We start from the raw sequence: 230686 nt of genomic DNA, 5'->3' as shown, positions 1-230686 counted from the left end.
TCACCGCCCGGCAGGCGATCCGGCACCGCATCGTCGCGATGGAGATCGAGCTCGAGGCCGCACGCGTGATGACCTACAAGGCCGCCGACCGTCTCGATCGCGGCCACCCCGAGGCCGGCCGGTCCGTCGCGGCGGCGAAGTACTTCGCGGCGAAGGCGGCCGCGTGGATCGTCGACGAGGCGGTGCAGCTCTACGGCGGCGCCGGCTACCTCGAGGAGACGCCGATCGCCCGCCACCACCGCGACGTGCGCATCCTGCGCATCGGCGGCGGCACCGACGAGATCCAGCTCGAGATCCTGGCGAAGCGGCTGGTGCCGTGACCGGGACGGCAGCTCACGGCGCGGGTCCCGCGTGGGAGGTGTCGGCGCCTCATCCCCCCGGGGCGCCGGCACCTCCCTCGGGGGATGACGTGCTCGCGGCCGCCGACCGGGCGCGCCTGGGCGGGGACGCCGGGCGCTGGCCCGAGAAGCTTCCCGTGCGCCAGCGCCTGGACGTGTTGCTCGACCCGGGCAGCTTCGTCGAGGACGGGCTCCTGGCCGCGGCGACCCAGCCCGGGATGCCGGGCGACGGCGTCGTCACCGGCGTCGGGACGGTCGAGGGCCGGCCCGTGGCGGTGATCGCGCACGACTTCGGCGTCAAGGCCGGGTCGTGGGGCGAGCGGACCTGCGAGAAGCAGATCCGCATCCTCGAGCGGGCCGACCGGGACCTGCTCCCGGTGTTCTACCTCGTCGACTCGGCGGGCGGCCGGCTCACCGAGCAGATGGGCTTCTTCCCCGGGCGCCGAGGCGCCTCGCGGATCTTCCACCTGCAGGTCCGGCTGTCCGGGCGGGTCCCGCAGATCTGCTGCCTGCACGGCCCGTCGGCCGCGGGCGGGGCCTACATGCCGGCGTTCACCGACTGGGTCGGGATGGTCGAGGGCCGCGGGTCGATGTATCTCGCGTCGCCGCGGGTCGCCGAGAAGGTCACCGGCGAGCACACCACCGCCGAGGAGATGGGCGGCGCGCGGATGCACGCCGAGGTCTCGGGCTGCGGCGACTCCGTGTTCGAGGAGGACTGGGAGGCGCTCGCCGCCGCCCGGCTGCTCCTGACCTACCTGCCCGACGACTTCACCGGGACGCCGCCCGAGGTCGAGCCCGCCCCGCCCGAGGCCACCGGCTGGGACGGGCTGGTCCCCGAGGACCCGAACATCGGCTACGACGTCATCACGGTGATCGACCGGCTCGTCGACGGCGGCACGTTCTTCGAGATCAAGCCCGACTGGGCGCAGGAGCTCGTGGTCGGGTTCGCGCGGCTGGAGGGGCGCGTCGTCGGCCTCGTCGCCAACCAGCCGCAGGTGCGCAGCGGCGCCATCCACGTCGACTCCGCCGACAAGGCCGCCCGCTTCATCGCCCTGTGCGACGCCTTCAACGTCCCGCTGCTCTTCCTGCAGGACGTGCCCGGCTTCATGGTCGGCGTCGCCGTCGAGCGCCAGGGGATCATCCGCCACGGCGCCAAGATGATCCTCGCGATGTCGTCGGCCGAGGTCCCGAAGTTCACGATCGTCCTGCGCAAGGCCTACGCCGCCGGCTACTACGCGATGTGCGCGCCGGGCTTCGAGCCGCGGGCGACCCTCGCGCTGCCCAGCGCGTTCATCGGCGCCATGGGCCCCGAGGCGTCGGTCAACGCCGTCTACGCCGGCAAGATCGCCGCGATCGAGGACGCGGGAGAGCGCGACGCGTTCCTCGCCGCCCGCGTCGAGGAGCACCGGGCCGAGGTCAACCTGCTGCGCATGGGCGACGAGCTCGTCGTCGACGCCGTCGTCCCCGGCGAGGGCCTGCGCGACGAGCTGATCACCCGTCTGCGCCACGCCGACGGCTGGACCCGCACCAGCGGGCGCCGTCACCACCCCGTCAGCCCTGTGTGATCCCCACGGAGGAGACCCGATCATGGACGATCGCGACACCCTCGCCACCCTGATCTCCGCGCCGCTGCAGCCGCTGGACGAGCGATGGCGCTCGGCCGACCGGGTCGACGAGCTCGCGACGGCCCGTGCGCGCCACGACACCGATCCCGACGACTACTGGGTCTGGGTGGCCGAGAAGCACCGCTGGCTCGAGCCCTGGCACACCGTCCGCTCGGGCGAGCTGGGCGACTTCCGCTACTTCGAGGGCGGGCGGATCAACGTCGCCGACAACTGCGTCGACCGCTGGGCCGAGGACCCGGCGACGGCCGACCGCGCCGCGATCGTATGGGAGGGCGAGCCCGGCGACACCCGCACGGTGACCTACGCCGAGCTCGCCGACGAGGTGAACCGGCTGGCCGGCGGCCTGGTCGCCCTGGGCATCGGGCGCGGCGACGTCGTCGCGGTCTACATGCCGAACCTCGTCGAGGCGTTCACCGCGATCCACGCCTGCAACCGGATCGGCGCGATCTACACGGTGCTCTTCTCCGGCTTCGGTCGCGACGCCGTCGCCTCGCGGCTGGCGGCCGCCCGGGCGAAGGCCGTCGTCGTCGCCGACGCGATCTACCGGCGCGGCAAGCCCGTCGAGCTGCTCGAGACCCTGCGGGCGGCGCGGTCGGACGCCCCGACGGTGGAGCACGTCGTCGTGGTCGACCGCACCGGCCGCTCCGTCCCCCTGGAGGGTGACGAGGTCTCCTACGCCGCCCTGCTCGCCGAGCACCCCGAGGGTGCCCCGATGGCGTCGCTCGACCCCAACGAGGCGGCGTTCCTGATCTTCACCAGCGGCACGGAGTCGAAGCCGAAGGGCGTCGTGCACTCCGTCGGCGGATTCCTGCTCGGGACCTGGGCGAACGTGCACTGGCAGGCCGGGCCCGTCGAGGGCGACGTCTACTGGGTGGCCGCCGACGTCGGCTGGCTGACCTTCCCGATCCAGGCCGTGATCGGCGGGCTGGCGCACGGCTCGACGATCGCCTGCTACGAGGGCGCGCTGGACACCCCGTCGCCCTCGCGGTTCTACGACGTCTGCGAGCGCCACGGCGTCACCCAGGTGCTGTGCGCACCGACGGTGCTGCGGATGCTGCGCAAGTTCGGTGACGACCTCGCCGCGTCCCACCCGCTCCCCCGCCTCGCGCTGATCACCGTGCAGGGCGAGCCGCTCGACGGGGAGACGTTCACGTGGGCGACCGAGACGTTCGGCGTCCCGATCGTCAACGCCTACGGGCAGACCGAGACCGGCTCGACGTGGACCTATCCCGTCACCGGCGTCGACGACCTCAAGGCGGGCTCGGCGGGCACCCCCGTGCCGGGCCACGCCTTCGACGTCGTCGACGACGACGGCGCGCCGGTGGTGCCGGGGGTGAAGGGCAACCTCGTGATGACCCGGCCGTTCCCCACCCTCGCCCGCACCGTGTGGGACGACCACGACCGCTACCTCTCGACCTACTTCGGGCGCTTCCCGGGGCGCTACGCCACCAACGACGAGGCCGTCGTGGACACCGACGGGCACCTCTGGGTGCTCGGGCGCGCCGACGACGTCATCAACGTCGCCGCGCACCGCCTCTCGACGATGGAGATCGAGGCCGTCGTCGGCACCCACCCGCGCGTCGTCGAGGCCGCCGTCGTCGGGGTGCCCGACGCGACCAAGGGCACGGTGCCGGTGGCGTTCGTGACCGTGTCCGGCGAGACCGAGGGCGTGCCCGACGAGGTGCGGGACCTGGTCGGGGAGACCATCGGCGGGCTGGCGCGGCCCGACCGCGTCATCGTCACCTCGGCGATGCCCAAGACCCGCACCGGCAAGATCATGCGTCGGCTGATGCGCGAGGTCCTGCTGCACGGCGAGGCCCGCAGCGACACCAGCGCGCTCGAGGACCCGGGCAGCCTGGACACCCTCGCCGCGGCGGTACGGGCATGAGCGGCCTCTGGTTCGAGGACCTCACCGAGGGGCTCGTCGTCGAGCACGCCGTCCGGCGCACGGTCACCGAGACCGACAACGTGCTGTTCACGACCATGACGATGAACCCCGCGCCGCTGCACCTGGACCACCAGTACGCCGAGAGCACCGAGTTCGGGCGCCCGCTGGTGAACAGCATGTTCACCCTCGCACTGGTGGTCGGGCTGTCGGTGCCGGAGCTGACGCTCGGGACGATCGTCGCCCAGCTGGGGCTCGACGACGTGACGTTCCCCGCGCCGGTGTTCCAGGGCGACACCGTGCGGGTGACCACCGAGGTCGTGTCGGCGCGCTCGTCGAGGTCACGCCCGGACGCCGGCCTGGTCGTCTTCGAGCATCGGGCGCAGAACCAGCGCAACGAGCTGGTGTGCTCCTGCAAGCGCACGGGGCTCATGCATCGGCGGCCGGCATGAGGGTCCCCCGGAGCCTGCTGTTCGTGCCCGGCGCGCGGCCCGACATGGTGGCCAAGGTGCCGCGGTGGTCGCCCGACGCCGTGGCCGTCGACCTCGAGGACGCCGTGGCCGCGGGCGACAAGGAGTCCGCGCGCGACGCCGCGGTCCGCGCCGTCGCCGAGCTGCCCCGCGACGGCAGGACGCTCGTGCTGATCCGCGTCAACGGCCCGACGACGCCCTGGTACGCCGACGACGTCGCCGCGGTCGCGGAGTCGGCCGCCGACGGCGTCGTGCTGCCCAAGCTGGAGTCCCCGGAGCAGCTCGAGGACCTGCGCTCCCGTCTCGGTGACCACCCGGTGATCGGGGGCCTGGAGTCGGCGCGGGGGGTGGCGCAGTGCCGGGAGCTGATGAACGGCCTGCTCGCCGCCTACTTCGGCGCCGAGGACTACATCGCCTCGGTCGGCGGCCGGCGCACGGCGGGCGGGCAGGAGGTGCTGTTCGCCCGCAGCGAGGTGGTGCTCGCGGCCGCGGTCGCCGGCGTCGGGCTGCTGGACCAGGCCGTCGTCGCCGCCCACGACGCCGAGGCGTTCCGCGTCGACGCCGCCGTCGGCCGTGACCTCGGGTACGACGGCAAGATCTGCATCCACCCCTCGCAGGTCGCGCTCGCGCACGAGACCTTCACCCCGACCGACGAGGAGATCGCCCACGCCCGCCTCGTCATCGAGGCCGGCTCGTCGGGGGTGGGGGTCGTCGACGGCGAGATGGTCGACGCGGTGCACCTGACGATGGCTCGTGCCGTGCTGTCCCGGGCGGGCGTGGAGGCGTGAGGGTTGGCTTGGTCCTGCCGCCCGCCGGCGACCCCGCCGACGTCCCGGACACCGCCCGGCGTGCCGAGGAGCGGGGCTTCGACCTCGTCGCGAGCGGCGAGCACGTGCTGTTCGGGAGCCCGACGCCCAACGCGTTCGTCGCCCTCGCCGCCGCCGCGAGCGTCACCACTCGCGTGCGCCTGCTCAGCGCCGTCACGCTGCTTCCGCTGTATCCCGCGCCGCTCGCGGCGAAGATGGCCGCGACGCTCGACCGGATCTCCGGCGGCCGCTTCGAGCTCGGCGTCGGGGTCGGCGGCGAGAACCCCGTGGAGTTCGCGGCGTGCGGGGTGCCGGTGAAGGAACGGGGCCGGCGCACCGACGACGCGCTCGACGTCCTCGTCACGCTCTTCGCGGGCGAGCCGATCGACGTCGACGGCACGCCCGCCACGCTCGACCCGCTGCCGATCCAGCGTCCGCGACCCCCGATGTGGGTCGGCGGGCGCTCCGAGGCCTCCATGCGCCGCGCCGGGCGCGCCGGGGACGTGTGGATGCCGTACCTGGGCAGCCCGGACCGCGTCGCCCGGGGCCTCGCCACCGCCCGCGAGGAGGCCGAGCGTCACGGCCGGGACCCCGCCGAGGTCTCCGGGGCCTACTTCGCGTGGACGGCCGTCGACGCCGACCCCGCCGTCGCCCGTCGCCGCGCGCGGGAGTCGCTCCTGGCGACCTACGGGCAGGACATGGACCGCATCCTCGACGCGGTCGTCCCCCACGGCGCCCCCGAGCAGGTCGCCGCCCGCCTCGCCGAGTACGCCGACGCCGGCGCCGACTCGGTGGTCCTCGCGCCGGCGGTCGAGGACGCGGACCGCGAGCGGATGCTGGATCTCGTGGCCGGCGAGGTCCTCCCCCGCCTGCCCGGCGCGTAGGCCGTGCCGGTGGGCGGAAGCCACCGTGACGGCGGGTCCCGCGAGGCGCAGAGTGCCGAGCTCTTCCCCCTGCCTACCGCAATGAGTTCCACCACGATGTCCGCCTCCTCGACTGAGCCCCCGAGCGAGCCCCCGAGCGAGCCCCCGAGCGAGCCGCCGAACCTGCCCCCGCCCGTCCGCGCCGACGGCGTCACGACCTGGCGCGCGGTGGAGTACGCGGCCGTCCCCGGGTACCGGCCGCTGCTGCTCGACCTGCACCGACCCGACGGACCGCTGCCGGCACTGATCGTCTTCCTGCACGGCGGCGGCTGGCGCGGCGGCAGCCGTGCGGGCTTCGGACCGGCCTACGCCGGGTGGTCGCCGTCGCCGTTCCTGCAGCTCGCGTCGCACGGGTTCGCGGTGGCGTCGCTGGACTACCGGCTCAGCGGCGAGGCCCGCTTCCCGGCGCCGCTGGAGGACGCCGCCGCGGGGCTGGGCTGGTTGCGCACCCACGCCGAGCACCTCGGGATCGACCCCACCCGCATCGCGCTGTGGGGCGAGTCCGCGGGCGGGCACCTCGCCGCCCTGCTCGGCCTCACCGATCCCGGCGTCCGCGCGGTCGTCGACTGGTACGGCCCGGCCGACCTGACGACGGTCGCCGCCGACGCCGCCGCCGGGGGCATCAGCGCCGTCGACCCGGGCGCTCCGGACTCCCGCGAGGCGCTGCTGCTGGGTGTCGCGCCGTCGTCGGACCCCGAACGGGCCCGGGCGGCGAGCCCGGTGACGCACGTCCGCGCCGGCGCGCCGCCGTTCCTGCTGCTGCACGGCACGGCCGACCGCCTGGTCCCGACCCGGCAGTCGGAGCGCCTCGGCGCGGCCCTGCACGCCGTCGGCGCTGCGATGACGCTCGAGCTCCTCGACGGCGCCGACCACCTGTGGCTCGGCCGGCCCGACGTCGCCCGGGCCGCCTTCGACCGATCCGTCGACTTCGTGCTGGAGCACCTCACGAGCTGATCGCGCTGCTTCCGGTGCGTGCTGATGTGGTGACGAGCCGTGTCCGGGGCGTTAACATGTGGCGCTCAGGCGGCCGCACTCGGCCGTACCGCGCCCCGGACCCCTGGCGCTGAGTCATCGCTGCGTCGCGTCCAGGGGGGCCGCCGAGATGAGCCGGATCACCGTCAGCCGCACGAGCTCCTCGCGCTGGGTGGGCGAGCACCACCGCAAGACGATCTTCGTCCTCGGCGGTGCCGTCGACGGCGCCGCCATCCCGGCGCTGCGCGCCAGGGCGGAGTCCGAGGCCCGCGAGGGGTCGACGCGTGTGGTCCTGGACATTCGCGCGATCGTGTCCTGCGACCGCGCGGGTCTCCTGGGTCTCGTCCGGCTCCGCGGCCGGCTCGAGGCCCATCCCGACTGTGTGGTGGACGTGGTCGGTGCGCGCTTGCCGCAGTTCGCCGACATCCTGGCCCGCGAGGCCGCCGAGGGTGCCGACATGCTCCGGGGGACGGTCCGGGAGCTCCGCCGACCACTCATGATCGACCCGCACCGCGTCCCGGTCGTCGCACCCCCCGTCCCGGCGCCCCGGACGTCGACCCCGACCGCGACGCGCCCGGCCGACAGCTGATGATCACCAACCGCGATCTCGAGTGCATGGGGCTGGCCACGGGATGCGTGTGCCCGGCCGGTACGGACACCGCCGGGGTCCGCGGGGCCTGGCTGTGGGAGCGGCGTCCGGCGCGACCGGAGACGGTCGTCGCCCTCCGCCGTCTCGTCCGGCGGTGGACGGTGACGACCGTGGTGGACGAGGAGATCGGCGAGTCGATCGTCCTGGTGGTCGACGAGGCGGTGAGCAACGTCGTCGAGCACGCCTACCGGGGTCCCGTCGGGGACGTCTCGGTGTTCGCTGCGCCCCGCCCGTGCGGGAACGGCGTGGTCGTGGTCGTCGAGGACCAGGGGGTGTGGTCGCCGCCGGGCGCGGACCCGGGCTTCCGCGGCCGCGGGCTCGACCTCGTGCGCGAGCTCTCGGACCACCACGCCGTGCTGGGGTCGGATCTCGGCACCACGGTCCGGATGTGCTGGCGGGCCCTCGTCACGAGCTGAGCTCAGCGCAGGAGCGGGGTGGTGTCGAGGGACCCGTCGGTCACGGCGCGGGCCAGGTCGGAGAGACGCTGCTGGGTCGAGCGGGCGTGTGACCGCAGGCGCGTGAACGCCTCGTCGAGGGGGATCTGACCTCGCTCGGCGAGGACGCCCTTGGCCTGCTCGATGATCACACGGCTGGTCAGCGCGGCCTGGAGCTGCTCGGTGAGCCGTTCGCGCTCGCGGGTGTTGCGGTCCGAGAGGATGGCGATGGTGGCGACGTCGGCCAGGGCCTGACCGATGGCGAGCTCGTCGACGCTCATGTCCGTGCGGTTGCGGTGGAACAGGTTGAGCGCGCCGATGGTCTCCCCCCGCAGCCGCATCGGCAGCGCGTGCACCGCGGTGAAACCGTTGTCGTCGGCGAGCGCGGCGAACCGCGGCCAGCGGGTGTCGGTCGCGAGGTCGCCGGCGTGGACCTGCGCCGACGTGCGGAAGCAGTCCAGGCACGGGCCCTCCTCGGCCTGGAGCTGGAACAGCTCGACCAGGTTGGCGGCCTCGGTGGACGCGGAGACGACCTGCAGGGCGCCGCGCTGGTCGGTCAGCAGCAGGCCGGCGGCGTCCGCACCGAGGAGCGCGACGCAGTCCCCGCACAGCGCGTGGAACAGCTCGATCACGTCGTAGTCGGCCACCAGGGTGTCGGCGAGGCGGACGAAGGCCGTCACCAGTGCCTGTTCACGGACGGCTGAGGGTGTACTCATGACTTCTCCTCGTCGTCCCGGCTGCGAGGGTCAACCGGGTCGTCACTCGGGGTCGCGCGGTCTGTGGGGTTGCCGCCACCTGTGGTGCTCCACACTCCGTCGGGGCTCAGCCGGAGGCGGCGGGCGACGACGTCGTCCGCCACCTCGGTGATCGTGCGTCCGACGCGGAAGGAGTGCGCGCGCAGCCGGGCCAGCGCGTCCGGCGCGCCGAGTCGGGCCTGCGCCATGATCATCCCCGTCGCCTGGTGCACCTCGGCGCGCGTCAGTGCGGAGCCGTCCACCGCTCCGGCCGGCTCGGGCTCGCCGTCGCTCCCGGTGCGGCCGTGGTCGAGCAGGGACCACACCGCGGCGTCGGCCGTGCGCAGGGCCCCGGTGACGTCCTCGTCGGTCAGCGGGCCGGGGACGTCCCGGTAGCAGTCGAGCACCCCGATGCGCGCACCACCGACCTGGAGGGGGAACACGAACATGCCGCGGGCGCCCGTCGCGGCCGCGGCGGACGCGAACACCGGCCACCGGGTCTCGGCCGGATCGGCGATATCGGGCACGAGCACGGCGCGACCGGTGCGGAAGGACTCGACGCACGGGCCGTCGCCCAGCCCGAACTGCAGCTCGTCGATGCGGGCGGAGACCGCGTCGGTGGCACAGACCGGCTCCTGCACCTCGGCCACGGTCATCATCGTGATCGACGCCCCGGTCATCGGCAGCCATTCCACGCAGGCCCGGCACACGGCCAGTGCGGACTCGGCGCCACCCGCCGCGACCGCGTCGGCGAGGGCCTGGCTCAGCCGGGCCTGATCCACCTCGCACCCGCCGCCCATGGTCGCCGTGTGGGCGGGCTCTCCCGCTCACGCCCCGACGAGGTCCAGGCCGGGCCCGCCCCCACCGAGAGCTCTCGGGGGAACGGGTCCGGCGAACCCTACACCTGGGTACGGGCCCCGCCCCGGGCCGTGCTCACCGCAACGCCACGACTCGCGGCGAGGTCCGGGGCTCCTCGGCGTCAGGATGGTCGCGACGGAGGCCCTCGCCTCCGGGTGGGCCGGGTTCCATCCCAGGACGTCGATCCCGTGGACGGACAGGACGCGGACGGCCACCGCCGGGCCATGGCTCTCCCGGTGCGTCGACGGGCCCCCGATCTCGGCGGGGCGGGTCGGCGACGGGGTCCTGGTCGACCGCCTCCACGATCGCGCAGGACCGCGACGACGTCCAGCCGATACGGATCGCGATGCTAGGAAGGGCGGCATGGCCCCGCCCTCCACGCTCGTCCTCGGGCTCGACCCCGTCACCATCGCGGGCTACGACCCGGCGCCGGTGCTCGAGGCGCTCGAGCGCGGACGTCGGCGCTTCGACGAGCTCGGGATCTCCCACACGATGTGCCTGGTACCGCTCGACGGCAGCGCCGAGGGGACGATCGTCGAGCACCTGCGGCGCGAGCCGTGGGAGTGCGTGGTCGTGGGCGGCGGCCTGCGGAAGGACGAGGAGCTGCTGGGGTTCTTCGAGGTCGTCGTCAACCTCGTCCGGCGTCACGCCCCGCAGGCCGCCATCGCGTTCAACTCCACGCCCGTCGACTGCGCCGACGCCGCGGCGCGGTGGCTGACCCCGCGCTGACCCTTCCCCACTGTTCAGTCATCGCTGTACGGTTCAGCGCATGCTGACCGGCGAGACCCGTGACGCCGCCCTCGCCCGGGTCGGGCGCGCGCTGGCCGACCCCACCCGGTGCCGGCTGCTGGTCGCGTTGCTCGACGGTCCGGGCTATCCGGCACAGCTCGCCGGGGCACTGGGGCTGTCGCGGTCCAACGTCTCCAACCACCTGGCGTGCCTCCGGGGCTGCGGCCTCGTGGTCGCATCGCTCGAGGGCCGCCAGACCCGCTACGAGATCGCCGACCCCCACCTCGCGACGGCCCTGCGGGAGATGGCGCGCGTCGTCCTCGCGGTGTCGACGTCCGAGGAGTGCCTGGACGAGGCGGTCCGGTCGTGAGCGCCGGGCACCAGCCACGGCACTCACTGCCCCTGGCCTCGGGGGCGGAGTGCGACAAGGAGTGCTGCGCCGGCCCCGTCGCGCAGCGCGCCGGTGGCGACGCCGAGCGCCGCGCCGTCCTCACCCGACGGGTCCGCCTGCTGGTGGCCGCGACGATCACCTACAACGTCGTCGAGGCCATCGTCGCGATCGGTGCCGGCGCGGTGGCGTCGTCGTCCGCCCTCATCGGCTTCGGCCTCGACTCCATCATCGAGGTCGCCTCGGCCGCCGCCGTGGCCTGGCAGTTCTCCGGCCGTGACCCCGAGGCCCGCGAGCGTGCGGCGTTGCGGGTCATCGCGGTCTCGTTCTTCGCCCTCGCCGCCTACGTGGGCGTCGAGGCGGTGCGGACCCTGCTCGGCGCGGCCGACCCCCGGCCCTCGACCGTCGGCATCGTCCTGGCCGCGGTGAGCCTGGTGGTCATGCCGTTCCTCTCCTTCGCGCAGCGACGGGCCGGCCGGGAGCTGGGCTCGAACTCCGCGGTGGCCGACTCGAAGCAGACGCTGCTGTGCACCTACCTGTCGGGCGTGCTGCTCCTGGGCCTCGTCCTCAACGCCACCCTCGGGTGGAGCTGGGCGGACCCCGTCGTCGCCCTCGTCATCGCCGCCGTGGCCGTGCGGGAGGGGATCACCTCCTGGCGTGGGGAGCACTGCTGCTGATCTCCCGCCCGGGATCGCGATCCACCGCCGTCAGGCCCTGATCAGCGGCCGGTAGCCGAGGACGGACGCGGCGCCGTCGAGGTAGGTCCGGCGGTGGGCCCGCGGGACCCACTCCTCGACGGGGTGGACGGTGAGCATGCCCCCGCCGGCGATGCGCCGGTGATCCTCCTCGGCCAGCGCGATCGCGGCGTCCTGCTCGCCCTGGGCCTGGGCCTGCTCCCGCTCGGTCATGTCCGGCACGGTGCCCGAGCTCGCCGACGGCGTCCAGCGCGGCCGACCTCTCAGCCGCGGTCGGCGCGCGGAGGGAGGCCGTCGAGGTCGGTGGCGAACGACCCGATGCCGAAGGCGAGGGCGTTGAGCATGCGTCCGTACGCGACGCGGTCGATGTTGCTCGTGGTGTCGCACGCCCGGTGGTAGCAGACGTCGAAGGGGACGCCGGCCCGGCCGCCCCAGAGCGCGGCCTGCTCCGGCGTCTTGCTCGGGGCGTCGCCGGTGAAGATCCCACCGGACGGGATCGCGGCCTCGACGAACGGGCCGTAGTCGGAGTCGCCGTTGAAGGGGGTCCCCTGCGCCGGGACGCCCAGCGAGGCGAGGCGGTCGACGAGCAGGCGTTCGATCGTCGCCGATCCCGCCGCTGCGTCCTCGGTGCTGCCCGGGTCCGACCCGTCGCCGTCGTAGACGAAGTAGCCGGCGTTTGGGGACGCGATCATGTCGGAGTTCAGCATCAGGGCGACGTCCCGGCGCTGGTCGGCCGACAGCCCCTGGACGTACTGCTGCGAGCCGACGAGGCCTTCTTCCTCGGCCCCGAACCAGACGAAGCGCACCGCGTTCGTCACCGGCGCGGCGGCACCCAGCCGCAGTGCGATCTCGAGGTTCGCGGCGACCCCACTGCCGTCGTCGTTGATGCCCGGCCCCTCGGGGACGCTGTCGAGATGGGCTCCGCTCAGGACGACCTCGTCGGTCCGGCCCGTGGTGGTCTGGGCGATCACGGTGCGGGTGGTCCGGGCGCCGACGGCGCCCTCGGTGCCCTCGCCCTCGTCGTCCTCGCTGGTCACGACGATGGTGGGGGTCTCCACCCGGAAGCCGGCACGGCTCAGCGTGGACGCCACGTACTCCACGCTCTGGTCGTAGCCAGGGGTGCCCACGGCGCGGTTCCCGCCGTTGCGGTCGGCGATGGCCTGCAGCGCCTGGAGGTGGCCGACGGCTCCGTCGACGGTCGCCTCCGCAGCGAGGCGTTCCGCGAGCGGGCCGCCGCCGACCGGACCTCCCGGGGCCGGCGCCGATCCTGTTCCGCTCGCGCAGCCCGTCAGGACGAGAGACGCCATCACCGCGGCGACCAGGGCGCGAGCACGTCCCGCCCGGCCCGGACCGCCCATGACGGGGTTCCCTCGTCGCCGGTCAGGCTGTCGTACGCCGCTCGACACCCGTGCTCCCGCTCTCGGATCTCCGCTCCTGACGTCGCAGGCGCCCGCCGACGACGCCGACGCAGACCAGCGCGGCCACGGCGAGAGCGACATCGACCCACACCCGAGGACTCGCCGGGGTATCGGTGGCTTCGGCCCAGCTGGAGCCGATCAACCCGGCGGTCAGCACCGTCGCGGCGAGGAGCCACCGACGCAGAGATCGGATGGTGGCGAGGTCCATGCCTCCAGCGTGGCCGCCGCCTCCGGCGTTGACCAGGTGGCAGGCGTCGATGACCACCGTCGAGGGATTCGGCCGAGGGCGGCCTCGATCGTGCGCCGACCCGGCGTCTCGGTGGGGCAGGTCGGGCTCGAACCGACGACCTGACGGGTTCTGGTTGACCCGTTCTGGCCGGCTGCGGGCAGTGGCAAACCCGGCCTCTGAGCTGGTCGGACGCCGGTGGCGCCATTCCGAGCGTGACGGGCTCGGGCACCCTCTCCCCCATCATTCCGTGGGGGAAAAGTGTGGGAACGATCTTGCCCCGTCAGGCCATGATCAGCGGGCGGTATCCGAGAACGGAGGCGGCGCCGGCGAGGTAGGCGCGTCGGTGCGCTCGCGGGACCCATTCCCCGAATGGGTGCACGGTGAGCATGCCGCCGCCGACGATCTGCCAGTGGTCCTCCTCGGCGAGCGCCATCGCGGCGTCCTGCTCGCCCTGGGCCTGAGCCAGTTCTTCCTCGGGCATGTCCGGCACGGTGCCCGAGCTGCTCGAGGTCGTCCAGACGTGACGGCTGGCGCGCGGTCGACCCGTCGGCCAGGTCCTACCGATAGGTCCACTTTCAACGGCTCAGTGGAGCACCGACGCACTGAACAACCCGCCCATTGGCGGGCGCTGGGCCCTCCGGGTGGCCGGCAACAAGAGCTCTTCCCTGCCCCGGCCCGCGCCCGAAGGTGACGTTCGCATTTGCTCTCCGGCAAACCTCGATCCTTGACAACTCCATCAGCGACCTGGGTGTCCGACGTCGGTCCGTGGCGAGAAGGGAGCAGCAACCCTCTTGATGCTGCCACGGTAATCTCATCCCGTGGCACTCCAGGACATCACCGCCGCCTCCGTCAACGCTGCCATCGCCGAGTACGACGCCGTTCGGCGTCGAACTTGCCGTCGATGGTGCTCAACCGCTCCTAAGTAGCAGCGCGAAGACCTGGCGCGCCGGGATAGACGGGCTCTCAGCCCAACTTTGACCCAGGACGGCGGGGGCGAGGAGCGGCACGTCAGCCCATCTTCATTTGCCCGACGCGGCCGTGCCCGAGGTGCGGGCACGCGGGCAAAGTGAGCGGCCCGCGGTCCTCAGATGGTCCCCAGAGCAGTCCTTGATCTTTGACAAGTACATGCTTACTGTGGGCCGGCTAGGGCCAAGGAGTTGAGCGCTTCGGTGTGACGGTCCTCCAGCTTGCTGCCGCCGATCACATCAGGGGCACAGCGCTCGCCGGGCAGAGGTCCAGCTCGTCTTTCGCTTCGGGTGCTCGCTTAGGTTCCTGCCTTGCCGCGCCTTGGAAGACCTGACGGGCGGGGAGACCTGGCTGCCTAGGTCCACCGCGGCGCATCACGCCGGACAACGGGGTGCCGGACGGGGACCGGTGATCGCTCATCTCGGTCGGCACGAGGCCATACTTCCAACGCCGCAAGTCCAAGTGCTTTCTACGGTCAACTCGAGTAGACTCGGCCCCCGGCAACCCACTCAATCGACCTCCGCAAAGATTCGCCAGGCAAGTAGGATCAAAGGATTTTAGCATTGGACCCAGGGTCTCTCGCCACCGCAGCCGCAACCGCAGCAGCGAAGGCCCTCGGCGCGGGGCTTTTCAAGTCGGCAATCCCATCATGGCGGTGGATCTACGAAACAATAGTTCGCGATCCGAAAGCGATCCGGAAGTTCGAGACGTGGAGCGAGACGAAAGCGGCGAGGCACCATCAAGACAAGATTGCTTCCTACCTAAGAAGCCGAAAATGCGCAAGCCTGTTGCAGATGATGGCCTACCTCGAAGTCGCAGATCACGCGCAGTACCAGGAGGTCGAGCTGCGGAAAGACGGCGAAGAGAAAAGAATCAGGCGACAGGCAGAGCGAGATCAACTCGAATTCGCGTTTATTACGGAGCTCGCGCGCAAGTTACGCATGACGATCAAGGAAGTCGACCCCATCGCCGCGCCTCTTTGGCAGACACTCTGCGGGGACATAGCTGCCCGCACAAAGGCAGGACTGGCGAAAGGTGAAGGCACGAATCAGCGCGCTATGCATATGGTCCGTGTCATGCGTCCTGTAGGGGCTCCCGGGAGCACGACGAAGACATCGGCCGCCACACTGCGAGCCGAAATTCCGCTCAGCGAGTTGATGGCTGATCGAGTTGATGTTTTGCATTCAAGGATTCGCGAGCAGACTCGCCGGCAATACAAGATTGTCGAGATGCCTCACTCTACCACAGAGCACTTCAGCTCGGTCGATTCAGTATATGTCCGGCGAACTCTAACCATGCTACCTGAATCCGCGAGCGCCGTCAGAGCTGGAGGGGGAGTATCGGGCCTAAGAAACATCACTGAACCCGATATCGCCGATACATCTTGTGTGGTCGTTGGAAATCCAGGAGCAGGTAAGAGCACATTCGTCCGAAAGAGTCTCTACGACTCATCTGTCGCGTCGGCATGGGATGATGAAGGGCCCTGCTCGATCATGATCGAGCTCAAGAACTACCAAGACAACTCAGAGACGATTACAGGTGCTCTAGCAAGAGAAATAGCAAGGCTTCTACAAGAGGACGTTACCAAGGATGAAGTAGTCAGCCTGTTAAGAAGCGGGCTAATGAACGTCGTATTCGATGCCCTCGATGAAGTGGCAAACCTAGAAGGTCGACGTCGCACAGCAAAGGCAATTCAAGCCTTTGCGTTCAACTACCCATTGGCCAATATACTAGTTACCTGTCGCATCGAAACGTACTCCAGCGCTCCGCTCGAGAGGAAAGAGTTTCCCGTCTATGAGCTGAATGAATTTGATCGAGCCCAGGTGGCCGAATACTCGCGGCGCTGGTTCACAATCGTTGAGGGCTCAGGTAATCGCGGATACGCAGTCTCGACGCGATTCTTAAATCAGACAGATCACCTTAGGGATATCAGAAGCAACCCGCTGTTGCTTTCACTCTTGTGTTTGCTGCAACGTTACGACGGGGCAATACCAGACTCTCCTTCGGCTGCTTATGCTGCGTGCGCTGAACTGCTTCTTATTCGATGGGACCGACTCCGCGGTGTGCAACTCACCGTCCCCGCTGAGAACAGACTCCGACGCTTGGTGGAAGAGCTAGCCAGCTTCTTCTTCCTGAGTGAACATCCCCGTGATCGCGCGAGCGAGCGCCTACTACGAAGAGTAGTTCAAGCTGCGATATCACGTATCGTGGTCGCAGACGAGGAGTCGAACCATGAACTAGAGGAACGATTCTTCGAGCATTGCTCGGGCCGCGGCTGGGTTTTGACTCAGTTTGATCGGGATGAGAGAGGTGACCGGGTATACGGTTTCGCGCATCGCACGTTGATGGAGTACTATGCAGGACGCTACTTAGCACGCAATGCGAGATCGACGAAGGACCTTGCCGATGATTTGCGAGAGATGATTGTATCGGGAAGGAGCCTAGTCGCGCCCGACGTCGCATTGCGGGCGTACGATGCGACCGGAGATCTTGAAAGATGCGTGAGGCTGGTAGCAAACTCAACAACGGAAGTCGCCGCTAGTACGTCCCTTGCCCTCTTTCTTCTTCGATTTGTCGCTCGCGAAGACTTGGCGTGGGACGTCGTAAAGCTGGTTTTCTTAGGCTCTTTGGCTGTTGTTGCATCTTCACCGGACTACACTTTGCGGCAAGAGGTCCTCGCGTACAGCAGGCAGTTCTCGAATCGAACCCGCGGAGAAGCAGAAAGGGTACTTGCGGAGTTCGACGCGGATGGCCATCACTACTCAGCAATGCGATACGGTGCGGCTTACGTACTCCGAATTCACGAGACTCACCCAGAATTTGTACTGCACAATCTAAGATTAGGTCTGACAACGATATCGTCCGTCATCTCGGATCACGGGCCCGGTGTCTTCGTTGCCGTGCCAGTCTACCGGCCTAGCTCCAAGCAGGAGAGGTCTCCTACCTACACGGTTGGAGCTTTGGTCGACTCGCTCGATGAGTTATCCACGACTGGGCTGTTCCCAGCGAGCTTCAGTGAATTCGCGGGCACTGTTGGTTCGGACATGTGGCGCATCAGGATTCCTAATAAGGTGGTAGCTCAGCGCCTGAAGGATGGGTTAGAGAAAGCCCTGAGCAGCGAGAAGTCCGCCTGGAGATTGAGGCTCCATCATTGGGAGCTGCAATACGAGGTCTCTGCGTTCTACTCGCTGGGTTGTATCGCTGCTGCCGCCCTTTGGGAGCTCGGCTCGTCCTTCGAGGCCGAAAGACTTGTCCGCGAGATGTGGCAAGTCGCAGGCCTCCCGCGCACATGCGATCTAAGCTCTATCGGGGGCCTAGGGGAATGCCTCTCCGAACTGTGCGCACGGAGTGGAGCGTCTCGGAGAGGTGAAGATATGTTCGACATGTGGTCGGATAGCACCATCTCCGTCTTGGGTGTGACGACCACTACCTCGCGGAAAATATGAACCACCCGGCAGATCGACGTCTCGTCTACCGTAGCATCGCAGATATGTGGATTCGGCATAACGCTCCGTCTAGGACGCACCCCTGACGGGCAGGTTGTGCTCGCAACCTAGTGCTCCTCCGCTGGAGAAGCGGGGTCCAAATACCTCGTTGACGAGGGGCGAACAGCGGGCCGATAGCCCCGGCTAGCAGCCTTTAAGCCGGAGCGTTTTCACGAGTCAGGGCGACCAGGACCACCGCCGGCTATACCAGCCCTGACCTGGCTGTTGACCTTCTGGTGGTTCCGGTCGTCTCCGGGCTCGTCGAGGGCTCCCGTGCCCCAAGCGTGACCCGACAGTCGATCTCAGGACCAACCGCGAGCAACCGCCCAGAGGCTGAGTCGGCGACCGTCGCGACGGAGGGCAAGCGACGTCCGGAGAAGCTTCACAGCGATAGAGGCTTGAGCACCGAGGGCACCGCCCTTGATCTTGGTCCCGTTGCCCCAACGCTGGGTCCCTGCTCTCCCCGTCGGCCAGGTCCTCCCGAAGCGCGCCAGGGGCAGGGGGCCAGGTGGAGCACCCGGCGGCTGAACGACCTGGCCCCCTGCCCCTGGGGTGCTACGCCTCCGGTGGCCGACGGGGAGACTTGCCCCCTCCCCGGAGGTCGCCTGGGGTGCGGGGGCGGCGAGCGCCCCGCCGGGATATCAGACACGGTCCGACCGGGCCCTCAGATGCGAAGACGACTTCAGCCGGACAGCAATGACGCTACGGCGCCTGCGGCCGCACCAAGAAGCGTTGAGAGTGAGACAACAGCCACCTCGAACTCCTTCTTACGCACCTCATCTAGTGCCACGACCGTCTCGCGAGCTGACTTCAGATCATCGAGCTGCGAAAATTCTGCAGCCTCCTTCATCTCGCCTAGAATTGCCACCTCCTCCCCCTGGCTCTCGAACTCACGCAACCCGTTTTCGTACTGCCGCTTATGACGCGACTCGGTATTCTCAAGTTCGATTACCAAGATTAGAGTATTGCGAGCCGCCCTCCCGGAGCGAAAGAGTCGGTATAAGAGGGCCCCAAGACCGTGCGCTCGATACCGTTTGACGAGTTCCTCTCGCGCTCTCTCGGCAACGTCAGCGTTCTTGATTCTGATGGCCCGCGCGACACTTAGAGAGTAGAAGAAGGCCAACTGGCGAGCCAAAATCGGCGGTACACTTCTTGCAAATTCTGCCACAGATTCAGCACTGCGCTCCTTATGGAAGAGGTACTCGGCGTACCCAAGCTGCCCGCGGCGCTCGAATAGCATGTTGCCGAGAGGAGACGCCTTGCCTTCGTTGAGGTCTGCGGCATCATCAACAACAGAGAAGTTCGCGTGAAAGGGACTGGGGCCGACAGTGACCAGTTTTAGACGCGACTCGCGACGGGTCCGCAGCTCGTTCTCCAGGAACTCACGAACCAGAAAGACGGCGTCGCTAGGATCGTTCTCGGCCAAGTCACCCTCTAAACAACGAACAATGGTGGCCGGCCCTTCAAACTCGTAGTAGGTGATCAGCCTGAATTGGGTGCAGTCGAGAATGGGAGCGACCGCGCCGAACAGGCCCTCCTGAACCCGCAAAGGAATCGTTACCTCGAAGGTGAGCGTTCCACCTCCAGGCTGAATCACTTGAAGATCGTCAGGTAAATCGCCCTCAAGTACCTTAACTTCATCAGCGCCGACCCAGCCACCGTCTAGGGCGAACTCGATCTCTGAAACGGAGGGAATCTTCTCCAATTCTGCCTTTACGAACCTCTCCCACGACTGAGCGTCGCGCGCAATCCCCAGCGGCACGAAGTAGAAGCACCCCGCCCCAAACCGTGCGACTACTGTCATAGGTAGGTTCTCCCCCCATCCGGCGCACACAGACCATGCCATCCTGTTAATCTCAACTGTAGATGCGTCCTTATCGTGTCAGCTGCTCGCCCCGTTACAGTTGGACCACGCCCCCACGTGCCACTGGGAACTTCAGGCGCGTCCCAACCATTTGTGTGTGCGGCGTCTAGTGGCCTGTGCCGACCTGCGGTTGGCCGGGCGTGCCCGCGCCAGCCGCCGGGCCGAAGGCAGGAGGCGGGCTGGCAGCGGAGCCGCCCGGTCCGGCCCGTGAGGGCCGGCTTGAAGACGTAAAGAAAGTTCTCACCGCTTAGCTGGGCGGCGAGTCCGGCAAGATCGCCGAACTTAGTCATCGTGGAGGGAACAGGTCGAAGGGGGCGAGGGCGCCAGTTGGGCCTCTTCTGCGCTGCCCTATACTCACGTGGAGGCATTGCAAGCTAGGAGACGGTTGCGCGACGAGGTCGCCAGACAGATGGAGGCTTTGATTGAGCGATCCTATCCGTCGGACTCGCAAGCAGCTCACAGAAATGTTGTTCGAGAGCCTTGAATTCCTTCGAGTGTCCGCGGACGCCTACGACGAGGGCCACGAGGCAGAAGCCAAGCGTCTCGCAGTCACGTTGCGCGTACTGTTCTTCGATAAGGGAACTTCTCACTCTCTATTAAGACAGCTAGGCCTCAAAGAGCGGTTGGCATATTTCGATACGGCCCCGGACATCAACCCCCAGAACATACTTGCGACGCTCGGGCTCGCCCAGACGTACAGGACGCTCCCCAAGTCTCCAGGTCCCTACTTCGCCGGACTCGACGAATTGCCACCGCCCTTCCTGAGCAGGCGAAGCAATTTCGACCACTGGTGGACGCGTTCGGTCGCGAAAGAGCAGGATGGCACGGAGTGGAGCCGCGAAAACTTCGTGCTTACCCTCGCAAACAAGGAAGGTGGTGCCCACGTTCACCGGAACGTCTACGCCCCCTACCACAAACTTGCAGAGGAGAATGGCCTTGGCATGGCCTTCTTTGACGAGCACGGACGCGAGCTGGAGCTGAAGAACAACTTCGCTTTGGCCTCTGTAAGGCAGATAGCTCACGAGTTCATGAAGACGGCGAAATCCCCTGCATACATTCGCAATAGCTAGGAAGACCGCGAAATCGCATTTGTCACGACTGACAGGGCCTACAATGCTGGCTACTATATCGGCGACGGCACTCGTGGTCGCTCTCGCCTCCCTTCTCGTTGCGTTCAGAACTTACGTGCGCGCTGGACCGTCGCTGCACGTTCTCGTATGGAAGCGGGCTGGCGTTGGCCGTGGAGGGCGCACCTTTGTAGTCTTAGTTGCCAATGCAGGTCATCAAGCGACGACTGTTGCAGACATTGGCCTAGAGTCGCACGCAGACGGCAGACGACTATCAGCTAAGAACCTTCGGGAGAATCAAAAGGATGTGGCCGGACCCTCGTTCGGACATCGAATTGAGGGCATGGACTACGCGGAATGGGAGATCGAAGGAATCCATCCAGCGCAGGCCTTCGGTGCCGAAACCCCGGTTCGCGGTGTTGTACAGTACATCGAACCAAAGCAAGGTTTGGTGTTTACGTACGGCGAGTCGAAGAACGCCGAATTTAATGCGAGCCCAGGCCCGGACGCCGTGGAAGCAGTGCTCGCCCGCCCACAGTCCCTCCTAGTACGGGTTGTGAAGTACGCCGGGAGAAATAGATGAGCCGTCTGCACGCCGCACGTCGGGAGTGTATAGAGTGGCACCGTGCCGACCTTCGCCGATGCTCGAGCTCTCGCGGAGCTGGCGCTTGCAGAGCATCTGCCGAATCGGTGGCGTCATGTGCAGTCAGTCGCTAGAGAAGCGAGGCGCATTGTCGATATTGACGGGGTAGATCGCGATTCGCTGATCCAGTCGGCCGTCCTCCACGACATCGGATACTCACCTGTTGTCGCGCGGGTGGGATTCCATCCGCTCGACGGAGCACGATTTCTCGGCGCACGTGGATACGGCAGCGAGGTCGTCGGTCTGGTCGCGCACCATTCAGCAGCGACGATCGAGGCGGAACTCCGAGCGGTTGACGGACTGGCCGCCTTCGAGGACGAGCAGAGCCCGACGCGCGATGCGCTTTGGTACTGCGATGCGGTGACTGGCCCGACCGGTGAGCGGTTGAGCCCAGACGAGCGATGGGCAGAGATCAGGCGGCGTTACGGACCGGATCACGTCGTGACTCGGTTTCTCGATCTGGCGGAGCCGTCACTGCGGGCGGCGGTCGATCGGACCGTTTCTCGGATGCGGGCTGCTGGAATCGCTCAGTCGATGTGAGGAGCCCCGGCGTTGAGGCCGTGCTCGACGCGCAGACGCATGGTCGGGTGCATCTCGAGTTGGTCGAGCTGGCTCGGATCGACCCACCGTACGACGCGGCTCTCAGTGCTGGTCGCCAGGTCACCCGCTAAGGGTCGGGCGCGGAGGCAGACCGAGAACTCCTGGCGCACCTCGCCGTCGTCGTAGCTGATGACGTGGCGCGGGTCCGAGTAGACCCCGACGATGCCGGTCACCTCGACCTTGAGGCCGGTCTCCTCTCGGGTCTCGCGCACCGCGGCCTGGCTCACCGACTCGCCGAGGTCCTGTGCACCGCCTGGGAGTGCCCACAGACCGTTGTCGGTGCGCTGGATGAGCAGGACCCGCCCATGGTCGTCGAGGACCACCGCGGCCACGGCCACGACGAGGCTGTTGGCAGCGGGAGCCGCAGGATCGTCGTAGTAGTCGGTCTTGCCCACGCCACCAGACCTACCACTTCGGAGGCTTGGCGGCCTCCCACACGGTGTCGAAGCTCTGCGCGTAGGTCTCGAACATCAGGCCCGCCGAGAGCCGGCGCAGGTGCATCGCGGGTGCATGCGGTGCGGGGGCGCCGTAGACGTGTGGGTTGACGATCATCTCGTCGTCATAACGGTAGATGGAGTTGTAGAGCGTTGTGCTGTGGCAGCGAATCTCGATGCCGGGAGCGTCGGCGATCCGGCCGAAGAACGCGAGCGCGTTGCGAATCTTCGCAGAGATGGCGTTGCGTCCGATCCCTTCGTCGGTGCTGCGGCGCATCACTTCGCGGCTGTTCGGGTCCCCGAACAGCAGCCTTATGCGCCCGCCGGCTGAGCCCTTCTCACGGAGCGCGGGAAGCAGCGCGGGGTTCTCCGTTAGGAACATCCCGACGTAGACGAGGATGTCGACTCGCGAGCCAGCTTCGCTGAGCAGGCGATCCCACAGCTCGCGAGGGACGGCGTTGCGACTCGGGTAGACCTTGACGACTTCGGAGTTCGACGCCTCTTCGATCTTCTGGTCAGAGTTCGCCGAAGGCCAGAGGTAGGACTCGGCTTCGGCCAGCACGGTCGCGACAGTCCGACGGTGCCGCGGGTAAGGCACGCGGTCCTGAGTGATCCAGCGCTCGACGGTCTTTGGGTCAACGCCGGTGCGCTGGGCGATGTCCTCCAGGGTGGTCCCGCCTCGATGTAGCGCGTCGCGTAGCCGCTCGTTCGCCATGACCAGGACCCTCCAGGGGACGTCTTGGACGTCTGAGACTCTCAAGGACGTCCGGAGATGTCCAGCCATGTGGTGTGGTCGTCCTTCTGATTCCCGGAGTCTTCGAGGTGCCCCGATGCCGGGGCCATCACCTCGAAGTCCCTGGGAGGACGACATGGCAACGATCAAGGTGGACATCTCGGAGGATCGCTACAGCGTCGGTGCGGCGCCCAAGCCAAAGACTGATATGCAGGGCCGCCAGCGCACCGACCGCCTCAGCGGTATCGGACTGTCGGTCACACAGCTGGTCAAGATCGGCCCCGAGGGTGCCGAGGTTCTCAATTGCACCACCGCCGGCGTGCCCGACGTAGCTGTTGGCGACGAGGTCCGGCCGCGCAACCTGATTGCGATTCCCTGGCAGCAGGACGGCCGCTCGGGGGTGTCGTTCAAGGCCGACGCGATCGAGACCATCCCGGCCGGCCAGACCCCGAGCGCGAAGGGCGCCGGCTCGTGACTGCCGCCGATACAACCCGGTCCGAGGCGCTGTGGCAGGGCCTCAACCCGAACCAGGCCGGCGGCAGCGAGTGCGTCATGTGCGAGCGGTCCTTCACCTGGCCCGCGCTGCCCGACCCGTACCGGCCCGAGCCGATCCCCGGCACCCGCACTGGCCCAGCAGGCATCCCCGCCGTCCCAGTCGGTTGCTCCGAGACCGGATCGCAGGTCTTCGCCTGCGCGGGCATCTGCGCCGCTCTCGCCTGGCCCGACTGACCGCTCACTCGTCCGCTCCCGGGGGTCGGGGCTGGCTTCCCCACAGCCCCGACCCCTCCTCTCGTCTCGCCCACGGTCGGCGATGCCCGGCCTGTCTGCTCCGGAGTGATCTGTCATGGCTCGCAACACCGCCGGCCGTCCCGCCACCCGCCCGATCGTGCGCCGTGCCCGCACCGACTCGTTCGAGGTCATAAGCAACCCCGTCACCCACCCCTCCGCCAGGCTCGCCGGCCTCACCATCCGGCTTCGCGCCGAGCTGACCGCCCTGGCGCTGGTGTTCGCGTTTCTCGCCGTCGCCTACTCCTGGCTCCCGCCCGCCGCCGCGTCAGCGGTCATCGCCATCACGGTGGCCGCTGTTCTCGCGGTGCCAGCGTTCCGGCGCTTCGTCTCGCGCCGGGCTTCTGCGGTGATGACCCGCCACCGGCTCCGCCAGGTCCTCGTCGAGCGCCGCTGCCTGAACTTCTCCCGCCACGCCCCGCTCTTCCTCTGGTCCCGTCCGAACAAGGTCGGCGACACCGTGTGGCTGCTGCTCCGGGCCGGGATTAGCCCCTCCGACGTCGAGGACGAGGTCGAGTGGATCGCCTCGGGCTGCTTCGCCCGCGACGCCCGCGTCACGCCGACGAGGCGCATGACCGCCCTGGTGAAGGTCGAGGTCATCCGCCGCGACCCGCTCGCCAAGGAGCTGATCGCCTCCGAGCTGGACGACTGGACCGCCGCCACCGGCCAGGCGCCCCCGCGCGGGGCCATGATCGTCCCGCCGACGCCGGCCAATCAGCACCACTCCGGTACCGCTCGGGCGGCTGCCACGAACGGCGTGCCGGTCCCGCGGCCCACGCTCGACGAGCGCGACGACGTCCCGGTTGTCATCGACCAGGCCGAGAACGCCGAGCCGGAGCGCTCGAAGGAAGACCGGGCGGTCGTGCACGACCGTGGCGGGGACTGGTCGGACTATGTCTGAGCCGACCCGCTTGCGCGCCCTGCTGCGCGACTGGCGCACCGCCGTCACCACCACCGCCAGCCTGTGTGACGAGGCCCCGGAGCCCTCGGCGCTCTCGATCTGGGAGCCAATCCACCTCGGGGTCGACGAGTACGGACAGCCGGTCCGCGTCATCTTGACCTACCGCAACATGCTCCTGGCCGGGGAGCCCGGCGCGGGCAAGTCGGTCGGGCTGAACCTCCCGGTCGGCCACGCCGCCCTGTCCACCGACTGCGACCTGTGGCTCTTCGACGGCAAGCTCGTCGAACTCGGCCTCTGGCGCTCGTGCGCGCGGCGGTTCGTCGGCCCCAACCTCGACGACGCCCTGAGCGCCCTGGGCGACCTCCAGGCCGAGATGGATCGTCGCTACGACCTGCTCGACGCCCAGCGTCGTCGCAAGATCACCCCCGACGACGCCAGCACGCACGGCATCTCACCGGTGGTGGCCGTGTTCGACGAGGTCGCCTACTACTCGGCGACCGTGGGCGCCAAGGCGCAGCGGGAAGCCTTCTCCGTGGCCGTGCGCGACCTGGTAGCCCGGGGCCGTGCCGCCGGGATCATCGTCGTGGCCGCCACTCAACGACCGTCGTCGGACATCATCCCGACCAGCCTGCGGGACCTGTTCGGCTACCGGTGGGCGTTCCGCTGCACCACCGACAGCAGCTCGGACATCGTCCTCGGGGCCGGCTGGGCCACCCGAGGCCACACCGCCGTCGCCATCGCCCCGGAGGACAAGGGCGTCGGCCTGCTGCTCGCTGAGGGCGGCGAACCGCGCCGCATCAAGTCCGCCTACCTGTCCGACGAGCAGGTCTATGCCCTGGCCGAGCGCGCCGCGTCCCTGCGGCACGGCCACGGGAGCGCGGCGTGAACGCCCCGGCACGCCGTGAGGTCGGGGTCGGCGATATCCCGGTGGACCGGGTCACTCGGCTGTGCGCGGCGAACATCGCGCCGGTGATGGACGCCGCCGCGGTCGTGCTTGTCGTGCGCCTGACGATCGGGCCGAACCGCACCATCGAGGTCCTGCTCTCGCCCGACGAGGCCGACCTGCTCGGGCGCGACCTGCGGGCCAACGCCCGCTATCTCGCCAGCTGCGACCCCAGCATCGACACCCGCATCTCGGACCGGCGATGACGACCACCAGGGCGCGCGTGGCGCGGTCGGAGACGGTCGAGGAGCTGGGTGCTCGTCGACGAGCTCGCGACGCCGTCACTGCCTCCCTCGCCGAGGTCGCAGCTGCGGTCCGCGACGACCACGACCGGTGGATGAGCCACATCGCCGGCGCCGCCGGCTGCTCGCACCCCATCCGGCTGGTCGGAAACGTGACTCACGTCGAGGCCTCCACCTGGCGCATCACCCGCGACGTCCACACCACCGAGATGCCCGACGGGGTGCTCTACACCCCGTGCGGCAACCGCCGAGCCTCGGTGTGCGCCGGCTGCGCAGAGACCTACCGCGCCGACACCTACCAGCTCGTCGCGGCCGGACTCGTCGGCGGCAAGGGCGTCCCCGCCTCAGTGTCGGAGCACCCGTGTGTGTTCCTCACCGTCACCGCCCCCTCCTTCGGCCCGGTGCACGCGCACCGCACCGACCGCGCCGGGCGCACCATCGCCTGCCGCCCGCGACGCCACCTCGAGCACTGCCCGCACGGCGCCCCGCTGGCCTGCTTCGACCGCCACGACGACGACGCCCCGGAGCTGGGTCGCCCGCTGTGCCTGGACTGCTACGACCACCCCACCCAGGCGGTGTGGAACCTGCATGCCGGAGAGCTGTGGCGCCGCACGATGATCGCCGCCCGACGCGGGATCACAGCGCTGGAGAAGCGCCACCACATCAAGCTGCGACTGAGCTACACCAAGGTCGCCGAGTTCCAGGCGCGCGGCGCGGTGCACCTGCACGCCCTGGTCCGCCTCGACGGCCGCGACCCCACCGACCCCGACGCCGTCCTGGTCCCGGACGCCCGCGTCGGCGCCCACCACCTCGCCACCGTCCTCCGCCGCGCCGTGGAAGAGACTCGGTTCGTCACCGCTCCGCATCCGGCCCGCGAGCTGGGCTGGCCTATCGTGTGGGGCGAACAGGTCGACCCCCGCCCCGTCCGGCTCTCCCGGCTCGACCTCGACGACTCCGGCGAAATCACCACCGGCGCCGTCGCCGGCTACCTCGCGAAGTACGCCACCAAGGCGACCGAGCTGGCCGGCCACGCCTCGACGCGCCTGCGTCCCGACACCGTGCGGGACTACGCGCGCCTCGACACCCACCCCGGCCGCCAGATCGACGCCTGCTGGCACCTCGGCACCCGTCCCGAGACCGTCGACGCCGAGGAGTGGGCCGCCGGCTGGGGCCGGCTCCGGCGCTGGGCGCACATGCTCGGGTTTGGCGGCCACTTCTCCACCCGGTCCCGCCGCTACTCCACCACCCTCGCTGCCTTGCGCCAGGCCCGCCGCGACTGGCGCCGTGAGCACGCCCCACATCCCGACGAGGACGACGAACTGGCCGACGAGGACACCACCGAGGTCATCGTCAACTCCCTGGCCTTCGCCGGCATCGGCTGGCACACCAGCGCCGACGCGCTGCTGGCGAACACGTCGGCGGCCAACGCGCGGGCAAGGCGGCGTGCGGCGAAGGAGGAGACCACGACGCCTGCATGATCGAGGAGGAGTGATGGCAACAGGAGTGATGAACCCGCGGCTCGCGAAGCTGTGGACGGTGCAGGACGTGGCGACGTTCCTGGGCGTCCCGGTGAAGACGATCTACTCGTGGCGTTCGACGGGCTACGGCCCTCGTGCGCGCAAGGTCGGCCGCTTCCTGCGGTACGACCCGGAGGAGGTGCGCCGCTGGTTCGACGCCCTTACCGACGAGGTGGCCTGACCCGTGGGCCGCCCACCGCTGCCGGTCGGAGCCCACGGCAAGATCAGGTTCTACGAGCTGGCCTCCGGTGGTGTCCGAGCCATGACGAAGGTCCGGGATGCGGATGGCGTCACCCGTCCCGTCGAGCGCTCGGGCAAGTCCCGTGCGGCGGCGGAGCGGGCGTTGAAGTCCCACCTGCGGACTCGGCAGGCGCCGACCGGCGGGGAGATCACCGCGGACACCCGAGTCGAGAAGCTGGTCGAACGGTTCCTGGCCGAGACGAAGCGCCGCCGCAAGGGCACGACGTACGACACCTACGAGATGCACGCTCGGAACCACGTCGTGCCGGCGCTGGGCCAGCTCCGGGTTCGTGAGGTGACGGTGGCTCGAGTCGACGTGTTCCTGCGCTCGTGCGAGGCGCGGCTGTCGGCGAACACCACCCGCAGCGTCCGGACGGTCATCTCCGGGGCGATGGCGCTGGCGGCACGGTTCGGCGCGATCTCGACGAACCCGGTCCGGGACGCCGGCCACATCGAGGGCTCGCCGAAGGATGTGCGGGCGCTGACCCGGTCGGAGCGGGTGGAGCTGCTGGGCAAGCTCGACGCCGACGAGGATGCGTTCCGCTTCGACCTGCCCGACCTCGTGCGGTTCATGCTCGCGACGGGTTGCCGCATCGGTGAGGTTCTGGCCGTGCAGGACCACGCGATCGACTGGCAGGCCGAGACGGTGGCGATCGTGGCGAACATCGTGCGGGTCAAGCGCGTCGGCCTGGTCCGCCACGAGGGGAAGACGTTCGCCTCGCAACGGGTCCTGCCGCTCCCGGCGTTCGCGATGGCGATGCTGACCGAGCGGCGGCCGGCTGACGTGCTGCCGGACTCGATGGTCTTCCCGAACTCCCGCGGTCACGGTCTGGGGCGGGACTCGTGGCGCGATCCGCACAACACCGGCGCCCGGTTGCGGACCACGCTCGACCTGGCCGGCTTCGAGTGGGTCACAAGCCACGTCTTCCGCAAGACCGCGGCCACGGTGCTCGATCAGCACGGCCTCTCGGCGCGGGCCATCGCCGGCCACATCGGGCACGCCCGGCCCTCGATCACGCAGGACGTCTACATGGACAAGCGAGCCGCCGGCCGCGAGGCCGCCGACGCCCTCGACAGCGCCTGGGGATCAGCGGAAGCCGACGAAAAGTGAGGGAAAAGAGTGGTTCGATCTTGAGCGTCGGTCGCGGATCGCGCGCTGACCTGCGGAGATGGTGGGGCAGGTCGGGCTCGAACCGACGACCTGACGGATTATGAGTCCGCTGCTCTGACCAGCTGAGCTACTGCCCCCCGGGCCGCGGACCTCCGGAGACCCGCCCCGGGCGTCGCGGCGGGGCGAGCGTACGACACCGCCGGGTGAGGCAGGCGCGACCACCGCGCTCGGCCGTTCATCCCGCGCGGGGGGCACCTTGCGCATGATCGACGAGCCGGAGCGCCTGCCGGAACGTGCCCCTCGCGGGGCGAGGCACCGCCACCATGTCGATCACGTGACCCCCCGTTACCGAGAAGTGACATCTCGGAGATCCGCGAGTACGCGACCGGACACCGCCTCGACATGCGACATCGACGACGAGGCGCGACGAACGGTCGTCACGGCTCGTGATGATCTCGTTACCGAGCGACCGAAGGAGCCGTTCTGGCTTGAATCGGGCGTCTGACGGCGGTCATGGTTCGGCCGTTCGGTCCACTGCTGGTCCGAACGTGTTCACCGTCCTGATCGGGAAGGACCCCTCATGAAGAAGAGCACGATGCGTCTCGCGTTCGCCGCTGTCGCCGTCCCGGCGGCCGTCACCGGCTTCACCGCCCCGGCGGCCAACGCGGTCGAGCTGGCCCCCTACGCCCACCAGCTCGACAAGGACGTCGCGGCCACCGAGGCCGAGGTCGGCGCGGTCGTCGACGACCTGGGCTTCGCGGCCGAGTAGGACCGAGCAGGAACCGGCCGGCACCCGCCGGAGCACGACCAGCACGACGAGCCGCTCCCCACAACAGCTTCCGCGAGGGCCCGGGCCGGGCCAGTTCCCCACGGGAGCCCGACCCGGGCCCTTTGCGCTGCGCGCTCGTGAGCGCCTCTCGGTGTCCTGGCACGGACACGCACTCACGAGCGCGCAGCGCAAAGGCTGGACACGGTCGCGATCGCCGACGAGTCTGGGTGGGAACGTCACCCCGAACGCTCGGAGGCCGCCATGCGCCTGGGACGTCGACTCTCCGCCGGCATCGCCGAAGACCCGCCGGACACCCCGGAGGTCCCCGTGGACGAGGTCGCCCCGATCAGGGCCGACCAGGTGAGAGCGGACCAGGTGAGGGCGGAGCCGCGTGAGCCGGCCGAGCAGCTGGTCGATCGCTAGGCACCGCGGGCCGGAGGGTCCGCTGACCGGGTACAAGATCGCCTACCCGATGATCTCGGCGGACTCACGGCGCGTCGGCTTCAACGGCGTCGCCCTGGGGCGCACCCAGGTCTACGGCCAGGTGGCCGACGCCGTCTGCATCCAGAGCCCCCGCCACCACCCGCCGTCGTCCTGGTGCGACTGCGGGTTCTACTGCTTCCACACCCTCGAGGACGCGCGCGACCTCGCCTGCGACCCGCAGTACCAGCACTGCGTGCTGCTCGAGATCGCCGCGTCCGGCCGCTTCGTCCGGTACGAGCTGGGGCTGCGCTACGCGCGCCAGACGGTCCGCACCGTGCGCCTCGGCCGGTGCGGCTGCGGTCGGATGTCGACGGCCCTGGCCGACGGCGGGCCGGGCGTCGTGGGCTGGCGGCGGCTGCACCCGGTGTGCGGTCTGTGCGCCGGACCGCGGCCCGTCCTCACCCTCGCGGCCTTCGCGACGCTGAGCGGTGGCGTCACGGTCTGCAGCGACCAGGCCGGCGACGATCCGGACGCCGTGTTCGCTCCGCTCGCCGGCGTGGCCGACGACGTCGACGAGGCCTCGCTGGTCCCGCTGCTCTCCGCCGAGGTCGCGCTCCTGCAGGCCCGCCTCGACCAGGTGCAGAGCCGCCTGGAGCAGCTGACCCACCGCTCGGAGTGACCGCGCCACGCCCGGCCCCCGGACGACGTGCTGCGATCCCCCGGCTGGGGTAGGCAGGACCCGTGAGCACCCTGGAGCTGGGCCCCCTCCTGCGCCACGTCGGCACCACCACCGCCACGATCTGGGTGGAGACGAGCGAGGCGTGCACCGTCGAGGTGCTGGGCGCGTCGGCGCCCACCTTCCAGGTGTGCGGGCAGCACTACGCGCTCGTCGTCGTCGACGGGCTCGAGCCCGGTACCTGCCGTCCCTACGAGGTCCGCCTCGACGGCGAGCTCGTGTGGCCCCTCGAGGGCACCGGGACCCCGCCGAGCTACCTGCGCACGCGCACGGAGGTCGAGGACACCGGTCGTCTGCGGTTCGTGTTCGGCTCCTGCCGCTACCCCCCGACCGACGACGCCGAGCTCGAGGCGTCGCTGGGGATCGACGCGCTCGACGCCTTCTCCGTGCGCCTGATGGAGGAGGTCGAGGCGACCGACGACCCGTCGACGGTGCTGCCCGACGCGCTCTGCCTGCTCGGCGACCAGGTCTATGCGGACGAGATCACCCCGCGCACCGAGCAGTGGATCCGCTCCCACCGCGACCCCGACGACGAGTCCGGTCCGGGCATGGAGATCGCGGACTTCGGCGAGTACGCGCACCTCTACAGCGAGTCCTGGACCGACCGCGAGATGCGGTGGCTGCTCTCGACGGTGCCCACCGCGATGATCTTCGACGACCACGACGTCCGCGACGACTGGAACACCTCGCAGGCCTGGCGCGACGAGATGGCGAGCAAGCCGTGGTGGCCGCAGCGCATCCGCGCGGGGCTGTCGTCGTACTGGGTCTACCAGCACCTGGGCAACCTCGACCCGGCGACGCGGGACGCCGATCCGCTCTACCGCAAGGTGCTCGAGGCCGACGGCGACGTCTACGACCTGCTCGCGGACTTCGCCGGCCGCGCCGACGCCGAGGTCGGCGAGCCCACCGGCGTGCGCTGGAGCTACCGCTGGGACCTCGGCAGGACCCGGCTGCTCATGGTCGACTCGCGCTGCGCCCGGGTGCTCAACGAGAACGACCGCCTGATGATCAACGACCACTCGTTCGCCTGGATCGAGGAGAACGCGACCCCCGACGCGGGAGAAGAGGTCGACCACCTCCTGCTCGGCTCGTCGATCCCGTGGCTGATGCCTCCCGCGGTCAGCCACGTCCAGTCGCTCGACGAGTGGGCGGCCGCGCGGGGCAGCAAGCTCGCCGAGACCGTCCGCCAGGCCGTCGACCTCGAGCACTGGCCGGCGTTCCGCGCGTCGTTCGACCGGCTCGCGGACCTGGTGCGCGGCGTCGCGTCCGGCCCGGACGCGCCCGCGACGGTCTGCGTGCTCTCCGGCGACGTCCACCACAGCTACGCCGCGGAGGTGCGCTACCCCTCCCCGACCCGCTCGCGGGTCTACCAGCTGACCTGCTCGCCGGTGCGCAACGGCGTCCCCTGGTTCATGGAGTACGTGTTCGCCCTCGGCTGGTGGCAGGGCCTCACCTCGGCGCTGGCCCGCGTCGCCAAGGCGGCCGGGATCGGTGACCTGCCGATGAGCTGGTCGCCGATCGGCGGGCCGTGGTTCGGCAACGCCGTCTCCACGCTCGAGGTGAACGGCCGCGCGGCGCGGATCCGGGTGGAGCGCTCGGGCACCCGCGGCGGCCTCGAGGCGGTCGCGGAACTCCCTCTGACCTGAGTTTCGGGGGGTATCAGCCTGGGGGCCATGGCGACGTTCATCGTCAGAAAGCCCCCAGCTCGAACGAGTCGACGAGCACCGGGAACCGTCGGCGCCGTCGCTGCGTCGAAACCCATGTGCCGGATCGGGTGCGATCCGGCGCATGTCGCTACCTGCCCGGGTCGCGGCGTCGTTCTACGGTCGAAGGTCGAGCAGTGGAGGGAGGCGAGCGTGCGGTTCGTGCACACCGCCGACTGGCAGCTCGGCATGACGCGCCGGATCCTGGGCGCACGCCCGCCCAAGGAGGCCGGCGGGCTCACGGGTGAGGCGCAGGCGCGCTTCGCGGAGGCCCGGCTCGACGCGGTCCGGGCGCTGGGACGCCTCGCCGACGCGCAGGACGCGGCGTTCGTGCTGGTCTGCGGCGACGTGTTCGAGTCCAACCTCGTCGGCCCGGACGTCGTCGCCCGCGCCTGCGAGGCGCTCGGGTCGTTCCGCACGCCGGTGCTGCTCCTGCCCGGCAACCACGACCCCGCCGACGCCGCCTGCGTGCTCCGCAGGCCGGACTTCGTGCGGCGACGCCCCGCCCACGTCCGGGTGCTCGACACCCCCGGGGTGCACGAGATCGTGCCCGGCGTCGAGGTCGTCGCCGCGCCGTGGCGCTCCAAGTACCCGCTCACGGACCTCGTGGGCGAGCAGCTGGCCGTGCTCGAGCCGGCGCCCGCGGGCACGCTGCGGGTCCTCGCCGGGCACGGCGAGCTCGACGTGCTCGACCCCGACGACGACGAGCCGGCCCGCATCCGCCGCGACGGCGTGCTCGCGGCGCTGGCCGACGGCCGCGTGCACTACGCCGCGCTCGGCGACCGGCACTCCGCCTGGACCGACGCCGTCGACGACCGCATCCGTCACGCGGGCACGCCGGAGGTCACCGACTTCGACGAGATCGACCCGGGCCACGTCCTGGTGGTCGACCTCGACGAGCGCGCCGCGCGGGTGACCACGGAGACCGTGGGGCGCTGGCGGTTCGTGCGCCACGACGCCGCGCTCGACACCGACGCCGACCTCGACGCGCTCGACGCCCGGCTCGCCGCGCTGCCCGACAAGGAGCGCACCGCGGTGCGGCTCGCCCTGGTGGGCACGCTCTCGCTGCGCCAGCGCTCCCGCCTCGACGACCTGCTCGCCGGGCATGGGCTCGCCTTCGCGGCGGTGGAGGTGGTCGAGCAGCACTCCGACCTCGCGACCGTGCCCGACGACGCCGACCTCCACGAGCTCGACCTGCACGGGTTCGCCGCCGACGCCGCCACCGAGCTCTTCGCCGCGGCCGCGCCCGCCGAGGGCACGGGGGACGCCGAGTCCCGGGACGCGCTGCGGCTGCTGCACCGCCTGGTCGGGAGCCCCCGATGAGGCTGCACCGGGTCCGGCTGCGCGACTTCCGCGGCGTGCACGACCGCGAGGTGTCGCTCGCCGAGCACGGGGTCACGGTGCTGCAGGGCGACAACGAGGTGGGCAAGACCTCCACGCTCGTGGCGCTCGACCTGCTCTTCGACGCAGCCGACTCGTCGCGCCGCGCGGAGATCCGCGCCGCCCAGCCGGCGGGGGTCGACGCCGGGCCCGAGGTCGAGGCGGAGGTCTCCACCGGCCCGTACCGCTTCGTCTATCGCAAGCGCTGGCTGCGCCGGCCGCGCACCGAGCTGCACGTCACGGCGCCCGCCCCCGAGCAGCTCACCGGTGCCGACGCCCACGCCCGCGTCACCGCGATCCTCGACGAGACGATGGACCGGGCCCTGTGGCGGGGCCTGCGCGTCGAGCAGAACAGCGTCGTCGGGCAGGCCGACCTCGGCGGGCAGGACGCGCTGACGCGCGCACTGGACCGCGCCGCCTCGGGGCCGGGCGTCGCCCGCGCCGACCCGAGCGTTGACGACGGGCTGATCGAGCGCGCCGCCGAGGAGCTGCGCCGCTACCGCACCCCGAGCGGCCGGGCCACTGGCGAGCTGCGGGCCGCCGAGGTGCGCCTCGCCGACGCCGAGGCCGAGGAGGCACGCTGTCGCGCCGCGCTCGATGCGGTGGAGCGCGATGTCGCCGCCCGCGACCGCCTCGACGCGGACGCCGCGGCCCTCAGGGCCCGCAAGCACGCGCACACCGCCGAGGTCACCGGCCTCGAGGACACCTGGGCCGCCCTGCAGTCGCGGCTGCGCGAGGTCGACGCCGCCCGTCAGCACGCGGTGCTCGCGCGGGAACGTGCCGACGCGGCCCGCGAGCGCCGGGAGACCCGCGACGCCCTGATCGCCGCCGCCGAGGACGAGGCCGCCACTGCGGCCCGCGCGGCCGAGGCGGTCGCCGCCCACGAGGCAGAGCACGCCGCGGCCCGCGACGAGCGCGACGCCCGCCGCGCCGCCGACACCACGGCCCGCGCGCGGGCGGGCGAGGCGCGCAGGGCCGCCGACGCGGCCGAGCGCGCGGTGTCCGCCGCCCGCGACCGTGCCGAGCTCGCCGACCTCGCCGAGCGGCTGCGGCGCGTCGACGAGGCCGCCGCCGGCCTGGCCGTCGCCGAGCGGGCGCTCGCCGCGAGCACCGTGAACGCCGACGCCCTCGACGAGCTCGAGGACCTCGCGCGCGACGTGGTGCGCGCCGAGGCCGCGCGCGACGCCGCCGCCGCGCGGGTCGAGCTGGCGGTGCCCGAGGACGCCGGCGAGCTGACCGTCGTGGTCGACGGGGAGACCGTCGTGCTCGCGCCCGGCGGGTCGCGCACGCTGCCCGTCGCCGGGTCGCGGGCGCTGTCGCTGCCCGGGGTGCTCGACGTGCGGGTCACCCCGGGTCTCGACGACGCCGGCCGCGACGACGCGGTGCGGGAGCGCTCCCGCGCCCTCGCCGAGGCGTGCGAGGAGCTCGGGGTCGCCGATCTGGACGCCGCCCGGGCCGCCCGCCGGGACGCCGAGGACGCGGCCCGCCGGGCCGACGAGCACCGCGCCGCCCTCGCCCGCGAGCTCGCCGGGCACGGCGACGCCCCCGCGCTGCGCGCCGCCCACGACGCGGTGCGGAGCCGATTGCCGGACGACGGGACGCCCACGACCCCGGCGGACGTGACGGAGCTGCGCGCCGCCGCCGACACCGCGCGCGCCGACGCCGAGGACGCCGCCCACCGGGCCGACGAGGCCGACGCCGCCTGCCGCAGCGCCGAGGACACCGTGCGCGAGGCCGACACCCGCGCCGCCGTGCTCGCCGAGCGCGCCGCCGAGGCCCGCCACGCGCACACCCGCCGGCTCGAGGAGCTCGACGCCGCCCGCGTCGCCGAGCCCGACGCGACGCTGGCCGAGGCCGAGACCACGCGGCTCGCACGCGCCCGCGTCGCCGAGCGCGAGCACGAGGCGATGGCCGCCGCGCTCGCGGACGACGACCCCGACACCGTCGAGGCCCGCGTCCTGAACGCCCGCGCCGTCGCGGAGCGCCTCTCGGGCGAGGGCGCGCGCCTGGAGCGCGAGCACGCCGAGACCACCGGCCGCCTGCAGGCCGCGGGGCTCGCGGGCTGGCACGACCAGCTGGCCGCCGCTGAACTCGAGCTCGACGCGGCGGTGCGCGAGCACACCGCCGTCGCCCGACGCGCCGCCGCGGCGCGACGGCTGCACGAGACGCTGACCCGGCACCGCGAGCGTGTCCGCCGCTCCTACGTTGCGCCGTTCCGCGCGCAGGTCGAGCGTCTGGCGCGCATCGTGTTCGGGCCCTCGCTGGCGCTCGAGATCGACGAGGACCTACGGATCACGCACCGCACCCTTCACGGCACCACCGTGCCCTTCGGGGCGCTCTCCAGCGGCGCCCAGGAGCAGCTCGGGCTGTGTGCGCGGCTGGCCTGCGCGGCGCTCGTCGACCCGTCCGAAGGCGTCCCGGTGGTCATCGACGACGCGCTCGGCCACTCCGACCCCGAGCGGCTCGCCCGGCTCGGTGCCGTGTTCACCGCGGCCACCTCGGCGCACGGCGCGGCCCAGGTCGTGGTGCTCACCTGCACGCCCGAGCGCTACCACGGCATCGGCGCGGCGACGGTCGTGCCGCTCGCGCCGTCCCGCCGGCCCGGCGAGCGCGCCGCGTCGGAGCGCTCCGGCCCCGAGGTCATCCGCGGCGCCGAGGACACGCCGGCCGCGACACCGGGCACGGTCCTCGACCTCCCCCGCACCCACCGCGCGGGCTGAGCCCGGCGCTTCCCCGCGACGCCATCGGCGCGCGCCCGGAAGGAGCGAAGGACGCCCTCGCTGCATCGTGCGCACTCGAGGTGACCCTCGCTCCTCCACTCGGAACGCCCGCTCAGCGCCCCCGACGCAGAGCCCGCCGCAGGCGCGCCCACCCCGATGGTGCTGGGACGTCCGCCGGCGGCTCCGGCACCGGCGCGGGCAACGTCCGCGCCGCGCGCCCGGCCCGCCAGGCTTCGACGACGTCGTCGGCACGGGGCATGCGGACGCTGATCCGGGGACCGTCGGGGAAGCGCAGCCACTCCGCGACCCGGCGGGCGAGGGCGGCGACGGTGTCGCGGACCTCGCGCTCGGTGTCCATGTCCCGCACGGTCTCGGGGAGGCGGTCGATCTCGCGGCGCAGGCGCAGCGGCGTCGGCAGCAGGACGTCGTTGGGCAGGCCCTCGCGCTCGAGGTAGGAGCGCAGCCACCAGTTCTCGTCGTGCGGGCCGTTCAGGCCGCGCAGGGGACGCCCGGCGCCGCGCAGGTTCTCGAACGCACCCTCATCCTGTGCGTCGCGGATCCGCTGCTCCACGACCGATTCGTAGCGTTCCCAGTAGGCTTCGTCCGCCATCGGAGACCACGTTACGACGAGCCGGCTCCCACGGCGATGGCCGTGACCACCAGGCCCTCGCGCACCACCCAGCGCCCGGTGAACGCGGTGATCTCGGCGTCGTCGACCACCGGCCCGGGCACGCGCAGCGACGCCCGGAAGGTGCCGTCCGGGGCGGGCGCGAGGTCGGCGTCCTCGAAGCCCAGCCACCGCCCGGTCAGCGGGAACCAGGCCTTGTAGACGCTCTCCTTGGCACTGAAGAGGATCTTGTCCCACCGCACCTCGGGCCGCTCGCGGGCGAGGCGCTCGAGCAGCGCGCGCTCCCCGGCGTCCGACACCGCCTCGAGCACGCCGTCGGGCAGGGCGGTGTGCGGCTCGGCGTCGAGCCCGACCGTGCGCACCTGCGCGCGCCACGCCACCGCCGCGGCGCGGAACCCGGCGCAGTGGGTGATCGCGCCGACCACGCCGTCCGGCCAGACCGGCGCGCGCTTCTCCCCCACCGGCACGGCGGGGGCGGCCAGGCCGAGCCGGGTGAGGGCGTCGCGAGCGCACGCCCGCGCGGTGGTGAACTCGGCGCGACGGGTCGCGACGGCGTTCGCGACCGCCGGCTCCTCCTCGGGGGCGAGCACGGCGTCCGGGTCGTCGTCGGTGCGCGCGGCGACCACCACGGCCGAGGGCAGGACATCGGCGAGGGAGCCGAGGACGTCGGTCACGACCGTGCCCATCGGGCATACCGCTCGGCCGCCCAGGCGGTGAAGGGGTCGGGGCCCTCGTCGACCGGGCCGGGCAGGATCTCGCGCAGCGCGCCGCGCACGAGCCCGTGGCGCTGCCACTCGCGCGGATAGCCGACCGACACCTCCTCGAAGCGCACGCCGTCCTCCTCGGTCGTGCGCGGGATGTGCAGGTGGCCGTAGACCACGGCGACGGCGTCGTGGCGGACGTGCCAGTCGGCGCTCGCGGTCGTCCCGCACCACAGCGAGAACTCGGGATACCGCAGGATGCGCGTCGGCTCCGGGGTCAGCGGCCAGTGGTTCACCAGCACCGTCGGCATCCCCGGTGGACGCTCGGCGAGGCGCGCCTCGGTGATCGCGATCCGGTCGGCGCACCACGCGGCGGCGTCGGGGAACGGGTCGCTGGACATCAGGATCTCGTCGGTGGCCACGACGCCCGCCTCGCGGGCGACCTCCAGCGCCGCCTCGTTCGACCATTTCGCGGGGATCGACGACGGGCGCACCGAGTAGTCGTAGAGCAGGAACATCGGGCAGACGAGCACCGGCCCGCCCGCCCCGTCCCACACCGGCCACGGGTCCTCCGGCGTGAGCACCCCGAGGTCGCGGGCGGCCTTGACGAGGTGGTCGTAGCGGGCGGGACCCACGAGGTCGACCTCGTCGCCGGGCGGGGTCCACAGCTCGTGGTTGCCCGGCACCCAGATCACCTGCGCGAAGCGCTCGGCCAGGATCTCCAGGGCCCAGGTGGTGGTCGCCACGCGGTCGCCGACATCCCCGGCCACGATCAGCCAGTCCCGGGGGTGGGTGGGGTGGAGGTCCTGGACCAGGCTCTCGTTCTCCGAGCGGTTCACGTGCAGGTCGCTCGTGGCCAGCAGGCGCGGGCCGCTGCTCATGGGGTCCTCCCTGTCTCCGACCCGCACGCTACGTGCCTGCTCTTCCGGGACATCCCCCTCGTGAGCGGACTCCCACACCCTGACCCCACCTCGCATGTTTGGCACCATGAGCCGGTGCCGCCCCGCCACCGCACATCGCTGCCGATCCCGGCGCGGATCCGGGCCGTGATGGCCGAGGGCGACTACGAGCGGGCCGGTCTCCTGGACGGCCTCACGGGCGAGGACCGGCGCACGCGGGTGTCGGTGCTCGAGTCGCTGGCCGCCGACGGCGTCGCCATCGACGCGATGCGCGACGCCATCGACGGCGACCGTCTCGGCCTGCTGCTGCTCGAGCGGACCCTGCGGCCCGAGGACGGGCACTCGTTCACCGACGTCTGCACGCTGACCGGGATCGAGCCCGACGTCGTCCGGCTCTGGTTCCAGGCCCTCGGACGACCGCTCGCCCCGAGCCCCGACGATCCGATCTACACCGACGAGGACGTCGAGATCGCCCAGCGGATCCACCGCTACCGCAGCCTCGGCTTCAGCGACCAGGAGATGATGCCGGTCGTCCGCGCGATCGGACGCGGCGTGCTGAACATCGCCGACGCGCTCGGCGGGCTGCTCGGCGAGGCCCTCCTGCGACCCGGCGAGCCCGAGCCGGAGCTGGCGCTGCGCTACGCCACCGAGGCGCGCCGCATCGTCGAGGACGACTCGCTGCACCTGGTGCACCTCGTCGCCGCCGCCCTCGCGGACCGCATCCGCTCGCACGCCCTGGCCGTCGAGGAGTCGAACGCGGGACGGCTGCGCGGCGCCCAGGAGGTCACCGTCTGCTTCGCCGACCTCGTCGGCTTCACCGACCTCGGCGAGAGCGTGTCCGCGGTCGAGCTCAGCGAGGTCGCCGAGCTGCTGTCGGCCACCGCCACCCAGGTCGCGGCGTGGCCGGTGCGTCTGGCGAAGGTCATCGGCGACGCCGTCATGCTCGTCTCGCCCGACCCGACGGCCCTGCTGCGGGCCACGCTCGACCTCGTCGAGTCCTGGTCGGAGGCCGACGACGGCCGGCCCGCGCTGCGCGTCGGGGTCGCGATGGGGATCGGGGTCCCGCATGCCGGCGACTGGTTCGGGCCCCCGGTCAACCTCGCCAGCCGTGTCACCGAGACCGCGCGGCCGGGCCACGTCACCGTCACCGCGGCCGTCCACGACGCGATCGTGGCGAGCGCGCCGGACGACCCGCCGTTCCGCTTCCGGGCGGCGGCCCCCCGCAAGTTCAAGGGCGTCCGGGGCGCGCAGCGGCTGTACCGCGTCCAGCGTCGCCCGTCCGGGTCGAACGGCAACGCCACGCTCACCGATCCGGTGAACTAGGTCGTCGGCACGTGGTTTCTTAGGCCATTCGGTCTACCTCCTGTCCGGAACGTCGGGGAAGTACCGACGTCGGAAGGAGTGTTCGACGTGGAGACCACCACCAAGAGGCGCCTCGGCGCCATCGCCGGGGGCATCGCCCTCGCGTGCGTCGCGGGCGTCGCGCTCGCGGCCTGGCTCTCGAGCGGCGCCGGCACGGCGGAGGGGACCTCGACCACCGCCGTCAACTCGACCATCGCCCCGAACGGGGGCGGCGCCGGCCTCTACCCCGGAGCCACCATCGACACCACGGTGACGGTCAACAACCCCAACCAGTACCCGGTGGTGGTCGCCTCCATCTCACCGGGCACCTCCGACGCCACCGCGGGCAACTGCCCCGCCGGCACGGTCACCACCGGGGGCCTGACCAACCCGCCGGGCACCATCGCGCCCGGCGCGACGCGCACCTACACGCTGCCCGCGAAGATGATCAACGACCCGAGCAACACCTGCCAGGGCAAGACCTTCGACCTGCCGCTGACCGCCAGCCTGGCCTCTGCGGTCGGCTGACCGGTGTCCCCCCGTCGCGCCCGCTGGTCCTCGGACCGCCGGCTCTCGTGGCGGTGGTGGCTCCGCCGCCTCCCGGCCGTCGGGGTGATCGGTGTCGTCGTCGCCGTCCTGCTCGGTGCCGGGCTCGCCTCGGCCGCCTGGCTGTCCAGCGGCGGCGGCACCGCGACGTCGCGGGCCGGGCAGGCCCTGCCCCCGACGACGACCACCGTGGCCGGGTCGGCGGTCACCTCCGGCCTGCTCTACCCCGGCTCCAGCGGCGATGTGAAGATCACGGTAAACAACCCGAACGCCTACCCCGTGACCCTGACCTCGGTGACCGCGAACGGCTCGCCGACCGCCACCGGTGGCACGGGCTCGTGCTCGACCACGGGGGTCACCCTGACCTCCGGGTCGTCGGGCACGACGATCCCCGCGAACGGATCGGCGACGCTGACCCTGACCAACGCGGCGTCGATGTCCAGCGCGTCGGACACCGGCTGCCAGAACGCGACGTTCACGATCCCCGTCACCGTCGCGATCACGAGCGCATGAGGCGTCCGGCTCTCGCGGCCGTCGCCGCCGTCGTCGTCACGCTGCTGCTCGCCGGCGGCGGCGTGGCGGCCGCGGCGTGGCGCACCACCAGCACGGGCACCGCCACCGCCAGGGCCGGCCAGATCGGCACGCCCGCGAACGTCACCATCGGCGCGATCACGTGCACCACGAGCGGGCTCACCACCACCGCGACGATCCCGGTGAGCTGGTCGTCGGTGACCGGGGCGACGCAGTACACGGTCGAGTCGGGCCGGGTCCTGAACCTGGTGCAGGCCGAGAGGAAGACCGTCACCGGCACGTCCACCACGCTCACGACCACGACGCTGCTGGTGAACGTCCACGTGCGCGTCACAGCGAGCGCCGGGAACTGGACAGGCACGCCGAGCAGCACCGTCAGCAAGCCCGTGACCTGCCCCTGAGTTGCGATGATGGTGGGCCGGGGCCCGCTCCCCAGCTGCCTGATCCGGCCCACCACCACGCGGACGGTGCCCCCGGGCACCGGTCACCGGGAAGGTCCTCACCGGTGTACGGAGAAGCGTGCCGGGCGGTTCGGCCCGGGCACCAGGGGTTTTCCCAGAGGTTCACTCGACGAGGGCACGGGTTCACTCGACCTGGCTAATGACGGCGCCGTCCCCAGGCGCTGACCAGCGGTGACGTGGCGGGGTCGGGGAGCCGGCCGGCGGCGAGGTTGTCGAGGCGCTCCTCGACCTCGGCGGCGTCGCGACGCCGCCGGCGACCAGCCGCTCGCGGATCCCGGCCTGGGCCTGCTGGTTGTCGAGCAGACAGCCCTCGTCGGACTCCAGGCCCGGAGATGCTCGGGTTGAGCAGACGCCGCGTCGACTGATACATATATAGGACTACTTGGTTCTCAGGAGTACTCATGACGTCGCTGCCGCTGCCCGACAGCGCCCTACCGCCCATCGTGGCGCCGGAGGAGTGGGCCGCCGCCCACGAGGCCATGCTGGTGGAGGAGAAGGCGTTCACGCGGGCCCGCGACGCGCTGGCCGCGCGGCGCCGCCGGATGCCGATGACGCCGGTGGAGACCGACTACCGCTTCGTCGGCCCGGAGGGCGAGGTCGGTCTGCTCGACCTGTTCGCCGGCCGGCGCCAGCTCGTGGTGTACGGCTTCTTCTACCAGTCCGACGTCGACGGCTGGCCCGAGAAGGGCTGCCCGGGATGCTCCTACCTGGCCGACCACGTCCCGTACCTCGACCACCTCCGCGCGTGGGACACGAACTTCGTGATGGCCTCCCCCACCGACCAGGAGAAGATCGTCGACCTGCGGCGGCGCAGCGGCTGGGACCACGTCCCCTGGTACACGCTGGTCGGCGAGGCGTTCAGCCACGACTTCGGCGTCGCCGAGATGTTCGGCCTCAACGTGTTCCTGCGCGACGACCACGATCGGGTGTTCCGCACGTACTTCGTTAACGGCCGCGGCGTCGAGTCCGTCCTCCCCACGCTGGGGATGCTCGACATCACCCCGCTGGGGCGGCAGGAGACCTGGGAGGACACCCCGGAGGGCCGCCCGCAGCTCCCGCCCTATCGGGCACAGCGCCGCGGGGAGTACCCCTGATGCTGATCATCGCCGGGCACGTCCGGGTCGCGCCGGAGCGACGGGACGCGCTGGTCGCGGGGTTCGGGGACCTCGTGCGGCGCGCCCGGGCCGCCCCGGGCTGCCTCGACGTCGCCGTGACCGCCGATTCGATCGACCCGGGGCGGATCAACAACTTCGAGCGCTGGGAGTCGCAGGAGCACCTGGACCGGTGGCGGGCCGCGGCGGACGCACCCGATGTCGGCGACGAGTTCGTCGCGGTCGAGGTCGGCCTGTTCGACGTGTCCGGCGAGCGCCCGCCGTTCTGAGGGACCCGTACCACGAGAAAGCCCCAGGTCAGCGCTGTGACCTGGGGCTTCGGCTGCCCGCTCTGCCCCCCCCAGGCGAGGAGGACGATCTCCAGCAACGGTGCCGGCCGTCAGATCATCCATCGAGGGTGAGGCAGTGGTCCTGCCCACCGGGGGACGGTGTGGCTCTTGATCCCGCTGTCCGCAGCACCCGGCAGACGACGGCTCCGTGGGCCGAACGCGAGCCGGCCGGCGGATTCCGTTGAGCGCCGACCACCGAAGGACGATCGATGAGCGCACAAGACGTGCTGCCCTTCCCGCCGACCCCGTCAGCGAGCACGGCGGGTCGAACGATGCAGGAGTCGGTGTACGCGCAGCGCGTGCGCCCGAGGCGACTGCCGGACGACGCGCCGAACATCCTCATCGTCCTCATCGACGACGCGGGCCCCGGGCTGCCGAGCACGTACGGGGGCGAGGTCCGCACCGACACGCTGAGCCGTGTCCACGACGGCGGCATCGGCTACAACCGTTTCCACACGACAGCGATGTGCTCCCCGACCCGCGCATCGCTGCTGACGGGACGGAACCACCACCGCATCGGCAACGGTCAGATCGCGGAACTGGCGAACGACTGGGACGGCTACGCGGGCGAGATCCCCAAGAGCAGCGCACTCTGCGCCGAGGTCCTCAAGGAGTACGGCTACTCGACCGCCGCGTTCGGGAAATGGCACAACACCCCCGCCGTCGAGACCACCGCCGCCGGGCCGTTCCACAACTGGCCCACCGGGAACGGCTTCGAGTACTTCTACGGCTTCCTCGCCGGCGAGGCCTCGCAGTACGAGCCCAACCTGGTGCGGGGCACCACGATCGTGCCGCCGCCCAGGACCCCCGAGGAGGGCTACCACCTCAGCGAGGACCTCGCCGACGACGCCATCGGCTGGCTGCACCAGCACAAGGCGCTGGAACCCGACAAGCCCTTCTTCATGTACTGGGCGAGCGGCTGCCTGCACGGTCCGCACCACATCATGAAGGAATGGGCCGACAAGTACGCCGGCAAGTTCGACGACGGCTGGGACGCCTACCGGGAGCGGGTCTACCACCGCGCGAAGGAGATGGGGTGGATACCGCCCGAGGCGCAGCTGACGCCCCGCGATCCGCGGATGGCGGCGTGGGACGAGGTCCCCGAGGAGGAGCGGCCCTTCCAGCGACGGCTCATGGAGGTCGCCGCGGGCTTCGCCGAACACGTCGACGTCCAGGTCGGGCGGCTGATCGACGAGGTCGAGAACCTCGGCTACGGGGACAACACCCTGGTCTTCTACATCTGGGGCGACAACGGTTCCTCGGGCGAGGGCCAGAGCGGCACCATCAGTGAGCTGATCGCGCAGAACGGCATCCCGACGACGGTCGACATGCACATCGCGGCGCTGGACGAGCTCGGGGGCCTCGACGTCCTCGGGTCTCCCAAGGTCGACAACATGTACCACGCGGGCTGGGCCTGGGCCGGCAGCACGCCCTACAAGGGCTTGAAGCTGCTCGCCTCGCACCTCGGTGGGACGCGGAATCCCATGGCCGTCCGGTGGCCGGCGAGGATCACGCCCGACCCGACCCCGCGCGCCCAGTTCCACCACTGCAACGACCTCGTACCGACGATCTACGAGGTCGTGGGCATCACCCCGCCGCGAGTGGTCCACGGCATTCCGCAGCTCCCGATCGACGGCGTGAGCATGGCCTACACCTTCGACGACCCGGCCGCCGCCGGGCGGCTGATGACCCAGTACTTCGAGATCATGGGCAGCCGGGCGATCTACCACGAGGGTTGGATGGCGTCGGCGTTCGGACCCCGTCCCCCGTGGGTGCCCGGGACACCCCCCGGGATCGCGACCTGGACGCCCGACCAGGACGTCTGGGAGCTCTACCACCTGGACGAGGACTGGACCCAGGCCCACGATCTCGCCGCCGAGCACCCGGACAAGCTCGCGCAGATGAAGGAGACCTTCTCCATCGAGGCCGCCAAGAACAGCGTCTACCCGGTGGGCGGCGGGCTCTGGGTGCTGGTCTTCCATCCGGAGATGAGGATCTCGACGCCGTACCGGGAGTGGAACTTCACGGGCGACATCACCCGCATGCCGGAGTTCTGTGCGCCGGCTCTCGGCAACCGCGCCAACCTCGTGACCATCGACCTCGACGTCCCGGAGCAGGCGCAGGGTGTCCTCTACGCGCTGGGCGGCGCCGGCGGCGGGCTGACCTGCTACATCGAGGACGGCGTCCTCTGCTACGAGTACAACCTGTTCCTCCTGTCCCGCACGAGGATTCGGTCCGAGCGACGCTTGCCGGTGGGGCCGGCCACCATCCAGATCGCCACGGCCCAGCCCGACCCGAAACCGGGTGGAGCGCTCGACGTCGCCATGACCGTCGACGGCGACGAGCACGGCGTCGGACACGTCCCGGTCAGCGCCCCGCTGCTCTTCTCCGCCAACGACTGCCTCGACATCGGCACCTGCCTCGGAGGACCCGTGTCCCTGGACTACGCCGCCAAGGCACCCTTCCCGTTCAACGGCCGCATCGACCGCGTCAACGTCCGGTACTCGACCTAGGGGCGGGGCCCGGGGGAGGCGGACGGAGGGTGGTGGGTGAGCGGTGGGCCGATCATGAAACAAGCCCCAGGTCAGCGCTCTGACCCGGGGCTTCGGCTCCTCCGACTGGACTCGAACCAGTAACCCTTCGATTAACAGTCGAATGCTCTGCCGATTGAGCTACGGAGGACCGTCGTGTCCGGACCGTCGTGCTCCCGGACGAGAAACACGCTACAACACCCGCCCCACCGCCTTCCCGCTCGGGGTGGGGCAGGATGGGTCTCGGAGAGACGATGTCGGGGAGGAGAACGTCAGATGGTGATCCCGTTCCTGTTGGGCGCCGGTGTGGGGTACGTCCTCGGCACGCGGGCCGGCCGTGAGCGCTACGAGCAGCTCTCCCGCGCGTACCGCCGGGTGGCCGACCACCCGAGCGTGCAGGGAGCCGCGGGTGTGGCTCGTGCGAAGGCCGGAGAGGCCGTCCAGGTGGGGGTGTCGAAGGCCCGCGAGCGGGTCGCGCCCACCGGTGGTCACGAGCCGGCGGCGCCGGGTCGCGCCGCGGCCAACGGGTCGCACGCCCCCGGGCGCTGAGCGCCCGAGACGTCAGGGCCCCCAGGAGTCAGCGCGCGCCGAGCACCGCGAAGACGCGGCGGAACCCGAACCAGGTGACGCCCGCGTCGTCCGGGGGGTAGGCGGCACGGAGGCGCGGGGCGAGCTCGGCGCGCAGGCGGTCCCACGCCGCGTCGTCGAGCACCCCGCGCACGGGCCGCAGCGTCGACCCCGCGATCCAGTGGCCGACGGGATCGTCGCCGGTCAGGGGGTGCAGATAGGTCGTCTCCCAGCAGTCCACGTGCGCGCCCGGCCGCGCGCCGGCGAGCAGCCGGGCGTACTCCTCGGGGGTGCCGACGCCGTACGCGGGCAGGCCCTCGGGGACGAGCCCCGACCACTCCGGGGACGCGAGCAGGTCGCGGGCGATGGTGTGCGACGGCGAGACCTCGTTGCCCGGCACCTGGATCGCGAGCCAGCCCCCGTCCGGGAGCGCCGCGGCCCAGCGGGCGAGCAGGTCCCGGTGCTCGGGCACCCAGTGCAGCACCGCGTTGCTCACCACGACGTCGGTCTCACGGCCCGGCGCGAAGTCGCGGACGTCGGCGAGCTCGGCGTCGACCCCGTTCTCCCGCGCGGCGGCGACCATGTCCGGTGACGCGTCGGAGGCGCGCACCCGAGCCGCGGGCCACCGCTCCGCGAGCAGCCCGGTGAGGTGCCCCGGCCCGCAGCCGAGGTCGACCACCTCGCGCGGCGCCTCGGCGCCCACCCGGGCCACGAGGTCCAGGAACGGGCGCGCCCGGTGGTCGTCGTGGTGGCGGTAGAGCGCCGGGTCCCACGTGTGGGTCACGACCGGCCCACGCCCCGGAGCTTCTCCCCCACCCCTGCCGCGACGGTGCGCACCGCCTCCGGGTCGGCGCCGGGGTCGGGGCGCACGTGGAGGACGATCCCGGCGCCCGGGACGCGCCGCTGCACGAACCACGCACCCCCGTCCCCGAGCTCGTGGTGCTGGCTGTCCTTCACCGCGGCGGTGACCCGGCGGTGCACGGTCTCGGGCAGGCGACCCGGCGTCACGAGCGGCACACGGCGGGGCGGGCGGTCGGCGAGCAGGACGACACCGCCCTCGAGCTCCTCGACCTCGTCGGCCTCGATCACCTCGAGCGCGCCGCCCGACCACGTCGCCTTCGTCACGAGGTGCCAGTCGACGCGCTGCGAGCCCTCCCCCGACGCCGCGGGCGGCAGCCAGAGCCCGAGGTCGGTGGCGAGCACGACCGACCCGCGCGGCCCGAGGCCGTCGGCGAGCACGCGCTCGTCCGGCTCGAGCGTGCCCGTGAACCCCTCCGGCACGGGCTCGCGGCCCGTCAGCAGGGCGGCGAGCCGCGCGCGCACCCCGCTCACAGCGCCACCACCCCGGCCGCCTGGCCGCGCAGGGCCTTCTTGTACTGCTCGAGAGCGACGAGGTCGCCGAAGAGCTCGTGGTACTCGTCGGCGTCGGTGACCGGCGAGAGCCGCTGGAGCCGCGACTTGATCTCGGCGACCTGCTTGCCGACCAACGACTCCTGCAGGCCCGCGAGCATTCCCGAGATGTAGCGGTGGTCGTCGGACTCCCGCGACTGCAGCGCCTCGACCGCCAGCTCGGAGACCAGCGGGCGGAAGCCGGTGGGGACCTCGTCGGCCACCGCGTTCAGCCAGCTGTGGCCGGAGAGCCCGGACGCCGTGCCCCCGGCGGCGAGCACCGCCTGGTGGACCGCGAGGTAGCCGGGATGACTGAACGCGTCGTCGGGCAGCGTGTCGTAGACCGGACCGGCGAGCGCGGGGGCCTGGAGCGCGGCCTTGATCACCTCGCGCTGCACCCGCAGGCGCGGGTCGCGGCGATCGGGCATCTCCGGGCCGTCGGTACGCGTGGCCTGGGCCTGGGTGCGCCGCTGGGTCCGGCGGGCGGGGGCGTCGACGGGCGCGCCGGCGCTCTCGCGCACCCGGCGCACCACGGTGTTCTCGTCCGGCCAGCCCGTCCACCCCGCGAGGCGGCGGGCGTACCCGTCACGTAGGTCCTCGCGGCGGATCCGCGCCACCAGCGGCACGGTGCGCTGCAGCGCCGCGGTCTGGCCCTCGACGGTGGTGAGGTCGTGCTCGGCGAGGATCGTGCGCACCGCGAACGCGAACAGCGGTTGGCGGCGGGCCACGAGGTCGCGCACCGCGACGTCGCCGGAGGCCTGCCGCAGCTCGCACGGGTCCATGCCGTCGGCGGCCGTCGCGATGTAGGTCTGCGCCGCGAACTGCTGGTCGCCCTCGAAGGCCTTGATCGCGGCGGCCTGCCCCGCGGCGTCGCCGTCGAAGACGTAGATGACCTCGCCGCGGTCGAACGAGTCGTCCATGAGCAGGCGGCGCAGCACGGCGACGTGGTCGTCGCCGAACGCGGTCCCGCAGCTGGCCACGGCCGTGGGGACGCCGGCGAGGTGCATCGCCATGACGTCGGTGTAGCCCTCGACGATCACCGCCTGCCGGGTCTTCGCGATCTCCCGCTTGGCCTTGTCGAGCCCGAAGAGGACCTTCGACTTGTGGTAGACGGGCGTCTCGGGGGTGTTGAGGTACTTGGCCTCGATGCGGTCGTCGTCGAACAGCCGGCGCGCGCCGAAGCCGACGACGTCGCCCCCGAGGTCGCGGATCGGCCAGAGCAGCCGGCGGTGGAAGCGGTCGATGTGCCCGCGCTGGCCGGGGCGCGACAGCCCCGCCTTCTCGAGCTCGTCGAGCGTGTAGCCCTGGGCGAGCAGGTGCTTGGTCAGCCGGTCCCACCCCGAGGGCGCGAACCCGCAGCCGAAGTCCTCCGCCGAGGCCTGGTCGAACCCGCGCTCGGCGAGGAACTCGCGCGCCTTCTGCGCCTCCCCCGGCGTCCGCAGCTCGGCGGCGTAGAACTCCGCGGCCAGCTTGTTGGCGGCCAGCAGCCGGGTGCGGGTGCCGCGGTCCTTCTGGACGCTCGACCCGCCGCCCTCGTAGGTCAGCCGGAAGCCGACGCGGTCGGCGAGCTTCTCCACGGCCTCGACGAAGCCCAGCTGCTCGATCTTCATGATGAAGTCGATGACGCTGCCGCCCTCGCCGCAGCCGAAGCAGTGGAAGGTGCCGTGCGTGGGGCGCACGTTGAACGACGGCGACTTCTCGTCGTGGAACGGACAGAGCCCCTTCACCGAGCCCGCGCTGGCGCGCCGCAGGGCGACGTACTCGCCGACGACCTCGTCCACCCGGTTGCGGTCCCGCACCTCCGCGATGTCCGCGTCCCGGATGCGTCCCGCCATGGCCCCGAGTGTAGGGACCGACCTCGGGAAGGGTGGGGCGTCCCGTGCGGTTGCAGGCCCCAGCACCGCTCACGCTCGCGAGGAGGACCCATGCAGCTCGACCTGTCCGGGCGGACGGCCCTGGTCACCGGCTCGACGGGCGGCATCGGCCGGGCCATCGCCGCCGACCTCGCCCGCGCCGGCGCCCGGGTGGTGGTCAACGGGCGGACCGAGCCGCGGGTGGACGGCGCCGTCACGCACCTGCGCGACGAGACCGGCGGCGAGGTCGTCGGGGTGGTCGCCGACGTGGCCACAGCCGAGGGCGCCGAGGAGGTCGCGGCGCGGGAGCCCCACGTCGACGTGCTGGTCAACAACCTGGGCATCTTCGGCCCGCAGGCCGCCCTCGAGATCACCGACGACGACTGGCGGCGCTACTTCGAGGTCAACGTGCTGGCCGCGACCCGGCTGATCCGTACCTACCTGCCGGGCATGACCGCCCGCGGCTGGGGCCGGGTGCTCGACATCGCCAGCGACTCCGCCGTCGTCATCCCCGCCGAGATGATCCACTACGGGATGTCGAAGACCGCCCTGCTCGCGGTGTCGCGCGGCTTCGCGAAGGAGGCCGCGGGCACGGGCGTCACCGTCAACTCCGTGATCGCCGGGCCCACCCACACCGGCGGCGTCGAGGGGTTCGTCCGACAGCTGGTGGGTGACGAGCTGCCGTGGGACGAGGCGCAACGAGAGTTCATGATCAAGCACCGGCCGCAGTCGCTGATCCAGCGGCTGATCGAGCCCGAGGAGATCGCCCACATGGTGACGTACCTGGCGTCGCCGCTGGCCTCGGCCACCACCGGCGCGGCCGTGCGCGTCGACGGCGGCTACGTGGACTCGATCATCCCCTGACGGATCGGGCTCACTGTCCGAACGATGCCGCGTCGACGACCGCCCGGTCGATCTCGCCGTCGCCGACGACCTGGCCGTCGCCGTCCTCGGCCTTCACGGTGAAGGAGAGCTTCGCGCCCTCGCGCTCGCGCAGGTCCGCGGTGACCTCGATCCGCCCGCCCACGCGCGTCGGACGGCGGTGGCGGATGCGGACGCCGGTGCCGACGGTCGTCTCGCCGTCGGCGAGCAGGGGCTTGGCGGCCTCGACGGTGGCGGCCTCGAGCCAGGCGAGCAGCCGCGGGGTGCCGAGCACCTCGATCTCGCCGCTGCCCAGCGCCCGGGCGGTGTCGTCGTCGGTGACCTCGTGTCTCATCGGCCGGACCCTAGATCGGCACCCTCGTCGACGACCATCGGCCTGTCGTCGACCGAGCGCGGCAGCGCCAGCACGAGCACGCCGCCGACCACCAGCACGACGCCGAACGTGTAGAGGCTCGAGGCCGGGGAGCCGGTGAGGTCCGAGAGCCAGCCGACCAGCGACGTCGCCACCGCCCCGCCGATGTTGCCGATCGAGTTGACCAGCGCGATGCCCGCCGCCGCGCCGGCGCCGGTGAGCAGCGCGGACGGGATGCTCCAGAACGCGGCCTGGGCGGTGGAGACGCCGGCGGCGACGAGCACCATCGCGCCGACCGCGAGGGCCGTGCTCTGCAGGAACACCGCGGTGAGGACGAGACCCAGGCCGGTGATCAGGCACGGCACCGTCGTGTGCCAGCGGCGCTCGCCGGTGCGGTCGCCGTGCGCCGACCACGTGATCATCGCGATCACGGCGACGACGTACGGCACGGCCGTCAGCAGCCCGATCGTCAGCGGGTCGGCGACGCCGCTGCCCTTGATGATCGTCGGCAGCCAGAAGCTGACCAGGTAGATGCCGAGGGCGATCGTGAAGTAGATGCCGCAGAGCAGCCAGACGCGCCCGCTGGTCATCGCCGCGCGGATGCTGCCGTGCCCGCCCTCCCGGGAGGCCTCCTCGGCCGCGAGATCGGCGCGCACGACGTCCTTCTCCGCGTTCGAGAGCCAGCGGGCGGCGTCGACGGAGTTGTCGAGGTAGCGCAGCACCAGCAGGCCGAGGACCAGCGAGGGCACGGCCTCGATGAGGAACATCCACTGCCAGCCGCCGAGACCCCCGACCTCGTCGAACGCCGTGAGGATCCAGCCCGAGAGCGGTCCCCCGACGATGGTGGCGACGGGGATCGCAGCGAGGAAGATCGCCGTCACCCGGCCGCGGCGCTGGGCCGGGAACCAGTAGGTGAGGTAGAGCAGGATGCCGGGGATGAAGCCGGCCTCGGCGACGCCCAGCAGGAACCGCAGGATGTAGAACATCGTCGCGGAGTTGATGAAAGCCATGGCGCCGGAGATCAGGGCCCAGGTGACCATGATCCGCGCGATCCACCATTTCGCGCCGATGCGGTGGAGCACCACGTTGCTGGGGACCTCGAAGAGGATGTAGCCGACGAAGAAGATGCCGGCGCCGAGGCCGTAGACGGTGTCGGAGAACTGCAGGTCGTCCTGCAGCTGCAGTTTCGCGAAGCCGACGTTCACGCGGTCCAGATAGGCCGCGGCGTAACAGACGAACAGGAACGGCACGAGGCGTCGCGTGATCCGGCGGTAAACGGCGTCCGCGTTCATGGGGTCCTCCCGGGAGGGGCCTGCGGCCCAGGTGAGTGATGTGGGTCGTCGGAACGACCCACATCACTCACGTGGCCGTCAGGCCCTCACATCGTCGGCGCGTCCGCGTTGCTCGGCGTCGTCTTCTGCGAGGTGATGTGGTCGTAGTTGCGCAGGATGTACTCACCGGTGCGCTGCGAGAGCGCGCCGATCGTGGAGGTCGGATTGACCGCCGCGCCGGTGGTGAGCGTGCTGCCGTCGACCACGAACAGGTTCGGCAGGTCCCAGGTCTGACACCACTTGTTGAGCACCGAGTCGTCGGGCGTGTTGCCCATCCGGCAGGTGCCCATGAGGTGCCAGCCCGGCGGCGGGTAGAGCACGCCGGTGTCGTTGGTCTCCACCGCACCCACCGCGCGGGTGGCCTCGAAGATCTTCTCGATGCCGTACTCCGCGAGCGCCACGTCGTTCTGGTGGAGCTCGTAGTTCACGTGCGCGGCCGGCAGGCCCGACGAGTCCGTCACGTCCGTGTCGAGCGTGACCCGGTTCGTCGCCACCGGCAGGTCCTCACCGAACATGAAGACCATGAGGTGGTTGGCGAAGTGTCCGTCGAAGAACTCGCGGTGCTTCTCGCCCCAGGGTGCCGTGTACCCGGTGTGCGTGCCCATCGCGGCGTAGCCCGGTCCGAAACTGCGCGCGACCTGCATGCCGAAACCGTTGACGAATCCTCGGCTGACGTCGGTGTGGTAGAACTCGTGCGAGTAGAGCGGGGCCCCGAACGAGCCCTTGAAGCCCTCGATGGGCTCGTCGAACCACGAGTCGCAGAACGCGAACACGTGGTGCATCAGGTACTTGCCGACGATGCCGTTCGAGTTCGCCAGCCCGTCGGGATGGCCCTTCTGCGCGCTCTGCAGCAGCAGGCGCGGCGAGCCGATGCCGTTCGCCGCGAGCACCACGATCTTCGCCCGGATCTCGTGCCGCTCGCCGGTGGTGCGGTCGACGTAGGTCGCGCCGGTGGCCTTCCCGCCGTCGGCGTTGATCGTCTCGACGCGCGACATCGTGCGCAGGTCCGCCCCGTACCGGATGGCGTAGGGCCAGTGCGCGTTCGCCGGCGTCGACAGCGACCCCGTCGGGCTGCCGGAGAGCTCGTTGCCCATCGCCTGGTCGGCCTCGCGGTTCTCGCGCGGCACCGTGATGACGGCGTTGTCGGACGGCCACCAGTGCCAGCCGAGGTCGCGCGACGCCTTGGCGTACTTGAGGCCGAGCTTCCCGGGCAGGACCTCCGGGTCGCGGACGGCCTGCTTGCGGTCGGGATAGGACGGGTCACCGATGCGGCCGGAGATGCCGTAGATCTCGTCGTTCTCGTCGTAGAACGGGGCGAGGTCCTCGTAGGAGATCGGCCAGTCGATCGTGCCCTCGAGACCGTGCTCGGTGCCCTTGCGGAAGTCGACCGGCTTGTAGCGCGGCCAGTGACCCGCGTAGTGGATCGTCGAGCCACCGACGTTGTTCATGAGGTAAGGCGTCGTGGTGCCGGTGACCGGATAGTCCTCCGGCAGTTGGCGGACGTTCGGGTCGTAGGCCCAGCCGCGCTGCTTCTCCAGCTCCCACTCGTCGTGGTAGTGCGGGTGGTCGGTCGGCTTGACCCACGGACCCTGTTCCAGGCACACGACGTTCATGCCGGCCTTCGCGGCCTTGAGCGCGATGCCGGCCCCTCCGGGGCCCGAGCCGACGATCAGGAGGTCGGTCTCCTCGTACGAAGCCATCGGGTACTCCTCACTTGGTCCAGGAGAGCTGGGACAGGTCGACGCGGGTGACCTCGTCGGTCTCGAGGTAGGAGCCGTTCTCCTGGGCCTGCGTCAGCAGTTCCTCGTCCCAGGGCTCCGTGGTCTGCAGGTAGCCGTAGGGAAGGGGCGGACCGTGGTAGTCGCGCCCGGCGGGGAGGTTCTTGTTGATCGCCAGCGTGACCACCGGGCGCGAGTAGTAGCCGTAGTAGACGAGCGCCCGCAGCTGCTCGAAGAGCGGGTCCTCTGCTTTCTCGAGCGCTGCGATCGCCGCCGTCCTGTCGGCGGCCGACCCGTCCACGAACGACTGCCCGAGCCCGTCGAGCCCGGCCTTGAACTGGTCCTCGGTCGCGAACGGGAAGTGCTTGTTCTGGTAGCCGCTCGGCGTGACGTAGCGGCCGACGAAGGTCACGAGATCGACCTCGCTCGCCGTCGGCCAGTCCGGGTGTGGCGGGATGATCGTGTCCGCGGCCGCGTTGATCACCGCAGCCTGCGTGTCGTCGAAGCGGATCGGGTTCTGCAGCCCGCCCAGGCGCGGGCGGCCGGTCTCGAAGTAGCCCCCCGCCTCCCCCGGCGCCGCGGTCGTCTCCGGGGCGCCGAACGGTGCGGCCTTCTCTCCCAGGGCGTTGTTCACGGTGTCTCCTCTCCTGTGACGTGTGCGCGCGTGCCCGTGCCAGGGCACGGGCGAGAGCGCACGGGACCGACGGTCAGAGCGGCGCGCCGGCCCAGTCGGTCGCCGCGCGCAGCGGGTCGAGGTTGATCGCCACGTGCTTGACCTGCGTGTAGCCGTGGATGGCCTCCAGCCCCTCCTCGCGGCCGGTCCCGCTCTGCTTGTGGCCGCCGTGCGGGGTCATCGGGAGCTCGCCGAACCAGTCGTTGATCATCACGCCGCCGACCTGCAGGCGGCGGGCGGTGGAGAGCAGCCGGGTGACGTCCTTGCCGAGCAGCACCGCGAACAGCCCGTAGATCGAGTCGTTGACCTTCTCGACGAGCTCGTCCTCGGTCGACCAGGAGAGCACCGAAGCGACCGGTCCGAAGATCTCCTCCTGGGCGATGCGCGAGGAGTTGTCGACGCCGGTGAACACCGTCGGCTGGACGAAGTACCCGCCCTCGGGCGTGCCCTCCGGCCGTCCGCCGCCGTAGAACAGCGTCGCCTCGGACTTGCCGATCTCGATGTAGGAGTTGACACGGTCGAACTGCTTCTGCGACACGAGGGGTCCCATCTGGGTGCCCTCGGCGAACCCGTCGCCGACCTGCGTCTGCTCCAGGCGGGCGGACAGCTTCGCCAGGAAGTCCTTCTCGACGTCGGCGTGCACGAACAGCCGCGTCCCGGCGACGCAGACCTGCCCGGTGTGCGAGCAGAAGCCCTGGACCGCGGCCTCGACGGCCTCGTCGAGGTCGGCGTCGGGGAACACGATCGTCGGGCTCTTGCCGCCGAGCTCCAGGTTGACCTGGGCGATGTGGTCGGCGCCGAGCTTCGCCACCTGCTTGCCGGTCTCCGTCGAGCCGGTGAAGGTGATGCCGGCGACGTCGGGGTGCGCGGCCAGCGCGGCGCCCGCCTCGCCGCCGTAGCCGGTGACGACGTTGAACACGCCGTCGGGGAAGCCCGCCTCCTTGACCAGCTCGGCGAACTTCAGGGCCGAGAGCGACGTGTCCTCGGCGGGCTTGACCACGCACGTGTTGCCCAGGGCCAGCGCGGGGGCGCAGGACCGCACGAGGATGAGCAGCGGGTAGTTCCACGGCACGATGTGCGCGGTGACCCCGAGCGGCTCGAGGATCGTGAACGACAGCTTGTTGCCGGGCACCTCGATGGTGCGCCCGCCGACCTTGTCCGCGGCGCTCGCCCAGTAGTCGAGCCACAGCGGGATCGCGCCGACCAGCTCCTGGGCCTTGGCCAGGTAGTGCCCGGAGTCGAGCGCCTCGAGCCGGGCGAGCTCGTCGGCGTGCTCGGTGACCTTCGCGGCGAGCGCGCGCAGCAGGCCCGCCCGGGCGATCGCGTCGGTGAACTGCCACTCGACGGCGACGCGCTTGGCCGCGGCCACCGCCCTGTCGACGTCCGCGGAGTCACCGCGGGGCACCTCGGCGATGGTCGTCCCGGTGTTCGGGTCGACGGTCGGGAACCTGGCGCCGGCACCGGCCGCCGTCCATCCGCCGTCGATGAACATCCGGGCGTCGTCGACCTTCCGTGCGGTCGCATCGAAGGCCAGGGTCATGGGTCACCTCTCTGCTCGGTCGTGAGCGAAGTTCGGGCCCATAGGCCCGAACTTCGCTCACGTAGGGGTCAGCGCTTCGTGTGCTCGCGTTCGTCGACCACGCGCCGGGACTTGTGCTCGGCGCGCTCGAGGGTGTTGGCGTCGACCGACTCGAAGGTCACGCGCACGCCGAGCAGGGACTGGAGCCCCGACCCGGTATCGCGCTCGAAGGCGTCGCGCTGGCCTGCGGGGTGGGTGGTCTCGGCGCGGACGATCATCTCGTCCATCGACCCCGTGCGACGCACGACGATCTGGTGCTCGCCGCCGTAGCCGGAGACCCCGCGCAGGTAGTTGTCGACCTCGGTCGGGTACACGTTCTCGCCCCGGATGTGGATCATGTCGTCGATCCGGCCGTACACGCCGTCGGGCAGCTTGGGATAGGTGCGCCCGCAGGGGTTGTCCTCCAGGACCCAGCGCGTGAGGTCGTTGGAGGCGAGCCGGATCATCGGCTGCGACGTGCGCTCGAGGTGGGTGTAGACCGGCGTGCCCTCGGAGCCGTACGGGACGGTGCGGAAGCTGTCGGGGTCGCAGACCTCGTGCCAGACGATGTCCTGCCAGAGCAGCATGCCGTCGGGCGTCCCGGCGGTGGCCGACGCCGACATGAACGGCGTCATCTCCGCCATCGTCCCGCAGTCGATCACCGTGGCGCCGAACGCGTCCTCGATCGCCTTGCGGACCGCGGGTACGGACGCGCCGGGCTCGCCGGAGAAGAACATGACCTGCAGGCCGAACTCGCGCGGGTCGATACCCTCGGACTCGGCCACCTCCGCGAGGCGCAGCGCGTACGACGGCGTCGCATAGAACGCCTTGGGCTTCGTGCGGGCCAGCCAGGTGACCGCGCGGGCGGTCATGCCCTGCGCGCCGGCCCCGAACGGCAGCACGCGGCAGTGCAGGCGCTCGGCGCCGGCCAGCGCACCCCACGAGCCGAGGTAGAGGCTGAACAGCGCGGCGACGAACACGGTGTCGCCGGGCCGCACGCCCATCCCCCACAGGATGCGGGCGTGGTTGTCGGCGATGACCTCCCAGTCGCGACGGCCGATCGCGAAGGCCGTGGGCGCCCCGGTGGTGCCCGACGTGCCGTGGATGTGGTGGATCTCGGAGGAGTCGCAGCACAGGTAGTCGCCGAACGGCGGGTGGTTCGCCTGGGACTCCCGCATCTCGGCCTTCGTCACGACCGGGACCTGCTCGAACGCCTCGAACGACGTGATGTCGGCGGGCTTCACACCCGCCGCGTCCCACTTGGTCCGGTAGAACGTCGAGGTCGAGTACGCGTACTCCATGACCTCGCGCAGCCGCACGAGGACGGCGGCGTCGCGCTCCTGCGGGTCCATCGTCTCGCGGTGCGGGAACCAGTACGGCGAGTCCGGGTCGGGCAGATAGCTCTGGTCGTACCGGGCCGGGAAGTGCCAGTTCTCCATCTGTGCACCCATCTCAGGCCTTCCTCCGCTCGATCTCGGCGTCGTTCCAGGGCGTGAGGGCCTGGTAGTCGGGCACGAAGCCCAGGCCCTTGTCGGCGTCGGGGGACGGCGCCTCCTGCGTCGTGACGACGTCCACCACGGCGGGCGCGTTCTCCAGGGCCCGCTCGATCGCGGCCGGGAGATCCGCCGGGTCGGTGACCCGCTCGCCGTGGGCACCGAGGCTGCGGCCGAGCGCCGCGTAGTCGGAGTCGGCGAGCTCGGTGCCGACGACGAGGCCGTAGTTCTCGGCCTGGTCGTAGCGCTCGATGTTCCACGCGCGGTTGTTGGAGACGATCACGACGATCTTCGCGCCGTGGCGCACCGCGGTGTCGATGTCGGTCGCGGTGATGCCGAACGCGCCGTCGCCGGTGACCGCCACGACGGGCCGGTCCGGGAACGCCAGCGACGCCGCGATCGCGAACGGGGTCGCGACGCCGAGACAGCCGAAGGCGCCGGGGTCGAGGTAGCGCGCGCACCGGGTGATCCCGAGCCGCGCGAACGACAGCAGGTCGCCGCCGTCGGCGATCACGACCGTCTCGCCGAGGTCGAGTGCCGACCCGTCCAGGGCGTCGAGCGCCGCGAAGATCTGATTGGGGTGCATGCCGTCGGCGTGCGTGGGCGACTCGGCCAGCGCGGTCTTGTACTCCGCGGAGCGCTTCTCGTGCTTGGCGCGCAGCTCGTCGCGCCAGCTCGTGTCGGGCTCGAAGCCGCGGAGCGCCTGCGCGAGGGCGTCCATCGCGGCCGCCGGGTCGGCGAGGATCTCGACCTCGCCGCGGCGGTTGTCGATGAGCTCGCTCGCGGTGTCGGCGATCCGGACGACCGTCGCGTTCCTGAAGACCGCCGGCGAGCCGAAGCCGAGCTGGTAGTCGAGCTGGCGGCCGACGGTGATCAGGAGGTCGCAGTCGCGCATCACCGCCGAGCGCGCCGAGCCGACGCCCGCGGGGTGGTCGGCGGGGACGAGACCCCGGCTCTCCTGGGTGTCCAGGTACGCCGCGCCGGAGGCGTCGAGGAAGCGCACCAGCTCGGTGCCGTCGGTGACGCGGGCGCCGCGACCGGAGATCACGGCGGGCTTCCGCGCGCCGCGCACCAGGTCGGCGACCGAGGCGACGTCGTCGGGGTGCGGCTGCGGGCGGCGGCGGGGCTTGGCCCGCAGGTGCTCGTCGGTGACGAGCGCCGGCGGCACCTCCTCGCGCAGCACGTCGGTGGGGATCTCGACGTACACCGGTCCGGGCTCGCCGCGGTCGCCGGCGGCGCGCGCCCAGGCCTCGTCGAGCTCGCGCAGCACCTGGTCGGCGACGCGCAGCGTGCGGGACAGGCGGGTGACCGGGGCGAGGATCTCCGTGTGCGGGATGTCCTGGAGCGGGCCCATGTTCGACTGCTGGCGGGGTGGGCAGCCGCCGAAGACGAGCAGCGGGATGCGGCTGATCGAGGCGTTCGCGACGGCGGTGACGGTGTTCGTGACGCCGGGGCCGGCGGTCACGAGCGCGACCCCGGTCTCCCCCGTCAGCTCGCAGTGGGCGTGCGCCATGTGCACCGCCGAGCCCTCGTCCCGGACGTCGACGATGCGCACGCCGAGCCGGGCGAGCTGGTCCCAGACCGGCTGGATGTGGCCGCCCTGGAGGCCGAACACGCGGTCCACGCCGTGGTCGCGCAGGAAGCGCGCGACCAGGTCGGCAACGACGGACCCACCCCGGGCTGTCTGCTCCGGCATCCGATCCCCTCCTCGATGAGTGATCCACAGCACGTGATGCAGCGCACTCACACCGTGACGGATTCTGAATTCAGAAGTCAAGGGTTCGAGGACAATCGGTTGGCGCGCTACGCTGGGTGTCCGGAACGTTCGTTCGACAGACGCCGAGGGGGTTGGTCGTGCCGCGTGAGCTCCCGGCACCGCGACGGGGCCGACGAGGGCGACGATGACCGCGTTGCCGACGCCGCCCTCGCGGACCGAGCAGGTCTTCGACGCGATCATCGACGACATCTGCACCGGACGACTCACCCCCGGCACCCCTCTGCGCCAGGAGCAGCTCGCCGAACGCTTCAACGTGTCTCGCCAACCGGTGCAACAGGCACTGCTCCTCCTGCGCAACCAGGGCCTGGTGCGGGAGTTCGGCCGACGCGGGCTCGAGGTCGCGCCGCTCGACAGGGAGTTCGTCAGCCACCTCTACGACCTGCGGGAGCTGCTCGACGGGTACGCGGCGCGGCTCGCGGCCGAACGACGCACCGACGCGTGGCTGAAGGACGCCGCCGAGGTCGTGCGCTCCGGCGAGCGGGCGTTCGCCGAGAGCGCCTTCGCCCGGATGATCTCCGCCGACGTCGAGTTCCACCGCACCGTCGTCGAGGCGGCGGGCAACCCGCTGCTCACGGAGAGCACCGGCGTGATGTGGCGGAACGTCCAGCGGGTCATGGGCGAGGTGCTGCTCCAGGGCGGCTCACCGGCCTGGGTGTGGGAGGACCACGCGGCCATCCTCGAGGCGATCGAGGCCGGCGACCCGGTCCGGGCCGAGTACCTCGCCCGCCGCCACGCCGCCCACGGCGAGCAGCTCATCCTCGACGCCATGGGGCCGGCGCCCGAGGCCTGACCCGACGGTCATCCTCCCGGGGTGATGCGGCGCGCCCCGGAGGCCGCGATCGTCTCCGTCCTTCCCGTTCGCACGGCTCCGGGAGGTCGGGATGGTCACCGCGGGCGCCCCACCGGTGCGGGACGGTGCGGTGCGCGGCGGGCCGGCGTGGGTCCGGTTCCTCGTCGGGTTCGCGGTGCTCTGGACGGTGCTCGCGGGCGCCGCGCAGCTCGACCCGACGGCGGCGTGGGGCGTCGCGGTCCTCGCCGCGGTCCTGGTGGTCGGCGTCGTCGTCGAACGGGTGCTCCACGGCCCCGGGCACGCGCTGCGCCGCCTCGGGTTCGGGCGCCCGACGACCCGCGGCCTCTGGCTCGCCGCGGGCGTGTCCGCCGGGGTCCTGCTCGTCTACCCGCTCACCATCGCGCTGACCGGCGCCCCGATCGCGCTGCGTCCCGGGTGGCTGTGGCTGCTCGTCGGCGTCTTCGCCCTGCACGGCCTGGCGGAGGAGCTGGTCTGGCGGGGCTACGTCTTCCGCCGGCTGCGCGTCGGCCGCTCGTTCCCGGCGGCGGCCGCCCTGTCGATGCCCCTGATCGCCGTCACGCACGTCCCGATCGCCGTGGCGTCGGGCCCCGTGATCGGCCTCGGCGCCATGGCCGTCGCCGCCACCACCGCGGTGCCGCTGGCCTACCTGTTCGAGACCGGGCGCGGCACGCTCTGGGCACCCGCGATCGTCCACACCGCGATCGACTCGTTCAAGCTCGTGGTCATCCCGGTCGCGGCCCTCACGACCTTCTCGCTGCTGCTGGTGGCCGTCTCGCTCCTCGTGCCCCTGCTGGCGCTCGCCGTCCCCCGACGCGTGCTGGCTCGTTGACGTGCTCGCCACCTACGGCCTGATCGCCTCCGTCGTCGCCACCGCCCTGTGGTCGGGCCTGCTCCTGATGCTCACGACCGTCCTGCACCCGCTCTACGCCCGGCGGGACGCCGTGGGCTTCGCGCGGGACATGCACCGCTTCCTGCCGATCGCCCGGCGCTCACCCACCAACTACCTGCTCGTCGTCGCGATGATCGTCGCCCCGGTCGTGGCCCTCGTGGGACTGTGGCCGCCGCCGCCCGGGGTCCCGTTCGTCCTGACCGCCCTGGGCCTGGCCCTCATCGTCGCCGGCCCGCTGTTGACCTCCCGCTTCGGTGCGGAACCGAACTACGCGGTGATCCTCGCGTGGGACCCGGAGGCGCCGCCGTCGGACTGGCGCGAGGTCCGGGCGCGCTACCTGCGCCTGAACTGGATCCGCGGCGCGGCCACGTGGACGGCGCTGGCGCTGTTCGTCGTCGCGGCGCTGTGGCCTGCGGCCTCGTGAGCGCTTGTCCGGGCCAGGGCACGGACAAGCACTCACGAGAGCGGAGCTCAAAGCGCCGAGCGGTGCACTCCGAGCAGGTGGCGGTACGTCGCGGCGCTGGCGGCGATCATGGCGCGCTCGTCGTCGGTGACCTCGCGACGGATCTTGCCCGGCACGCCGGCGACGAGGGAGCCGGGCGGGATCACGACGCCCTGGGACACCACCGCACCCGCGGCGACGATCGAGCCGCGGCCGATCGTCGCGCCGTTGAGGATCACCGCGCCCATCCCGATCAGGCAGTCGTCCTCCACCGTGCAGCCGTGCACGACGGCGCGGTGCCCGACGGTCACGTTGTCGCCGATCGTCGCCGGGAACCCCGGGTCGGCGTGCACGACCGTGCCGTCCTGCACGCTCGTGCCGGCCCCCACGGTCACCGACTCCATGTCGGCGCGGACGACGGTGGTGTACCAGACGCCCGTGTCCGGCCCGAGGCGCACGCGGCCCGCGACGACCGCGCCGGGCGCGACCCACGCGGCCTCGTCGATCTCGGGGGTGTGGCCGTCGACGGTGATCAGCTGCACGCGCGGCAGCCTAGCTTCACGAGGCCGCGGCGCGGCCGGCCGTGACCTCGCCGACCGCGTCGTCGAAGCACGTCCTAGACGCCGGCCGAGGCGTTCGGGCCCGAGCTCGCCGTCGCCGCAGGCGGGGAGTTCCTGCTCGACTGATCTCGCAGACGGGCCCACCACCGCTCGGCGCCGGCGTCGGTGAGCACCGAGACCTGGTCGACGACGGCCCGCAGACGGCCGGCGTCGTCGTCGGCGCCCTCCCACGCGGGCACGAACGCGGGGTCGAGGGTGTGCGGGGCGCCCGCCAGCAGCCGTTCGACCAGCTCGGTGACGACGTCACGCTGCCGCGCCTGCACGGCGAGCCGGGCGGGATCGCGCATGACCCAGCGCAGCGCCGCGGCCTTGAGCACCGCCACCTCCGCGCGCAGCGGGGCCGGGACCACGAGGTCGGCGTCGTAGCCGGCGGGCACCACGTCGTCGCCGAGCTCGGACCGGGTGGCCTCGACGGTGCCGGTGACGAACCGCCCGACGAGCTCGCTGGTCAGCCGCTTGAGCGACGCGGTGGCCTCGAGCGAGCCGTCGTGCGCGCCGTGCGCCGCGGCGGCCCGCACGGACGGGAGCTCGGCGAGGGTGCCCGCGGCGTCCTCGAGGTCCCGGAGCGACGCGCTCGAGAAGGCCTCCGCGGCGAGGGCCGCGAGCTCGGCGCGCTCGGCCGGGCGCGCGAGCCAGCCGAGGACGATACGGCCGGCGAGGATGCCGTCCTCGAGGTCGTGGACGGAGTAGGCGACGTCGTCGGCCCAGTCCATGATCTGCGCCTCGACACACCTGCGGTCCGCCGGCGCCCCCTCGCGCACCCAGGTGAAGACCGGCAGGTCGTCGGCGTAGACGCCGAACTTGCGGAGGCCCGGGCGCCGGGGCCACGGGTACTTGAGGCATGCGTCGAGGACCCCGCGGGTGAGGTTCAGCCCGCGGCAGCGCTCGTCGTCGAGCATCTTGGGCTCGAGCCGCGTGAGGATGCGCAGCGTCTGCGCGTTGCCCTCGAAGCCGCCGGCGTCGGCGGTGATCGCGTGCAGGGCCCGCTCGCCGTTGTGGCCGAACGGGGGGTGGCCGATGTCGTGGGCGAGGCCCGCGGTGTCGACGACGTCGGGGTCGGCCCCCAGGTCCTCGGCCATCCCCCGCCCGATCTGGGCGACCTCCAGCGAGTGCGTCAGCCGGGTACGGGGCACGCCGGTGACCTCGGCGTCCTCGTCGGGACCGACGACCTGCGTCTTGCCGGCGAGACGGCGCAGCGCTGCCGAGTGCAGGACACGTCCCCGGTCGCGGGCGAAGGGCGAGCGACGGTCGCGGCCCGGCTTGGGCGCCTCGTCGAACAGGCGCGCGGCGCGGTGGGAGAAGGTGCTCATCCCAGCCCGGGGTCGGAGAAGTCCGACGAACCGTGCGTGAGGTGGTAGTAGATCAACGCTCCGGTCTCGCGGACGATGTAGCGGAGCTGGGTCTCGCGGGTCTGCACCACCGGGCCGCGCTTGGTCGGCGAGGTCGTGGCCTCCAGCCCGACATCGTCGGCCATGGTGCGCGACCGCAGCGAGTGCCACGGGTCGCTGACCAGCACCGCGGAGCGCCAGCCCCGTTCCTCGGCGACGGCGGCGACGGCCTCGAAGCTGCCGTAGGTGTCACTGCCCTCGTCGACGGGCATCAGCGCCTGACCCGGCACGCCGTTCTCGACGAGCCACTGCTCGCCGGCCTGGGCCTCGGTGAAGGCGTCGCCGGCGGCGGCCCCGCCCACGGTGACGATGCGGGGCGCGACACCCTGTTCGTAGAGCTCGAGGGCGTGCTGGAGCCGGGCCCGGAACACCGGCGAGGGCTCGCCGTCGTACTGCGCGGCCCCGAGGACGACGATCATGTCGACGGGCTCGCGCTCGTCGACCCGGCCCAGCTGCCACACCCGGAACGCCGTGCCGCCGACGAGCAGCAGCGCGACGACGAGGGCGCCGAGGACGATCCGGGGCGCCCAGGCGACGGCCTTGATCGCGGACCCGGACGGGGTGGGAGCGGGGCGGGGACCCGGCATGCGACTCACGCGCCGATCGGCCCCGCCGCCACGCCGAGCGCCGAGGGGTCGCGTCCGCTGCGGACGGCGAGCACCTCGCCGACGATCGACACCGCCGTCTCGGCCGGCGTGCGCGCGCCGAGGTCGAGCCCGACGGGGCCGTGGATGCGGGCGAGCCGCTCCTCCGTGACGCCGGCGGCGAGCAGGCGCTCGCGGCGGGCGGCCTGGGTGCGCCGCGAGCCGAGCGCGCCGAGGAACCCGCGACCCTCCAGGCCGGTGCGCAGGACGGCGTCGAACGCGGGGTCGTGGTCGAGCAGCACCAGCACGTCGGCGTCGGTGAACGCGGCGACCGCGGCGTCGGCCTCGGCGACGGTGTCGGCGCGGCCTGCGACCCAGCCGAGCAGTGCGGCCTGCGCGATCAGCGCGTCGGCGATCGCCCCGGGGCCGACGATCACCATCGTCGGCACCGGCACCCAGAGGTCGACGAGCACGTCGGCGCCCGCCTCGAGCGTCACACGCTCGGTGACCGTGGCGCCGCGCCGCAGCAGGTGCCGCACGCGGGACGCCGCCTCGGCGTCGACCGTGGCGAAGCCCAGCGAGCCCTCGACGTCGTCGAGGTCGCCGCCGGTGATCGCGAGCGACGCCGAGCCGTCGGCGCGCGTCACGAGCGCCGCCGGCACCCCGGCCGCGAAGGCCTGCGCGAGCGCGCGGGCCGGGGCGGCGTCCAGGGGGTGACCGAGCAGCGTCGCGCCGCCGGCGCAGGCGAGGCCGGCGGCCACGGCGTCGTCCTCGGCGACGTGCGCCTCGATCACCGACGGAGCACGCCGGGCGTCACGGACGAGGGCCGCGGCGCGGTCGTCGAGCGCCCCGCGCAGCAGCACCCCGCCGAGCGTCCCGTCGGCGCCCGCGACCAGCAGCTGGCCGGGTTCGACGGTGCCGAACCCGTGCCGGTCGAGCACGCGCACCACGGCCCGGGCCTCGTCGCCGCGGGCGAGGACGTCGGCTACCTCGCTCAGGTCGCTCACGCCTCCCAGGGTAGGCGAGCGTGCCTCAGCAGCCGATGAGGCGGGCGGCGAGGTAGGACTCCAGCTGGTCGAGGGCCACGCGCTCCTGGGTCATGGCGTCCCGGTGGCGGACGGTGGCGGCCTGGTCCTGCAGCGAGTCGAAGTCGACGGTGACGCAGAACGGGGTGCCGATCTCGTCCTGGCGCCGGTAGCGACGGCCGATGGCGCCGGCGTCGTCGAACTCGACGTTCCAGTGCTTGCGCAGGGTGGTCGCGAGATCGCGGGCGACGGGCGAGAGGTCGGCGTTGCGGCTCAGCGGCAGCACCGCGGCCTTGACCGGGGCGAGGCGCGGGTCGAGGCGCAGCACCGTGCGCTTGTCGACGCCGCCCTTGGCGTTCGGCGCCTCGTCCTCGGTGTAGGCCTCGAGCAGGAACGCCATCATCGGGCGCCCGACACCGGCGGCCGGCTCGATGACGTAGGGCTTGTAGCGCGAGTCGGTGGCCTGGTCGTAGTAGCTCAGGTCGACGCCGCTGTGGTTCGAGTGGGTCGTCAGGTCGAAGTCGGTGCGGTTGGCGACGCCCTCGAGCTCGCCCCACTCCTGGCCGGCGTTGAACTGGAACTTGTACTCCACGTCCACCGTGCGCTTGGAGTAGTGCGAGAGCTTCTCCTTGGGGTGCTCGTAGTGCCGCAGGTTCTCCGGCGCGATGCCCAGGTCGGTGTACCAGCGGGTGCGCTCGTCGATCCAGTACTGGTGCCACTGCTCGTCGGAGCCCGGCTCGACGAAGAACTCCATCTCCATCTGCTCGAACTCGCGCGTGCGGAAGATGAAGTTGCCGGGCGTGATCTCGTTGCGGAAGCTCTTGCCGATCTGGCCGATGCCGAAGGGCGGCTTCTTGCGCGCCGCGGACATGACGTTGGCGAAGTTGACGAAGATGCCCTGGGCGGTCTCGGGGCGCAGGTAGTGCAGCCCCTCCTCGGACTCCACCGGGCCCAGGTAGGTCTTGAGCATCATGTTGAACTCGCGCGGCGCGGTGTACTGCCCGCGCACGCCGCAGTTCGGGCAGGGCACGGTCGACAGGTCGTAGCCGACCTTGCCCTCGGCGTCGACCGACTCCAGCGACGGGCCGCCGGTGCGCTCGCTGAAGTCCTCGGCGAGCTGGTCGGCGCGGAAACGGCGGTGGCAGTTCGTGCACTCGACGAGCGGGTCGGTGAACACGTCGACGTGCCCGGAGGCGACCCACACCTGGCGCGGGAGGATCACGCTGGAGTCCAGGCCCACGACGTCCTCGCGGCCTGTGACCATCGTCTTCCACCACTGGCGCTTGATGTTGTCCTTGAGCTCCACGCCGAGCGGGCCGTAGTCCCAGGCCGAGCGCGTTCCGCCGTAGATCTCCCCGGACGGGAAGACGAAACCGCGGCGCTTGCAGAGGTTGACCACGGTCTCGATGCGGGCGCTGCCGGTGGGGGTGGGCACGGTGGTACTCCGGGATCGCTGGGTGAAGGGATCGCTGGGTGAAGCGGGTGCACCCAGCGTAGCGAGCGCCCCGCCCTGCTCCGTGGCGCGGCTCGTGCGCCGCGTCAGCGGTCGGTGAGCAGGCTCGGGTGCTCGGTGACGCCGTCGGCGTCGGCGACGAGGGCGCGTTCGTGGGCGGCGGGCTCGTCGGTCAGCGCCTCGGAGAGCAGCGGCACCACGTGCTCGCGCACGTCGAACGGCTGCAGCGCGCGACGGTAGGCGGTGACCGTCGTGAAGCGGGCGACGAGCACCCAGTGACCCGGTTCCTCGACCGCGCGGCCCAGGTCGACGCCCTCGCACCCCGGCTGCGCCGCGAGCAGGGCGACGGCGCGCCGGGCACGCGCGAGGAACGCCTCGCGCTCCGCCTCCGCGGGCACGAAGCGACAGACCAGCAGCATCGCGGACCCTCCTCGCTTCCCCCACGGTCGAGACGGCATCGACAACGAGTGCCATTATCGGGAGTGACACACCGACGAGCAGCATCGGGAGGCACCCGTGAGCGACGGGAGGACACCCCGCCCGGGCCGCGTCCGGACGCCGTTCGCCCGGCGCGGGCCCATGGTCCCCGGCGAGGGCCCGCTGGCGCGCGTACCCCCGGTGGTCGTGTTCCTGAGCGTGGTCGTGGTGTTCACCGCGGCCGTGATCCTCGGCGGCGTCGTCGGGGCGCTCCTGCTCGGGCTGCTCGCGCTCGGGGTGGCCGGGCTGCTGGCCGCGACGTGGCCGCGACTGACGCCGGGTGCGCGGGCCGTGCGCGTGCTGGTGCTCGTGGTGCTCGTGGCCATCGCCGTGGGCCTGGTGTTCCGGTGACCGCCGCCGGCCCGTCCGCGGTGGGACTGCACGACGACCACGTCGTGGAGCCGCCGTCCGAGGCACCCGATCCCCCCGGCTCCGACGCGCTCGTCGCCGCCGGCGACCTCCTGCGCGCCCTGGCCGCCCCGGTCCGCATCGCGATCGTGCTGCAGCTGCGCACCTCGCCGCGCTGCGTCCACGAGCTGGTCGACGCTCTCGCCGTGACCCAGCCGCTGATCAGCCAGCACCTGCGGGTGCTCAAGGCCGCCGGCGTGGTGCGCGGCGACCGCCGGGGGCGCGAGGTGGTCTACCGCCTCGTCGACGACCACCTCGCCCACATCGTCATCGACGCCGTCGCGCACGTGGAGGAGGAGTCGTGACGACCTCGAGCTCGCGCACGCCCTCGGTGCCCGGCCTGCGGGCCACCCGCCAGCGCGCGGCCGTCGCCGGGCTCCTCGACGAGCTCGCCGACTTCCGCTCCGCCCAGGAGATCCACGAGGAGCTGCGCCGCCGCGGCGAGGGCATCGGGCTGACCACGGTGTACCGCACGCTGCAGGCCCTCGCCGACGCCGACGAGATCGACGTCCTGCGCACGGGCACCGGCGAGGCGTCCTACCGGCGCTGCTCCGAGCACCATCACCACCACCTCGTGTGCCGCGTCTGCGGCAAGACCGTCGAGGTCGAGGGCCCGGCCGTCGAGCACTGGGCCGACCGCGTCGCGACCCTGCACGGCTTCGCCGAGATCTCCCACACCGTGGAGATCCTCGGCGTCTGCGCGGGCTGCCGCGCGACGGGCTGACCGGGCCGGCCACGAGCAGCGAGGGCGTCCCTCGCTGCCTCCCACGCAGCCAGGGCGTCCCTCGCTCCTCCACCGGACCCGCGCGCGGGCTGACCCCGGACACGACGGGAGCCGGGCCCCCGCGAGGGGACCCGGCTCCGTCTGCCGTGGTGCGCGCCTACTCCCGGTCGGCGCTGGGCCGGCCCGCGGTCTCGGCCCGGGACCCCGGCCCGGTGTCGACGATCTCGGTACCGCTCGGGTCGTCGTCCTTGGGCACGGAGCGGGCCCGGGCCCGCGCCTCCTCCGGGTCCGAGGGCACCGCCGGGGTCTCCCCCGTCGAGAACGGGTCCTGCACGCCGTAGACCTCGGCGTACGTCGGCCCGGTGGTCTCGCCGGTGGCCCGCTGCCGGGCCCTCGTCGTCGGGTAGGCCTTCACGTTCAGGTAGAAGTCCTCGCCGTGCTTGTCGGTGCCGTGGTCGATCGCCTGCTCCATGACCTCGAGGCCCTTGCGCTCGCGCAGGATCACGGGGTCGTGGTTGAGGTCGCGCATGAACGCGATGCAGAGGAACACCATGATCACGACGAACGGGGCCGCGACCAGGATGGTGAGGCTCTGCAGGCCGGACAGGGCGTCCTCGCCGCCGACCAGCAGCATGATGATCGCGACGGCGCCCATCACGGAGCCCCAGAAGATCACGACCCACTTGGACGGCTCGTCCGTCCCGCGCTGCGAGAGCGTGCCCGTGACGATCGACGCGGCGTCCGCGCCGGACACGAAGAAGATCGCCACGAGGATCATGACGAGCAGCCCGGTGAAGGTCGCCCACGGGTAGGCCTGGAGCACCGCGAACAGCTGGGTCTCGGTGTCCGCCGCCGCGGGGTCGAGGCCCGCCTGCTGCTGGGTGATCGCGGTGCCGCCGAAGATCGAGAACCAGACGAGGCTCACGAGGCTGGGCACGAGGATCACGCCGCCGACGAACTGGCGGATCGTGCGGCCCCGGCTGATCTTGGCCAGGAACATGCCGACGAAGGGCGTCCAGGAGATCCACCAGGCCCAGTAGAAGACCGTCCAGCTGCTCAGCCAGTCGAGCATCGCGGCGCCGCCGGTGGCCTCGGTACGCCCGACCATCTCCGCGAAGTCGCCGAAGTAGGCGCCGACCGCGGTGGGCAGGAGGTCGAGGATGATCACCGTCGGGCCGACGACGAACACGAACAGCGCCAGGATGCCGGCGAGCACCATGTTGATGTTCGACAGCCACTGGATGCCCTTGGCCACGCCGGACACGGCCGACAGCACGAAGGCCGCGGTGAGCACGATGATCAGCGGGACCAGGACCTCGTTGCCGGCGCCGGGCAGGAAGCCGGTCGCGTCGAGGCCGCCGCCGATCTGCAGGGCGCCGAGGCCCAGGGACGCCGCCGAGCCGAAGATCGTCGCGAAGATCGCGATGATGTCGATGACCCGGCCGACGACCCCGTTGGCCGCCTTCTCACCGATGAGCGGGATGAACGCGGAGCTGATGAGCTGGCGACGGCCCTTGCGGAACGTCGAGTACGCGATCGCGAGGCCGACCACGGCGTAGATCGCCCAGGGGTGCAGCGTCCAGTGGAACAGCGACGTCGCCATCGCCGTGTTCAGGGCGCCGACCTGGTCCCCCGGCACCACCGAGCCGGGCGGGGGCTCCGTGAAGAACGACAGCGGCTCGGCCACGCCGTAGAACATCAGTCCGATGCCCATGCCGGCGCTGAACATCATCGCGATCCAGGAGACGGTCCTGAACTCGGGCTGCTCGTCGTCGCGCCCCAGCCGGATCCGGCCGAAGCGGCTGAAGGCCAGCCACAGCGCGAACACCACGAAGCCGGTGGCCGCGAGGATGAAGCCCCAGCCACCGCCGCGGATGACGCCGCTGAGCATGGCGCTCGAGGCGGCGCTCAGGCTCTCGGTGCCGATGACCCCCCAGGCGACGAAGATGACCGCGAGCCCCGCACCGACGCCGAACACGACCCAGTCGGTGCCGTGCTTGCGGTCGGCCGCGGATTCGGCCGGGACGTCTCCGGGGGCGGCCCCGGGATCACCGGCCGGGGGGCCCGGCGGTGATGAGAGATCCTGTGTCATCGCGAGTCGCGCCTCCCCGTCGGGCTCCCGACGAGAGGCGCCCCTCCTCTCCGGATGGACGGCAGATGCGGAGTCTACGGGTCATTCGGACGGGTTCGTCCCGCTTTCGGACGTTCACGAACCCCGCGCGTCGTTTCGGGTCAGTATTCGTACACCGGATCAGGCGTCGCAATAGGCCACCACGTCGTGACCGACAGTGTCGGCACATGGCCGTCGGCCGCCGTCCCCGTCCCGCCGACGATCCGACCCCGGATCGTGATCCAGCGATCGCCCTCCGCACCGCCCGGTGTGACGCCGCTGAGCCGCCCGGTGGGGTCGGCGAGGTGCAGACGGACCGCCGAGGCGTCGGCCGCGCAGCACGAGATCACCAGGCGCGCGAGGTCGAGGCCGGTGGCGCCGGCGGGCGGGGTCGCGGCGGACGGAGCGACGAAGCCCGCCACCGTGATGTCGCGCTCGGTGACCGGCCCGTGAGGGTTCGCCGCGGTCCGCGAGACGACGTCGAGCAGGCCGAGCGCGGGCGCCTCCCCCGGCGGCAGCGGGTCGTCGGCGGGCGTGACGACCGCCGGGGCCGCGCGCGCTCCGAACCCGGCGAGCGCCCCCGACCCCAGCGCCGGGGGCACGACCAGCAGCAGCGCGAGGACCGGGAGCACCAGCAGCCAGGCGGCGGGACCGGCACGCCCGTGGGAGAGGTCGTGCCCGTGGTCGCCCGACGGAGGCGGGCCTCGCAGGTCGCGCACCAGCGCCACGAGGGCCACCGTGACGAGGACGACACCGGCGACGAGCACGGGCGTCGCCGACCAGGACCGCACGTAGCGCAGGTACGAGCCGTCGAGCACGATCTTGATCAGCACGCCGCCGACGAGGACGAGCAGGACGTGCTGGGTGTCGCGCGTCATCCCGTCGCCCCCTGGCCCCCGAACACCAGCAGGCCCGCCAGCACGGCGCAGGACACGGCCACGACGACGGTCAGGGGCGCGAAGCGCAGCGCGAACGCGCGCCCGAAGGTGCCCGCCTGCAGCGCGATCAGCTTGACGTCGACCGCCGGCCCGACCACCAGGAACACCAGGCGCGGCAGCAGCGGCAGCGCGGAGAGCGACGCCGCGACGAAGGCGTCGGCCTCGCTGCACAGGGCGAGCAGCACCGCGAGCAGCGCCATCACGGCGACGGCGAGGACGACGTGCCCGGCGAGGCCGTCGACCCAGGAGCGGGGCACGAGCACCGTGAACGCCGCCGCCGCGAGACCGCCGAGCACGAGGAACCCGCCGGCGTCGACGACGTCGTGGCGCACGGTCTCGGAGAACACGGCCCACCGCGGCGTGCCGTCGTCCGGCGGCGGGCGACGCGCCCGGGCGGCGATCCAGCCCGGGCGCCCGACCCGCGTCCAGATCCACCCGACACCCACGGCCGTGGCGGCGGACCCGAGCAGCCGGGCGCCGACCATCTCGGGGTGGTCGGGGAACGCGACGGCGGTGGCCACCAGCACCACGGGGTTGATCGCCGGGGCCGCGAGCAGGAACGCCAGTGCCGCTGCCTCGGGCACACCCTGGCCGATGAGCCGTCGGGCCACCGGCACCGACGCGCACTCGCACCCGGGAAGGACCAGCCCCGCGGCGCCGGCGACCGGTACCGCGAGCGCCGGGCGCGCGGGCAGGACCCGGCGGAGCACGGCCGGCGACACCCACGCCGCGAGCGCCCCGGACAGGAGCGTCCCGAGCACGAGGAACGGCAGCGCCTGGACGCAGATCGCGACGAACACGGTGGCCCCGGTGCGCACGGTGGAGGCGTCGAGCAGGCCGACGAGCGGGCCCTGCAGGAGCGTCGCCAGCAGCAGCGTCGCGCAGAGCGCCACGAGAGACGCGGTCCCACGGGACGTCGTCGTGGCCGGGCCGGGAGCGCTCACGGACGGCGATGCTGCCAGCCGGCACCGGACCCGACCGCACCCCGCCGAGCGGCCTGTGGACGGCCGGGGTGGGTGTGGACGGTCGCGGTCCCCGCCGGGACCGGCACGGGACCGTTCAGCGGATCAGGTCTCCGCCAGCAGGTCGTCCCGCACCCGCTCCGCCGTGGACACGACGAGCATGAGCAGCGTCCCGAGGGGGCCCGCCGCGAGGCCCTCCGCGGGGAACGCGTAGCGCAGCGTCACGTCCCACCCGCGGTCGGTCGCGACGGCGCCGAGGGTCCCGAACAACCCCTGACCCGCGCGTTCGGCGACCCGGCGCGGGGTGTCGGCGTCCTCGAGATCCCAGGCGACCACGCAGGTCAGGCTCAGGACGGCGAGGCCCTCGACGAGCTCGACCCCCTGCACCGCGCACGGCACGGTGCCGGACCGGAACGACAGGGCGCCGTCGTCGTCGACGTGCACCTCGACGAACTGCTCCAGCGACTCCCGCGCGGTGATGAGCAGGCCGGCGGTGGTCGCCGCCTCGCGGCTCACGACGTCCCGTTCGTGTCGGTGCGGTCGAGGGCGCCGCCGTAGCGGCGGTCGCGGCCGGCGTAGATCTCGCACGCCTCCCACAGGTGCCGGCGGTCGAAGTCCGGGAACAGCGTGTCCAGGAAGACCATCTCGGCGTACGCCGACTGCCAGAGCAGGAAGTTCGAGGTGCGCTGCTCCCCCGAGCTGCGCAGGAACAGGTCGACGTCGGGCATGTCCGGCTCGTCGAGGTGCCGGGCGAGGGCCTTCTCGTCGATCCTTTCGGGGTCGATCTCGCCGCGCGCGGCCCGCCGGGCGAGCTCCTTCGCGGCGCCGACGATCTCCTGGCGCCCGCCGTAGTTGACGCACATCGTCAGGGTGACGACGTCGTTGTCGCGGGTCAGCTCCTCGGCGATCTCGAGCTCCTTGACGACGCTGCGCCACAGCCGCGGCCGCTGGCCCGACCAGCGCACCCGCACCCCCATGGCGTGCATCTCGTCGCGCCGCCGGCGGATCACGTCGCGGTTGAACCCGAGCAGGAAGCGCACCTCGTCCGGGCTGCGCCGCCAGTTCTCGGTGCTGAACGCGTAGGCGGAGATCCACTTGACGCCGATGTCGATGCACCCGCGGACGACGTCGAGCAGCTGCGCCTCGCCGTGGCGGTGGCCCTCGATCCGTGGCAGGCCCCGCTGGTTGGCCCACCGGCCGTTGCCGTCCATGACGAGCGCGACGTGGTTCGGCACCAGCTCGGCCGGGATGTCGGGCGGGGTGGCGCCGCTCGGGTGCGGCGTCGGCGCCATCACCGTCGGGTCGTCGCGTCCGCGCAGCGCGCGGCCGGTCGAGCGTCCGCGCTCGGGGCGCAGGCGGGGGCTCACAGGGTCACTCCCGGTTCGTCTCGGAGGGCCGGCTCGTCGTCGTGCGCACCCTCCACCGTCGCCGGGATGCCCCCGGCCAGGTCGACGCGGGGGATGCCCCCGCGGCGGTCGACGAGCGGGAGGGAGCGCAGGGTCCGCTCGAGGTGCCACTGCAGGTGGGCGGCGACGAGGCCCGCGGAGTCGCGGCGGGCGGCGGGGTCAGTGCCCTCCGCGGTGCCCCAGTCGCCGTCGCGCAGCGCCTCGAGCAGCCGCCACGTCTCCTCGGACGGGACGACGGCGCCGGACGGGCGGCAGCCCTCGCACACCGCGCCGCCCGCGGGCACCGAGAAGCGCCGGTGGTACGGCTCGCCCTCGATCCCGCAACGGGCGCATTCGGTGATCGCGGGCGCCCAGCCGGCGATGACCATCGCGCGCAGGAGGAAGGCGTCGAGCACGAGGTAGGGGTCGCGGACGCCGCCGGCGAGCCCGCGCAGACCCCCGACGAGCAGCAGGAACAGCTCGCGGGCGGGCTCGCCCTCCTCGGACGCGAGCCGGTCGGCGGTCTCGAGCAGCGCGCACCCCGCCGTGTAGCGCGGGTAGTCGCCGGTGAGCCCCCCGCCGAAGGCGTCGAGGGTCTGCACCTGGGTGACGATGTCGAGGCTGCGGCCGGTGTGCAGCTGGAGGTCCACGTGACCGAACGGCTCGAGCCGGGCGCCGAACCGCGAGCTGGTGCGCCGCACGCCCTTCGCGACCGCGCGGACCTTGCCGTGACGGTGGGTCAGGAGCGTGACGATCCGGTCGGCCTCGCCGAGCTTCTGCAGCCGCAGCACCACGCCGGTGTCGCGATAGAAGCCCACGCGGTCATCGTCGCACGGGGTGGTTCGCGATCACGTCCTGTAGGAGGCTCCGGGGGATGAGCGGAACGATCGCGCGGCAGGTCGTCGAGGCCCTGGCCGATCCGTCGTCGACGCCACCGGAGGGCCTGTTCGCCCCCGGGGCGGTCACCTGGCACTCGTTCGACGAGGTCGAGGCCCCGACGGTGCCGGACACCTTCGCGTCGCTGGTCGCGATCCGGGCGGTGGTCCCCGACTTCACGATGACCGAGCTGCGTACCGGCGACGGCTACGCGCAGTACGTCGTCACGGGGACGCTGCCCGACGGGTCGACGCTACGGGCGCCGGCGGCGCTGGTCGTCCACGTCGACGGCGGGATGGTCACGAGGATCGAGGAGTACGTCGACACCGGCCAGCTCGCGCCGCTGTTCGCACTGCTGGCGTGACCGTGGGGCTTTTCTGATGATCAACGTCAGCATGCCCCCCGGGCTGGCACCGCCCTAGAAGCCCAGGCGGCGGAGCTGGCGGGGGTCGCGCTGCCAGTCCTTCGCGACCTTGACGAACAGGTCGAGGTGCACCTTCTCGCCCAGCAGCGCCTCGATCTGGCGCCGGGCCTCGGTCCCGACGTGCTTGAGTCGCGAGCCGCCCTTGCCGATCACGATCGACTTCTGGCTGTCGCGCTCCACGAAGATCTCGGCGCGGACGGTGAGGACCTTGCCGGGGGTCATCTCCTCGACGACCACGGCCAGCGAGTGTGGGAGCTCGTCGCGCACGCCCTCGAGCGCGGCCTCGCGGACGAACTCGGCGATCATCGTCGTCTCGGGCTCGTCGGAGAGGTCGCCGTCGGGGTAGAGCGGCGGGCCGGGCGGCATCTGCGCGAGCAGCAGGTCGGTGAGCAGGTCGATCCGCACGTTCCCGGCGGCCGAGACGGGGACGATCTCGGCGAACTCCGCCAGCTCCTGCAGGGCGAGCAGGCGCTCGGCGATCACCTCGGGCTTCACGAGGTCGGTCTTGGTGAGCACGCCGAGGACCGGGGTGCGGCCCGCGATCTCGCGCAGCTCGCCGGCGATGAACTTGTCGCCGGGCCCGATCGTCTGGTCGGCCGGGACGCAGAAGCCGATGGCGTCGACCTCGGCCCACGTGGTGCGTACGACGTCGTTGAGGCGCTCCCCCAGCAGCGTGCGCGGGCGGTGCAGGCCGGGGGTGTCGACCAGGATCAGCTGGCCGTCCTCCCGGTGCACGATCCCCCGGATCGCGTGCCGCGTGGTCTGCGGGCGCGACGACGTGATCGCGACCTTCGACCCCACCAGCGCGTTCGTCAGCGTCGACTTGCCGACGTTGGGCCGGCCGACGAAACAGGCGAACCCGGACCTGAACTCAGGCTGCGTCAACAGACTTCCCCTCGAGCCGCGCGACGATCTCGCGCCCGATGGGCAGCGCCGCGGTCGCCGCCGGCGAGGGGGCATTGAGCACGTGCAGGACAGCCGGCCCCTCGCCCGTTCCGGAGTCCGTGTCCCCGTCCTGCACGAACAGGAAGTCGTCGACCAGCGACCCGTCGGGCCGAACGGCCTGCGCGCGCACCCCGGCGCGGCGGGCGACGTCGTGCGGGGGCCGCAGGTCGTCGGCGGTGACGCCGGGCAGCATCCGGGCGACCGCGGCGGCCATCGCGCTCCTGGACAGCGAGCGGTGCATCTCCCCCAGTCCGTAGCGCCACTGCTTCCCGGCGAGCTTCACGAACCCGGGGTCGACCAGCGTCCCGGCGAGCTCGCGCACCCGCAGCGTCCGCCAGTCGTAGCCCTCGCGGGCCAGGGCGAGCACGGCGTTCGGGCCCACGTGGACCGACCCGTCGACCCCGCGCGTGGCGTGCACACCGAGGAACGGGAAGGCCGGATCGGGCACGGGGTAGACGAGCCCACGGACCTGGTCGGCCAGCGGCCCGACGAGGTCGGAGTACTCGCCGCGGAACGGCACGATGCGCACGCCGGGGTCGAAGCCCGAGGCGCGCGCGATCTCGTCGGAGCGCAGGCCCGCGCACACCACGACCTGGCCGGCGAGCAGGTCGCCGCGGTCGGTGTGGACGACGGCGTCGCGGCGCCGCCGGGTCACCGACGTCACCGCCCGCCCCGTGTGCACGGTGGCACCGCGGTCGACGGCGAGGCGCGCGAGCGTGCAGGTGATCGCGCCGTAGTCGCAGATGCCGGTGGACGGCACCCAGAGCCCGGCGAGCGCGGCGACGGCGGGCTCGCGCTCGCGGACCCCGGCCTCGTCGAGCTCGGTGACCTCGACGCCGTTCGCGCGCCCGCGGCGCACGAGCTCGGCCATCCGCGGCAGCTCCGCGGAGTCGGTGGCGACGACGACCTTGCCGCACTCCGACCAGGGCAGATCGTGCTCGGCGCAGAACGCCTTCGTCTCCGCGCAGCCCGCGACCGCGAGGCGCGCCTTGAGCGACCCGGGCGCGTAGTACAGCCCAGAGTGGATCACGTTGGAGTTCCGGCCGGTCTGGTGCGTCCCGGGGGTGTCCTCGCGCTCGACCAGCGCGACCGACATGTGCCCGGCCGCGAGCAGCTCGTGCAGCACCGCGAACCCGACGATCCCGCCGCCCACGACGACGACGTCGTGACGCGGACTCCCCGTCACCGGGAGGGTCGTCGGCCCGGTCACGCGGAGCCCTCCACGCGGTGGACCGCCGACGCGTCCGGGCCCGCGACCAGCACCGTCGCCCCGGCCGTGACGTCGGCGACGGCGGCGAGCCCCGGGTCGTCGAAGCCGTTCCCGAGGTCCGCGACGCCGACCACCGCGGCGGCCTCGAGCCCCGGCGCCCCGGCGGCGACGGCGGCCGCGACCGCGGCCTGCAGCGCGGTCAGCGACAGCGAGGGCAGCGCGACGGTGCAGGCGGCGTAGGTGCGGCCGTCGAGGTCGCGCACCGCGGCGCCGTGGGCCGCGCCGGTGCGCGCGCGGGCGGAGCGCGCCAGCGTGACGATCTTGGCGTCCTCGGCGTCGAGCGCGTCGGGGGCGACGGGCTCGGTGAGGGTCGCAGCGGCGTCAGCCACGGTCGTCCTTTCCGTCGCGGGCGCCGGTCTGGGCCAGGTCGCCCGGGGTGGGGTCAGCGGTGTCGGGGCGTTCCGCGTCGTCCCCATCGTCGCCGTCCCGGTGGGCACCGTTCGTGGCGGCTTCGTCGGCGGGACGCGCCGGGGCGTCGTCGGTGGGCACCGGCTCCTCGTCCGGCGCGGGACGCCAGACGAGCAGGCTGCGGATCCGCATCCGGCCGCGGGCGTCCTCGCCACCCTCGGCGCGCAGGCGCAGGCCGGCGATCTCGGCCTCGGCGCCGGGCAGCGGGACGCGGCCCAGGCGCTGGGCGAGCAGGCCACCGACGGTGTCGACGTCCTCGACGTCGAACTCGACGCCGCAGGCCTCCTCGAGGTCCTCGACGGGCAGGCGCGCCGCGACCCGCCACGTCGAGGAGTCGAGGTGCTCCAGCGGGCGGTGCTCGGCGGAGTCGTACTCGTCGGTGATCTCCCCGACGATCTCCTCGATCAGGTCCTCGATGGTCACCAGGCCTGCGGTGCCGCCGTACTCGTCGACGACGAGCGCCATGTGGTTGCGGTCGCGCTGCATGTCGCGCAGCAGGGCGTCGGCGCGCTTGGAGTCGGGGACGAAGTTCGCGGGGCGCATGACCTCGCCGACCGAGCCGGCCCCCGCGCCCCCGCCGCGGGGGGTCTCCCCGTGGTCGACGGTGCGCCGCACCAGGTCCTTGAGGTAGACCACGCCGACGGTGTCGTCGACGTTCTCCCCGATGACGGGGATGCGGGAGTACCCGCTGCGCAGCGCCAGCGCCAGCGCCTGCCGCACGCTCTTCTCGCGCTCGATCCACACCATCTCGGTGCGGGGCACCATCACCTCGCGTACGCGGGTGTCCCCGAGGTCGAACACCGACTGGATCATCGCCCGCTCGCCGTCGTCGACGAGCCCGCCGGCCTCGGCCATGTCGACCATCTCGCGGAGCTCGACCTCGGAGGAGAACGGCCCCTCGCGGAAGCCGCGCCCGGGCGTGATCGCGTTGCCGAGGAGGATCAGCAGCGTCGCCAGCGGGCCGAGCAGGCGCGCGAGCATCCGCACGGGCCCGGCGACGGCGAGCGCGAGCCCGTAGGGGTGCTGACGGCCCAGGGTGCGCGGCCCGACGCCGATCAGCACGTAGGACACGAGCACCACGATCAGGGCCGCGACCAGCAGCGCGAGCCCGTCGGGCCCGATCAGCTGCAGCGAGACGAACGCCCCGAGCACCGCGGCGGTCGCCTCACAGGCCACGCGCAGCAGCAGGAGCAGGTTGAGGTGGCGCGGACGGTCGGCGACGATCGCGGCCAGCGCCTTCGAGCCCGTCGCCCCCTCGCGGACCAGGGCGTCGACCCGGGCGCGGGACACCGTCGACAGGGCCGCGTCGGCCGCCGCGAACACCCCGGCCAGGGGCACCAGCAGGATCGCCGCGACGAGCTGGCCGACCAGCGACCCCGTCACCGCGACGCGCCGCCGGCGGCGGCGTCGTCCCCGAGGCCCACGGTGCCCAGCAGACGGTCGTCCGCGGCCCGCTCACGGGCGGAGCGCGCCGCGGCCGCACGCTGGGTGCGCCAGTCGGCGAGCAGCTCGGCCTGCAGGCCGAACATCGTGCGCTCCTCGTCGGGCTCGGCGTGGTCGTAGCCGAGCAGGTGGAGCACGCCGTGGACGGTGAGCAGGTGCAGCTCGTCGTCGAGGCCGTGGCCGGCCGTGGCGGCCTGGTCGGCGGCGAACGCCGGGCAGAGCACGATGTCGCCGAGCAACGCCGGGCCCGACGAGGGCGCGTCGGGACGGCGCGCCGAGTCGTACTCGTCCATCGGGAACGACATGACGTCGGTGGGCCCGGGCTCGTCGAGCCACCGCTCGTGCAGCTCGGCCATCGGCTCGAGCTCGATCAGCATGATCGAGAGCTCGGCGAGCGGGCTCACGCCCATGCGGTCGAGGGCGTAGCGGGCGACCTCGACGATCGGGCCCTCGGCCACGGCCACGCCGGACTCGTTAGCGATCTCGATGCTCATGTCGGTCCCGTCGTGCTCGGGTGCGGTCATCGTCCCCGGCGCTCGCGGTTGCGCGGGCCCACCGGCGGCCCGGTGCGCGGGGCGCTCGAGACGGCCTGGGGGCGCCGCTGCTCCTGGGCCTCGTCGTAGCGGCCGTAGGCGTCGATGATGTCCGCGACCAGGCGGTGGCGCACGACGTCCTGGCTGGTCAGCTCGGCGAACTCGACGTCGTCGACGCCGTCGAGGATCTCGCGGACGATGCGCAGCCCGGACGCCGAGCCACCCGGGAGGTCGACCTGGGTGACGTCGCCGGTGACGACCATCTTCGAGTTGAAGCCCAGCCGCGTCAGGAACATCTTCATCTGCTCGGGCGTGGTGTTCTGCGCCTCGTCGAGGATGATGAACGCGTCGTTCAGCGACCGGCCGCGCATGTAGGCCAGGGGCGCGATCTCGATCGTGCCGGCCGCCATCAGCTTGGGCACCGACTCCGCGTCGAGCATGTCGTGCAGCGCGTCGTAGAGCGGGCGCAGGTACGGGTCGATCTTCTCCGACAGCGTGCCGGGCAGGAACCCGAGCCGCTCACCGGCCTCGACGGCCGGGCGGGTCAGGATGATCCGGTTGACCTGCTTGGCCTGCAGCGCCTGCACGGCCTTGGCCATCGCCAGGTAGGTCTTGCCCGTGCCGGCGGGGCCGATGCCGAAGACGATGGTGTTGACGTCGATCGCGTCGACGTAGCGCTTCTGGTTCAGCGTCTTGGGCCGGACGGTGCGCCCGCGGCGGGAGACGATGTCGAGGCTGAGGACCTCGGCCGGCGACGGGCCGGTGTCGCCGCCGTCGTCGCTGTCGTCCTGCAGCATGCGCACCGAGCGGCGTACGGCATCGGGGTCGATCTGCTGGCCGCGGCTGGCCAGGACGACCAGCTCGGCGAACACCCGCTCGGCGAACGCCACGTCGGCCGGCTCGCCGCTGAGGGTGAGCTCGTTGCCGCGGACGTGGACGTCGGCGGCCAGCAGGCTCTCGGCCTCGCGCAGGTTCTCGTCGCGCTTGCCCAGCAGCGCCAGCAGCGCCGCCTCGGGCACCACGATCCGGGAGGTTCCGTCACCGGTCACGTGCTGAACAGTCCCGCTTCCTCGCCGTCGTCCGTACCCCGTCATCGTACCGCCCGGGCCCCGGGCTCCGGACCGCCGCTCACAGCAGGCTCTCGACCTCCGCGCGCACGGCGGTCCACGCCGGCTGCGCGGGGTCGATCACGGCGAAGTGGTCGGCGCCGGGCACCACCCGCAGGCGGGCGTCGCCCCGGGCCGCGGTCGCGGCGGCGACGTACCGCTGCGACTGGTCCAGCGGCACGGTCGTGTCCGCGTCGCCGTGCACGCAGACCACCGGGCCCGCGGCCGGCACGAGCGCCGCGGGCGAGGCGAGCGCGTAGCGGTCGGCCACCGTCGCGGGCGTGCCCCCGAGCAGGTCGACCACCGCGCCACCGCCCAGGCCCTGGTCAGCGCCGGCGACGAGGTCGAGCACCCCGGCCTGGGCGACCGTGCCGACCGGCCGGACGCGGGGTGCGGCCGCCACCGAGCCGTCGCGCAGCCGGTCGCGGCTCGCGGCCCACGTGGCCAGGTGCCCGCCCGCGGAGTGCCCGAGGAACACGACCCGGTCGAGGTCCAGGCGGCCCACCGCCGCCTCCTGGACCGCCTGGGGCAGCAGGTCGATCGCGGCGGCGACGTCGGTGAACGTCGCTGGCCAGCCCCCGCCGGATCCGACTCTGCGGTACTCGATGTTCCAGGCCGCGATCCCGCGGTTGGTGAGGTCGACCGCGAGCGGGGTGCCGAGCTCGAGCCCGTACGCCGCCCGCCAGTAGCCGCCGTGCACGACGACGACGACGGGCAGGGACTTGCCGTCACCGGGCGGGAGGTGCAGCACCCCGTACTGGGCGGGGTCGGTGCCGTAGGTCAGCCGGCCGGGCGTCGGGGTGCCGGGCTGGGTGGCGGGGATCTGCACGCCGCCGCCGGGCGTCGGGACGGTCGAGCACGCCGCCGGGCCGAGCGCCGCGCCGAGACCCCCGAGCCCGAGCCCACCGAGCAGGGTCCGTCGCGGCATGCTCACCCCCACCGCGCCGTCCGGGCACCCAGGGCACCGAGCGCGACCGCGGCCGCGGTGGAGGTGCGCACCACGTCCGGGCCCATCCGCACCTCGCGGGCCCCGGCGCCGGCGAGGACCGCGCGCTCGTCGTCGGTCACCCCGCCCTCGGGGCCGACGACGAGCACCAGCTCGCCCTCGCCCGGGAGCGGGACGCCGGCCAGCGTCTCGGCCGCGGTGGCCTCGAGGACGAGCATCGCCGCGCCGCGGTCGGCCAGCTGGCGGGTCGTCACGGGGGCGGCCACCTCGGGCACGCGCGCCCGCCGGGCCTGCTTGGCAGCCTCGCGAGCGGTCGTGCGCCAGCGCGCGAGGGCCTTCTCCCCGCGCGGGCCCTCGTCCCAGCGGGCGACGCTGCGCTCGGCGCGCCAGGGCAGCACCGCGTCGACCCCGGCCTCGGTGGCCGTCTCGACCGCGAGCTCCCCGCGGTCGCCCTTGACCAGCGCCTGGGCGAGGACGACGCGCAGGGCCGGCTCCTCGTCGTGGCGCCGCTCGAGCACCGTCGCGGTCACCCGGCCCTTGGCGACGTCGACGACCTCGGCGCGCGCCCGCGTGCCGGCGCCGTCGCCGAGCAGCACGACCTCGCCGGGGCGCGCTCGGCGGACGTCCGCGGCGTGCCGCCCCTCCGGCCCGTCGAGGACGACCTCGCCCCCGGCCGGCACGTCGTCGACCCAGAACAGCGCCGGGCGGGTCCAGGCGGCCGCCGTCTGCGCCTGGGGGCCACGCTGACGTCCAAGGTCAGGGAATCCCCCCGCTCGATCGGCCGGGCTCACCGAGCGCGGCCACCCGACCGCCGCCGGCCGAAGAGGCCGTTGCGGTGCGCGGCGAGGTCGGGGCGCTCCTCACCGCGGAGCTCGGCGAGCTCGCGGAGCAGCTCGGTCTGGCGGGCGTCGAGCCGGTCGGGGACCTGGACGTCCAGGTGCACGAGCAGGTCGCCCCGCCCGTCGGTACGCCCGGTGGACCGCAGGCGCGGCATCCCCTTGCCGCGCAGCGTCATCGTCGTGTTCGCCTGCGTGCCGGGCTCGATCGAGATCTCCTCGTCGCCCTCGAGGGTGCGCTGCGGGAGCGTGGTGCCCAGCGCCGCCGCAGTCATCGGCAGGCTGACGTGGCAGTGCAGGTCGACGCCGTCGCGGGTGAAGTACTCGTGGCGCTCCTCGGAGACCTCGATGTAAAGGTCGCCCGCCGGCCCGCCGCCGGGGCCGACCTCGCCCTGGCTGGCCATCCGGATGCGCATGCCGTCGCCCACGCCGGCCGGCACCTGCACGGTGACCGTCCGCCGCGACCGCACGCGCCCGTCGCCACCACACTGGTTGCAGGGGCTCGGGATGATCTCGCCGGTGCCGCGGCAGACCGGGCAGGCCCGCGCCGTGACGACCTGGCCGATGAACGAGCGCTGCACGTTCTGGATCTCGCCACGGCCGTCGCAGGTGTCGCAGGTCTCGGTGTGCGTGCCCGGCTCGGCGCCGCCGCCATGGCACTTCTCGCAGAGCACGGCGGTGTCGACGGTGAGGTCGCGTGCGACGCCCGTCGCGCACTCCTCGAGCGTGAGGTCGATGCGGATCAGCGCGTCCTCGCCGGGCTGGACCCGGCTGCGCGGGCCGCGGCCACCTGTCGCGCCCGCCGCGCCGAAGAACGCGTCCATGATGTCGCCGAGCCCGCCGAAGCCGGCCGAGGAGAAACCGCCGCCACCGCCGCCACCACCGCGCGCGGTCTCGAGCGGGTCCCCGCCGAGGTCGACGATCCGCCGCTTCTGCGGGTCGGTGAGGACCTCGTAGGCGCTCTTGACGTCGTGGAACTTCGCCTGGGTCTCGTCGTCCGGATTGACGTCGGGGTGCAGTTCCCGGACGAGCTTGCGGTACGCCCGCTTGATCTCGCCGTCGTCAGCGTCCCGGGACACGCCCAGGATTCCGTAGTAGTCCTTCGCCACGCTGGTCCTCGTCCGTCCTGTCGTTACGTGCTGTCGCCGCCCTGCGAGGCGAGCGTTCAGCGTCCCCCGACGATCTCACCGACGTAGCGGGCCACCGCACGCACCGCCGCGATCGCACTGGGGTAGTCCATCCGCGTCGGCCCGACGACGCCCATGCCGCCGAGGGCAGTACTCCCCGCTCCATAGCCGATCGACACCGTGGCGGCGCTCCACAGGTCCTCGGACTCGTTCTCCTCGCCGATGCGCACCGTCACGGTGCCCGGGTCGCTCGCCGAGGTGAGCAGACGGAGCACCACCACCTGCTCCTCGAGCGCCTCCAGCATCCCCCGCAGCGCTCCGGCGTCGGTGCCCGCCCGGGTGAGGTTCGCCGTGCCGCCGAGCACCAGGCGCTCCTCGGGCCGCTCGAGCAGGGCCTCGACGAGCACCGCGGCCACGCTGAGCAGCGGGGAGCGGAGGCCGTCGGGGGCGTCCTCGGGCAGCTCGGACATCCTCGTCGAGGCCGTCGCCAGGGGCTCGCCGACCAGCGAGTTGTTGAGCAGGGCCCGCAGCCGTGCGACGTCCTCCTCGTCGAGCACGTCGCCGAGGTCGACGACGCGCTGGTCGACCCGACCGGTGTCGGTGATGAGCACCAGCATCAGACGGGCCGGGGTCAGCCGGACGACCTCGAGGTGGCGCACGGTCGAGCGGGACAGCGTCGGGTACTGGACGACGGCCACCTGGCGCGTCAGCTGGGCGAGCAGCCGCACGCTGCGCTTGAGCACGTCGTCGAGGTCGACCGCGCCTTCGAGGAACTGGGTGATCGCCCGGCGCTCGGCCCCCGAGAGCGGCTTGACCTGGTGCAGGCGGTCGACGAAGAGCCGGTAGCCCTTGTCGGTGGGGATGCGCCCGGCGCTGGTGTGGGGCTGGGCGATGTAGCCCTCCTCCTCCAGCGCCGCCATGTCGTTGCGCACCGTCGCGCTCGAGACGCCCAGGTTGTGACGGTCGACGAGGGCCTTCGACCCGACCGGCTCGTTGGTGGCCACGAAGTCGGCGACGATCGCGCGCAGGACGGCGACGCGGCGCTCCTCGGCGTTCACCGCGTCCACCTCCTCGCCCTGGCCTCATGTCCGCTTCCGACCCTCCATGGTAAGCGAGCCGCGCCGGTACGGCCGTGGAGTGCCGGGGCCTCTGTCAGCAAACTGGCGTCGCCGGGGCTCAAGGCCGCGCCGGGCCGGGCGGGTCGTCGACTCACGGGAAACCCTTCGGAAACCGAAGCGTTCCCGCTGCGGCGACGAGGACCTGGCGAGTATTCGAGGCCTCACGCCCCCGCGAGCGAGATCGCGATGCCGTCCGCGAGCAGGCGCCCCCGACGCGTGAGCACCGCCCGCCCATCTGCCCAGGCGTCGGGGGCGAGCAGACCCTCGCGCGCGGCCTGCTCACCGGCGGCCCGGCCCGGCCCGTCGAGGGCTTCCGCGGCGAGGCCGTCCACCGTGCGGAGCTCGAGCAGCACCTGCTCGAGGTGGGCCTCCTCCGGCGTGACGCGCTCACGGGCCTCGGCGGGCGAGCGTCCCTCGGCGAGCGCGGCCGAGTAGCGCGCGGGATGGCGCACGTTCCACCAGCGCGTGCCGCCGACGTGGGAGTGGGCGCCCGGTCCGGCACCCCACCAGTCGCCGCCGCCCCAGTAGATCCGGTTGTGGTGGCAGCGGGCGTCGGTCGAGCGCGCCCAGTTCGACACCTCGTACCACCCGAACCCGGCGGCACCGAGCGTGTCGTCGACAATCTCGTAGCGGTCGGCGAGCACGTCGTCGTCGGGCATCGGCAGCTCGCCGCGCGCCACCCGGCGGGCCAGCGCGGTGCCCTCCTCCACGATGAGGGAGTACGCCGACACGTGGTCGGCGCCGGAGGCCAGCACGGCGTCCAGGGAGCGCCGCAGGTCGGCGTCGGTCTCGGTCGGGGTGCCGTAGATGAGGTCGAGGTTGACGTGCCCGATCCCCGCGTCGAGGGCCTCCCCCACGACCCGCGCCGCCGCGCCGGGCGTGTGCCGGCGGTCGAGGACGGCGAGGACGTGGTCGACGTCGGACTGCATGCCGAGGCTCAGGCGGGTGTAGCCGGCGTCGGTGATCGCGGCGAGGAGCTCGGGGGTCGTCGACTCGGGGTTGGCCTCGGTGGTCACCTCCGCGCCGGGGCGCAGGCCGAACGAGCCCCGGACGGCGTCGAGCACCGCGACCAGGCCCTCCGCGCCGAGCAGCGAGGGGGTGCCGCCGCCGAGGAAGACGGTGTCGGCCGACGGCGGCATCCCGAGCACCCCGGCGGCGAGGTCGAGCTCGCGGCGCAGGCCCTCGAGCCACGAGGCGGGCGAGGCGGGGTCGTCGCTGCCGGTCAGGCCGAGGTCCGACGCCGTGTACGTGTTGAAGTCGCAGTACCCGCACCGGGTCGCGCAGAACGGGACGTGCACATAGATCCCGAACGGCCGCGTGCCGAGACCCGTCAGCGACGACGCCGGGAGCGCGCCGTCGGGGGGCGCCGGCTCTCCGGACGGGGGGACGGAAGACACGCACCCCAGTGTGCCCCTGCTCCCGACAGGACAGTCCGGCGCAATCAGTAGTCCCGCCGGACGCGTGCCGTAGTCCACCCCGACGATCACGGCACTAGCGTCGAACGGCATGCCGACTGGGCTCCGCATGGCTCTGAGCTGCACCGTCGCCGTCGTCGCCCTCGTGGCGTGCGGCGCACCGGCGGCCGGCCCGCCGCGACCGTCGGCGACGATGCCGGCCGAGGGCGGGGGCCTGTTCCGCGGTGTGCAGCCGTGGACCGAGGACGTCTCGGGGGCGCCGGCCTCGGAGCGCAGCGCCGCGATCCTCGCCGCGCTGAACGACGCGGGCGGCTGGGGCAACGGCAACGTCCTGCAGATCGACTTCGCGATGCCGGTGCTCACCGCGGGCCCGGACGCCCCGCGCATGACCGTCACCGGGAACGCCGACTACTGCTCCGGCGGGGTGGACTGCGACCCGGTGCCCGCCGAGATTCCGGTGCCGCCCGGCGCCCACCTGGAGGGTTCGCAGGACCTGACCTGCGACGCGACCACCGAGGACTGCCACCTGCTGGTCGCGGACCCCGGCGCGCGCCGTCTCTACGAGATCTACCAGGGCACGCAGGCCGGCGAGGGTCTGACCGCCGGCGGCTTCTTCGTCTGGGACCTCGACCGGACCTACACCGACGAGCTCCGCGGCCCCCAGTGCACCAGCGCCGACGCGGCGGGCTTCCCGATCGCCGCGCTCACCCCCACCGCCGACGAGGTGGCGGCCGGGCGGATCGACCACGCATTGCGCTTCATCCTGCCCAACGACCGGATGAAGGCCGACGTCTACGTCCCGCCCGCCACCCACGCCGGCGGTCCGGAGAGCACGAACCCCGACGCCCCGCCCTACGGCGTCCACCTGCGCCTGCGCCCCGACGTCGACGTCTCCTCGTACTCGCCCGCGCAGCGCGTGGTGATCACCGCGCTCCGGACCCACGGCATGTACCTCGCCGACGGCGGCGAGATCGCGCTGACCTTCGCCGACGACCGCACGAGCACCGCGAAGTGGGCCGACCTGGGCATCGACGCGCAGAGCTTCGCGGGCGTGCCGGTCGACGCGTTCGAGGTGATCGACCACGGGCCCGAGGTGCCCGTGACCTACGAGTGCGCCCGTGTGCCGTAGCGGGCCCGTGAGCGATTGCCCGTGCCCCGGCACGGACGACACTCACGAGGCCGCAGGCCAAACGCCTCTGCGGTGAAGCTCACCCGACGCGCGTCCGCGGTGGAAACGCCCGCCCCCGGGATGGCACGGTTTTCGCGTGCCCGCCTTCCGCCCGTTCCTCGTGGCCCGTCGCCACGTCGACCTCGGCCGGCTCGCGAGCGCCCTCTGCCGCGCGGGCTGACCCCCGCCCGCCCACCGAGCAGAGGACCCCCATGACCACGTCCGCCGCTGCCACGCGTCCCGTCGACGGTCCCGACACCAGCCCGCGCACCGTCCTGATCGCGTCGCTGATCGGCACCACGATCGAGTGGTACGACTTCTTCCTGTTCGCCACGGCCGCGGGGATCGTCTTCCCGCAGCTGTTCTACGGGAGCCAAGAAGGAGGCGGACAGAGCGACCCGACGGTCGCGACCCTGCTCTCCTTCGCCACCTTCGCGATCGGCTTCGTCGCCCGGCCGATCGGCGGCCTGATCTTCGGGCACATCGGCGACCGCGTCGGCCGTCGCGAGACGCTGATCGTGACGATGGCGCTGACCGGGATCGCCACGGCCGCGATCGGCTTCCTGCCGACCTACGCGGCGATCGGGGTGGCGGCGCCGATCCTGCTCGTGGTGCTCCGGGTGATCCAGGGCATCGCGATCGGCGGCGAGTGGGGCGGCGCGGTGCTCATGGCCGTCGAGTACGCCCCGCCCGGCAAGCGGGGCCTCTACGGCGCCACCCCGCAGATCGGTCTGGGGCTCGGCCTCGCGCTGGGCACCGGCGTGTTCGCCCTGCTCGGCCTCGTGATGGACGACGCCGCGTTCCTCTCGTGGGGCTGGCGCGTGGCGTTCATCGCGAGCCTCGTGCTCGTCGCCGTCGGGCTCGTCGTGCGCCTCGCGGTGATGGAGACCCCCGCGTTCCGACGCATGCAGGCCGCCGCCGAGGTCTCGCGCGTCCCGGCCGTCGACGTCCTGCGCGACCCGCCGTCGCGGCGCAACCTCGGCTGGACGCTGCTCGCCCGCTGGGCCGAGGGCGCGTCGTTCAACACGTGGGGCGTCTTCGTCCTGACCTACACGGTGGCGACGCTGAAGATGCCGCGCACCGACGTGCTCGTGGCGGTGACCATCGCTGCGGTGGTCAGCGCGATGGTCGTCCCGCTGGCCGGGGCGTGGGGTGATCGGATCGGGCGCGGGAAGGTCTTCGCCGTCGGGTGCGTGATCCTCGTCGTCGGCGTCTTCCCCGCGTTCGCCCTGCTCGGGACGAGGTCGATCGTCGCCGTCACGGCCGTGCTGATCGTGATGCTCGGCCTGTCCTACGGCCTGGCCAGCGGCGCGGAGTCGACGCTCTTCGCCGAGGTCTTCCCCACCCGCACCCGTTACACGGGCATGTCCCTGGCCTTCCAGAGCGGCGGGATCTACGCCTCCGGCCTGACCCCGCTGATCCTGACCTCGCTGCTCGCCGCCGCCGGCGGCACGCCGTGGCTCGCCGCCGGCTACCTCGCGCTCGCCGGGGTCGTCAGCGCGGTCGCCGCCCTGCGGGCGACGCCCCTCGAGACGCTCTAGGAGATTCATGAGCCTCACCGCCCACTGGTTCCTGCCCACCTACGGCGACTCGCGCGGCCTCGTCGGCGGCGGTCATGGCGTCGCCACGCGGGCGGCCGACGCCGTCCGGCCCGCCGAGATCGGCTACCTCGCGCAGATCGCCCGCGCCGCCGAAACCGTCGGCTTCGAGGGCGCCCTGACGCCGACCGGCGCCTGGTGCGAGGACGCCTGGCTCACCACGGCGATGCTCGTCGCCGAGTCCGAGCGGCTGAAGTTCCTCGTCGCGTTCCGGCCCGGCGTCCTGTCCCCCACGCTCGCCGCGCAGCAGGCGGCCACGTTCCAGCGGCACTCGCAGGGCCGACTGCTGCTCAACGTCGTCACCGGCGGGGAGCCGTCCGAGCAGCGCGCGTACGGCGACTACCTCGGCAAGGACGACCGCTACACCCGCACCGGGGAGTTCCTCGACGTCGTGCGCCGGCTGTGGGCCGGCGAGACGGTGACGCTGCACGGCGAGCAGATCCACGTCGACTCCGCGGCGCTGACCCGCGTGCCCGACCCGGTGCCGCCGCTCTACTTCGGCGGCTCCTCGCCCAAGGCCGGCGAGGTCGCCGCACAGCACGTCGACGTCTACCTGACCTGGGGCGAGCCCCCTGAGCAGGTGCGCGAGAAGGTCGAGTGGATCCGTGGGCTGGCGACCGCGCAGGGCCGTGAGGTCCGCTTCGGCATCCGCCTGCACGTCATCGCGCGCGACACGTCCGACGCCGCCTGGGCGCAGGCCGAGCAGTACCTGGCCGGTATCCCCGACTCGATGATCGAGGAGGTACAGGCGGGCCTGTCGCGGAGCGAGTCCGAGGGCCAGAAGCGCATGCGGGCGCTGCACTCCGGGGGCTCGACGACCGCCGCGGACCTCGAGGTCTCCCCCAACCTGTGGGCGGGCGTGGGCCTGGTGCGTGGGGGCGCGGGAACGGCGCTGGTCGGCAGCCACACCGAGGTCGCCGACCGGATCCAGGAGTACTACGACCTCGGCATCACCGAGTTCGTCCTCTCGGGGCACCCCCACCTGGAGGAGGCGTACTGGGTCGGCGAGGGCGTCCTGCCCGAGCTCGGTCGTCGCGGGCTGTGGAGCCACCCCGCCGGTGAGCAGGAGAAGGCCCCGGCCGCGATCCCCTTCGCCCAGTAGCCGACAGGCAACCCCCTAGGCCAAAGGTCACGTGGAAAAGGATGCCCTGCTCATGGCACGCTCGTGGGTATGTGCGCGCCGGGTGAGCTCCTCGTGAGCCGACGTCACGTCGACCTCGCGCGCCAGGCCAGCGCCCTCTGCCGGGCTTCCTGAGCGCGCCCGCACCGCCACCACATCCCAGCGGGACCCGCGCACCACCGCATCGAGGGCCACCTCGTCATGCCCGTGCGCGCCCGTGCACCACCCCGGAGGAACCCCGACCCATGGCTGACGCCCCCTCGTCCGAGAACGCCACGACCTCGGAGGAGTCGTACGCGGAGACCACTCCGCTCCGTCACCCCGGGGCCACCGAGGACGCCCCGCCGAAGCCCAAGCCCGCCCGGGCGCGCAAGGGTAAGGCCGAGGGCCAGTGGGCGCTGGGCTACCGCGAGCCGCTGAACAAGAACGAGCAGTCCAAGAAGGACGACCACCCGCTCAACGTGCGGGCGCGCATCGAGAACATCTACGCCCACCGCGGCTTCGACTCGATCGACCCGGCCGACCTCCGCGGCCGTTTCCGCTGGATGGGCCTCTACACCCAGCGCGCCGAGGGCTTCCCCGGCACCGCCACCGGCCACGTCGAGGAGGAGGAGCTCGACGCGTCGCACTTCATGCTCCGGGTGCGCGTCGACGGCGGGGCGCTCTCCACCGAGCAGCTGCGCGTCATCGGCGAGATCTCCCAGACCTTCGCCCGCGACACCGCCGACGTCACCGACCGCGAGAACATCCAGCTGCACTGGATCCGCGTCGAGGACATGCCGGAGATCTGGCGCCGGCTCGAGGCGGTGGACCTCTACACCACCGAGGCGTGCGGCGACTGCCCCCGCGTCGTCCTCGGCTCGCCCGTGGCCGGGATCAGCGCCGACGAGATCATCGACGGCACGCCGGCCATCGACCAGATCGTCGAGCGCTTCATCGGCGACCGCTCGCTGGCCAACCTGCCGCGCAAGTTCAAGACGGCGATCTCCGGCCAGCAGGACGTCGCGCACGAGGTCAACGACGTCTCGTTCGTCGGGGTGGACCACCCCGAGCACGGCCCGGGCTTCGACGTGCACGTCGGCGGCGGGCTCTCCACCAACCCGAAGCTCGCCGTGCGTCTCGGCGCCTGGGTGCCGCTGGACGAGGTCGCCGACGTCTGGCACGCCGTGGTGCAGGTCTTCCGCGACTACGGCTACCGGCGCCTGCGCACCCGCGCGCGCATCAAGTTCCTCATCGCCGATTGGGGCCCCGAGAAGTTCCGCCAGGTCATGGAGGACGAGTACCTGGGCCGGAAGATGCTCGACGGGCCGGCGCCGGAGGCGATCGCCGGCACCATCGACCACATCGGCATCCACGACCAGATCGACGGCAATCACTACGTCGGGGTGGCGCCGCCGGCCGGCCGCACCAGCGGCTCGACGCTCGTGGGCGTCGCGAAGGCCGCCGAGGAGGCGGGGTCGGGCCGCGTCCGGCTCACGCCGTACCAGAAGATCCTCGTGCTGGACGTGCCCGGCGAGAAGCTCGACGGGCTCACCGCCGCGCTCGACCACCTCGGCCTCCCGGCCCGCCCGACGCCGTGGCGCCGGGCGACGATGGCGTGCACCGGCCTGGAGTTCTGCAAGCTCGCGTTCGTCGACACCAAGAATCGCGCCGGCGAGCTGGTCGAGGAGCTCGACCGGCGCCTCGCCGACGTCCAGGACTCCCTCGAGCACCCGGTGTCGATCCACCTCAACGGCTGCCCGAACTCCTGCGCGCGTGTCCAGGTCGCCGACATCGGGCTCAAGGGCCAGATCGTCAACGACGCCGAGGGCAACCCGGCCGCAGGCTTCCAGGTGCACCTCGGCGGCGGCCTCGGCCTCGACGCCGGCTTCGGGCGCAAGCTGCGCGGCCACAAGGTGCTCTCCGACGACCTCGGCGACTACGTCGAGCGCGTCGTGCGCGCCTACGCCGAGCAGCACGAGGCCGGCGAGCGCTTCGCCCAGTGGGTCGTCCGGGCGGAAGAAGGACAGCTGACATGAGGTTGGCACTGCAGTACTGCCCGTACTGCGGGGAGCAGGACCTGCGTCCTCGTGAAGAACCGGACGGCGCGTGGGAGTGCTCCGACTGCCGCAGCACCTTCGTCGTCACCCCGGCGTCCGCGAGGACAGAGCCGGTGAGAGGACCAGCATGACCACCACGGACACCCGAGAAGACCTCCGCACCGCCGCCCTGGAGGCCGGTGCGCGGTTCGCGGCGCGCGAAGGCACGGTGAGCCACGAGGAGCTGACCCGCGAGATCCTCGCCTGGGCTGCGGAGACGTTCGGCGAGGGCCTCATCGTCGCCTCGAACATGCAGGACGCCGTGCTCGTCGAGCTGGGTGCCGCCGCCCGTCCGGCAGTCGACGTCCTGTTCCTCGAGACCGGCTACCACTTCGCCGAGACCCTCGGGACCCGCGACGCCGTGGCCCAGACCTACGGCGTCACCATCGTCCAGGCCGAGCCCGAGCTCACCGTCGCCGAGCAGGACGCGGCGTTCGGCACGGACCTCTTCGCCGTCGACCCCGGCCAGTGCTGCAACATGCGGAAGGTCGAGCCGCTGAAGAAGACGCTCGCGCGCTACGACGCCTGGGTCACCGGCGTCCGCCGCGTCGAGGCCCCGACCCGCGCGGCGACGCCCCTGGTCACCTGGGACGAGCGCCACGACCTCGTCAAGATCAACCCGATCGCCCACTGGACCGACGAGCAGATGGACGCCTACATCCGCGAGCACGCGGTGCTCGTGAACCCGCTGGTCGAGGCGGGCTACCCCTCGATCGGCTGCGCACCCTGCACCGCCAAGCCGGCCCCGGGCGCCGACCCGCGCAGCGGGCGCTGGGCGGGCTTCTCCAAGACCGAGTGCGGGCTGCACGGATGACCGCCACGGAGCCGGCGACCAGCACGGATCAACTCAGCGCCCTCGAGTCCGAGGCGATCCACATCATGCGCGAGGTCGCGGGCGAGTTCGACCGCCCGGTGATCCTCTTCTCCGGCGGCAAGGACTCGATGCTGCTGGTGCACCTCGCGCGCAAGGCGTTCTGGCCCGCGCCGATCCCGTTCCCGGTGCTGCACGTCGACACCGGGCACAACTTCGACGAGGTGATCGAGTTCCGGGACGCCGTCGTCGAGCGCTACGGGCTCGAGCTCGAGGTCGCGCGCGTCCAGGACTACATCGACGACGGTCGCCTCGAGGAGCGCGCGGACGGCACCCGCAACCCGCTGCAGACGACGCCGCTGCTCGACGCCATCGCCGAGCACCGCCACGACGCGGTCTTCGGCGGCGGACGCCGCGACGAGGAGCGGGCGCGCGCCAAGGAGCGCGTGTTCAGCCTGCGCAACGCCTTCGGCCAGTGGGAGCCGTCGCGCCAGCGGCCCGAGCTGTGGAACCTCTACAACGGACGTCACAAGCCCGCTGAGCACGTGCGCGTGTTCCCGCTGTCGAACTTCACCGAGCTCGACGTCTGGCGCTACATCCAGCGCGAGGGCGTCGAGCTCCCGTCGATCTACTACGCGCACACGCGCGAGGTGTTCTCCCGCGACGGGATGTGGCTGACCAGCGGTCCGTGGGGCGGACCGAAGGACGACGAGGAGGTCGTCACCAAGACCGTGCGCTACCGCACGGTCGGCGACGGCTCCTGCACGGGCGCGGTCGAGTCGGACGCCCTGACGCTCGACGAGGTGCTCGACGAGGTGCGCGAGAGCCGCCTCACCGAACGTGGTGCGACCCGGGCCGACGACCGCCTGTCGGAGGCCGCCATGGAGGACCGCAAGCGAGAGGGCTATTTCTAGCGATGACCGATCTGCTGCGTCTTGCCACGGCCGGGTCCGTCGACGACGGGAAGTCCACCCTCGTCGGGCGTCTGCTCTACGACACCAAGTCGGTGCTCGCCGACCAGATGGAGGCCGTCGAGCGCGCCACGCAGGGCGGTGGCGACCCGGACCTGTCGCTGCTGGTCGACGGCCTGCGCTCGGAGCGCGAGCAGGGCATCACGATCGACGTGGCCTACCGCTACTTCGCCACGCCGAACCGCTCGTTCGTCCTGGCCGACACCCCCGGGCACGTCCAGTACACGCGCAACACGGTCACCGGCGCGTCCACCGCGGCGCTGGCCGTGCTGCTGGTGGACGCCCGCGCCGGGATCGTCGAGCAGACCCGCCGGCACGTCGCGGTGATGGGCCTGCTGCGCGTCCCGCGCCTGGTGCTCGCGGTCAACAAGATGGACCTGGTCGACCACGACGAGAACACCTACTGGCGCATCGCCAAGGAGTTCTTCGGGCTCACCGAGGCCCTCGGCTACGCCGACGAGGACGTCGTGGCGATCCCGCTGTCGGCGAAGAAGGGCGACAACGTCGTCCTGCCGTCGGAGAACACGCCCTGGTACGAGGGCCCGACGCTGCTCGAGCACCTCGAGTCGGTGCCGGTCGCCGGCGCCGACCACTCCGCGCCGCTCCGCTTCCCGGTGCAGTACGTCGTGCGCCCCCGCACCGAGTCCCACCCCGACTATCGCGGCTACGCCGGCCTCATCGCCGCGGGCACGGTGCGCGCCGGCGACGAGGTCACGGTCCTGCCCGACGGGCAGCGGACCCGGGTCGAGGGCATCGACACCTTCGACGGCGAGCTCGACGCCGCCCACGACGGGCAGAGCGTCGTGCTGCGCCTCGCCGACGACCTCGGGATCGCCCGCGGCGCCGTCATCGCCGCGCCGGGCGCTCCGGAGCCGGTCACCGAGTTCGACGCGACGCTCGCCTGGCTGCACGAGAAGCCGCTCAAGCCCGGCGCGCGCCTGCTGCTCAAGCACGGGACGCGCACGGTGCAGGCGATCGTGGGCGCGGTGACGCACCGGCTCGACACCGAGACCCTCACCCTCGACGAGGACCCCGGCGAGCTGGCGATCAACGACATGGGCCAGGTGTCGCTGACGGTGTCCGAGCCCCTGCCGCTCGACGACTACGACGTCGTCGCCGCCACCGGGTCGTTCCTGCTCGTCGACCCGCAGGCCGGCGACACCCTGGGCGCCGGTCTCGTCGGGCGGCCGCTCGTCACCCGGCCCCTGGACCTGCCGGAGACGGACGACCAGTGAGGGCCGGGCCGGGGTGGCGGCTCACCCGGCGCCGCCACGTCGACCTGCGGCGCACCGGGGCGAGCGGCTGTCGGGCGAGCTCCCCGACACCCGACCCCGAGCCGCCCCGGAGCGACCCGCCATGCCGGACGAGAACGCACACCACTTCCAGCCACCGCACGAACACCCCTGCGCCGGTGGCGCCACGATCTGGCTGACCGGCCTGCCCAGCGCGGGCAAGTCGACGATCGCGGGCGGCGTCGCCGCCCGCCTGCGCCTCGAACGCTGCGGGGTCGAGGTGCTGGACGGCGACATCATCCGCGAGAACCTCTCGCGGGGTCTCGGCTTCTCCCGCGAGGACCGCGCGATCAACATCCGCCGGATCGGCTTCGTCGCCGAGATGCTCGCGCGCAACGGCGTGATCGTGCTGGTCGCGGCGATCGCTCCGCACGCCGACGTGCGGGAACAGGTCCGCGCCAGCCACGTCGGCGGCGGGACGCCCTTCCTCGAGGTCTACGTGTCCACCCCCGTGGAGGTCGCGGGTGAGCGCGACGTCAAGGGCCTCTACGCCCGCCAGCGCACCGGCGAGGTGCAGGGGCTGACCGGCGTCGACGACCCCTACGAGGTGCCCGAGTCCCCGGACCTCGAGATCCCCAGCCACGCGCAGTCCGTCGACGAGTCGGTGGACCTGCTCGTGGATCATCTGTACCGGCGGGGTCTCACGCAGCAGCCCGCGACACCGACGTCGGCGAGGACGGCACCATGAGCGTCACGAGCATCCCGGTCCCCCTGGGCGAAGGCACGGTCGTCGTCGCGCCGCCCGTCGACGCACCGGGGTACTGGGCGGGGGCGCCCACCGTGCTCGTCGTCGACGACGCCGTGTACCTGTCCTACCGGCTGCGCCAGCCCGAGGGTGTCGGGCGCGGCTACGCCAACGTCGTCGCCCGCTCGGCCGACGGGGTCGCGTTCGAGACGCTCGCGGTGGTGGAGAAGGACGCGTTCGGCGCCGAGTCGCTGGAGCGTCCCGCGCTCGTGCGGGCCGACGACGGCCGCTGGCGGCTCTACGTCAGCTGCGCGACGCCGGGCACCAAGCACTGGTGGGTCGACGTCCTCGAGGCCGACACCCCCGAGGGGCTCGCCCTGGCGCCGCGGCGGACGGTGTTGCCCGGCGACGCCCTGCACGCCGTCAAGGACCCGGTGGTGCTGCGGGACGCGGCGGGCTGGCACCTCTGGGCGTCGGTGCACCCGCTCGACGACCCGGACGCCACCGACCGCATGACCACCGAGTACGCGACGAGCCCGGACGGGCTGGCGTGGACGTGGCAGGGCACGGCGCTCGCGCCCCGGCCCGGCACCTGGGACTCCCGCGGCGTCCGGATCAGCGCCGTGGTGCCGGTCGGCGACGAGATCGTCGCGACGTACGACGGGCGCGCCACCGCGGCCGAGAACTGGGAGGAGCGCACGGGCCTGGCCCGCGCGACCGGTCACGGGCGCTTCGTGGCCGAGGGCGACGCCCCGGCCGCCGAGTCGCCCCACGCGGGCCGCGGCCTGCGCTACGTCGCCGTCGCGGACGTCGCCGGCGTGCGCCGCCTCTACTGGGAGGCCACCCGCGCCGACGGCGCCCACGAGCTGCGCACCGAGGTGCTCCTCGAGGCGGGCCTGCCGGACGCGGCATGAGCCTGCCCGACTTCCTGATCATCGGGGCGCCGAAGACCGGGACCTCCGCGCTGCACCGCGCCCTCGCCGAGCACCCGGAGCTGTTCCTGCCGTCGGTCAAGGAGCCGAAGTTCTTCCTCACCGACGGTCCGCCGCCGTCGTCCGGGGGCGGCCCCGGGGACGTCGAGACCTGGGGCGAGCACGTGTGGCGCCGGGCGGACTACGAGGCGCTCTTCGACCCCGCCCCGCCGGGGACGCTGCGCGGCGAGGGCACGGTGTTCTACCTCTACGACCGGGACGCGCAGGAACGTATCGCCGACCTGCTGCCCGCGGTGCGGCTGATCGCCGTCCTGCGTGACCCGGTGGAGCGCACCCACTCGAACTGGTCGCACCTGCGCCAGGCCGGGCTCGAGCCCGAGGCCGACTTCCTCGCGGCCTGCCGGGCGGAGGGCGCGCGCCGGGACTCCGGCTGGGCGCACTTCTGGCACTACGTGGCCCAGGGCCGCTACGGCGAGCAGCTCGACCACCTCACCGGGCTGGTCGACCCCGCGCGGATCCTCCTGCTGCGCTACCGCGACCTGCGCGACGAGCCCGTGGCCACCGCCGACCGCGTCTGCGCGTTCCTGGGCGTCGAGACGGGGCGGATCACCGAGGTCCCGCGCCACCACGTGCGCCCCGACGTCTCCGGGCGCTCGGGCGGCGGCCCGTCGGCGGCGGAGCGGGCGGCGCTGCTGCCGGCCTTCGCCGACGACGTCGCGCGCGTCGCGGCCCACACCGGCTGGGACCTCGCGGACTGGCGCCGCTGAGGCCCGGGGTGTGGGAGCGAGGGACGCCCTGACTGCGCCCCACGCAGTCGGGGCGTCCCTCGCTCTCACACCCGATCGCTAGCTGACCTCGTTGAGCTTCCCGGTCGCGACGTCGAGGACGAAGCCGCGCACCGAGCCCTTGTTCTTGACGAACGGGCTGTCGGTGATGCGCTTGATCGAGTCGCGGACGTCGCCCTCGACGTCGGGAAAGGCGTTGGCCGTCCACGTCGGGCGCTCGCCGGCCTCCTGCTCGAGGATTCCCGCGAACTGCTCGTCGGTGAAGGTCACCATGCCGCAGTCGGTGTGGTGGATCAGCACGATCTCCTCGGTGCCGAGGAGGTGCTGGCTGATCGCGAGCGAGCGGATCGTGTCGTCGGTGACGACGCCGCCGGCGTTGCGGATGACGTGCGAGTCGCCCTCGGACAGGCCCAGCGCGCCGTAGGGGTTCACGCGCGCGTCCATGCAGGCCACGACGGCGGTCTTGCGCGCCGGCGGCAGGGGTAGCTCGCCCGGGAAGTTCTGGACGTAGGTCTCGTTGTTCTTCACGTACTCGTCGGTGACGGACACCGGGGTCCTCCGCAGGCTGGATCGATTCTGACGACACACGGGCAGCGCGGTGCGGCCGCGGAGCGGCTCGATCCCTACCGGGTACGGGCGCTCACGCGGCCCGTCGACACCATTGATCGAACTCCTGCACGCGCCGGCTCGGCCAGAACGGCTCGAGGGCGCGGGGACTCATGCGCACATCTCACCGCAGGCATCCGTCCGGCCGCAACGAGGGTGGTCCGTCCTGCACTAGTGCGTGATCTTCCCGGCGATCGCCGGGAAGATCACGCACGGAGATAACCCGCGCTACACCGCAGTTGCGTCGTCACGGACCGTCGCTCACGATCGAGCGATGAGCCGGGGGCGGGATCTGACGCGGCGTCGCCACGTCGACCTCATGCGCACCGCCCACGGCACCTGTCGCTGACACACGCCTCCCACCCCATCCACTCCTGTCCCGGGAGCACGTGTGTCCACTCTCGAGTCGAGCGCGCCCGCGCGCGCGCCGTCGGGCCATCCGCACCTCGAGGAGGCCTACCAGGTCGGCGAGGGCGTCCTGCCCGAGCTCGCGCGTCGTGGCGCGCTCGCCCCGTGGCCGTGAACAGGGCTCGCGCCGGAGATCACGGGCACCTGGTGCCCGTGCGCGGGCCCCGACGAGTGGATGGAGCGCCCGTGATCTCCGCGAGCACCGCGCCTCCACGTCCCGGGGTTCCGACGAAGGGCGCCCCTCACCGCTCTATTCGGCCGAAGGTGCCCTTCGCGCGGAACCCCCGACCCGCCAGGGCACCGACGGCTCCGTCGTGAGCGGGGCCGAGGACATCGTCGACGGCGTCACACCCCTGCTGCGGGCCGTGGACTGCTCGACCCGCGCGTCGCGGGGTAGCCCGGTGCGCCAGCCCCGCGTTCGAGGAGGAGCCCGCATGGGCGTCGAGTTCATCGGCCAGATCAGCACCCAGTTCGCCTCGGAGATCCACCCGTCGTCCGGCCCGGCGATCGACCCGGACTTCGTCCGCCGGTTCGTCGCCGCCCACGAGGACGCCGGGTTCGACAAGGTGCTGGTCGGGCACAGCGCGTCGTCCGCCGACGGCTTGCAGGTCGCGGCCTTCGCCGCGGCGCACTCCGAGCGTCTCGGGTATCTCGTCGCGCACCGGCCCGGCTTCATGGCCCCGACGATGGCCGCGCGCGCCTTCGCGACGCTCGACCGGTTCTCCGGCGGGCGCGTCGCCGTGCACACGGTCTCCGGGGGCAGCGAGGCCGACCAGGCCCGCGACGGCGACCACCTCGACAAGGAGGGGCGCTACCGGCGCACCGACGAGTACCTCGAGGTCATGGAGCGCACCTGGACAGAGGAGGAGCCCTTCGGCCACCGGGGCGAGTTCTACGACGTCGCCGACGTCCACGCGATCGCGCGCCCGGTGCAGCAACCGCACATCCCGATCTACTTCGGCGGCTCGTCGGAGGCGGCCTACCGCGTCGGCGGCAAGCACGCCGACGTCTTCGCCCTGTGGGGCGAGCCGCTGGCCGAGACCGCCGAGCAGATCGCCGCGGTGCACCAGGCCGCGCGCGCCGCCGGCCGGTCGACGATGCCCCGGATCAGCGTCTCCTTCCGCCCGATCCTCGGCACCACGGAGGAGCAGGCCTGGGAACGCGCCCACGACGTCCTCGACCGCATCGTCGCCGCCGACGGAGGCGGCGGGTCCTTCACCGGGCGGACCGCCCACCGGCAGGGCCACGAGACCACCCGCACCAACGCCGGCTCCCAGCGCCTCCTCGCCGCGGCCGAGCGGGGCGAGCTGCACGACCGCGCGCTGTGGACCCCGACGGCGGCCGCCTCGGGCGCCGCCGGGAACTCGACGGCGCTCGTGGGCACGCCGGAGACCGTCGCGGCGGCCCTGCTGGACTATGTCGACATCGGCGCCACCACGTTCCTGCTGCGGGGCTACGACCCGCTGGACGACGTCGCCGACTACGGCCGGCGGCTGCTCCCCCTCGTGCGCGAGGAGATGGCCCGGCGCGAGAGGGTCCCGGCGTGACGACGCCCTCCACCCCCGTGAGCGCCGCGGCCCGCTCCCCCGACGTCCGCGCGCTCCTGGCCGGCATCGCCGAGGGCGCCGCGGAGCGCGAGCGCCGCGACGAGAGCCCGGTCGCGCAGGTCGCGGCGGTGGCGAAGGCAGGGCTGGGTGCGTTGTCGCCGCCCGTCGACGAGGGCGGGCAGGGCGCGTCGGTGCGCGAGCTCCTGGCCTTCGTCATCGACCTCGCCGAGGCCGACCCGATCGTCGCCCACGTCCTGCGCACCCACTACAGCCAGGTGCTCGGGTTCCTGCGCAGCCCGGACCCCGACGTGCGGCGTCGCTGGCTCGATCGGATCCGCGCCGGGACGGTGCTGGGCAACGCGATCTCGGAGACCGGCCCGTCCGCGGCGGGCGGCCACGAGTACGACACCCGCCTCGACGAGGTCGACGGCCGCCTCGTGCTCAACGGCACGAAGTACTACAGCACGGGCACCCTCTACGCGGACTGGATCGCCGTCGCCGCCCGCGTCGAGGGCGACCTCGTGGCGACCGTGATGGTCCCGGCCGACCGTACGGGCGTCTCGGTGGTCGACGACTGGGACGGCATGGGGCAGAGCCGCACCGGCACGGGGACGACGACGTTCACCGATGTCGTGGTCGACCCCGACGACGTCCTCTCGCGGCGCCCGCGCCTCGAGCCGCGGGCCCCCGGCGACGTGGCGTTCCTGCAGCTCTACCTGCACGCGCTGGTCGCGGGAATCCTGCGCTCGGTGGTCACCGACGCGACCGGGGTGGTGCGCTCGCGCAGCCGCACGTTCGAGCACGCGCCCGCGCCCCGGGCCGTCGACGACCCGATCCTGCACGAGAAGGTCGGCACCCTGGCCGCCACGGCGTGGGTCGCCGAGTCGGCGGTGCTCGCGGCGGCGGACGCCGTCGCGGCCGCGATGGACGCGGCGGCGCGCGGCGAGCCGACCGACGAGCTGCGCACCGCCGCGGCGCTGGCCCACTGCTCCGTGAAGATCCACCTGGACCCGGCGTCGCTGGCGGCCGCCTCGGACCTCTTCGACGTCGGCGGCGCGTCGGCGTCGAGCCGCACGCGCAACCTCGACCGGCACTGGCGCAACCTGCGCACGCTCACCCTGCACAACCCGGCGTCGTACAAGGCCGCCGCGGTCGGGCGGCACCTCGTCACCGGCGAGCCGCTGCCGGTGAACGGCTACTTCTGACCCACCTTCGCCACCGTCAGCAGGACGACCGCGTCCTCCACGGCCTCGAGGCGGTGGCGGGAGTCGGGCATGACGAGCAGGTCGCCGCGCCGCCCGTCCCAGGAGTCCGTGTCCGACACCAGCCGCACGCGCCCCTGCAGCACGACGAGGGTGGCCTCGCCGGGGTTCTCGTGCTCGCCGAGCTGGCGACCCTCGGTCAGCGCGATCACCGTCTGCCGCATGACGTTCGAGTGGCCGCCGACGACGGTGTGGGCGGCACGGCCCGCGGTGCTCGCGCGCGCCCCCGCGAGCTGCTGGCGTGCCATGGCGTCGAGCGAGAGCTTCAGCATGGTCGTCCTCGTCCTGCTTCGGTGGTGGACGACCATGCTCGCTGCTCCGAGCCCCCGTGAGCGAACTTTGCGCCTATCGGCCCAGCGTTCGCGTCGCGGGGACAGGAGGCGGCGGTCCCGGATCCCGGGTCCGCGCCCTCGTCGGAGCCGGCACGCCTCAGTGCTTCCGAAACTGAAGCAATTCGCCGGTAGGTGCGGCCTCGGCCGCGCCACGACATCGCACGGGCTCGGATGTAGGCGCTCCCGCACCTCGGAATGACGTCCGGGACGGGGCGGTTGTGCCGGAGGTGGCATCCGCAGCGACAGGACCGCTCGACGACCCGGTCCGGGCCGCCCTGCTCGGTCCGCACACGCACCTCGCGCAGCGCCACGGGCTCGCGATCCGCTACGAGCCCGACGTCTCCCCGTTCCTCGCGGAGCCGCACGGCGTCGCGGAGTGGGACGACGTCGCCGCCCTCGTCGGCGACGGTCGCTCGGTGATCCCGGCGTTCGCGCCCCTCGACCCGCCCGATCCCCTCGAGATCGGGATGTTCCTGCCCGGCGTGCAGATGGTGGGCGATGGTGTCGTCGGGCGCCCGGACCCCGAGGCCGTCCGCCTCGGCCCCGACGACGTCCCCGCGATGCTCGACCTCGTCGCGCGCACCCGCCCCGGGCCGTTCGGCAGCCGCACCGTCGAGATGGGCACCTACCTGGGCCTCATCGTCGACGGCGTGCTCGTCGCCATGGCGGGTGAGCGCCTCCACCCGCCGGGGTACACCGAGATCAGCGCGGTGTGCACCGACGCGGACCACCGCGGGCGGGGGCTCGCGACCCGGCTCGTCCTCGCGGTCGCGGCCGGCATCCGTGCCCGCGGCGAGGTCCCGTTCCTGCACGCCGCGGCGGACAACACCACCGCGATCCGGCTCTACGAGCACCTCGGGTTCCGGCTGCGCGCCCGGCCGGACTTCGTGGCGCTCACCGTCCCGAGCGACGTCACCGCCCGGGCCTGAGACAGGAGGACCATGACCTTCCACCTCGCGGTCGCCCTCGACGGCACCGGCTGGCACCCCGCGTCCTGGCGTGAACCCGGCGCCCGCGCCGACGAGCTGCTGACCGCGGGCTTCTGGGTCGACCAGGTGCGCGAGGCCGAGGCCGGGCTCGCCGACCTCGTCACGTTCGAGGACGCCTTCGCCCTCCCGGGCAGCGAGCGCCCCGATCGGGTGCAGGGGCGCGTCGACGCGGTGCTGACCGCGCTGCGGGTCGGCCCCGTGACGTCGCACATCGGTCTGGTGCCGACGGTCATCGCGACCCACACCGAGCCGTTCCACGTCTCCACCCAGATCGCGACGCTGGACTGGGTCACCTCCGGGCGCGCCGGGCAGCGGATCAAGGTCTCGTCCGACCCGGCCGAGTACGCACTGTTCGGACGGCGCGAGCCGGAGGACCGCGAGTCGCTCTTCGGCGAGGCGGCCGACCACGTCGAGGTCCAGCGCCGGCTGTGGGACTCGTGGGAGGACGACGCCGAGATCCGCGACGCCGCGACCGGCCGGTTCATCGACCGCGAGAAGCTGCACTACATCGACTTCGAGGGCACGCACTTCTCGGTGCGCGGCCCGTCGATCACGCCGCGCCCGCCGCAGGGCCAGCCGGTGGTCACGGCTCTCGCGCACGTCGACACCGCGTACCGGCTCGCCGCCCGCGGCGCCGACGTCGTCTTCGTGACCCCGGACGGCACCGGCCGCGACGGCCCGACCGGAGACGCGGCCTCGATCCTCGCCGAGGTCCGGGCGGCCGAGGGCGCGACCGACCGCACGACCCCGCTGCACGTCTTCGGCGATCTGCTGGTGTTCCTCGACGACACCGCCGACGCCGCCCGCGAGCGCCTGCGCCGCCTCGACGCCGTCGACGGCACGGAGCTGCGCAGCGACGCCCGCATCCTCGCCGGCACGGCCGCCGACGTCGCCGACGTCCTCGCGTCGTGGCAGGACGCCGGCCTGACCGGTGCCCGGCTGCGTCCCGCCGTCGCCGCCCACGACCTGCCGCGCATCACCCGCGAGCTCGTGCCCGAGCTGCAGCGCCGCGGCCTCCACCGCACCGCCTACCACGCCGACACGCTGCGGGGTCTGCTCGGTCTCGAGCACCCCGCCGACCGTTACGCCACGGCCTGAGGAGGACCCCGTGCCCAAGCAGATCCACCTCGCCGCCCACTTCCCCGGCGTCAACAACACGACCGTCTGGAGCGACCCGGCGGCCGGCAGCCACATCGCGTTCGAGTCCTTCCGGCACTTCGCGCAGACCGCGGAGCGCGCGAAGTTCGACTTCCTCTTCCTCGCCGAGGGCCTGCGCCTGCGTGAACAGGGCGGCAAGATCTACGACCTCGATGTCGTCGGGCGCCCCGACAACGTCTCGATCCTCATGGCGATGGCCGCGGTCACCGAGCGGATCGGCCTCGCGGGCACGGTGAACTCCACGTTCAACGAGCCGCTCGACGTCGCCCGCAAGCTCGCCTCGCTCGACCACCTCTCCGGCGGCCGCGCGGCGTGGAACGTCGTGACCAGCTGGGACGAGTTCACCGGCGAGAACTTCCGGCGCGGCGGCTACCTGCCCAAGGACAAGCGCTACCTGCGCGCGCAGGAGTTCCTGGCCACCGCGAAGACGCTGTGGGACGCATGGGACGTCGACGAGGTCGTCGCCGACGCCGCGTCCGGGCGGTACCTGCGCCACGGCGACGCCGGCCGGTTCGAGGTGCACTCCGACCAGTTCGACATCTCGGGACGGTTCGCGACCCCGCGCAGCCCGCAGGGCCACCCGGTGATCATCCAGGCGGGCGACTCCGAGGAGGGGCGCGAGTTCGCCGCCGCGAGCGCCGACGCGATCTTCACCCGTCACGCCGAGCTGGAGGCGGGCAAGGAGTTCTACGCCGACGTGAAGGCGCGCCTGGCGAAGTTCGGGCGCCGCCACGAGGACCTCAAGATCCTGCCGGCTGCGACGTTCGTCCTCGGCGACACCGAGGAGGAGGCGGCGGAGAACGCGCGCCAGGTGCAGTACCAGCAGGTCGGGCCGCAGACCGCGATCGCCTTCGCCGAGCAGATCTGGAACCGCGACCTCTCCGACGTCGACCCCGACGGCCCGGTGCCGTCGTTCGACCCGAAGACCTCCGACGACGTCGACAGCGGCGCTCACATCTCGAAGGGCCGCGCGAGCGTGCGCATGTACAAGGACCCGGTCGCCATCGCGCACGAGTGGCGCGAGCTGGGCGAGCGCGAGGGCCTGTCGCTGCGTGAGGTCGTGATCCGCAAGAACGGGCGCCACACGTTCGTCGGCACGCCGCAGCGGGTGGCCGACACCATCGACGAGTTCGTGCAGTCCGACGCCAGCGACGGCTTCGTCCTCGTCCCACACGTCACCCCGGGCGGGCTGGACGTCTTCGCCGACCAGGTGGTGCCCCTGCTGCAGGAGAAGGGCTCGTTCCGCACCGAGTACGAGGGGACGACGCTGCGCGAGCACCTCGGCCTGAAGCCCTCGCCCACCACCGTCGGCCCGGCGGAGGCGCGCGCCTGATGCGTGGCTGGAGTGGGTGAGACGATCCGCGGCGTGGCCGACCCCCGTCCGGACAAGGAACGCCCCGAGTCGCTCGGCTTCGCGACCCAGGCCGTGCACGCCGGCAACGCCGTCGACGCCGGCAGCGGCGCCATCCGCACGCCGCTGGTGATGGCGAACTCCTACGCGCTGCCCGAGGACCCCTCGGAGCTGTCGTGGTCGGGGTTCGACGTGCCCCTCTACACCCGCAACACGGGCGCCAACCAGCGCGCGCTGCAGCAGAAGCTCGCCCACCTCGAGCAGGGCGAGGACGCGGTCGTGCTCGCGTCGGGGGTCGCCGCGCTGCACGGGGTGTTCTTCACGTTCCTGCGCACCGGTGACCACGCGGTGGTCTCCGACGTCACCTACGAGGCGTCGTGGCGGCTCTTCGCCGACATCCTCCCGGCGCGCTACGGCATCGAGGCGACGTTCGTCGACACCAGCGACCCGGACGCCGTGCGCGCGGCGATGCGGCCGACGACGCGGCTGGTGCACACCGAGGTGATCGCCAACCCGACGACGCGGGTGTGCGACGTCGCCGCGATCGCGGAGATCGCACACGAAGGCGGCGCGCTGCTGTCGGTCGACTCGACATTCACCCCGCCCCCGCTCTACCGCCCGCTCGCCGACGGCGCGGACCTCGTCGTGCACTCGCTGACCAAGGTGATCAACGGGCACGGCGACGCCATGGGCGGGGCGGTGATCGGGGCCCGCGAGCACATCGACGCGATCCGTGCCGAGGCGATGGTCGACGTCGGCGGCGTGGTGTCGCCGTTCAACGCGTGGCTCATCGCCCGCGGGGCGATCACCCTGCCGCTGCGGCTGCGCCAGCACCTCGCCTCGGCCCAGCGCGTCGCGGAGTTCCTCGCCGGCCACCCGGACGTCGCCTACGTCGCGTACCCGGGGCTCGCCGGTCATCCGCAGCACGAGCTCGCGACCCGGGTGCTCGGCGGGCGCGGGTACGGCTGGATGCTCGCCTTCGCCCTCGACGGGGACGCCGACCTGCAGAACCGCTTCGTCGCCGACCTGCGCGTCATCACCTCGGCGGTCTCCCTCGGCCACGACGAGAGCCTGATCGTGCACGTCGGGACGACCGGGGCGCGGGCCGCACGCTGGCCCGACGAGTTCCGGCGCCACGGGCACCTGCGGTTCTCCGTGGGCCTCGAGGACCCCGCCGACCTGATCGCCGATCTCGACGCCGCCCTGGCCACGGTCCGTGGGTGATCGAGCCCGCAGGGTACTGGTCCGGTTGTGCGCGATCGGGTAGGAAGGTGGGTGTGAGCTCCGGCCTGGTTCGACGTCTGCACGTCGACCTCTGCCGCCTCGCGACGTGCACCTGTCGTCGCGGCTGATCTGCTCGCTGTCTCCCCCCTTCTCACGCCCGGCCGTCTCGCGCGTCCGGGCGCTCCCACACGCCTCCAGAGAGGTCTCCCGATGGCCGTTCGCCCCAAGGAATCCGTCGTCCCGTTCGCCGTGCACGGCGAGGGCACCGGCGTCGCGCAGGAGCTGACCGCCGGCGGTCACGTCTTCACCACCGACGCCTACCCCGCCTTCGGCGGCGCCGACGAGGCCCCCAGCCCGCTCTTCTACGCCCTCGGCTCGCTGACCTCGTGCAACCAGGTCACGGCCGCCCTCGTCGCCAAGGACCTGGGCATCCAGCTCGGGAAGTGGACCTTCGACATCCAGGGCGACCTCGACACCGCCGTGCTCGTCGGCGGGGCCGAGGGCAACGCGAACTTCGACAGGGTCGAGGTCCGCGCCACGGTGGAGACCGACGCCAGCGAGGAGCAGTTCGCCACGCTGATCTCCGAGACCGCCCGCCGCTGCCCCGTGACACAGCTCTTCGCGCGCTCGGGCCTCGAGTTCGAGAACAACTGGACCCGCGCGGAGCTCCCCGCCGCGGTCTGACCGTCCGTCCCGGACGGAACGAAGGCGCCGTTCGCTGCCATCGAAGCAGCGAACGGCGCCTTCGCTGCTTCCTGGGAAGGCCGTCTTGAATCGCGCCCGAGCCCGGTGCAGGGTGGATCGTGCGACGGCGCGAGCGAGGGAGGTGAGCGGACCGTGGATCGGTGCCCGCTCCCCCGCGAGACCGCGCTGACGCCGGTGCACCTCGTCGCGCGCCTGCACGTCGATCTCCTGCGCCTCGCCGGCGCGCTCTGTCGACGCTGAGCCGCCCGTCCCTCCCCGTCGCCGTCGGCGACCCCTCCCCGCCCCGGAGCGCGATGCCGCGCGCTCGCCCCGGGCGGCACCCGCTGCGTAGGAGCACCCCCGTGTCGATCACCACGACCACCGACATCCGCCGCGTCTCCGGGGCCCTCGGCGCCGAGGTCACCGGGCTGCGGCTCGGCCCCGACATGCCCGAGGACGAGGTCGCCTCGCTGCGGGCGACGATCCTCGAGCACAAGCTCGTGGTCGTGCGGGGCCAGGACCACCTCGACGACCGCGCGCACGCCGGGTTCGTCCGCCGACTCGGCCCGCTCACCACCGCCCACCCGACGATCACCGGCGGCCAGGAGGAGGCGGCCGTCCTGCCCGTCGACTCCGAGCACGGCAACAAGGCCAACAGCTGGCACACCGACGTGACGTTCGTCGACCGCCCGCCGGCCTTCACGACGCTGCGCGCCATGGTGCTGCCGCCCTTCGGGGGCGACACCCTGTTCGCCAACGCCGCGCGGGCCTACGCGAACCTCCCCGAGGGGCTGCGCACGCTGGCCGACGGGCTGTGGGCCGAGCACTCGAACGACTACGACTACGCGACGACGCACGGCACCGAGGGACCGACCGGCGCGACGGCGGACTACCACCAGGAGTTCACCGCCACCGTCTACCGGACCCACCACCCGGTGGTGCGCGTCCACCCGGAGACCGGCGAGCGCGTCCTGCAGCTCGGGCAGTTCGTGTCGCGGATCCTCGGCGTCAACGGGCAGGACAGCCGCGACCTGCTCGCGCTCTACCAGCGTCACATCACCCGCCAGGAGAACATCGTGCGCTGGCGCTGGGCGCCCGGCGACTTCGCGGTGTGGGACAACCGCGCCACCCAGCACTACGCCGTCGACGACTACGGCGACCTCCCGCGCCGCATGCACCGGGTGACGGTCGCGGGCGACGTCCCCGTCTCGGTCACCGGGCGGCGCAGTGTGGCCGTGCAGGGCGACGCCGCCTCGTACGCCGGCTCATGACCGGCCTCCCGGTCCTCGACCTCACCCGCTTCCGGTCGGCGCAGCGGGACGCGTTCCTCGACGACCTGCGCCGCGCGGCGCGGGACGTCGGCTTCTTCACCGTCGTCGGCCACGGGATCGCGCCGGAGCTGACCGCGCGGCTCGACGAGGAGGTGCGCCGGTTCTTCGCGCTGCCGCTGGAGCAGCGGCTCGCCATCGAGAACACCGCCTCGCCGCACTTCCGCGGCTACAGCCGGGTCGGCACGGAGCGCACCGGCGGCGAGGCCGACCAGCGCGAGCAGATCGACGTCGGGCCCGAGCGGTCGCCCGTCACCGGGGACGGGCGGTACTGGGGCCTCGTCGGGCCGAACCAGTGGCCGCCCGCGCAGCCCGCGCTGCGCGAGGCGGTGCTCGCCTGGCAGGACGAGGCGCTGCGGGTGAGCCGGGAGATCCTCCGCGCGCTGGCGGCGTCGCTGGGCCAGCCCGAGGACCACTTCGACCGCTGGTTCGACGACGAGTCGCACCTGCACCTCAAGGTCGTGCACTACCCGGGCGGGGCCTCGACCGGGCAGGGCGTGGGCGCGCACAAGGACTACGGGTTCCTCGCGCTGCTGCACCAGGACGACGTCGGCGGCCTGCAGGTGCAGGTCCCGGGCACCGACGAGTGGCTCGACGCCACGCCCGTGGCGGGCGGCTACGTCGTCAACATCGGCGAGATGCTCGAGGTCGCGACGCGCGGCTACCTCACCGCGACCCGCCACCGCGTCGCGAGCCCGCCACCGGGCGTCGATCGCTACTCGGTGCCGTTCTTCCTCGGCCCGCGCCTCGACGCCGTCGTCGAGCCGGTGGACCTGCCCCCGGCGCTCGCGGCCGAGACCGCGGACTGGGACCCGAACGACGACCCCGACAACCCCCTGCTCGCGGCCTACGGCGAGAACGCGCTGGTCGGCTGGCTGCGCTCGCACCCGGCCGTCGCCGCGCGGTACTGGAGCTAGCGCCGACCTCCGTTCCGCGCGAAGGGCACCTCCGCGCGGATACAGCGGCGAGGGGCGCCTTTCGACCGAACGCCCAGGCCCACGAAGGGCCCGTTCAGCATGATCGTCAACGGGATCCGGCGGCGGAACGTGCCCGTCGTGTGGTCCGGGGCCCTCGGGACGCGCCGTCGATCTCGTCGGACCCCGTTGACCCCTCCGGCAGCGCGGAGGAGCGTGAAGGACGTGGTCCTCCTCGTGTCGCGCCGGCACGTCGATCTCGAGGGACGCCCGCGCGGGCTCGGGACGCGCTCCGCGGCCTGAGGTTCGCGGCGGCCACGCCCGCGGGGCAGGATCACCGCCGTGGCGAGGATGCGTGCCGTCGTGCTCGACGGGCCGGGTGACCTGACCGCGTTGCAGCTGCGCGACCTGACCGTCCCCGAGCCGGAGCCCGGGCAGGTCCTGATCTCCGTGAAGGCCTTCGGGCTCAACCGGTCCGAGCTGCACACCCGACTCGGCCTCGCCGAGGGCGTGACGTTCCCGCGGGTGCCCGGCATCGAGGCCACCGGGGTCGTCGCCGTCTGCCCGGGCGGCGAGTTCGTCCCCGGCCAGCAGGTCGTCGCGATGATGGGCGGGATGGGCCGCACGTTCGACGGCGGCTACGCCGAGTACACCTGTGTGCCGGCCGCCCAGGTCACCGCCTTCTACAGCGACCTCGACTGGCCCACGCTGGGCGCGGTCCCGGAGATGCTCCAGACCGCGCACGGGGCGCTCACCGACGGGCTCGACGTGCGGCCCGGCCAGTCGCTGCTCGTGCGCGGCGGGACGTCGTCGGTCGGCATGACCGCCGCGGTGCTCGCCCGGTCGCGGGGGCTCACCGTGCTCGCGACGACCCGCGACCTGGCGAAGGGTGACCGGCTTCGCGCGCTCGGGGTCGACCACGTGCTGGTCGACGACGGTGACGTCGCCCGCCAGGTGCGCGACCTCCTCGGTGACGGTGTCGACGTCGCGCTCGAGCTGGTGGGCACCCCGACCCTGCCCGACACCCTGCGCGCCACGCGCCGTCACGGCGTCGTCTGCTTCGCGGGGATGCTGTCGAACCGGTGGACGGTGCCGGACTTCTACCCCATCGAGTACCTGCCCCGCGGGGTCCGGCTCACCGCGTACGGCGGCGACGCGAGCGACCTGCCGGCCGCGGTCCTGCAGCAGTTCCTCGACGACGTCGCGGCGGGCCGCGCCACCGTTCCGCTCGGCCAGGTCTTCCCGCTCGAGCGCATCCGCGACGCCCACGCGATCATGGAGGCCGACCGAGCGACCGGGAAGCTCGTCGGGCTCCCCCGCATCCTGCGTTGGCGCTCGAGCCGCTGAGGGAACGCGCCGTTCGCTGCTTCCGGCGCAGCGAACGGCGCGTTCGTTTCGACGAGGCAGGCGACGTCAGCTGTACCAGGTCGGCTCGGGGAGCTCGTCGGTCAGCACGAACCGGCCGACCTCGCGGCGCTTGTACGCCACCGGGTCGTGCAGGGTGTGCGTCCGCACATTGCGCCAGAAGCGGTCGAAGCGCAACGAGGACGCCGTCGAACGGGCACCGGTGACCTCGAAGATGCCGCTCGTGATCTCGAGCGCCACCTCCGTGGCGCGCGCCTTGACGGCCGCGACGCGCACCTCGTGCTCGCCGCGCGCCCGCTCGGTCACCGCGTCGGGCTCGCGGTGGATCGGCAGTGCCTCCTGCGCGACCGCGTCCGCGAGCGCCTCCACCGCCCACAGCTTGGCCGTGTAGTCGCCGTAGAGGTCGATCACGTACGGCTCGTCGACCGCGCTGGACTGCCCGCCGTGCAGCCACGGCCGCGTCGTGGTGCGCGTGTACGCGGCGGCCTCGTCGAGCGCCCCGCGGGCGATGCCGAGGTAGAAGCTGACGAAGACCAGCTGGATCGTCGGCACGTTCAGCGTGTTGTAGACGCGTGGGGTGAAGACCTTGTCGCGGAACCCGGCGGCCTCCGCCCACGAGACGCGCACGCCGTCGAGCGTCACGCTGCCCGACTCGGTGAGGCGCTGACCGATGTTGTCCCAGTCGTCGTGGAACGTGATCGCCGGCTGCTCCGACGGCACGATCGCGAAGACGTGCGTCTCGGTGCCCTCGAGGACACCCTCGAGCACGGTCACGTCGGAGACCCGGCTGCCGGTCGAGAACGACTTGCGGCCGGTGAAGGTGATCTCGTCCCCCTCGTCGCGGATGACGACGTCCGCGTCGCGCGGGTTCACCGCGCCGCCGAAGAACCACCGCTGCTTCGTGGCCTCGGCCTCGACGTGGGCGATCTGCTCGGGGGTGCCCACCAGGCGCGCGGCCCAGAACCAGAGCAGGTGGTAGCCCAGGAGCTGGCCGATCGAGCCGTCGCCGGCGGCCACCTCCCGGATGACGCGGTAGGCGGTGGGCCACTCCTGCCCGCCGCCGCCGTGCTCGACGGGGCCGAGCAGCGTGACGAGCCCGGAGTCCTTGAGCAGGGCGACCTCGGCGTACGGCGTCTTCCCGGCGGCGTCACGCTCGGCGGCGTCGGCGGCCAGGACGGTGCGCACGAGGCGCGCCCGCTCGAGCCACTCGGGCTCGGTGCGCGGGGTGGGCAGGGTGCTGAAGTCGGGAGCGGTGGACGGGGTGCCGGTGAGCGTGCTGGTCACGGTTCTCCTCGGGCTACGCATGACGGGCTACGGGGTACGGGTGCGTCGGCGAGGAGGTCCGACAGGCCTGGGCGAACACCCGCCCGTGGTCGATGTGCCGGCGACGCGTGAACGGCGCCGGCGCGGACGACGGCGTCACCGCCGGGTGGGCAGCGGGTGGCGGCGCAGGTCGTCGCGCAGGCGCGCGAGCGTCGTCGCGACCTCGGCCGCGATGCGCTCGGCGTCGCGGTCCCAGTGCTCCGCGCCCGCGCCGTCGCGGGTCACCTCACGCCGGACGAGGCCGTCGAGGTCGGTCAGGAGCTCGGCGACAGCGGCGCCGCGAGGGGTGAAACGGGGGATGACGGTGGCCATGCGGGGTTCCTCCGGTGGACCTCGGCGGGCGCGGTGGGGGCGCACGGCGAGGAGGTGTGGACCAAGGCGAGCAGCGGCGCGTGACGACACAGGTCGTCGACCAGGCGCGTGCAGATGGCCCGGAAGGGCGTCATGTCGGCTCCGACGAGCAGGAGGGCGGCGCCCGGGGATCACCCGGGCGGTGCTCATGCGGTCAGGGTCGACAGGTCGCGGCGGAGGTCCGGCAGAGATCGACATGACGGCGCCACGCGTGCCACACGGTGGACGGCGCCTCGGTCACGGACAAGACGGTACGCACCGCCCACGCCCCGGCGCCACCACCGTGTGAGCGAGATCGGTCGGCTGCCACAGTGACGGTCATGAACGACGAACTGGTGCACCTCGAGGTCTCGGGCGGCACGGCGACGGTCACGCTCGACTCGCCGCGCAACCGCAACGCGCTCTCCGCGCAGGTCCGCCGGGAGCTCTCCGCCCACCTGGACACCGCGACCCTCGACGAGGCCGTGCGCGTGATCGTCCTGACGCACACCGGGCCCGTGTTCTGCTCGGGGATGGATCTGCGCGAGTCGCGCGGCGCGGGGTCGGACGACCAGGGCGTCAACGAGTTCCCCGCGATCCTCAGCACGCTCTGGACGTCGGACACGCCCGTCATCGCCCGGGTCGCGGGCCCGGCCCGCGCCGGCGGTGTCGGCCTCGTCGCCGCCTGCGACATCGCGGTGGCCGCGCGCGAGGCCACCTTCGCGTTCACCGAGGTGCGCGTCGGCGTCGTCCCCGCCGTGATCTCGTCGGTGGTGCTCCCCCGCCTGCTCCCCCGCGCCGGTAGCGAGCTGATGCTCACCGGCGAGACGTTCGACGCCACGCGCGCCGAGGCGGTCGGCCTGATCAACTCCGCGGTCGACGCCGACGGTCTCGACGCCGAGGTCGCCCGCTACGCCGACATGCTCGCCCGGGGCGGGCCCCGGGCCCTCGCGGCCACCAAGGCGCTCCTGCGCCGGGACCGCGGAGAGCACCTGCAGCAGGACCTCGAGGCGATGCTCGGGCTCTCGGCCGAGTTCTTCGCCTCCGAGGAGGGCCAGGAGGGCATGGCCGCGTTCGCGGAGAAGCGGGCGCCGTCCTGGGTGCCGGACCAACGCTGACCTCGTCAGACGAGGTTGAGGACGATCACCAGCACGAGCAGGGCCAGCAGCGTGGCCGTCACCCAGATCCGGGCGACCCGGCGGTCCATCTCAGGCCTCGGGCGCGGTCGTGGCCTCGGCGCGCCGCCGCTCCCGCCGCTCCTGGGCCTCCAGGCGCGCGGCCACCGAGCGCTCGACGACCGTGTCGATGATCGCCGCGGCGCCCCAGCACACCGGGCCCACCACGGCGACGACGAGGACGACCTGGACGGTGAAGTCGAGCTGGGTCAGCCACAGCTCGACGCCGTCCCACCAGGTCGCGACGGCACGCAGCACGGTCTCGACGGTACGCGGGAGGCCGTGGCCCCGGTCCGCCGCCCATCGGTCAGGGGGCGAGGAAGTCCTCCAGCAGGGGTGCCACGAGGTCGATGCGGCTGACCAGCTCGGTGTGCTTCGTCCGGGGCAGGACCGCGAGACCGGCGTCGGGGATCGCGTCGGCCATCGCCACGGCGGCGTCGACCCGGACGAAGTCGTGGTCGCCGACCATCACCAGCGTCGGCGCCGTGACGCGCCCGAGGTCGGCACGCGACCAGTTCTCCTCGGCAGTGACGATCGGGTCCAGCTTGGCCACGACGGTCTCGAAGCTGCTCAGCCCGTGGCGCTCGTACTCGGCGAACATCGCGCCGAACTCGGCCTCGGTGGGCATGCGGGTCGACGTCGCGTACTGCGTGGGGTCGTGGATCTCGGCGTGGTAGTCGTCCTTGCGCCGGTGCACGGCGCCGAGCACCAGGCGGTCGACGCGGTCGGGATGGTGCACCGCGGTCTCGAGGGCCACGAGCCCGCCCCAACTGAACCCGAGCACGTCGGCGCGCTCGAGACCGAGGTGGTCGAGCACGCCGACGACGTCGCCGGCCTGGTTGGCGAGGGTGATGTCACGCTCGATGTCGGCGGTGCGCCCGTGTCCCTGGAGCTCGATCGGGATCAGACGCCGCGACGGGGCCAGACGCGGCATCAGCGCGCCGAAGCTCAGGTCGAGCGTCATCATCCCGCCGTGGAGCAGCACCAGCGGCGTACCGGTGCCGTGGTCCTCGTAGTAGACGTCGATGCCGGGCAGCGGGGCGTACACGGGTCCTCCACGGGGTTTCGTCGGGGTCTCACCGATGGAACTGCTCCGTCACCCCGAACTCATCGGGCAGAACTCGCCCGGCAGGGGGCAACTCGTCCCGGATAGGTTGCGGGGCATGTTCGCGGTCTACGCCTCCGAGCCCAACGCCGACGACCCGATCGCCTCCCTCGTGGTGGGCGAGCGGCCCGATCCCGACGTCCCCGAGGGCTGGGTACGGGTCAAGGTCGAGGCGGCGAGCCTCAACATGCACGACCTCTGGACGCTGCGGGGCGTCGGGATCAAGTCCGACCAGTTCCCGATGATCCTCGGCTGTGACGGCGCCGGGACGCTCGACGACGGCACCCCCGTCGTCCTGCACTCGCTGATGGGCGACCCGGACTGGAAGGACGACGAGACCCTCGACCCGAAGCGCAAGATGCTCACCGAGTGGGCGCAGGGCAGCTTCGCCGACTACGTCGTCGTCCCGAAGCGCAACGCGCTCCCCCGCCCGGAGGGCATGACCGCCTCCACCGGCGCGGTCATGGGGACGGCCTGGCTCACCGCCTACCGGATGCTGTTCACCAAGTCGGGGCTGCGCGGCGGGCAGACGATGCTCGTGCAGGGCGCCTCCGGCGGCGTCTCGACGGCGCTGATCCAGCTCGGGCGCGCGGCCGGCATGCAGGTGTGGGTCACCGGGCGCTCCGACGAGAAGCGCGAGCTGGCCCTGCGGCTCGGCGCGCACCAGGTGTTCGAGTCGAACGCGAAGCTGCCGGGCAAGGTCCAGGCGGTGTTCGAGACCGTGGGTGAGGCCACCTGGAAGCACTCGCTGCGCTCGCTCGTCCCGGGCGGCACGATCGTCTGCTCCGGCGCGACCTCGGGCAACGCGCCCAGCGCCGACCTCGCCCAGGTCTTCTTCCTGCAGAAGAACGTCGTCGGCTCGACGATGGGCACGCTCGCCGAGCTCCGCGACCTGCTCGAGTTCGTCGCGGCCACCGGCATCGTCCCGGAGATCGGCCAGGAGATCCCGATGGCCGACGCGAAGGACGGGTTCCAGGCGATGCTCGACGGCGTCACGGCCGGCAAGATCGTCTTCACGCGCTGACCCCTACGTGAGTGATGTTCGGGGCTATAGCCCCGAACATCACTCACAGCACCTCAGGCGGAGAGCCGGCCCTCAGCGGGCGCGGACTCCGCGAGCTGGGTGAGGACGGCGCGGGCGAGGGCGTCGTTGGCCCGGAAGCTCAGCGCGTTGGTGTTCGGGCGGGTGAACGCCCCGGGCAGCCGGACGTTGGTGTGCGGCCCGATCGCGAAGCGGCACGGGTCGGGCCGCCCCTCGGCGTCGACGAGGCGGAAGTCCGAGGCGCGCACGCGGACGAGGCCGGTGTTGTGCAGGGTGACCGCGGCGCCCGAGTGCGCGACCGCCGCGTCGGCGGCGTGCACCGCCGGCGCGGAGTCGGTGTGCTCCTCGCGCAGGGTCTCCTCGTCGAGCAGGCCCTCGGCGTGCAGCCCGGCGAGCATCGGGTCGTCGCTGCGGCTCACGCTCGGGGAGGACAGGCGGGCCTCGACGAACGTCCGTGCGGTGACCGCGACGCGGTCCAGCGAGGCGCTCGTGGCCCGGAAGCCGCCGTCGACGGGGTCCACCTGCAGGCCCGCGCCGAGGAAGACGACGTAGCCCGCGCGCGAGAGCGCGAGCAGCTGGCGCAGCCGCGGCCCGGGCGGGCCGCTCGCCAGCGAGCTGAAGAAGTTCTGCCACCACGCGAGATCCTGGGCCCGCGAGCGCGGCGTCAGGGCCGGCGTGCCCGCGAGCTCCGCGACCTGCGCGAACACCGACAGCAGGCCGACGAACGCCCCGAGCTCGGCGGTGTAGCGGTCGTCGACGTGACGCGCGAGGTCGTCGAGCACGTACGACCGGAGGCGCTCCTGCAGGCTCGCGAGATCCGGCGCGCTGACGTCGTCGAGGGGACGGTCCATGCGCTCGAAGTCGAGGCGGTCGGACGGGTCGGGCACGAACCCGGCGACCAGTTCGTGCATCGCCGGCGTGTACCAGTCGAGCGCGGCGAAGCGCAGGGCGAAGTCGTCCCACACCCCGCGCACGCGGTCGGGGTGGCCGGCGAAGAGCTCGTGGTAGTACGCCCAGCCGACCTCCTTGGCCATGAGCGGCCACACGTCGCGCCGCAGGTCGACCGACCCGCGACGGACGAACCCGGCGATCTCGTCCGGGCCGAGGAACCGCGGCAGCGGAGGGCGCGGTCCGCGCAGCGCGTACTCGGTCTTGGCGTGGTACGGCACCCCTCGTCCCGATCCGACCTGCACGACGGGCTCGCGCCCGGACGGCTCGTAGTCGAGCGTGCCGTCGCCGCGGTCGTGGAAGCGGCCGCCGCGGCCCTCGAAGAGCAGGACCATGAGATCGATGAACGCGAGGCCCATCCCGCGCGCGATCACCGTCTCCCCCGCCGGGATGCGGTCGAGGTCGGAGTCGGTGGTCTGCTCGGGCGGGAAGTAGCGCAGGCCGTGCTCGTCGGCGTGCGCCGCGAGCGCGGCCTCGGCCTCGGTCGGCGCGGCGTCGAGGTGTCCCGAGGCGAGCACCAGCACGTCGGCGGGCAGCTCCGCAGGGATCTCGTCCGAGGCGCCGTCGAGCAGCACCACGTCCGGCGCGCCGCGGCGCAGGCCTACCGCCCGGGTGCGGTGGCGGTGCACCCGGACCTGCGGCGGGAGCGTGGCGAGCACCCGGCGCAGCACGAAGTCGAGGTAGTGGCTCTGCAGGCGCCGGGTGGCGAACGTGGCCGGCCCGAGCGCGCGCAACTCGTCGCCGACCGGCCCGTCCGGCACCGACTCGCCCTCGAGCTCGCCGTCGCGGACCGCCACGGCCCAGTCGTAGAGGGACGGACCGGGCACGATCGGGCCCTCACAGCGCACGCTGTCGTCGGTGAACATCGTGACGTCGGCGGCCATGGAGTTCATCCACAGCAGCGCCGACTGGTCCTCACGCCAGATGCGGCCCGCGCCGTCCGGGTAGGGGTCGACGAGGTGGACGTCGAGATCCTCGACGAACTCGGGTGCGCTCGCCGCGAGGCGTTCGAGCACACCGGTCCCGCGAGGCCCGCCCCCGACGATCACCACCGACCGCGTCATGACGCTCCCTCCGCGTGCTTCCACGGTAGGTCGGCGCCCGGAGCCCGGCCACTTCGCGCTCCGCGCTTGTGAGCGCTTGCACGTGCCTGCGCACGCGCACGCGCAAGCGCTCAGCCTCAGCGGCGGGGGCGGCTCGGGCGCGAGGACGGGCTGGCCGCCTCGGCACCCGACGCGCGGCGCAGGCCCATCGGGCGACCGGCGACGCGGGCGCGCTGCAGGCGCTTGACCACGTGCCCCGGCACATCGGCCGGGAGCTCGACCAGCGTGTGGTCGGGCCGGATGTCGATGTGACCGATGTGCTGGGAATCGAGGCCGGCCTCGTTGGCGATGGCGCCGACGATCGCACCGGGACGCACCCGCTGGTTGTGGCCGACATCGATCCGGTACGTGTCGGTGCCCGAGCCGACGGTCCACTCGGGCGCCTTGCCGCTGCGGCCCTGGCCGCGGTCCGGCTTGCCGCCACCCTCGCGGGGGCTGCGCTTCTCGCCGCGGGGCGGCGCGACGGGCAGGTCCTCGACGAGCAGGGGCTTGGTGCCCTGCACCATCTTGGCCAGCGCGGCGGCCAGCTCGAGGGGGTCGGCGCCGGTCTCGGCGACGTAGTCGCCGACGATGCCGCGGAAGACGTCGAGCGGGTCGCCGCCGGTGACGGTGCCGTCGAGCGTGCCGGTGATGCGCTCGGCGAAGCGGCGCTTGCGCACCGCGTTCACCTCGTCGGTGCCCGGCACCGACATCTCCTCGGCCTTCTGCTTCGTGGCCGACTCGATCATGCGCATCGTGCGGATCTGGCCGCGGGTGACGAACGAGATCGCCTCGCCGCTGCGCCCGGCCCGCCCGGTGCGCCCGATGCGGTGCACGTAGGACTCCGAGTCCGGCGGCAGGTCGTGGTTGACGACCAGCGAGATCCGGTCGACGTCGAGCCCGCGGGCGGCGACGTCGGTGGCGACGAGGACGTCGATCTCACCGGAGCGCAGACCGTTGATGGTCTTCTCGCGCTGCGGCTGCGACAGGTCGCCGGAGATCGCCACCGCCGAGAACCCGCGCCGGTTGAGGGCGTCGGTGACGTCGGTGGTGTTCTGGCGGGTGCGCACGAAGACCAGCGCGGCGTCGAAGTCCTCGACCTGCAGGATGCGCGCCAGCGCGTCCGCCTTCTGCCGCTCGGGCAGCACGACGTAGCGCTGACGGGTGTTGATGCCCGTCTGCGTCTTCGACTTGATCGACACCTCGGCCGGCGAGTTCAGGTGCCGGCGCGAGACCTCGCGGATCGCGCCGGGCATGGTCGCCGAGAACAGCGCCACCTGACGCTCGGTGGGCAGCAGCTCGAAGATGGCCTCGACCTCTTCGAGGAAGCCCATCTGCAGCATCTCGTCGGCCTCGTCGAGCACGAAGTGCGCGACGCCGGACAGGTCGAGGGTGCGCTTCTCGAGGTGGTCGGCGATGCGGCCGGGGGTGCCGACGACGATCTGGCCGCCGCGGCGCAGCCCGTGCAGCTGCGGGCCGTAGGGGGCGCCGCCGTAGAGCTGGACGACGTTGAGCCCGGGCACGCCGGCGCCGAGGCGCTCGATGGCCTCGGCGACCTGGATCGCGAGCTCGCGGGTGGGCGTGAGGACGAGGGCCTGCACGCGCCGCTGCGCGGGGTCGATCGCCGAGAGCATCGGCAGCGCGAACGCGGCGGTCTTGCCGGTGCCGGTCTGCGCGAGGCCGAGTACGTCGCGGCCCGACAGCAGCAGCGGGATGGTCTCGGTCTGGATCGGGGTCGGGGTGTCGAACCCGGACTCGACCAGGGTGGGGAGCAGGCGCTCCGCGACACCGAGCGCGGCGAACCCGGTGGCGGGCTCGTCGAGGGTGGCGTCGTCGGCGACGTCGTCAGTGGCGTCCTCGGGCGCATCGACGGCCGGCTCCTCGGAGCCGGTGTCGTCGGGGGTGTCGGTGACGGGGGCCTCGTCGGCGGACGTCGCGTCCGCGGGGCTCTCGTCGGTGGAGTGGGAGATCACGTCGACGAGCTCGACGTCGTGATCGGACAGGACAGCAGCGTTGGTCACAGATCTCTTTCAGGAAGGGTACGGCGGACACGTGAGCTGTCCGCGGACCCGGTGACACGCAGAGTCCTTCCCAGGCCGACAGCTCGGCGTTGGTAACCACTCTACGCGAGCGGTTGTTCCCCGCCGATCACGGGCGCCGTCGGGACTACTTCTTCTTGGCCTTGTCCACCGCGTTCTGGTCGGTCGACAGCGCCGCGACGAAGGCCTCCTGCGGGACGTCGACACGGCCGATCGTCTTCATCCGCTTCTTGCCCTCCTTCTGCTTCTCGAGCAGCTTGCGCTTGCGGGTGATGTCCCCGCCGTAGCACTTGGAGAGCACGTCCTTGCGGATCGCGCGGATCGTCTCGCGCGCGATGATCTTCGCGCCGATGGCGGCCTGGATCGGCACCTCGAACTGCTGGCGCGGGATGAGCTCGCGCAGCTTCGTGGCCATCGAGTTGCCGTAGGCGTAGGCGGCGTCCCGGTGCACGATCGCCGAGAACGCGTCCACCGGCTCGCCCTGCAGCAGGATGTCGACCTTCACCAGGTCGGCGGCCTGCTCGCCGGCGGGCTCGTAGTTCAGCGACGCGTAGCCGCGGGTGCGCGACTTCAGGATGTCGAAGAAGTCGAAGATGATCTCGGCGAGCGGCATCGTGTAGCGCAGCTCGACGCGGCTGTCGGACAGGTAGTCCATGCCCTCGAGCTGGCCGCGTCGCGACTGGCAGAGCTCCATGATCGGGCCGACGAAGTCCGACGGCGCCAGCACCGAGACCTTGGTGATCGGCTCGAAGATCGTCGCGACCTTGCCCTCGGGCCAGTCCGCGGGGTTGGTCACCTCGACCTCGGAGCCGTCGTCCAGCTCGAGGCGGTAGACGGTGTTGGGCGCGGTGGAGATCAGCTCGAGCCCGTACTCGCGCTCGAGGCGGTCGCGGGTGATCTCCAGGTGCAGCAGGCCGAGGAAGCCGCAGCGGAAGCCGAAGCCCAGCGCGGCAGACGTCTCGGGCTCGTAGGACAGGGCGGCGTCGTTGAGGCGCAGGCGGTCGAGCGCGTCGCGCAGCAGCGGGTAGTCGGTGCCGTCGATCGGATAGAGCCCGGAGTAGACCATCGGCTGCGGGTCGCGGTAGCCGCCGAGCGGTTCCGTCGCGCCCTTGCGCTCCCACGTGACGGTGTCGCCGACCCGGGACTGGCGGACGTCCTTCACGCCGGTCATGAGGTAGCCGACCTCACCGACGCCGAGGCCCTGGCAGGGCTTCTGGTCCGGCGAGATGATCCCGACCTCGAGCAGCTCGTGCACCGCGTTGGTGGACATCATGCGGATGCGCTCGCGCGGGGTGATCTTGCCGTCGACGACGCGGATGTAGGTGACGACGCCGCGGTAGGTGTCGTAGACCGAGTCGAAGATCATCGCGCGGGCCGGCGCGTCGGCGTCGCCCACCGGCGCGGGCACCCGCTGGACGACCGAGTCGAGCACCGCGGGGACGCCGTCACCGGTCTTGGCGCTGATGCGCAGGATGCTGTCAGGGTCGCAGCCGATGAGGTGGGCGATCTCGGCGGCGTAGCGCTCGGGGTCGGCGGCCGGCAGGTCGATCTTGTTGAGCACCGGGATGATCTCGAGGTCGTGCTCCATGGCCAGGTAGAGGTTGGCCAGGGTCTGCGCCTCGATGCCCTGCGCGGCGTCGACCAGCAGGATCGCGCCCTCGCACGCCGCGAGCGAGCGGCTGACCTCGTAGGTGAAGTCGACGTGGCCCGGGGTGTCGATGAGGTGCAGCACGTGGTCGCGCATCTCGCCGTCCGGGCCGGCGGCGCACCAGGGCAGGCGCACGTTCTGCGCCTTGATCGTGATGCCGCGCTCGCGCTCGATGTCCATGCGGTCGAGGTACTGGGCGCGGTAGGCCCGGTCCCCCAGCACGCCGGTCATCTGCAGCATGCGGTCGGCCAGCGTCGACTTGCCGTGGTCGATGTGGGCGATGATGCAGAAGTTGCGGATACGGTCCGGCGGCGTGAACGTCTCGTCGGCGTAGCCCTTCGTGCCCGGCCGTCCGGGGTTGCTCGCGGACTGCTGGGTGGTCTGGGTCAACGGGATCCTCACGTCTCGCACGGTCGGGCTCACCCACCATCGTCCCATGACGCTGCTGCGGGGCCGGTCGGCGGAGCGTCGGGGTGAGGTTGGTAATCTGGGCGGCACTGCGTGGTGCGGTCGAGCGCCCCCGCGCGCTCCCGTGCACAGAACTCCGACGGACGAAGGTTCGAACACCCCGTGGCGAACATCAAGCAGCAGGTCAAGCGCAACCGCAAGAACGAGGAAGCGCGCCAGAAGAACAAGGCGGTCAAGTCGCGCATCAAGACCGCGATCCGCCGCTACCGCGAGGCCACCGAGGCCGGCGACGTCGACCTCGCCGGCGAGCGCCGCCGCGAGGCCGGCCGACTGCTCGACAAGGCCGTCAGCAAGGGCGTCATCCACAAGAACCAGGCGGCGAACAAGAAGTCGCGCATGGCCCACCGCGCCGAGCGCTTCTCGGTGGACGCCAAGGCGGGCAAGACCCCGGCCTGAGCCACCCACACGTCACACGGCCCGTCCCCGGTTCGCCGGGGGCGGGCCGTTGTGGTGGGTCCGACATGTCAGCGAAGTGCCGTCGCTGACGTTCAGTGTCCGTAGACGCACTTCGATCACCGCCGCCGAGGTTCAGCGGAGCGGTCAGCGCCGCGAGCTCCCGCGGGCCGCGAGGACCTGCTCGACCGCGTACTCCAGGGCGTAGGCCGGGTCGGCGGCGGCGCCCTTGACGTTCGCGTTGAGGTCGGCCACCACGCCCATTGCCCGCGTGAGCCCCTCGTCACCCCAACCCCGACCCTGGCCCTGGGCCTTGCGCACCTTCCACGGCGGCATCTTGAGCGACGACGCCATGGCGTACGGGTCGCCGCGCCCGGCGGCGTTGACGCGCGCCACGGTGCGCACGGCATCGGCGAGGGCGTCGGCCAGCAGCACGTGCGGCACGCCGGTCTCCAGCGCCCAGCGCAGCGACTCGAGCGCCGCCGTCCGGTCCCCCGTGATCGCCCGCTCCGCGACCGCGAACCCCGTGACCTCGGCGCGGCCCCGGTGGAACGCCCGCACGGCGTCGGCGTCGACCTGACCGCCCGAGTCCGACACGAGCTGGGAGGCGGCCGCGGCGAGCTCGCGCAGATCCGAGCCGACGGCGTCCATGAGCAGCCCGAGCGCGTCGCCGGTCATCCGCCCACCGGCCTGGCGGACCTCGCTGCGCACGAAGTCGGCCCGCTGGTCGTCGGAGAGCCCCGCCGCCGAGGCCTCCGTGGCGCCGGCGCCGCGCAGGCCCTCCAGCAGCGCGTCGCCCTTGGCCCCGCCACCGCCCTTGCCGCCCTTCGTTGGCTTGCGGCCCTTGCCGCCGCCCTTGGGAGGGCCGCGGTGCACGACGACGAGCGTCACGCCGTCGCTCGGGGCGCGGGCGTAGTCGAGCAGCAGCGTCGTGACCTCGGCGCTCGCGTCGTGCGCGTTCTCGATCACGACGACCCGCGACTCGGCGAACAGCGACGGGCTGACCAGCTCGCCCAGCACGCCCGCGGTGATCTCGCCGACGGGGAGGTGGGCCACCTCGACCGCGGGGTCGGCCTCGCGGGCCGCGGTGATCGCCCGCGCGACGGCCCGCTCGACCAGCAGCGACTCGTCGCCGACGACGAGGTGCAGCGGCGCGGTGACCTCGGGCGCGCTCGTGGGGCTCACGGACCGATCGTGTCACGGGGGTCCGACGGCCCCGGGCCGTGCCGTCGTGAGGGCTGTCGCGAGGGTTGTCGTGAGCGACGTCTCCCCTAGGCGCGCTCGGTGGTCGAGGTGTGACTCGTGCCGTAATGTGCTCCGCCGGGCGTCCAGGGGACGCTCGACAACCGAATACGGCTCATCCAGAGGGGTAGAGGGAACGGCCCGACGACACCCCGGCAACCGGCGCAGCGCGCTCCGCACGCAGCGATCACGGTGCCAATTCCGACCCGTTCGCGGGGAAGATGAGGAAGGATTTTCCTTTCATGACGCTCACCGCCCAGCCGACGACGACCACGTCGTTCGATCTCGGCCCGGCCACCGCACTCGCCTGTCGCGCCTGCGGTCACCGCATGGACCTCGCCGCCGAGTTCGCCTGCCCGCAGTGCTTCGGGCCCCTCGAGATCGCCTACGACTTCGGCACCGTCACTCGCGAGGACATCGAGCGCGGCCCCCGCAGCATCTGGCGCTACAGGTCGCTGCTGCCGGTGCCCACCACCGTCGAGTCGCACCCGAACATGGACCCGGGATGCACGCGCCTGCTGCGCGCCGACCGCCTCGGTGCCGAGCTCGGCATCCGCAACCTGTGGGTCAAGGACGACACCGGCAACCCGACGCACTCCTTCAAGGACCGTGTCGTCGCCGTCGCCCTCGCCGCCGCCCGGGAGCTGGGCTTCACCACGCTCGCCTGCCCGTCGACCGGCAACCTCGCCAACGCCACCGCCGCCGCGGCGGCCCGCGCCGGCTGGGACTCGGTCGTGCTGATCCCCGCGTCGCTCGAGCGCGCCAAGATCCTCATGACCGCGGTCTACGACACCAACCTGCTGGCCTGCGAGGGCACGTACGACGACGTCAACCGCCTGGCCACGGAGCTCGCCTTCGACCAGGAGGACTGGGCGTTCGTCAACGTCAACGTCCGGCCCTACTACGCCGAGGGCTCGAAGACCCTCGGCTACGAGGTGGCCGAGCAGCTGGGCTGGCGCATCCCGGCGCAGACGGTCATCCCGATCGCCTCGGGCTCGCAGCTGACCAAGGTCGACAAGGCCTACGGCGAGCTGATCTCGCTCGGGCTCGTCGACGACGCCGAGTACAAGGTGTTCGGCGCCCAGGCCGCCGGCTGCTCGCCGGTGTCCACCGCGTTCCGCGAGGGCACCGACGTCGTCCGCCCGCAGAAGCCGGACACGATCGCCCGGTCCCTGGCCATCGGGAACCCCGCCGACGGGCCGTACGTGCTCGACGCCGTCCGCCGCTGCGGCGGCTCGATCTCGGACGTCACCGACGAAGAGGTCCGCGACGGCATCCGGCTGCTCGCCCGCACCGAGGGCGTGTTCGCCGAGACCGCCGGCGGCGTCACCGTGGCCAACGCCAGGAAGATGGTGGAGTCCGGCGACCTCGACCCGGACGCCGACACCGTCCTGCTCATCACCGGCGACGGCCTCAAGACCCTCGACGCCATCGAGCACCAGGTGGGCCCGAAGGCGACGATCCCGGCGACGTCGAAGGCGGTCCGCGAGGCGCTGGGGCTCTGAGCCGGCTCCGCGAGGGGCACGCTGCGCAGCACCGGCGGGCCTGACCGCCTGCCGGACGTGCCCCTCGCGCCGACACAGGCGTCACCGTCGCCTCGGGTCCGGACGCGGGTCACCGCGCGCGACGACGGCGGCGCCGGCGCGCGGATCGGCGCCGACGACCACGGCCAGGTCGCCCGACTCGTCGGTGCGCCGGACGAGGGCGCCACTGCCGGCGAGCAGGCCCATCACGCCCGGGTTCGGGTGGCCGTAGGTGTTGCCTCGCCCCACGCTGACCAGCGCCAACGAGGCCCGTGCCGCGGTGAGGAAGGTCGGCAGCGACGACCGCGAACCGTGGTGCGGCACCTTCAGGATCTCCGCGTGCAGGTCGCCGGCCGTCCCGAGCAGTGACGACTGGGCCGATCTCTCCGCGTCGCCGGGGAGGAGCACGCGCCCGACGGGAGTGTGCGCCCGCAGCACCACCGACGTGTCGTTGACCGCGCTCCCGTCCTCGCCGTCGACGTGGGCCACGGTGCGGACGGGCCCGAGCACCTCGAGCACCAGGCCGGGCCAGCGCAGGACGGTGCCGCGACCGAGCCCGACCAGGGGCGCGCGGGCGGTTGCGGTCCGTCGGACGACCTGCGCCAGGGTGTCGGCGGGCTCGCGCGCCGGCCCGAGCGCGACACCACCCACCGCCCGGCCGGCCAGCGCCCCGGCGAGGCCGCCGACGTGGTCGGCGTGCAGGTGCGTCAGCACCACGAGGGCCAGCGACCGGACCCCGAGGCGGGCGAGGCAGCCGTCGATCGCGCCCGCGTCGGGGCCGACGTCGACGAGGACCGCCCGGCCCGGCTCACCGGTGGCCAGCACCAGGGCGTCGCCCTGACCGACGTCGCACGCCACCAGCGACCACCGCGCGGGCGGCCACCCCGGCGGCACGACCCGGGTGGGCACGAGCACCAGCAGCGCGCCGACGAGCACGGCCGCCACCACCACGCGGAGCCGGCGCCACCGCAGCGCCGCCCCGACGAGCACCACCACACCGGCGAGGGCGAGGGCGCCCGGCACCCCGCCCGGCCACGTCACCGTGGCGCCCTGGACGGCCGCGCACCGCCGGGCCACCCACACCAGCCACGACACCCCCGGCCCCGCAAGCCACACCAGCGCCTCGGCACCCCCGGCCCACCACGGCGCGACTGCGGCGGCGAGGACGCCGAGCACCGTGACCGGCGCGATCACGGGCGCGGCGAGCAGGTTGGCGACGACCGCGACGAGGCTGACCTCACAGGACAGGCCCGCGATCACCGGCGCGGTGACGACGTGCGCGGCCACGGGTACCGCGAGCGCCTCCGCGATCCCGGGCGGCACCCCGCGGGCCCGCCACCGCGCGACCATCCCCGGTGCGAGCAGCACGAGCGCCCCGGTGGCGAGCACCGACAGGGCGAACCCGGGATCGGTGGCGAGCCCGGGGTCGACGAGCAGCAGGACGATCACGGCCGCGCACAGCGCCGGCACCACCGAGCGACGCCGACCCACCGCGAGCGCGAGCACCGTGACCCCGCCCATCACCGCCGCCCGCAGGACACTCGGGGACGGCCGGGCGAGGACGACGAAGCCGGCGAGCGCCAGGGCCGCCAGCACCGCCACGGTGCGCGGACCGGCCCGGGCGAGGCGCGCGAGCAGCAGCACCGCACCGCAGATGATCGCGACGTTCGTGCCCGACACGGCCGTGAGGTGGGTCAGGCCTGCGGTGCGGAAGTCGTCGGCGAGCCCCGGCGAGACGCCCGACGTGTCGCCGACCACGAGGCCCGGGAGCAGGCCCGCCGGGTCCTCGGCGAGCACGGCGCGGGCGGCGTCGCGGAGCCCGCCCCGCAGGTCGCCCGCGACCCGCTGGACCAGCGGCACCGGCCCGACCTCCCCGGGCGGACCGCGGACCTGCAGGACCGCGACGGTGAGGTCCGCGCGGTCGGGCGGACCGAGCCGGCCGCGGGCGGCGACGACCTGGCCCGGCAGCAGCCCCGCCCAGTCCTCGGCGGGCGCGAGGAGCACGACCCCGCCGCCCGCGCGCCACGGGACGCCCGCCCCGACCTGCCCGCCGAGCAGCTCGCCCCGCACCACCACCCGGCCGGGGCCCGGCACCGTCGACCGGACCGGGCGCGGGTCGGCGGTCACCACGACGTCGAGCCGCGCGGACACCCCGTTGCCCGTGGCCGGGCGCAGCGGGTGGCTCGCGACGGCGAAGGCGCCGAGCCCGGCCACCAGCCCGACCGCCGCCGCGCACCCGCCGGTCGCGATGGCCACCGCGCGCACCCCCGACCGGGACCCCGTGCCCGCGGGCCGTCGCGCGGCGATCACCGAGGCCGTCGCGCCGGCGAGGACCAGCAGCGCCGCAGCGCCCCACCCCGCGGTCAGCGCGGCGATCGCGACGCCCCAGGACGCGAGCGCCGCGGGCACCAGGCGCAGGTCGGGCGGCGGCGGCAGCTCCGGCTCACCGGGCGCCGGCGGGGGCCGCCCGGTGCTCACACCGAGACCAGGTCGCGGAGGGTCGCGAACCGGGCGTCGCCGATGCCGCTGACCTCCTGCAGCTGCTCGACCGCCGCGAACCGTCCGTTCTGCGTCCGCCACTCGAGGATCCGCTGGGCGGTGACCGGCCCGACGCCGGGCAGCTGGTCGAGCTGCTCGAGGGTCGCGGTGTTGAGGTCCACCCGTCCGCCCGGGGCGCCGCCCGCTCCCCCCGACCCGCCGGCCGACCCCGGCGCAGCCCCGCCCGCGGCGGCCCCCGCCGGCGGCGTCACCGGTGTCGGCACCCCGACGACCACCTGCTCGCCGTCGGTGACGCGCGCGGCGAGGTTGAGCCCGGTGAGGTCGGCGTCGGGCGTCGCCCCGCCGGCGGCGTCCACGGCGTCGCCCACCCGGCTGCCGGGGGCGAGCCGCACCAGACCGGGGCGGGCGACGCGTCCGGACACCGAGACCACGAGCGGCCCGGTGTCGGCAGGCGCCGCCACGGGCAGCACCGGGCCCGCCGGTGGAGCCCCCGCGACCAGGGGCAGCGACGGCACCGGCTCCGGCACCGGGCGCTCCGCCCACACGCCCACGGCCGCGACCACCGCCGCCACGGCCGCGACCGCGGCGAGGGCGAGCGCACCGGTCCGGCCCGGGTCCCAGCGCGCGCCGGCCCAGGAGGCGGGCAGCCACCGCGCCACCCACCGCTGCGCCCGTCGGCCGCGCTCCGGTGGGTCCCACGCGCTGCCGACGCGCGCCGACGGCGGGTCGTCGTCCTCGTCGTCCCACCAGTCGGGCTCGGGGTCGGCGGCGGGCCGGGAGCCGCCGACCGGCACCCGGAGCCGCGCGGCCGGTGTCCCCGGCGGCGCGCCCGGCCAACCGACCCGCACGGGCCCGTCGTCGCCGGGGCCGCCGGGATCGTCGGGCTCGCCGACCTCGACGTCCTCCGGCCCGCCCCATCCCGCCGCCGCCACCGAGGAGGGGCGCTCACGGGTCCCCTCGAGGGAGCGGAGCCGGGTGCGGGCGCCGCCGGTGGCGGGCGCGGACGGGTAGCGCATGCCCGGGACGCTAGGAACGCGCCGACCATCCGGGACAGCACGCGGGAGCCGCCTGGGGACAACGGGACGGGATGGGGACGGACGCCGGTCACGGCGGGCGCGCTCCACACCCGCCCGGCCCACGGCGCTGGACACTTCGAACGATGGGCCCCTCGGACCGGGCGCCCTCGAGCACGGAGCTCAGCCCCGGTCGGCCAGCGCCTTCTCCACCGTGCGGCCCACCGCGTCCCCCACCGCCGCGTGCGCCGCCCAGCCCCAGTGGATGCCGTCGGGGTTGCCGCGGCCGCGCAGGACGTGGTCGGCCACCAGGGGCGCCGGGTCGACGAGGGCGACACCGCGCCGGGACGCCCACGCGGTGAGCGCGGCGACGTGCCGCTCCCGGCCCGCGTGCACGCCGCCGTAGGCGGGCGCCCGGTGCACCGCGGGCAGCATCCCGACGACGGGCAGGCCCGGGATCAGCGTCGTCACGGCGACGCGCAGGCGTTCGAGGTGCCGGACGGTCTCCCCGGGCGGCAGCGCCACCGGCCCGGCGGCACCGAGCAGGCGGGCCGCCCGCGGCGTCAGCCAGCCGTGCGCGTCGCGGACCGCCCGCCGCAGCGGGGCCGGACGCAGCGCCGGGATCGTCTCGCGCAGCGCCGTCGGCACCGGCGACGGCAGCGTGTCCATGCCGCCGACGCCGAGGACCACCGCGTCCGCGTGCCGCAGCGACGCCCAGATCCGCGGGTCGCCGACCATCGCGCGCCACGCGTGCCGCGCGGTCCATCCGAGGCCGGCGTGCAGCTCGGCCCGGCCGCCCACCACCGACGCGGCGACGTGCGGCCACAGCCGGGGCTCGTCGGCCGGCTCGGCCCGGTCGGGTCCGTGGAACGCCAGCGAGTCGGCGATCACCACGAGCACCCGGCCGGAGCTCACGTCGCCGCCAGGCCCCAGGCCCGCAGTCGCCACCGGTCGAACCGCTGCTCCAGCACGGCCCACGCGCAGTTGTGCAGCGGCTGCAACGAGTGCCACGCCGACACCGGCCAGCCGAGCGTCGAGGCCGTCAGCGCGCTGATGGTGCCGCCGTGCGCGACGACCATGGCGGTCTGGCGCTCGTCGGTGTCGGCCAGCTCGTCGACCAGCCCGGCCAGCACCGGGAGGGCGCGCTCGGCCACCTCGACCCGGGACTCCCCGCCGGGCGGCGCCCACTGCGGGTCGCTGCCCCACGACGCGAGCCCGCCGGGCCAGCCGTCCTCGACCTCGCCGCCGGTCAGGCCCTCCCAGTCGCCCAGCGACGTCTCGCGCAGGCGCCCGTCGGGACGCGGGACGAGACCCGCCTCCTTGGCGATCGCGTCGGCCGTGCGCCAGGCCCGGACCTGGTCGGACGCCACGAGCAGCACCGGCTCGTAGGTCGCGAGCACCGGCGCCGCGGCGAGGGCCTGCGCGCGGCCGGTGTCGTCGAGGTCCGGGTCGAGACGACCCTGCATCCTGCTCTCGGCGTTCCAGGTGGTCCGACCGTGCCGGACCAGGACCAGCCGGTGCAGGCTCACTCGCCGGCGGCGGTCTGGTCGCGGGGCGGGCCGTACACCTCGTCCGGCAACGGCACCGTCGGGCAGTCCTTCCAGAGCCTCTCGAGGCCGTAGAACTCGCGCTCGTCGCCGTGGAACACGTGGACGACGACGTCGCCGAAGTCGAGGAGCACCCAGCGGGCCTCCTGCGTGCCCTCGCGGCGCACGGGCTTGGCGTCGAGCGCGCGCAGCTTCTCCTCGACGTTGTCGACCACGGCCTGCACCTGGCGCTCGTTGGGCGCCGACGCGATGACGAAGCAGTCGGTGAGGGGCAGCCGCTCGGACACGTCGATGGCGACGACGTCCTGGGCGAGCTTGTCGGCAGCGGCGAGTGCGGCGGTCTCGGTCAGACGGCGCGCGCGGTCGGTGGCGGGCACGAAACCCTTCGAGGTCGTGGAGCGGGGCGACCCGATCCTACTCGACGCCGTCCGCAGGCTCGTCGCCGTCGCGAGCCCGCACCCCGGCGGGGCTCACCGCATACTGGGGCGATGACGGATTTCGGGGACGGGCTGGCCCAGGGAGCCGATCTCGTGGCCGCCGCCGAGGACGCCGTCGCCCAGGCCACCGCTCCGCTGGGAGGCCGGCGGCCCGACCTGCTCGCCGTCTTCGTCTGCCACCCCGATCCCGACGAGATCGGGCGCGCCGGGGCCCGGGCGATGGAGGTGGCGGGCGCGCGCGTCGCCGTCGGCTGCAGCGCGGGCGGCGTGATCGGCGACGGCCGGGGCGTCGAGGCGCGGCCCGCGGTCGCCGTCTGGGCCGCCGCGCTGCCGGACGCGACGCTGACCCCGTTCCGCCTCGACGCGAGCCGCACCGAGACCGGCCTCGTCGTCGGCGGCATGCCGAAGAACGCCGGCGCCGACGAGGTCGGCCTCCTGCTCGCCGACCCGTACACCTTCCCCATCCAGGGCTTCGTCGAGCAGTCGGCCGACGTCCTGGGCGGCCTGCCTCTCGTGGGCGGCCTCGCCTCCGGCCCGGGGGGCCCGGGCGGCACGCGCCTGTTCCTCGACGGCGTCGTGCACGAGCGCGGCGTCGTCGGTGTGACGATCGGCGGTGGCGTGCGGGTGCGCACGCTGGTCAGCCAGGGCTGCCGGCCGATCGGGCCGACGATGACGGTCACCGCCGCCGAAGGTCCGCACCTGCAGGGACTCGCGGGCACGCCGGCCTACACGAAGCTCGAGGAGATCGTCCGCGGCCTCGACGAGGCGGATCAGCAGATGGTCGCCCGGGGTCTGCACCTCGGCATCGCGATGAACGAGTACGCCGACGACCACCGCCAGGGCGACTTCCTCATCCGCGGCGTGGTCGGCGCCGATCCGGAGCAGGGCACCATCACCGTCGGCGACGTCGTCGAGGTGGGCCGCACCGTGCGGTTCCAGGTGCGCGACGCGGCGAGCGCCGATGCCGATCTCGACTGGCTCATGACCCGCTTCCGCGGCGAGGGCGGGACGGCCGGCGCGCTGCTGTTCTCGTGCAACGGGCGGGGACGGGCGATGTTCCCGGACGCCGACCACGACGTCGACGCGGTGCGCCGCGGCCTGTCCCCCGAAGGCGTCGCCGGGTTCTTCGCCGCCGGCGAGATCGGGCCCGTCGCCTCCCGCAACCACCTCCACGCGTTCACCGCGTCGGTGCTCGCCTTCGGGGACTGACGGCGCGGAACCGGGGGCCGCTGCGAGTCCGCGACGGGGCTCTCCTACCGTTGTCGGGCCCGCCAACCACCCGCCCGGAGGACCACGAGCGCCCGATGAGCCTCGCGTACCCGCAGGCCGAGCCCCTCCCGGAGGACGTCGTGTCCCTCCTGAGGGGCCCGAACCGCTGCGTGGTCGCGACGGTCATGCCCGACGGCTCCCCGGAGACCACGGAGACCTGGGTGGACACCGACGGCACCCACATCGTGATCAATTCGGTGGAGGGCTTCCAGAAGGTCGCCAACGTGCGGCGCGACCCGCGCATCTCCGTCGCGGTGGCCGACGCGGGACGCCCGCAGCGCTACGTCACGCTGCGCGGCCGGGTCGTCGAGGTGACGCCCCAGGGCGCGGCCGAGCACATCGAGGCGCTGTCGCGTCGCTACCTGGGCGGTCCGTACCACTGGAACGACGGCCCGGGGCACGCGCGCCGGATCCTGCGCATCGCGCCCACGGCCGTCCACCGCCCGGGCTGATCCCGCCTCAGCGGTGCACCGCGGTGCCCTCGCTGCCGCCACTGCGGGCGAGCCACCTGGCGAAGCAGTCGTCGGCGCCGAAGCCCTGGCGGTCGCACCAGGAGTTGGCCCCGCCGGCCGAGGACGACGGCATCGCGAGCACCGTGACCCAGTAGTCGTCGCTGCCGAAGACCGGCCAGTCGCCCGACCACAGCAGCCGCGCCCCCGGATGGCGGGCCCGGAGCTGCTCGTGCTCGGCGAGGATCGCCGCCGTGTCGTAGGTGCGTCCCGAGGCGACGGTGCCCGGCCGCTTGGACGACAGCTGCGGGACCCAGGCGTTCTCGACGGCCGCCGTTGCGGCCGCGTCGGACCGGGCGAGGCGCTGCAGCTCGGCCGTCGGGTCGACGGGCGCGCTCGCGACCGGCGAGGACGTCGCGCCGGACCCGGGAGCCGCCTCCCCTGAGGCCGCGAAGGGCGACCCGGCCGAGAGCCCGACGAGCTCCGGGCGCACGAGCCCCACGCCGAGTCCGACGAGCAGCACGACGAGCAGCACGACGAGCACCGCCACCGCCGCGACCATCCGGCCGCTCGGCCCCCGGCGCCGCAGCGGCGGGCCCATCGAGGGTTCTGGCGGCCAGGGCCCCCACACCACGGGCGGCGCCGGCCGGGGCGGGAGGGCCGGGAGCGCCGCCTGCGGGAGGGTGCGCGGGCCCTCGGCGCCCATGCGGGCGAAGCTCCCGGGGGCGTCGGCCCACTCCCGGCGCACCTCGGCCGGCAGCGCGATCCCCGTCCGGGGCGTGATCGGGTCCCGCGTCGGGCGCGTGATCGCTCCGGGTGCTCCGTCGAGCCCGCTCCGAGGGCCCGCAGGAGCAGTCGGAGCGATCATGCTCCGCCGGGCCGTGACGATCGTGAGTGCGTGCCGGGTGCCGGAGGCCTCCTCGGCGACCTCCTCCGTCGGCGTCACCGGCTCCGACGCCGCCCGCGGCTGCGGCACGGCGACCTCCGGCGGCAGGGTCAGCGGCCCGGTCGGGGGGTCGACGGCGGCGCCCGCGGGCGCCTCGTCCTCGGGCTGACGGTGGCGGCTCACGACGACGTCGAGGTGAGCGTGCAGGCGGGGACCTGGCTGTCGGTCCATGTCGTGGGAGACGCCGCGTCGTCGGCCGTGAAGGTGATCGAGGTCTGATCGCCAGGAGGCGTCAGGATCAACTGCGAGCCGGAGCGGGTGTACGAGCCCGCGGTCGCCGTCCTGCTGCTCACGGAATAGCCGCCGCTCCCGTCGAAGACGAGCGGCCCCGGACCGAGATCGCACGCCGGGCTCTGCTGCCACGCCCCCGTGAGTCCGGAGGTGGTCCCGGACGTCGTCGACGGCGTCGTGGTCGAGGTCGAGGTTCCGGGGCTCGTGGACGTCGTCGGGTCGGTCGGGCCCGGCGTGACGCCGCCGCTCGGAACCGACCGGCTCCCCGTCTCCGCCGTGCTCTCCCCACCCGCCGACCCGACATCGACCGAGCCTCGGCCCTCCGCACCACCGGCCTCCTGCTGCGCCTCGTCCCCGAAGGCCTCCTGGACGTCCCGGTTCTCCCGATCCCGCTCGCCGTCCGTACCCCGCGGACGGTCGTGGCCGCGTCCGGTGTGGACGTCGATGATCGTGTAGTTGTCCGTCACGGTCGTCGTCTGGTGGTTGATGATCGTGACCGAGTCCGAGGTGAACGAGGACCAGCGCGGGCCGACGTAGGCGACGGTGGTGAACGACTGCGGAGCCGTCAGCGGGTTGCCGCAGAAGCAGCGGGTGACGGGGTTGCCGTACGGGTCGACGAGCACGGCGGTGCCGGCCTGGAGCACCGCGGGCCACGACGTGACGCTGCCGTCGCTCCAGCCGTGGTTGGTGACGTAGGTGTCGGAGCGCAGCACCACCGAGGTCAGCCCGTCGACGTAGCTCGAGATGGTCGACGACGACCCGTCGCGCAGGCCGAGGACCGAGGCCCAGCCGGCGGCGCGGTCGGGGTGTGAGCTCAGGTAACGGGTGAGCTGGGACCGGTCGCACGACGAGTCGTCGCCGCTGCCGCCGTAGAGGCCCGGGGTCGTGCCGGAGTGCCGTCCGCCGGTGTTCGCGACGGGCCGGACGGCGGGGACGTCGGTGCCGACGCTGTCCATGAACGGGTTGGTGCCCGCGGTGGCCACCGGCTCGAGGGCGACCTCGGCCGGCGCGCTCAACTCGCGGGCGACGATCACCCCGCCGAGGGCCGCCACGAGCAGCCCGAGGACGACGATCACGGCGATCGTCCCGCGGGAGGGGCCCCGGGCCGGCGGCGCCTGCGGGACGACGGGTTGCGGCGGCACCAGCACCGAGATCACTCTCCCCCGAGCGGCCGGGCCCCGACCGGGCTCCGACGTTCGACCGGATCTCGGAGATCGGACACGGCGCGTTAGTCGATGCGCACCACCGTCACTCGTTCGTACGGAATCGGCACCGGACGGCGCAGCCGATGGCTACTCGGAGGACACGAGCTCCGTCGGTCCGAGCGCCGCACCGTCACCTCGCCGGCGGTACAACCCGCGCTTGGCGATGTACTGCACGACGCCGTCGGGCACGAGGTACCAGACCGGTTCGCCGGCGGCGACACGATCGCGGCAGGCCGTCGACGAGATCGCCATGGCCGGCACCTCGAGCAGGCTCACCGAGCCGCTCGGGAGGTGGCCGTCGTCGAGGTCGAACCCGGGTCGGGTGACGCCGACGAAGTGCGCGAGGCGGAACATCTCCTCGGCGCGGTGCCACGACAGGATCTGCTCGAGCGCGTCGGCGCCGGTGATGAAGAAGAGCTCGTCGTCGGGGAAGATCCTCGCGAGGTCCTGGAGGGTGTCGACGGTGTAGGTCGGCCCGTCGCGGTCGACGTCGACGCGGCTCACCGTGAACCGCGGGTTCGACGCGGTGGCGATGACGGTCATGAGGTAGCGGTCCTCGCCGGCGCTGACCGACTCGCTCTCCTTGCGGTAGGGCTGCCCGGTCGGGACGAACACGACCTCGTCGAGCGCGAACCGGACCTGGGCCTCGCTGGCCGCCACGAGGTGCCCGTGGTGCACGGGGTCGAAGGTGCCGCCCATGACCCCGATCCGGCGCTGTCCCACCCGGTCAGCCTAGTGATCTCGACTAGACCGGCAGGAGCCCGGAGACGACCCCGGCGAGCTGGGCGGCCGTCCGGCACTCGTGCATCGGCACGACCTGGCCGTAACGGCGGGCCGCGGAGTCACCGGTCCCCCACTGCGCCTGCGGCTCGGGGTTGAGCCAGTGCACGTGACGGGACCGCTCGGCGAGGTCACCCAGGACCGCGAGGTTCGGGTCGCGGTAGTTGGTGCGGCCGTCGCCCAGCAGCAGCAGCGACGTGCGCGGGCCGACCACGTCCGGCCAGCCCTCGCGGAAGCGCCCGAGCGCCGAGCCGTAGTCGCTGTGCCCGTCGAAGGCGATGAGGCCCGGGCGCGCGGTGATCTCGGCCATCACGCCGCCGAGGTCCGACCCCGGCCCGAACAGGTCGGTGACCTCCACGCACCCGTCGACGAAGCAGAAGATCCGGACACGGGAGAACTGCTCGCGCAGGGCCTGGACCAGCATCATCGTGAAGTGGCTGAACCCCGCCACCGACCCCGAGACGTCGCAGAACAGCACCAGCTCGGGACGCCCCGGACGCGGGCGCCGGTACGCCGGGCGCATCGGCACCCCGCCGGTGGACATCGAGCGGCGCAGGGTCCGGCGCAGGTCGATCGGTCCGCGGCGGGCCCGCCGGCGCCGGGCGGCGAGCCGCGATGCGAGGTGCCGGGCGAGCGGGGCGACGCGGCGGCGCAGGTCGGCGAGCTGCTCGGAGTTGGCGGTCAGGAAGTCGACGCGGTCGCCCTGCTTCGGCACGCCGGTGCGCGCGGCCGCCTCGCGCCCGCGGACCTCCGCGCCCCGCCGGCGGGCCTCGTCGGTGACCATGCGTCGGAACGAGGCGATCCGGTCCCGCACCTCGCGGCGCGAGACCTCCTCGGCGAACGGGCTGTCCCACGCTGCGTCGGCCCCGCCGCGCAGATCGGCCAGCACGCGCGCCAGCAGCGTCTCGGGCCGGACCGCGTTGAGCGCCTGGTACGCCGACCACGTCGACGGCTGTCCCCCGCTACCTCGGCCCCCTCCGCCCTGGCCGCGGTCGCCTGCCCCGCCCTGGCCCTGACCACCCTGGCCCTTCCCGACCGCGCCCAGCCCGTCGACGATCGCGCGCGCCAGCTCGGCCATCGCCGCCGTGTCGCCGTCACGCAGCAGCCCGGCGAGCAGGTCGCGCAGCGCCTCGACGTCGACCGACCCGTCCTCGGTGTAGGGCAGCGCGACCTCGCCGAGCGCCGCGCCCTGCCCGAGCGGGAACCACAGGTCGAAGAGCGCGTCGAACACCGCCCGCTGCCCCGAGCGACGCAGCATCGCCGCCGCGAGGCCCTCGCGCAGCTGTTCGCGGCGCAGCAGGTCCAGCTCGGAGATCACCGCCGCCGCGTCGACCGACTCCCCCGGCCCGACCGCGATCCCGGCGCGGCGCAGCGCCCCGACGAAGTCCACCAGGTGGGCGGGCAGGCCGCCGTGCACGACGGGAGAGGCCATCAGTTCAGCCCCATCAGTTGAGGCGCAGCTCGGCGACGGCGCGCTCGGTGTCGGACTGGTGCTTGAGGACGACGCCCAGCGTCGCGCGCACCGTGGCGTCGTCGACGGTGTCGAGCCCGAGGGCCAGCAGCGTGCGCCCCCAGTCGATCGTCTCGGACACCGACGGCGCCTTGCGGAGCGCGATGCCGCGCAGCACCCCGACGATGCGGACGAGCTCCTCGGCGAGCGCCTCGGGCAGCTGCGGCACGCGGGTCAGCACGATGCGCCGCTCGAGCTCGGCGTCGGGGAAGTCGAGGTGCAGGTAGAGGCAACGGCGCTTGAGGGCCTCGGAGAGCTCGCGGGTGGCGTTCGAGGTCAGCAGGGTGAACGGGCGCTGCGCGGCCACCACGGTGCCGAGCTCGGGGACGGTCACCTGGAAGTCGCCGAGCACCTCGAGCAGCAGCCCCTCGACCTCGACGTCGGCCTTGTCGGTCTCGTCGACGAGCAGGACGGTCGGGTCGGTGCGCCGGATCGCGGTGAGCAGGGGGCGCGGGAGCAGGAACTCCTCGGAGAAGACGTCGTCGCGGGTGTCGTCCCACGCCTCGCCCTGGCTGGCGGTGATCCGCAGCAGCTGCTTGGCGTGGTTCCACTCGTAGAGGGCGCGGGCCTCGTCGATCCCCTCGTAGCACTGGAGACGCACCAGTCCGCTGCCCGTCGCCTCGGCCACGGCGCGCGCCAGCTCCGTCTTGCCCACGCCCGCCGGGCCCTCGACGAGCAGCGGCTTGCCCAGGCGGTCGGCGAGGAAGACGGTGGTCGCGACGGCGGTGGAGGCGATGTAGCCGACGTCGGCGAGCCGGGTGGCGACGTCGTCGACGGAGTCGAACAACGCCTTCTGGTCGACCGGCTCGGTGCTCACGCCCCGGCATCCTGCCCGGTGATCGGGCGCTTGTCCCGGCGTGGTGACGCGTTGGCCATCGTCGTCGTGGACGGGACCCACGGTCGCCCGGCGTGGGTATCCTCGTCGTCCGAACCGTCCCGTTCCCCGCGCGGCGCCCCCGTCCCGGCCCGCGAGGGCAGCCACGGGCGACGGCCGGTCGGTCATCGACGACGCGCCCGGCAGCCCGAACCGTGCTGCTCCCCCGAGGAGGACCGGGCCCCATGGCCGACGTGACGACGACCCGCCCGCCGGTGTGGCGGGGCGTGCTCGACCGCATCGAGGCCGCCCGTCGTGGCGACTCGAGCGAGTCGCTGGCGGCCGTCTTCGTCCTGGCGGCGACCGTGATCGCGCTGGTCTGGGCCAACTCCCCCTGGGGCTGGACCTACGACGCGTTCTGGGACATCCAGCTCGCCATCACGGTCGGCGACGCGGGCATCGACCTCGACCTCCAGCACTGGGTCAACGACGGCCTGATGGCGCTGTTCTTCTTCGTCATCGGGCTCGAGGTCAAGCGCGAGTTCGCGATGGGCGAGCTGCGCGACCGGTCGAAGGCGGCGGTCCCGCTCGCAGCGGCCGTCGCGGGCCTCGTCCTGCCGGCGCTGCTCTACCTGCTGCTCAACCCGTCGGGGGCGGCGGCGTCCGCGTGGGGCGTCGTGATCTCCACCGACACCGCGTTCCTGCTCGGCGCGCTCGCCGTGGTCGGGCCCGCACGCGCGGAGCGCCTGCGGATCTTCCTGCTGACCCTCGCCGTCGCCGACGACGTCGGCGCGCTGGCCGTCATCGCCGTCGTCTACACCGACGAGCTGTCGCTCGTTCCGCTCGCCGTGGGTGTGCTCGGACTGCTCGCGATCTGGCAGCTGCGTCGCCTGCGGGTGTGGCGGGGCGGCGGCTACCTGATCGTCTCGCTCATCACCTGGGTGGCCTTCTACGAGTCCGGCGTGCACGCCACTCTTGCCGGGGTCCTCATCGCCCTGCTGCTGCCCGTCTACCCACCCAAGCGCGCACTGGTGGAACGTGCCGCCGCGCTCACGAGGGCCTTCCGGCAGTCGCCGAACCCCGACTACGCCCGCTCCGCGCGGCTCGGTCTGGAGCGGGCGGTGTCGGTCAACGAACGGCTCATGCGGCTCTACCAGCCCTACACCGCGTTCATCATCGTGCCGGTGTTCGCCCTGGCCAACGCCGGCGTCCCCCTGACCGCGGAGACGCTTCGGGCGTCCCTGACCTCCCCGTTGACCTGGGGTGTCGTGCTCGGCCTCGTCCTCGGCAAGTTCGTGGGCATCACGGGGGCGACGGCCCTGTTCGCCCGGCTCCGGCCCGGCAGCCTCGCCCCCGGACTCCGGATCCCGCAGGTCGCCGGCGGCGCGGCGCTGTCGGGGATCGGGTTCACGATCTCGCTGTTCATCGTCGACCTCGCGCTGGACGACGAGCCCCTGCTCGCCGACGAGGCGCGCGTCGGCGTGCTGGCGGCGTCGGTGATCGCGCTCGTGCTGGGCGCCGGGGTCTTCCGCCTCGGCGCACGGCTCGGGCTCGAGCCCGAGGAGCCGTCGATGGAGCTGCTGCGTCCCGTGGACCCGCACCGCGACCACATCCGCGGCCCGGTCGGCGCGCCGTTGACGATCGTCGAGTACGGCGACTTCGAGTGCCCGTTCTGCAGCAAGGCCACCGGCAGTATCCGGCAGGTCCGGGCCCACTTCGGCGACGACGTGCGCTACGTGTTCCGGCACCTGCCGCTCGACGACCATCACCCCGACGCCCGCTCCGCCGCCGAGGTCTCCGAGGCCGCCGCGAAGCAGGGCCGGTTCTGGGACGTCCACGACGCCTTCTTCGCGCACAACGACGCCCTCGGGCGCGAGGACCTGCTGCGCTACTGCGCAGAGCTCGGCCTCGACGTCGACCGCATCGAGGAGGATCTCCGCGACGGCGACGCGCAGAACCGCGTGGCCGACGACGAGATCGACGCCCGGACCAGCGAGCTGCCCGGCACCCCGACCTTCTACCTCGGCGCGAACGGGTCGCCTCCGAGGCGTCACATCGGTCCCTACGACGCCGACACCCTGATCGCCGAGCTGACGCGTCTGCGCGAGGCGGCGTCCGACCCGGTGTGAGCCACGAGGCACCACCCGGCCTGTCGGACCCGTCGTCCACCATGGAGCCATGACCGTCGCGACCGAGTCCGATCTGCGCGCCGACGCCGAGGCCACGCTGCAGCGCCTGGCCGGGCCCGACGCCGCGCTGCGCGAGGACCAGTGGTCGGCGATCCACGCGCTGGTGGCCGAGGGGCGGCGGGCGCTGGTGGTGCAGCGCACCGGGTGGGGCAAGTCGGCGGTCTACTTCGTGGCCACCGCGCTGCTCCGGGCCCGCGGGAAGGGGCCGACGGTGATCGTCAGCCCGCTGCTCGCGCTCATGCGCAACCAGATCGAGGCGGCCAACCGCGCCGGCATCCACGCGGTCACGGTCAACTCCGCCAACACCGACGACTGGTCGCTGGTCTACGGCCAGGTCCAGTCCGGCGAGGTCGACGTCCTGCTCGTCAGCCCCGAGCGTCTGAACAACCCCGAGTTCCGCGACCAGGTGCTGCCCGAGCTCTCGCGCACCGCAGGGATGCTCGTCGTCGACGAGGCGCACTGCATCTCCGACTGGGGGCACGACTTCCGGCCCGACTACCGGCGGCTGCGCACGCTCATCTCCGAGCTGCCCGACGGCGTGCCCGTGCTGGCCACGACGGCCACGGCGAACGACCGCGTCACCACCGACGTGGCCGACCAGCTCGGCGTGTCGAGCAGCCATGACCACGCGCTGGTGCTGCGCGGCGAGCTCGACCGGGAGTCGCTGCGTCTCGGGGTGCTCCCACTGCCCAAGGGCGCCGACCGCTTCGCCTGGCTCGCCCAGCACCTCGACGACCTGCCGGGCTCGGGCATCGTCTACACGCTGACGGTCTCGGCCGCCGACGAGCTGGCCGCGTTCCTGCGCGAGCGCGGGCACCCCGTCGCCGCCTACACCGGCAAGACCGACCCGTCCGAGCGCGAGCGCGCCGAGGACGACCTGCTGGCCAACCGTGTCAAGGCGCTGGTGGCGACGTCGGCGCTGGGGATGGGCTTCGACAAGCCCGACCTCGGGTTCGTCGTCCACCTCGGGGCGCCGCAGTCCCCCGTCGCCTACTACCAGCAGATCGGCCGCGCCGGCCGTGGCGTCGAGCGCGCCGAGGTGCTGTTGCTCCCCGGCCCCGAGGACCGCGACATCTGGGCCTACTTCGCCTCGCTGGCGTTCCCCGCCGAGCCGCAGGTCAGGGTCGCGCTGAGCGTGCTCGGCGACGCCGGCCGCCCGATGTCCACCGCCGCCCTCGAGCCGCGCGTGGAGCTCTCCCGCGGGCGGCTGGAGATGATGCTCAAGGTCCTCGACACCGACGGCGCCGTCCGCCGGGTGAAGGGCGGCTGGGAGGCCACCGGGCAGGCGTGGGAGTACGACGGCGCCCGCTACACCGGCCTCGCGAAGGCCCGGCGCGCCGAGCAGCGGGCGATGCTCGACTACATCGCCACCGACGGCTGCCGCATGGAGTTCCTCCGCCGTCAGCTGGACGACCCGGGCGCGACGCCGTGCGGTCGTTGCGACAACTGCACCGGCCGGCACGCCGACCCGACGATCGGCGAGGACGTCCGCGTGCAGGCGCAGGCGACGCTCGACCGGCCGGGGGTCCCGCTGGCGCCGCGCAAGCAGTGGCCCAGCGGCATGGACGCCCTCGACGTCCCGCTCAAGGGCAAGATCAAGCCCGAGGAGGCGGCCGAGGACGGGCGCGCGATCGGGCGGCTCACCGACGTCGGGTGGGGCCCGCGCCTGCGGCCGCTGCTCCACGGCGACGACCTCGTGCCCGACGCGCTGGTCGACGCGGCCGTGGAGGTCCTCAAGGGCTGGGACTGGGCACAGCGGCCGGCCGGGATCGTCTGGCTCCCCAGCCGCGGGCGTCCGGCGCTCGTCGAGAGCTTCGCGCAGCGCATCGCCTCGATCGGCCGGCTGCCGCTGCTCGGCGCGCTGGCCGACAGCGCGCCCCCGCGCTACTTCGATCCCGAGGACGACAGCGAGCCCGAGCCGCCGAACTCCGCGCAGCGCCTGGCCGAGGTGTACGGACGGCTCTCCGTGCCCGCCGGCCTCGACCTCGGCGCGGGCCCCGTCCTGCTGATCGACGACGTCGCCGACTCGGGGTGGACGCTCACCGTCGCGGCGATGCTCCTGCGGCGGGCCGGAGCGCCCGGCGTGCTCCCGTTCGTGCTGGCCACCACCGGCTGAGCCTGTCGCTGCGGGCTTCGGGGAGGGGTCTGGCACCCTTTCCCGGGGACCCGCCCGCACCGCGCACGAGGGGGACGATGAGCGCCGGGACGTCGCTCGGTGAGCACACCGAGCACCCCGTCGAGGACGACCTGCGCCCCGAGGACCCGCCCCGGGCGCCGGTCGTCGGTCGCGGGCTCCGGCTGCTGCTCGCCGTCGGGGTTGCGCTGCTCGTGGGCGCGGGGCTGCTCGCACGGCTGGGTCTGGTGGGCGGGGACGCCATCGGGGCCGCCGACAACGGCGACGCCATCCGCCTGTACTGCGTCGCCGATCTCGTGCCCGACACCTCCGACCGCGCCGCCCCCGGCCACGGGGTCGCCGTCACCGAGTACCGCACCGGCGGCCCCGGCTGCCCCCGCGAGGCGCCCACCACCTCGGCGGGCCTGCTGCTGCAGGCGACCGTCGCGGTCACCACGGCCCTCGACGCCACGCCCCCGGCCCCGGACGGCTCCGACCGCTTCTCGCTGGAGTGGCTGGCCGCGGCCTACATCGGCCTCCTCGCCGCCGGCGCGGGGGTCGCCGCGCTCGCCGCCACGTCCGCCCCCTCCGTGGCCGGTCGACGAGCCGGCCGGGTCGTCCCGGTCCTGCTCGCGGTGGTCGTGCCACCCCTGATCCCACTGCTCGCCGTCCCGTGGTGGTCCCGCTTCCTGGTCTCCTCCTTCAGCGAGGCGGCCGGCCTGCTCGGCGCGGCCTGGATGGCGTGGGGCCTGCTGACGGTGGCCGTCACCCGTCCGACCGATCGCGGCGCGCGGGCCGCGGCCCTCGGGCTGGTCGCGCTGGGCGGCGCCGTCGCGGCCACGGCCAAGCCGGGGTTCCTGCCCGTCGGGCTCGTGGCGGTCGCGGTCTGCGCGGTCGTCACGGTCGGCACCCGGCCGTGGTGGCGCCGGGCGCCGGGGCTCGCCGTCGCCCTGCTCGCCGTCGCCGTCGCCGTGCCGCCCGTGCTCTCGGGGATCGCGGCCCAGGACGCGGCCTACGACAAGGTCAACGCCCACAACCTCGCGTTCACCGCCGTGCTCCCCGAGTCGGGGCCGGCGGCGACGGTCGCACTCGGCCTGCGCCCCGAGGCGTTCCGGCAGGCCGGCCAGCACTTCTACCTCGACGGCGGGCGCAGCGTGCCGAGCTGGGCGGAGACCGTGGGCGCGCGGCCCGACGAGCTGCGCTCCGCGGCGCGCCTGTGGGTGGCGCAGCACCCGCTCGTGCTGGCCCGCATGGTGCACCGGGGCCTCGTCGCGACCCTGCGACCCCACATCCCCTACCTGGCGAGCGAGACGGGCGGGCCGCGGACCGTCAGCGGCGAGATCCCCCGGCCCTCCTACCCCGAGGGCTCGCAGCTGATGGGCCCGACGTTCGTCTACTTCGACGGGCTGCCGGGGCGGTGGGTGCCGCCGACGGTGGTCGTCCTGGCCCTCCTGGCCGCGGCGCTGGCGCTGATCGCCTCCCGCGTCCCGCGCCTGTCGGCCGCGACGACCCCCACCGCGCGGGGGCTCGCGCTCACCGCCGGCGCGCTCGCCGTCACCGCGCTCGGGATCGTGCTCGTCGCGGTGCTCGGCGACGGGTACTGCGAGCTCGCCAAGCACGTGTGGCTCGGCTCGTACGCCCTCGTCGTCACGGCCGCGACGCTGGTCGCGGGCGGTGTGGCCGCTGGCGCCGGGTGGCTCGCCGGCCGAGCGGACCGCTGAGATCGGACGGACCCGACCGCGCGGCCGGTTCCCGACGGCGCCGCCGGGTGGTAACCACTCGGATGTGACCATCGCCGCTCTGTACCGCTACCCCGTCAAGTCGATGCTCGGAGAGTCCCTGGCGCGCGCCACGTTCGACGAGCGGGGGGTGCTGGGCGACCGCGCCTACGCCGTCCTCGACGTCGAGACCGGCATCGTCGCCAGCGCCAAGGTGCCGAAGCGGTGGGCGAGGCTGCTCGAGTTCTCCGCGGCGTTCGCCGGGGAGCCCGTCGCCGGGGAAGCGGCCCCGCCGGTGGTCATCACGTTCCCCGACGGGTCCACCCGCCGCAGCGACGACGCCGACATCGACCAGGCGCTCTCCGACGTGCTCGGCCGCGAGGTCAAGCTGATCACCACGCCGCCGGACGGTGTGGCGTTCGAGGAGCTCTGGGTGGACATCGACGGCCTCGAGCGCGCCGAGCTGGGCCCGGAGCACATCATCGAGGCGACCACCAAGCGCCAGGAGGACACCGGCGAGGCGATCAGCCACTTCGACGTCGCCGCCTTCGCCCCGCCGGGCCGCTTCTACGACCTCGCCGCGCTGCACGTCGTCACCGAGTCGACCCTCGCGCGGCTGCGGGAGCTGGCGCCGGAGAGCGAGTTCGACGTGCGCCGCTATCGGCCGAACGTCGTCCTCGCCGACACCCCGCCCGGCTTCGTGGAGAACGACTGGCCCGGGCAGGAGATGACGCTCGGCGACGACGTCCGCGTCGCGTACACCTTCCAGACCATGCGCTGCGTCATGACCACGATGGCCCAGGGCGACCTCCCCGAGGACCGCAACACCCTGCGCACCGTCGCGAAGAACAACCGCATCCAGATCGACAAGCCCGAGGTCGCCGGGAAGTGGGCGTGCGCCGGCGTCTACGCCGACGTCGCCGCGGGCGGCGAGGTCGCCGTCGGCGACGCCCACGCCTGACCGCCCGCGCCGTCGAGGAGGACACGCCCGTGGATCCCCGCTCGAGTACGGTCGACGGGGTGCTGGCGCGCAGCGCGCGCCGCACCCCCGACCGTGTCGCCCTGCACTTCGCCGACCGGACGTGGACGTACCGGGAGCTCGACGACGCCGTCACCCGCGCCGCGGGCTACCTCGGCGAGCTCGGTGTGTCCGCCGGCGACCGCGTCGCCGCCTACGGACGCAACTCCGACGCCTACCTGCTCGCCTTCCTCGGGTGCGCCCGGCTCGGCGCGGTCCACGTGCCGATCAACTACGCGCTCACGGGCGAGGAGCTCGGCTACCTGGTCGAGCAGTCGGGCAGCCGGCTGCTGCTCATCGACCCGGCGCTGGCCGGACCCGTCGCCGCGCTGGACTCCCAGCCGAAGCAGGTCGTCCCGCTCCGCGATGCGGCGGGCTCCTTGTTGGAGCGCGCCCGCACCGGCGAGCTCCCGGAGCTGACCAGCACCGTCGCCGACACCGACCTCGTCCAGCTGCTCTACACGTCGGGCACGACGTCGCGGCCCAAGGGCGCGATGATGACCCACCGCGCGCTGGTGCACGAGTACGTCTCGTGCGTGCACGCCATGGCGATGGGCGACGGGGACGACCCGCTGCACCCGATGCCGCTCTACCACTCGGCGGGCATGCACTGCTTCCTCATGCCCTACCTGATGGTCGGCGCGGTCAACCACCTCATGGAGGCGCCCGACATCCCGGAGATCCTGCGCCGGGTCGAGGACGACCGGCTCGGCGCGCTCTTCCTCGCCCCGACGGTGTGGGTGCCGCTGGCCAACCACGCCGACTTCGGCACGCGGGACCTCTCGAGCCTGCGCAAGGCGTTCTACGGCGCGTCGATCATGCCCGGCCCGGTGCTCGCCCGGCTGCGCGAGCACCTGCCGGGGCTCGCGGTCTACAACTGCTTCGGGCAGTCGGAGATCGGCCCGCTCGCCACCGTGCTGCAGCCCGAGGAGCACGACGAACGCCCGGAGTCGTGCGGGCGCCCGGTGCTGTTCGTCGAGCTCCGGGTGATCGACGACCAGGGTGATGACGTCGAACCCGGCGGCACGGGCGAGGTCGTGTACCGCTCACCCCAGCTCTGCGAGGGCTACTGGGACAAGCCCGAGGAGACCGCGGAGGCCTTCCGCGACGGCTGGTTCCACTCGGGTGACCTCGTGCGGATCGACGAGCAGGGTTTCATCACCGTCGTCGACCGCATCAAGGACGTGATCAACACCGGCGGCGTGCTCGTGGCGTCCCGCGAGGTCGAGGACGCGCTCTACACCCACGAGGCCGTCGCCGAGGCCGCGGTGATCGGGGTGCCCGACGAGCGCTGGATCGAGGCGGTCGCGGCGTTCGTGGTGCTCAAGGGCGAGGTGTCGTCCGAGGAGCTGATCGCGCACGCCCGCGGGCGACTCGCGGGCTACAAGACGCCGAAGAGCATCCACGTCGTGGACGAGCTGCCCCGCAACCAGTCGGGGAAGCTGCTGAAGCGGGTCCTGCGCGACCAGGTGCCGTCCTGAGCGGCCCGCAGGTGTCCGGGCCGCCAGCGGCGTTCGAGCGGCACGGGAACTGGTTCACCCGCGGCGGTTGGTGGTTCGTCGTCCACCTGCTCGGCGCCGGGGTCCTGCTCCCGGTACCCCTGGCGCACGCCGCCGTACGCACGAGGCGGCCGTGGCACGTGGTCGCCGCGGTCGCGTCGCTCGTCCTCGTGCTCGCGACGTTCGTGTTCGTCGGCGCGGCGGATCGCGGTCCCGACGGCTCGACGACCGGTCTGTTCGCGACCCTGTCCTCGATGAGCATCCTCACGCTCTACGTGGGTGGGCTGGCCGCGCTGATCGTGGTGCGGCACCAGGTGTTCGGCCCCCGGGCCCGGCCCACCGGATGGGACCGCCCGCTGCCGGACCCGGCCGTCGCCGCCGCGCTCGCGGCGCGCGACCGCCGCGCCGAGGCCCGCCGTCTCGCCGCGCAGGACCCGATGCTGGCCCACGAGCTGCGCGTCGGACGCCCGGACCTGCCGCGCTCCTACGACGACGGCGGTCTTGTCGACCTCAACGCCGCGCCGGCCCAGGCCATCGCCCGGACCTGCGGGATCGCGCCGGAGCACGCCCAGCGGATCGTCGCGTGCCGCTCCGCGGCGGGCCGGTTCGCCACCGTCGAGGACGTGTTCGTCTGGGCGGACCTGCCCTTCGAGACCTGGGACTACGTCCGCGACCGAGCCGTGGTGCTCGGGCGCTGATCGCGTGTGGGACGGTTCGCCGCAGCCGAACCGGACCGAGGAGTGGGCGATGCAGGACGCGGTGACCGAGCACATCCGGGCGTCGCCGGAGACGGTGTGGGAGCTGGTCTCGGACGTCACCCAGACGCACCGCTACAGCGAGGAGACCTTCGAGGCCGAGTGGCTCGACGGCGCGACCGGGCCGGCGGTCGGGACGCGCTTCCGCGGGCACGTGCACCGCAACGGCCGGGGTCCGACGTACTGGTCGACCTGCCGGATCACCGCGTGCAAGCCGGGCCGCGAGTTCGGGTTCGAGGTGCTGGTGGGCGGACGCCCGATCAACAACTGGCACTACCGGTTCCAGCCCAAGGACGACGGCACCGACGTCACCGAGTCGTTCCGCCTCACCCCCAGCATCGGGACGCGGTTCTACTGGACGCTGGCCGGCTGGGCGCGCGGACGGACCAACCGGGCGAACATGCGCGCGACGCTGCAGAAGATCAAGGCGATCGCCGAGTCCGGCGGCTGATCGGCCTGTTCGAGCAGGCCCCCGTATCTCCCGTATGCCCGGCGCGTTCTCCCAGTGGACGACCGATCGGGGGGATCGTGGGCCGTAGGACGCGGGCAGCAGGGCGTTGGGTGGGTGCGGGGCTCGTGGCTCCGCTCGCGGCGGTGCTGGTGGCGACGGGGGTGCCGGCGTCGGCCGCCCCGGCCATCGGTATGGCGCCACCGTCGGGTGCGACCGAGGACGTCGAGCCCGCCCGGCTCCCGTCCGCGGCCGCCACGCCGGCGCAGGTGGAGGACGAGCGCCTCACGACGCCGAGCCCCTCCCCCGACTCGGGCGGCGCACGGCAGGCCACGAGCCCCGATCCGCTCAAGCTCGTCGCGGTGACCTGGACCGGGGCGACACCGCAGGTCATCGAGCTGCGCAGCCGGCTCGCCACCGGGCTGTTCGGGCCGTGGACGCGGGTCGATCCCGTCGACACCGAGCGCGACGGGCGGCGCGCCGCCTCCTCCGGGACCGAGCCGATCTGGGTGGCCGACAGCAAGGAGGTCCAGGTCCGGGCGAGCACGGACGGGCAGCCGGTGACCCAGCGGGTGGCGCTCACCTCGATCGACCCCGGGACCGGCAGCAACGACTCGCGGATCGCGGCGGCGGCCGTCACCCCAGGCGGGGCGACCGGCAGCCCGAGCAGCCCGGCCGTGGTGACCCGTGCGCAGTGGGGCGCCGACGAGCGCCTGATGACGTGGACACCCGAGTACACGCCCACCGTGCGGGCGGTGACGATCCACCACACGGCGGGCACGAACGCCTACTCGGCCGCCGAGTCCGCGGCCATCGTCCGGGGGATCTACACCTACCACGCCCGCACGCAGGGCTGGGGCGACATCGGCTACAACGTCCTCGTCGACCGGTACGGGACGGTGTTCGAGGGGCGGGCCGGGGGCCTGGCCCGCTCGGTCATCGCCGCGCACGCCGGCGGGTTCAACCGCGAGACCTTCGGCATCGGGATGATGGGCGACTTCACCTCGGTCGCCCCGCCGGCGGCCACCATCGAGGCGACCGCACAGCTCGCGGCGTACAAGCTGGGCGGGCTCTACCGCGACCCGAACGCCGCGGTCACGCTGACCAGCGCCGGGGGCGGCACCTCGCGCTACCCGGCCGGCCGCGCGGTGACGCTGCCGACCGTGTTCGCGCACCGTGACGTGGGCGCCACCGAGTGCCCCGGCAACACCGGCATCCGCTCCATGCCCGCCATCCGCTCGCGCACCGCGGCGCTGGTCGGCAACCTCGCGACCTACCCGATCCGTCAGAAGTGGCTGGCGCAGCGCAGCGTGCTCGCCGAGCCGTCGGTGGTCGAGAGCCCGACGTCGAAGTCGGCGCGCGTGACCCGGTTCTCCGGGAGCAACGGCGCGGTCTACTGGTCGAGCGCCACCGGGGCCTGGTCGGTACAGGGCGTCATCAACTCCCGCTACGACGCCCTCGGCGCCGCGGGCTCGGTGCTCGGCCTGCCGCGGACCGACGAGAAGGCCACCCCCGACGGGCGCGGGCGCTACAACCAGTTCCAGTCGGGCGTCGTCTACTGGACCTCGGCGACGGGGGCCTGGCCCGTGCGGGGTCCGATCCTCACCCGCTGGGGCCAGCTGGGCTACGAGCGGTCGAGCCTGGGCTACCCGAAGGGCGACCAGTTCGCGGTCACCGGCGGGGTGCGCCAGAACTTCGAGCGCGGCTACCTGCGCCTCAACACGAGCTCCGGAGCCGTCACGACGAACGCGTGAGCTACTCGGGGTGCCCGATCGCGGTCGACGCGGGGACCACGACGTACTGGCGCAGGCAGAGGTCGGTGAAGACCACCGGGCCGCGGGGGCCGGGGACGTGGTCGACGTTGATCCCGGTCTCCGGGACGCGGCGCAGTTTCACGCCGTCGAGCAGGCGGGTGGTGGCGTTCCAGAAGGCCCCGGTGCCGGCGTAGGTGTCGAGGAACTCCCGCGCCGAGGCCTCGTCGGCGGTCACGATCGTGGCCGCGAGTCCCGACGTCTCCCGGTTGGCCGTGGTGGCCGCGTCGGCCGGGCCGTCCACGGGCGCCAGGGTCACCGTCGCCTCGTTCCCGTCGTCGAGCGCCCACTCGTGCCCGAGCGCGTGCTCGTGCGGGGGCAGCGAGGCGCGCAGACCGTGCTCCTCCAGGAGCGCGACCAGGCCGGGGACCAGCTCGTCCCAGCGGTGCCGGTCGACGAGCAGGAGGTTGAGGCGGTTGCAGACGCCGAGCCGGTCGATCGACGAGGTCACGAGCGTGTGCGCGAGCTCGACGGGCGCGGCACGGTCGACGTAGAGCACGCCGCCGCCGTCGGCGTGGGCGAGCGTGCGCACCCCGTGCTGCGCGGCCTCGAGACCGAGCGAGCGCGTCGTGTCGCCGGAGCCGCGCAGGATGACCAGCGGGATGAGGCCCGGGCGGCGCACCAGCTCGACGGCGCACTCGCGGCGCGGGTCGGTGACGAGCACGACGGAGTCGGGGTCGAGGCCCGCGCCGGCGAGCGCGGGGGCGACGACGGCCTCCATGAGTGCGGTGGCCGACGCGAGCGCCGCGCCGCCGGTGCGCAGGACGCCGGCGTTGCGCGACTTCAGGAGCTGGGAGGCGACGTCGACGACCACGTTGGGACGCGCTTCGAAGTTCGCCCCGATGACGCCGACGGGCCGCCGGCGCTCGATCAGGCGCAGCCCGTCGGGGCGCTCCTCGAGCACGGTGTCGATCTCAGGCGTCGGGATGTCGGCGAGCTCCACCAGCGACCGGGCCATGCCCTCGAGGCGTGCGCGGTCGAGGCGCAGGCGGTCGACGAGCGCCGAGGTGGTCCCCGCGCTCTCGGCGGCCTCGACGTCCGCGGCGTTCGCCTCGAGCACGGTGTCGGCGGCCTCGACGAGCAGCGTCGCCATGCCGCGCAGCGCGGTCGCGACCTCGTGATCGGTCGCGGCCGCCATCCGCGGGGCGGCCGCGGAGGCCCGGCGGCCGCAGTCGGTGACGATCTCGGTGGGCGTGGTCGGGGTGGTCGCGGCCGGGCTCGTCACGCCCGCCATTGTGCCCATCCCGTCCGCCCCGGGAGCCCCGGGCTCTGGAGCAGGGAATCGTGATCGTTCCGTGACCTCGTGGGGGTCCCGGGAGCCGCTCTCTCGGCCGTCGCTGTCGGGGGTCGCCCCTCACGTCGTCCTCGTGAGCATCGACCAGGACGTCCGGTCCGGCCTCGCGGCCGAGCTGGACGCTCTCGCGCCCGGCGCGGGGCTGGTCGCCGCTCTCGAGCGGCTGTCGCCGGCGACGCTGACCGGTGAGGACCTGGCCTCCTACGTCCGGACGTGCGCACGGGCCCAGAGCCAGGCCGCGGCGGGCCGCTTCGTGATCCGCACCCGCGCCGGCGTCCACCACACGACCCTGCCCACGAGGATCCTCGAGCCGCTCCCCCCGCCTCGACCGTCCGTCCGGCCCTCGGCCCCTGCCGGAGGAGGGCTGGACCGAGGAGGAGCCCGGCTGGCGGCAGCGGTTCCTCCGCAGGACGGGCACGCTCACGACCACCGACAGACCCGCGACCCCGCCGGTGATGCACGCCGCCGACGAACCGCCGCCCTTCTGACACCCTGCGGCCGCCGGGCCGCGTCGGGAACGCGTCAGCTCGAGGGGCTGGTGGCCGCCGCCGGATCGGCGGCGGGGTCGGTGGCCGCAGGATCGGCGGCGGGACGAGTGGCCGCGGGATCCGTGCCCGCGGGACCGTTGGCCGTGGGACCCGGTGCCCCGGGATCGGTCGCGCCGCGCCCGGGGCCCGAGATCGTCGAGCCGACCGGCACCAGGTCGTCGGCGTGCACGACCTCCCGCCGGTGCTCGGGCGCCACGTCCTCGCTGGACCGCCCGGAGATCTCCGGGAGCTCCTCGGCGTCGAAGGCGACGACCCCACGGGCGACGACCTCCCCGTGCGGGTCGACGAGATCGACGACATCACCCGCCTCGAAGTCGCCGTCGGAGCCCACGATCCCGGCCGCGAGCAGGGAGCGACGGCGCCCCACCACGGCCTTCACCGCGCCGGCGTCGAGGTGCAACCGCCCGCGCGTGCCGGCCATGTGACGCAGCCAGAAGCGGCGGGCCGACAGCCGCGGACCGTGCGGCGCGAACACCGTCCCGACCTCGGCGCCGTCGAGCGCGGCCGGGGCGTCGGCGGCCGCGGCCACGAGGACGGGCACCCCGGCGCCGCTGGCGAGGTCCGCCGCGGCGAGCTTGGAGGCCATCCCGCCGGTGCCCAGCGAGGAGGTCCTGCCGACGCGCACGCCGGCGAGGTCGGCGCCGCCCGTGACCTCCCGGACCAGCGTGGCCCCGGGGTCGCGCGGGTCGGCGTCGTAGACCCCGGCGACGTCGCTGAGCAGCACCAACGCGTCGGCCGAGATCACGTGGGCCACCAGCGCGGCCAGCCGGTCGTTGTCCCCGAAGCGGATCTCGTCGGTGGCCACGGTGTCGTTCTCGTTGACCACCGGGACGACACCGAGTCCGAGCAGGCGCTCGAAGGTGCGCTGGGCGTTGCGGTAGGGCTGGCGCCGCACGACGTCGTGGGAGGTGAGCAGGACCTGGCCCACGGTGCGCCCGTGGCGGGCGAACGCGTCGGCGTAGGCGCGGGTGAGGTGCAGCTGCCCGACGCCCGCGGCCGCCTGCTGCGTCGCGAGGTCCCGGGGCCGGCGCGGCAGACCGAGCGGTCGTAGACCCGCCGCGATCGCCCCGGACGACACGAGCACGACCTGGGTGCCGGCCGCCCGGGCGGCCACGGCGTCGACGAGCGCGTCGAGGCGCCCCACGTCGAGCCCGCCGTCGACCGACGTCAGCGACGTCGACCCGATCTTCACCACCAGCCGCCGCGCCCCGGCGACGGCCTCGCGGGCAGTCATCGATCGTCGCCGCGGAGATCGGCCGGCACGTCCTCGTAGTCCTCGTGCCACGGCGCGATGCCGAGCTCGTCGTCGTCGCGGTGGCGGCGGCGCTCGTCGCGGGCCGCGCGGCGCTCGGCCGCGGACGCCCGGTCGACGTTGTCGATGCCCTCCAGGCGGGGGTCGGTGCCGCGGTTGCCGCGCATCGCCGCCACGCCGGCCGGGGTCGAGGGCTCCCAGTCGAAGGTGTTGATGCCGATCGTCACCATGTCACCGGGCACCGCCCCGGCCTCGGCGAGGGCCTCCTCGACCCCGAGGCGGGCGAGCCGGTCCGCGAGGTAGCCGACGGCTTCGTCGTTGGTGAAGTCGGTCTGCCGCACCCAGCGCTCGGGCTTCTCGCCCCGGACGAGGAACCCCTCCTCGGGGTCGCGACCGACGGTGAAGCCGGTGTCGTCGACGGCCGTGGGGCGCAGGACGACGCGCGGGGCGGTCGAGGGGGCGGCGGTGGCGCGGGCCTCGTCGACGGCCGCGGCCATCTTGTAGGCGAGCTCCTGCAGGCCGGCGCGGCTCGCGGTGGAGATCTCCACGACCGGCCAGCCGAACTCGGCGACCTCCCCGCGCACCATCTCGGCGAGGTCGGCGGCATCCGGCACGTCGATCTTGTTGAGGGCGACGATCCGGGGACGCGCGGCGAGGTCGGTGCCCAGGGCCGGGGTGTACGCCGCAAGCTCCGCCTCGAGCGCGCGGATGTCGGACACCGGGTCGCGCTCGGGCTCGAACGTCGCGCAGTCCACGACGTGCACGAGCACCGAGCAGCGCTCGATGTGGCGCAGGAAGTCCAGCCCGAGACCCTTGCCCTCGCTCGCGCCGGGGATGAGGCCGGGAACGTCGGCGACCGTGTAGGTGCTGCCGCCGGCCGAGACGACCCCGAGGTTGGGCGCCAGCGTCGTGAACGGGTAGTCGGCGATCTTCGGCTTGGCCGCGCTGATGGCGCTGACCAGCGACGACTTGCCCGCGCTCGGGTAGCCCACCAGCCCGACGTCGGCCATCGAGCGCAGCTCGAGCACGAGGTCGCGCGACTCCCCCGGCTCACCGAGCAGCGCGAAGCCCGGGGCCTTGCGCGACGGCCCGGCCAGGGCGGCGTTTCCGAGCCCCCCGCGACCGCCGCGGACCGCGACGAGCCGGGTGCCGATGCCGGTGAGGTCGCCGACCACCTCGCCGTCGGTGTCGAGCACGACCGTCCCCTCGGGCACGGCGAGCTCGATGTCCTCGGCGTTGGCGCCGTGGCGGAAGCTCCCCATCCCCGGCTTCCCGTTGCCGGCCACCGCGTGGGGCCGGTGGTGGAAGTCGAGCAGCGTGTGGACGCCGGGATCGACCACCAGCACCACGTCCCCGCCGCGCCCGCCGTTGCCGCCGTCCGGCCCACCGAGGGGCACGAACTTCTCCCTGCGGATCGACGCGCACCCGTGGCCGCCGCTCCCCGCCGTGACGTGCAGCGTCACCTGGTCGACGAACCGGGCCATCGGGTGTGCGGTGTCCTTCCGGAGTTCGAGAGCAGGGGTGGAGACGAACGAAAGGGGCGGGTCCGAGAGTCCCGGACCCACCCCTGACGGTACTGCTGCTGCGTGGTGCTCAGGCGGAGGCGGTCTCTTCCACCGGCACGATGTTGACGTTCTTGCGGCCGCGCTTCGTCCCGAAGGTGACGGAGCCCGGGACCAGGGCGAACAGCGTGTCGTCGCCGCCCCGGCCGACACCGACGCCCGGGTGGAACTTGGTGCCGCGCTGGCGGACGAGGATCTCGCCGGCCTTGACGACCTGGCCGCCGAAGCGCTTGACGCCGAGCATCTGGGCGTTCGAGTCGCGACCGTTGCGGGAGCTGGACGCACCCTTCTTGTGAGCCATTCCTGCTCCCTTACTTCGAGATGTCGGTGACCTCGAGGCGGCTGTAGCGCTGGCGGTGGCCGACGCGCCGCTTGTACCCGGTCTTGTTCTTGTACTTCATGATCTTGATCTTGGGGCCCTTGTGCTCTCCGACGATGCTGCCGGAGATACTGACCTTCTCGAGGTCGGACGCCGAGCTGAGGACGGTGCTGCCGTCGACGAGCAGGACCGGCTGGAGGTCCACGGTGTCACCGTCGAGGAGCTCCACGTCGATGACGTCGCCGACCGCGACCTTGTACTGCTTGCCGCCGGTCTTCACGATCGCGTACATCTTCCGCGTGGACTCCTGTCTGGCGTGGGGTTCCGGTCCCGGCGCGCGTCCCGTGCGGGGCGGGCGCGGCGCGCCGGTGCCGCGGGCAGCGACCCGGCGGGCACCGATCTCCTAGGGTACCCGCCCGGCCTCCGCGGGTCGGACCCCGGGTGGGGCCGACCGTCCGCGGGTGGTGCTCAGTCGCTCGATCCGCCGACCGGCGGACCGGCCGGACGGGACGCCGCCCGGCGTCGACGCGGTCGCGCCGAGCCGCTCCCGGTGGGGACCACCGCGGGCTCGGGCGTCGTGTCGTCCTCGGGCTCCGCCGGGCTCCCGGCCGGGGTGATGAGGGTGTCGCCCCCGTGGCCGTTCCCGTTGCCGGTCGCGGCCCCGATGGCACCCGTGATGCGCGGCGCGGACGAGGTGGCGGGCTCTGGGGTCGTCCCGTTGCCCCCCGGCACGTGCTCGGCGAGGTCGGCCTCCAGGGCGACCTCGGCCTCGACGGCCTCGTGGATCGCCTCCTCGACCTCCTCGGTCTCCGCCGCCGCCGGGACGTCCGCCTCGGCGGGCGCCTCGTCGGTCTCCTCGACGCTCCCCGCGCCCGGGCTCGCCTCGGCCAGCCCGGCCTCGAGGGCCACCTCGGTCTCCTCGGCGCCCTCTACGGGCACCGCGGCCGTCTCGGGGCTCTCGGCGGTCCCCGAGTCGGAGGTGTCGACGGCCTCGACGGTGGCGACGGCCTCGGTGCCCGACTCGTCGGCGTCGACCTCGTCGGCGTCGTCGTCCCGGCCGGCGGCGAGCCCGCTGGCCGCGGCGACGACGGCCGGCGAGGCGCCCTCGGAACGCTCGGCCCGGCGCCCGCGACGACCCCGGCGCGAGGACGAGCCCCCGCCGGTGCCGCTCGCGGCCTTCTCGCCCGAACCGTTCTTCTCGCCCGAACCGTTCTTCTCCGCGGAGCCGGCCTTCTCGCCGCCGTTGCCCCCGCCGGTGCCCCCGCCGTTGCCGCCGCCCTGCTCGTGGCCGATGACGGGCTCGGACGAGACGATGACGCCGCGGCCGCGGCAGTGCTCACAGGTGGTCGAGAACTCGTCGAGCAGGCCCTGCCCGACGCGCTTGCGGGTCATCTGCACCAGGCCGAGCGAGGTGACCTCGGAGACCTGGTGGCGGGTGCGGTCGCGGCCCAGGCACTCGGTGAGGCGCCGCAGCACGAGGTCGCGGTTCGACTCCAGCACCATGTCGATGAAGTCGATGACGATCATGCCGCCGATGTCGCGCAGCCGGAGCTGGCGGACGATCTCCTCGGCGGCCTCGAGGTTGTTGCGGGTCACCGTCTCCTCGAGGTTGCCCCCGGAGCCGGTGAACTTGCCGGTGTTGACGTCGACGACCGTCATCGCCTCGGTGCGGTCGATGACCAGCGTGCCGCCCGAGGGCAGCCACACCTTGCGGTCGAGCGCCTTGATCAGCTGCTCGTCGATCCGGTACGCGGCGAACACGTCCTCAGGTCCGACGTGACGCGTCAGGCGCCCCGCGAGTTCCGGGGCCACGTGCGACACGTAGCCCTCCAGCGTCTCCCACGCCCGCTCGCCGGAGACGACGAGCGAGGAGAAGTCCTCGTTGAACATGTCGCGCACGACACGGATGAGGAGGTCAGGCTCCTCGTAGACGAGGGTCGGGCCCTTCGAGTTCTTGGTGCCCGCGTCGGAGGCCGACTTGTCGATGGCCTCCCACTGCGCGGTGAGACGCCGGACGTCGCGCTCCAGGTCCTCCTCGCTGACGCCCTCGGCGGCGGTCCGGATGATCACGCCCGACTCGTCGGGGACGATCCGCTTGAGGATCTCCTTGAGGCGCTTGCGCTCGGTGTCGGGCAGCTTGCGGCTGATCCCGGTGGCGCCGCCGGCGGGGACGTACACCAGGAAGCGGCCGGGCAGGCTGATCTGGGTGGTCAGGCGCGCGCCCTTGTGGCCCACCGGGTCCTTGGTGACCTGGACGAGCACCTGGTCGCCCGAGGACAGCGCCTGCTCGATCTTGCGCTGCTTGCCCTCGAGCCCGGAGGCGTCCCAGTTGACCTCACCGGCGTACAGGACGGCGTTGCGCCCGCGGCCGATGTCGACGAACGCGGCCTCCATCGACGGGAGCACGTTCTGCACCCGGCCGAGGTAGACGTTGCCGACCATCGAGTTCTGGCCGTCGCCCGCGACGAAGTGCTCGACGAGCACGCCGTCCTCGAGCACCCCGATCTGGCTGCGGCCGGCGTGCTGGCGCACGACCATCGTGCGCTCGACGGCTTCGCGCCGGGCGAGGAACTCGGACTCGGAGAGGATCGACGGCCGCCGGCGACCGGACTCGCGCCCGTCGCGGCGCCGCTGGCGCTTGGCCTCGAGCCGCGTCGATCCCTTGACCCCGCGGATCTCGTCGTTCGAGGACTTGCCGCCCTCGGGCCGCTCGACGCGGTCGCGGACGTGGGTGACGGTGTTCGGCGGGTCCTCGACCTCGCCGTCGCCGTCGCCCTCCGAGGACCGGCGACGCCGCCGGCGCCGGCGGCGCGAGCCGCCCGACGAGCCGTCGGAGTCCTCGGACTCGCCGGAGTCGGAGTCCTCGGCGTCGTCGTCGTCGCCCTCACCGGAGCCGGCGCCGGAATCCGACTCCGACTTCTCGGAGGAGTCCGTGCCCGCCTCGGCGTCGCCGTCGGAGGTGCCGTCGCCGGACTCGGCGTCGTCGGCACCGCCCCGACCGCGCCCGCGGCCGCGGCGCCCGCGACGGCGGCGCCGGCGGCTGCCGTCGTCATCGTCGTCGTCGGAGTCGGAGGAGTCGGCTGGATCGGAGGTGTCCGAGGAGTCGGAGGACTCCGACGGGTCCGTGGCGTCGGACGTCTCGGGCGCGTCGGGGGCCTCGTCGGCCCCCGAGCGACGCCGGCGGCGGCGCGAGGACCCTCCCGTGTCGGCCGTGGACTCACCGGAGTCCTCCGGCGCGGCGGCGGGAGTCTCCTCGTCCGGCGAGGTCGGGGTGTGGTCCCCCGTGGTCTCGGTCTCGGTGGACTCACCGGGGGTGACGACGCCGGTGGAGCGGCTGCCGCGACGGCGCCGGGCTCGCGTCGGGACGGCGTCCTCGGAGGTCGAGTCGGGCGCCAGGAACATCGGTGCCGCGAAGGCCGGGGCGCTGGCCGCCGCGCCGGCGGTCGGAGTGCCGGCGCCCAGGGTGAGCGGGGCCTCCGGCTCGCTCGCCTCCTCGGCGGGCGAGGGCGTCAGGGCCGCGGCGGCCTCGGCGACCGGGTCGGCGACCGGACCGCCGGGCGGCGGGAACAGGTCGTCGATCACCTGCGCCACGACGCCTCGGTCGACGCTGGACTGCGCGCTGCGCGCCCCCACGCCGATCCGGGCGAGCACGGCGAGGAGCTCGCGGCTCGAGGTGCCCACCACACGGGCGAGGGCGTGCACGCGGACCTTGTCCGGGAGCGCGGCCAGGGCCTGCTCGTCGGGGCGTCCGGGTGCGACGGCATCCCCCGCGGCGGTGCTACCGCCGGACGGGGTGTCGGTCTCGGTCATCCATCTCCTTCGCCCCCGGGCGCGACCTGGGGGTCGCGGCCACACGGGGACCTCGCGTGGGCTCGCCGTGGCGGCCGCAGGGGACGGCCACCGACTGCGGCACGATTCGGCGGGTCGAGCCGGTGGGCCCGGGTGCCGTCGATCCGTGCGGTTCGGCGATGTGTGTGCACCGCGGCCGACCGGGGACCTTCCGCGGGGCTACGCGGTAGGTGCCGCGCGGTCCGTCGCGAACGGGTCGATCAGCTCCCCGCGCTCGTCGAGCCGACCCTGAGCCCTCCGGGTGGCCCTGACGGGTTCCGGGAACTCGAGGCCGGCGACGGCGCGGAGGGCACCGCACACGTCGTCGGGTCGTGCGGCCGGCGTGGTGTGCCGTACGACCGCCGTCAGTCTCCCACACGTCGCCGCTCGTGCATGGTCCTCCCGCTCCGGCGCCTCCGGTTCGTCCGTCCGGGTGAGCGTGAGCCGCAGTTCGGCGACGGCCGTTCGCACATCCAGCGGCTTCGGACCGTTCTTGGTGAGGCGCTCCACGATGACCTCGTCGGCGGCGTGGAACGCGGCCAGGGCCGGGGCGAGCAGCTCGTCGGGGACGCCCGGGGTCTCGATCTCCCAGTGGCTCGCGTCGATCCGGTCGGCGAGCGCCCCGGGTGAGGCGGGTACGACCTCGATCACCGAGAGCCCCTCGGGCAGCACGGCGTCCACCTCGCGGGCGACCACCAGCGGGTCGAGGTGCTCCGTCACACCGATCTCGACGTACTCGGCATCGCTCGCCGCGCCGGTGGGCGCCGCGCCGATCCAGGAGAGCCTCGGATGTGGGCTGAAGCCGTGCGACAGGGCCACCGGCACCCCGGCGCGCCGCAGCGTCCACTCCATGGTGCGGGCGATGTCGCGGTGTGAGCTGAACCGCGCGCGGCCCCGCTTCGCGTAGCGCATCCGGAGCTTCTCCACGATCGGCGCCGAGGGGTGCGCCGCCTCGCCTGCCTTCGTCGTGCGGGTCGCCATCAGGCCGTCCCTCCGGTCGGTCGGTGTCCCCCGGTCGGGAGGACCACGATCTCGTCACCGGCCGGGCTGAACCCGGCCGCACGGTAGAAGGCCGTCCCGGCCGGGGACGGACGCAGCACGAGCCGCGCGAGCCCGCGGTCGCGGGCGTGGGCCACGGCGGCGCTCAGGAGCCGGCGCGGCACCCCGCGCGGCGCGGCACCCAGGGCGACGAGGCTGCCCACGTAGCCCCAGCGCTCCCCCGGCCGCCCGGGCGCGGGCATGGCGGCCACCTCGGCGACGTCGAGGGAGCCGACGACGTCCCACGCACCGCCGGACGGCACCTCCGCCACCCACACCGCGTGGTGCGAGAGCTCCGCGCGCCACCACGTCGCGAACACGTGCTCGAAGCCCGGGTCGGCGCCGGGCCGGGCGCGGCCACGCTGCTCGACCCAGGCCCGGCGCAGGGCGGCGACGGCGTCGCCGTCCGGGGCACCCGCCCGTCGCACGCGCACCTCCGGCGCCTCCGGCCGCTCGCTCACCGGTGTCCTGCCACGCGGTCAGACCCCGCGGTCGGCCGCGAGCGCGGGGTTGCGCACCGGCGTCGACCTGCGCTGCTCGACGGGCGTGATCGGCAGCGACGGCCGGCCCGGGGGCGCGATCTGGATCTCGGTCCCCATCGTCGGGCACACGCCGCAGTCGAAGCACGGCGTCCAGCGGCAGTCGTCCTGCTCCTCGGAGTTCAGCGCGTCCTGCCAGTCGTCCCACAGCCAGCCCCGGTCGAGCCCGGAGTCGAGGTGGTCCCAGGGCAGGATCTCGTCGGCGCCGCGCTCGCGGGTGGTGAACCAGCCCAGGTCGACGCCCTCGAGCGCCTCCTCGGCCGCGGTGACCCAGCGCTCGAACGAGAAGTGCTCGCTCCAGCCGTCGAACTGCTGGCCGTCTCGCCACGCCCGCTCGATGACCCGCCCGATCCGCCGGTCACCCCGGCTGAGCAGGCCTTCGATGAGGCTGGGCTGGCCGTCGTGGTAGCGCAGCCCGATGTTGCGGCCCAGCGAGCGGTCACTGTTGATCGCCTCGCGCAGCTTGCGCAGCCGGTTGTCGACGACGTCGGGCGCGGTCTGGGCCGCCCACTGGAACGGCGTGTGCGGCTTGGGGACGAACGCGCCGATCGACACCGTCGCCCGGACGTCGCCCCGGCCGGCGGCCTTGCGTCCGGCCCGGATGACCTCGTGGGCCATCGACGCGATCTGCAGCACGTCCTCGTCGGTCTCGGTGGGCAGACCGCACATGAAGTACAGCTTCACCTGCCGCCAGCCGTGCTCGTAGGCGGTGGAGACCGTGGCGATGAGCTCCTCCTCGGAGACCATCTTGTTGATCACCTTGCGCAGACGCTCGGACCCGCCCTCGGGCGCGAACGTCAGGCCGGACCGGCGGCCGCTGCGGGTGAGCTCCTCGGCGAGCGTCACGTTGAACGCGTCGACGCGCGTACTCGGGAGCGAGAGACCCGTGCCGGTGCCCTCGTAGCGGTCGGCGAGGTCCTTGGCGATCGTGCCGATGCCGGAGTGGTCGGCGCTCGAGAGCGAGAGCAGGCCGACCTCGTGGTAGCCCGAGTTCTGCAGACCCTTCTCGACCATCTCGCCGACGCCCTGCGGCGAGCGCTCCCGGACCGGCCGGGTGATCATGCCGGCCTGGCAGAAGCGGCAGCCGCGGGTGCAGCCGCGGAAGATCTCGACGCTCATCCGCTCGTGGACGGTCTCGGCCATCGGGACGAGCGGGGCCTTCGGGTACGGCCAGTCGTCGAGGTCGCTGGTGGTGCGCTTGTGGACGCGCTCGGGGGCGTGCGCGCTGGTCGGGGTGACCGCGGCGATCGTCCCGTCGTCGCCGTAGCGGACGTCGTAGAGGCCGGGGACGTAGACGCCCGGGACCCCGGCGAGGCGCTCGAGGGTCTCGTGGCGGGTGAGGCTCTCGGCCTTGGCCGCCTTCACGACCTCGGTGATCTCGCCGACGACCTCCTCGCCGTCGCCCAGGGCCACGATGTCGACGAAGTCGGCGATCGGCTCCGGGTTGAACGCCGCGTGCCCGCCGGCCAGCACGATCGGGTGAGTCGTGTCCCGGTCGGCGGCGTGCAGCGGGATCCCGGCGAGGTCGAGGATCGAGAGCATGTTCGTGTAGCCGAGCTCGGTGGCGAAGCTGATGCCCAGCACGTCGAACGCGCCCACGGGGCGGTGCCCGTCGACGGTGAACTGCGGGACCCCGTGCTCGCGCATCAGCGCGGCGAGGTCCGGCCACACGGCGTACGTGCGCTCGGCGAGGGCGTCGTCCCGCTCGTTGAGCACCTCGTAGAGGATCATCAGGCCCTGGTTGGGCAGCCCGACCTCGTAGGCGTCGGGGTAGCACAGCGCCCAGTGGACCGGCACCGCGTCCCACGGCTTGGTCCCCGCGTTGCGCTCGCCGCCGACGTACTGCACCGGCTTCTTCACCCGGGGCAGCAGCGGTTCCAGGCTCTCGAACACGGATTCGGCCACGGACCCAGGGTAACGAGAACCCCGCCGGGCCCCGATCACCCGCCGTTCGGGCGAGCAGTGCCTCACTCAACCCGCCGTGCCGACCCGGCCCGTCGGCCGCGACGACGGCGTCCACGAGCCTGGTCCTGGTCGCGAGGTCGAACGCGGTCCTCAGAGGCGTCGTCACCCGCACCCCGTCTGCGCGCGTCGTCCGGCACACCCGCCGTCACGTACGTGTCGGACCCGACCCGTCGGAAACCCGGCCCGGTCAGCACGCCCCAGGTCACACGTCCCGCACGGACCGCGTCCGATCCCCGGAAGGGTCTGCCGTCGTCCACACGGGGTTCGACGCAGAAGCCCCCTCCACGACTCCCTCGAACGCCGACCGTGCGCTCATCATGGTCGCCGACGGCAATTGATCACGATGTGCTCACCGTCGGCGAACTGACACCCTCCCGCGACCGAAGATCGCGGCGTGGAGGAGTTCGCGGCGGTCGGCGACATCCAGCTCTGCTTCGAGGTCATCGGTGAGGAGGAGGACCCGACGGTCCTGCTCGTCATGGGTCTCGGACTCTCGATGGACTGGTGGCGGGACGACTTCTGTCGGGGGCTGGTCGACCGCGGCTTCCGGGTCGTGCGGTTCGACAACCGGGACGTGGGCCGCTCGACGCACCTGCACGGACGCGGCATCGGGCCCTGGGGCTTCCTGACGCGCCGGGCCACCCCCGTCTACACGCTCGGCGACATGGCCGACGACGCCGCAGGCCTGCTCGCGCACGTCGCCCCGGACGGCGCGCACGTCGTCGGCGCCAGCCTCGGCGCGATGGTGGCCCAGGAGATCGCGATCCGGCACCCGGGGCGAACGCTCTCGCTGACCTCGATCATGGGCCGGCCCGGCGACGGGCGCACCGGGCGGGTCGCGCCGCGGATGCTCCCGGAGTTCCTGCGCCCGCCCGCCGCCGATCCCGTCGAGGGGCTGGTGGCGTCGTTCCGCCGCATCGGCTCGGTCGGCCGGACCCCCGAGGACGACGAGGACGTGCGTGTCACCGCCCGCCGGGCGTCCGCGCGGGAGACCGGCGACGGCGGGTCACGCCAGCTCGCGGCCTGCGTCGGCGAGCGCAACCGCACCGCCGACCTCGGCCGCCTCACCTGCCCGGCGCTGGTGATCCACGGGGACCGCGACCGGGTCATCCGCCCGGACGGAGGGCGGGCGACCGCGGCCGCGATCCCGGGGTCGGAACTGCTGGAGGTCCCGGGCATGGGTCACGACCTCGCCCGGTCCTCCTGGCCCGTCGTGCTCGACGGGATCGAGCGGATCGCTACCCGAACCAGAGCTTGATCTCGCGCTCGGCGGACTCGGGCGAGTCCGAGCCGTGCACGATGTTCGACCCGGTCTCCAGGGCGAGGTCACCGCGGATCGAGCCGGGGGCGGCCTTCTCGACGGGGTCGGTGCCGCCGGCGATCTGCCGGAACGCCGCGATGGCCCGCGGGCCCTCGACGACCAGGGCGGCGACCGGCGCCGAGGTGATGAAGGAGATCAGCTCCTCGTAGAAGCCCTTGCCCTCGTGCTCGGCGTAGTGCTGCTCGGCGAGGCCGCGGTCGACGGTCTTGAGCTCCAGCGACACGAGGCGCAGGCCCTTGCGCTCGATGCGCGACACGACCTCCCCGACCAGGCCACGCTCCACGCCGTCGGGCTTGACCAGCACCAGGGTGCGCTCGCTCACTACGGATCCTCTCTCGTGGACACCTACCGGTGCGCGAGCGTAACGAGCCGCCCTCAGGCGTCCCGGTCGGCCCAGAGCGCGTGGCGACGCAGCACCTCGTGCCGCATCCACAGCATCCCGGCCCACACGAGGCAGAACACCAGGCCGAGGATGCCGAGCGCCGGCGAGACGATCCAGCCCAGCGCCATCAGCACCTGCAGGCCCAGGGCCAGGGGCAGCCCCCACGGCCGCGAGAACCTGGCAATCGCGACGATCATCCCGACGGTCAGCACGACCACCCAGGCGATCTTCGCGGGCGTCAGGCCGCCCTCGACCTTGTCCATCACGAGCAGGGCGAGCGGGACGATGACGATCTCGAGGCTCAGGGCCGCGCTGGCCGGGCCGCGGAAGGCCTTCTTCGCGGCCTCGCCCGGTGCGAGCTCGGTCATGCCGGCTCCCGCCCCAGCAGCGTCCGGGCCTCGCCCGCGGCGACCACCGACCCGACGACCAGCACCCCCGCGCCCGCCATCGGCGCCTCGTCGTCGTCGGTCTCCTCGGCGAGCCCGATCGCGGTCTCCAGCGCGGCGTCCATGCGGGTCTCGACGACGACGCGGTCGGCGCCGAAGAACCCGACCGCCAGGCTCCCGAGCTCGTCGGCGTCCATGGCCCGCGGCGACGACACCTGGGTGACGACGACCTCGTCGAGCACCGGCTCCAGGGCCGTGAGGATGCCCTCGGCGTCCTTGTCGCCCATCACGGCGACGACCCCGATGAGGCGGCGGAAGGAGAACTCCTCGCGCACCGCCTTCGCCGACGCGCGCGCCCCGTGCGGGTTGTGGGCGGCGTCGACGACGACCGTGGGCGCCGAGCGCAGGCGCTCCATCCGCCCCGGCACGCGCACCGAGGCGAAGGCCTCGCGCACGGCGGTGATGTCGAGCTTGCGCGACGCGCCGGCCCCGAAGAACGCCTCCACCGACGCGAGCGCCAGCGACGCGTTCGCCGCCTGGTGCTCGCCGAAGAGCGGGAGGTAGATGTCGTCGTACTCGCCGCCGAGGCCCTGCAGGCGCAGCTGCTGCCCGCCGACGGCGATCTCGCGCGCCAGCACGCCGAACTCCATCCCGGAGCGCGCGACCTCGGCCTCGACCTCCACCGCGCGCTCGAGCAGCACCTTGGCGGCCTCGGGAGTCTGCTGGGCCATCAGCGCGACGGCGCCCGGCTTGATGACGCCGGCCTTCTCGGCGGCGATCCCGGCGATGTCCGAGCCGAGGTAGGCGACGTGGTCGACGTCCACCGGGGTGATCGCGGCGACCACGGCGTCGGCCACGTTCGTGGCGTCCCAGCTCCCGCCGAGCCCGACCTCGAGCACGGCGACGTCCACCGGGGCGTCGGCGAAGGCCGCGAACGCCATTCCGGTGAGCACCTCGAACTTCGAGAGCCGCGGGCCGTCACCCTGGGCCCGGTCGACGATGCCGAGGAAGGGCGCGATCTCCTGGTAGATCTCGACGTAGCGGCGCGCGCTGATCGGGGCGCCGTCGATCGCGATCCGCTCGGTGGCCCGCTGCAGATGGGGGCTCGTGTAGCGCCCGGTGCGCGGACCGATGCGGGTGAGCAGCGCGTCGATCATCCGGGTGACCGAGCTCTTGCCGTTGGTGCCGGCGACGTGGATCGCCGGGTAGGAGCGCTGCGGGTCGCCCAGCACCTCGACGAGCGCCCGGATCCGCTCCAGGGACGGGGCGATCCTGGTCTCGGGCCAGCGCTCGTCGAGCTCGGCCTCGACGGCGCGCAGCGCCGCGAGCGACTCGGCGTCGTCGGGTTCGTGGCCGGGCACGTCGCCGGTGGGCCCGGTGGTGACGCCCTGGCTCAGCGCGTCGGCGAGCGCGCCCCCGCCCGGGCCGGAGCCGGAGTCGTCCGCACCACCGGCCATGGCGAGGATCTGGGCGAGCTCGTCGGCGTCGCCGTCACCGGCTGCGTCCTGGTCGGAGGAGACGGAGCCCCATCGGTCGTCGCTGGTCATCACCCACGATGCTACGGCTGGTCGTCACCACGGGCCCGCGCCGCCAGGCGGTCGGCGAAGCCCCGGGCGAGCTCCTGCTCCCCGGGGCCCGACCCCGCCGCCCGCCCGACCGCGAGGCCGAGCAGGTAGGCGGAGATCGGGGCGGCGGGCCGCGCGACGCCGTGGGCGACGTCCTTCGTCATGTCGAGCACGAGGGGCTGGACGACCTCGGGGTCGACCAGCTCCCCGAGCTCCTCGATGCCGAGCTCGCGGACGACCTCGTCGATCCAGTCGGAGAGGGTGCTCATGCCCCCGAGTGTCGCGCAACCCTCCGACGGTCGGTCGGCAGCGCGAGGAACGAGCGCTGACGGCCGCTCCGTCTTGGAGGATCCTCAGAAGAGGGCGCCGACGTTCTGCAGGAGCGAGTACACGCCGTACAGGAACGGGATCACGACCCAGAGCCACACGACGACGGTGAGCACGGTGCGTCCAGCGGTCATCGGGACACCTCCTGGCGGTCGGAGCCGGACCCGGACACCGCGGCGTCCTCGACGCCGCCGCGCTCGGAGTCGGGCACGAAGTACTTCGGGTCGACGGGACGGATGAGCTCGTTGGCGACGAAGCCGATGGCCAGCAGCACGATCATGATCGTGAAGGACACCGTGTACTTCGACGGGCCCGCGACGTCGCCCTGGGCCTCGACGACAGCGTTGACGATCAGCGGGCCGAGCACGCCCGCCGCCGACCATGCGGTCAGCAGGCGGCCGTGGATGGCGCCGACCTGGTAGGTGCCGAAGAGGTCCTTGAGGTATGCGGGCACCGTGGCGAAACCGGCGCCGTAGAACGACAGGATCAGCATCGAGGCGATCAGGAAGACCACCTTGTTGCCCTCGCCGAACAGCAGGATCACGAGGTAGAGCAGCGCCCCCACCCCGAGGTACATCCGGTAGATGTTCTTGCGGCCGATGACGTCGGAGGCCGACGACCAGACGAACCGGCCGAGCATGTTCGACAGCGACAGGATCGACACGAACGCGCCGGCCGCCGCGGCGATGAGCGGCGCCGGGCCGCTGTTGGCGAAGAAGTCCTGGTAGATCGGCTGGGCCTTCTCGAGGATGCCGATGCCCGCGGTGACGTTGAAGCACAGCACGACCCACAGGAACCAGAACTGCGGGAGCTTGATGGCCTGCGCGGCCGAGACGGCGGGGCCGGAGCCGGTGGCGCCGGGCGAGGCCTGCGGGGGGTTCGGGGGCTGCCAGTCGTCGGCCGGGACGCGCACGAGCAGCCAGCCGACCGACATGAAGATCGCGTAGCCGATCCCCATGACGAGGAACGTCTGCGACAGGCCCATCTGGGTCGTGCCGAAGGCGGCGAGGAGCGACTTCTCGATCGGCTGCGCGATGAGCGCGCCGCCGCCGAAGCCCATGATCGCGATGCCGGTGGCCATGCCCGGGCGGTCGGCGAACCACTTGATCAGCGTCGAGACCGGCGAGATGTAGCCGATGCCCAGACCGATGCCACCGACGAAGCCGTAGCCCACGACGACCAGCCAGAACTGGCCGATCGCGATGCCGCCCGCCGAGATCAGGAAGCCCGCGGAGAAGCACACGGTGGACACGAACATCGCCCAGCGCGGCCCCCGCCGCTCGACCATCGTGCCGCCGAACGCGGCCGAGAGACCGAGCATCACGATGGCGAGCTGGAAGGGCAGGGCCGTGGCGGTGCCCGAGAGGCCCAGCCCGGTGCCCAGTCCCGCCTTGAGCACGCTCCACGCGTAGGCCTGCCCGATCGCGAGGTGGACCGCGAGGGCGGCAGGGGGAACGAGCCAGCGACTCCATCCTGGTGGTGCGACGATGGAGGAGCGGTCGAAGAATCCGCCGGCCATGGATGTGGCTCCTTTTCAACGACACCGTCCAGTGACGGCCCGATACCCGATCGGGCGCTCAGTCACACACCGAACACACACAGCCACGAGGTGGGAGGATCCGGACATGGGACGCGTGACGGTGCGGCGCCCGGTGATGCGGATCGTGGACGGCGAGACCCGCCGCCGGCCGGACGTGCTGGCCGCCGAGGAGCCGCTGGAGATCCGGGTCGACGGGCAGTCGCTCGCGGTGACCATGCGGACCCCCGGCCACGACGTCGAGCTCGCCCACGGCTTCCTGCTCACGGAGGGCGTGATCGGAGCCCGGGACGACATCTCGATCGCCCGCTACTGCGACTCGGTGGACGACAGCGGCCGCAACACCTACAACGTCCTCGACATGGCGCTCACCCCGGGCGTGCCGCCGCCCGACGACTCGGTGGAGCGGCGCTTCTACACCACGTCCTCCTGCGGGGTGTGCGGCAAGGCGTCGCTGGACGCCGTGCGCACCCGCACCCGCTTCGCGCCCGGCGACGACACGCTGCGCCTCACCACGGAGGTCCTCGCCGGTCTCCCCGACACCCTGCGCGCCGCTCAGGCGGTGTTCGACAGCACCGGGGGGCTGCACGCCGCGGGTCTGTTCCGGGCCGACGGGACGCTGCTGGTTGCCAGGGAGGACGTCGGGCGGCACAACGCCGTCGACAAGGTCGTCGGGCACATGCTGCTCGAGGGCGGGGTGCCCGCACGCGGCACCGTCCTCATGGTCTCCGGGCGCGCGTCGTTCGAGCTGACCCAGAAGGCCGTCATGGCCGGCATCCCCGCCCTCGCCGCCGTCTCGGCCCCGTCGTCCCTGGCCGTCGAGATGGCCCGCGAGTCCGGGATGACGCTCGTGGGTTTCCTGCGCGGGACCTCGATGAACGTCTACGCCGGCACCGAGCGGATCGTCACGCCGGACGCCTCGCCGGTGACGGGCTGACGTTCCCCACCCTCCCCCGGCACCGACCCGTACCGTGGCGCTACGTCGCCGTCGTCCGAGTCCCGCCGAGCGAGCCGAGGGGAGAACGCCCGACCATGCCGAGCCGACGGCAGTTCCTCCTCGGCGCCGCGGGAGCCGCCGGGGTCGCCGGCGCCGTCGGACTGGGCGGGCTGCTCGTCAACCAGGACAGCCCGGCCCCGCCGCCCCAGCGCATCCCGGATCCGCCGCGCCGGCCCACGCCGACCGACGCCGTCGCCACCGTCGACTGGGTCTTCTCCCCCGCCCGCGGACGGAAGGTCCGGCTGGTCACCGTCCTCCCGCCGGGGGCCGACACGGTGGGCCTGCCGATCTGCGTGGGGCTCCACGGTCTGCGGGGCAACGCGCTGTGGTGGTCCGAGCCCGGCAACCGCGGCCTCCTGGGTGACGCCTGGGCGCGCGGGGTGCCGACGTTCGGGCTGGTCGGCGTCGACGGCGGCGACAACTACTGGCACCCCTACATCGACGACGACGACCCCCTGCGCATGCTGCTCGAGGAGCTCCCCGGCTGGCTGCGGCAGCGGGGACTCGCCACCCGGCCCGCCCCCGGCGACCTGCCCGGCGAGCCGGCGCTGGTCACGGGCATCTCGATGGGCGGGGCCGGCGCGTTCATCTACGCCCGCGAGCGGATACGCCTGCGCCGGCCGGTGCGTGCGGTGTCGGCGGTCAGCCCCGGTCTCTTCACCGATTGGCGCGTCGCCTCGCGGCGTCCGTTCGCGGGACGGGGCGACTGGGAGGCCCACGACCCGCTGCGCTTCTTCCCCGAGCTCGCGGGCGTGCCCACCGGCGTGTGGTGCGGCGACCGCGACCCGTTCGTCAACGCCACCCGCCGCTACATCGCGCTCGCCCGGCCCGAGGTCGGGACGGTGAGCCCGGGGCGCCACGACGGCGTCTACTACGCGAGCGTGCTGCCGGACATGACGACGTTCCTGGGCCGGCACGCCCGCGACAGGGCCGCCGGCGCGGCCGGCCGCGGCGTGGGTTAGACCGGCCGTCAGGCCGACTTGTCGCGGCGCTCCCGGCGGGAGGGCTGGCGCGGGACGATCGTGGGGTTCACGTTCTCCTTGACCGTCTGCTCGGTCACCACGACCTTGGCGACGTCGTCACGACCCGGGATGTCGTACATCACCGGGTTGAGGACCTCTTCCATGATCGCGCGGAGCCCGCGGGCACCCGTGCCGCGCAGGATCGCGAGATCGGCGATGGCCTCGAGCGCCTCGGGGGCGAACTCGAGCTCGACGCCGTCCATCTCGAAGAGCTTCTGGTACTGCTTCACCAGCGCGTTGCGCGGTTCGGTGAGGATCTGGACGAGGCTCGGCTGGTCGAGGTTCGACACCGACGCCACGATCGGCACGCGGCCGATGAACTCGGGGATGAGCCCGAACTTGATGAGGTCCTCGGGCAGCGTGTCGCCGAACGACTCCGCGGACTCCATCTCGGCCTTCGAGCGGATGTCGGCGCCGAAGCCGAGGCCGCCCTTGCCGACGCGCTCGGCGATGATCTTCTCGAGACCCGCGAACGCCCCCGCCACGATGAACAGCACGTTCGTCGTGTCGATCTGGATGAACTCCTGGTGCGGATGCTTGCGCCCGCCCTGCGGCGGCACCGAGGCCGTGGTGCCCTCGAGGATCTTCAGCAGGGCCTGCTGGACGCCCTCGCCGGAGACGTCGCGCGTGATCGACGGGTTCTCCGACTTCCGCGCGATCTTGTCGACCTCGTCGATGTAGATGATGCCGGTCTCGGCGCGCTTCACGTCGTAGTCGGCGGCCTGGATCAGCTTGAGGAGGATGTTCTCGACGTCCTCGCCGACGTAGCCGGCCTCCGTCAGCGCGGTGGCGTCGGCGATGGCGAACGGGACGTTCAGCAGCTTCGCCAGCGTCTGCGCGAGGTAGGTCTTGCCGCAGCCGGTGGGGCCCAGCATGAGGATGTTCGACTTCGCGAGTTCGACGACGTCCTCGCTGCGGGAGCCCTCGCGGTTCTTCTCGCCGGCCTGCACCCGCTTGTAGTGGTTGTAGACCGCGACGGAGAGCGTCTTCTTGGTGTCGTCCTGGCCGATCACGTACTGATCGAGGAACTCGTGGATCTCGGTCGGCTTCGGCAGCTCGTCGAGCTTGACCTCACCGGCCTCGGCGAGCTCCTCCTCGATGATCTCGTTGCAGAGGTCGATGCACTCATCGCAGATGTAGACACCGGGACCGGCGATGAGCTTCTTGACCTGCTTCTGGCTCTTCCCGCAGAAGGAGCACTTCAGCAGGTCCCCGCCGTCACCGATGCGTGCCATCGCAGCAGACCTGTTCCCTCCGGCGCACCCGGTCGGTGCGCTCCGTCGTGGTTGACCGTACCTGCCCGCCCGGTCGGACGGGGAGGTTCGAGCCCGGTGGATCGTGCTGGTCGCGGGCCCGGAATCCGGTCCGCGGCTCGCGCCGCACGACGCTCCCGCGACGGGCGGTCGGCCCGCTGCGCTCGGGTGCGTCGAGGGCCGCCGGCCCGCCCGGGGCGCCCCGCCGCCGGCGGCGGTGGGACGGGCCCGGGAGGGACGTCGGACCAGCGGACTACGAGCGGGTCGCGGAGAGCTTCCTGCTCGCGACGACGTCGTCGATGAGCCCGTACTCCTTGGCCTCGGGGGCCGTGAGGATCTTGTCGCGCTCGACGTCCGTGCGGACCTGCTCGGCGGTCTGGTTGGTGTGCCGGGCCAGCGTCTCCTCCATGAGGCGACGCATCCGGGAGATCTCGTTGGCCTGGATCTCGAGGTCGGACACCTGGCCGTAGAAGCCCTCGGTGGCCGGCTGGTGGATCATCACCCGCGCGTTCGGCACCGCGAGGCGCTTGCCCGGCGCGCCGGCGGCGAGGATGACCGCCGCCGCCGAGGCGGCCTGGCCGAGGCACACCGTCTGGATGTCGGGGCGCACGTACTGCATCGTGTCGTAGATCGCCATCAGCGCGGTGAACGAGCCACCGGGCGAGTTGATGTACATCGTGATGTCGCGGTCCGGGTCGTTCGACTCCAGGAACAGCAGCTGCGCCATCACGTCGTTCGCCGACGCGTCGTCGATCTGCACCCCGAGGAAGATGATCCTTTCCTCGAAGAGCTTGTTGTAGGGGTTCGACTCCTTGACGCCGTAGCTCGTGCGCTCGACGAAGGAGGGGAGGATGTAGCGCGCCTGCGGCGAGGCCGGAGCCGTACCGCCGGGCACGTGGAGCTCACTCATCTGCGTCTCCTTCAGGACTGACCGTTGCCGTTGGTGCTCGGCTGGTCTGCCGACCGGGTCACCACGTGGTCGATGAAGCCGTACTCGAGGGCCTCGGCCGCGGAGAACCAGCGGTCGCGGTCGGAGTCCTCGGTGATGCGCTCGAAGGTCTGTCCGGTGTGCTCGGCGATCAGCTCCGCCATCTCGCGCTTGAGCTTGCGCATCGACTCCGCGCGGATCGTGATGTCCGATTCCGTGCCGCCGAGGCCGCCGGAGGGCTGGTGCATCATGATCTGCGCGTGCGGCAGCGCGAGGCGCTTGCCGCGCTGGCCGGCCGAGAGCAGGAACTGCCCCATCGACGCGGCGAGGCCCATCGCGACCGTCGACACATCGGGCTCGATCCACTGCATGGTGTCGAAGATGGCCATCCCCGCGGACACCGACCCGCCGGGCGAGTTGATGTACAGCGTGATGTCGGACTTGGGGTCCTCGGCCGAGAGCAGCAGGAGCTGCGCCGAGATCTGGTTGGCGATCGTGTCGTTGACCTCCTGACCCAGGACGACGATGCGCTCCCGCAGGAGGCGCTCGTAGACCGAGTCGTTCAGCGTCATCGACCCGCCGGCGGAACGCATGACCGCCCCGGCGGGGTCGGAGAGGTGCTGGCTCACCTGTGTCCCTGCTTTCTCGTACTGAGGTATCGGTCTGGCGTCGGTCGGGCCCACCGACCTCGACAGTAACCATCGCGACCGGCCGGACAGTCCGTCGAAGGCCCGTGTTCGCTCCTGGCCGATGGATGGCCCGGGCAAGGGATGCGGATCAGGCCCGCGTGGTGGAGTCGGGCGCGCCGACGACCTCGGTGTCCGCGTCCGCGTCGGCCTCCACCTGCGAGGACGGCGAGGCGGGGTCGCTGGCGTCGCTGTCGGCGTCGGCCACCTGGCTCGCGTCGTCGGTCGGGCCGGCGGCCGCGTCCGCACCCTCGGCCTCCGGGGCCTCGTCGTCGCCGGCCGCGCCGGTGCCGAAGAGCTCGGAGAGGTCGACCGGGTCGCCGTCGGGGCCGGTGATCGTGGCCGCCTGGACCACCGTGGCGAGCGCCTTGCCGCGGCGGACGTCGGCGAAGACCGCCCCGAGCTGGTTGGCCTGCTGCGCCTGCTGGATGTACTCCTCGGGGCTCACCCCGAAGCGCTGGGCCTGCATCATGATGCGTTCCATGAGCTCGTTCTGCTCCACCTGGACGTTCGCCTCGTCGGCGATCTTGTCCAGGAGCAGCTGGGTCTTCACCGCCTGCTCGGCGTTGGTGCGCAGCTCGGAGTCGAACTCCTCGCGGGTCTGACCCTGGGACTCGACGTAGGAGTTGAGGCGCGCCTCGTCGTGGTCGAACTCGTGCACGGCCTCGTGGGCGCGGACGTCGACCTCGGACTGCACGACGGACTCGGGCAGCGGCACGTCGGCCTGCTCGAGGAGGGCGTCGAGCACGCGGTCGCGCGCCTGGCTGCCCTGCTCCATCTTCTTCACCCGGGCGAAGCGGGTGCGCAGGTCGTCCTTGAGCTCGTCGAGCGTGTCGAACTCGCTGGCGAGCTGGGCGAACTCGTCGTCGGCCTCGGGGAGCTGGCGCTCCTTGACCTGCGAGACGGTGACCGTGACCTCGGACTCCTTGCCGGCGTGCTCACCGGCCACGAGCGTCGTCGTGAACTGCTTCGTCTCGCCGGAGCTCATGCCCTCGAGGGCCTCGTCGAGGCCCTCGATGAGCTGGCCGGACCCGACCTCGTGGGACATGCCCGTGGTCTGGGCCTCCTCGACGGCCTCGCCGTCGACGGTGGCGGAGAGGTCGATGACGACGAAGTCGCCGCTCTTCGCGGGGCGCTCGACGCCGGTGAGCGTGCCGAAGCGCGCCTGCAGGCCCGTCAGCTGCTCGTCGACGTCCTCGTCGGTGACCTCGGCCGCGTCGACCGACACGGAGATGGACGAGTAGTCCGGCACCGTGATCTCGGGACGGATGTCGACCTCGGCCGTGAAGGCGAGCTTGTCGCCGTCCCCGATCTCGGTGACCTCGATGTCGGGCTGGCCCAGCGGCTGGACCTCGGCCTCCTCGACGGCCTCGCCGTACTTGGCGGGCACGGCCTCGTTGACGACCTCTTCGAGCACGACCCCGCGGCCGAGGCGCTGGTCGAGGATGCGGGCGGGCGCCTTCCCGGGCCGGAAGCCCGGGATGCGCACCTGCTGCGCGATCTTCTTGTAGGCCCGGTCGAAGTTGGGCTTGAGCTCGTCGAAGGGCACCTCGACGGCGAGTTTGACGCGCGTCGGCGACAGGTGCTCGACGGTGGACTTCACTGGTCGGTCTCCTCGGGGCAGGGCATCGTGCTGGTGTCCGGCCCGTACGGCAGGCGTACGGACCGGTCGGGTCCGTGGCGTGACGCGGGAGGCCGCCCTCACCGCTCACGGTCGAGGAGCACCGGAGAACCGGAGCCTGTACCTGCTTGGCGCGCCCGCCCGGGCGTGGCGGCGAGTCTAGACGTGACCCCCGACCGCGCGCCGTGGCGCCCGGTCCGCGGCGTGTGGCGGACCACGTCCACCGCCGATCTCCGCGCGGCGACCGCCGATCTCACGCCCCATCATCCGGGTCCCCGTCGCGTCCCCGACGCGCGGACCGCCCGTCTCCCGCACCCGGCGACGCGTCGCTCGTCCGGAGGGCGACACGCCGCGAGATACCACCGTTCGGACCACAAGGACCCTCCTCGACGCAGCGTCCGGCCCCCGCGGTCCGAGCTGGCACGGTGGTGGGGCCAGCCAGCCCCCGCCGGGCCCGCCACGAGGAGGAGCAGTGAGCCGGATGAAGAAGATCCGCGGCAGCATCGAGCGCGCGCTCGAGACCTTCGAGGTGCTCGCCGGCTACGGCACCAAGCGCCGCAAGCGCACCCGGCGCTGACGGTGTGAGCGGCGCGCCCGCGGGCCCTGCCCCGAGGTCGGCTGCCCCGAGGTCGGCGGACTGTTCCCGGTGCCTGGCGCTGTGCTGCGTCGGGCCCGGGTTCGCCGCCTCGGCCGACTTCGCGATCGACAAGCCGGCGGGCACCCCGTGCCCGCACCTGCGCGCCGATCACGCCTGCGGCATCCACGCCCAGCTGCACGAACGCGGCTTCCCGGGCTGCGTGACGTTCGACTGCTTCGGCGCCGGGCAGCAGGTCGTCGAGGTGACGTTCGGCGGCGCCTCCCGGCGCGAGCCCGCGATGTTCGCTGCGCTCGAGGTGCTGCGCCCGCTGCACGAGGTGCTCGCCCTGCTCGACGAGGCCGTGGCCTCCCCCGCGCACGGCCGCGCGGCCGCCGACCTGCGCGCCCGCGTCGAGGAGATGGTCACCCGGGACGCCGAGGCGCTCGGAACCGTCGACGTGGGCGCCGTCCGGCGCGAGGCGGGGGCGGTGTTCGACGGCATGGTGGCCGAGGCCCACGCGGGACACCCCAGTGGGGATCTCCGGGGTCGCGACCTGCGCGGCGCCGACCTCGTCGGCCAGGACCTGCGCCGGCGCGACCTGCGCGCCGCCCGGCTGCGCGGCGCGCTGCTCCTGGGCGCCGACCTGCGCGGCGTCGACCTCGACCGCGCCGAGATGCTCGGTGCCGACCTGCGCGGGGCCGACGTGCGGGGCGCGCGGCTCGCCGGCGCGCTCCTCGTGACCGGCCCCCAGCTCGTCGCGGCCCGGGGCGACGCCGCGACGACCGTCCCGGCGCACCTGCGACGTCCGCCGCACTGGATACCGTCCGCGCCGTGACGCTCCGGTCGATCGGGCTCTTCCTGCTCGCGGCGGTCCTCGAGATCGGCGGGGCCTGGCTCGTCTGGCAGGCCCTGCGCGAGGGGCGCGCGTGGTGGTTCGCGGCGGTCGGTGTCCTCGCCCTCGGGCTCTACGGCTTCGTCGCCGCCTTCCAGCCCGACGCCGCGTTCGGCCGGGTGCTCGCCGCGTACGGCGGCGTCTTCGTCGCCGGGTCGCTGGCCTGGGGCGTCGCGCTCGACGGCTACCGGCCCGACCGGTACGACGTCCTCGGCGCCCTGATCTGCCTCGCCGGGGTCGGCGTGATCATGTACGCGCCTCGCTGAGACGACGGTCGAGCTCCTCGAGGTCGTCGACGAACCACAGCTCGCGGCCCTCGTTCGCCTCGCGCACCCAGTCGGCGACGGGACCCGACGGCACGCCGTGGTGGTCCAGGGCACCCACCACGACGAGGCGCACGCGGTAGTTCACGAACTTCTGCACCACCGCGCCGGCGACCCCGCTCGCCAGGCGCGTGAACCCTGGGTCGAGCCGCGCGATCGGCACGGCGACGAGCTCGGCCTCCTCACCGAAGGCGTCCCCGATGACGTCGAGGGCGCTCTGCTCGTCGCCGATGACCGGGCCGGTCCCGGCGAGGACGAGGACCCGCACGCCGTGGCGCACGGACGTCGTGTTCGGGGTCATGCCCCGACCCCACCAGGACCGGGCCAGCCGGGCGAGCGCATTACATCGTCGGGGCGTCCGGGTCGGAGCCGTCGCCCACGAAGTGGATGTCGAACGGCTTGTTCGTGATTAACAGGAACGTGACGTCCTGGTCCTGCGTCGCCCCGTGCTGCATCACCCCGCCCTCGGGGAACCAGACGAAGCTGCCCGCCGGGTAGTCGCCCTGGTGGGTGTTGAGCACGCCCTCGAGGACGTACACGCCGTGCGCGCACGAGTGGCTGTGCCAGGGGTTGGTGAAGCCGGCCCGGTAGACCATCTTCAGCACCATCATCCCGGTGTCCGGGTCGTCCACGAGCGGGACGTGCTCGAGGTTCGCCCCGATGAACTCCACCGGGAAGCCCTGCCAGGGGGCGGACGTGGTGTCGACGACGGTCAGCTCGACGGGCGTGCTCGGGGTGCTCACGGCGGCCTCCTGGCGGGGTGCGGGGGTCCGCCCGCCTCGCCGCGAGCAGGGTGCTCACGGTGGTGGCTCCGGCTCGGGTCCACAAGGTCCGGTCGGCGCAGCATGAACTCGGTATCAGCGGCGACCCGGACGTCCAGGTGCGAGCGGGTCGGCTGACGGGGAGGTCCGTCGAACCACCGCCGTCGAACGATCTGTCGCGCGCATGATCGCTCCGGGTGCTCCGGCGAGACCGTGACATCGGGTCCGTGGAGCACCGGGAGCGATCATGAAGGAGGGGCGCCCGTACGGGGCCACGACGGCGTTCCGGGGAGCTCGTCGGGCCGGCTCAGAAGGGGCGGCACCCGGCTCCGGGCGGCTCGCCACACGGTCGGGGTGGCGGGATTCGAACCCACGGCCCCTCGCTCCCTAGGCCGTCGTGAGGCGCCGTCGCGGGGACGTCTCGTCGGCCCGGTTCGGTGTGCGCTGCGGAGGTCCGCCGGTGGTGCACGGTCGCACGACACGATGTCGCGAACTACCGTCGCGGGACCGGAAGCGGAGTCGCTCGGCGAGGTCCGTGGCCTACAGGTCGTCGATGCGCTGATAATTGTCCTCGTACTCGTCGAAGACGATGTGCGCCGGGGCGCCTTCCGCTTCGGCGCGCACGACGAGGTCCTTCTCGAGTGTCGGGGTCCGGTACGCCCATCCCTCCGGCAACGACAGGCGTTCTCCGAGTGTCGCCAGGCTGTCGACCGTGTTGTTGGGGTCGACGTGCTGAGAGGCGCTCTGCATGATGTAGACGCTCCCGGTGGGGGAGACCAGCTGGTATACCTGCTGGCCGGCATCGAAGAACCACTCCGTAGTCCGCCCTATGGTCATTTCGGTGTAGGCCGGTCGCTCGCTGGCGAGGAACAGGTCCAGGTCAGGAAGATGCATGGTGGCGACCGTGCGCATGGGAATGGGGCCGACCATGCTGATCTTCTCGTTCTCGAAGACCGTCGCCGTCATCCGGTCCATCAAGGCACGACGCGGGCCGTTCATCCAGATCACGTCTCCGCCGAAGTCCTTCTTCAGTTCCTCCGGGTCAAGAGCTCGGAAGCGGGCGTCGAACTCCTCGCCCGAGAGGTCGTCGGTCAACCCGAGGGTGTTGTAGATCATTCCGGACGCCCCGGGTCCGTCCGTGTCCCTGGTGAACACAACGATCTCGCCGTGGTGCATTCCGTGGAGGTTCTCGGCTGCGACGAGGACTGCTCCCCCGATGGTGGTCATGTGAACTCCTTCTGTGTCGGCCGTGTCGCGGTCGGCGACGGTCCGGTCGTCTGGATGGTCCCGATCTCAGTGCCAGGGATCGACGTTGGTCACGTCCTCGGTGCAGCCCTGATACATGTTCTCCAGGTCGTCGGCGACGATATGTGCCAGCCCGTTCGTGTCCAGGATCAGGTCGCGATCGAGCGTCTTCGCCTTGAATTGCCACCCGTCCGCGAGCTGCAACCTGTGCCCGAGCTCAGGGAGATCGGCCTCGGCCAGGTCGGATGCCTTGTGGTTCGTATACGTCTGCATGACGAACGTGACGCCCTCGGGTGACCGCAACAAGAAGACGGGGCGCCCGCTCAGGAATTCGTACCTACTGACACGACTGATCTGACTGGGTCGATAGGCGATAGCGGTCTGGCCACGGTCCGGTGTGAAATCGGCGGGCATCTGCATCTCGGCCACGAAGTTGAACATGAGGCCCTGGAAGTCGCGAGGTTCCCCCACCAGGGCGATGGTCAGGCGATCCATCATCCAGAACCGGCGGGGGTTCTTCCAGACCACATCCGACTCGGTCTCCTGAGCAAGCACGTCCACATCGATGGCGTTGAACTTCTCGGGTGGGCACTGGTTGAGTCCTGTGGTGTTGAACACCAGAGCATCGAGACGTCCGGGTTGGCCCTTCATCAGGAAGTTTTCGCCTTGCGCGTAGCCGCGAGCGTTATCGACGTAAGCGGTCTTCTCGGTCATGCTCGATGCCTCCGGTGTCTCATGCGGTCGTCGATAGCGTCTGCGGGTGCTGTGTAGATGTGCTCCGCGCGCGGATCGCTGTCCACCCGCGACGGGATGTGGGCCGATGCCCTTGCACGAAGGCAGTCAGCGAGGGTGCCCCGCGAAGCGTCTCCGCAGGTCGAAGCGGAGTAGGAGGGCGTCACCGTGGTGTTGTCAGGTCGACGGAAGGGCCGGCTCTGAGGTTGTGGACTCCTGGCCGTTGCCGAGATGCTTCTTGGCACGCTCCTTATTGCCTTGGGCGGACTCGGTTCGGACCCGAGCAACGCCTGGTCGCTTCGTCATGGAGTTCGCTCTCATGTCATCAACTCCTCCGATCGACGTGCACAGAAAGGCGTCGCGGTACGCCGCGGCCAAGGACGTATGCACCCGTCGCACGTTGCATTCGGTGATCAGGCGATCCGGATGATTCCCGGACAGTCCCATCTGGTCTCAACCGCTGCCCTCCTGGTCACAGACCCAGACGTGGGCGTGTCTGCCGCACGAGCCAGTTCTCCACCACAAGCTGGCTGCGCACGCAACAGGCCGGCCACAGCACAAAGTCCCCCCTCGTGCCGACATAGGTCCTGACCCCGCCTCGTGTGCCGGGTCCTTCGATCGAAGATCGCTTCGATCGTGCAACCGTTGATCGCGCCGTTGGGCGCCACTCGGCCATCCCCGCCAGCTCTTGGCGTGCCCGGTGACAACTCGGAACCCCGATCCCGCTACCGGGCCACGTCGTCCCGAGCGCTCATGCGGTCCGAGCGACCACCGGGCGGGATCGGCGCGTAGCGGGTTCGACCTCGATCCCGTAGGCCCGACACCGACGGTGCGGGTCAGTGATCTTGATCGGGGCTGGTACGGCGGGCTTCGAGGTCAGAAGGGCAAGCGCCTCCGGCGTTGCTTCGCAACGCTATCGAGGGACGGCTGGGACCCGATAAGTCGGCTCAATGTCACGGCACAACGCACTTGTCCCGGCCCCGCGACACCCCACTCTCCGGGTGGATCGTACCCGTTGACCTCGGCCACGTCCCGCGCCGACGGTCCTGGCGAAGGCCTGCTTCGAACTATGAGATACGGCCGGGGAGAACTGTGACAGCCTATCTTGCCTAGCTGATTCTGCGGTGCTTACGTTGGCACGCTCCGACGTTTCAACCTGCCGATTCGAAAGCTTGAGGCTCGCCGCCGTCAGATCGATGGACTTGCGCGAAAGTCTCAACTGCCCGAAGGTAAGCAACGCCACAACGAAGGCCGCGAACGCCGACGCAAGTGGTCCCGCAAGTGGCGACTACTTGCGGAGTGGCCGCCACGTACGAGAAGAACGCGTCTCACGGGCGCGAGACCTCCTGGGCCGGCTCCTCGCTCGAAAGAACCTGCAGGTGGCTCAAGGAGTCGTTCGTTCGCTCGTCGAAACGCGAGCCCTAGTAGCCCGCTGCGCTGCGCTGAGCACCGCGTCGAAGGAAGCTGGGTGATGGCCGCCGTCCGCTACACCGAGAATGACGGCGAGCCGCCCGATCAAGACGTCGCGCGGGTCGTCGGCGTCCGATATGGCGCGCGGACGTGTGCGGGCAGTGGTCCAGGTAATCGGGTGGCCTTCGCCGGTGAGCTCTTCGACGGCGAGCTGGGCGGCGCGGTGCATGGTCACGGGTCGCGCCGACTTCTCGGTGCCCCGGATCATCTGGCCGTCCTGCTCGAGACGGGCGCGGACACGCTCCACGAGCGCCTGGTCCGCCTCGGCGCCCTCCCCCGCGGTCACGCGGCGACGTCCCAGGACCGGAGGAGCTGGGCGGCCTGATCCGGCTTTGGGGCGGGCGGTGTAGGCGGTGGCCGGAGTGGCTCGGTCGATCACCACGTGCGCGTCATCCACGCCGCCACCGGCGAACTCCTCCGCGAGCTGGCCCACAAACGCAGTAAGCCCCGAACCCTTGAGGGTTCAGGGCTATGCGGATGTCTTGAGACACCACACGGTCGGGGTGGCGGGATTCGAACCCACGGCCCCTCGCTCCCAAAGCGAGTGCGCTACCAAGCTGCGCTACACCCCGTGCGACGGAGTCTAGGGGCGCGGCGCGGGCCGCGGAGGCGACGGTGCCTCCCGGCCGCGTGCCGTGCGCGTCGCCGCGGCGACGCACCCGGTACCGGACGTCGCGACGGCTAGTCCAGACCGCGGACGATGTGCTCGTCGTCGATGCTGTCGGTGTCCCTGATCTCCGTGTTCATCTCCGGCTCCTCTCCCGATTGCGTGCCGGTCTCCTCATGGTGACGAGGAGTAGAGCCCTACCGGGCGGTATCGGTAAGAGGTCACGTTCTACTGATCGGTCAAGTCGATCGGTCAAGACCTGACCGTGGGACACCGGGCAACCTCCGGGCCTCCGGCCGCCACAGATCGCCGTCCTGGTGACGAACCGGCGCCGATCTGCGAGGTCCCGTCACCGACGTCGTGATCATGGAGGCCGCCCGCAGCACTCCCCACCGATCGGGGTGGGGGCAGGGCGTCCGCTACGGTGGGCCTCGGGCCGATCGGCCCGCCGCGGGCGTAGCTCAATGGTAGAGCCCCAGTCTTCCAAACTGGCTACGCGGGTTCGATTCCCGTCGCCCGCTCCACACCCCTCACGGGCCGGCGCACGTGGGTTCCTCTGCTCCATTCGAGCGTGCTGGTTGAGGCTCACCCTCCATGCGTGTCACCCTTCGTGATTGGCGACTGAGTCCCTCTCACTCCCGCGCAGTGAGCGGCGATGACGTGGAGCCCGGAGGTCCGACCATGACGCTCTACCTGACCCGGTTCAGCTACACACCGGAGACCTGGGCGAGGTTGTCACAGCATCCGGAGGATCGACGCGAGGCTGCTCGCACGTACATCGAGGCGGCGGGCGGGAAGCTCCACGGCTTCTGGTACGCCCTCGGCGAGTACGACGGCTACAACCTCTGGGAGGCGCCGGACAACGTGTCGATGGCCGCGGTCGCCCTGGCGATCTCGGGCGGCGGGGCGCTCAGCAAGTACGAGACGACCGTCTTGCTCACGGTCGAGGAGACGATGCAGGCGATGGAGCGCGCCCGGGAGATTCGGTACCGCCCCCCGGGGACGTGACGGGAGCGAGGAGCGAGCCGCGCGACCATGACCTGATGGTCGGCTCTCGCACGGCGACCGTCACCGCCCAAGAGAACGATCATGACCCCCCGGTGAGCGCGGGTGTTCCTTCGGCGATGGTCGACAGCGCCGTGTCGAGGGTGAGCGCGGTCGTGAGGACTCCGACCAGCAGGGCCGGGAGTCCGGGGCCCAACATGGAAGGCGGAGCAGACGGCGGCAGCCGTGCCGCTGGCTCGCTGTGGTGGAGCCATCGTGGCGACGAGGGTGGTCCCCCCGCTGTAGAGCAGGCCGTTGGCCAGGCCGGCGATGACACAGGCCACCAGGACCGCGACGAGGGAGCCCACGCCGGGCGCGAGGACCCCCGTCGTCGGTCGAAGGCCCGGGCTCGCGCACGCTGCCGAGCCCGCCGAACCCGACGCCGAGCAGCACCAGGTTCACGCTGACGGGCAGGATTCTGGTGTCGGCGACGGTGTTCCTCCTCGGCACGGGCCTGGGCCCCGTACACCGGCACGGCGCTGGTCGCCCACGGCTTCGGCATCTTCACTGCGCCTGAGCGGAACGGATCGTGGCCGTGACCCGCGCGGGCGGCGCCGCGCAACCCGTCATCGGCCACGCGTTGACGTCGATCACGAGGGCCGCGGGGGCGATCTCCAGCTGAACTCGCGGCTCCGGCGGGCGCGACACAGACTGTCCCCGTGGCGCGCAGCCGGGTTGGCAGGAGGACGCGGCAGCTCCTCGTGTTCCTCCACGTCGCCATCAGCCTGGGGTGGATGGGCGCCGGAGCGGCGAACGTCGTGCTGGCCATGACGGCCGGCTACACGGCGAGCGCGGACGTACGGCGGGTCTGCTACCAGATGATCGAGCAGATCGACGCCGTGCTGGTGATCCCCGGAGCCGTCGGAGCGCTCGTCAGCGGTCTGGTCCTCTCGGCGGTCACGCCGTGGGGGTTCACGCGGTACTGGTGGGTGCTGCTCAAGCTGGTGCTCACCGTGGCGGTGATCGTCTACAGCACCCTCGGCGTCGGCGTGTGGGTGGAGGAGAGCATCCAGGCCACGGCGGGCGCCGACGTCGAGAGCCCGGTGGCCGGCCCGCTCGCGTACGGCGCGTTGCTGAACATCGTCGCCTTCCTGCTGATGACCTGGGTGTCGGTGGCCAAGCCATGGGGCACCACGCCCTGGGCCGCGGACCGGGGACGGGCCGGGCGCCGCGGGGCGAGGGTGGCCACCGCGAACGCGTGAGGTCGCGCGCCCTGCGCGACCATGGCCCCGTGATCGGTCTCGGAGCGGTCGTCCTCGGCACGCCGGACCCGGTGGGGCTCGCCGCGTTCTACCGCGAGCTCCTCGGCTGGACCACCGTCGAGGGCGGCGACCCCAGGTTTCTCCGCCTCCGGGCGCCCGAGCAGGAGCGCCCGGGGCTGAGCTTCCAGCTCGAGCCCGACCACGTCGCGCCCACCTGGCCGCCGCAGGCGGGCACGCAGCAGATGCAGGCGCACCTGGACCTGCTCGTCGACGACCTCGAGCACGAGGGCGCGCGCGCCGAGTCGCTGGGCGCCACCCGCGAGGAGCACCAACCGGCGGACGGGGTGGTCGTCATGCGGGACCCCCACGGGCACCCGTTCTGCCTCTTCCGGCCCGGTCACTGACCGGGACGCGGCGGGGCACACCTCCACGAACGGGCGCAGGCCACCTGGTCGAGCGGCCAGGCAGCTTCCCCGGTCCCGTACCCTCGGTGATCGGGCGACGGGACAGGAGCCGGTCTCATGAGCACCTCCCGGGCGGCGGGGACGGCCGTCGTGGACGGCCTCGGCGCGCTCGGGTGCAGCGACCTCGCCGATCCCGCCCGGCTCGAGGCCCTCGCCGACGCGGGTCTGTCGGCCGCCCCGGACCCCGACATGGAGCTGTTCGCGGGCCGGGTCCGGCGCTGGCTCGGGGTGCCCATCGGCCTCGTCACGCTGGTGACGCCCGAGGAGCAGGTCTTCCCGGGAGCGGCCGGGCTCCCGCCGGACCTCACCGAGCGGCGCCGCACCCCGCTGACCCACTCGTTCTGCAAGCACGTCGTGATGACGGCGCAGCCGCTGGTGGTCGAGGACGCGCGAGAGCACGAGCTCGTCGCCGACAACCCCGCGATCACCGACCTCGGCGTGATCGCCTACGCCGGGATGCCGCTGACCGACGGCGCGGGCAACGTCCTCGGCTCGCTGTGCGCCGTCGACGTCGTGCCGCGCCGGTGGGATCCGGGACAGCTCGACGCGCTCGAGGACCTCGCCCGCATGTGCTCGGTCGCCCTGCGGCTGCGCCTAGCCACGGTCGACGCCGACCGCGAGCGCCGGCGGCGCGACGAGCTCGACGTCCGCCTGCGCGAGCAGCTGCAGCACCGCACGACCGTGAACCACGTCCTGCAGCGGGCGATGCTCTCGACGCTGCCGCGGATCGAGGGCCTCACGATGTCGGCGCACTACGCGCCGGCCGACAGCCGCGAGGACGTCGGCGGCGACTGGTACGACGTCACCCGCCTTCCGGCGACCTCCGGGACCACCACCGACGTCGTCCTGTCCGTCGGCGACATCGCCGGACACAGCCTCTCGGCGGCCACCGAGATGGGCCAGGTGCGCTCGATGCTGCGCCAGGCCGCGTGGGACCGGCGCGGCGAGCCGCCGTCGGTCGTCGTCGCCGCCTTCGAGGACGCGAACGCCGCCGTCGGTCCCCGGGCGCGCGGGACGCTCGTGGTCGCCCACCTGCGACGGGAGTCCGACGGCACCTGGTCGATGGCGTGGAGCAACGCCGGTCACCCGCCGCCCGTGCTGGTGGTGCCCGGGGGTTTCCCGGAGGCGCTCGGCGCGCCCGACCCGATGTTCGGGTTCCCCCACCTGCTCCCCAGCCACCGCGTGGACGAGTGTGTGGCCGTCCCGGCGGGCTCGCTCGTGGTCCTCCACACCGACGGGCTCATCGAGCGCCGCGGCGAGGATCTCGACGTCGGCTCCGCCCGCCTGCTCGACGCCCTGCACCGGATGTGCGACGACGACGTCGCGACGATGCCCGAGAGACTCGTCGCCGAGCTCTCGCCCGGCGAGGACGACGTCGTGGCGCTCGCTGTCCGCGTGGGCGGTGCGGGCTGACGCCGCGCTGTCGGGGGCGTCTCCTAGCGTGCGGGGTGCCGACCGCGGGAGGGTCCGATGGCACTGGAGTGGAACGCGCTGCTGCGCGATCAGGTCGACTGGCTGTGGGCGTACCAGTGGCGGCCGCGCCTGGACGGGCTCACCGACGAGCAGTACTTCTGGGAGCCCGCGCCCGGCGCCTGGAGCGTGCGGCCCCGGGCCGAGGCGACCAGCGCCATGGCCGCCGGCACGGGTGACCTCGTGATCGACTTCGAGTTCCCCGCCCCCGAGCCGCCGCCGGTCACCACCATCGCGTGGCGGCTCGGCCACATCGTCGTCGGCGTCCTCGCGATGCGGGTCGCGGGCCACTTCGGGGGCCCGCCGGTCGACTACGGCAGCCATCGCTACGCCTCCACCGCGCAGGAGGCCGTCGCGCAGCTCGACGAGGCCTACGCCGCGTGGACGGCCGGGGTACGCGGGCTCGGGGAGGCCGGGCTGGCCGAGCCGTGCGGACCCAGCGAGGGCCCGTTCGCCGAGGAGCCGATGGCGACGCTCGTCCTGCACATCAACCGCGAACTGCTCCACCACGGCGCCGAGATCGCGCTGCTGATGGACCTGTACGACGCCCGCTCCGGCTGAGGCGCGGCACTCCGGCATCATGGCGTCGATGGCCACCGGGACGGCGGACGCGACCGACACTCTGCCGTCGTCCGGGCCCACGTCGGACGGCCGACCCTCGGGTCGGGTGCCGCTCGGCATCGGTGCCGGGCTCGCGGCGACGCTGCTCGTCGTCCTCGCGCTACGGCTGTTCTCGGGTCGCCCGCTCGGCGTCGAGGACAACGGCGACGGCTACCGCCTCTTCTGCGGCGCGGGGCTCACCCCGCTGACGGCGGACGGCTACGCGAGCTGGCGCGGCGGCTGGACCACCGACTTCGCCGTCGGCCCACCGACCTGTCCCGACCCGGTGCCCTCGTCGGCCCTGGTCATCGCGCGGGCGACCACCCTCGTGAGCGGCGGGACCTGGTCGCCGACGGCGCTCGGCTGGGCCTACGCCGTGCTCGTCGGGCTGGTGGTGGGGCTCGCGGCGTGGGCGGCGTCGGCGGGCGGACGACGCCGCGGCCTCGCGGTGGCCGTCCCGGTGCTCCCCCTCGCGGCCGCGACCTTCCCCCGGTTCTTCGTCTCCACCTACAGCGAGCCCGCGGGCCTGCTCGGCTGCGTCACCACGGCCGTCGGCGTCGCCGCCCTGCTCGTCACCCGCCGCGAGCACCGTGCGGAACGAGTGGTGGCGCTCGTGCTCACCGCGGCCGGCGGTCTGGTGGCCACCACAGCGAAGGTCGCCTACATCCCGGTGCTCGCCGCCGCGATCGGAGTGTGCGCGCTCGTCGCGGTCGGGGTCCGCCGACCGCACCGGGTCGGACCCGCCATCGCCGTGGTCACGGCGTTGCTCGCCGTCGCCCCGGTGCTCGCCGCGCTGGAGCGCCAGGCCCAGTTCTACGCGCCGGTCAACGCCCACAACCTGGTCTTCACGACCACCCTGCTCGAGATGGGCCCGACGGCGACGAGCGCGCTGGGCCTGCCGCCCGAGGCCGCGGCGCTGACCGGCAACGGCTACTTCAACGGCCCCCCGCGCCCCGACGGGGTCGCGTGGTGGGAGGGCGCAATCCTGCAGAGACCGTCCGAGACCCGGAACGCGGCCCTGCTGCTGCTCGCCGAGCACCCGGCGACGGCGGCCCGGGCGGTGGGCGTGGGCCTGCAGGCCACGACGCTCGCCGATCTCCCGTACCTCGACTCGTCGCCGGCCACGTTCGAGGCCCCGTCGTCCCCCGACGGGCACCCCGGCTGGTCGGGCGCGCGCCAGCCCGACCTCGCCCAGGTCCTCGACGACACGCGGCGCCCCCCGTGGCTGCCCTCCGCGCTCGTCCTGCTGGCCCTGGTCGCGGCGGCCACCGCCCGGTGGCAGGGACGCGCGGCGCGCTGGTCCCTCGCGGCGGGCCTCGCCGCCGGCACGGCTCTCGCGCTCATCGTGGTGGCGGTCGCGGGCGACGGCTACTTCGAGATGTTCAAGCACGCGTGGCTCGCGGCCTACCTGCTCGCGGTCTCCGGGCTCTGCCTGGCGGGCGCCGCCGTGACCGCCCTGGCCGTCCCCCTGATCGCCCGCCGGAGCCGCGCCCGGGGAGAGGGCGCACAGGGGTAGGAAGGGATCGTGCGCGCCTACGGATTCCTCGCTGTCGGTGGTCCTGACCAGGAGGCGTTCCTCGACGTCCCGGTGCCCGACCCCGGACCGGGTGAGCTGCGGGTGCGGGTGCGTGCCGCCGGGGTGAACCCGGGCGACTTCCGGATGCGCCGCGGCGAGTACGGCAGCGTGGCGCCCGCGGTGCTCGGGCGGGAGGTCGCGGGCACGGTCACGGCGGTCGGTGAGGGCGTCAGCGGCTTCGCGGTCGGCGACGAGGTCTTCGGCGGCTGCCCCGGGATGGTCGGGGGCTGGGCCGAGCAGGCCCTCGTCACGGCCTCGTTCGCCGCGCACCGACCGCCGTCGGTCTCGGCGGAGGACGCCGCGGCGCTCCCGGTGGCCGCCGGCACCGCCTACGACGCGCTCACCACCCTCGCGCTGCCCGCGGGCGCCACGCTGCTCGTCAGCGGCGCGGGCGGCGGCGTCGGCATCCCGACCGTCCAGCTCGCGCGGGCACGCGGTCTGCGGGTGGTCGGCACCGCGAGCGCCGGCAAGCGGGACCTGCTGACCGAGCTCGGCGCGGTGCCCGTCACCGGCGGCGAGGGCGTCGCCGACCGCGTCCGCGCGGTCGCCCCCGACGGCGTCGACGGCGTGTTCGACCTGGTCGGCGGGGACGCCCTGCGCGCCGTCGCCCCGCTGGTCGACCCCGCGCGCCTGGCCTCGGTGGCCGACAAGCCGCTGGTCGCCGAGCTCGGGGGTCGCGACGTCCCCCGCGACCGCAGCACGGCTGTGCTCGACGCCCTCGCCGCGCTGGTGGCGAGCGGCGATCTCGATCCCTGGGTGCGCACGGTGCTCCCGTTCGAGCGGACCGCCGAGGCGCTCGCCACGGTCGAGGACGGGCACGTCCTCGGCAAGGTCGTGGTCACGATGGACCCCGCCTGACCTCTCCCTGACCGCCCCGAGAAGGAGATGTCACGGACCGCGAACGACACGCGTGCCGTTTCACTCCAACGAGTGGCGCATCACCCCGTCGAGCGCCTCGTGACTCCGATCGATACGCGCGCCTCGTCCGTTCGGACGCCCTCCGAGGGCTGATCGTTCGACTGAGTCGACGTTCAGTGAATGCACCCTCGATGAACGAACGCTCACCGGATCGGGAGACTCCTGTCGTGCCGCGATCGCCGCGGCGACCGATCGAGAGGGGAACCCACCATGACCCGACTGCAGCGTCTCGTCGCCGCGACGGCCCTGGCCGGCGCCGGCAGCCTCGCCCTGTCCGGCGTGGCGAGCGCGAGCGAGTCGCACTCCCACGGGGACGAGGGGCACTCCACCCGGAGCGACCACAAGGGCCTCGTCGGCGGCCTCGTCGGCGCCGGCGGCGAGCTCGCCGAGGGCGTCGGCGGCCTCGTGGGCGGCGTCAACGGCGCCGTCGGCAGCGTGCTGGGGAGCGACGCCGTCGGCGACGTCGTGGACGGCCTGGTGTAGGTCCGGGCCGTCCGCTGCCGGTCCTCCGCTCGGGGGAGCGGGACGGGCAGCGACGAACCGGGGCGGGTCCCGGTGGCGCTGGAACCGCCACCGGGGCCCGCCGCGTCGATCGTCCCGGAGGCTCAGCGGTGCGGGCGACCCTCGTCGGAGGGCGACTCCTCCACCGACCCGGGCGCGCTCCAGGGCTCGGCCTCGTCGGCGCGGCCCGGGGCCAGGCGCCGCAGCAGGTGGTAGCCCGCGACGACGACGATCGTGCCCAGCGCGATCCCGGACAGCGATCCGCCGCCGAGGGTCAGAGCGACGTCCCCGATGCCGATGACGATCCCGGCCGCGAGCGGCACGAGGACCTCCGGGCGGGCGAAGTCGACCTTGTTCTCCACCCAGATCCGCGCGCCGAGCAGGCCGATCATCCCGTAGAGCACCACGGTGATGCCGCCGAGCACCCCGCCGGGCGTCGCCGCGACGACGGCCCCGAACTTGGGGCAGAACCCGATCGCGATCGCGACGAGCGCGGCCACCCAGTACGCCGCGGTGGAGTAGACGCGGGTCGCGGCCATGACGCCGATGTTCTCGGCGTAGGTGGTGGTCGGCGAGCCGCCGACCCCGCCGGCGACGGCCGTCGCGATGCCGTCCGCGGCGAGCGCCCGGCCGAGGTAGGGGTCGAGGTCCTCGCGGGTCATGCTCGCGACGGCCTTGACGTGGCCGGTGTTCTCCGCGATCAGCGCGATGGCCACCGGGACGATCAGCAGGATCGCCGACGCGCTGAACGCCGGCAGGTGCAGGCCGGGCGCCTCGGGCGTGCCGAGCGGCAGACCGATCCAGGACGCGTCGGCGACGCCGGAGAGATCGACGCGCGGGTGGGTGGAGACGACACCGGACGCGTCGGGCCCGGTGATCGGCCCGAGCACCGCGTCGAGCAGGAGCGACAGGGCGAACCCGACGACGAGGCCGACCAGCACGCCGAGCCGTCCGACCATGCCCCGCCCGGCCACCGCCGTGATCATCACGACGAGCATGGTGATCAGCGCGACGAGCTCGTCCTGCGGCCAGTACGTGCCGGCGACGACCGGGGCGAGGTTGAAGCCGATGAGCATGACCACCGCGCCGGTGACCGCGGGCGGCAGGATCGCCGACACCGTCCGCGCGCCACCGAGGTGCACCGCGAGCCCGACGAGGGCGACGACCACGCCGCACACCGCGATCGCCCCGGTGACCTCGGCGCTGGTGCCCCCGTCCGCGCGCACCGCGGCGACGACGCCGACGAACGAGGCGCTCGTCCCGAGGTAGCTCGGCACGCGGCCGCGCGTCATCAGCAGGAACAGGATCGTCGCGAGCCCGGAGAGCAGGATCGCGAGGTTGGGGTCGAGCCCCATGAGCACGGGGAAGACGAACGTCGCCCCGAACATGGCCAGGACGTGCTGCGCGCCGAGGCCGACCGTGCGCCCCCACGACAGCCGCTCCTCGGGCCGCACCACCTCACCGGGCGCGGGCGCCCGCCCGTCACCGTGGACCGTCCATCCCCTGATCACGGGCGACAGGCTAGGGCGTCGCCACGTGAAGGAAATGGGTCGCCATGGCGACCCATTTCGCACTCACGTGCGCGGCACGCGCATCCCGTCCAGCAGGAGGCCGAGGTAGCGGGGCCAGCGGCCCTCCCCGTCGGTGTGGCCCTCGGCGGTGACGACGGCCATGTGCACGACGGTCGGCAGGTCCTCGGGCACGAGGTCGTCGCGCACCACCCCCGCGGCCTGCCCGCGGCGCAGCAGCTCGCCGAGCGGGGCCAGCGTGCGGGCGGCGAGCTCGGGGGTGAACGCGCCGGTGGCCTTGGCGGCCGCGAGCAACGCGCGGTGACGGGTCACCCCGTCGACCAGACCCTCGAGCACCCCGACCAGCGCCGCCCACGGGTCGCCGACCTCGGCGGCGCGGGCGAGCAGGGGCTCGACGAACTCGGCGACGTAGTCCTCGAGCACCGCGGCCACGAGCTCGTCCCGTCCGGCGAAGCGGCGGTAGAGCGTCGACGGCGCCACGCCGGCCCGCCGAGCGACCTCCTCGAGCGCCACGTCCGGGCCTCCGACCTCGATGGCCGTCCGGGCGGCGGCGAGGATCGCGGCGTGGTTACGCGCGGCGTCGGCGCGCAGGGGACGGTCCGCACGCACGAGCGGATCGGACGGCGCGGACATCGGCGACACCGTATCGCCCGCGCTCAGTCGTCGACGAGCTTCAGCGCGCCCGACGGGCACTGGGCGACGGCGTTGCGAACCTCGCCCACCTGGTCCGCCGACGGCTCCTCCTGGAGCACCAGGACGACGGCGTCGTCGTCCTGGTCGAAGACGTCCTCGGCGGCGAGCACGCAGTTGCCCGCGCCGATGCACGCCTCACGGTCGGCCTGGATGCGCATGGGTTCTCCCTCGGTGGTGGTGGGTCACCAGGTGACGGGCAGCGCACGCAGTCCGTGCACGATGGTGGCCGAGCGGAACTCGATCTCCTCGAACGGGATGCCCGGTGCGAGCGTCGGGAAGCGCCGGAACAGGGCGGGGAACGCCACGGCCATCTCGGCGCGGGCCAGCGGCGCGCCCAGGCAGTGGTGCACGCCGTGCCCGAACGCCACGTGCGGGGCGATCGCGCGGGTGACGTCGAGGTCGTCGGGGTGCTCGACCACCGCGGGGTCGCGGTTGGCGGCGGGCAACGAGAGCACGAGGACCTCCCCCGCGGCCACCGGCACGTCGCCGACCGTCGTGTCGTGCCGGACGGTGCGCGGGATCCCGGAGTGCACCACCGACAGGAAGCGCAGCAGCTCCTCGATGGCGGGGGCGACGGCGCCCGGCTCGTCGCGCACGAGGGCGAGCTGCTCCGGCGCGCGGAGCAGGGCGAGGGTGCCGAGCCCGAGCATGTTCGCGGTCGTCTCGTGCCCCGCGATGAGCAGCAGGGACGCGATACCGATCAGCTCGGAGCGCGCGAGGTCGTCGCCGTGCTCGCGCACGAGCATGCCGAGCATGTCGTCCCCGGGCGCGGTCCGCGCCCGGTCGACCAGCTCGCCCATGTAGGTGCGCGACTCCGCGGCCACCCGCCCGCGCTCCTCCAACGGCAGGCTGAGGTCGACCTGGCGGGCCGCACGGCCCTGGAACTCGGCGCGGTCGTCGTACGGGACGCCGAGCAGCTCGCAGATGACCAGGCTTGGCACCGGCAGCGCGAAGGCGCTCACGAGGTCGGCGGGCGGCCCGGCCGCGGCCATCGCGTCGAGGTGGTCGTCGACGATCTCGACGATGCGCGGTTCGAGGCGCCGGATGCGCTTGACGGTGAACTCGCCGGTGAGCAGCCGGCGCAGCCGTGTGTGCTCGGGCGGGTCGGTGGCGAGCAGGTTCCCGGCGCGCGGGTCGATCCCGTCCTCGGGCATCGGCAGGCGAGGCAGGCCGGTGTTGGTGAAGCGCTCGGCGTCGCCGAGCACCTCGCGCACGTCGGCGTAGCGCGTCACGAGACGGGCGGGGGTGCCGAACCCCGTGCGGATCGCGATCAGGCCCGGCTCGTCGCGCGCCGCCTGCGTCTCCGGCACCGGCGCGAACCGGTCGCGCTGCATGTGGCGGGGAACCGGAGGAGCCCCGTCGGTGCTCGTGCTCATCGTCGGAACCGTACGCCAAGTGGGAGTGTGCTGCCGGTTTGGCCGCGGACCCCGCGAGGCACACGAGCGACATGAGCGAGAGCACCGAGCGGGTCGTCCTGGTCACCGGCGCGGCCCGGGGGCTGGGCGTGGAGATCGCCCGCCAGCTGGTGGACACCGGGCACCTCGTGGTGGTCGGGGCGCGCGACGCGGAGGCGGGCGCCGCGGTGGCGAAGCAGCTGGGCGAGCGGGCGTGGGCGCTGCACCTCGACGTCACCGACCCGGAGTCCGTGCAGGCCGCGGTCGAGGCGGTCGACCGTCGCCACGGACGCCTCGACGCGCTGGTCAACAACGCGGCGGTGCACTTCGACCCCGGCGCCGACCCCGTCACCGAGGACCTCGACGTCGCCGACGGCGCCTGGCGCACCAATGTCCTCGCGCCGTGGCGCCTCACGCAGGCCTTCGTGCCGCTCCTGCGCGCCGGCAGCGACGCGGTGATCGTCAACGTGACCAGCGGGCTCGGCTCGCTCGCGCGCATGGGCGCGCACTCGCCCGCCTACAGCGTCTCGAAGGCCGGGATCAACGCGCTGACCCGCGTGTTCGCCGACGCCCTGACCCGCGACGGCATCACCGTGCACGCGGTGTCCCCGGGCTGGACCGCCACCGACATGGGCGGCTCGGGCGGGCGGCCGGTCGCCGAGGGCGCGGGCGGGATCGTCGACGTCGTCCGCTCCCCCGGTGCCGCCCCCTCCGGCTCGTTCCTCCAGGACGGCGAGCACGTGCCCTGGTGACCTGTGAGCGATGTTCGGGGCTATAGGCCCGAACATCGCTCACGTGCCCAGGCTGCGCGCGACCTCCACGAAGTGGGCCACGGCGGGCGAGCGGTCGGCGCGGCGCCAGGCGACCTGCAGCGCGACCATCGGCACCGGCCCCGAGAGCGGGCGGAACACCACACCCGGCGGCCGCAGGTTCGCGTAGTACGCCGGCTGCAGCGACACCCCGAGCCCCGCGGCGACGAGCCCGAGCTGGGTCTCGATGTCGGCGCCCTCGGCGACGATGCGCGGGCTGAAGCCGTGCTCGCGGCAGTAGCTCGTGATGATGTCGAAGAACGCCGTGCCCAACGAGCGCGGCCACAGCACGAACGGCTCGTCGGCCAGCAGCGCGGGGTCGATCTCGTCCTGCTCGGCGAGCGGGTGGTCCCCGGGCAGCGCGGACAAGAGGGGCTCCGAGACGAGGTGCTCGACCTCCACGGCGGCCGTCGCCGACGCGGCGCGCACCAGCCCCACGTCGAGACGACCGTCGGCGAGGGCGACGATCTGAGCGGCCGTGTCCTGCTGGGAGACCTCGAGCTGCAGGTCGGGGAACGACGCCCGCATCGCCCGCAGGATCTGCGGCGTGATGGAGGCCAGCGCCGTGCCCACCGACCCGACGACCAGCAGCCCCACCGCCCCGTCCGCCGCCTGCGTGACCAGCGACTGCGCCCGCTCGGCCTCGAACAGCACGCGCGGCGCTGCATCGAGCAGCACCCGCCCGGCCGGGGTCAGCTCGGTGGCGCGGCTGGAGCGGTCGAACAGCGCGGCGCCGAGCGTCTTCTCCAGCGCGCGGATCTGCTGCGAGAGCGCCGGCTGGCTGACGTGCAGGCGCCGGGCCGCGCGGCTGAAGTGCAGCTCGGAGGCCACGATGAGGAACACCCGCAGCTGCCGGAGCTCGACGTCCATGACCTCGATAGTGCCCCGCGCGGGTGGCATAAGTCCGCCCTGATGACAGCAGAGGCAGGGGTGATCGCAGATCCACACCGCGCGACCGGGTGAGCGGTGACGCTGGGGACACATCCGAGAACCGACCCGGAGTGATCACCGTGCACAGCTCACGAACCCGGCCCGACCGCCGCCTCGTCGTCATCGGCTGCGGCGGCCTCGGCTCCGCCGCCACCTACTGGCTCTCCCGGGCCGCCGGGGGTCGCGTCCTCGCCCTCGAGCGGCACGGCCTCGGGCACGACCACGGCGCGAGCCAGGACCACTCGCGGATCATCCGCTACGCCCAGCACCAGGACGCCTACGCCGTCCTCGCCCCCGCCGCCTACGCCGCCTGGCGCGACGTCGAGCGCGTCTCGGCCCAGACGCTCGTGACCGAGACCGGCGGGCTCGTCATCGAGGACGTCGAGGCGCGCTCGGGCCTCGACACCGGGGGGCGCAACCTCGGCGGGTATGCGGCCGTGGCCGACCGGCACGGCGTCGACTTCGATCTCCTCGACGCGCGCGGCATCGAGGCGCGCTGGCCGCAGTTCCGCCTCGCCGGCACCGAGCAGGCGATGTACCAGCGGCGCACCGGCATCGTCGACGCGGCCCGCGCCAACGCCACCCACGTCGCCCTCGCCCGCGGGCACGGTGCGGAGATCCGCGAGCACTCCCCCGTGCGCGCCCTGCACCCCACCCGCGACGGCGTCGAGGTCGTGCTCGACGACGAGGTCGTCCGCGCCGAGCACGTCGTCGTCACCGCCGACGCGCGCACCAACGAGGTGCTCGACGGCCTGGTCGAGATCCCGCTGACGGTCCTGCAGGAGCAGGTGACCTACTACGCGACCCCGAACCTGCTCGACTTCTCGCCCGCGCGGTTCCCGGTGTTCATGTGGCACGGCGCGGACAACTTCTACGGCTTCCCCGTGTACGGCGAGGTCGCCACGAAGCTGGGCCAGCACATGGGCGGGAACGAGGTCACCGCCGACTCCCGCACGTTCGAGCCCGACCCGCTGCGCCAGAAGCGCCAGGAGGCGTTCCTCGCCGAGCACCTGCCCGGCTTCGGCGGCCCCGAGCTGTACACGAAGACCTGCCTGTACACGATCCCGCCCGACCAGCACTACGTGATCGACAGCGTGCCGGGCGAGCCCCGGGTCAGCGTCGGGGTCGGGGCCGGGCACGCGTTCAAGTTCGCGTCGCTGATCGGCAAGATCCTCGCCGACCTCGCGACGACGGGCGGCACGCGGCACCCCATCGGCGCGTTCGGTCTCGACCGACCCGCGCTGACCGACCCGACCTGGGGGCGGGCCTTCCATGTCTGACCTGGTCACGCGTTCCCCCGGGTGGTCGCTGCCGCAGGCGGCCTACACCGACGCCGACGTCTTCGCCGCCGACCTCGACCGCGTCTTCGCCGCGCACTGGCTCTTCGCCGGGCACACCGGCGAGCTCGACGCCGCCGGCCGCTACCTCACCGTCGACGTCGGCCGCGACCGCGTGATCGTCGTCCGCGGCGAGGACGGCGTCCTGCACGCCCACCACGACGTCTGCGCCCACCGCGGCTCGCGGGTGACCTCGGAGCCGCGAGGCCGGGTCAAGGCGTTCGTGTGCCCCTACCACCAGTGGGTCTACGCCCTCGACGGCTCGCTGCGCGCGGCCCGGCTGATGGGCGACTGCTTCGCCACCGCCTCCCACCGGCTCGCCCCGGTGGCGGTCCGCGAGGTCGCCGGCCTGGTGTTCGTCTGCCTCGCCGACGCGCCGCCCGACTTCGGCGCCTTCGCCGCCGCTCTCGAGCCGCGGCTCGGTCCGCACGGGCTCGCCGACGCGCGGGTCGCCGTGCGCCAGCGCTACCGCGTGGCCGCGAACTGGAAGACGCTCGTCGAGAACAACCGCGAGTGCTACCACTGCGCGGGCAGCCACCCCGAGTTCTCGCTGTCGAACTTCGACGTCGGCATGAACGGCGACGTCCGCACCAACCCCCGCTACGACCGCGCGCTCGCCGCCGCCCGCGCCCGCTGGAGCGCGCAGGGCCTGCCCGGCGAGGACGTCAACTTCCCCGCCGGCGCCTGGTACCGCGTCGCCCGCCTGCCGCTGCGCGACGGCTTCGTCTCGGAGACCCTCGACGGCCGCCCGCTCGCCCCGCCCATGGGCCGGCTCACCGACCCCGACGTCGGCAGCCTGCGCGTGGTGTCGCTGCCCAACCTCTGGGCCCACGCCAACGGCGACTACGCGATGACCACCCGCCTGACGCCCGTCGACGCCGGCACCACGGACGTCGAGCTCTGCTTCCTCGTCGCCCGCGACGCCACCGTCGACGAGGACGCGATGACCGCCGTGTGGCGGGCGACCTCCGAGCAGGACTGGGCGCTGTGCGAGGCGAACTACGCCGGCATCGCGTCGCGGGGCTACCGTCCCGGGCCGCTCTCCCCGGTGGTCGAAGCCTCGGTCGAGGGGTTCCTCGACTGGTACGTCGACGCCCTCGCCGATCCCCCACACGCCCGCTCCGCCTGATCTCCGAGTCCCCATCGGGTGGTCGTCGCGGCTCGATGGCGTGACGGCCCTCCCTCCTGTGGGCGTCGAGACCGACACTCGGCGGCGTCATCGGGTGGACGACGTGTCGGGGGTGCGGCGATGGGCCGGCGATCGGTGGGCCGGCGCTCGGTGGTGGTGGCGGCGCTCGTCGGGGCCGCGCTCGTCCTCGGGTCCGCGTCCGCCACCGGCGCGCCGGGGAGCAGCCCCGCGAGCGGCGGCGACGGGACGCGACGGGTCGCGCTCGGCGACTCCTGGGCCGCCGGGACGGCCGCGGGCGACGTCGAGGCGGCGTCCGGCACGTGCCGGCGCAGCCCGCGCGCCTACCCCGCGGTCGTCGCCCGGGCCGCCGGCGAGACCTCGTGGACCTCGCGGGCGTGCGCGTCCGCGACGGGCGGCGGGAACGGCCAGTTCACCTCGCTCGGCCCGGCGACCGAGGTCGTCACGGCCACCGTCGGCGCCGACGCGACAGGGCTCGGAGCGCTGGCGGCCGCCTGCTCGGCGACGGGCACCGCCACACGGTGCGACGGCGCGACGACCCGCTTCGACCGCGCGCTCGCCACGCTCTCGCCTGCGCTCGACGCGTCGCTCGCCGACATCCGGAAGCGCGCGCCGCGCGCTGCGGTCACCGTCACCGGCTATCCCCTGCTCGCCGAGGGACGGGCGTGCCCGAGCGGCCCCGCCGACGCGGCCCGGGCCGCCCGCCTCGACGACGCCGTCACGCGCCTGGACACCGCGCTCGCCGACCGCGTGACCGCGGCCGGGATGCGTTTCGTCGACGTCCGGTCCGCGTTCGCCGGGCACGGGGTGTGCGCCCCGGACCCCTGGCTCACCCCGCTGACCGGCCCCGATCCGCTCCTGGCCGGCGGCGCCACCGCGACCGGGCACGCGCTCGGCGTCCTGCCCGCCCTCGCCGCGACCGCCCCCACGACGCCCGCCCCCACGCGGCCGGCGACGCCCCCGTCCGACGGGCGCCGCGACGAGCCGCCGGCCCCGCTCTTCCCCGGCTGAGCCCGTTCTGGGCCCGGCCGATGCCGGGGTCAGCCGAAGACCTCGAACGACACCCGCGCCGACCCGTCCTCGCCGCCGGTGGTCATCAGGACGACCTCGCGGGCCTGCTCCTCCACCGGCCGCGGGTCCAGGGCGGCCAGGTAGGCGCGGTGCTCGGCCAGCGACGCGATCGCGACGTCGCGACACCCGGTGACGTCCACGGCGTGCGTGGGCTGCGGGGAGGCGGCGACGGCGACGTGCCGGACGCCGGACCAGGTCTCGAAGCCCTCGTCGATGAGCTCGCGGAACACCCACTCGTTGCCGGCGTCCCCCACCGCGTCGAGGGCCGCCCGGCCGACCGCACGGTGGTCGGCGCTGTTCCACGTGCCGGGGCCGAAGATGTCGCGGTGGTTGCTGACCACCACCAGCTGCGGGCGGGCCCGCCGGATCTCGCGGGCGAGGTCGCGCCGCAGGTCGAGCCCCTCCGTGACCACGCCGTCGCGATGACCGAGGAACCGGACGTCGTGCACCCCGACCGCCGCGGCGCTCGCGCGCTCCTCGGCCTCGCGCAGCGGGCCGGCGACCTCCGGCGAGGTGCCGGCGATGCCCGCCTCGCCGCGGGTCGCGAGCACGTACGACACCGAGCGCCCCGCGGCGGTCCAGGCCGCGACGGCGGCGTTCGTCCCGTACTCGAGGTCGTCCGGGTGGGCCGCGATCGCGAGGGCACGCGACCAGTCGTCGGGCAGGGGCGGCAGGTCGTTGCTCATGGTGTGCAGCCTGGGACCTCGACCTTGCTCCAGGTCAAGAGGCGTTCATCCCAGGAGGGCCACGAGCCGCCGCGGCGCGACCTGCCGGTAGGCGTCGGTGACCACCTCGCGGACCTCGCCCCAGTCCGGCCCCTGCGGCTCGACGTCGAGCCGCAGCCCCAGCCAGCCGCGGTGACCGACGTAGGGCGGGACGAAGAACCGGTCGGGCTCCGCCGTCACCATCTCCTCCTGCGCGCCCTCGGGGGCGGCGACCCAGAGGCAGAGGTACTCGTCGCCGTGGTGGCGGCCGACGTAGCTGGCGAACATCCTGCGCACGAACCAGCTCGGCGTGCCGTGGCTGATCTTCTCGGTGACCTCGGGCAGGGCGACGCACACGGCCCGCAGCCCGTCGATCAGCTCGTCGGCGTCCACGCGCGCATCGTGGCCCGCGGCGGACCGGCTACGCCAGCAGCGAGCCGACCAGGATCGACAGGACGAACACGGCCAGGATGATCACCGTCGCCACCCGCACCCAGGGCCGGTGCGGGGTGGGCGTCGAGGGCTCGGAGACGCCCTCGGTGGGGTCGCTGCGCTCGTCGGGCCGCGTCATCGGCATTCCTCACGGAAAAGGGACGGATCGGACACCGTCGAGGCTACCGGCCTGTTGCGGCCCGGCTCGGGGCCACGGGGACCTCGCCGCTCGCGTGACGTCCCGACGGCGGCTCGGCACGGTGCCGGCGCGGGCCGTCGGGGTCCTCGTCGGCCGACCGGTGCCGGGCCGGGCGCGGCACCGGGACGTCCCCGGTGGCGGCGTGCCGGCTCCGGGTGACCCGGAGCGGGCCGGACACGGGCGACGGCCCCCGGGGGGTGGGGGCGGCTGCGGCGAGGGCGGCCGCGGCCGCCGCCTCGGCCCGGACGCGCCGCAGGTCGTCGAGCGAGGCGATGGAGGTCGGGGCGGCCGGCTCCTCCTCGACGTCCGGTGCCGCGGGGACACGCGGGGGGGTGGGCAGTGGACCGGGCCGGGAGCCGGAGGCGGGCCGCGACGGGCCGAACGACAGCGCCGAGGCGAAGCCGGCGGGGGTGGCCGACCCGGACCTCGGGGTCGGACTCGCGGCGGCGCGCACCGTGAACGCGTCGGTGGTCTCCTCGGGCGCCGGGGTCGCGACGAGCTTCGGGGCCGGCTTCGGGGTGGGCCGTGCGGTCGCAGGGGTGGGGACGGCGGGGGTCGCCGCCGGGGTCGAACGGGGCGCCGGCCGGCGGGCGCGGATCGCCACCCGCGAGGTCTCGGTCGCGACGGGTGCGGGACGGGCAGGCCGGACGGCCTCGGTCGTCGCTGCGGGGCGGAGGGCTCCGGTCGCCGGTGCGGGGCGCGCGGTCGCGGTCGCCGTGGCGGGAGCCGCCGGAGCCGCGCGCCCGGTGCGAGCCGCCGCCGACGCGGTGGCGGGCTCGACCGCCTCGGCGCGGTCGGCCTCCCGGTCGGCCGCCTTGCGGGTCACGTCGGTCTCCTTGCCCACCGCCGTGCCGCCCGCCCGCTCCGCCGCCGGACGGGGCCGGGCGGGGCGCACGGGGACCGGCACGATCTCCTCGATCGGCGCGGGCACCGCCGCCGGGGCGGGAGCGGGCGCCCGGCGGCCACGGATCATCTGGCCCGCCGCGGAGATCAGGTAGGCGACGCCGACGAGACTCCAGAACGAGAGCACGAGGAGTTGCACGACCGTCGGCGGGTCGCTGATCATGGCCAGCTGCACGCCCGCGACGCCGAGCCCGGCCACGCCGAGCACGAGCGCGAACCGCGAGCGCGTCGTCATCTGCCAGCGGGGCCGCGGACGAGCGACGGATCGAGATGCGCTCCGCTTCGTCTCCCGGCCCACACATACCTCCTCGACGGATCGGACGACCCGCACCTTACGGACATGACGAACACGGGAAGGCCGACGCACCGTCCGGGTTCCCCCGCCACGGACGGGGCACGTGTCACCCTCCTGGGTGAGGCATCGAACGCGGAGGGCGAAACGTAACGGTCAGGTCGCGGCCTGACAGGTCGCGCACCAGAACAAATTCCGGGCTGCGTGCGTACGGCGGCTGACCTCCGTGCCACACACCCGACAGGGCTGGCCCGTCCGGCGGTACACGTAGACCTCCCGGCCGCAGCCGCGGCCGTGCGGCTCGTCGGGGGCGTGACCACAACCACGGTGGTCGGGGCGCACGGTGTCGATCGCACCGCGGCGCACACCGTCGGCGAGCAGGTCGGAGAGATCGGCCCAGACGGCGTCGAAGCGTTCCCGTCCGAGCTCCCGGCCCGGCAGCAGCGGGTCCAGGCCGTGTCGGAAGAGGACCTCGGCCCGGTAGACGTTGCCCACGCCCGCGATCACCGACTGGTCCATGAGCAGGGTGGCCAGCGGAGCCTTGGACCGGCCGATCCGCCGCCAGGCCGCCTCGGGGTCGGCGTCGTCGCGCAACGGGTCGGGGCCGAGCCGGGCCCGCACGCCGTCGACCTCGCCCTCGGTGAGCACCTCGCAGGCGATCGGGCCGCGCAGGTCCGCCCAGTGCGTCGGCCCGACGAGGCGCATCCGCACCTGACCGCGGGGCGGCGTCACGTCGCCGGTGTGCATCGTGAACTTGCCGTAGAGCCCGAGGTGGACGTGCACGACCAGGTCGTCGGCGTAGACGTGGAACAGGTGTTTGCCGTACGCGTCCACGGCGCGCAGCTCCCGGCCGTCCACGAGCTCGGCGTCCCGGCTGAAACGGCCCTGCGGGGACGACACGGCCACCTCGTGGCCCACGAACCGCCGGGTGTGGGTGCGCGCGAGGCGACGGATGGTGTGGCCTTCGGGCACCGGGCCTGCCTACCCCGCGACCCGACCGGTCACTCCTGTGGCCATCAGTCCTGGGGAAGGGCCGGGGGCTCGCCGGTCTGCTCGTAGGCGGTGAGCATGTCGATGCGCCGCTGGTGACGCCCGCCCTCGAAGGCCGTCGCGAGGAACGCCGTGACGATCTCGGTCGCCTCCTCCGCGGTGTGCATCCGCGCGCCGACCGAGACGACCTGGGCGTCGTTGTGCTTGCGCGCGAGCTGCGCGGTCTCGACGTTCCACGCCAGGGCGGCGCGGCAGCCCGGCACCTTGTTGGCCGCGATCTGCTCGCCGTTGCCCGAGCCGCCGATGACGACGCCGAGGGCCTCGGGGGACGCGACGGTGCGGCGCCCGGTCTCCACGCAGAACGGGGGGTAGTCGTCGACGGGGTCGAACTCCTCGGGCCCGACGTCGACGACGTCGTGACCCGCCTTCGCGAGCTCGCGCAGCAGATGGGCCTTGAGCTCGAACCCCGCGTGGTCCGATCCGACGAAGACGCGCACACCGCGCAGTCTGTCAGGTGTGAGACACGCCGCCGCAGGGGTAGTGGACGGCGGCTCGGAAACATTGCCGTGACACACCGATCGTAAGTTGGCCCGTTATGGGAACGCGACCGACGGACCGCCGCCTGACCCCCGCGGGCGAGGTCGTGATGGGTGTCGAGGAGGAGTTCCACCTCGTCGACCTGGAGTCCCGGTCGGCAGTGCCCCGCGTCCCGGAGCTGCTCGACGAGCTGCAGGCCCTGGACGGCGAGGCGTTCGCCCCGGAGCTCAAGCCCTCGATCATCGAGACGAACTCCCAGCCGACGTCGGACCTCGCCGACCTGCGCACCGATCTCGTCCGACTGCGCGGGATGCTCGCGAACATCGCCGATTCCCACGGTCTCGGCGTGGTCGGGGCGGGCAGCGTCCCACTGATCGACGGCTCCGCCGAGGGCATCACCCCGTCGCCCCGCTACGAGCGGATGCGCGACGAGTACCAGATGCTCGCCTTCGAGCAGCAGATCTGCGGCACCCAGGTGCACGTCGACGTCCCCGACCGTGATGCGGCGGTCGCGGTGATGCAGCACAGCGCGCCGTGGCTGCCGGTCCTGCTCGCACTCTCGTCGAGCTCGCCGTTCTGGAAGAACGAGGACACCGGCTACGCCAGCTCCCGCACGCTGGCGTGGCACCGGTGGCCGACCGCCGGTCCCCCGGCCCCGCTGCGCGACGCCGCCGACTACGACGCCCTGATCGCCGACCTGCTCGCCTCGGGGACGATGTCCGACCCCGGCATGGTCTATTTCGACATGCGTCCGTCGGCGCACCAGGCCACCGTCGAGGTGCGCATCTGCGACGCCAGCCCCAGCGTCGACGGCGTGGTGCTGATCGCCGGGCTCTCCCGGGCGCTCGTACGCCACGGGGTGCGCGCGCACGTCGAGGGCCGGCCGATGCCGCAGTACCGCCCCGAGCTGCTGCGCGCCGCGAGCTGGCGGGCGGCGCGCTCCGGCCTCGAGGGCGACCTCGTCGACGTCCCCGGCCGGGACCTCGTGCCCCCGTCACGGGCGGTGCGCCTCATGCTCGAGCACCTCGCCGACGACCTGGACGAGGCCGGCGACCGCGACGTCGTCGAGGAGCTGGCCCTCGAGGCCCTCGCCCGCGGCAGCTCCGCGGCCCGTCAGCGCCAGCGCGCCAACCGCAACGGCAACCTCGAGGCCGTCGTCGACATGCTCCTCGCCGAGACCCGGGGCGCGCCGGACTCGCCGGTGGACGCGCCGGTCTCAGAGACGGTCGCGCCGGTCCTGCTCGGCGACTACGCGCCGCCCGCCTACGACGAGGCCGTCGCCGAGGACGGCACCGTCCGCCCCGCGTACTCGTGGCTGATCTCGACGCTCGAGCGGATCGGCCCGCCCGGGCTGCTCGTCCACGAGAAGAGCCGCGACGCCGAGCAGCGCGCCCGCGGCATGGTCTTCCCCCAGGCCGACGACGACGAGCGCCTCTTCCCCCTCGACCTGGTGCCCCGCCTCATCACCCCCGGCGAGTGGGAGACCCTCACCGAGGGCCTCATCCAGCGGGCGCGCACCTGCGAGGCATTGCTGCAGGACCTGCACGGCGAGCGCGCCTGCCTGCACGACGGCGTGCTGCCCGAGGACGCGCTGCGCTGGCTGCCGCAGCCGCACGAGACCGCGATGAACCTGCACCCCGGGGCCGTCCGGGCCCTGGTCAGCGGCCTCGACCTCGTCTGCGACGCCGCCGGCGAGTGGAAGATCCTCGAGGACAACCTGCGCATCCCCTCGGGCATCGGCTACGCGATGGCCGACCGCCGAGTCGTGCGCAGCGTCCTGCCGGAGCTCCAGGCCCCGAACGGCGTGCTCGACGCCGACGAGGGCCCGGCGATGCTGCGCGAGGCCCTGCTCGCGTGCGCCCCGCCGGCGGCGGGCCACGACCCCGTCCTCGTCCTGGTCACCGAGGGAACGACGGACTCGGCGCACTTCGAGCACCGCATGCTCGCCGAGGAGATGGGCGTGCCGCTGCTCACACCGGGCGACCTCCGCGCCGTGGCCGGGATGATCACCGTGGCCGCCACCGGGCGCCCGATCGACGTGATCTACCGGCGCATCGACGAGGAGGTGCTCTTCAGCGCGCCGGACGCCGAGGGGGTCCCCCTGGGCGATCCCGTCCGCGACGCCGTCCGCACCGGTCGCCTGACCCTGGCCAACGCGCCCGGCAACGGCCTCGTCGACGACAAGGGCGTCTACCCCTTCATCTCGTCGCTCACCGAGTACTACTTCGGCGAGAAGGCGACGCTCGCGGCCGTCCCGACCTGGTCGTGCGCCGATCCCGAGCAGCGCGAGTACGTGCTGTCCCACCTCGACCAGCTCGTCACCAAGCCTGTCGACGGGTATGGCGGGCAGGGCATCGTGGTCGGGCCCTACGCGAGCAGCCACGAGCTCGACGAGGTCGCGGCGGCGGTGCGCGCGCACCCCGCGGCGTTCGTCGCGCAGGAGACCATCCGGATCTCCACCCACCCGACGTTCACCGGCACGACGCTGGAGCCGCGCGTCGTCGACCTGCGGGCGTTCGTCGTCCTCGCGCCCACCCCGACCGTCCTCCCGACGCCGCTCACCCGGGTCGCGCCCGCCGACTCGCTCGTGGTCAACTCCTCGCGCGGCGGGGGCTCGAAGGACACCTGGATCCTGCGCTGACCAGCGCGTTTCCCCGACCGATCGTGACCGAGGAGGCCACACGTGTGCGGCATCGCCGGTGAGTTCCGCTTCGACGGCCGGGCGGCCGAGGTCGCCACCGTGCTGGACATGGCCCGGGTCCTCGAGCCCCGGGGGCCCGACGGCTGGGGTGTGGTCGGCCACGGGCCGCTCGCGCTGGCCCACCAGCGCCTGAAGATCATCGACCTGTCCGAGACCGGCGCCCAGCCGATGGTCGACTCCGACCTCGGCCTCACCGCGGTCTTCAACGGGATCATCTACAACTACAAGCAGCTGCGCGACGAGCTGCACGCCGAGGGCTACCGCTTCTTCTCCACATCGGACACCGAGGTGCTGCTCAAGGCCTTCCACCGGTGGGGCCCGTCGTGCGTCGAGCACTTCAAGGGCATGTTCGCGTTCGCGGTCTCCGACCGCCGCACCGGCGAGCTCGTGCTCGGCCGCGACCGCCTCGGGATCAAGCCCCTCTACGTCGCCCAGGTGCCGGGCGCGGTCCGTTTCGCGTCGTCACTGCCCGCGCTGCTGGCCGGCGGCGGGCTGAACACCGACGTCGACCGCGTCGCGCTGCACCACTACATGAGCTTCCACTCGGTGGTCCCCGCGCCGCGCACGATCCTGCAGGGCGTGCGGAAGCTCCCGCCCGCGACGATCCGCACGATCTCCCCCGACGGCGGCACCACCGACTGGACCTACTGGGAGCCCGAGTTCACGCGCGACGGCGACCGCTCCGCGCAGGAATGGGCGCAGACGGCGCTCGACTCGCTGCGCACCGCGGTCGAGCGGCGCATGGTCGCCGACGTGCCGGTCGGGGTGCTGCTCTCGGGCGGCATCGATTCCTCGATCGTCGTCGCCCTGCTCGCGGAAATGGGTCAGAAGGACCTCAAGACGTTCTCCATCGGCTTCGAGGCCGAGGGCGGCGAGTCCGGCGACGAGTTCGACTACTCCGACCTCGTCGCGAAGACCTACGGCACCGACCACGTGAGGTTCACGGTCCCCAAGCACGAGACCGACGACGCCCTGGCGGGGGCCGTCGCGGCGATGGCCGAGCCCATGGTCAGCCACGACGTCGTCGCCTTCTACCTGCTCTCCCGCGAGGTCTCGAAGTCGATCAAGGTGGTGCAGTCGGGCCAGGGCGCGGACGAGATCCTCGGCGGCTACGACTGGTACCCGCCGCTGGCCGGGGTCGCCCGCGACGCCGCGCTCGACTCGTACCAGAAGGCGTTCTTCGACCGCCCGCACTCCGAGGTCGCGCAGCTGCTCACCCCCGAGGCTCTCGTGGACGACGACGTCAGCCGCGCGTTCGTCGCCGAGCACTTCGGGCGGCCGGGGGCCGACTCCGCGGTGGACGCCGCGCTGCGCCTCGACACCACGATCATGCTCGTCGACGACCCCGTGAAGCGCGTCGACAACATGACGATGGCGTGGGGCCTCGAGGCGCGCGTGCCGTTCCTCGACCACGAGTTCGTCGAGACGATGGGCGCCTGCCCGCCGGAGTACAAGCTCGCCGACGGCGGCAAGGGCGTGCTCAAGGCGGCGGCGCGCGGCGTCCTGCCCGACGAGATCATCGACCGCAGGAAGGGCTACTTCCCGGTGCCGGCGATCCGCCAGCTCTCGGGCCCCGTCCTGGAGCGGGTGCGGGGCGCGCTGACCGACCCGGCCGCCACGTCGCGGGGCCTGTTCCGGCCCGACGCCGTGGCGACGATGCTCGACGACCCGAACTCGAGCCGCACCAACCTCGGCGCCAACGCGCTGTGGCAGGTGGCCCTGCTCGAGATGTGGCTGCAGGAGCACGGCATCACGTAGGTACCGTGCCCGCGACGGTGAATCGTGCTCAACCGAAGGAGGACGCGGGCCGGTGGACGAGTGGATCAGCGCCACACGCTGCTGGTCGCCCAGCCCCTCGCCGGACGGCACCACGATCGCCTTCGTCTGGGACGGGGACGGCCGGCCGCAGGTGCGCATGCATCGCCGGGCCACCGGCGAGGAGTGGTCGCTCGACACGGGTGACGAGCTCGTCTCGACCGTCCGCTGGTCGCCGGACGGGCTGTGGCTGGCGGTCGAGACCGCGCCCGACGGCGGCGAGCGCAGCAACGTGTGCATCGTCCGGCCGGACGGCAGCGACCTGCGGCCGGTCCGCGGGGTCGGCGACGGCGACCGCGGCGCGGTGACCCTCGACCGCTTCACCCACACCGGCTCGGTGCTGGCGATCACCGAGTCCGACTACGAGACCACCACCGCGTGGCTGGTCGACGCCGAGTCCTCCCAGCGCCAGCGGGTGGGCTCGGGGCACGCCCTGCAGATCCTCGACGTGAGCCGCGACCGGCGCCGGGTGCTGCTGCGCCGCGGTCGTCGCGGGTCACGCCACGTCGGCATCGTCGACCTCGACGGCACCGAGGGCTGGCACGAGATCGACTCCGGGCGCGGACCGGGCGGCCCGCCGGGTGCGGTCGAGCACCCGGTGGCGATCACCCGGGACTCCAGCGTGGTCGCCGGCCGGTTCTGCCCCGACGGCACCCAGATGTACCTGCTCACCGACGGCGGGCGCGAGCGCGCGGCGCTGGTCCGCGTCGACGTCGCGACCGACGCCCGGCCGATGACGCCCGAGGTGCTCGCCGAGCGCCTCGACGCCGAGCTCGAGCGCTTCGCCCTCACCGAGGACGCGATGGTCGCCGCGCTCGTGTGGAACGCCGAGGGGCGCAGCGAGGTCGACCTGCTCGACATCTCCTCCGGCAAGTCCCAGGCCTACGCCCCGCCCGGCGACGTCGTCACCAGCGCGGTCTTCAGCCACGACGGCGACTCCCTGGTCATGGGCATCCAGGCCCCCGAGGTGCCCGCCGCCGTGTGGTGCCACGAGCTCTCGTCGGACACCACCGCGCTGATCTGCCCGCAGGAGGAGCCGTCCTGGTCGCCGGGGCAGCTCGTGCACCCGACGCTCGAGGTCGTCACCACCCCCGACGGCCTGCGCCTGCCCGGGTGGCTCTACCGGCCGCGGGGCCAAGCGGGGCCCCTGCCCACGGTGATCTACTTGCACGGGGGGCCGGAGGCGCAGGAGCGCCCCGTGTTCACCCCGCTCTACCAGCACCTGCTCGCCCGGGGCATCGCCGTCTACGCGGCCAACGTGCGCGGCTCCTCGGGGTTCGGGCGCTCGTTCGTCAACGCCGACAACGGCGCGGGCCGCTTCGCGGCGATCCGCGACGTCGCGACGTGCGTCGAGCACCTCGTCGACGCCGGTGTCTCCGATCCCGCGCGGGTCGGCGTCATGGGCCGCTCCTACGGCGGCTATCTCACCCTCGCGGCGCTGGTGAACCACCCCGAGCTCTTCGCGGTCGGCATCGACGTGTGCGGCATGGCCGACTTCGAGACGTTCTTCGCGCGCACCGAGCCGTGGATCGCCGACGCCGCGGTCGGCGAGTACGGCCACCCGATCCACGACCGCAACCTGCTCCGCGAGCTCTCCCCCGTGCACCGCATGGATCACCTGCGCGCTCCCCTGCTGGTGATCCACGGCAAGTTCGACACCAACGTCCCGGTGCACGAGGCCGAGCTCGCCGTCCACGGCGCCAAGGCCGCCGGCGTGCCGATGAAGTACCTGCTCTTCGACGACGAGGGCCACGAGATCCAGCGCACCGAGAACCGCGTGCGCTTCATCCACGAGTGCGTGGACTGGCTCTGCACGCACTTCGGGACGTCCTCGTCCTGACGCCGCGGGCGCCCGTGCCGCACCCTGGGCGTGTGCTCGTCCGCGCCCTCGTCCTCCTGGCCTGCGCGGTGCTCGTCGGGTGTGCGCCCTCCTCGGCCCCTTCCCCCGCAGCGTCCGCCCGACCGTCGGCCGGGCCCCCCGCTCCGACGTCGTTCACCCTCGTCGCCGGCGGGGACGTCCTGGTCCACCCGACGGTGACCGCACAGGCCCTGGCCGACGGCGGCGGTGTGCCGGACTTCGCGCCGCAGCTCGCCGCGCTCGCCCCGATCATCTCCGGCGCCGACCTGGCGCTCTGCCACCTCGAGGTCCCGCTCGCCCGGCCCGGCGGCCCGTACGCCGGCTACCCGGCGTTCAATGCGCCACCCGAGCTCGCCCGGTCGCTGGCCGCCGTCGGGTACGACGGGTGCAGCACGGCGTCGAACCACGCGCTCGACCAGGGCACGGACGGCGTCGCGCGCACGCTCGGCGCCCTCGACGCCGCCGGTGTGCGGCACGCGGGCACGGCCCGGACACCCGCCGAGGCGGCGGCCACGACGCTGCACGACGTGCACGGCGTCCGGGTGGCGCACCTGTCGGCCACCTTCGGCGTCAACGACGACGCCCGGCCCGGCGATCCGTGGAGCGTGGCGATGCTCGACCCCTCCCCGGTGCTCGCCGCCGCATCGCGCGCCCGTGCCGCCGGCGCCGACGTCGTCGTCCTGTCCGCCCATTGGGGCACCGAGAACGACCCCGAGCCGAACGCCCAGCAGCTGCGCCTCGCCCCCGAGCTGCTCGCGAGCCCCGACATCGACCTGCTCATCGGCCACCATGCGCACGTCGTGCAACCCTTCGAACGCCTCGGCGACGAGTGGGTCGCCTACGGCCTCGGCAATCAGCTCGCCGACCAGGAGACCCCGGGCACCGACGACGGCGCCCTCGGCCGCTTCACGTTCACCCGGAGTCCCGACGGGCGGTGGCGCGTCGCGCGTGCCGAGTACGTGCCGACGTGGATCGACGTCGGTCCACCGATCCGCGTCGTGGACGTCACCTCCGCCCCGCCCGGCAGCCCTGCCGAGGCCGCTCGCGCCCGCACCGACGCCCGAGTCGCCCCCCGCGGCACCGTCGCGGCCGGGCTCACGCGGGGGTGACGGGCGGCTTTCCGTGCGTGGCCGTCGACGGCCGAACGACATGTTCCGGGCGGATCGTCGAGTCCGGCGCGGAGCGCGGAGCCCCTACAGCTGGATCGACTTGATCTCGAGGAACTCCTCGAGCCCGTAGCGCCCGAGCTCGCGGCCGGTGCCCGACTGCTTGTAGCCACCGAACGGCGCCAGCGGGTTGAACGCGCCGCCGTTGACGTCGACCTGGCCGGTGCGCATGCGCTTCGCGACCTCGACGCCGCGCTCCTGCGACCCGGCGAACACCGCGCCCGCGAGCCCGTAGACGGTGGCGTTGGCGATCTCGACGGCCTCGTCCTCGGTGTCGTAGGAGATGACCGACAGCACGGGCCCGAAGATCTCCTCCTGGGCGATCGTCATGTCCGGGCGCACGCCGGAGAAGATCGTCGGCCGGACGTAGGCGCCGTGCGCGAGCCCGTCGGGACGTCCCGGGCCGCCTGCGGCGAGCTCGGCACCCTCGGAGACCCCGGTGCTGATGTAGCCGTCGACGCGCTCGCGCTGCCGCTCCGAGGACATCGGCCCGATGCGGGTGGACTCCTCGGTCGGGTCACCGACGGTGTACTTCGCCGACTGCTCCACGGCCATCTCGACCACCTGGTCGTGCAGCGACGCCGGCACGAGCAGCCGGGTCCACGCGGTGCAGGTCTGGCCACCGTTGATGAAGCAGTTGCCGAGGCCGAGCTTGACGGCCTGGGTGAGGTCGGCGTCGTCGAGGACGATGTTGGCGGACTTGCCGCCGAGCTCCAGGGCCACGCGCTTGACGGTGGCCGCGGCGACCTCCTGCACCCGACGGCCGGCGGCCACCGAGCCTGTGAACGACACCATGTCGACGTCCGGGTGCTTCGCCAGCGCCTCACCGGCCTCGGGCCCGGTGCCGTGCACGACGTTGAAGACGCCGGGTGGCAGGCCGGCCTCGGCGGTGATCTCGGCGAGGATGCTCGCGGTCAGCGGGGCGACCTCGCTGGGCTTGAGCACGATCGTGCAGCCCGCGACCAGCGCCGGCGCGACCTTGGCGACCACCTGGTGCAGCGGGTAGTTCCAGGGCGTCACGGCCCCGACGACGCCGATCGGCTCGCGCACGACCAGCGAGTTGCCGATCTCCTCGGTCCACGGGAACGACTGCGCCAGCCCGATGATGCCCTTGGACGTCGCCATCGGCATGCCGGTCTGCACCGTGCTCGCGAACTTCGTGGGCGAGCCCATCTCCGCGGTGATCGACGCGGCGATCTCGGCGCTGCGAGCCTTGATGCCCTCGCGGATCGCCGTCAGCGCCGCCACCCGATCGGCCAGCGGCCGGGCCGCCCAGGCGGGGAAGGCCCGACGGGCGGCCTGCACGGCGGCGTCGACCTCGGCCGTGCCCGCCGCCGGGACCTCGGCGAGGGTGTCGCCGGTCGCGGGATTGACCACCGCGATCGACCCGGAACCCTCCTGCCAGGCCCCGTCGATCCAGTGCCGCGACAGGGTGTCCGTACCGGTCGTCATCGCCGTGCCTCCGAGTCGGTGGGGTTCGCCCCCCACCCTGCCCGACGGGGCGACGTGCCCGCTCGTCTGACCTACCGTGTGAGCACGGACACACAGGTGGAGGCCCCCATGCTCATCGACGAGATCCGGCAAACGCCCGCGAAGGTCGTCACCGAGGAGCAGCGCGAGTCGTACTGGGAGAACGGCTACCTCCTGCTCGAGCGGCTCATCCCCGACGAGTGGCTGGTGCGCCTTCGCGCGGCCACCGACGAGATGGTCGAGCGCAGCCGCATGCTCCGTGCCTCCGACCGCGTCTTCGACCTCGAGCCCGACCACACGGCCGACGCACCACGTCTGCGCCGGGTCACCAGCCCGGTCGACCAGCACGCGGACTACTGGGCCTACGCCCGGGACTCGCTGCTCGCCGACGTCGCGGCCGACCTCGTCGGGCCCGACGTCGCCTTCCACCACTCGAAGCTCAACTTCAAGTGGGCCCGCGGCGGCGCGGAGGTCAAGTGGCACCAGGACATCCAGTACTGGCCGCACACGAACTACACGCCGCTGACGTTCGGGACGTACCTGTACGACTGCGGCATGGAGCAGGGCCCGCTCGGCGTCCTGCCCGGTAGCCACGACGGCCCGCTGTACGACCTCTACGGCGACGACGGCGCCTGGGCGGGGGCGCTCTCCGCGCGCGACGCCGCCGGCCTCGACACCACACGGACCGTCTACCTGCCCGGCCCCGCCGGCTCGGTGACGATCCACAACTGCCGCACCGCGCACCACTCGGCGGCGAACGACTCACCCATCGGCCGCCCGCTGCTGCTGAACGTCTACAAGGCCGCCGACGCCATGCCCTACACCGCGAACCCCCTGCCCTCGAGCCACGCCGAGGAGGTCGTCCGCGGGCAACGGGCCCGCTGGGCGCACCACGACCAGCGCCCGTGCCTGATCCCGCCGGACTGGTCCGGCGGCTACACGAGCCTGTTCGCGCTGCAGCAGAACGAGTCCGCGCCGGCGTCGATGTGACGCCGGCGCCCGGGGCTCAGTCGAACTTCAGCTCGGTGTCGCGCGTGCGCTTGAGCTCGTAGAAGTACTCGTAGCCCGCGAGGAGCTTGGCGCCGTCGAAGATCGTGCCGGCCTGCTCCCCCCGGGGGATGCGGGTCAGGACGGGGCCGAAGTAGGCCGAACCGTCGACGTGGATCACCGGGGTGCCGACGTCCATGCCCACCGGGTCCATGCCCTCGTGGTGGCTCTTCTTCAGCGCCTCGTCGTACTCGTCGGAGTACGCGGCCTGGGCGAGAGAGGCGTCGAGGCCGACCTCGGCGAGCGCCTTCGGGATGACGTCGTCGAAGTCCTTGTTGTCGTTGTTGTGGATCTCGGTGCCCATCGCGGTGTAGAGCGGCGCGAGGACCTCGTCGCCCTTCTGCTGTGCCGCGGCGATGGCGACGCGGACCGGGCCCCACGCCTTCTTCATCATCTCGGCGTACTCCTCGGGCAGGTCCCGGCCCTCGTTGAGGACGGCGAGGCTCATGACGTGCCAGTGGGTCTCGACGTCACGCACCTTCTCGACCTCGAGCATCCAGCGCGAGGTGATCCAGGCGAACGGGCACAGCGGGTCGAACCAGAAGTCGACGCGGGTCTTCTCAGCCATGGCGATCGGGTTCCCCTTCCAGAGAGTCTCACCGGGGCAACCGACGGCAGGGCCGGTGATGTTCCCGACCGCCTAGGGTGGCGTCGTGGCTGCCCCGAACCTGACCCGCGACGACGCCATCACGCGCGCCGAGCTGCTCGACGTCGAGTCCTACGCCATCGACCTCGACCTCACCGACGGCGCCGGCAACCCCGGCGAGTCGACCTTCCGCTCCACGACGACGGTGCGTTTCCGGGCCGCCGAGCCGGGCGCCTCCACCTGGATCGACATCGTCGCCGCCGGGGTGCGCTCGGCGACGCTCAACGGGCGCGAGCTGGACGTCGCCGACTACGACGAGGAGAAGGGCATCGCGCTGCCCGACCTCGCCGCCGAGAACGAGCTCGTCGTCGACGCCGACGGCCGCTACATGAACACCGGCGAGGGCCTGCACCGGTTCGTCGACCAGGTCGACGGCGGCGTCTACCTCTACAGCCAGTTCGAGACCGCGGACGCCAAGCGGATGTTCGCCTGCTTCGACCAGCCCGACCTCAAGGCGACGATCACCGCGACGGTGACGGCGCCCGCGAGCTGGCAGGTGATCTCCAACGGCGCGACCGAGGCCGTCACCGACGCGGTGACCGACGGGGAGCACGGCGCCAAGCGGCACGCGTTCGCCACGACCGCGCCGATCTCGACCTACCTCGTCGCCCTGATCGCCGGGCCCTACGCCCGCTGGGACGACACGTACTCCGACGAGCACGGCACGATCCCGCTCGGCATCTTCTGCCGCGCGAGCCTCGCCGAGCACATGGACGCCGATCGGCTGTTCACGGAGACCAAGCAGGGCTTCGGCTTCTACCACCGCAACTTCGGGGTCGCCTACCCCTTCGGCAAGTACGACCAGCTCTTCGTCCCCGAGTTCAACGCGGGCGCGATGGAGAACGTCGGCGCCGTGACGTTCCTCGAGGACTACGTCTTCCGCAGCCGCGTCACGCGCTACCTCTACGAGCGCCGCGCCGAGACCGTGCTGCACGAGATGGCGCACATGTGGTTCGGCGACCTCGTGACCATGCGCTGGTGGGACGACCTGTGGCTCAACGAGTCGTTCGCCACCTGGGCGAGCGTCGTCAGCCAGGCCGAGGCCACCGAGTACCGCAACGCGTGGACGACCTTCGCCAACGTCGAGAAGAGCTGGGCCTACCGCCAGGACCAGCTGCCCTCGACCCACCCCGTGGCCGCGGACATCCCGGACCTGCAGGCCGTCGAGGTCAACTTCGACGGCATCACCTACGCCAAGGGCGCGAGCGTCCTCAAGCAGCTGGTCAGCTATGTCGGGCAGGACGAGTTCCTGTCGGGGCTGCGGCTCTACTTCTCGCGCCACGCGTACGGCAACGCGACCTTCGACGACCTGCTCGGCGCCCTGACCGAGGCGTCCGGCCGCGACCTGTCTGGCTGGAGCGCGCAGTGGCTGCGGACGACGGGGCTCAACTCGCTGTCGCCGTCGTTCAGCGTCGGTGAGAACGGGCGCTACACCGCGTTCGAGGTCGTGCAGGGCGGCGCCCGGCCCGGCGCGGGCGAGCTGCGCACCCACCGGCTCGCGGTGGGGATCTACGGCGACAGCCAGGATGGGGATGAGCGGGGCAGCGGCAAGCTCATCCGGCAGCACCGCGTGGAGCTCGACGTCTCGGGCGACCGCACCGAGGTGCCCGAGCTGGTCGGCGTCGAGGCGGGCGCCCTGGTGCTGGTCAACGACGACGACCTCACCTACTGCACGATGCGCCTCGACGAGCGCTCGCTGACCACCCTGATCGACCGCATCGGCGACATCGCCGAGCCGCTGCCCCGCACCCTGTGCTGGTCGGCGGCCTGGGAGATGACCCGCGAGGCCGAGCTGCGCGCCCGCGACTTCGTCGCCCTCGTCACCGCCGGGCTCGCCGCCGAGTCCGAGGTCGGCGTGGTCCAGCGCCTCCTGCTGCAGGCCCAGACCGCGCTCGCCTCCTACGCCGAGCCGGGCTGGGCGGTCACCGAGGGGTGGCCGACATTCGTGGCGCGCCTGCTGGAGCTGGCGCACGCCGACCCGGGCTCCGACCACCAGCTGGCGATCGTCAACGCGCTCGCCGGGTCGGTGCTCACGGGCGAGGCGATCGACACCATCGTCGGGTGGCGCTCGGGCGAGAAGCCGCTCGAGGGCCTCACCGTCGACACCGACCTGCGCTGGCGTCTCCTGCACGCGCTCGTCGCGCACGGCGCCGCGGGCGAGGCCGAGATCGAGGCCGAGTACGCCCTCGACAACACCGCCACCGGCCGGCGGATGACCGAGCGCGCCCGCGCGCTGATCCCCACCCCGGAGGCCAAGGCCGAGGCGTGGCGCCGGGCCGTCGAGGACGACTCGCTCCCGAACGCGATCAACTCCGCGATCATCATGGGGTTCTCGCACCCGGCCCAGCAGGCGCTGCTCGTCGACTACGTGCCGCGCTACTTCGCGGCCGTCGACGACGTCTGGGCCCGCCGGTCCTCGGAGCAGGCGCAGCCCATGGTGCAGGGACTCTTCCCGTCCTGGGCCGTCGAGCAGGCGACGGTCGACGCGGCGGACGCCTGGCTCGAGGGCGACCACCCGTCGGCCCTGCGCCGCCTGGTCACCGAGGGACGCGCGGGCGTCGTTCGCGCCCTCGCCGCCCGGGACTTCGACCGCGGCTGAGGCCCGGTCCCGACGAACGAACGGCGCTTTCGCTGCATCCGATGCAACGAAAGCGCCGTTCGTTCGTTCAGGGGGCTGCGCCGAGCGGCCTAGTGGTGCGCGGCACCCGCCTGGTCGGCGAGCATGGTGACGCCCTCGACGATCCCGCCGACGAGGTCGGACTCCTTGAACGACGCGACCATGCTCATCACCGCGAGCTTGGCGCCGCGGTCGTCGATGCGGCGGCTGGACTCGGCTCCGGTGACGATCTCGACGACGCGCTCGCCGGGGGACACGGCGACCACGACCGCCTCGGCCGCGCTGTCGCCGAGCGAGGCGTGGAGCTCCTCGGCCCGCTCGCGGGAGCGGGGGCCCAAGGCCCCGATCCAGAGCGTGAACAGCAGCCCGGACTCGCGCGCGGCGAGCGTGAGCGCCTCGTCGAGCCGCGAGAGCTGGGACGGGGTGAACGGGGTGCGCGAGTCCTCGGCGAGCACGTCGGTGGCCTCGGAGATGCGGCCGGACAGCGTCGCGACGCGCGCCTCCCCGTAGACGGGGTCCTCGAGCATCCCGGGAGTACCGCTGCGCCGAGTGGTCTCGCCCGGCGCGTCCTGCCTGGTGGGAACGACCTCACCACGTGCCACGAGCGCCTCCTCGGGCGGTGTGCTCGGCGGCCGCACCGGCGGGCACGGCCTCGACGGTCGGTCCGGGGACACCGGAACCGCGGGGGTTGCCCATCCACCACAGCGGCTCGTGGTCCCACGCGTCGCCGGAGCGGTAGCGGGCGCCGCGCGAGGGAGGGCGGACGAGGGTCATGGCGGTGATCAGAGCGATCCCCCCGAGCGAGGTCACCCCGTAGAGCAGGAAGGTGGTCAGCGGGCTCACGCGCAGCACCGTAGTGGATCCGGCCCACGACGTCCCGTCGTAGGACTTCGCGGCCTGCCTCACATCGCGGGCGGGCGCCGCTGCGCCCACGGCCGCGCCGCCTCGACCTCGGCGCCGAGGGCGAGCAGCACCGCCTCCTCGCTGCGCCGCCCGCGCAGGGAGACGCCGATCGGCAGGCCGTCCGACCACGACAGCGGCAGGGAGAGCGCGGGCTCACCGGTGAGGTTGGCGATCGCGGTCCACGGGGTGAACGCGATCTGGCGCGCGAAGTCGTCGGCCGGGTCGCCGCCGGCGGTGAACCACCCGACCGGGCGGGGCGGCAGCGCGACGGTCGGGGTCAGGACGGCGTCGAACGCCGCCCGCTCGGCCACCAGCGCTCGGGTCGACACCTGGATGGTGTGCAGTGCCGCCATCGCCTCCCACCCGCCGACCTCGCGGCCGCGGGCGCGGAGGTGGCGGGTCAGGGGCTGCAGGCGGGGTTCGTCGGCGGGCGCCACGGGGTCACCGAGCGAGAGCACCGTCCACAACGTCAGGAACGCGGCGACCACCTCGTCGGGCAGGCGCAGCGCCACCGCCTCGACGTGGTGGCCGAGCTCGGCGAGCAGCGCGGCCGTGTCCTCCGCGGCGCGACGGCAGGCGGGGTCGACCACGGCACCGTCCAGCGGCGCGTCGACGGCCAACGCGATCCGCAGCCGCCCCGGGGGTCGGGCGAGCGCCCCCAGGAAGCCGCCGTCGGGCGGGGGCGCGGGGACGAAGGGCTCGCCGGGCGCGGACGTCGTCATCGCGTCGAGGAACGCGGCTGCGTCGGCGACCGTGCGGGCGAGCGGGCCGTGCACCGACAGCCCCGCCGGGTCGCCGCCCGCCGGGCCGGCCGGCACGCGCCCGCGGGTGGTCTTGAGCCCGACCAGCCCGCACACGGACGCCGGGATGCGCACCGAGCCGCCGCCGTCGGTGCCGTGCGCGACGGGCAGGATTCCCGCCGCCACCGCGGCGGCCGCGCCGCCCGACGACCCGCCCGCCGACCGCGTGGTGTCCCACGGCGTCACGGCCGGCGGCGCACCGGCGGGCTCGGTGTAGCAGGGCAGGCCGAACTCGGGGACCGCCGTCTTCCCGATGCTGATCGTGCCCGCGGCGCGCAGGAGGCCGACCACGTCGTCGTCGCGCGCGGGGACGTCCCCGTCGTGGATCACCGAACCCCGGGCCGTGGGCACGCCGGCGGTCGCGGTGAGGTCCTTGATCGCCGTCGGCACCCCGGCGAGCGGTCCGCCGCCGGCGACTCCGGCGCGGTCGAGCGCCCGCGCGGCATCCCGGGCCCGGTCGGGTGTCAGCACCGCGAACGCCCCGAGCACGGGTCCCAGGCGTTCGGCGCGGGCGAGGGCCGCGTCGACGACGTCGAGGGCGGTCACCTCGCCGTGACGCACCGCCGCCGCGGTCTCGAGGGCGGTCAGCTCGTGGAGGTCGCTCACGGGTGCACCATCGTGCACGCAGGAGTCCACGAGGTGTCAGGCAGCCGTCTCCCCCAGGTACGGCAGCCAGAGCGGGTCGGCGTCGACGACGCTCGCGAGCAGGCGCCAGTGCCGGCCCCGCGGTGCGGTGGGCATGGTGCGCAGCGGCCAGCCGAGCTCGGCGAGCAGCTTGTCCGCCTTGCGGTGGTTGCACCGGGCACAGCACGCCACGCAGTTCTCCCACGTGTGCGTCCCGCCCCGGCTGCGCGGGACGACGTGGTCGATGGTCTCCGCCCGCCCGCCGCAGTAGGCGCACCGGAAGCGGTCGCGGTGCATCAGCGCCGCGCGGGTCAGCGGCACCCGCGCGCGGTAGGGCACGCGCACGTAGGTCCGGAGCCGGATCACCGAGGGGACCTCGACCGAGCCGGTGGCCGAGTGCACGACGAGCCCGGCGGCGTCGCCGTGGACCACCTCGGCCTTGCCGCAGACCATCAGCACGATCGCGCGCCGGAGCGGCAGCGCGGTGAGCGGTTCGAAGGTGGCGTTGAGAAGAAGGACCCGGCGACGGCCCCAGGACGGCGCGGAGGGTGGGGAGGGCGTCGGGGAGAGCGGGGCCGGGAGCGAGGGAGCGAGGGAGAGTTCGGGGACGGGGTCGGGAGGGTCGAACGCGCCGTACGGCGGCGTGGTGGGCGGGACCTCGCTGACCAGCGGAGTCACGCTGCCGGGTTGTCGTTCGTGCACACGACCACCTCCCGGGGAGTTGGTCCTATACGACCACACAACCCGCGCGATCGCACGCGTGTTCTGATCGTCCGCGCGCGGGCGACCGGGGAGGGTCGGGGCTTGGCGGGGCACGGCGGCGCGTGCTCTAGCGTCGGGGAACGTGACCGTGCCGCCCCCGACACCGCCACCGGCCCCGAGCAGCCCCGCGCCGGCGCCCTCGGACTTCCTGGAGAACCCGCTCTCGAGCGCGATCCCGCCCGAGGCGCCCGCGTGCGCGGCCGACCAGGGCTCGCTGTGTGCCCGCGTCTACCGGCTCACGCAGACCGACTGGCTGTCCCGGTCCGCCGACGAGCTGTTCGCGCACGCCGTCGTCGTCCTCCTGATCATCGTCGTCGCGGTGATCCTGCGCCACGCGGTGCACCGCGCGATCCACCGCCTGACCAGCGGCGCCGGCGAGGGACGGGTCCCGACGCTGCTGCGGCCCCTGCGCGACCGCGCGGTGCGCACCCTGCGCGACGCCGCCCCGCTCATGGTCGAGCGCCGCACGCAGCGCGCGCAGGCGATCGGCTCCGTGCTGCGGTCGTTCTCGACGATCCTGATCTACGGCGTGGCCTTCGTGCTGATCCTGGGCGAGTTCGGGGTGAACCTCGCCCCGATCATCGCGTCGGCCGGCATCGTCGGTGTGGCCATCGGTTTCGGTGCCCAGAACCTCGTGCGCGACTTCCTGTCCGGCATCTTCATGATGCTCGAGGACCAGTACGGCGTCGGCGACGTCGTCGACCTCGGCGAGGCCACCGGCACCGTCGAGGCCGTCGGCCTGCGTGTGACGACGCTGCGGGACATCGCCGGCACCGTCTGGTACGTCCGCAACGGCGAGGTGCTGCGCGTCGGCAACTCCAGCCAGGGCTTCTCCGTGGCCGTCGTCGACATCCCCGTCGGGCACTCGGCGGACGTCGACGACGCCCTCGAGATCGCCGAGCGGGCCGCCAACGCCGAGTGCGCCGAACCGAAGATCGCGAGCAAGGTGATCGCGCCGCCCGAGATGCTCGGCGTCCAGTCGGTCACCGCCGAGGGCGTCCTCATGCGCCTGACCATCCGGACCCGCCCGGGCGAGCAGTGGGCGGTGCAGCGTGCCGTCGCCGCCGAGGTCAAGACCGCTCTCGACGACGCCGGCGTGCCGGCCCCGTACCCGTTCGGCGGCCGCCCCGGCGTCGCGGGCCCCGGCACCCCGGCGGTCTGACGGTCCGGGACGGGATCTGGGACCGTGGTGGGGTGAGTGCACCGCAGGCCGGACGGCCCGAGACCTTCTACGACGCCGTGGGCGGGCACGAGACCTTCGTGGCGATCGTGCACCGCTTCTACGAGCAGGTCGCCGACGACCCGGTCCTGCGTCCCCTCTACCCCGAGGAGGACCTGGGCCCGGCCGAGGTGCGCCTGCTGATGTTCCTCGAGCAGTACTGGGGCGGCCCGCAGACCTATTCCCACCAGCGTGGACACCCGCGGCTGCGGATGCGGCACGGCCCGTTCGCCATCGGCCCCCTCGAGCGGGACGCGTGGCTGCGGTGCATGCGCGTCGCCGTGGACGAGGCGAACCTCCCCGAGGAGCGCCGCCGGCAGATGTGGGAGTACTTCGAGATGGCTGCCACGAGCATGATGAACAAGACCTGGTGAGATGGCCCGTATGGCCGAGAACCCGCTCCAGAACGTCTCCTTCCCCAGCAACGGACGGACCGCCCACGGGTACCTGGCCCTCCCCGAGTCCGGCTCCGGGCCCGGTGTCGTGGTCATCCAGGAGTGGTGGGGCCTCACCAGCCACATCGCCGACGTGACCAACCGCCTCGCGGCCGAGGGCTTCGTCGCACTGGCCCCCGACCTCTACGGCGGCACGACCACCCACGACTCCGACGAGGCGGGCCGCCTCATGCAGGAGCTGCCCGTCGAGCAGGCCGCGACCGATCTCGGCGGCGCCGTCGACTACTTGCTCGCGCACGAAGCCGTCACCGGCGACAAGGTGGGTGCGGTCGGCTTCTGCATGGGCGGCGGGTTCGTGCTGGTCCTCGCCGCGCAGCAGGGCGACAAGATCGGTGCGGCGGTGCCGTTCTACGGCGTGCTGGGCGAGGACTACCCCAGCTTCGAGAACCTCTCCGCCCCGCTCCTCGGCCACTTCGGCGAGGACGACGAGATGGCGCCGCCGGAGGCCGTCGAGGACCTCGCCGAGCGGATCGAGAAGGAGTCGGGCGTCCGCCCGGACTTCCGCCTCTACCCGTCCGACCACGCCTTCTTCAACGACGAGAACCTGCTCGGCACCTACGACCCCGAGCAGGCCCTCAAGGCCTGGAGCGCCACGCGCGACTTCCTGCGCGCGAACCTCGGCTGACGTCAGGTCAGCAGGGCCAGTCGGGGTCGGCGGCGGCGCACGATCGCGCTGTCACCGACCTCGACCCGCATCCACGCGTCGTCCCCGGAGAGTGCGACGGTCAGCGCCGCGGGGTCCTCCGGCCACCCCATCCCCGCCACCGCGACGAGGCAGCGCGCGGGCACGCGCACCCCGCCGCCCTCCCAGGCCGTGTCGTCCAGGCCCGCCTCGGTGATCCGGGCGACCAGGGCGTCGACCTCCTCCGCGGGGATCGACCCCACCGCCCGCCACGGCCCCTCGCCCGGCAGGTCGCCACGCCAGCGGCCGTCGACCGCCGCGCCGGGATCGACCTCCGGGGCGTCCACGACGCTCAGCGCAGCGAGAAGGTCCGACCCCGTCACCGTGACGTCGCGCGGCTCCACCGACCCGCGGGTCCGGGCGGCGACGAGCACGTCGAACGGCGTGCCCGCCCAGAGCGCCACCTCGCCGCCGGTGTCCCGCAGGCGCACCACGGCCGCCGGGTCGAGCCGCACCACGCGACCGACGACGTCGGCGAGCGCCGCCCGGTCCGCCGCCTCGGGGACCGCCAGGCTCACGACGAGTAACTCGCGAGGAACTCCCGCTCCACCGTGGTCAGGCGCCGCGGTCGCTCACTGGTGAGGTCGTAGGGCACGAGCTGGGTGGTCGCGGTGACCGCGGGCTTCGCGGCGTCCCAGCCGCCGTCACCGTCGGGCAGCAGGAGGCGGTAGGCGATGCGGAAGGACGCGGCGCGCACGTCCTGCGCGGTCATCTCCACGCGCACGCCGTCCGGGGACCACGTGATCGGCCGCTTGTAGGCGACCTCCAGGGCGGACACGAGCAGGCCGCCCTCGAAGTCGCCGGCGCCCGCCTTCCTCGCGGCCTCGAACACCATGTCCGTGCGGGCGTCCTCGAGCAGGGTGACCACGCGGGCGTGGTTGACGTGCCCATAGGCGTCCTGGTCGGACCAGCGGACAGCCACGTCGTTGACGTACGGAGCCACGCGGTTGCTTCCTCCTGAGATCGGGCGGGTTTCAGCGGACCATGCTGCGGAGCTGGCGGGCGGCCACCGAGACCGTGGCCAGGTCGTCCCGGCGCTCCTTGGCGATCTCGGCGAGTGACGTGCGCGCGCGCACCAGCCGCGAGGCGTTGGCCTGCTCCCAGTGCTCGATCTTCTCGTCCACCGACTCCTCGGGGCCGGTGTCGGCCAGCACGTCGAGGGTGATCGCGCGCAACGACGCGTACAGCTCGTCGCGCAGGGAGAGCCTCGCCAGCGCGTTCCAGCGGTCGGAGCGGTCGAGCCCGGCGACCGCCGTGAGCAGCGCGTCCAGCCCGAGGTGCTCGGAGAGCGCGTAGTACAGCTCGGCGACGGCGAGCACCTCGTCGTCGGTGACCTCGCCGTCGGCGGCGTGCACCCCGCCCTGCTCCTGCTCGGCGATCTCGGTGATCTCGACGACGTCGAGCAGCCCGAACGCGTACAGGCCGCCGAGGGCCCGCCGGGCGAGCTCGACCGGGGTGCCGGCGACGACGAAGTCCTGGGTGCGACGGAAGAGGCTCTCGGCCTCGCCCCCGCGCAGGAGGTCGGGGACGCGCGGGGCGAGCGACGCGATCCACGGCCCGAACCGCTGGATCTCGGCGCCGACCGCGAGCGGCTGGGGCCGCTGTGTGAGGAACCAGCGCGCTGCGCGGTCGAGCTGCCGACGCGCGGCGAGGGTGATCCGGTCGGCGACGAAGGTCGGGAGCACGTGCTCGCCCGCGGCGAGGTCGGCGGCCAGGTCGTCGAGCCCGAACACCGAGGTGGCCACGTGGTAGGCGCGTACGGCGTCACCCGGCGAGGCCGCGACCTCCTGGACCAGGCGGTGGACGTAGGTCAGTCCCCCGCCGTCGACGACGGTGTTCGCCAGCATGGTGGTGACGATCTGGCGGCGCAGCGGGTGCGCGGCGACGGCGTCCGGGTAGCGCTCGGCGAGCACCGGCGGGAAGTACGCCGGCAGCCGGCGCGCGAACACCTCGAGGTCGGGCAGCTCGGAGGCGGCGAGCGCATCGGTGAGGTCGAGCTTGACGTGCGCCATCAGCGTGCAGAGCTCCGGGCTGGTCAGCCCCTGCGCGTCGTTCCAGCGGGCGTCGAACTCCTCTTCGGAGGGGAGCACGTCCAGCTCGCGGTCCAGCCGCCCGCGGGCCTCGAGATCGGCGACGAGGTCGCGGTGCACGTGGAGCATGCCGACCGCGTGCGCCCGCGACACCCCCAGCACCTCGTTCTGCGCCACGTTGTCGGCCAGCACGAGCCCGGCCACGTCCTCGGTCGTCGCGGCGATCTGCTCGTCGCGGTCGGCCGGGGCGAGCTCGCCGCGCTCGACGAGCGAGTCCAGCAGAATCTTGATGTTGACCTCGTGGTCGGAGCAGTCGACGCCCGCGCTGTTGTCGATCGCGTCGGTGTTGACCTTGCCGCCGCCGCGGGCGTACTCGATGCGCCCGCGCTGGGTCAGGCCCAGGTTCCCGCCCTCGCCGACCACCGCGACGCGCAGCTCGTCGCCGTCGACGCGCACCGCGTCGTTGCTCTTGTCGCCCACGTCGGCGTGCGTCTCGGTGGACGCCTTGACGTAGGTGCCGATGCCGCCGTTCCAGAGCAGGTCGGCGGGCGCCCGCAGGATCGCGCGGACCAGCGTCGGGGGGTCGAGAGTGCCCGGCTCGACGTCCAGGACCTCGGCCGCGCGCTCCGACACCGGAATGGCCTTCATGGTGCGCGGGAAGACCCCACCGCCCTCGCTGATCAGCGATTCGTCGTAGTCGGCCCACGACGATCGCGGCAGCTCGAAGAGCCGGCGACGCTCGGCGAACGAGACCGCCGGGTCCGGGTCGGGGTCCAGGAACACGTGACGGTGGTCGAACGCGGCGACGATCCGCAGATGCTCGGAGAGCAGCATCCCGTTGCCGAACACGTCGCCGGACATGTCGCCGACGCCGACCACGGTGATCTCGTCGCTCGCGACGTCGGTGCCGAGCTCGCGGAAGTGCCGCCGCACGCTCTCCCATGCACCGCGTGCCGTGATGCCCATGGCCTTGTGGTCGTAGCCCACCGAGCCGCCCGAGGCGAACGCGTCGCCCAGCCAGAACCCGTAGTCGGTGGCCACGGCGTTCGCCAGGTCGGAGAACGTGGCGGTGCCCTTGTCGGCGGCGACCACCAGGTAGGAGTCGTCGCCGTCGTAGCGCACGACGCCCTCCGGGGTGCGGATCGCCGACTGCGCCGCGTGCCCCTCGCGGTCGTCGACGAGGTCGAGCAGCCCCGAGACGAACATGCGGTAGCAGGCGACGCCCTCGGCCCGCGCCGCGTCGCGGTCGGTGGCCGCGTCGCCGGTCGGTGCGGGCGGCCGCTTGACCACGAACCCGCCCTTGGCGCCCACCGGGACGATCACCGCGTTCTTCACGGCCTGCGCCTTGACCAGGCCCAGGATCTCCGTGCGGTAGTCCTGCAGGCGGTCCGACCAGCGCAGACCCCCGCGCGCGATCGCGCCGAACCGCAGGTGCACGCCCTCGACACGGTTGGAGTGCACGAACGTCTCGACGGCCGGGACCGGCTCGGGCACCCCGGGCACCTGCGCGGGGTCGAGCTTGAGGGCGAGGAACGGCCGCGGGGTGCCGTCGGAGTTGCGCCGGAAGTAGTTGGTGCGCAACGTCGCACGCACCACGCCCAGCAGCGAGCGCAGGATGCGGTCGGCGTCGAGGCTCGTGACCTCGGCGATCGCCTCCGTCACCCGCCCGTCGACCTCGGCCACGCGCCGCTCGCGCTCGTCGGCGGACAGCGCCGGGTCGAAGCGGGTCTCGAACAGCTCGACGAGCCCGACGGCGACGTCGCGGTGGGCGCCGACGACGTCGGTGATGTAGCTCTGCCCGTAGGCGCTGCCGACCTGGCGCAGGTACCGCGAGAACGCGCGCAGCACCGCCGCCTGGCGCCACGAGAGGCCGGCGCGCAGCACCAGCGCGTTGAAGCCGTCGGCGCCGACGTGCCCGCTCCACACCGCGTCGAACGCCTCCGCGAAGCGCTCGGTGAGATCGGCCTCGGTGCCCGGCGGCAGGGTGTCGGTGTCGCCGAGGCGCAGGCCGAAGTCGTTGATCCAGCAGCTCACGCCGTCGCTGCGGGTGACGCCGTAGGGCCGCTCGTCGACGACGACGACGCCCAGCGACTGCAGCGCCGGCAGCACCGAAGAGAGCGTCGCGCGCCGTCCGGCGAGGTAGAGCTTGAGACGGCGGTCGCCGGCGTCGGGGTTCGTGGGGCGGTAGAGGCGCACGGCGGTGTGGTGGCCGTCCCCGTCGGTGCCCTCCGGGGTGAGGCCGTCGAGGACCCGCAGGTCGAGGAGCCCGCGTTCGGGGCCGAAGTCCTCCTTGTACGACTCCGCGAACGGTTCGCCGATGCTCGCGAGGACCGCTCGCTCCTCGCCGGTCGCGTGCTCGCGCAGCCGGTCCGACCACGTGCGCGCGGCCTCGGCGAGCTCGTTCGTCAGCGCCTCGAGGTCGGGCGACACCGGCTCCTCGCGACCGGTGTGCACCGTGACGTGCAGCAGCGCGAGCTGATCCTCGGTGACCCGGGCGGTGTGCTCGAGGTCGGTGCCGCGGAGCTCGCGCATGAGCACGTCCTGCATCCGCGTGCGCGTCACCGTCGTGTACCGGTCGCGCGGCAGGTAGATCATGCACGAGAAGTAGCGGCCGTACGGGTCGCGGCGCAGGAACAGCCGCACCCGGCGCCGTTCGGCGAGGTCGAGCACACCGGTGGCCGTCGACTCGAGGGACTCGCGGTCGGTGCACAGCAGCTCGGCGCGCGGGTAGGTCTGCAGCACCTCGAGCAGGCGCTGACCCGACCACGAGTCGACCGGGAGCCCGGCCTCGGCCACGACCTCCTGCACGCGCCGCGACACCACCGGGATGCCGAGCACGTCGGCGTGGCGGGCGGCGACGGTGAGGATCCCGAGGAACCGGTGCTCCCCGACGAGACGACCCTCCTCGTCGTGGATGCTCACGCCCACGTAGAGCGGGTGCTCCGGGCGGTGCACGGTCGACCGGGCGCTGGCCCGGGTGAGCACGAGCAGCTTGCGCGGCGCGGCGTCGGCGGCGACGCCGGCAGGGCGGACGCTGTCCGGACTCGCGGTCAGCGTGCGCGCGACGAGACTGTCGCGGCGCAGCACACCCAGCCCGGTGGCGAGGACGCCCCGCAGGGCCGGCCCCTCGGGGGTGTCGATCAGCTCCTGGCGCCGGTAGCCGAGCAGGATCAGGTTGCCCTGGGCGAACCAGCGAAGGAGGGCGACGGTGTCGGCCGTGTCCGCGCCGCCGCCGGCCGCGGCCAGCTCGTCGGCCAGGGCGCGCGCGGTGGACACCATGCGGTCGCCGTCCTCGACGACCTCGCGCACGTCGGTGAGCACGCCCGAGAGGCGCGCGTGCAGGTCGGCCGCCAGGTCGCGCGCCGGGTCGGAGCCGGGCAGGTCGCCGAGCTCGATGTTCATCCAGGACTCGGCCACCGTGCCCGGCGGCGGCGCCGCGGGGTCGGCGAGCGGGAGGATGTCCAGCAGCTCGCCGCGCACGTCGCGGCGCACCACGATCACCGGGTGCACCACGCGGTGCACGCTCGCACCGGTCCGGTCGATCTCGGCAAGCACCGAGTCGATGAGGAACGGCATGTCGTCGGTGACGACGAGCACCGAGATGCGGCCCGCTGCTCCCGGGGTGTCGAGCACCGCGGTCACCGGCTTGCCCGGCACCCGCAGGCGGGCGAGGCTGCGGTGGGCCCGCACGGTCGCCAGGGCGTCCGCCGGCTCGGGGACGAGTTCGCCGTCGGGCACGCGGGCGTAGTACGTGATCGCGAGCTCCCCGAGCTCGCTGTCCGGCGGATCCTGCTCGGCGGCGACCGCCCGCAGCACCTCCCGCACGCCGGGCCAGGAGCTCGCCTCCCCGTCCCGGGCGGCGTCACGGCTCGTGGTCGTCGTCATGGCGTGCTCACACACCTCGCACGTCGGTGGGCGGAGGTCGCCCCGGTGCGCCGACCGCGGCACGACCGAGGGGTCAGGCGAGCCACCCTAACGACGCCTCGAAGCGACGAGCCGGGGCTCGGGGAAGGCTCGACGTGCGCCCGGTCGCCGGTCACCGGCGCGCCCGCCGGTCGTCGGCGGCGTCCGGCCCGGGGCCGGCGGAGTGGTAGGCGTCCATGGCGTCGGCGAGCAGATCGGCCAGACGCGGGCCGGAGTCGTCCTCGCGGCGCGCCGAGGGCACGCCGTTGCGCGAGCCCTGCGCCCCGGTGTTCCGGGACGGGGTGGCCGAGCTCGGGGTGGCGTGCGTGATGCCTGTCGCGGTCCGGGGCGTGGCGGCCCGGCCGGCCGGCCGCACACCGGCGGCGCTCGACGACGTGACGGTCGCGTGGCCGTTGCTCCCGTTCAGTGACGTCGGCGAGCCGTTCGGGAGGCCGCCCCCGAGCGGTAGCCCCGCGTCCTCGTACTCACTGATGAGGTCGACCAGGGTGAGCGCCAGCTCCCGCGCCAGCTCGTCGTCGGCGCCTCCCGGGCCGGCGCCCAGGCCGGTGGCGCCGCCCTGGTCGAGAGCGCTCCGGCTGTCCACGCCGCGGGCGTTCTGGCCGTTCGTGCCTGTGTGGTCGGCGCCGGGTCGCGCGGTGACGGGCGTGGGGTCCGGGATGTCGAGGGCGCCGCGTCGCGGGCTCCCGGGCCGCTCCCGGTCCGCGTCCCGCGCCCCCGTGCTGGGCCGCTCGAGGCCGAGCGGATCGCGGTCGCCGGGGCTCGTCGTCCCCCGGCCGATGTCCTCGTGGCCACGATCCCCGAGGGGATCGGTCCCGTCCTCGCCGGAGGGTCGGCCCGTCGCCCCGTGCTCGTCGTCCCACGAGCCGAGGGGGTCGTCGCGCCGGACCTCGGAGCGGGAGGACGAGGGCACGTCGTCGCGACGAGGCAGGATCGTCTCCGGCGCCTCCCACCGCGCGCGGGCCCGGGCGAGCCGCCGGCGCCGGGCCGCCGCGGGGTCGTCGTCGCCGCCCGGGGTGTCGCCGTCTTGGGCCCCGTCGCTGGGGGCGCCGCCGTTCCGGGCCTCGTCGCTGGGGGCGCCGTCGTTCCGGGGCTGGTCGCTGGGCGCGTCGCCGGTGAGGGACTCGGCCGTGAGGTGCCCGGCAGTGAGGGGCTCGGCGGGTCCGTGATCGGGCGGCTCGGTGTCGGTCGCCGCCGGTGCGGCGGTGGCGGGCGCGGTCGAGAAGGCGACGAACTCGCCGCGGGCGGCGGCCAGGGCGGCAGCGAGCAGGTCGCCCGGGTCGCCCTCCTCGCGATAGCGGTTCCGGCGGCGGCGCGGCGCGGCGGCGGCTTCCGCGGCCGGGGTCGGGGTCGGGGTCGGGGCCGGCTCCGGCGGGTCGTCGGGGGCGTCACCGCCGGGGACGGGATCTGGCTCCTCCGGCTCCGAGCTGGTCGGCAGGCCGTCGAGCGTGGACGACCGAACGGGCTCGGCGACCGTCGGGGACGGTGTGTCGGTGGCGATCTCACCGGGGCCCGCCCCGCTCGTGGCCACCGTGGCCCAGGCGCCGTCGGCGTCCTCGCCGGTGGCCCGGTCCGGGGAGTCGGCACCGGCCGCCGAGGGGATCCGGTCCTCGTCGCGGGATAGCGCGGCCGCCAGAGCAGCGCGGGCCCGCGTCACCTCCTCGTGCGCGGCGTCCAGGTGCGGGCGGGCGCGCCGGAGCTCCTCCAACGCCTGTCGTGCGTCGCCACGTCCCTCGGCGACGGCGGCGAGCACCTCGACCGCCACGGCGACCTGCGCCTCATGGCCCCGCGCGGTCAGATCCGTCTCCGCCTCGCGCGCCAGGCGCTCCGCGATCTCGAACTCACCGGCCGGCAGGTGCACGGACCGCGCCAGCGCGCAGCGCAGGCGACCCAGCGCCAGCGACGTCGTCGCCCGGGGAGCCTCCGTCAGCGCCGGCGTCCCCGCCTCGCGGGCCTCGTCGAGGCGACCGAGTCCGGCGAGGAGCTCGACGCGGTCCGCGAGCAGCAGGGCGGCCTCGCGCCCCCCGCCGGCGACGTTCGCGTCCGACGCCGCGACACGGAACACCTCGAGCGCCCCGGAGATGTCCCCAGCATGCCGACGCGCCTCTGCCCGGGCGCGGCGTATCGCGAGGCGCCGGGCGTCGTCCGCGGTCTCGCCCACGAGGTCGTCGACCTGACGTCCGGCCGCGTCCACCCCGGCGACGTCCCCCCGGCTCGCCCGCGCCGCCGCCCACGCGACCAGGGCGTCCACGCGCACCGCCGGGGGCAGCACGCGCCCGGCGGCGAGCGGCTCGAGCAAGGTCTCCGCGGCGTCCGCATCGCCGCACCGCAGGGCCGCGAGCGACAGCTCGCACCGCAGGGTCCCGGCGTCGACGATGCGCCCCTCCCGCTCGGCCGCTCGGAGGTGGGGCAGGGCGCGCACGATCAGCTCGGGGGCCCGGTCGGCCTGTCCGAGTGCGAGGACCGCCGACCGCTCGGCCGCGGTCCGGGCGCTCGCGTCCGCGCCGGCCACCCGGGCGACGTGCTCGGCCAGGGCGACGCTGAGCTGCGGATCCGTCCACCGTAGGCCCTCCGCGACCGCGAGGATCGCGCTCGCGCTGAGCCCTGGGACACCGGGCTGCCCGGCCGGCACCTCCACCTCGGGGGGTCCCTCAGTCCCGCGTCAGCTTGCGGTGCGTCACGCGGTGCGGGCGGGCGGCGTCCGGACCGAGGCGCTCGACCTTGTTCTGCTCGTAGTCGGCGAAGTTGCCTTCGAACCAGAACCACGAGGCGGGGTGATCGTCGGTGCCCTCCCACGCCAGGATGTGGGTACAGACGCGGTCGAGGAACCAGCGGTCGTGGGAGACCACGACCGCACAGCCGGGGAAGTTCTCCAGCGCGTTCTCGAGCGAGGACAGCGTCTCGACGTCGAGGTCGTTCGTCGGCTCGTCGAGGAGTAGGAGGTTCCCGCCCTGCTTGAGCGTCATCGCCAGGTTGAGACGGTTCCGCTCGCCGCCAGAGAGGACGTTCACCGGCTTCTGCTGGTCCGGCCCCTTGAAGCCGAACGCCGAGATGTACGCGCGGGACGGCATCTCGACGTTGCCGACCTGGATGAAGTCGAGCCCGTCGGACACGACCTTCCAGACGTTGTCGGTGCCGGAGAGCCCTTCACGCCCCTGGTCGACGTAGGAAAGCTTGACCGTGTCGCCGACCCGCACCTCGCCCGAATCCGGCTTCTCGAGGCCGACGATCGTCTTGAACAGCGTCGTCTTGCCGACGCCGTTCGGCCCGATGACACCGATGATGCCGTTGGGCGGCAGCGAGAACGACAGGTCCTTGATGAGCAGGCGGTCGTCGAAGCCCTTGTCGAGGTGGCTCACCTCGACCACCACGTTGCCCAGGCGCGGGCCCGGCGGAATCTGGATCTCCTCGAAGTCGAGCTTGCGGGTCTTCTCCGCCTCGGCCGCCATCTCCTCGTAGCGGGCCAGACGCGACTTGCTCTTGGCCTGCCGCGCCTTTGCGCCCGAACGCACCCAGGCGAGCTCGTCCTTGAGCCGCTTCTGCAGCTTGGAGTCCTTGCGCCCCTGGACCGCGATGCGGTCGGCCTTCTTCTCGAGGTAGACCGAGTAGTTGCCCTCGTAGCCGATCGCCCGCCCGCGGTCGAGCTCGAGGATCCAGCCCGCGACGTTGTCGAGGAAGTACCGGTCGTGGGTGACGGCGAGGACCGCACCCTCGTAGTTGGCGAGGTGCTGCTCGAGCCACTGGACGCTCTCGGCATCGAGGTGGTTGGTGGGCTCGTCGAGCAGCAGCAGGTCCGGCTTGCTCAGCAGGAGCTTGCAGAGCGCCACACGACGGCGCTCCCCGCCGGAGAGGTGCGTGACCGGGGAGTCGCCGGGCGGACACCGGAGGGCGTCCATCGCCTGCTGCAGCTGGGAGTCGAGGTCCCAGGCGTCGGCGTTGTCGAGGTCGTCCTGGAGGGCACCCATCTCCTCCATGAGCTCGTCCGAGTAGTCGGTGGCCATGAGCTCGGCGATCTCGTTGTAGCGGGCGAGCTTGGTGGCCACGTCACCCGCGCCCTCCTGCACGTTGCCGAGGACCGTCTTCTCCTCGTTGAGCGGCGGCTCCTGCTGGAGGATGCCGACGCTCGCGCCCGGGGCGGCGAACGCCTCGCCGTTGTTGGGCTGGTCGAGTCCCGCCATGATCTTCAGAACGCTCGACTTGCCCGCCCCGTTGGGGCCGACGACACCGATCTTCGCGCCGGGGAGGAAGTTCAGCGTGACGTCGTCGAGGACCACCTTGTCCCCGTGGGCCTTGCGAACCTTCTTCATGGTGTAGATGAACTCAGCCACGCCTCCGATGGTAGTTCCCACCGCTCGGCGTCCACCGGCCCCGGGGCCGTTCAGGCGCTCGCGCGCGAGGAGCCGGAACGCCGGCGGTCACCGGGGGTGATGCCCGTGACCGTCGCCCCCTCCGGCTCCGGCCCGTCGACCACCGACGCGACGTCCGGGGCGCCCTCGGTGGCCAGGGTCGCGTCGCTGCTCGGTGTCGCGGCGAACGCCGGGACGACGTCGGGCGTCGCCTCTCCGAGCCCTACTGATCCTACGAGCCCGTCGCCCCCGGTCACCGCTCCCTCGACGGCCTGAGCGACGTCGGGACGACGGCGGTGGACGTCCGCCGTGCACCGTGCGAGGTCCGGCCCGACCGCCACGGCGCTGATCTCGGTCATGTAGCGCCGCACGCCCTCTGCCTCGTACTCACGCACGGAGAGACGGCCGGTGACGATCACCGGGTCGCCCTTCGTCAGGCAGCGCGCTCCGTCGGCCAGCCGCCGCCAGCAGTTGACCGAGGCGGTGAACCGGTCTCCGTCGACCCATGACTCCGACGCCTTGTCCCAGCGACGCTCCGAGCTCGCGACCCGGAAGGTCACGAGCATGTGCTCCAGGTTGGCACCCACCCGCCGCGCGATCACGTCGCCCGCGACGTTCCCCGTCACCGTCACCATCGTCTCGTTCACGTCGAACTCCGCTCGTCCTGTCCGGGGCCGAGGTGATTCCCTGCCCACACGACGCAGCATCACGCCGCCGGCGCGCAGGACGGGAGCACGGAGAGCGTGCCTGGGGATGACAGCGGGAACTGTGGACGGAGCGATGTCGTGGTGAGCCGGCGAACGGTCCGGACGGACCCGAGGGCGCCGCCGGAGAGACGAATCGAGTTCGGGCGCGCGAAAGGGGCGGGGGCTCCTGGGTGGGAGTCCTCGCCCCTTTGTCGGGTGAAGAGAGATGTGTGTGTGGGGGTGGTCGGGTGTTCCGGCGGTGTCCTACTCTCCCACGACCTGTCGGTCGCA

221 protein-coding genes, 4 tRNA genes and 1 riboswitch (1 of these 226 cut by a window edge) are annotated in these 230686 nt (G+C 73.1%); of the genes, 110 read left to right on the top strand and 115 right to left on the bottom strand.

The features are described 5' to 3' along the window. The 9 genes from PH189_RS05760 to PH189_RS05720 form a co-directional block, all read left to right on the top strand. Positions 1-320: the final stretch of an acyl-CoA dehydrogenase family protein gene (locus PH189_RS05760; protein ID WP_274187800.1), read on the top strand. It extends 832 nt beyond the left edge of the window; only the last 320 of its 1152 coding nucleotides appear in the window; its start codon lies beyond the left edge, outside the window; it ends in the stop codon at positions 318-320. Positions 321-409: 89 nt separating this feature from the next. Further along, positions 410-1903, top strand: a complete 1494-nt coding sequence (locus PH189_RS05755; protein WP_274187799.1) for an acyl-CoA carboxylase subunit beta — start codon at positions 410-412, stop codon at positions 1901-1903. A gap of 22 nt (positions 1904-1925) precedes the next feature. Beyond that, positions 1926-3851, top strand: coding sequence for an AMP-binding protein (locus PH189_RS05750; protein ID WP_274187798.1), 1926 nt, complete (start codon positions 1926-1928; stop codon positions 3849-3851). Further along, positions 3848-4300, top strand: coding sequence for a MaoC family dehydratase (locus PH189_RS05745; protein ID WP_274187797.1), 453 nt, complete (start codon positions 3848-3850; stop codon positions 4298-4300). The genes PH189_RS05750 and PH189_RS05745 overlap by 4 nt, the downstream gene beginning before the upstream one ends. Further along, a complete protein-coding gene (locus PH189_RS05740; RefSeq protein WP_274187796.1) occupies positions 4297-5106 on the top strand; it encodes an HpcH/HpaI aldolase/citrate lyase family protein in 810 nt (269 codons plus the stop codon). Before PH189_RS05745 ends, PH189_RS05740 begins: the two co-directional genes overlap by 4 nt. Beyond that, positions 5103-6008 (top strand): LLM class flavin-dependent oxidoreductase, encoded by a 906-nt coding sequence (locus tag PH189_RS05735; protein ID WP_274187795.1) that lies wholly within the window; start codon positions 5103-5105, stop codon positions 6006-6008. Before PH189_RS05740 ends, PH189_RS05735 begins: the two co-directional genes overlap by 4 nt. Before the next feature lie 96 nt (positions 6009-6104). Further along, the gene (locus PH189_RS05730; protein WP_274187794.1) at positions 6105-7001 is read left to right on the top strand and encodes an alpha/beta hydrolase; all 897 of its coding nucleotides are present in this window, start codon (positions 6105-6107) and stop codon (positions 6999-7001) included. Between the two features lie 148 nt (positions 7002-7149). Continuing rightward, positions 7150-7608 carry an STAS domain-containing protein gene (locus tag PH189_RS05725; protein WP_274187793.1) on the top strand — a complete coding sequence of 153 codons (459 nt, stop codon included), beginning with the start codon at positions 7150-7152 and terminating at the stop codon, positions 7606-7608. Further along, positions 7608-8084, top strand: a complete 477-nt coding sequence (locus PH189_RS05720) for an ATP-binding protein (RefSeq protein WP_274187792.1) — start codon at positions 7608-7610, stop codon at positions 8082-8084. The genes PH189_RS05725 and PH189_RS05720 overlap by 1 nt, the downstream gene beginning before the upstream one ends. Positions 8085-8086: 2 nt before the next feature. On the opposite strand, the gene PH189_RS05715 is transcribed toward PH189_RS05720, so the two are convergent. Then, a complete protein-coding gene (locus PH189_RS05715; RefSeq protein WP_274187791.1) occupies positions 8087-8818 on the bottom strand; it encodes a GAF and ANTAR domain-containing protein in 732 nt (243 codons plus the stop codon). Next, positions 8815-9618 (bottom strand): GAF and ANTAR domain-containing protein, encoded by an 804-nt coding sequence (locus tag PH189_RS05710; RefSeq protein WP_274187790.1) that lies wholly within the window; start codon positions 9616-9618, stop codon positions 8815-8817. The genes PH189_RS05715 and PH189_RS05710 overlap by 4 nt, the downstream gene beginning before the upstream one ends. 439 nt (positions 9619-10057) lie before the next feature. Between PH189_RS05710 and PH189_RS05705 the strand changes: the two genes are divergently transcribed. The 3 genes from PH189_RS05705 to PH189_RS05695 are packed head-to-tail and all read left to right on the top strand — an operon-like array spanning position 10058 to position 11488. Beyond that, positions 10058-10423: a hypothetical protein gene (locus PH189_RS05705; RefSeq protein WP_274187789.1), complete on the top strand. Its 366-nt coding sequence runs from the start codon at positions 10058-10060 to the stop codon at positions 10421-10423. Between the two features lie 40 nt (positions 10424-10463). Then, positions 10464-10793 carry a Cd(II)/Pb(II)-sensing metalloregulatory transcriptional regulator CmtR gene (gene cmtR, locus PH189_RS05700; RefSeq protein ID WP_274187788.1) on the top strand — a complete coding sequence of 110 codons (330 nt, stop codon included), beginning with the start codon at positions 10464-10466 and terminating at the stop codon, positions 10791-10793. Next, complete coding sequence (locus tag PH189_RS05695) at positions 10790-11488, top strand: cation efflux transmembrane domain-containing protein (protein ID WP_274187787.1); 699 nt, start codon at positions 10790-10792, stop codon at positions 11486-11488. The genes cmtR and PH189_RS05695 overlap by 4 nt, the downstream gene beginning before the upstream one ends. A 30-nt stretch (positions 11489-11518) precedes the next feature. Here the strand turns inward: PH189_RS05695 and PH189_RS05690 are convergent, their stop codons facing one another. The 4 genes from PH189_RS05690 to PH189_RS05675 all read right to left on the bottom strand — a co-directional run bounded on the left by PH189_RS05690 (position 11519) and on the right by PH189_RS05675 (position 13634). Continuing rightward, positions 11519-11719: a hypothetical protein gene (locus PH189_RS05690; RefSeq protein ID WP_274187786.1), complete on the bottom strand. Its 201-nt coding sequence runs from the start codon at positions 11717-11719 to the stop codon at positions 11519-11521. Between the two features lie 50 nt (positions 11720-11769). Beyond that, positions 11770-12864 carry a M28 family metallopeptidase gene (locus tag PH189_RS05685; RefSeq protein ID WP_274187785.1) on the bottom strand — a complete coding sequence of 365 codons (1095 nt, stop codon included), beginning with the start codon at positions 12862-12864 and terminating at the stop codon, positions 11770-11772. Between the two features lie 22 nt (positions 12865-12886). Beyond that, the gene (locus tag PH189_RS05680; RefSeq protein WP_274187784.1) at positions 12887-13132 is read right to left on the bottom strand and encodes a hypothetical protein; all 246 of its coding nucleotides are present in this window, start codon (positions 13130-13132) and stop codon (positions 12887-12889) included. Positions 13133-13433: 301 nt separating this feature from the next. Beyond that, positions 13434-13634, bottom strand: coding sequence for a hypothetical protein (locus PH189_RS05675; protein ID WP_274187783.1), 201 nt, complete (start codon positions 13632-13634; stop codon positions 13434-13436). Positions 13635-14682: 1048 nt separating this feature from the next. Here PH189_RS05675 and PH189_RS05670 point away from each other — a divergent pair. After that, positions 14683-17565, top strand: a complete 2883-nt coding sequence (locus tag PH189_RS05670) for an NACHT domain-containing protein (protein ID WP_274187782.1) — start codon at positions 14683-14685, stop codon at positions 17563-17565. A gap of 721 nt (positions 17566-18286) precedes the next feature. Here the strand turns inward: PH189_RS05670 and PH189_RS05665 are convergent. After that, positions 18287-19366, bottom strand: a complete 1080-nt coding sequence (locus tag PH189_RS05665) for a hypothetical protein (RefSeq protein WP_274187781.1) — start codon at positions 19364-19366, stop codon at positions 18287-18289. Between the two features lie 566 nt (positions 19367-19932). Between PH189_RS05665 and PH189_RS05660 the strand changes: the two genes are divergently transcribed. Further along, positions 19933-20538 carry a hypothetical protein gene (locus tag PH189_RS05660; protein WP_274187780.1) on the top strand — a complete coding sequence of 202 codons (606 nt, stop codon included), beginning with the start codon at positions 19933-19935 and terminating at the stop codon, positions 20536-20538. A gap of 622 nt (positions 20539-21160) precedes the next feature. Next, positions 21161-21718 (top strand): HD domain-containing protein, encoded by a 558-nt coding sequence (locus PH189_RS05655; RefSeq protein ID WP_274187779.1) that lies wholly within the window; start codon positions 21161-21163, stop codon positions 21716-21718. On the opposite strand, the gene PH189_RS05650 is transcribed toward PH189_RS05655, so the two are convergent. Both PH189_RS05650 and PH189_RS05645 read right to left on the bottom strand, forming a co-directional pair. Then, the gene (locus tag PH189_RS05650) at positions 21706-22173 is read right to left on the bottom strand and encodes an NUDIX hydrolase (protein WP_274187778.1); all 468 of its coding nucleotides are present in this window, start codon (positions 22171-22173) and stop codon (positions 21706-21708) included. The genes PH189_RS05655 and PH189_RS05650 overlap by 13 nt on opposite strands. Before the next feature lie 10 nt (positions 22174-22183). Continuing rightward, entirely contained in the window at positions 22184-22927 is a 744-nt protein-coding gene (locus tag PH189_RS05645) for a DUF5919 domain-containing protein (RefSeq protein ID WP_274187777.1), read from the bottom strand. A gap of 154 nt (positions 22928-23081) precedes the next feature. Between PH189_RS05645 and PH189_RS05640 the strand changes: the two genes are divergently transcribed. The 8 genes from PH189_RS05640 (at position 23082) to PH189_RS05605 (ending at position 28685) form a co-directional block, all read left to right on the top strand. Next, positions 23082-23420: a hypothetical protein gene (locus PH189_RS05640; protein ID WP_274187776.1), complete on the top strand. Its 339-nt coding sequence runs from the start codon at positions 23082-23084 to the stop codon at positions 23418-23420. Further along, on the top strand, positions 23417-23674 hold the full coding sequence (locus PH189_RS05635) for a hypothetical protein (RefSeq protein ID WP_274187775.1): 258 nt from the start codon (positions 23417-23419) through the stop codon (positions 23672-23674). Before PH189_RS05640 ends, PH189_RS05635 begins: the two co-directional genes overlap by 4 nt. 115 nt (positions 23675-23789) lie before the next feature. After that, on the top strand, positions 23790-24632 hold the full coding sequence (locus PH189_RS05630; protein ID WP_274187774.1) for a hypothetical protein: 843 nt from the start codon (positions 23790-23792) through the stop codon (positions 24630-24632). Beyond that, a complete protein-coding gene (locus PH189_RS05625; protein ID WP_274187773.1) occupies positions 24625-25518 on the top strand; it encodes an FtsK/SpoIIIE domain-containing protein in 894 nt (297 codons plus the stop codon). The genes PH189_RS05630 and PH189_RS05625 overlap by 8 nt, the downstream gene beginning before the upstream one ends. Beyond that, positions 25515-25781 (top strand): hypothetical protein, encoded by a 267-nt coding sequence (locus tag PH189_RS05620; protein WP_274187772.1) that lies wholly within the window; start codon positions 25515-25517, stop codon positions 25779-25781. Before PH189_RS05625 ends, PH189_RS05620 begins: the two co-directional genes overlap by 4 nt. Continuing rightward, positions 25778-27295 (top strand): replication initiator, encoded by a 1518-nt coding sequence (locus PH189_RS05615; protein WP_274187771.1) that lies wholly within the window; start codon positions 25778-25780, stop codon positions 27293-27295. Before PH189_RS05620 ends, PH189_RS05615 begins: the two co-directional genes overlap by 4 nt. 13 nt (positions 27296-27308) lie before the next feature. Further along, positions 27309-27515 carry a helix-turn-helix transcriptional regulator gene (locus PH189_RS05610; protein WP_274187770.1) on the top strand — a complete coding sequence of 69 codons (207 nt, stop codon included), beginning with the start codon at positions 27309-27311 and terminating at the stop codon, positions 27513-27515. A 3-nt stretch (positions 27516-27518) separates the two neighbouring features. Further along, positions 27519-28685 (top strand): tyrosine-type recombinase/integrase, encoded by a 1167-nt coding sequence (locus PH189_RS05605; protein ID WP_274187769.1) that lies wholly within the window; start codon positions 27519-27521, stop codon positions 28683-28685. A gap of 59 nt (positions 28686-28744) precedes the next feature. Here PH189_RS05605 and PH189_RS05600 read toward each other — a convergent pair. After that, positions 28745-28822, bottom strand: a tRNA-Ile gene (locus PH189_RS05600). A 443-nt stretch (positions 28823-29265) separates the two neighbouring features. On the opposite strand from PH189_RS05600, the gene PH189_RS05595 reads away from it, so the two are divergent. From PH189_RS05595 to PH189_RS05575, 5 genes are all read left to right on the top strand, one after another. Beyond that, positions 29266-29454, top strand: coding sequence for a hypothetical protein (locus tag PH189_RS05595; RefSeq protein WP_274187768.1), 189 nt, complete (start codon positions 29266-29268; stop codon positions 29452-29454). A 391-nt stretch (positions 29455-29845) separates the two neighbouring features. Continuing rightward, positions 29846-30556, top strand: a complete 711-nt coding sequence (locus tag PH189_RS05590) for a hypothetical protein (protein ID WP_274187767.1) — start codon at positions 29846-29848, stop codon at positions 30554-30556. Between the two features lie 62 nt (positions 30557-30618). Next, positions 30619-32259: an alkaline phosphatase D family protein gene (locus PH189_RS05585; protein ID WP_274187766.1), complete on the top strand. Its 1641-nt coding sequence runs from the start codon at positions 30619-30621 to the stop codon at positions 32257-32259. A gap of 210 nt (positions 32260-32469) precedes the next feature. After that, complete coding sequence (locus PH189_RS05580; protein ID WP_274187765.1) at positions 32470-33639, top strand: metallophosphoesterase family protein; 1170 nt, start codon at positions 32470-32472, stop codon at positions 33637-33639. Continuing rightward, positions 33636-36416 (top strand): AAA family ATPase, encoded by a 2781-nt coding sequence (locus PH189_RS05575; RefSeq protein ID WP_274187764.1) that lies wholly within the window; start codon positions 33636-33638, stop codon positions 36414-36416. Before PH189_RS05580 ends, PH189_RS05575 begins: the two co-directional genes overlap by 4 nt. Positions 36417-36528: 112 nt before the next feature. Here the strand turns inward: PH189_RS05575 and PH189_RS05570 are convergent, their stop codons facing one another. From PH189_RS05570 to PH189_RS05560, 3 genes are read right to left on the bottom strand one after another with little or no spacing between them, the layout of a single operon-like run. After that, a complete protein-coding gene (locus PH189_RS05570) occupies positions 36529-37026 on the bottom strand; it encodes a DnaJ family domain-containing protein (protein ID WP_274187763.1) in 498 nt (165 codons plus the stop codon). Positions 37027-37037: 11 nt separating this feature from the next. After that, positions 37038-37730, bottom strand: coding sequence for a 4'-phosphopantetheinyl transferase family protein (locus tag PH189_RS05565; protein ID WP_274187762.1), 693 nt, complete (start codon positions 37728-37730; stop codon positions 37038-37040). After that, positions 37715-38626 (bottom strand): metallophosphoesterase family protein, encoded by a 912-nt coding sequence (locus PH189_RS05560; protein WP_274187761.1) that lies wholly within the window; start codon positions 38624-38626, stop codon positions 37715-37717. The genes PH189_RS05565 and PH189_RS05560 overlap by 16 nt, the downstream gene beginning before the upstream one ends. 114 nt (positions 38627-38740) lie before the next feature. Here PH189_RS05560 and PH189_RS05555 point away from each other — a divergent pair, with 114 nt between their 5' ends. The 7 genes from PH189_RS05555 (at position 38741) to PH189_RS05525 (ending at position 45477) form a co-directional block, all read left to right on the top strand. Next, complete coding sequence (locus tag PH189_RS05555) at positions 38741-39967, top strand: adenylate/guanylate cyclase domain-containing protein (protein ID WP_274187760.1); 1227 nt, start codon at positions 38741-38743, stop codon at positions 39965-39967. Positions 39968-40054: 87 nt separating this feature from the next. Further along, positions 40055-40513: a hypothetical protein gene (locus PH189_RS05550; protein ID WP_274187759.1), complete on the top strand. Its 459-nt coding sequence runs from the start codon at positions 40055-40057 to the stop codon at positions 40511-40513. A gap of 3 nt (positions 40514-40516) precedes the next feature. After that, entirely contained in the window at positions 40517-41044 is a 528-nt protein-coding gene (locus PH189_RS05545) for a hypothetical protein (protein WP_274187758.1), read from the top strand. Next, on the top strand, positions 41041-41463 hold the full coding sequence (locus tag PH189_RS05540; RefSeq protein ID WP_274187757.1) for a hypothetical protein: 423 nt from the start codon (positions 41041-41043) through the stop codon (positions 41461-41463). Before PH189_RS05545 ends, PH189_RS05540 begins: the two co-directional genes overlap by 4 nt. Positions 41464-41924: 461 nt before the next feature. Then, the gene (locus tag PH189_RS05535; RefSeq protein ID WP_274187756.1) at positions 41925-42617 is read left to right on the top strand and encodes a DUF899 family protein; all 693 of its coding nucleotides are present in this window, start codon (positions 41925-41927) and stop codon (positions 42615-42617) included. After that, on the top strand, positions 42617-42904 hold the full coding sequence (locus PH189_RS05530; RefSeq protein WP_274187755.1) for a putative quinol monooxygenase: 288 nt from the start codon (positions 42617-42619) through the stop codon (positions 42902-42904). Before PH189_RS05535 ends, PH189_RS05530 begins: the two co-directional genes overlap by 1 nt. A 269-nt stretch (positions 42905-43173) precedes the next feature. After that, positions 43174-45477 (top strand): arylsulfatase, encoded by a 2304-nt coding sequence (locus PH189_RS05525; protein ID WP_274187754.1) that lies wholly within the window; start codon positions 43174-43176, stop codon positions 45475-45477. A 96-nt stretch (positions 45478-45573) separates the two neighbouring features. On the opposite strand, the gene PH189_RS05520 is transcribed toward PH189_RS05525, so the two are convergent. Then, positions 45574-45646 (bottom strand) — tRNA-Asn (locus tag PH189_RS05520). A gap of 125 nt (positions 45647-45771) precedes the next feature. Here PH189_RS05520 and PH189_RS05515 point away from each other — a divergent pair. Beyond that, positions 45772-46044, top strand: coding sequence for a hypothetical protein (locus tag PH189_RS05515; RefSeq protein WP_378014917.1), 273 nt, complete (start codon positions 45772-45774; stop codon positions 46042-46044). A 28-nt stretch (positions 46045-46072) separates the two neighbouring features. Here PH189_RS05515 and PH189_RS05510 read toward each other — a convergent pair whose 3' ends face one another. From PH189_RS05510 to dnaG, 3 genes are read right to left on the bottom strand one after another with little or no spacing between them, the layout of a single operon-like run. After that, the gene (locus tag PH189_RS05510; RefSeq protein ID WP_274187753.1) at positions 46073-46846 is read right to left on the bottom strand and encodes a trans-aconitate 2-methyltransferase; all 774 of its coding nucleotides are present in this window, start codon (positions 46844-46846) and stop codon (positions 46073-46075) included. Then, the gene (locus tag PH189_RS05505) at positions 46843-47394 is read right to left on the bottom strand and encodes a hypothetical protein (RefSeq protein ID WP_274187752.1); all 552 of its coding nucleotides are present in this window, start codon (positions 47392-47394) and stop codon (positions 46843-46845) included. The genes PH189_RS05510 and PH189_RS05505 overlap by 4 nt, the downstream gene beginning before the upstream one ends. Further along, positions 47391-49286: a DNA primase gene (gene dnaG / locus PH189_RS05500; RefSeq protein WP_274187751.1), complete on the bottom strand. Its 1896-nt coding sequence runs from the start codon at positions 49284-49286 to the stop codon at positions 47391-47393. Before dnaG ends, PH189_RS05505 begins: the two co-directional genes overlap by 4 nt. A 90-nt stretch (positions 49287-49376) precedes the next feature. On the opposite strand from dnaG, the gene PH189_RS05495 reads away from it, so the two are divergent. Then, entirely contained in the window at positions 49377-50168 is a 792-nt protein-coding gene (locus PH189_RS05495) for an SDR family NAD(P)-dependent oxidoreductase (protein ID WP_274187750.1), read from the top strand. Between the two features lie 10 nt (positions 50169-50178). On the opposite strand, the gene PH189_RS05490 is transcribed toward PH189_RS05495, so the two are convergent. From PH189_RS05490 to PH189_RS05460, 7 genes are all read right to left on the bottom strand, one after another. After that, positions 50179-50520: a thioesterase family protein gene (locus PH189_RS05490; protein WP_274187749.1), complete on the bottom strand. Its 342-nt coding sequence runs from the start codon at positions 50518-50520 to the stop codon at positions 50179-50181. Next, positions 50517-51830: an MFS transporter gene (locus PH189_RS05485; RefSeq protein WP_274187748.1), complete on the bottom strand. Its 1314-nt coding sequence runs from the start codon at positions 51828-51830 to the stop codon at positions 50517-50519. Before PH189_RS05485 ends, PH189_RS05490 begins: the two co-directional genes overlap by 4 nt. A gap of 86 nt (positions 51831-51916) precedes the next feature. Next, the gene (locus tag PH189_RS05480) at positions 51917-53569 is read right to left on the bottom strand and encodes a GMC family oxidoreductase (RefSeq protein ID WP_274187747.1); all 1653 of its coding nucleotides are present in this window, start codon (positions 53567-53569) and stop codon (positions 51917-51919) included. A gap of 10 nt (positions 53570-53579) precedes the next feature. Further along, complete coding sequence (locus PH189_RS05475; protein ID WP_274187746.1) at positions 53580-54221, bottom strand: gluconate 2-dehydrogenase subunit 3 family protein; 642 nt, start codon at positions 54219-54221, stop codon at positions 53580-53582. Positions 54222-54294: 73 nt separating this feature from the next. Then, positions 54295-55800, bottom strand: a complete 1506-nt coding sequence (locus PH189_RS05470) for an aldehyde dehydrogenase family protein (RefSeq protein ID WP_274187745.1) — start codon at positions 55798-55800, stop codon at positions 54295-54297. Between the two features lie 68 nt (positions 55801-55868). Beyond that, the gene (locus tag PH189_RS05465) at positions 55869-57269 is read right to left on the bottom strand and encodes a phenylacetate--CoA ligase family protein (protein ID WP_274187744.1); all 1401 of its coding nucleotides are present in this window, start codon (positions 57267-57269) and stop codon (positions 55869-55871) included. Position 57270: 1 nt separating this feature from the next. After that, the gene (locus PH189_RS05460) at positions 57271-59007 is read right to left on the bottom strand and encodes a thiamine pyrophosphate-binding protein (protein ID WP_274187743.1); all 1737 of its coding nucleotides are present in this window, start codon (positions 59005-59007) and stop codon (positions 57271-57273) included. A 205-nt stretch (positions 59008-59212) separates the two neighbouring features. Between PH189_RS05460 and PH189_RS05455 the strand changes: the two genes are divergently transcribed. The 3 genes from PH189_RS05455 (at position 59213) to PH189_RS05445 (ending at position 61212) form a co-directional block, all read left to right on the top strand. After that, a complete protein-coding gene (locus tag PH189_RS05455; protein WP_274187742.1) occupies positions 59213-59878 on the top strand; it encodes a GntR family transcriptional regulator in 666 nt (221 codons plus the stop codon). A 91-nt stretch (positions 59879-59969) separates the two neighbouring features. After that, entirely contained in the window at positions 59970-60728 is a 759-nt protein-coding gene (locus PH189_RS05450; RefSeq protein WP_274187741.1) for a CPBP family intramembrane glutamic endopeptidase, read from the top strand. Between the two features lies 1 nt (position 60729). Next, the gene (locus tag PH189_RS05445; RefSeq protein ID WP_274187740.1) at positions 60730-61212 is read left to right on the top strand and encodes a hypothetical protein; all 483 of its coding nucleotides are present in this window, start codon (positions 60730-60732) and stop codon (positions 61210-61212) included. A gap of 47 nt (positions 61213-61259) precedes the next feature. Here PH189_RS05445 and PH189_RS05440 read toward each other — a convergent pair whose 3' ends face one another. The 6 genes from PH189_RS05440 to PH189_RS05415 all read right to left on the bottom strand — a co-directional run bounded on the left by PH189_RS05440 (position 61260) and on the right by PH189_RS05415 (position 66719). Then, positions 61260-61772, bottom strand: coding sequence for a gamma carbonic anhydrase family protein (locus tag PH189_RS05440; protein WP_274187739.1), 513 nt, complete (start codon positions 61770-61772; stop codon positions 61260-61262). A 74-nt stretch (positions 61773-61846) separates the two neighbouring features. After that, a complete protein-coding gene (locus tag PH189_RS05435) occupies positions 61847-63160 on the bottom strand; it encodes a deoxyguanosinetriphosphate triphosphohydrolase (protein WP_274187738.1) in 1314 nt (437 codons plus the stop codon). Then, on the bottom strand, positions 63157-63825 hold the full coding sequence (locus PH189_RS05430; protein ID WP_274187737.1) for a YdcF family protein: 669 nt from the start codon (positions 63823-63825) through the stop codon (positions 63157-63159). Before PH189_RS05430 ends, PH189_RS05435 begins: the two co-directional genes overlap by 4 nt. Before the next feature lie 5 nt (positions 63826-63830). After that, positions 63831-64829, bottom strand: coding sequence for an XdhC family protein (locus PH189_RS05425; RefSeq protein WP_274187736.1), 999 nt, complete (start codon positions 64827-64829; stop codon positions 63831-63833). A gap of 25 nt (positions 64830-64854) precedes the next feature. After that, the gene (locus tag PH189_RS05420) at positions 64855-66282 is read right to left on the bottom strand and encodes a glycine--tRNA ligase (protein ID WP_274187735.1); all 1428 of its coding nucleotides are present in this window, start codon (positions 66280-66282) and stop codon (positions 64855-64857) included. Positions 66283-66386: 104 nt separating this feature from the next. Then, the gene (locus tag PH189_RS05415) at positions 66387-66719 is read right to left on the bottom strand and encodes an antibiotic biosynthesis monooxygenase (RefSeq protein ID WP_274187734.1); all 333 of its coding nucleotides are present in this window, start codon (positions 66717-66719) and stop codon (positions 66387-66389) included. A gap of 97 nt (positions 66720-66816) precedes the next feature. Between PH189_RS05415 and PH189_RS05410 the strand changes: the two genes are divergently transcribed. Genes PH189_RS05410 through PH189_RS05400 form a run of 3 tightly spaced genes read left to right on the top strand, consistent with a single transcriptional unit; the run spans position 66817 to position 67909 of the window. After that, entirely contained in the window at positions 66817-67128 is a 312-nt protein-coding gene (locus PH189_RS05410; RefSeq protein ID WP_274187733.1) for a DUF6703 family protein, read from the top strand. Then, positions 67125-67490, top strand: a complete 366-nt coding sequence (locus tag PH189_RS05405; RefSeq protein WP_425550182.1) for an ArsR/SmtB family transcription factor — start codon at positions 67125-67127, stop codon at positions 67488-67490. Before PH189_RS05410 ends, PH189_RS05405 begins: the two co-directional genes overlap by 4 nt. Beyond that, the gene (locus PH189_RS05400) at positions 67487-67909 is read left to right on the top strand and encodes a Fur family transcriptional regulator (RefSeq protein WP_274187732.1); all 423 of its coding nucleotides are present in this window, start codon (positions 67487-67489) and stop codon (positions 67907-67909) included. The genes PH189_RS05405 and PH189_RS05400 overlap by 4 nt, the downstream gene beginning before the upstream one ends. A gap of 157 nt (positions 67910-68066) precedes the next feature. Here PH189_RS05400 and PH189_RS05395 read toward each other — a convergent pair whose 3' ends face one another. The 6 genes from PH189_RS05395 to recO form a co-directional block, all read right to left on the bottom strand. Next, a complete protein-coding gene (locus tag PH189_RS05395; protein ID WP_274187731.1) occupies positions 68067-70001 on the bottom strand; it encodes a BCCT family transporter in 1935 nt (644 codons plus the stop codon). A gap of 140 nt (positions 70002-70141) precedes the next feature. Then, positions 70142-70897 (bottom strand): TIGR03943 family putative permease subunit, encoded by a 756-nt coding sequence (locus tag PH189_RS05390; RefSeq protein ID WP_274187730.1) that lies wholly within the window; start codon positions 70895-70897, stop codon positions 70142-70144. Then, entirely contained in the window at positions 70894-71901 is a 1008-nt protein-coding gene (locus PH189_RS05385; protein ID WP_274187729.1) for a permease, read from the bottom strand. Before PH189_RS05385 ends, PH189_RS05390 begins: the two co-directional genes overlap by 4 nt. 123 nt (positions 71902-72024) lie before the next feature. Then, positions 72025-72435, bottom strand: a complete 411-nt coding sequence (locus PH189_RS05380) for a hypothetical protein (RefSeq protein ID WP_274187728.1) — start codon at positions 72433-72435, stop codon at positions 72025-72027. Next, positions 72432-73211 carry an isoprenyl transferase gene (locus PH189_RS05375; RefSeq protein WP_274188007.1) on the bottom strand — a complete coding sequence of 260 codons (780 nt, stop codon included), beginning with the start codon at positions 73209-73211 and terminating at the stop codon, positions 72432-72434. Before PH189_RS05375 ends, PH189_RS05380 begins: the two co-directional genes overlap by 4 nt. 71 nt (positions 73212-73282) lie before the next feature. Then, positions 73283-74122 carry a DNA repair protein RecO gene (gene recO / locus PH189_RS05370; RefSeq protein ID WP_274187727.1) on the bottom strand — a complete coding sequence of 280 codons (840 nt, stop codon included), beginning with the start codon at positions 74120-74122 and terminating at the stop codon, positions 73283-73285. 56 nt (positions 74123-74178) lie between these two features. On the opposite strand from recO, the gene PH189_RS05365 reads away from it, so the two are divergent. Next, complete coding sequence (locus PH189_RS05365) at positions 74179-74544, top strand: nuclear transport factor 2-like protein (protein WP_274187726.1); 366 nt, start codon at positions 74179-74181, stop codon at positions 74542-74544. 54 nt (positions 74545-74598) lie between these two features. Here PH189_RS05365 and era read toward each other — a convergent pair whose 3' ends face one another. The 11 genes from era to hemW form a co-directional block, all read right to left on the bottom strand. After that, positions 74599-75489 (bottom strand): GTPase Era, encoded by an 891-nt coding sequence (gene era, locus PH189_RS05360; protein WP_274187725.1) that lies wholly within the window; start codon positions 75487-75489, stop codon positions 74599-74601. After that, the gene (gene lhgO / locus PH189_RS05355) at positions 75476-76759 is read right to left on the bottom strand and encodes an L-2-hydroxyglutarate oxidase (protein WP_274187724.1); all 1284 of its coding nucleotides are present in this window, start codon (positions 76757-76759) and stop codon (positions 75476-75478) included. Before lhgO ends, era begins: the two co-directional genes overlap by 14 nt. Continuing rightward, a complete protein-coding gene (locus PH189_RS05350) occupies positions 76756-77148 on the bottom strand; it encodes a cytidine deaminase (protein ID WP_274187723.1) in 393 nt (130 codons plus the stop codon). The genes lhgO and PH189_RS05350 overlap by 4 nt, the downstream gene beginning before the upstream one ends. Then, complete coding sequence (locus PH189_RS05345) at positions 77141-78610, bottom strand: hemolysin family protein (RefSeq protein ID WP_274187722.1); 1470 nt, start codon at positions 78608-78610, stop codon at positions 77141-77143. Before PH189_RS05345 ends, PH189_RS05350 begins: the two co-directional genes overlap by 8 nt. Continuing rightward, positions 78607-79164, bottom strand: a complete 558-nt coding sequence (gene ybeY, locus PH189_RS05340) for an rRNA maturation RNase YbeY (protein WP_274188006.1) — start codon at positions 79162-79164, stop codon at positions 78607-78609. Before ybeY ends, PH189_RS05345 begins: the two co-directional genes overlap by 4 nt. Positions 79165-79190: 26 nt before the next feature. Continuing rightward, positions 79191-80297 carry a PhoH family protein gene (locus tag PH189_RS05335; RefSeq protein ID WP_378014918.1) on the bottom strand — a complete coding sequence of 369 codons (1107 nt, stop codon included), beginning with the start codon at positions 80295-80297 and terminating at the stop codon, positions 79191-79193. Between the two features lie 34 nt (positions 80298-80331). Then, complete coding sequence (locus PH189_RS05330) at positions 80332-81237, bottom strand: alpha/beta hydrolase family protein (protein ID WP_274187720.1); 906 nt, start codon at positions 81235-81237, stop codon at positions 80332-80334. 2 nt (positions 81238-81239) lie between these two features. Further along, positions 81240-81953 (bottom strand): 16S rRNA (uracil(1498)-N(3))-methyltransferase, encoded by a 714-nt coding sequence (locus PH189_RS05325; RefSeq protein ID WP_378014922.1) that lies wholly within the window; start codon positions 81951-81953, stop codon positions 81240-81242. Positions 81954-82042: 89 nt separating this feature from the next. After that, positions 82043-83200 (bottom strand): molecular chaperone DnaJ, encoded by a 1158-nt coding sequence (gene dnaJ, locus PH189_RS05320; RefSeq protein WP_274187718.1) that lies wholly within the window; start codon positions 83198-83200, stop codon positions 82043-82045. Between the two features lie 56 nt (positions 83201-83256). Beyond that, complete coding sequence (hrcA, locus tag PH189_RS05315; protein WP_274187717.1) at positions 83257-84276, bottom strand: heat-inducible transcriptional repressor HrcA; 1020 nt, start codon at positions 84274-84276, stop codon at positions 83257-83259. A 221-nt stretch (positions 84277-84497) separates the two neighbouring features. After that, positions 84498-85733: a radical SAM family heme chaperone HemW gene (gene hemW, locus PH189_RS05310; RefSeq protein WP_274187716.1), complete on the bottom strand. Its 1236-nt coding sequence runs from the start codon at positions 85731-85733 to the stop codon at positions 84498-84500. A gap of 109 nt (positions 85734-85842) precedes the next feature. Between hemW and PH189_RS05305 the strand changes: the two genes are divergently transcribed. From PH189_RS05305 to PH189_RS05260, 12 genes are all read left to right on the top strand, one after another. Further along, positions 85843-86880, top strand: a complete 1038-nt coding sequence (locus PH189_RS05305) for a hypothetical protein (protein WP_274187715.1) — start codon at positions 85843-85845, stop codon at positions 86878-86880. A gap of 136 nt (positions 86881-87016) precedes the next feature. After that, positions 87017-87100, top strand: a complete 84-nt coding sequence (locus PH189_RS30445; protein WP_378014923.1) for a putative leader peptide — start codon at positions 87017-87019, stop codon at positions 87098-87100. 31 nt (positions 87101-87131) lie between these two features. Continuing rightward, positions 87132-88460 (top strand): MFS transporter, encoded by a 1329-nt coding sequence (locus PH189_RS05300; protein ID WP_274187714.1) that lies wholly within the window; start codon positions 87132-87134, stop codon positions 88458-88460. 7 nt (positions 88461-88467) lie between these two features. Next, complete coding sequence (locus tag PH189_RS05295; RefSeq protein ID WP_274187713.1) at positions 88468-89619, top strand: LLM class flavin-dependent oxidoreductase; 1152 nt, start codon at positions 88468-88470, stop codon at positions 89617-89619. Positions 89620-89688: 69 nt separating this feature from the next. Then, complete coding sequence (locus tag PH189_RS30440; RefSeq protein WP_378014924.1) at positions 89689-89772, top strand: putative leader peptide; 84 nt, start codon at positions 89689-89691, stop codon at positions 89770-89772. A 110-nt stretch (positions 89773-89882) separates the two neighbouring features. Then, positions 89883-91655 (top strand): nitrite/sulfite reductase, encoded by a 1773-nt coding sequence (locus PH189_RS05290; protein ID WP_274187712.1) that lies wholly within the window; start codon positions 89883-89885, stop codon positions 91653-91655. A 148-nt stretch (positions 91656-91803) separates the two neighbouring features. Continuing rightward, a complete protein-coding gene (locus PH189_RS05285) occupies positions 91804-92529 on the top strand; it encodes a phosphoadenylyl-sulfate reductase (RefSeq protein WP_274187711.1) in 726 nt (241 codons plus the stop codon). Beyond that, on the top strand, positions 92526-93440 hold the full coding sequence (cysD, locus tag PH189_RS05280) for a sulfate adenylyltransferase subunit CysD (RefSeq protein WP_274187710.1): 915 nt from the start codon (positions 92526-92528) through the stop codon (positions 93438-93440). Before PH189_RS05285 ends, cysD begins: the two co-directional genes overlap by 4 nt. 2 nt (positions 93441-93442) lie before the next feature. Further along, positions 93443-94732 (top strand): sulfate adenylyltransferase subunit 1, encoded by a 1290-nt coding sequence (locus tag PH189_RS05275; protein ID WP_274187709.1) that lies wholly within the window; start codon positions 93443-93445, stop codon positions 94730-94732. A gap of 121 nt (positions 94733-94853) precedes the next feature. After that, the gene (gene cysC, locus PH189_RS05270; protein WP_274187708.1) at positions 94854-95477 is read left to right on the top strand and encodes an adenylyl-sulfate kinase; all 624 of its coding nucleotides are present in this window, start codon (positions 94854-94856) and stop codon (positions 95475-95477) included. Beyond that, positions 95474-96388: a glycoside hydrolase family protein gene (locus PH189_RS05265; RefSeq protein WP_274187707.1), complete on the top strand. Its 915-nt coding sequence runs from the start codon at positions 95474-95476 to the stop codon at positions 96386-96388. Before cysC ends, PH189_RS05265 begins: the two co-directional genes overlap by 4 nt. Continuing rightward, on the top strand, positions 96385-97173 hold the full coding sequence (locus tag PH189_RS05260; RefSeq protein WP_274187706.1) for a sulfotransferase family protein: 789 nt from the start codon (positions 96385-96387) through the stop codon (positions 97171-97173). The genes PH189_RS05265 and PH189_RS05260 overlap by 4 nt, the downstream gene beginning before the upstream one ends. Positions 97174-97251: 78 nt before the next feature. Here the strand turns inward: PH189_RS05260 and PH189_RS05255 are convergent, their stop codons facing one another. Further along, on the bottom strand, positions 97252-97740 hold the full coding sequence (locus tag PH189_RS05255) for a beta-class carbonic anhydrase (protein ID WP_274187705.1): 489 nt from the start codon (positions 97738-97740) through the stop codon (positions 97252-97254). A gap of 448 nt (positions 97741-98188) precedes the next feature. Here PH189_RS05255 and PH189_RS05250 point away from each other — a divergent pair, with 448 nt between their 5' ends. From PH189_RS05250 to PH189_RS05240, 3 genes are all read left to right on the top strand, one after another. Then, positions 98189-98320 (top strand): hypothetical protein, encoded by a 132-nt coding sequence (locus PH189_RS05250; protein ID WP_274187704.1) that lies wholly within the window; start codon positions 98189-98191, stop codon positions 98318-98320. Between the two features lie 319 nt (positions 98321-98639). Further along, entirely contained in the window at positions 98640-99752 is a 1113-nt protein-coding gene (locus PH189_RS05245; RefSeq protein ID WP_274187703.1) for an LLM class flavin-dependent oxidoreductase, read from the top strand. After that, on the top strand, positions 99749-100957 hold the full coding sequence (locus PH189_RS05240; protein ID WP_274187702.1) for an acyl-CoA dehydrogenase family protein: 1209 nt from the start codon (positions 99749-99751) through the stop codon (positions 100955-100957). The genes PH189_RS05245 and PH189_RS05240 overlap by 4 nt, the downstream gene beginning before the upstream one ends. Here PH189_RS05240 and PH189_RS05235 read toward each other — a convergent pair. Then, on the bottom strand, positions 100948-101286 hold the full coding sequence (locus PH189_RS05235) for a cupin domain-containing protein (protein ID WP_274187701.1): 339 nt from the start codon (positions 101284-101286) through the stop codon (positions 100948-100950). The two genes, PH189_RS05240 and PH189_RS05235, sit on opposite strands and share 10 nt — an antisense overlap. A gap of 287 nt (positions 101287-101573) precedes the next feature. On the opposite strand from PH189_RS05235, the gene PH189_RS05230 reads away from it, so the two are divergent. The 10 genes from PH189_RS05230 (at position 101574) to PH189_RS05195 (ending at position 110341) form a co-directional block, all read left to right on the top strand. Continuing rightward, positions 101574-102275, top strand: coding sequence for a GNAT family N-acetyltransferase (locus tag PH189_RS05230; RefSeq protein ID WP_274187700.1), 702 nt, complete (start codon positions 101574-101576; stop codon positions 102273-102275). 12 nt (positions 102276-102287) lie between these two features. After that, positions 102288-103433, top strand: coding sequence for an LLM class flavin-dependent oxidoreductase (locus tag PH189_RS05225; protein WP_274187699.1), 1146 nt, complete (start codon positions 102288-102290; stop codon positions 103431-103433). 10 nt (positions 103434-103443) lie between these two features. Beyond that, on the top strand, positions 103444-104826 hold the full coding sequence (locus PH189_RS05220; protein ID WP_274187698.1) for an NtaA/DmoA family FMN-dependent monooxygenase: 1383 nt from the start codon (positions 103444-103446) through the stop codon (positions 104824-104826). Positions 104827-104859: 33 nt separating this feature from the next. Next, positions 104860-106068 carry a trans-sulfuration enzyme family protein gene (locus tag PH189_RS05215; protein WP_274187697.1) on the top strand — a complete coding sequence of 403 codons (1209 nt, stop codon included), beginning with the start codon at positions 104860-104862 and terminating at the stop codon, positions 106066-106068. Continuing rightward, on the top strand, positions 106065-106196 hold the full coding sequence (locus tag PH189_RS30435; protein WP_420791489.1) for a putative leader peptide: 132 nt from the start codon (positions 106065-106067) through the stop codon (positions 106194-106196). The genes PH189_RS05215 and PH189_RS30435 overlap by 4 nt, the downstream gene beginning before the upstream one ends. An 82-nt stretch (positions 106197-106278) precedes the next feature. Then, complete coding sequence (locus PH189_RS05210; protein ID WP_274187696.1) at positions 106279-106752, top strand: OsmC family protein; 474 nt, start codon at positions 106279-106281, stop codon at positions 106750-106752. A gap of 153 nt (positions 106753-106905) precedes the next feature. Further along, a complete protein-coding gene (locus PH189_RS30300) occupies positions 106906-107013 on the top strand; it encodes a putative leader peptide (protein WP_337994131.1) in 108 nt (35 codons plus the stop codon). A gap of 101 nt (positions 107014-107114) precedes the next feature. Beyond that, entirely contained in the window at positions 107115-108023 is a 909-nt protein-coding gene (locus PH189_RS05205; RefSeq protein WP_274187695.1) for a TauD/TfdA dioxygenase family protein, read from the top strand. Then, positions 108020-108997, top strand: a complete 978-nt coding sequence (locus tag PH189_RS05200) for an isopenicillin N synthase family dioxygenase (RefSeq protein WP_274187694.1) — start codon at positions 108020-108022, stop codon at positions 108995-108997. Before PH189_RS05205 ends, PH189_RS05200 begins: the two co-directional genes overlap by 4 nt. A gap of 348 nt (positions 108998-109345) precedes the next feature. After that, positions 109346-110341 (top strand): zinc-binding alcohol dehydrogenase family protein, encoded by a 996-nt coding sequence (locus tag PH189_RS05195; RefSeq protein ID WP_274188005.1) that lies wholly within the window; start codon positions 109346-109348, stop codon positions 110339-110341. A 66-nt stretch (positions 110342-110407) separates the two neighbouring features. Here PH189_RS05195 and PH189_RS05190 read toward each other — a convergent pair whose 3' ends face one another. Next, the gene (locus tag PH189_RS05190; RefSeq protein ID WP_378014919.1) at positions 110408-111643 is read right to left on the bottom strand and encodes an acyl-CoA dehydrogenase family protein; all 1236 of its coding nucleotides are present in this window, start codon (positions 111641-111643) and stop codon (positions 110408-110410) included. Positions 111644-111778: 135 nt separating this feature from the next. Further along, entirely contained in the window at positions 111779-111994 is a 216-nt protein-coding gene (locus tag PH189_RS05185) for a hypothetical protein (RefSeq protein WP_274187693.1), read from the bottom strand. A gap of 359 nt (positions 111995-112353) precedes the next feature. Here PH189_RS05185 and PH189_RS05180 point away from each other — a divergent pair, with 359 nt between their 5' ends. Then, positions 112354-113130, top strand: coding sequence for an enoyl-CoA hydratase-related protein (locus tag PH189_RS05180; RefSeq protein WP_274187692.1), 777 nt, complete (start codon positions 112354-112356; stop codon positions 113128-113130). 90 nt (positions 113131-113220) lie between these two features. Here the strand turns inward: PH189_RS05180 and PH189_RS05175 are convergent, their stop codons facing one another. Beyond that, positions 113221-113445 (bottom strand): hypothetical protein, encoded by a 225-nt coding sequence (locus tag PH189_RS05175; protein WP_274187691.1) that lies wholly within the window; start codon positions 113443-113445, stop codon positions 113221-113223. A 49-nt stretch (positions 113446-113494) separates the two neighbouring features. Beyond that, positions 113495-114235, bottom strand: coding sequence for an alpha/beta fold hydrolase (locus PH189_RS05170; RefSeq protein ID WP_274187690.1), 741 nt, complete (start codon positions 114233-114235; stop codon positions 113495-113497). Positions 114236-114350: 115 nt separating this feature from the next. Here PH189_RS05170 and PH189_RS05165 point away from each other — a divergent pair, with 115 nt between their 5' ends. Then, on the top strand, positions 114351-115316 hold the full coding sequence (locus tag PH189_RS05165; RefSeq protein ID WP_274188003.1) for a quinone oxidoreductase family protein: 966 nt from the start codon (positions 114351-114353) through the stop codon (positions 115314-115316). Positions 115317-115369: 53 nt separating this feature from the next. Here the strand turns inward: PH189_RS05165 and PH189_RS05160 are convergent, their stop codons facing one another. From PH189_RS05160 to lepA, 3 genes are all read right to left on the bottom strand, one after another. Next, positions 115370-117346 (bottom strand): FAD/NAD(P)-binding protein, encoded by a 1977-nt coding sequence (locus tag PH189_RS05160; RefSeq protein ID WP_274187689.1) that lies wholly within the window; start codon positions 117344-117346, stop codon positions 115370-115372. 116 nt (positions 117347-117462) lie between these two features. After that, positions 117463-119385, bottom strand: a complete 1923-nt coding sequence (locus PH189_RS05155) for a DEAD/DEAH box helicase (RefSeq protein ID WP_274187688.1) — start codon at positions 119383-119385, stop codon at positions 117463-117465. Positions 119386-119530: 145 nt separating this feature from the next. Beyond that, positions 119531-121441: a translation elongation factor 4 gene (lepA, locus tag PH189_RS05150; RefSeq protein ID WP_274188002.1), complete on the bottom strand. Its 1911-nt coding sequence runs from the start codon at positions 121439-121441 to the stop codon at positions 119531-119533. Between the two features lie 180 nt (positions 121442-121621). Here lepA and rpsT point away from each other — a divergent pair, with 180 nt between their 5' ends. Beyond that, on the top strand, positions 121622-121915 hold the full coding sequence (rpsT, locus tag PH189_RS05145) for a 30S ribosomal protein S20 (RefSeq protein WP_274187687.1): 294 nt from the start codon (positions 121622-121624) through the stop codon (positions 121913-121915). A 144-nt stretch (positions 121916-122059) separates the two neighbouring features. On the opposite strand, the gene holA is transcribed toward rpsT, so the two are convergent. Next, positions 122060-123097 carry a DNA polymerase III subunit delta gene (gene holA / locus PH189_RS05140; protein ID WP_274187686.1) on the bottom strand — a complete coding sequence of 346 codons (1038 nt, stop codon included), beginning with the start codon at positions 123095-123097 and terminating at the stop codon, positions 122060-122062. A gap of 169 nt (positions 123098-123266) precedes the next feature. Further along, positions 123267-123382, top strand: a riboswitch (SAM riboswitch). A gap of 14 nt (positions 123383-123396) precedes the next feature. Between holA and thrC the strand changes: the two genes are divergently transcribed. Beyond that, positions 123397-124659, top strand: a complete 1263-nt coding sequence (gene thrC / locus PH189_RS05135; RefSeq protein WP_274187685.1) for a threonine synthase — start codon at positions 123397-123399, stop codon at positions 124657-124659. Between the two features lie 81 nt (positions 124660-124740). On the opposite strand, the gene PH189_RS05130 is transcribed toward thrC, so the two are convergent. The 5 genes from PH189_RS05130 to rsfS form a co-directional block, all read right to left on the bottom strand. Beyond that, positions 124741-127155, bottom strand: coding sequence for a ComEC/Rec2 family competence protein (locus PH189_RS05130; protein ID WP_274187684.1), 2415 nt, complete (start codon positions 127153-127155; stop codon positions 124741-124743). After that, complete coding sequence (locus PH189_RS05125; protein ID WP_274187683.1) at positions 127152-128192, bottom strand: ComEA family DNA-binding protein; 1041 nt, start codon at positions 128190-128192, stop codon at positions 127152-127154. Before PH189_RS05125 ends, PH189_RS05130 begins: the two co-directional genes overlap by 4 nt. Positions 128193-128372: 180 nt before the next feature. Continuing rightward, a complete protein-coding gene (gene octT, locus PH189_RS05120) occupies positions 128373-129137 on the bottom strand; it encodes a diglucosylglycerate octanoyltransferase (protein WP_274187682.1) in 765 nt (254 codons plus the stop codon). Then, positions 129101-129718 (bottom strand): histidine phosphatase family protein, encoded by a 618-nt coding sequence (locus PH189_RS05115; RefSeq protein ID WP_274187681.1) that lies wholly within the window; start codon positions 129716-129718, stop codon positions 129101-129103. The genes octT and PH189_RS05115 overlap by 37 nt, the downstream gene beginning before the upstream one ends. After that, positions 129715-130113 (bottom strand): ribosome silencing factor, encoded by a 399-nt coding sequence (gene rsfS / locus PH189_RS05110; RefSeq protein WP_274187680.1) that lies wholly within the window; start codon positions 130111-130113, stop codon positions 129715-129717. The genes PH189_RS05115 and rsfS overlap by 4 nt, the downstream gene beginning before the upstream one ends. Positions 130114-130224: 111 nt before the next feature. On the opposite strand from rsfS, the gene PH189_RS05105 reads away from it, so the two are divergent. Further along, the gene (locus PH189_RS05105) at positions 130225-131382 is read left to right on the top strand and encodes an FIST signal transduction protein (RefSeq protein ID WP_274187679.1); all 1158 of its coding nucleotides are present in this window, start codon (positions 130225-130227) and stop codon (positions 131380-131382) included. Positions 131383-131477: 95 nt separating this feature from the next. After that, the gene (locus PH189_RS05100; protein WP_274187678.1) at positions 131478-131894 is read left to right on the top strand and encodes a TIGR03618 family F420-dependent PPOX class oxidoreductase; all 417 of its coding nucleotides are present in this window, start codon (positions 131478-131480) and stop codon (positions 131892-131894) included. A 7-nt stretch (positions 131895-131901) separates the two neighbouring features. On the opposite strand, the gene PH189_RS05095 is transcribed toward PH189_RS05100, so the two are convergent. From PH189_RS05095 to PH189_RS05075, 5 genes are all read right to left on the bottom strand, one after another. Further along, the gene (locus PH189_RS05095) at positions 131902-132960 is read right to left on the bottom strand and encodes a hypothetical protein (RefSeq protein ID WP_274187677.1); all 1059 of its coding nucleotides are present in this window, start codon (positions 132958-132960) and stop codon (positions 131902-131904) included. Beyond that, positions 132957-134216, bottom strand: coding sequence for an EGFR-like transmembrane domain-containing protein (locus PH189_RS05090; RefSeq protein ID WP_274187676.1), 1260 nt, complete (start codon positions 134214-134216; stop codon positions 132957-132959). The genes PH189_RS05095 and PH189_RS05090 overlap by 4 nt, the downstream gene beginning before the upstream one ends. A 144-nt stretch (positions 134217-134360) precedes the next feature. Continuing rightward, positions 134361-134996, bottom strand: coding sequence for a nicotinate-nucleotide adenylyltransferase (gene nadD / locus PH189_RS05085; RefSeq protein WP_274187675.1), 636 nt, complete (start codon positions 134994-134996; stop codon positions 134361-134363). Positions 134997-135018: 22 nt separating this feature from the next. Continuing rightward, complete coding sequence (locus PH189_RS05080; RefSeq protein WP_274187674.1) at positions 135019-136485, bottom strand: vWA domain-containing protein; 1467 nt, start codon at positions 136483-136485, stop codon at positions 135019-135021. A gap of 13 nt (positions 136486-136498) precedes the next feature. Then, complete coding sequence (locus PH189_RS05075) at positions 136499-137380, bottom strand: AAA family ATPase (protein WP_274187673.1); 882 nt, start codon at positions 137378-137380, stop codon at positions 136499-136501. Between the two features lie 242 nt (positions 137381-137622). On the opposite strand from PH189_RS05075, the gene nhaA reads away from it, so the two are divergent. The 8 genes from nhaA to PH189_RS05035 all read left to right on the top strand — a co-directional run bounded on the left by nhaA (position 137623) and on the right by PH189_RS05035 (position 148871). Continuing rightward, positions 137623-139506 (top strand): Na+/H+ antiporter NhaA, encoded by a 1884-nt coding sequence (nhaA, locus tag PH189_RS05070; RefSeq protein WP_274187672.1) that lies wholly within the window; start codon positions 137623-137625, stop codon positions 139504-139506. A gap of 49 nt (positions 139507-139555) precedes the next feature. Then, positions 139556-141682 (top strand): RecQ family ATP-dependent DNA helicase, encoded by a 2127-nt coding sequence (locus PH189_RS05065; protein WP_274187671.1) that lies wholly within the window; start codon positions 139556-139558, stop codon positions 141680-141682. A 77-nt stretch (positions 141683-141759) separates the two neighbouring features. Next, a complete protein-coding gene (gene wsfD / locus PH189_RS05060; RefSeq protein WP_274187670.1) occupies positions 141760-143400 on the top strand; it encodes a glycan biosynthesis hexose transferase WsfD in 1641 nt (546 codons plus the stop codon). Between the two features lie 64 nt (positions 143401-143464). Further along, the gene (locus tag PH189_RS05055) at positions 143465-144358 is read left to right on the top strand and encodes an MOSC domain-containing protein (RefSeq protein ID WP_274187669.1); all 894 of its coding nucleotides are present in this window, start codon (positions 143465-143467) and stop codon (positions 144356-144358) included. A gap of 29 nt (positions 144359-144387) precedes the next feature. Next, complete coding sequence (locus tag PH189_RS05050; protein ID WP_274187668.1) at positions 144388-145896, top strand: acyl-CoA synthetase; 1509 nt, start codon at positions 144388-144390, stop codon at positions 145894-145896. 11 nt (positions 145897-145907) lie between these two features. After that, a complete protein-coding gene (locus PH189_RS05045; protein ID WP_274187667.1) occupies positions 145908-146612 on the top strand; it encodes a helix-hairpin-helix domain-containing protein in 705 nt (234 codons plus the stop codon). 49 nt (positions 146613-146661) lie between these two features. Next, positions 146662-147120 carry an SRPBCC family protein gene (locus tag PH189_RS05040; RefSeq protein ID WP_274187666.1) on the top strand — a complete coding sequence of 153 codons (459 nt, stop codon included), beginning with the start codon at positions 146662-146664 and terminating at the stop codon, positions 147118-147120. 125 nt (positions 147121-147245) lie between these two features. After that, positions 147246-148871, top strand: coding sequence for an N-acetylmuramoyl-L-alanine amidase (locus PH189_RS05035; protein WP_274187665.1), 1626 nt, complete (start codon positions 147246-147248; stop codon positions 148869-148871). Between the two features lies 1 nt (position 148872). Here PH189_RS05035 and PH189_RS05030 read toward each other — a convergent pair whose 3' ends face one another. The 9 genes from PH189_RS05030 to PH189_RS04990 form a co-directional block, all read right to left on the bottom strand. Continuing rightward, positions 148873-150162: an aldehyde dehydrogenase family protein gene (locus PH189_RS05030; RefSeq protein ID WP_378014920.1), complete on the bottom strand. Its 1290-nt coding sequence runs from the start codon at positions 150160-150162 to the stop codon at positions 148873-148875. A gap of 582 nt (positions 150163-150744) precedes the next feature. Further along, positions 150745-152004 carry a glutamate 5-kinase gene (gene proB / locus PH189_RS05025; protein WP_274187663.1) on the bottom strand — a complete coding sequence of 420 codons (1260 nt, stop codon included), beginning with the start codon at positions 152002-152004 and terminating at the stop codon, positions 150745-150747. After that, complete coding sequence (gene obgE, locus PH189_RS05020) at positions 152001-153506, bottom strand: GTPase ObgE (protein ID WP_274187662.1); 1506 nt, start codon at positions 153504-153506, stop codon at positions 152001-152003. The genes proB and obgE overlap by 4 nt, the downstream gene beginning before the upstream one ends. 109 nt (positions 153507-153615) lie before the next feature. After that, entirely contained in the window at positions 153616-153885 is a 270-nt protein-coding gene (gene rpmA / locus PH189_RS05015) for a 50S ribosomal protein L27 (protein ID WP_274187661.1), read from the bottom strand. A gap of 10 nt (positions 153886-153895) precedes the next feature. Further along, positions 153896-154195, bottom strand: coding sequence for a 50S ribosomal protein L21 (gene rplU / locus PH189_RS05010; protein WP_274187660.1), 300 nt, complete (start codon positions 154193-154195; stop codon positions 153896-153898). A 176-nt stretch (positions 154196-154371) separates the two neighbouring features. Beyond that, a complete protein-coding gene (locus tag PH189_RS05005; RefSeq protein WP_274187659.1) occupies positions 154372-157713 on the bottom strand; it encodes an Rne/Rng family ribonuclease in 3342 nt (1113 codons plus the stop codon). 198 nt (positions 157714-157911) lie between these two features. After that, on the bottom strand, positions 157912-158712 hold the full coding sequence (locus PH189_RS05000; protein ID WP_274187658.1) for a TIGR03936 family radical SAM-associated protein: 801 nt from the start codon (positions 158710-158712) through the stop codon (positions 157912-157914). After that, positions 158712-159230: a GNAT family N-acetyltransferase gene (locus PH189_RS04995; RefSeq protein ID WP_274187657.1), complete on the bottom strand. Its 519-nt coding sequence runs from the start codon at positions 159228-159230 to the stop codon at positions 158712-158714. Before PH189_RS04995 ends, PH189_RS05000 begins: the two co-directional genes overlap by 1 nt. An 18-nt stretch (positions 159231-159248) precedes the next feature. Continuing rightward, positions 159249-161213 carry a TIGR03960 family B12-binding radical SAM protein gene (locus PH189_RS04990; protein ID WP_274187656.1) on the bottom strand — a complete coding sequence of 655 codons (1965 nt, stop codon included), beginning with the start codon at positions 161211-161213 and terminating at the stop codon, positions 159249-159251. 454 nt (positions 161214-161667) lie between these two features. Here PH189_RS04990 and PH189_RS04985 point away from each other — a divergent pair, with 454 nt between their 5' ends. Further along, complete coding sequence (locus PH189_RS04985; RefSeq protein WP_274187655.1) at positions 161668-162531, top strand: alpha/beta fold hydrolase; 864 nt, start codon at positions 161668-161670, stop codon at positions 162529-162531. Here the strand turns inward: PH189_RS04985 and ndk are convergent. The 6 genes from ndk to PH189_RS04960 all read right to left on the bottom strand — a co-directional run bounded on the left by ndk (position 162512) and on the right by PH189_RS04960 (position 166773). Continuing rightward, the gene (gene ndk / locus PH189_RS04980; protein ID WP_274187654.1) at positions 162512-162916 is read right to left on the bottom strand and encodes a nucleoside-diphosphate kinase; all 405 of its coding nucleotides are present in this window, start codon (positions 162914-162916) and stop codon (positions 162512-162514) included. The two genes, PH189_RS04985 and ndk, sit on opposite strands and share 20 nt — an antisense overlap. 53 nt (positions 162917-162969) lie before the next feature. Beyond that, on the bottom strand, positions 162970-163344 hold the full coding sequence (locus PH189_RS04975) for a DUF4233 domain-containing protein (protein WP_274187653.1): 375 nt from the start codon (positions 163342-163344) through the stop codon (positions 162970-162972). Next, positions 163341-164909, bottom strand: coding sequence for a bifunctional tetrahydrofolate synthase/dihydrofolate synthase (gene folC, locus PH189_RS04970; RefSeq protein WP_274187652.1), 1569 nt, complete (start codon positions 164907-164909; stop codon positions 163341-163343). Before folC ends, PH189_RS04975 begins: the two co-directional genes overlap by 4 nt. Positions 164910-164920: 11 nt before the next feature. Beyond that, on the bottom strand, positions 164921-165196 hold the full coding sequence (locus PH189_RS04965) for a DUF6457 domain-containing protein (RefSeq protein WP_274187651.1): 276 nt from the start codon (positions 165194-165196) through the stop codon (positions 164921-164923). An 84-nt stretch (positions 165197-165280) separates the two neighbouring features. Next, positions 165281-165388, bottom strand: coding sequence for an MFS transporter small subunit (locus PH189_RS30430; protein WP_417281529.1), 108 nt, complete (start codon positions 165386-165388; stop codon positions 165281-165283). Continuing rightward, a complete protein-coding gene (locus PH189_RS04960; protein ID WP_274187650.1) occupies positions 165385-166773 on the bottom strand; it encodes an OFA family MFS transporter in 1389 nt (462 codons plus the stop codon). The genes PH189_RS30430 and PH189_RS04960 overlap by 4 nt, the downstream gene beginning before the upstream one ends. Positions 166774-166879: 106 nt before the next feature. On the opposite strand from PH189_RS04960, the gene fdhD reads away from it, so the two are divergent. Both fdhD and PH189_RS04950 read left to right on the top strand, forming a co-directional pair. Next, on the top strand, positions 166880-167728 hold the full coding sequence (fdhD, locus tag PH189_RS04955) for a formate dehydrogenase accessory sulfurtransferase FdhD (RefSeq protein ID WP_274187649.1): 849 nt from the start codon (positions 166880-166882) through the stop codon (positions 167726-167728). Between the two features lie 95 nt (positions 167729-167823). Beyond that, a complete protein-coding gene (locus tag PH189_RS04950; RefSeq protein WP_274187648.1) occupies positions 167824-168750 on the top strand; it encodes an alpha/beta hydrolase in 927 nt (308 codons plus the stop codon). 8 nt (positions 168751-168758) lie between these two features. Here PH189_RS04950 and clpX read toward each other — a convergent pair whose 3' ends face one another. The 4 genes from clpX to tig all read right to left on the bottom strand — a co-directional run bounded on the left by clpX (position 168759) and on the right by tig (position 173280). Further along, positions 168759-170045 carry an ATP-dependent Clp protease ATP-binding subunit ClpX gene (gene clpX, locus PH189_RS04945; RefSeq protein WP_274187647.1) on the bottom strand — a complete coding sequence of 429 codons (1287 nt, stop codon included), beginning with the start codon at positions 170043-170045 and terminating at the stop codon, positions 168759-168761. A 271-nt stretch (positions 170046-170316) separates the two neighbouring features. Beyond that, complete coding sequence (locus PH189_RS04940) at positions 170317-170973, bottom strand: ATP-dependent Clp protease proteolytic subunit (protein ID WP_274187646.1); 657 nt, start codon at positions 170971-170973, stop codon at positions 170317-170319. A gap of 11 nt (positions 170974-170984) precedes the next feature. After that, on the bottom strand, positions 170985-171584 hold the full coding sequence (locus PH189_RS04935; RefSeq protein ID WP_274188001.1) for an ATP-dependent Clp protease proteolytic subunit: 600 nt from the start codon (positions 171582-171584) through the stop codon (positions 170985-170987). Between the two features lie 184 nt (positions 171585-171768). Then, positions 171769-173280, bottom strand: coding sequence for a trigger factor (gene tig, locus PH189_RS04930; RefSeq protein WP_274187645.1), 1512 nt, complete (start codon positions 173278-173280; stop codon positions 171769-171771). A 599-nt stretch (positions 173281-173879) separates the two neighbouring features. Here tig and PH189_RS04925 point away from each other — a divergent pair. Then, positions 173880-174710, top strand: a complete 831-nt coding sequence (locus PH189_RS04925) for a pentapeptide repeat-containing protein (protein WP_274187644.1) — start codon at positions 173880-173882, stop codon at positions 174708-174710. Then, complete coding sequence (locus PH189_RS04920) at positions 174707-175033, top strand: YnfA family protein (protein WP_274187643.1); 327 nt, start codon at positions 174707-174709, stop codon at positions 175031-175033. The genes PH189_RS04925 and PH189_RS04920 overlap by 4 nt, the downstream gene beginning before the upstream one ends. On the opposite strand, the gene PH189_RS04915 is transcribed toward PH189_RS04920, so the two are convergent. The 6 genes from PH189_RS04915 to PH189_RS04890 all read right to left on the bottom strand — a co-directional run bounded on the left by PH189_RS04915 (position 175014) and on the right by PH189_RS04890 (position 179870). Next, a complete protein-coding gene (locus tag PH189_RS04915) occupies positions 175014-175391 on the bottom strand; it encodes a DUF4180 domain-containing protein (protein WP_274187642.1) in 378 nt (125 codons plus the stop codon). The two genes, PH189_RS04920 and PH189_RS04915, sit on opposite strands and share 20 nt — an antisense overlap. Before the next feature lie 40 nt (positions 175392-175431). Beyond that, entirely contained in the window at positions 175432-175833 is a 402-nt protein-coding gene (locus tag PH189_RS04910; RefSeq protein ID WP_274187641.1) for a cupin domain-containing protein, read from the bottom strand. A gap of 558 nt (positions 175834-176391) precedes the next feature. After that, on the bottom strand, positions 176392-177078 hold the full coding sequence (locus PH189_RS04905; RefSeq protein ID WP_274187640.1) for a hypothetical protein: 687 nt from the start codon (positions 177076-177078) through the stop codon (positions 176392-176394). A 66-nt stretch (positions 177079-177144) separates the two neighbouring features. Then, positions 177145-177810: a hypothetical protein gene (locus tag PH189_RS04900; RefSeq protein WP_274187639.1), complete on the bottom strand. Its 666-nt coding sequence runs from the start codon at positions 177808-177810 to the stop codon at positions 177145-177147. A gap of 1402 nt (positions 177811-179212) precedes the next feature. After that, on the bottom strand, positions 179213-179731 hold the full coding sequence (locus PH189_RS04895; protein WP_274187638.1) for a hypothetical protein: 519 nt from the start codon (positions 179729-179731) through the stop codon (positions 179213-179215). 65 nt (positions 179732-179796) lie between these two features. Further along, positions 179797-179870: transfer RNA gene (locus PH189_RS04890), tRNA-Pro, on the bottom strand. Between the two features lie 485 nt (positions 179871-180355). Here PH189_RS04890 and PH189_RS04885 point away from each other — a divergent pair. From PH189_RS04885 to PH189_RS04845, 9 genes are all read left to right on the top strand, one after another. After that, positions 180356-180429, top strand: a tRNA-Gly gene (locus PH189_RS04885). A gap of 157 nt (positions 180430-180586) precedes the next feature. Further along, positions 180587-180913 (top strand): GYD domain-containing protein, encoded by a 327-nt coding sequence (locus PH189_RS04880; RefSeq protein ID WP_274187637.1) that lies wholly within the window; start codon positions 180587-180589, stop codon positions 180911-180913. Between the two features lie 770 nt (positions 180914-181683). Further along, positions 181684-182151, top strand: a complete 468-nt coding sequence (locus PH189_RS04875; protein WP_274187636.1) for a hypothetical protein — start codon at positions 181684-181686, stop codon at positions 182149-182151. 29 nt (positions 182152-182180) lie between these two features. After that, positions 182181-182555 (top strand): VOC family protein, encoded by a 375-nt coding sequence (locus tag PH189_RS04870; protein WP_337994130.1) that lies wholly within the window; start codon positions 182181-182183, stop codon positions 182553-182555. A gap of 117 nt (positions 182556-182672) precedes the next feature. Then, the gene (locus tag PH189_RS04865) at positions 182673-184028 is read left to right on the top strand and encodes a PP2C family protein-serine/threonine phosphatase (protein ID WP_274187635.1); all 1356 of its coding nucleotides are present in this window, start codon (positions 182673-182675) and stop codon (positions 184026-184028) included. Between the two features lie 57 nt (positions 184029-184085). Further along, the gene (locus PH189_RS04860; protein ID WP_274187634.1) at positions 184086-184646 is read left to right on the top strand and encodes a DinB family protein; all 561 of its coding nucleotides are present in this window, start codon (positions 184086-184088) and stop codon (positions 184644-184646) included. Between the two features lie 28 nt (positions 184647-184674). Continuing rightward, positions 184675-186201 carry a glycan biosynthesis hexose transferase WsfD gene (gene wsfD, locus PH189_RS04855; RefSeq protein ID WP_274187633.1) on the top strand — a complete coding sequence of 509 codons (1527 nt, stop codon included), beginning with the start codon at positions 184675-184677 and terminating at the stop codon, positions 186199-186201. Between the two features lie 9 nt (positions 186202-186210). Beyond that, positions 186211-187119: an NADP-dependent oxidoreductase gene (locus PH189_RS04850; protein WP_274187632.1), complete on the top strand. Its 909-nt coding sequence runs from the start codon at positions 186211-186213 to the stop codon at positions 187117-187119. A 270-nt stretch (positions 187120-187389) separates the two neighbouring features. Continuing rightward, entirely contained in the window at positions 187390-187662 is a 273-nt protein-coding gene (locus PH189_RS04845; RefSeq protein WP_274187631.1) for a hypothetical protein, read from the top strand. 122 nt (positions 187663-187784) lie between these two features. Here PH189_RS04845 and PH189_RS04840 read toward each other — a convergent pair whose 3' ends face one another. Genes PH189_RS04840 through PH189_RS04825 form a run of 4 tightly spaced genes read right to left on the bottom strand, consistent with a single transcriptional unit; the run spans position 187785 to position 191278 of the window. Continuing rightward, positions 187785-189200: a uracil-xanthine permease family protein gene (locus PH189_RS04840; protein ID WP_274187999.1), complete on the bottom strand. Its 1416-nt coding sequence runs from the start codon at positions 189198-189200 to the stop codon at positions 187785-187787. A 54-nt stretch (positions 189201-189254) separates the two neighbouring features. Then, a complete protein-coding gene (locus PH189_RS04835) occupies positions 189255-189842 on the bottom strand; it encodes a TetR/AcrR family transcriptional regulator (protein ID WP_274187630.1) in 588 nt (195 codons plus the stop codon). A 23-nt stretch (positions 189843-189865) separates the two neighbouring features. Next, positions 189866-190060 (bottom strand): ferredoxin, encoded by a 195-nt coding sequence (locus tag PH189_RS04830; RefSeq protein WP_274187629.1) that lies wholly within the window; start codon positions 190058-190060, stop codon positions 189866-189868. Between the two features lie 24 nt (positions 190061-190084). After that, complete coding sequence (locus tag PH189_RS04825) at positions 190085-191278, bottom strand: cytochrome P450 (RefSeq protein ID WP_274187628.1); 1194 nt, start codon at positions 191276-191278, stop codon at positions 190085-190087. 71 nt (positions 191279-191349) lie between these two features. Here PH189_RS04825 and PH189_RS04820 point away from each other — a divergent pair, with 71 nt between their 5' ends. Next, a complete protein-coding gene (locus tag PH189_RS04820; protein WP_274187627.1) occupies positions 191350-192048 on the top strand; it encodes an SDR family NAD(P)-dependent oxidoreductase in 699 nt (232 codons plus the stop codon). Between the two features lie 39 nt (positions 192049-192087). On the opposite strand, the gene PH189_RS04815 is transcribed toward PH189_RS04820, so the two are convergent. After that, positions 192088-192975 (bottom strand): LysR family transcriptional regulator, encoded by an 888-nt coding sequence (locus PH189_RS04815; protein ID WP_274187626.1) that lies wholly within the window; start codon positions 192973-192975, stop codon positions 192088-192090. 140 nt (positions 192976-193115) lie between these two features. Here PH189_RS04815 and solA point away from each other — a divergent pair, with 140 nt between their 5' ends. The 3 genes from solA to PH189_RS04800 all read left to right on the top strand — a co-directional run bounded on the left by solA (position 193116) and on the right by PH189_RS04800 (position 196530). Continuing rightward, on the top strand, positions 193116-194315 hold the full coding sequence (gene solA, locus PH189_RS04810; protein ID WP_274187625.1) for an N-methyl-L-tryptophan oxidase: 1200 nt from the start codon (positions 193116-193118) through the stop codon (positions 194313-194315). Then, complete coding sequence (locus PH189_RS04805) at positions 194308-195501, top strand: aromatic ring-hydroxylating oxygenase subunit alpha (RefSeq protein ID WP_274187624.1); 1194 nt, start codon at positions 194308-194310, stop codon at positions 195499-195501. Before solA ends, PH189_RS04805 begins: the two co-directional genes overlap by 8 nt. Before the next feature lie 120 nt (positions 195502-195621). After that, positions 195622-196530, top strand: coding sequence for an SGNH/GDSL hydrolase family protein (locus PH189_RS04800; RefSeq protein WP_274187623.1), 909 nt, complete (start codon positions 195622-195624; stop codon positions 196528-196530). Between the two features lie 29 nt (positions 196531-196559). Here PH189_RS04800 and PH189_RS04795 read toward each other — a convergent pair whose 3' ends face one another. The 6 genes from PH189_RS04795 to PH189_RS04770 all read right to left on the bottom strand — a co-directional run bounded on the left by PH189_RS04795 (position 196560) and on the right by PH189_RS04770 (position 200607). After that, on the bottom strand, positions 196560-197276 hold the full coding sequence (locus PH189_RS04795) for a PIG-L deacetylase family protein (RefSeq protein WP_274187622.1): 717 nt from the start codon (positions 197274-197276) through the stop codon (positions 196560-196562). Between the two features lie 45 nt (positions 197277-197321). Beyond that, positions 197322-197687 (bottom strand): MmcQ/YjbR family DNA-binding protein, encoded by a 366-nt coding sequence (locus PH189_RS04790; protein ID WP_274187621.1) that lies wholly within the window; start codon positions 197685-197687, stop codon positions 197322-197324. A 28-nt stretch (positions 197688-197715) separates the two neighbouring features. After that, positions 197716-197865, bottom strand: coding sequence for a hypothetical protein (locus PH189_RS04785; protein ID WP_274187620.1), 150 nt, complete (start codon positions 197863-197865; stop codon positions 197716-197718). Between the two features lie 43 nt (positions 197866-197908). Continuing rightward, the gene (locus PH189_RS04780) at positions 197909-199063 is read right to left on the bottom strand and encodes a hypothetical protein (protein WP_274187619.1); all 1155 of its coding nucleotides are present in this window, start codon (positions 199061-199063) and stop codon (positions 197909-197911) included. Between the two features lie 213 nt (positions 199064-199276). Beyond that, positions 199277-200092 (bottom strand): Fpg/Nei family DNA glycosylase, encoded by an 816-nt coding sequence (locus PH189_RS04775; protein WP_274187618.1) that lies wholly within the window; start codon positions 200090-200092, stop codon positions 199277-199279. A gap of 44 nt (positions 200093-200136) precedes the next feature. Next, a complete protein-coding gene (locus PH189_RS04770) occupies positions 200137-200607 on the bottom strand; it encodes a ribose-5-phosphate isomerase (protein ID WP_274187617.1) in 471 nt (156 codons plus the stop codon). Positions 200608-200705: 98 nt separating this feature from the next. Here PH189_RS04770 and PH189_RS04765 point away from each other — a divergent pair, with 98 nt between their 5' ends. From PH189_RS04765 to PH189_RS04750, 4 genes are read left to right on the top strand one after another with little or no spacing between them, the layout of a single operon-like run. Next, entirely contained in the window at positions 200706-203288 is a 2583-nt protein-coding gene (locus PH189_RS04765; RefSeq protein WP_274187616.1) for a glutamate--cysteine ligase, read from the top strand. Positions 203289-203330: 42 nt separating this feature from the next. Continuing rightward, a complete protein-coding gene (locus PH189_RS04760) occupies positions 203331-205106 on the top strand; it encodes an N-acetylglutaminylglutamine amidotransferase (protein WP_274187615.1) in 1776 nt (591 codons plus the stop codon). Positions 205107-205158: 52 nt separating this feature from the next. Next, positions 205159-207003 (top strand): S9 family peptidase, encoded by a 1845-nt coding sequence (locus PH189_RS04755; protein WP_274187614.1) that lies wholly within the window; start codon positions 205159-205161, stop codon positions 207001-207003. Positions 207004-207035: 32 nt separating this feature from the next. Further along, positions 207036-208130, top strand: a complete 1095-nt coding sequence (locus PH189_RS04750; protein ID WP_274187613.1) for a CapA family protein — start codon at positions 207036-207038, stop codon at positions 208128-208130. An 84-nt stretch (positions 208131-208214) separates the two neighbouring features. On the opposite strand, the gene PH189_RS04745 is transcribed toward PH189_RS04750, so the two are convergent. Further along, on the bottom strand, positions 208215-209639 hold the full coding sequence (locus PH189_RS04745; RefSeq protein ID WP_274187612.1) for an aldehyde dehydrogenase family protein: 1425 nt from the start codon (positions 209637-209639) through the stop codon (positions 208215-208217). A 108-nt stretch (positions 209640-209747) separates the two neighbouring features. Between PH189_RS04745 and PH189_RS04740 the strand changes: the two genes are divergently transcribed. Beyond that, positions 209748-210647, top strand: a complete 900-nt coding sequence (locus PH189_RS04740; RefSeq protein ID WP_274187611.1) for a phytanoyl-CoA dioxygenase family protein — start codon at positions 209748-209750, stop codon at positions 210645-210647. A 16-nt stretch (positions 210648-210663) separates the two neighbouring features. Here PH189_RS04740 and PH189_RS04735 read toward each other — a convergent pair whose 3' ends face one another. After that, positions 210664-211272, bottom strand: a complete 609-nt coding sequence (locus PH189_RS04735) for a mycothiol-dependent nitroreductase Rv2466c family protein (protein WP_274187610.1) — start codon at positions 211270-211272, stop codon at positions 210664-210666. Positions 211273-211357: 85 nt separating this feature from the next. Here PH189_RS04735 and pepN point away from each other — a divergent pair, with 85 nt between their 5' ends. Beyond that, positions 211358-213949, top strand: coding sequence for an aminopeptidase N (pepN, locus tag PH189_RS04730; protein ID WP_274187609.1), 2592 nt, complete (start codon positions 211358-211360; stop codon positions 213947-213949). 89 nt (positions 213950-214038) lie between these two features. Here the strand turns inward: pepN and PH189_RS04725 are convergent, their stop codons facing one another. From PH189_RS04725 to PH189_RS04710, 4 genes are read right to left on the bottom strand one after another with little or no spacing between them, the layout of a single operon-like run. After that, positions 214039-214569 (bottom strand): DUF5130 family protein, encoded by a 531-nt coding sequence (locus PH189_RS04725; RefSeq protein WP_274187608.1) that lies wholly within the window; start codon positions 214567-214569, stop codon positions 214039-214041. Continuing rightward, positions 214556-214810: an aa3-type cytochrome oxidase subunit CtaJ gene (ctaJ, locus tag PH189_RS04720; RefSeq protein ID WP_274187607.1), complete on the bottom strand. Its 255-nt coding sequence runs from the start codon at positions 214808-214810 to the stop codon at positions 214556-214558. Before ctaJ ends, PH189_RS04725 begins: the two co-directional genes overlap by 14 nt. Before the next feature lie 59 nt (positions 214811-214869). Further along, entirely contained in the window at positions 214870-216276 is a 1407-nt protein-coding gene (locus PH189_RS04715; protein ID WP_274187606.1) for an amidase, read from the bottom strand. Positions 216277-216312: 36 nt separating this feature from the next. After that, on the bottom strand, positions 216313-216972 hold the full coding sequence (locus tag PH189_RS04710; RefSeq protein ID WP_274187605.1) for an HNH endonuclease: 660 nt from the start codon (positions 216970-216972) through the stop codon (positions 216313-216315). Between the two features lie 232 nt (positions 216973-217204). Between PH189_RS04710 and PH189_RS04705 the strand changes: the two genes are divergently transcribed. From PH189_RS04705 to PH189_RS04695, 3 genes are read left to right on the top strand one after another with little or no spacing between them, the layout of a single operon-like run. Beyond that, on the top strand, positions 217205-218218 hold the full coding sequence (locus PH189_RS04705; RefSeq protein WP_274187998.1) for a mechanosensitive ion channel family protein: 1014 nt from the start codon (positions 217205-217207) through the stop codon (positions 218216-218218). A gap of 32 nt (positions 218219-218250) precedes the next feature. Next, positions 218251-218649: a globin gene (locus PH189_RS04700; protein WP_274187604.1), complete on the top strand. Its 399-nt coding sequence runs from the start codon at positions 218251-218253 to the stop codon at positions 218647-218649. Between the two features lie 10 nt (positions 218650-218659). Further along, entirely contained in the window at positions 218660-219355 is a 696-nt protein-coding gene (locus PH189_RS04695; protein WP_274187603.1) for a dienelactone hydrolase family protein, read from the top strand. 2 nt (positions 219356-219357) lie between these two features. On the opposite strand, the gene PH189_RS04690 is transcribed toward PH189_RS04695, so the two are convergent. The 6 genes from PH189_RS04690 to PH189_RS04665 all read right to left on the bottom strand — a co-directional run bounded on the left by PH189_RS04690 (position 219358) and on the right by PH189_RS04665 (position 230356). After that, a complete protein-coding gene (locus PH189_RS04690) occupies positions 219358-219930 on the bottom strand; it encodes a DUF8010 domain-containing protein (protein ID WP_274187602.1) in 573 nt (190 codons plus the stop codon). Continuing rightward, positions 219927-220355: an acyl-CoA thioesterase gene (locus PH189_RS04685; protein ID WP_274187601.1), complete on the bottom strand. Its 429-nt coding sequence runs from the start codon at positions 220353-220355 to the stop codon at positions 219927-219929. Before PH189_RS04685 ends, PH189_RS04690 begins: the two co-directional genes overlap by 4 nt. A 31-nt stretch (positions 220356-220386) precedes the next feature. After that, on the bottom strand, positions 220387-225327 hold the full coding sequence (locus PH189_RS04680) for an NAD-glutamate dehydrogenase (protein ID WP_274187600.1): 4941 nt from the start codon (positions 225325-225327) through the stop codon (positions 220387-220389). 151 nt (positions 225328-225478) lie between these two features. Beyond that, a complete protein-coding gene (locus PH189_RS04675) occupies positions 225479-228001 on the bottom strand; it encodes a hypothetical protein (RefSeq protein ID WP_274187599.1) in 2523 nt (840 codons plus the stop codon). Positions 228002-228014: 13 nt separating this feature from the next. Beyond that, positions 228015-229691 carry an energy-dependent translational throttle protein EttA gene (gene ettA, locus PH189_RS04670; protein WP_274187598.1) on the bottom strand — a complete coding sequence of 559 codons (1677 nt, stop codon included), beginning with the start codon at positions 229689-229691 and terminating at the stop codon, positions 228015-228017. Positions 229692-229741: 50 nt separating this feature from the next. Further along, complete coding sequence (locus PH189_RS04665; RefSeq protein WP_274187597.1) at positions 229742-230356, bottom strand: single-stranded DNA-binding protein; 615 nt, start codon at positions 230354-230356, stop codon at positions 229742-229744. Positions 230357-230686: the final 330 nt, after the last annotated feature.

This window comes from Actinomycetospora chibensis (genome assembly GCF_028737215.1).
In the GTDB taxonomy this organism is placed as follows: domain Bacteria; phylum Actinomycetota; class Actinomycetes; order Mycobacteriales; family Pseudonocardiaceae; genus Actinomycetospora; species Actinomycetospora chibensis.
The sequence above is the reverse complement of the archived record's forward strand: the minus strand, read 5'-3'. Positions and strand labels throughout refer to the sequence as shown.

Excerpts from the sequence above, each read along its gene's own strand:
- PH189_RS05750 (WP_274187798.1), top strand. The coding sequence starts at position 1,926 with ATGGACGATCGCGACACCCTCGCCACCCTGATCTCCGCGCCGCTGCAG.
- PH189_RS05745 (WP_274187797.1), top strand. The coding sequence starts at position 3,848 with ATGAGCGGCCTCTGGTTCGAGGACCTCACCGAGGGGCTCGTCGTCGAG.
- PH189_RS05740 (WP_274187796.1), top strand. The coding sequence starts at position 4,297 with ATGAGGGTCCCCCGGAGCCTGCTGTTCGTGCCCGGCGCGCGGCCCGAC.
- PH189_RS05730 (WP_274187794.1), top strand. The coding sequence starts at position 6,105 with ATGTCCGCCTCCTCGACTGAGCCCCCGAGCGAGCCCCCGAGCGAGCCC.
- PH189_RS05725 (WP_274187793.1), top strand. The coding sequence starts at position 7,150 with ATGAGCCGGATCACCGTCAGCCGCACGAGCTCCTCGCGCTGGGTGGGC.
- PH189_RS05720 (WP_274187792.1), top strand. The coding sequence starts at position 7,608 with ATGATCACCAACCGCGATCTCGAGTGCATGGGGCTGGCCACGGGATGC.
- PH189_RS05715 (WP_274187791.1), bottom strand. The coding sequence starts at position 8,818 with ATGAGTACACCCTCAGCCGTCCGTGAACAGGCACTGGTGACGGCCTTC.
- PH189_RS05705 (WP_274187789.1), top strand. The coding sequence starts at position 10,058 with ATGGCCCCGCCCTCCACGCTCGTCCTCGGGCTCGACCCCGTCACCATC.
- cmtR (WP_274187788.1), top strand. The coding sequence starts at position 10,464 with ATGCTGACCGGCGAGACCCGTGACGCCGCCCTCGCCCGGGTCGGGCGC.
- PH189_RS05690 (WP_274187786.1), bottom strand. The coding sequence starts at position 11,719 with ATGACCGAGCGGGAGCAGGCCCAGGCCCAGGGCGAGCAGGACGCCGCG.
- PH189_RS05685 (WP_274187785.1), bottom strand. The coding sequence starts at position 12,864 with ATGGGCGGTCCGGGCCGGGCGGGACGTGCTCGCGCCCTGGTCGCCGCG.
- PH189_RS05680 (WP_274187784.1), bottom strand. The coding sequence starts at position 13,132 with ATGGACCTCGCCACCATCCGATCTCTGCGTCGGTGGCTCCTCGCCGCG.
- PH189_RS05675 (WP_274187783.1), bottom strand. The coding sequence starts at position 13,634 with ATGCCCGAGGAAGAACTGGCTCAGGCCCAGGGCGAGCAGGACGCCGCG.
- PH189_RS05660 (WP_274187780.1), top strand. The coding sequence starts at position 19,933 with ATGTTGTTCGAGAGCCTTGAATTCCTTCGAGTGTCCGCGGACGCCTAC.
- PH189_RS05645 (WP_274187777.1), bottom strand. The coding sequence starts at position 22,927 with ATGGCGAACGAGCGGCTACGCGACGCGCTACATCGAGGCGGGACCACC.
- PH189_RS05640 (WP_274187776.1), top strand. The coding sequence starts at position 23,082 with ATGGCAACGATCAAGGTGGACATCTCGGAGGATCGCTACAGCGTCGGT.
- PH189_RS05630 (WP_274187774.1), top strand. The coding sequence starts at position 23,790 with ATGGCTCGCAACACCGCCGGCCGTCCCGCCACCCGCCCGATCGTGCGC.
- PH189_RS05625 (WP_274187773.1), top strand. The coding sequence starts at position 24,625 with ATGTCTGAGCCGACCCGCTTGCGCGCCCTGCTGCGCGACTGGCGCACC.
- PH189_RS05615 (WP_274187771.1), top strand. The coding sequence starts at position 25,778 with ATGACGACCACCAGGGCGCGCGTGGCGCGGTCGGAGACGGTCGAGGAG.
- PH189_RS05610 (WP_274187770.1), top strand. The coding sequence starts at position 27,309 with ATGGCAACAGGAGTGATGAACCCGCGGCTCGCGAAGCTGTGGACGGTG.
- PH189_RS05595 (WP_274187768.1), top strand. The coding sequence starts at position 29,266 with ATGAAGAAGAGCACGATGCGTCTCGCGTTCGCCGCTGTCGCCGTCCCG.
- PH189_RS05575 (WP_274187764.1), top strand. The coding sequence starts at position 33,636 with ATGAGGCTGCACCGGGTCCGGCTGCGCGACTTCCGCGGCGTGCACGAC.
- PH189_RS05570 (WP_274187763.1), bottom strand. The coding sequence starts at position 37,026 with ATGGCGGACGAAGCCTACTGGGAACGCTACGAATCGGTCGTGGAGCAG.
- PH189_RS05565 (WP_274187762.1), bottom strand. The coding sequence starts at position 37,730 with ATGGGCACGGTCGTGACCGACGTCCTCGGCTCCCTCGCCGATGTCCTG.
- PH189_RS05560 (WP_274187761.1), bottom strand. The coding sequence starts at position 38,626 with ATGAGCAGCGGCCCGCGCCTGCTGGCCACGAGCGACCTGCACGTGAAC.
- PH189_RS05540 (WP_274187757.1), top strand. The coding sequence starts at position 41,041 with ATGAGGCGTCCGGCTCTCGCGGCCGTCGCCGCCGTCGTCGTCACGCTG.
- PH189_RS05535 (WP_274187756.1), top strand. The coding sequence starts at position 41,925 with ATGACGTCGCTGCCGCTGCCCGACAGCGCCCTACCGCCCATCGTGGCG.
- PH189_RS05530 (WP_274187755.1), top strand. The coding sequence starts at position 42,617 with ATGCTGATCATCGCCGGGCACGTCCGGGTCGCGCCGGAGCGACGGGAC.
- PH189_RS05525 (WP_274187754.1), top strand. The coding sequence starts at position 43,174 with ATGAGCGCACAAGACGTGCTGCCCTTCCCGCCGACCCCGTCAGCGAGC.
- PH189_RS05515 (WP_378014917.1), top strand. The coding sequence starts at position 45,772 with ATGGTGATCCCGTTCCTGTTGGGCGCCGGTGTGGGGTACGTCCTCGGC.
- dnaG (WP_274187751.1), bottom strand. The coding sequence starts at position 49,286 with ATGGCGGGACGCATCCGGGACGCGGACATCGCGGAGGTGCGGGACCGC.
- PH189_RS05495 (WP_274187750.1), top strand. The coding sequence starts at position 49,377 with ATGCAGCTCGACCTGTCCGGGCGGACGGCCCTGGTCACCGGCTCGACG.
- PH189_RS05490 (WP_274187749.1), bottom strand. The coding sequence starts at position 50,520 with ATGAGACACGAGGTCACCGACGACGACACCGCCCGGGCGCTGGGCAGC.
- PH189_RS05485 (WP_274187748.1), bottom strand. The coding sequence starts at position 51,830 with ATGAACGCGGACGCCGTTTACCGCCGGATCACGCGACGCCTCGTGCCG.
- PH189_RS05480 (WP_274187747.1), bottom strand. The coding sequence starts at position 53,569 with ATGGCTTCGTACGAGGAGACCGACCTCCTGATCGTCGGCTCGGGCCCC.
- PH189_RS05470 (WP_274187745.1), bottom strand. The coding sequence starts at position 55,800 with ATGACCCTGGCCTTCGATGCGACCGCACGGAAGGTCGACGACGCCCGG.
- PH189_RS05465 (WP_274187744.1), bottom strand. The coding sequence starts at position 57,269 with ATGGGTGCACAGATGGAGAACTGGCACTTCCCGGCCCGGTACGACCAG.
- PH189_RS05460 (WP_274187743.1), bottom strand. The coding sequence starts at position 59,007 with ATGCCGGAGCAGACAGCCCGGGGTGGGTCCGTCGTTGCCGACCTGGTC.
- PH189_RS05455 (WP_274187742.1), top strand. The coding sequence starts at position 59,213 with ATGACCGCGTTGCCGACGCCGCCCTCGCGGACCGAGCAGGTCTTCGAC.
- PH189_RS05450 (WP_274187741.1), top strand. The coding sequence starts at position 59,970 with ATGGTCACCGCGGGCGCCCCACCGGTGCGGGACGGTGCGGTGCGCGGC.
- PH189_RS05435 (WP_274187738.1), bottom strand. The coding sequence starts at position 63,160 with ATGAGCACCTTCTCCCACCGCGCCGCGCGCCTGTTCGACGAGGCGCCC.
- PH189_RS05430 (WP_274187737.1), bottom strand. The coding sequence starts at position 63,825 with ATGCCGGGTCCCCGCCCCGCTCCCACCCCGTCCGGGTCCGCGATCAAG.
- PH189_RS05415 (WP_274187734.1), bottom strand. The coding sequence starts at position 66,719 with ATGCTGCTGGTCTGTCGCTTCGTGCCCGCGGAGGCGGAGCGCGAGGCG.
- PH189_RS05395 (WP_274187731.1), bottom strand. The coding sequence starts at position 70,001 with ATGACACAGGATCTCTCATCACCGCCGGGCCCCCCGGCCGGTGATCCC.
- PH189_RS05390 (WP_274187730.1), bottom strand. The coding sequence starts at position 70,897 with ATGACGCGCGACACCCAGCACGTCCTGCTCGTCCTCGTCGGCGGCGTG.
- PH189_RS05375 (WP_274188007.1), bottom strand. The coding sequence starts at position 73,211 with ATGGCGCCGACGCCGCACCCGAGCGGCGCCACCCCGCCCGACATCCCG.
- PH189_RS05365 (WP_274187726.1), top strand. The coding sequence starts at position 74,179 with ATGAGCGGAACGATCGCGCGGCAGGTCGTCGAGGCCCTGGCCGATCCG.
- ybeY (WP_274188006.1), bottom strand. The coding sequence starts at position 79,164 with ATGAGCATCGAGATCGCTAACGAGTCCGGCGTGGCCGTGGCCGAGGGC.
- PH189_RS05335 (WP_378014918.1), bottom strand. The coding sequence starts at position 80,297 with ATGACGGGGTACGGACGACGGCGAGGAAGCGGGACTGTTCAGCACGTG.
- PH189_RS05330 (WP_274187720.1), bottom strand. The coding sequence starts at position 81,237 with ATGCCGCGACGGACCCTGCTCGGTGGGCTCGGGCTCGGGGGTCTCGGC.
- PH189_RS05305 (WP_274187715.1), top strand. The coding sequence starts at position 85,843 with ATGCCGACTGGGCTCCGCATGGCTCTGAGCTGCACCGTCGCCGTCGTC.
- PH189_RS05300 (WP_274187714.1), top strand. The coding sequence starts at position 87,132 with ATGACCACGTCCGCCGCTGCCACGCGTCCCGTCGACGGTCCCGACACC.
- PH189_RS05295 (WP_274187713.1), top strand. The coding sequence starts at position 88,468 with ATGAGCCTCACCGCCCACTGGTTCCTGCCCACCTACGGCGACTCGCGC.
- PH189_RS30440 (WP_378014924.1), top strand. The coding sequence starts at position 89,689 with ATGTGCGCGCCGGGTGAGCTCCTCGTGAGCCGACGTCACGTCGACCTC.
- PH189_RS05290 (WP_274187712.1), top strand. The coding sequence starts at position 89,883 with ATGGCTGACGCCCCCTCGTCCGAGAACGCCACGACCTCGGAGGAGTCG.
- PH189_RS05285 (WP_274187711.1), top strand. The coding sequence starts at position 91,804 with ATGACCACCACGGACACCCGAGAAGACCTCCGCACCGCCGCCCTGGAG.
- cysD (WP_274187710.1), top strand. The coding sequence starts at position 92,526 with ATGACCGCCACGGAGCCGGCGACCAGCACGGATCAACTCAGCGCCCTC.
- PH189_RS05275 (WP_274187709.1), top strand. The coding sequence starts at position 93,443 with ATGACCGATCTGCTGCGTCTTGCCACGGCCGGGTCCGTCGACGACGGG.
- cysC (WP_274187708.1), top strand. The coding sequence starts at position 94,854 with ATGCCGGACGAGAACGCACACCACTTCCAGCCACCGCACGAACACCCC.
- PH189_RS05265 (WP_274187707.1), top strand. The coding sequence starts at position 95,474 with ATGAGCGTCACGAGCATCCCGGTCCCCCTGGGCGAAGGCACGGTCGTC.
- PH189_RS05260 (WP_274187706.1), top strand. The coding sequence starts at position 96,385 with ATGAGCCTGCCCGACTTCCTGATCATCGGGGCGCCGAAGACCGGGACC.
- PH189_RS05245 (WP_274187703.1), top strand. The coding sequence starts at position 98,640 with ATGGGCGTCGAGTTCATCGGCCAGATCAGCACCCAGTTCGCCTCGGAG.
- PH189_RS05235 (WP_274187701.1), bottom strand. The coding sequence starts at position 101,286 with ATGCTGAAGCTCTCGCTCGACGCCATGGCACGCCAGCAGCTCGCGGGG.
- PH189_RS05225 (WP_274187699.1), top strand. The coding sequence starts at position 102,288 with ATGACCTTCCACCTCGCGGTCGCCCTCGACGGCACCGGCTGGCACCCC.
- PH189_RS05210 (WP_274187696.1), top strand. The coding sequence starts at position 106,279 with ATGGCCGTTCGCCCCAAGGAATCCGTCGTCCCGTTCGCCGTGCACGGC.
- PH189_RS05200 (WP_274187694.1), top strand. The coding sequence starts at position 108,020 with ATGACCGGCCTCCCGGTCCTCGACCTCACCCGCTTCCGGTCGGCGCAG.
- PH189_RS05195 (WP_274188005.1), top strand. The coding sequence starts at position 109,346 with ATGCGTGCCGTCGTGCTCGACGGGCCGGGTGACCTGACCGCGTTGCAG.
- PH189_RS05185 (WP_274187693.1), bottom strand. The coding sequence starts at position 111,994 with ATGGCCACCGTCATCCCCCGTTTCACCCCTCGCGGCGCCGCTGTCGCC.
- PH189_RS05180 (WP_274187692.1), top strand. The coding sequence starts at position 112,354 with ATGAACGACGAACTGGTGCACCTCGAGGTCTCGGGCGGCACGGCGACG.
- PH189_RS05165 (WP_274188003.1), top strand. The coding sequence starts at position 114,351 with ATGTTCGCGGTCTACGCCTCCGAGCCCAACGCCGACGACCCGATCGCC.
- PH189_RS05160 (WP_274187689.1), bottom strand. The coding sequence starts at position 117,346 with ATGACGCGGTCGGTGGTGATCGTCGGGGGCGGGCCTCGCGGGACCGGT.
- thrC (WP_274187685.1), top strand. The coding sequence starts at position 123,397 with ATGACGCTCACCGCCCAGCCGACGACGACCACGTCGTTCGATCTCGGC.
- PH189_RS05125 (WP_274187683.1), bottom strand. The coding sequence starts at position 128,192 with ATGCGCTACCCGTCCGCGCCCGCCACCGGCGGCGCCCGCACCCGGCTC.
- PH189_RS05105 (WP_274187679.1), top strand. The coding sequence starts at position 130,225 with ATGACGGATTTCGGGGACGGGCTGGCCCAGGGAGCCGATCTCGTGGCC.
- PH189_RS05100 (WP_274187678.1), top strand. The coding sequence starts at position 131,478 with ATGAGCCTCGCGTACCCGCAGGCCGAGCCCCTCCCGGAGGACGTCGTG.
- PH189_RS05080 (WP_274187674.1), bottom strand. The coding sequence starts at position 136,485 with ATGGCCTCTCCCGTCGTGCACGGCGGCCTGCCCGCCCACCTGGTGGAC.
- nhaA (WP_274187672.1), top strand. The coding sequence starts at position 137,623 with ATGGCCGACGTGACGACGACCCGCCCGCCGGTGTGGCGGGGCGTGCTC.
- PH189_RS05065 (WP_274187671.1), top strand. The coding sequence starts at position 139,556 with ATGACCGTCGCGACCGAGTCCGATCTGCGCGCCGACGCCGAGGCCACG.
- wsfD (WP_274187670.1), top strand. The coding sequence starts at position 141,760 with ATGAGCGCCGGGACGTCGCTCGGTGAGCACACCGAGCACCCCGTCGAG.
- PH189_RS05040 (WP_274187666.1), top strand. The coding sequence starts at position 146,662 with ATGCAGGACGCGGTGACCGAGCACATCCGGGCGTCGCCGGAGACGGTG.
- PH189_RS05030 (WP_378014920.1), bottom strand. The coding sequence starts at position 150,162 with ATGGCGGGCGTGACGAGCCCGGCCGCGACCACCCCGACCACGCCCACC.
- proB (WP_274187663.1), bottom strand. The coding sequence starts at position 152,004 with ATGACTGCCCGCGAGGCCGTCGCCGGGGCGCGGCGGCTGGTGGTGAAG.
- obgE (WP_274187662.1), bottom strand. The coding sequence starts at position 153,506 with ATGGCCCGGTTCGTCGACCAGGTGACGCTGCACGTCACGGCGGGGAGC.
- rpmA (WP_274187661.1), bottom strand. The coding sequence starts at position 153,885 with ATGGCTCACAAGAAGGGTGCGTCCAGCTCCCGCAACGGTCGCGACTCG.
- rplU (WP_274187660.1), bottom strand. The coding sequence starts at position 154,195 with ATGTACGCGATCGTGAAGACCGGCGGCAAGCAGTACAAGGTCGCGGTC.
- PH189_RS05005 (WP_274187659.1), bottom strand. The coding sequence starts at position 157,713 with ATGACCGAGACCGACACCCCGTCCGGCGGTAGCACCGCCGCGGGGGAT.
- PH189_RS05000 (WP_274187658.1), bottom strand. The coding sequence starts at position 158,712 with ATGGCGACCCGCACGACGAAGGCAGGCGAGGCGGCGCACCCCTCGGCG.
- PH189_RS04975 (WP_274187653.1), bottom strand. The coding sequence starts at position 163,344 with ATGACCGAGCTCGCACCGGGCGAGGCCGCGAAGAAGGCCTTCCGCGGC.
- folC (WP_274187652.1), bottom strand. The coding sequence starts at position 164,909 with ATGACCAGCGACGACCGATGGGGCTCCGTCTCCTCCGACCAGGACGCA.
- PH189_RS04965 (WP_274187651.1), bottom strand. The coding sequence starts at position 165,196 with ATGAGCACCCTCTCCGACTGGATCGACGAGGTCGTCCGCGAGCTCGGC.
- PH189_RS30430 (WP_417281529.1), bottom strand. The coding sequence starts at position 165,388 with ATGACCGCTGGACGCACCGTGCTCACCGTCGTCGTGTGGCTCTGGGTC.
- PH189_RS04960 (WP_274187650.1), bottom strand. The coding sequence starts at position 166,773 with ATGGCCGGCGGATTCTTCGACCGCTCCTCCATCGTCGCACCACCAGGA.
- fdhD (WP_274187649.1), top strand. The coding sequence starts at position 166,880 with ATGGGACGCGTGACGGTGCGGCGCCCGGTGATGCGGATCGTGGACGGC.
- PH189_RS04950 (WP_274187648.1), top strand. The coding sequence starts at position 167,824 with ATGCCGAGCCGACGGCAGTTCCTCCTCGGCGCCGCGGGAGCCGCCGGG.
- clpX (WP_274187647.1), bottom strand. The coding sequence starts at position 170,045 with ATGGCACGCATCGGTGACGGCGGGGACCTGCTGAAGTGCTCCTTCTGC.
- PH189_RS04940 (WP_274187646.1), bottom strand. The coding sequence starts at position 170,973 with ATGAGTGAGCTCCACGTGCCCGGCGGTACGGCTCCGGCCTCGCCGCAG.
- PH189_RS04935 (WP_274188001.1), bottom strand. The coding sequence starts at position 171,584 with ATGCGTTCCGCCGGCGGGTCGATGACGCTGAACGACTCGGTCTACGAG.
- PH189_RS04915 (WP_274187642.1), bottom strand. The coding sequence starts at position 175,391 with ATGACCCCGAACACGACGTCCGTGCGCCACGGCGTGCGGGTCCTCGTC.
- PH189_RS04905 (WP_274187640.1), bottom strand. The coding sequence starts at position 177,078 with ATGACCACCATCGGGGGAGCAGTCCTCGTCGCAGCCGAGAACCTCCAC.
- PH189_RS04900 (WP_274187639.1), bottom strand. The coding sequence starts at position 177,810 with ATGACCGAGAAGACCGCTTACGTCGATAACGCTCGCGGCTACGCGCAA.
- PH189_RS04880 (WP_274187637.1), top strand. The coding sequence starts at position 180,587 with ATGACGCTCTACCTGACCCGGTTCAGCTACACACCGGAGACCTGGGCG.
- PH189_RS04875 (WP_274187636.1), top strand. The coding sequence starts at position 181,684 with ATGGGCGCCGGAGCGGCGAACGTCGTGCTGGCCATGACGGCCGGCTAC.
- PH189_RS04865 (WP_274187635.1), top strand. The coding sequence starts at position 182,673 with ATGAGCACCTCCCGGGCGGCGGGGACGGCCGTCGTGGACGGCCTCGGC.
- PH189_RS04860 (WP_274187634.1), top strand. The coding sequence starts at position 184,086 with ATGGCACTGGAGTGGAACGCGCTGCTGCGCGATCAGGTCGACTGGCTG.
- wsfD (WP_274187633.1), top strand. The coding sequence starts at position 184,675 with ATGGCCACCGGGACGGCGGACGCGACCGACACTCTGCCGTCGTCCGGG.
- PH189_RS04845 (WP_274187631.1), top strand. The coding sequence starts at position 187,390 with ATGACCCGACTGCAGCGTCTCGTCGCCGCGACGGCCCTGGCCGGCGCC.
- PH189_RS04835 (WP_274187630.1), bottom strand. The coding sequence starts at position 189,842 with ATGTCCGCGCCGTCCGATCCGCTCGTGCGTGCGGACCGTCCCCTGCGC.
- PH189_RS04830 (WP_274187629.1), bottom strand. The coding sequence starts at position 190,060 with ATGCGCATCCAGGCCGACCGTGAGGCGTGCATCGGCGCGGGCAACTGC.
- PH189_RS04825 (WP_274187628.1), bottom strand. The coding sequence starts at position 191,278 with ATGAGCACGAGCACCGACGGGGCTCCTCCGGTTCCCCGCCACATGCAG.
- PH189_RS04820 (WP_274187627.1), top strand. The coding sequence starts at position 191,350 with ATGAGCGAGAGCACCGAGCGGGTCGTCCTGGTCACCGGCGCGGCCCGG.
- PH189_RS04815 (WP_274187626.1), bottom strand. The coding sequence starts at position 192,975 with ATGGACGTCGAGCTCCGGCAGCTGCGGGTGTTCCTCATCGTGGCCTCC.
- PH189_RS04805 (WP_274187624.1), top strand. The coding sequence starts at position 194,308 with ATGTCTGACCTGGTCACGCGTTCCCCCGGGTGGTCGCTGCCGCAGGCG.
- PH189_RS04800 (WP_274187623.1), top strand. The coding sequence starts at position 195,622 with ATGGGCCGGCGATCGGTGGGCCGGCGCTCGGTGGTGGTGGCGGCGCTC.
- PH189_RS04795 (WP_274187622.1), bottom strand. The coding sequence starts at position 197,276 with ATGAGCAACGACCTGCCGCCCCTGCCCGACGACTGGTCGCGTGCCCTC.
- PH189_RS04785 (WP_274187620.1), bottom strand. The coding sequence starts at position 197,865 with ATGACGCGGCCCGACGAGCGCAGCGACCCCACCGAGGGCGTCTCCGAG.
- PH189_RS04780 (WP_274187619.1), bottom strand. The coding sequence starts at position 199,063 with ATGACGACGCGCTCGCGGTTCGCGCTCGTGCTCGGCGTGGCCGGGCTC.
- PH189_RS04765 (WP_274187616.1), top strand. The coding sequence starts at position 200,706 with ATGGGAACGCGACCGACGGACCGCCGCCTGACCCCCGCGGGCGAGGTC.
- PH189_RS04745 (WP_274187612.1), bottom strand. The coding sequence starts at position 209,639 with ATGACGACCGGTACGGACACCCTGTCGCGGCACTGGATCGACGGGGCC.
- PH189_RS04740 (WP_274187611.1), top strand. The coding sequence starts at position 209,748 with ATGCTCATCGACGAGATCCGGCAAACGCCCGCGAAGGTCGTCACCGAG.
- PH189_RS04735 (WP_274187610.1), bottom strand. The coding sequence starts at position 211,272 with ATGGCTGAGAAGACCCGCGTCGACTTCTGGTTCGACCCGCTGTGCCCG.
- PH189_RS04695 (WP_274187603.1), top strand. The coding sequence starts at position 218,660 with ATGGCCGAGAACCCGCTCCAGAACGTCTCCTTCCCCAGCAACGGACGG.
- PH189_RS04680 (WP_274187600.1), bottom strand. The coding sequence starts at position 225,327 with ATGACGACGACCACGAGCCGTGACGCCGCCCGGGACGGGGAGGCGAGC.